This window comes from Streptomyces sp. NPDC039480 (assembly GCF_055597165.1).
The window spans coordinates 226,911-457,596 of sequence record NZ_JBVITX010000001.1 but is presented as its reverse complement, the minus strand read 5'-3'; the positions used below and the strand labels follow the sequence as shown (position 1 = coordinate 457,596).

General features: G+C 71.5%; 150 protein-coding genes, 1 tRNA gene and 3 pseudogenes (2 of these 154 only partly in view). 43 read left to right on the top strand and 111 right to left on the bottom strand.

Annotation, left to right across the window (positions count from 1 at the left end; all coding sequences use genetic code 11):
• Positions 1-101, bottom strand: the beginning of a protein-coding gene (locus ACZ56E_RS01765) for a hypothetical protein (RefSeq protein WP_471209753.1). Its footprint begins 2,047 nt before the window's first position; 101 of the gene's 2,148 nt are visible here — the first part of the coding sequence; the start codon lies at positions 99-101; its stop codon lies beyond the left edge, outside the window.
• 334 nt (positions 102-435) lie between these two features.
• Between ACZ56E_RS01765 and ACZ56E_RS01760 the strand changes: the two genes are divergently transcribed.
• From ACZ56E_RS01760 to ACZ56E_RS01745, 4 genes are all read left to right on the top strand, one after another.
• Positions 436-1,530 (top strand): class I SAM-dependent methyltransferase, encoded by a 1,095-nt coding sequence (locus ACZ56E_RS01760; protein ID WP_471209750.1) that lies wholly within the window; start codon positions 436-438, stop codon positions 1,528-1,530.
• 6 nt (positions 1,531-1,536) lie between these two features.
• Positions 1,537-2,274 (top strand): HAD family hydrolase, encoded by a 738-nt coding sequence (locus ACZ56E_RS01755; RefSeq protein ID WP_471209747.1) that lies wholly within the window; start codon positions 1,537-1,539, stop codon positions 2,272-2,274.
• 8 nt (positions 2,275-2,282) lie between these two features.
• Complete coding sequence (locus tag ACZ56E_RS01750) at positions 2,283-3,374, top strand: hypothetical protein (protein ID WP_471209745.1); 1,092 nt, start codon at positions 2,283-2,285, stop codon at positions 3,372-3,374.
• A 67-nt stretch (positions 3,375-3,441) separates the two neighbouring features.
• The gene (locus tag ACZ56E_RS01745; RefSeq protein ID WP_471209742.1) at positions 3,442-4,383 is read left to right on the top strand and encodes a DMT family transporter; all 942 of its coding nucleotides are present in this window, start codon (positions 3,442-3,444) and stop codon (positions 4,381-4,383) included.
• On the opposite strand, the gene ACZ56E_RS01740 is transcribed toward ACZ56E_RS01745, so the two are convergent.
• From ACZ56E_RS01740 to ACZ56E_RS01710, 7 genes are all read right to left on the bottom strand, one after another.
• Positions 4,367-5,383, bottom strand: coding sequence for a Gfo/Idh/MocA family protein (locus tag ACZ56E_RS01740; protein ID WP_471209739.1), 1,017 nt, complete (start codon positions 5,381-5,383; stop codon positions 4,367-4,369). The two genes, ACZ56E_RS01745 and ACZ56E_RS01740, sit on opposite strands and share 17 nt — an antisense overlap.
• Positions 5,380-6,423 (bottom strand): Gfo/Idh/MocA family protein, encoded by a 1,044-nt coding sequence (locus ACZ56E_RS01735; RefSeq protein WP_471209736.1) that lies wholly within the window; start codon positions 6,421-6,423, stop codon positions 5,380-5,382. The genes ACZ56E_RS01740 and ACZ56E_RS01735 overlap by 4 nt, the downstream gene beginning before the upstream one ends.
• Positions 6,424-6,460: 37 nt before the next feature.
• Positions 6,461-7,297 carry a carbohydrate ABC transporter permease gene (locus ACZ56E_RS01730; RefSeq protein WP_471209733.1) on the bottom strand — a complete coding sequence of 279 codons (837 nt, stop codon included), beginning with the start codon at positions 7,295-7,297 and terminating at the stop codon, positions 6,461-6,463.
• Positions 7,290-8,237: a carbohydrate ABC transporter permease gene (locus ACZ56E_RS01725; RefSeq protein WP_471209731.1), complete on the bottom strand. Its 948-nt coding sequence runs from the start codon at positions 8,235-8,237 to the stop codon at positions 7,290-7,292. The genes ACZ56E_RS01730 and ACZ56E_RS01725 overlap by 8 nt, the downstream gene beginning before the upstream one ends.
• A complete protein-coding gene (locus ACZ56E_RS01720) occupies positions 8,234-9,490 on the bottom strand; it encodes an ABC transporter substrate-binding protein (RefSeq protein ID WP_471209729.1) in 1,257 nt (418 codons plus the stop codon). The genes ACZ56E_RS01725 and ACZ56E_RS01720 overlap by 4 nt, the downstream gene beginning before the upstream one ends.
• Positions 9,491-9,556: 66 nt before the next feature.
• Positions 9,557-10,690, bottom strand: coding sequence for an ROK family protein (locus tag ACZ56E_RS01715; protein ID WP_471209728.1), 1,134 nt, complete (start codon positions 10,688-10,690; stop codon positions 9,557-9,559).
• Positions 10,691-10,842: 152 nt separating this feature from the next.
• A complete protein-coding gene (locus ACZ56E_RS01710; RefSeq protein ID WP_471209726.1) occupies positions 10,843-11,943 on the bottom strand; it encodes an amidinotransferase in 1,101 nt (366 codons plus the stop codon).
• A gap of 318 nt (positions 11,944-12,261) precedes the next feature.
• On the opposite strand from ACZ56E_RS01710, the gene ACZ56E_RS01705 reads away from it, so the two are divergent.
• Positions 12,262-13,353: a mechanosensitive ion channel family protein gene (locus tag ACZ56E_RS01705; RefSeq protein WP_471209724.1), complete on the top strand. Its 1,092-nt coding sequence runs from the start codon at positions 12,262-12,264 to the stop codon at positions 13,351-13,353.
• A 56-nt stretch (positions 13,354-13,409) separates the two neighbouring features.
• Complete coding sequence (locus ACZ56E_RS01700; RefSeq protein WP_471209722.1) at positions 13,410-14,336, top strand: cation diffusion facilitator family transporter; 927 nt, start codon at positions 13,410-13,412, stop codon at positions 14,334-14,336.
• 13 nt (positions 14,337-14,349) lie between these two features.
• On the opposite strand, the gene ACZ56E_RS01695 is transcribed toward ACZ56E_RS01700, so the two are convergent.
• Complete coding sequence (locus tag ACZ56E_RS01695; protein WP_471209720.1) at positions 14,350-14,571, bottom strand: hypothetical protein; 222 nt, start codon at positions 14,569-14,571, stop codon at positions 14,350-14,352.
• A gap of 281 nt (positions 14,572-14,852) precedes the next feature.
• On the opposite strand from ACZ56E_RS01695, the gene ACZ56E_RS01690 reads away from it, so the two are divergent.
• Positions 14,853-15,845: an esterase/lipase family protein gene (locus ACZ56E_RS01690; RefSeq protein WP_471209719.1), complete on the top strand. Its 993-nt coding sequence runs from the start codon at positions 14,853-14,855 to the stop codon at positions 15,843-15,845.
• A 72-nt stretch (positions 15,846-15,917) separates the two neighbouring features.
• Here the strand turns inward: ACZ56E_RS01690 and ACZ56E_RS01685 are convergent, their stop codons facing one another.
• On the bottom strand, positions 15,918-17,306 hold the full coding sequence (locus ACZ56E_RS01685; RefSeq protein ID WP_471209717.1) for a phenylacetate--CoA ligase family protein: 1,389 nt from the start codon (positions 17,304-17,306) through the stop codon (positions 15,918-15,920).
• A gap of 670 nt (positions 17,307-17,976) precedes the next feature.
• On the opposite strand from ACZ56E_RS01685, the gene ACZ56E_RS01680 reads away from it, so the two are divergent.
• Positions 17,977-18,756: a thioesterase II family protein gene (locus ACZ56E_RS01680; RefSeq protein WP_471209715.1), complete on the top strand. Its 780-nt coding sequence runs from the start codon at positions 17,977-17,979 to the stop codon at positions 18,754-18,756.
• 8 nt (positions 18,757-18,764) lie between these two features.
• Positions 18,765-19,556, top strand: a complete 792-nt coding sequence (locus ACZ56E_RS01675) for an AfsR/SARP family transcriptional regulator (protein ID WP_471209713.1) — start codon at positions 18,765-18,767, stop codon at positions 19,554-19,556.
• 119 nt (positions 19,557-19,675) lie between these two features.
• On the opposite strand, the gene ACZ56E_RS01670 is transcribed toward ACZ56E_RS01675, so the two are convergent.
• The gene (locus tag ACZ56E_RS01670; RefSeq protein ID WP_471209711.1) at positions 19,676-20,926 is read right to left on the bottom strand and encodes a cytochrome P450; all 1,251 of its coding nucleotides are present in this window, start codon (positions 20,924-20,926) and stop codon (positions 19,676-19,678) included.
• A gap of 284 nt (positions 20,927-21,210) precedes the next feature.
• On the opposite strand from ACZ56E_RS01670, the gene ACZ56E_RS01665 reads away from it, so the two are divergent.
• From ACZ56E_RS01665 to ACZ56E_RS01645, 5 genes are all read left to right on the top strand, one after another.
• A complete protein-coding gene (locus ACZ56E_RS01665) occupies positions 21,211-26,133 on the top strand; it encodes a type I polyketide synthase (RefSeq protein WP_471209709.1) in 4,923 nt (1,640 codons plus the stop codon).
• Between the two features lie 121 nt (positions 26,134-26,254).
• Complete coding sequence (locus ACZ56E_RS01660; RefSeq protein WP_471209707.1) at positions 26,255-37,387, top strand: type I polyketide synthase; 11,133 nt, start codon at positions 26,255-26,257, stop codon at positions 37,385-37,387.
• On the top strand, positions 37,384-37,818 hold the full coding sequence (locus ACZ56E_RS01655; RefSeq protein ID WP_471209705.1) for a nuclear transport factor 2 family protein: 435 nt from the start codon (positions 37,384-37,386) through the stop codon (positions 37,816-37,818). The genes ACZ56E_RS01660 and ACZ56E_RS01655 overlap by 4 nt, the downstream gene beginning before the upstream one ends.
• Before the next feature lie 66 nt (positions 37,819-37,884).
• Complete coding sequence (locus tag ACZ56E_RS01650) at positions 37,885-38,307, top strand: nuclear transport factor 2 family protein (RefSeq protein WP_471209704.1); 423 nt, start codon at positions 37,885-37,887, stop codon at positions 38,305-38,307.
• The gene (locus ACZ56E_RS01645) at positions 38,304-39,788 is read left to right on the top strand and encodes an NAD(P)/FAD-dependent oxidoreductase (RefSeq protein ID WP_471209702.1); all 1,485 of its coding nucleotides are present in this window, start codon (positions 38,304-38,306) and stop codon (positions 39,786-39,788) included. The genes ACZ56E_RS01650 and ACZ56E_RS01645 overlap by 4 nt, the downstream gene beginning before the upstream one ends.
• 53 nt (positions 39,789-39,841) lie before the next feature.
• Here the strand turns inward: ACZ56E_RS01645 and ACZ56E_RS01640 are convergent, their stop codons facing one another.
• The 7 genes from ACZ56E_RS01640 to ACZ56E_RS01610 all read right to left on the bottom strand — a co-directional run bounded on the left by ACZ56E_RS01640 (position 39,842) and on the right by ACZ56E_RS01610 (position 100,367).
• On the bottom strand, positions 39,842-42,709 hold the full coding sequence (locus ACZ56E_RS01640) for an AAA family ATPase (RefSeq protein ID WP_471209701.1): 2,868 nt from the start codon (positions 42,707-42,709) through the stop codon (positions 39,842-39,844).
• Entirely contained in the window at positions 42,706-47,826 is a 5,121-nt protein-coding gene (locus tag ACZ56E_RS01635; RefSeq protein WP_471209699.1) for a type I polyketide synthase, read from the bottom strand. Before ACZ56E_RS01635 ends, ACZ56E_RS01640 begins: the two co-directional genes overlap by 4 nt.
• A 17-nt stretch (positions 47,827-47,843) precedes the next feature.
• Positions 47,844-59,954: an SDR family NAD(P)-dependent oxidoreductase gene (locus ACZ56E_RS01630; protein WP_471209697.1), complete on the bottom strand. Its 12,111-nt coding sequence runs from the start codon at positions 59,952-59,954 to the stop codon at positions 47,844-47,846.
• Between the two features lie 49 nt (positions 59,955-60,003).
• Entirely contained in the window at positions 60,004-72,087 is a 12,084-nt protein-coding gene (locus tag ACZ56E_RS01625) for an SDR family NAD(P)-dependent oxidoreductase (protein WP_471209694.1), read from the bottom strand.
• A gap of 130 nt (positions 72,088-72,217) precedes the next feature.
• On the bottom strand, positions 72,218-84,574 hold the full coding sequence (locus tag ACZ56E_RS01620; RefSeq protein WP_471209691.1) for an SDR family NAD(P)-dependent oxidoreductase: 12,357 nt from the start codon (positions 84,572-84,574) through the stop codon (positions 72,218-72,220).
• A gap of 52 nt (positions 84,575-84,626) precedes the next feature.
• A complete protein-coding gene (locus tag ACZ56E_RS01615; RefSeq protein ID WP_471209688.1) occupies positions 84,627-91,394 on the bottom strand; it encodes an SDR family NAD(P)-dependent oxidoreductase in 6,768 nt (2,255 codons plus the stop codon).
• A 6-nt stretch (positions 91,395-91,400) separates the two neighbouring features.
• The gene (locus ACZ56E_RS01610) at positions 91,401-100,367 is read right to left on the bottom strand and encodes a type I polyketide synthase (RefSeq protein ID WP_471211475.1); all 8,967 of its coding nucleotides are present in this window, start codon (positions 100,365-100,367) and stop codon (positions 91,401-91,403) included.
• 244 nt (positions 100,368-100,611) lie between these two features.
• On the opposite strand from ACZ56E_RS01610, the gene ACZ56E_RS01605 reads away from it, so the two are divergent.
• Positions 100,612-101,406: a thioesterase II family protein gene (locus tag ACZ56E_RS01605; protein WP_471209686.1), complete on the top strand. Its 795-nt coding sequence runs from the start codon at positions 100,612-100,614 to the stop codon at positions 101,404-101,406.
• Between the two features lie 240 nt (positions 101,407-101,646).
• Here the strand turns inward: ACZ56E_RS01605 and ACZ56E_RS01600 are convergent, their stop codons facing one another.
• Positions 101,647-102,258, bottom strand: coding sequence for a TetR/AcrR family transcriptional regulator (locus tag ACZ56E_RS01600; protein WP_471209683.1), 612 nt, complete (start codon positions 102,256-102,258; stop codon positions 101,647-101,649).
• The gene (locus ACZ56E_RS01595) at positions 102,236-103,771 is read right to left on the bottom strand and encodes a DHA2 family efflux MFS transporter permease subunit (RefSeq protein WP_471209680.1); all 1,536 of its coding nucleotides are present in this window, start codon (positions 103,769-103,771) and stop codon (positions 102,236-102,238) included. The genes ACZ56E_RS01600 and ACZ56E_RS01595 overlap by 23 nt, the downstream gene beginning before the upstream one ends.
• A gap of 193 nt (positions 103,772-103,964) precedes the next feature.
• On the opposite strand from ACZ56E_RS01595, the gene ACZ56E_RS01590 reads away from it, so the two are divergent.
• The 4 genes from ACZ56E_RS01590 (at position 103,965) to ACZ56E_RS01575 (ending at position 108,764) form a co-directional block, all read left to right on the top strand.
• Positions 103,965-104,831, top strand: a complete 867-nt coding sequence (locus tag ACZ56E_RS01590) for an SAM-dependent methyltransferase (protein ID WP_471209677.1) — start codon at positions 103,965-103,967, stop codon at positions 104,829-104,831.
• Positions 104,832-104,884: 53 nt separating this feature from the next.
• A complete protein-coding gene (locus ACZ56E_RS01585; RefSeq protein WP_471209674.1) occupies positions 104,885-105,784 on the top strand; it encodes an alpha/beta fold hydrolase in 900 nt (299 codons plus the stop codon).
• A gap of 111 nt (positions 105,785-105,895) precedes the next feature.
• Positions 105,896-108,412, top strand: coding sequence for a type I polyketide synthase (locus ACZ56E_RS01580; protein WP_471209672.1), 2,517 nt, complete (start codon positions 105,896-105,898; stop codon positions 108,410-108,412).
• Positions 108,413-108,446: 34 nt separating this feature from the next.
• Positions 108,447-108,764 carry an acyl carrier protein gene (locus ACZ56E_RS01575; protein ID WP_468603868.1) on the top strand — a complete coding sequence of 106 codons (318 nt, stop codon included), beginning with the start codon at positions 108,447-108,449 and terminating at the stop codon, positions 108,762-108,764.
• 83 nt (positions 108,765-108,847) lie between these two features.
• On the opposite strand, the gene ACZ56E_RS01570 is transcribed toward ACZ56E_RS01575, so the two are convergent.
• Entirely contained in the window at positions 108,848-109,381 is a 534-nt protein-coding gene (locus ACZ56E_RS01570; protein WP_471209668.1) for a GtrA family protein, read from the bottom strand.
• A 278-nt stretch (positions 109,382-109,659) separates the two neighbouring features.
• Here ACZ56E_RS01570 and ACZ56E_RS01565 point away from each other — a divergent pair, with 278 nt between their 5' ends.
• Positions 109,660-112,626 (top strand): NACHT domain-containing protein, encoded by a 2,967-nt coding sequence (locus ACZ56E_RS01565; protein ID WP_471209666.1) that lies wholly within the window; start codon positions 109,660-109,662, stop codon positions 112,624-112,626.
• A gap of 87 nt (positions 112,627-112,713) precedes the next feature.
• Here ACZ56E_RS01565 and ACZ56E_RS01560 read toward each other — a convergent pair whose 3' ends face one another.
• On the bottom strand, positions 112,714-112,902 hold the full coding sequence (locus ACZ56E_RS01560; protein WP_468603864.1) for an antitoxin: 189 nt from the start codon (positions 112,900-112,902) through the stop codon (positions 112,714-112,716).
• A gap of 232 nt (positions 112,903-113,134) precedes the next feature.
• Between ACZ56E_RS01560 and ACZ56E_RS01555 the strand changes: the two genes are divergently transcribed.
• Entirely contained in the window at positions 113,135-113,800 is a 666-nt protein-coding gene (locus tag ACZ56E_RS01555) for a DUF1345 domain-containing protein (RefSeq protein ID WP_471209663.1), read from the top strand.
• A gap of 3 nt (positions 113,801-113,803) precedes the next feature.
• Here ACZ56E_RS01555 and ACZ56E_RS01550 read toward each other — a convergent pair whose 3' ends face one another.
• Both ACZ56E_RS01550 and ACZ56E_RS01545 read right to left on the bottom strand, forming a co-directional pair.
• Positions 113,804-114,220, bottom strand: a complete 417-nt coding sequence (locus tag ACZ56E_RS01550; RefSeq protein WP_471209660.1) for a DUF6003 family protein — start codon at positions 114,218-114,220, stop codon at positions 113,804-113,806.
• A 110-nt stretch (positions 114,221-114,330) separates the two neighbouring features.
• A complete protein-coding gene (locus tag ACZ56E_RS01545) occupies positions 114,331-115,284 on the bottom strand; it encodes a LysR family transcriptional regulator (RefSeq protein ID WP_468603858.1) in 954 nt (317 codons plus the stop codon).
• Positions 115,285-115,366: 82 nt separating this feature from the next.
• On the opposite strand from ACZ56E_RS01545, the gene ACZ56E_RS01540 reads away from it, so the two are divergent.
• From ACZ56E_RS01540 to ACZ56E_RS01530, 3 genes are all read left to right on the top strand, one after another.
• Positions 115,367-116,311: a dihydrodipicolinate synthase family protein gene (locus tag ACZ56E_RS01540; protein ID WP_471209656.1), complete on the top strand. Its 945-nt coding sequence runs from the start codon at positions 115,367-115,369 to the stop codon at positions 116,309-116,311.
• A gap of 196 nt (positions 116,312-116,507) precedes the next feature.
• A complete protein-coding gene (gene gdhA / locus ACZ56E_RS01535; RefSeq protein ID WP_471209653.1) occupies positions 116,508-117,884 on the top strand; it encodes an NADP-specific glutamate dehydrogenase in 1,377 nt (458 codons plus the stop codon).
• 23 nt (positions 117,885-117,907) lie between these two features.
• Positions 117,908-118,180 carry a DUF3253 domain-containing protein gene (locus ACZ56E_RS01530; RefSeq protein ID WP_471209650.1) on the top strand — a complete coding sequence of 91 codons (273 nt, stop codon included), beginning with the start codon at positions 117,908-117,910 and terminating at the stop codon, positions 118,178-118,180.
• 21 nt (positions 118,181-118,201) lie between these two features.
• Here ACZ56E_RS01530 and ACZ56E_RS01525 read toward each other — a convergent pair whose 3' ends face one another.
• From ACZ56E_RS01525 to ACZ56E_RS01470, 12 genes are all read right to left on the bottom strand, one after another.
• Entirely contained in the window at positions 118,202-119,368 is a 1,167-nt protein-coding gene (locus tag ACZ56E_RS01525; RefSeq protein WP_468603850.1) for an alkaline phosphatase PhoX, read from the bottom strand.
• 160 nt (positions 119,369-119,528) lie between these two features.
• Entirely contained in the window at positions 119,529-119,711 is a 183-nt protein-coding gene (locus tag ACZ56E_RS01520) for a hypothetical protein (RefSeq protein WP_471209648.1), read from the bottom strand.
• Complete coding sequence (locus ACZ56E_RS01515) at positions 119,711-120,802, bottom strand: hypothetical protein (protein ID WP_471209645.1); 1,092 nt, start codon at positions 120,800-120,802, stop codon at positions 119,711-119,713. Before ACZ56E_RS01515 ends, ACZ56E_RS01520 begins: the two co-directional genes overlap by 1 nt.
• Before the next feature lie 5 nt (positions 120,803-120,807).
• A complete protein-coding gene (locus ACZ56E_RS01510) occupies positions 120,808-121,854 on the bottom strand; it encodes a hypothetical protein (protein WP_471209642.1) in 1,047 nt (348 codons plus the stop codon).
• A 37-nt stretch (positions 121,855-121,891) separates the two neighbouring features.
• A complete protein-coding gene (locus tag ACZ56E_RS01505; RefSeq protein ID WP_471209640.1) occupies positions 121,892-122,836 on the bottom strand; it encodes a phage distal tail protein in 945 nt (314 codons plus the stop codon).
• Positions 122,837-122,877: 41 nt separating this feature from the next.
• Positions 122,878-124,044, bottom strand: coding sequence for a hypothetical protein (locus tag ACZ56E_RS01500; RefSeq protein ID WP_471209636.1), 1,167 nt, complete (start codon positions 124,042-124,044; stop codon positions 122,878-122,880).
• 15 nt (positions 124,045-124,059) lie between these two features.
• Positions 124,060-124,686 carry a hypothetical protein gene (locus tag ACZ56E_RS01495; RefSeq protein ID WP_471209634.1) on the bottom strand — a complete coding sequence of 209 codons (627 nt, stop codon included), beginning with the start codon at positions 124,684-124,686 and terminating at the stop codon, positions 124,060-124,062.
• A 28-nt stretch (positions 124,687-124,714) separates the two neighbouring features.
• On the bottom strand, positions 124,715-125,092 hold the full coding sequence (locus tag ACZ56E_RS01490; RefSeq protein WP_471209631.1) for a hypothetical protein: 378 nt from the start codon (positions 125,090-125,092) through the stop codon (positions 124,715-124,717).
• 14 nt (positions 125,093-125,106) lie between these two features.
• Positions 125,107-125,400 (bottom strand): hypothetical protein, encoded by a 294-nt coding sequence (locus ACZ56E_RS01485; protein ID WP_398299139.1) that lies wholly within the window; start codon positions 125,398-125,400, stop codon positions 125,107-125,109.
• A gap of 48 nt (positions 125,401-125,448) precedes the next feature.
• The gene (locus tag ACZ56E_RS01480; RefSeq protein WP_398299141.1) at positions 125,449-126,021 is read right to left on the bottom strand and encodes a phage tail tube protein; all 573 of its coding nucleotides are present in this window, start codon (positions 126,019-126,021) and stop codon (positions 125,449-125,451) included.
• A gap of 54 nt (positions 126,022-126,075) precedes the next feature.
• Positions 126,076-126,483: a hypothetical protein gene (locus ACZ56E_RS01475; protein ID WP_471209628.1), complete on the bottom strand. Its 408-nt coding sequence runs from the start codon at positions 126,481-126,483 to the stop codon at positions 126,076-126,078.
• A gap of 343 nt (positions 126,484-126,826) precedes the next feature.
• On the bottom strand, positions 126,827-126,991 hold the full coding sequence (locus ACZ56E_RS01470; RefSeq protein ID WP_471209626.1) for a hypothetical protein: 165 nt from the start codon (positions 126,989-126,991) through the stop codon (positions 126,827-126,829).
• Positions 126,992-127,254: 263 nt separating this feature from the next.
• Between ACZ56E_RS01470 and ACZ56E_RS01465 the strand changes: the two genes are divergently transcribed.
• Entirely contained in the window at positions 127,255-130,824 is a 3,570-nt protein-coding gene (locus tag ACZ56E_RS01465; protein ID WP_471209624.1) for an NACHT domain-containing protein, read from the top strand.
• 24 nt (positions 130,825-130,848) lie between these two features.
• The gene (locus ACZ56E_RS01460; protein WP_471209622.1) at positions 130,849-131,097 is read left to right on the top strand and encodes a hypothetical protein; all 249 of its coding nucleotides are present in this window, start codon (positions 130,849-130,851) and stop codon (positions 131,095-131,097) included.
• A 473-nt stretch (positions 131,098-131,570) separates the two neighbouring features.
• Here ACZ56E_RS01460 and ACZ56E_RS01455 read toward each other — a convergent pair.
• The 6 genes and pseudogenes from ACZ56E_RS01455 to ACZ56E_RS01430 form a co-directional block, all read right to left on the bottom strand.
• A tRNA-Pro gene (locus tag ACZ56E_RS01455) sits at positions 131,571-131,644 on the bottom strand.
• 157 nt (positions 131,645-131,801) lie between these two features.
• Positions 131,802-132,666 (bottom strand): annotated as a pseudogene (locus ACZ56E_RS01450) (MFS transporter); the annotation flags it as partial.
• Positions 132,667-132,963: 297 nt separating this feature from the next.
• Positions 132,964-133,389: an MmcQ/YjbR family DNA-binding protein gene (locus ACZ56E_RS01445; RefSeq protein ID WP_471209620.1), complete on the bottom strand. Its 426-nt coding sequence runs from the start codon at positions 133,387-133,389 to the stop codon at positions 132,964-132,966.
• Positions 133,390-133,438: 49 nt separating this feature from the next.
• Positions 133,439-134,413: an alpha/beta fold hydrolase gene (locus ACZ56E_RS01440; RefSeq protein ID WP_471209617.1), complete on the bottom strand. Its 975-nt coding sequence runs from the start codon at positions 134,411-134,413 to the stop codon at positions 133,439-133,441.
• 262 nt (positions 134,414-134,675) lie between these two features.
• Positions 134,676-135,263: a GNAT family N-acetyltransferase gene (locus ACZ56E_RS01435; RefSeq protein WP_471209614.1), complete on the bottom strand. Its 588-nt coding sequence runs from the start codon at positions 135,261-135,263 to the stop codon at positions 134,676-134,678.
• Positions 135,260-135,823 (bottom strand): helix-turn-helix domain-containing protein, encoded by a 564-nt coding sequence (locus tag ACZ56E_RS01430; RefSeq protein ID WP_471209611.1) that lies wholly within the window; start codon positions 135,821-135,823, stop codon positions 135,260-135,262. The genes ACZ56E_RS01435 and ACZ56E_RS01430 overlap by 4 nt, the downstream gene beginning before the upstream one ends.
• 205 nt (positions 135,824-136,028) lie before the next feature.
• Here ACZ56E_RS01430 and ACZ56E_RS01425 point away from each other — a divergent pair, with 205 nt between their 5' ends.
• Positions 136,029-136,820 carry an oxidoreductase gene (locus ACZ56E_RS01425; RefSeq protein ID WP_471209608.1) on the top strand — a complete coding sequence of 264 codons (792 nt, stop codon included), beginning with the start codon at positions 136,029-136,031 and terminating at the stop codon, positions 136,818-136,820.
• Positions 136,821-136,870: 50 nt separating this feature from the next.
• Here ACZ56E_RS01425 and ACZ56E_RS01420 read toward each other — a convergent pair whose 3' ends face one another.
• The 4 genes and pseudogenes from ACZ56E_RS01420 to tdh form a co-directional block, all read right to left on the bottom strand.
• Positions 136,871-137,770, bottom strand: a complete 900-nt coding sequence (locus ACZ56E_RS01420) for a LysR family transcriptional regulator (RefSeq protein ID WP_471209605.1) — start codon at positions 137,768-137,770, stop codon at positions 136,871-136,873.
• Between the two features lie 218 nt (positions 137,771-137,988).
• Positions 137,989-138,818: pseudogene (locus tag ACZ56E_RS01415) on the bottom strand (IS5 family transposase).
• Positions 138,819-139,368: 550 nt separating this feature from the next.
• On the bottom strand, positions 139,369-140,568 hold the full coding sequence (locus tag ACZ56E_RS01410; RefSeq protein WP_471209602.1) for a glycine C-acetyltransferase: 1,200 nt from the start codon (positions 140,566-140,568) through the stop codon (positions 139,369-139,371).
• Between the two features lie 86 nt (positions 140,569-140,654).
• A complete protein-coding gene (tdh, locus tag ACZ56E_RS01405; protein WP_471211472.1) occupies positions 140,655-141,683 on the bottom strand; it encodes an L-threonine 3-dehydrogenase in 1,029 nt (342 codons plus the stop codon).
• Between the two features lie 413 nt (positions 141,684-142,096).
• On the opposite strand from tdh, the gene ACZ56E_RS01400 reads away from it, so the two are divergent.
• Positions 142,097-144,583 (top strand): polysaccharide lyase 8 family protein, encoded by a 2,487-nt coding sequence (locus tag ACZ56E_RS01400; protein WP_471209599.1) that lies wholly within the window; start codon positions 142,097-142,099, stop codon positions 144,581-144,583.
• Positions 144,584-144,621: 38 nt separating this feature from the next.
• Here the strand turns inward: ACZ56E_RS01400 and ACZ56E_RS01395 are convergent, their stop codons facing one another.
• The 5 genes from ACZ56E_RS01395 to ACZ56E_RS01375 form a co-directional block, all read right to left on the bottom strand.
• The gene (locus ACZ56E_RS01395) at positions 144,622-145,158 is read right to left on the bottom strand and encodes a GAF domain-containing protein (RefSeq protein WP_468603818.1); all 537 of its coding nucleotides are present in this window, start codon (positions 145,156-145,158) and stop codon (positions 144,622-144,624) included.
• A complete protein-coding gene (locus ACZ56E_RS01390; RefSeq protein ID WP_362998458.1) occupies positions 145,155-145,748 on the bottom strand; it encodes a GTP-binding protein in 594 nt (197 codons plus the stop codon). The genes ACZ56E_RS01395 and ACZ56E_RS01390 overlap by 4 nt, the downstream gene beginning before the upstream one ends.
• Positions 145,726-146,097, bottom strand: coding sequence for a DUF742 domain-containing protein (locus tag ACZ56E_RS01385; RefSeq protein WP_398299176.1), 372 nt, complete (start codon positions 146,095-146,097; stop codon positions 145,726-145,728). The genes ACZ56E_RS01390 and ACZ56E_RS01385 overlap by 23 nt, the downstream gene beginning before the upstream one ends.
• A gap of 2 nt (positions 146,098-146,099) precedes the next feature.
• Entirely contained in the window at positions 146,100-146,534 is a 435-nt protein-coding gene (locus ACZ56E_RS01380) for a roadblock/LC7 domain-containing protein (protein WP_468603815.1), read from the bottom strand.
• An 86-nt stretch (positions 146,535-146,620) separates the two neighbouring features.
• Positions 146,621-148,633: a sensor histidine kinase gene (locus ACZ56E_RS01375; RefSeq protein WP_471209594.1), complete on the bottom strand. Its 2,013-nt coding sequence runs from the start codon at positions 148,631-148,633 to the stop codon at positions 146,621-146,623.
• A 332-nt stretch (positions 148,634-148,965) separates the two neighbouring features.
• Here ACZ56E_RS01375 and ACZ56E_RS01370 point away from each other — a divergent pair, with 332 nt between their 5' ends.
• Positions 148,966-149,484 carry a CGNR zinc finger domain-containing protein gene (locus ACZ56E_RS01370; protein ID WP_471209591.1) on the top strand — a complete coding sequence of 173 codons (519 nt, stop codon included), beginning with the start codon at positions 148,966-148,968 and terminating at the stop codon, positions 149,482-149,484.
• Positions 149,485-149,727: 243 nt separating this feature from the next.
• Here ACZ56E_RS01370 and ACZ56E_RS01365 read toward each other — a convergent pair whose 3' ends face one another.
• Positions 149,728-150,405 (bottom strand): DUF305 domain-containing protein, encoded by a 678-nt coding sequence (locus ACZ56E_RS01365; protein ID WP_471209589.1) that lies wholly within the window; start codon positions 150,403-150,405, stop codon positions 149,728-149,730.
• Positions 150,405-151,100 (bottom strand): DUF3105 domain-containing protein, encoded by a 696-nt coding sequence (locus tag ACZ56E_RS01360; protein ID WP_471209586.1) that lies wholly within the window; start codon positions 151,098-151,100, stop codon positions 150,405-150,407. Before ACZ56E_RS01360 ends, ACZ56E_RS01365 begins: the two co-directional genes overlap by 1 nt.
• Positions 151,101-151,309: 209 nt before the next feature.
• On the opposite strand from ACZ56E_RS01360, the gene ACZ56E_RS01355 reads away from it, so the two are divergent.
• Positions 151,310-152,098, top strand: a complete 789-nt coding sequence (locus ACZ56E_RS01355; RefSeq protein WP_471209583.1) for an AfsR/SARP family transcriptional regulator — start codon at positions 151,310-151,312, stop codon at positions 152,096-152,098.
• Between the two features lie 220 nt (positions 152,099-152,318).
• Here ACZ56E_RS01355 and ACZ56E_RS01350 read toward each other — a convergent pair whose 3' ends face one another.
• The 21 genes from ACZ56E_RS01350 to ACZ56E_RS01250 form a co-directional block, all read right to left on the bottom strand.
• Complete coding sequence (locus ACZ56E_RS01350) at positions 152,319-152,531, bottom strand: hypothetical protein (RefSeq protein WP_471209580.1); 213 nt, start codon at positions 152,529-152,531, stop codon at positions 152,319-152,321.
• Between the two features lie 78 nt (positions 152,532-152,609).
• Entirely contained in the window at positions 152,610-153,776 is a 1,167-nt protein-coding gene (locus ACZ56E_RS01345; protein WP_471209578.1) for an inositol-3-phosphate synthase, read from the bottom strand.
• Positions 153,777-153,787: 11 nt separating this feature from the next.
• Positions 153,788-154,552, bottom strand: coding sequence for a hypothetical protein (locus ACZ56E_RS01340; RefSeq protein WP_471209575.1), 765 nt, complete (start codon positions 154,550-154,552; stop codon positions 153,788-153,790).
• On the bottom strand, positions 154,552-155,331 hold the full coding sequence (locus ACZ56E_RS01335) for a hypothetical protein (RefSeq protein ID WP_471209573.1): 780 nt from the start codon (positions 155,329-155,331) through the stop codon (positions 154,552-154,554). The genes ACZ56E_RS01340 and ACZ56E_RS01335 overlap by 1 nt, the downstream gene beginning before the upstream one ends.
• 89 nt (positions 155,332-155,420) lie before the next feature.
• A complete protein-coding gene (locus ACZ56E_RS01330) occupies positions 155,421-156,602 on the bottom strand; it encodes an FAD-dependent monooxygenase (RefSeq protein ID WP_471209570.1) in 1,182 nt (393 codons plus the stop codon).
• A 33-nt stretch (positions 156,603-156,635) separates the two neighbouring features.
• On the bottom strand, positions 156,636-157,319 hold the full coding sequence (locus ACZ56E_RS01325; RefSeq protein ID WP_381659074.1) for a response regulator: 684 nt from the start codon (positions 157,317-157,319) through the stop codon (positions 156,636-156,638).
• Positions 157,316-158,548 (bottom strand): sensor histidine kinase, encoded by a 1,233-nt coding sequence (locus ACZ56E_RS01320; protein ID WP_471209567.1) that lies wholly within the window; start codon positions 158,546-158,548, stop codon positions 157,316-157,318. Before ACZ56E_RS01320 ends, ACZ56E_RS01325 begins: the two co-directional genes overlap by 4 nt.
• Before the next feature lie 137 nt (positions 158,549-158,685).
• Entirely contained in the window at positions 158,686-159,585 is a 900-nt protein-coding gene (locus ACZ56E_RS01315) for an ABC transporter permease (protein WP_471209564.1), read from the bottom strand.
• Positions 159,586-159,587: 2 nt separating this feature from the next.
• Positions 159,588-160,553, bottom strand: a complete 966-nt coding sequence (locus ACZ56E_RS01310) for an ATP-binding cassette domain-containing protein (protein ID WP_471209561.1) — start codon at positions 160,551-160,553, stop codon at positions 159,588-159,590.
• Positions 160,550-160,981: a lasso peptide biosynthesis B2 protein gene (locus ACZ56E_RS01305; protein ID WP_471209558.1), complete on the bottom strand. Its 432-nt coding sequence runs from the start codon at positions 160,979-160,981 to the stop codon at positions 160,550-160,552. The genes ACZ56E_RS01310 and ACZ56E_RS01305 overlap by 4 nt, the downstream gene beginning before the upstream one ends.
• Positions 160,978-161,238, bottom strand: a complete 261-nt coding sequence (locus ACZ56E_RS01300) for a lasso peptide biosynthesis PqqD family chaperone (protein ID WP_367491848.1) — start codon at positions 161,236-161,238, stop codon at positions 160,978-160,980. Before ACZ56E_RS01300 ends, ACZ56E_RS01305 begins: the two co-directional genes overlap by 4 nt.
• Complete coding sequence (locus ACZ56E_RS01295) at positions 161,235-163,070, bottom strand: asparagine synthase-related protein (RefSeq protein WP_471209556.1); 1,836 nt, start codon at positions 163,068-163,070, stop codon at positions 161,235-161,237. The genes ACZ56E_RS01300 and ACZ56E_RS01295 overlap by 4 nt, the downstream gene beginning before the upstream one ends.
• A 65-nt stretch (positions 163,071-163,135) precedes the next feature.
• Positions 163,136-163,270, bottom strand: coding sequence for a lasso RiPP family leader peptide-containing protein (locus ACZ56E_RS01290; protein WP_471209553.1), 135 nt, complete (start codon positions 163,268-163,270; stop codon positions 163,136-163,138).
• A gap of 107 nt (positions 163,271-163,377) precedes the next feature.
• Positions 163,378-163,503: a lasso RiPP family leader peptide-containing protein gene (locus ACZ56E_RS01285; protein WP_471209550.1), complete on the bottom strand. Its 126-nt coding sequence runs from the start codon at positions 163,501-163,503 to the stop codon at positions 163,378-163,380.
• A gap of 162 nt (positions 163,504-163,665) precedes the next feature.
• Positions 163,666-164,436, bottom strand: coding sequence for an ABC transporter permease (locus ACZ56E_RS01280; protein ID WP_471209547.1), 771 nt, complete (start codon positions 164,434-164,436; stop codon positions 163,666-163,668).
• A gap of 2 nt (positions 164,437-164,438) precedes the next feature.
• Positions 164,439-165,353, bottom strand: coding sequence for an ATP-binding cassette domain-containing protein (locus ACZ56E_RS01275; protein ID WP_471209545.1), 915 nt, complete (start codon positions 165,351-165,353; stop codon positions 164,439-164,441).
• Between the two features lie 167 nt (positions 165,354-165,520).
• Positions 165,521-165,643, bottom strand: a complete 123-nt coding sequence (locus ACZ56E_RS01270; protein ID WP_471209542.1) for a lasso RiPP family leader peptide-containing protein — start codon at positions 165,641-165,643, stop codon at positions 165,521-165,523.
• Between the two features lie 144 nt (positions 165,644-165,787).
• On the bottom strand, positions 165,788-166,450 hold the full coding sequence (locus ACZ56E_RS01265; RefSeq protein ID WP_471209539.1) for a response regulator: 663 nt from the start codon (positions 166,448-166,450) through the stop codon (positions 165,788-165,790).
• The gene (locus ACZ56E_RS01260; RefSeq protein WP_471209536.1) at positions 166,447-167,223 is read right to left on the bottom strand and encodes a sensor histidine kinase; all 777 of its coding nucleotides are present in this window, start codon (positions 167,221-167,223) and stop codon (positions 166,447-166,449) included. The genes ACZ56E_RS01265 and ACZ56E_RS01260 overlap by 4 nt, the downstream gene beginning before the upstream one ends.
• Positions 167,224-169,834: 2,611 nt before the next feature.
• A complete protein-coding gene (locus tag ACZ56E_RS01255; protein ID WP_471209533.1) occupies positions 169,835-171,028 on the bottom strand; it encodes an MBL fold metallo-hydrolase in 1,194 nt (397 codons plus the stop codon).
• A gap of 200 nt (positions 171,029-171,228) precedes the next feature.
• On the bottom strand, positions 171,229-171,948 hold the full coding sequence (locus tag ACZ56E_RS01250; RefSeq protein WP_471209531.1) for a GAF and ANTAR domain-containing protein: 720 nt from the start codon (positions 171,946-171,948) through the stop codon (positions 171,229-171,231).
• A gap of 343 nt (positions 171,949-172,291) precedes the next feature.
• Here ACZ56E_RS01250 and ACZ56E_RS01245 point away from each other — a divergent pair, with 343 nt between their 5' ends.
• Entirely contained in the window at positions 172,292-173,092 is an 801-nt protein-coding gene (locus ACZ56E_RS01245; RefSeq protein WP_471209528.1) for an SDR family oxidoreductase, read from the top strand.
• Between the two features lie 20 nt (positions 173,093-173,112).
• Here the strand turns inward: ACZ56E_RS01245 and ACZ56E_RS01240 are convergent, their stop codons facing one another.
• The 3 genes from ACZ56E_RS01240 to ACZ56E_RS01230 form a co-directional block, all read right to left on the bottom strand.
• Positions 173,113-174,009 (bottom strand): LysR family transcriptional regulator, encoded by an 897-nt coding sequence (locus ACZ56E_RS01240; protein ID WP_471209525.1) that lies wholly within the window; start codon positions 174,007-174,009, stop codon positions 173,113-173,115.
• 82 nt (positions 174,010-174,091) lie between these two features.
• Complete coding sequence (locus ACZ56E_RS01235; protein ID WP_468603801.1) at positions 174,092-174,925, bottom strand: SGNH/GDSL hydrolase family protein; 834 nt, start codon at positions 174,923-174,925, stop codon at positions 174,092-174,094.
• Between the two features lie 173 nt (positions 174,926-175,098).
• The gene (locus ACZ56E_RS01230; RefSeq protein ID WP_471209522.1) at positions 175,099-177,189 is read right to left on the bottom strand and encodes an alpha-galactosidase; all 2,091 of its coding nucleotides are present in this window, start codon (positions 177,187-177,189) and stop codon (positions 175,099-175,101) included.
• Positions 177,190-177,341: 152 nt separating this feature from the next.
• On the opposite strand from ACZ56E_RS01230, the gene ACZ56E_RS01225 reads away from it, so the two are divergent.
• Complete coding sequence (locus tag ACZ56E_RS01225) at positions 177,342-178,148, top strand: ArsR/SmtB family transcription factor (protein WP_471209519.1); 807 nt, start codon at positions 177,342-177,344, stop codon at positions 178,146-178,148.
• An 88-nt stretch (positions 178,149-178,236) separates the two neighbouring features.
• Positions 178,237-179,061 (top strand): tyrosine-protein phosphatase, encoded by an 825-nt coding sequence (locus ACZ56E_RS01220; RefSeq protein ID WP_468603795.1) that lies wholly within the window; start codon positions 178,237-178,239, stop codon positions 179,059-179,061.
• Positions 179,062-179,116: 55 nt separating this feature from the next.
• Here ACZ56E_RS01220 and ACZ56E_RS01215 read toward each other — a convergent pair whose 3' ends face one another.
• The 18 genes from ACZ56E_RS01215 to ACZ56E_RS01130 form a co-directional block, all read right to left on the bottom strand.
• On the bottom strand, positions 179,117-179,233 hold the full coding sequence (locus ACZ56E_RS01215; RefSeq protein ID WP_361169991.1) for a DUF6126 family protein: 117 nt from the start codon (positions 179,231-179,233) through the stop codon (positions 179,117-179,119).
• A gap of 53 nt (positions 179,234-179,286) precedes the next feature.
• Complete coding sequence (locus ACZ56E_RS01210) at positions 179,287-179,922, bottom strand: helix-turn-helix domain-containing protein (RefSeq protein WP_471209515.1); 636 nt, start codon at positions 179,920-179,922, stop codon at positions 179,287-179,289.
• Positions 179,923-180,010: 88 nt separating this feature from the next.
• The gene (locus ACZ56E_RS01205) at positions 180,011-181,396 is read right to left on the bottom strand and encodes an aspartate aminotransferase family protein (RefSeq protein WP_471209512.1); all 1,386 of its coding nucleotides are present in this window, start codon (positions 181,394-181,396) and stop codon (positions 180,011-180,013) included.
• Positions 181,393-183,303, bottom strand: coding sequence for a 1-deoxy-D-xylulose-5-phosphate synthase (dxs, locus tag ACZ56E_RS01200; protein WP_471209510.1), 1,911 nt, complete (start codon positions 183,301-183,303; stop codon positions 181,393-181,395). Before dxs ends, ACZ56E_RS01205 begins: the two co-directional genes overlap by 4 nt.
• Before the next feature lie 83 nt (positions 183,304-183,386).
• Entirely contained in the window at positions 183,387-184,409 is a 1,023-nt protein-coding gene (hpnH, locus tag ACZ56E_RS01195) for an adenosyl-hopene transferase HpnH (protein WP_468603787.1), read from the bottom strand.
• 5 nt (positions 184,410-184,414) lie between these two features.
• Positions 184,415-185,068: a phosphorylase family protein gene (locus tag ACZ56E_RS01190; RefSeq protein WP_471209507.1), complete on the bottom strand. Its 654-nt coding sequence runs from the start codon at positions 185,066-185,068 to the stop codon at positions 184,415-184,417.
• Positions 185,068-187,167: a squalene--hopene cyclase gene (shc, locus tag ACZ56E_RS01185; RefSeq protein ID WP_471209504.1), complete on the bottom strand. Its 2,100-nt coding sequence runs from the start codon at positions 187,165-187,167 to the stop codon at positions 185,068-185,070. The genes ACZ56E_RS01190 and shc overlap by 1 nt, the downstream gene beginning before the upstream one ends.
• A 134-nt stretch (positions 187,168-187,301) precedes the next feature.
• Positions 187,302-188,435, bottom strand: coding sequence for a polyprenyl synthetase family protein (locus ACZ56E_RS01180; RefSeq protein WP_468603781.1), 1,134 nt, complete (start codon positions 188,433-188,435; stop codon positions 187,302-187,304).
• Entirely contained in the window at positions 188,432-189,841 is a 1,410-nt protein-coding gene (gene hpnE, locus ACZ56E_RS01175; protein ID WP_471211470.1) for a hydroxysqualene dehydroxylase HpnE, read from the bottom strand. Before hpnE ends, ACZ56E_RS01180 begins: the two co-directional genes overlap by 4 nt.
• A gap of 124 nt (positions 189,842-189,965) precedes the next feature.
• On the bottom strand, positions 189,966-190,916 hold the full coding sequence (hpnD, locus tag ACZ56E_RS01170) for a presqualene diphosphate synthase HpnD (protein ID WP_471209501.1): 951 nt from the start codon (positions 190,914-190,916) through the stop codon (positions 189,966-189,968).
• Positions 190,913-191,809: a squalene synthase HpnC gene (gene hpnC / locus ACZ56E_RS01165; protein ID WP_471209498.1), complete on the bottom strand. Its 897-nt coding sequence runs from the start codon at positions 191,807-191,809 to the stop codon at positions 190,913-190,915. Before hpnC ends, hpnD begins: the two co-directional genes overlap by 4 nt.
• Before the next feature lie 347 nt (positions 191,810-192,156).
• Positions 192,157-192,951 (bottom strand): ABC transporter ATP-binding protein, encoded by a 795-nt coding sequence (locus tag ACZ56E_RS01160; RefSeq protein WP_468603775.1) that lies wholly within the window; start codon positions 192,949-192,951, stop codon positions 192,157-192,159.
• Positions 192,944-193,882: an ABC transporter permease gene (locus tag ACZ56E_RS01155; protein WP_471209495.1), complete on the bottom strand. Its 939-nt coding sequence runs from the start codon at positions 193,880-193,882 to the stop codon at positions 192,944-192,946. The genes ACZ56E_RS01160 and ACZ56E_RS01155 overlap by 8 nt, the downstream gene beginning before the upstream one ends.
• Positions 193,883-193,977: 95 nt before the next feature.
• Positions 193,978-194,850 carry a glycosyltransferase family 2 protein gene (locus tag ACZ56E_RS01150; protein ID WP_471211468.1) on the bottom strand — a complete coding sequence of 291 codons (873 nt, stop codon included), beginning with the start codon at positions 194,848-194,850 and terminating at the stop codon, positions 193,978-193,980.
• Between the two features lie 26 nt (positions 194,851-194,876).
• A complete protein-coding gene (locus tag ACZ56E_RS01145) occupies positions 194,877-195,656 on the bottom strand; it encodes a CDP-alcohol phosphatidyltransferase family protein (RefSeq protein WP_470582328.1) in 780 nt (259 codons plus the stop codon).
• On the bottom strand, positions 195,634-196,701 hold the full coding sequence (locus ACZ56E_RS01140; protein WP_398299221.1) for an iron-containing alcohol dehydrogenase family protein: 1,068 nt from the start codon (positions 196,699-196,701) through the stop codon (positions 195,634-195,636). The genes ACZ56E_RS01145 and ACZ56E_RS01140 overlap by 23 nt, the downstream gene beginning before the upstream one ends.
• Positions 196,689-197,426, bottom strand: coding sequence for a phosphocholine cytidylyltransferase family protein (locus ACZ56E_RS01135; RefSeq protein ID WP_362995153.1), 738 nt, complete (start codon positions 197,424-197,426; stop codon positions 196,689-196,691). Before ACZ56E_RS01135 ends, ACZ56E_RS01140 begins: the two co-directional genes overlap by 13 nt.
• A complete protein-coding gene (locus ACZ56E_RS01130) occupies positions 197,423-199,228 on the bottom strand; it encodes a DUF5941 domain-containing protein (protein WP_471211465.1) in 1,806 nt (601 codons plus the stop codon). Before ACZ56E_RS01130 ends, ACZ56E_RS01135 begins: the two co-directional genes overlap by 4 nt.
• Positions 199,229-199,549: 321 nt before the next feature.
• Here ACZ56E_RS01130 and galE point away from each other — a divergent pair, with 321 nt between their 5' ends.
• The 4 genes from galE to idi all read left to right on the top strand — a co-directional run bounded on the left by galE (position 199,550) and on the right by idi (position 203,851).
• A complete protein-coding gene (gene galE, locus ACZ56E_RS01125) occupies positions 199,550-200,533 on the top strand; it encodes a UDP-glucose 4-epimerase GalE (RefSeq protein WP_471209492.1) in 984 nt (327 codons plus the stop codon).
• A 177-nt stretch (positions 200,534-200,710) separates the two neighbouring features.
• Positions 200,711-201,649, top strand: coding sequence for a cation diffusion facilitator family transporter (locus ACZ56E_RS01120; protein WP_468603766.1), 939 nt, complete (start codon positions 200,711-200,713; stop codon positions 201,647-201,649).
• A 198-nt stretch (positions 201,650-201,847) separates the two neighbouring features.
• Positions 201,848-203,113, top strand: coding sequence for a bifunctional class I SAM-dependent methyltransferase/N-acetyltransferase (locus ACZ56E_RS01115; protein WP_471209488.1), 1,266 nt, complete (start codon positions 201,848-201,850; stop codon positions 203,111-203,113).
• Between the two features lie 144 nt (positions 203,114-203,257).
• Positions 203,258-203,851: an isopentenyl-diphosphate Delta-isomerase gene (idi, locus tag ACZ56E_RS01110; RefSeq protein WP_471209485.1), complete on the top strand. Its 594-nt coding sequence runs from the start codon at positions 203,258-203,260 to the stop codon at positions 203,849-203,851.
• An 8-nt stretch (positions 203,852-203,859) separates the two neighbouring features.
• On the opposite strand, the gene ACZ56E_RS01105 is transcribed toward idi, so the two are convergent.
• Both ACZ56E_RS01105 and ACZ56E_RS01100 read right to left on the bottom strand, forming a co-directional pair.
• Positions 203,860-204,372 (bottom strand): ATP-binding protein, encoded by a 513-nt coding sequence (locus ACZ56E_RS01105; RefSeq protein WP_471209482.1) that lies wholly within the window; start codon positions 204,370-204,372, stop codon positions 203,860-203,862.
• Between the two features lie 93 nt (positions 204,373-204,465).
• Positions 204,466-205,107, bottom strand: a complete 642-nt coding sequence (locus ACZ56E_RS01100; protein WP_471209480.1) for an HdeD family acid-resistance protein — start codon at positions 205,105-205,107, stop codon at positions 204,466-204,468.
• 68 nt (positions 205,108-205,175) lie between these two features.
• On the opposite strand from ACZ56E_RS01100, the gene ACZ56E_RS01095 reads away from it, so the two are divergent.
• Positions 205,176-205,928 carry an enoyl-CoA hydratase/isomerase family protein gene (locus ACZ56E_RS01095; RefSeq protein WP_471209477.1) on the top strand — a complete coding sequence of 251 codons (753 nt, stop codon included), beginning with the start codon at positions 205,176-205,178 and terminating at the stop codon, positions 205,926-205,928.
• Between the two features lie 36 nt (positions 205,929-205,964).
• On the opposite strand, the gene ACZ56E_RS01090 is transcribed toward ACZ56E_RS01095, so the two are convergent.
• On the bottom strand, positions 205,965-206,597 hold the full coding sequence (locus ACZ56E_RS01090) for a DJ-1/PfpI family protein (RefSeq protein WP_471209474.1): 633 nt from the start codon (positions 206,595-206,597) through the stop codon (positions 205,965-205,967).
• A 7-nt stretch (positions 206,598-206,604) separates the two neighbouring features.
• The gene (locus tag ACZ56E_RS01085; RefSeq protein WP_471209471.1) at positions 206,605-207,594 is read right to left on the bottom strand and encodes a GlxA family transcriptional regulator; all 990 of its coding nucleotides are present in this window, start codon (positions 207,592-207,594) and stop codon (positions 206,605-206,607) included.
• Positions 207,595-207,709: 115 nt separating this feature from the next.
• On the opposite strand from ACZ56E_RS01085, the gene ACZ56E_RS01080 reads away from it, so the two are divergent.
• From ACZ56E_RS01080 to ACZ56E_RS01070, 3 genes and pseudogenes are all read left to right on the top strand, one after another.
• A complete protein-coding gene (locus ACZ56E_RS01080; RefSeq protein WP_471209468.1) occupies positions 207,710-208,600 on the top strand; it encodes an SCO6745 family protein in 891 nt (296 codons plus the stop codon).
• Positions 208,601-208,692: 92 nt separating this feature from the next.
• A pseudogene (locus tag ACZ56E_RS01075) lies at positions 208,693-208,821 on the top strand (LPFR motif small protein); the annotation flags it as partial.
• A 114-nt stretch (positions 208,822-208,935) separates the two neighbouring features.
• Entirely contained in the window at positions 208,936-211,365 is a 2,430-nt protein-coding gene (locus ACZ56E_RS01070) for a Tex family protein (RefSeq protein ID WP_471209466.1), read from the top strand.
• Positions 211,366-211,434: 69 nt separating this feature from the next.
• On the opposite strand, the gene ACZ56E_RS01065 is transcribed toward ACZ56E_RS01070, so the two are convergent.
• The 5 genes from ACZ56E_RS01065 to ACZ56E_RS01045 all read right to left on the bottom strand — a co-directional run bounded on the left by ACZ56E_RS01065 (position 211,435) and on the right by ACZ56E_RS01045 (position 219,723).
• Positions 211,435-213,087, bottom strand: coding sequence for an ABC-F family ATP-binding cassette domain-containing protein (locus tag ACZ56E_RS01065; RefSeq protein ID WP_471209463.1), 1,653 nt, complete (start codon positions 213,085-213,087; stop codon positions 211,435-211,437).
• A gap of 401 nt (positions 213,088-213,488) precedes the next feature.
• Positions 213,489-214,523: an oxidoreductase gene (locus ACZ56E_RS01060; protein ID WP_471209461.1), complete on the bottom strand. Its 1,035-nt coding sequence runs from the start codon at positions 214,521-214,523 to the stop codon at positions 213,489-213,491.
• Positions 214,524-214,655: 132 nt separating this feature from the next.
• Positions 214,656-216,341: a BCCT family transporter gene (locus ACZ56E_RS01055; RefSeq protein WP_471211463.1), complete on the bottom strand. Its 1,686-nt coding sequence runs from the start codon at positions 216,339-216,341 to the stop codon at positions 214,656-214,658.
• 134 nt (positions 216,342-216,475) lie between these two features.
• A complete protein-coding gene (locus ACZ56E_RS01050) occupies positions 216,476-217,756 on the bottom strand; it encodes a M14 family metallopeptidase (protein ID WP_471209458.1) in 1,281 nt (426 codons plus the stop codon).
• The gene (locus tag ACZ56E_RS01045) at positions 217,753-219,723 is read right to left on the bottom strand and encodes a Xaa-Pro dipeptidyl-peptidase (protein ID WP_471209455.1); all 1,971 of its coding nucleotides are present in this window, start codon (positions 219,721-219,723) and stop codon (positions 217,753-217,755) included. The genes ACZ56E_RS01050 and ACZ56E_RS01045 overlap by 4 nt, the downstream gene beginning before the upstream one ends.
• 202 nt (positions 219,724-219,925) lie before the next feature.
• Here ACZ56E_RS01045 and ACZ56E_RS01040 point away from each other — a divergent pair, with 202 nt between their 5' ends.
• A complete protein-coding gene (locus ACZ56E_RS01040) occupies positions 219,926-221,446 on the top strand; it encodes a M1 family metallopeptidase (RefSeq protein WP_471209453.1) in 1,521 nt (506 codons plus the stop codon).
• Between the two features lie 27 nt (positions 221,447-221,473).
• On the opposite strand, the gene ACZ56E_RS01035 is transcribed toward ACZ56E_RS01040, so the two are convergent.
• The 5 genes from ACZ56E_RS01035 to ACZ56E_RS01015 form a co-directional block, all read right to left on the bottom strand.
• Positions 221,474-222,340, bottom strand: coding sequence for an oxygenase MpaB family protein (locus tag ACZ56E_RS01035; protein ID WP_471209450.1), 867 nt, complete (start codon positions 222,338-222,340; stop codon positions 221,474-221,476).
• Positions 222,341-222,407: 67 nt separating this feature from the next.
• The gene (locus ACZ56E_RS01030; RefSeq protein ID WP_471209447.1) at positions 222,408-223,202 is read right to left on the bottom strand and encodes an alpha/beta fold hydrolase; all 795 of its coding nucleotides are present in this window, start codon (positions 223,200-223,202) and stop codon (positions 222,408-222,410) included.
• A gap of 70 nt (positions 223,203-223,272) precedes the next feature.
• Positions 223,273-223,677, bottom strand: coding sequence for a hypothetical protein (locus ACZ56E_RS01025; protein WP_471209444.1), 405 nt, complete (start codon positions 223,675-223,677; stop codon positions 223,273-223,275).
• A 111-nt stretch (positions 223,678-223,788) separates the two neighbouring features.
• Entirely contained in the window at positions 223,789-225,258 is a 1,470-nt protein-coding gene (locus tag ACZ56E_RS01020) for an amino acid permease (RefSeq protein WP_471209441.1), read from the bottom strand.
• A gap of 159 nt (positions 225,259-225,417) precedes the next feature.
• Entirely contained in the window at positions 225,418-227,232 is a 1,815-nt protein-coding gene (locus ACZ56E_RS01015; RefSeq protein WP_471209438.1) for an AMP-dependent synthetase/ligase, read from the bottom strand.
• 132 nt (positions 227,233-227,364) lie between these two features.
• Here ACZ56E_RS01015 and ACZ56E_RS01010 point away from each other — a divergent pair, with 132 nt between their 5' ends.
• The gene (locus ACZ56E_RS01010; protein WP_471209435.1) at positions 227,365-228,114 is read left to right on the top strand and encodes a MerR family transcriptional regulator; all 750 of its coding nucleotides are present in this window, start codon (positions 227,365-227,367) and stop codon (positions 228,112-228,114) included.
• A gap of 34 nt (positions 228,115-228,148) precedes the next feature.
• Here the strand turns inward: ACZ56E_RS01010 and ACZ56E_RS01005 are convergent, their stop codons facing one another.
• Together ACZ56E_RS01005 and ACZ56E_RS01000 are read right to left on the bottom strand one after the other, a co-directional pair.
• The gene (locus tag ACZ56E_RS01005; RefSeq protein WP_471209432.1) at positions 228,149-230,332 is read right to left on the bottom strand and encodes a 3-hydroxyacyl-CoA dehydrogenase NAD-binding domain-containing protein; all 2,184 of its coding nucleotides are present in this window, start codon (positions 230,330-230,332) and stop codon (positions 228,149-228,151) included.
• 352 nt (positions 230,333-230,684) lie between these two features.
• Positions 230,685-230,686 carry a 2-nt sliver of an acetyl-CoA C-acetyltransferase gene (locus ACZ56E_RS01000; RefSeq protein WP_471209429.1) on the bottom strand. It continues 1,213 nt past the right edge of the window, so only 2 of the gene's 1,215 nt are visible here; its start codon lies beyond the right edge, outside the window — the gene reads right to left on this strand; only part of the stop codon is in view: it crosses the right edge, with 2 bases visible at positions 230,685-230,686.

Here is a 230,686-nt window from a genome sequence, read left to right as displayed (position 1 = left end):
CCCGGGGCGCCGTACACGTTCAGTACCTCCACCCGACCCGTCTGGACGACCGTCCCGACCTGCGCCTGCCCGCCCACCCTGTTCCGCGTCCGCTCGTCCACGGCCCCAACCCTAGGAGACGATCGCATTCGGTGAGAGGGGCTCAGGTGTTTCGAGACAGGCGGCCCGAGTTCCGTGACGGGAGAGGGCGTCGGACGTCTCCTGGGGGCCTGCGCACAGGAGTGACACAGGAGGCGACAACCGGGCAGTTTCCCCGGGGAGCGGGAAGTGCTGCCGCAAGCCTGATCGCACTGGTGGTCGGCGTGCGGTGCGCCGCCCTCCGCCGCCGGGGGCGGCATCTGGCATGGCCTGTTCCGGCCCACCGGAAGGTGTAGCGGGCATGTGACTAAATCCCCGGGGAACTGCTCAGGACTCCGGACGGAAGGACATCACCTGATGAGCCATCAGCTGTCGAGCGTCACCACTTCCGCGTACGACGAGGCGGTCGTCCACTACACCTCGCCGAAGCGGCGGGACCCCGTGAAGCGGCTCTGGGAAGAGCCCGTGACCCAAGGACTACTGGCCCAGGCGCTGGGATATCTGGGCCCCCGGGAGAAGACCCGAGTGCTGGATATCGGCTGCGGGGCCGGGGAAGGACTCAATTTTCTTCTCGCCATGGAGGAGACCCAGCCCTGGCAGTTCGCGAAAGGGCGCTACGAATACTGTGGCCTCGACATGGACGAGGCGCTCCTGGAGACGGCCCGCATGCTCCACTGCCGACGCCCGGAAGCCGGGTTCGTACAGGCGGACATGCGCGATCACGTCCCGCAGGATCCGTACGATCTCTACTTCTCCAGCGGGGTGCCGTACTCGCACCTCACTCCCGCGGAACTCACGGACGTCCTGAGCAGGATCTTCGCCGCTGTGCGGCGCAACCACACCCGGTCCGTCGTCGTGGTCGACGTCCTCGGTCGTTTCTCGATCGAGTGGGCCGACATGTGGGCGAACCAGCGCTGGGACTACCGGATGAGCTTCTTCCAGGGTGGCTCGTCCTCGGACGCCGCCCCGGCGCCCTCCGTCCCCATGACGTTCTGGGACTCCTGGGGGCTGCGCAGGGTCATCGACGAGGCATGCGCCCGCGCCGGTCAGCGGTACGAGAAGATCTCGTTCCACGACCGGTCCATCATGGTCGGCCGGCACACGCAGACCCGGGAGTTCAATCCCGACATCCCGCCCTACCGGCTCCTGGTGAACCGGCTGGAACGCGGCGACGAAACAGTCACACCCTCGGACCTCCGCTTCCCGCGCCTGCCGACAGGGACGGCGCCGGACCACGTCCTGAACTTCTTCGACGCCTTCGAGGAACAGTGGCAGGCCCTCCTGCAGACCGACTTCCGCCGGCTCCCCGGCGAGATCGGTGCCCCGATGCTGGCCTGCGGGCTGCGGCGCCTGGAGCACCGGATGGCACCCGGCCTCGGCGTCGGGCACTCCCTGACCGCGCTCGTCCACCTCGATGCCCAGGAACCGGACAACGGCGCGCAGAGGCTCTGAACGGAGATGGCGGTCTCCGCGCTGATCTTCGATCTGGACGGCACACTCATCGACAGCGGCAAGCACTATCTGCACACCGTCCGGACCGTCTTCGCCACCCACGGAACACCCCACGTGGAAACCCACGCCTACGATCGCTGCGCCGGACTCAGCACTCGAGACATGCTGGCGCTGCTGCGCGAGCACTACGGAGTCGGCACCGACGTCGACACCCTCATGCGCGACACCGAACGGGTCTATCTCGAAGGCCTGCCGGACAGCGTCACCGCGATTCCGGGACCGAACAGCCTGCTGCGGTGGGCGCACACCGCCGGTTTCCCCACCGCCGTCGCCTCGGGGTCGCCCGACGCCATCATCACGGCAGCGCTGAAGGCCTGCGGAGCCGACGGGTACATCGACGCACAAGTGGCGGTGGAAAAGGTGCCGCGGGGCAAGCCGGCGCCCGACATCTTCCACTACGCGGCCCGTTTGCTCGGTGCGGCCCCCGAGGAATGTCTGGTCATCGAGGACTCACCGGCCGGTGTGACGGCGGCGGCCCGAGCCGGAATGCGGTGCGTGGCCGTGCCCGCCCCAGGAACGGACCCGTGCTCCCCATCGCTTGCCACGGCTGAACTGGTACTGCCGAGGAACGACCTGTCCCGCGCCCGAAGACTGCTGGAGGACGACATCCCGAGGAACCTGACCCGACCCGCAGCACCCGGACCGGAAACCTCAGACCTGGAACGTCGCACCACCCGGAGGTGACACCCCCCATGGACACCACACAGCAGACCATGACCCACACCCACGAAGCGACCGCTGCCGGCCCGACCGCACAGGCGGAAGCCGGCAAGGTGACGGCCTTCAACGACAGCCTGAGCCGGTTACGCCGCTCGCTGCGCCGTTCCGTGTGGCAGACCGGGCCCCTGGCGCAGAGCCAGGACATGACCTGGACTCCCTCCCTGGTACGCACCGAGCCCGACCCCGCCGTTTCCCGGCTGACCGCCGCCGAGTTCGGCTACGGGGCGGGACCGGACGGATCCGTGCCCCACGGCGGGCCGGAGCCGCAGCAGACGGTGTACTCAGGCCCCCACCGGCTCCTGACCGACGAGGGCGTACGACGATTGCGCCGGGTCTGCGAGAACCTTGCCGACCGGGCACCGGACGACGACTACATCGTCAGCCGCCGCGTGCGGAACGTCTCCGGCGCGTCCCGGTTCGTCCGGGCCATGGTCAGCGACCACACCTTCCTCGGCCGGGTGTCGGCCATCGCCGGACTCCCCCTCGTCCCGCACCCGCTGAGCACCCCCGCGATCTGCGCCAACTACTTCGACACCCACCAGGTGCGCGTGGGTGACCGCACGGAGCCCCAGAAGGCCCGCTGGCACTACGACGGGATGACCTATGTCTTCGTCATGCAACTCGCCGACCTGGAGGAGTTCGGCAACGGCCGCCTCATGATCTATCAGGGCACCCGGGCGGACTTCGAACGGGACAGGGACGCGGTCGCCGAACAGGGCAACACCCACCCGAAGGTCTTCGAACCGCCGCTCCGCAAGGCCGGCGACACCGCCTACACCCTGGGCAGTTCCCTCTGGCACGCGGTGCAGCCGGTGTCGTCCGGCTCCCGGATCAGCGTCATCCTCTCCTTCTTCGCCCCGCTGGAACGGCACGACAGCAACCCCTTCTGGCACCTGGCGGCCGAGGACGGCATCGCCGAGGCACTCGGCGGGTTCGCCAAGCTGCGCCGTGCCCAGCGCGACCCCCTCGCCTACTGCTCACGCAACGGCATCGACCTGGCCCGCGTCGTCGTGGAGGCCGAACGGGCGGCGCCGCTCGTCGCGCCCGCCGCCACCCGACCCTGATCCCGGCCGGCGGCGCGCCACGCGCCGAGCCGGACCGTCCTCTCCCCGACCAAGGAGCCCCCACCGGATGCGTTCCCCCTCCCTGACCAGCGGGCCGCTGCCCGCGGCAGCGCTCGTCGTGATGTGGAGTTCCGGATTCATCGGGGCCCGGCTGGGGACCGACGCCGCCGACACACTCACCGTCCTGATGTGGCGCTTCCTCATCGTGGCCGCCCTGGTGGTGCCGTTGTGGTGGCTCGTCCGCCGGCACCGGCACCACCTGACGCGCCGTGATGTGGCCACCCAGGTCGTGGTGGGGCTGCTCGCGCAGAGCATCTACCTGCTCAGCTCCGTCAAATCCATCGAACTGGGCGTGCCGGCCGGCACGACGTCCCTCATCGAGTCCCTTCAGCCGCTGGTCGCCGGAGCGCTGGTCGGCCCGCTGCTGAAGGAACGCGTGACCGGACGCCAGTGGGTCGGTCTGGTGCTCGGCCTCATCGCGGTCGCCCTGGTGATCGGTGACGGGCTGAGCCTGGCCGGCGACCGGCCGGGCTGGATCTACGCGGTGCCCTTCATCGGCATGGCCACGCTCACGGCGGCCACGCTCCTGCAGCGGGGGCGTGGCACGGCCGTTCCCCTGACCGACTCGCTGGCGATCCAGTGCTGCACCAGCGCCGTACTGTTCACGTGCCTGGGTCTCGTCTCGGGGAACGCCCAGCCGCCCCGTGACGGGGACTTCTGGTGGGCGCTGCTCTGGATGGTCTTCCTGGCCACGTTCGGCGGCTACGGCTTCTACTGGCTCAACCTCAAGCACCACAGCGTCACCAGGGTCAACAGCCTCATCTACCTCTGCCCGCCCACCACCGCGTTCTGGGCGTTCCTGATGTTCGGCGATCCGGTCGGCGCCCTGGCCGTGACCGGCTTCGTCATCAGCCTCGTCGCCGTACTCCTGGTCCACCGTCCCGGCGGGCCCACCGCGGCGCCACCCCACCGGGACGAGAAGACCGGAACGGTCACGGGCCGAGCGTGACCGGCACTCCGCTGCGGGCCGACGCATAGCCCGCCGCGACGATGCGCAGCGTGCGCAGGCCGCCCTCGCCGTCCGCGACGGTCATGCCGCCCTCCCCGGGCCCGTGGAGGAAGGCGCGCAGCATCAGTTCGTCCAGGTCGACGCCGAACGGCACTTCGGTGCCGCGTCCCCGGCGTTCGCTGAAGCCGTGCACCTTCTGGTCGAAGGCGTCCATCTCCAGGGTGGCGCGCTCGCCGACGACGGTGAGTTCCAGGCCGCCCCAGGAGTGGTGGGAGCGGGGGTGGGACCAGCTGCAGTCGATGGTGGCGACGGCGCCGTTGGAGTAGGTGACGCTGACCAGGCCGCTGGTCTCGGCGGCGACCTCGTCGGCGTACAGGAGGTTGTTGGTCTGCGCGTACACCTCGACGGGCCTGGCCTCTCCGAAGAGGTCGTCGAGCAGGTCGGCGATGTGCACGGTGTGGTCCATGAGGGCGCCGCCGCCGGAGAGTTCGGGCTCGGCGAACCAGCGGCGGGCGCGGGTCGGCATGGCGCCGTTGTTCGCGCCGGACACCGCGAGGACCCGGCCGGCGTCGCCCGCGTCGACGGTGGCCTTCACGGCCGCGTACGCCGGACTGAACCGCACGGGGTAGGCGACCGCGAGCCGTACCCCCGCGGCGCGGCAGGCGGCGACCATGGCTTCGCCGTCCTCGACCGTGGCGGCCAGTGGCTTCTCGCAGAGGACGGGCACGCCGTGTGCGGCGGCGCGTTCCACGAGGGGGCGGTGCCGGGCGTTCTCGGAGCAGACGATCACCGCGTCCGGGCGCCGGGCGAAGGCTTCCTCGTACGTGTCGGCGTACGCGACCCCGAGCTCGTCGGCGAGTGCGCGGCCCCGGGTCTCGCCGGGTGCCGCGAGGTCCGTGTCCGGGTCGCTGCCCAGGACCTCGATGCCGGGCATACGGTGCAGGAGCCGCAGGTAGCCCGCCGCGTGGACGTGGGCGAACGACAGGACGGCGACCTTCATCGCGCTGCCTCCTCGGTCGGGTCGGAGTGTGCGGCCGCGGGCAGCTCGACGACCTCGCCGGTGCGACTGGATTCCGCCGCGGCCTCGGCTATCCGTACCGCTTCGACGCCGTCGCGGGTGCTCACCCGTGGTTCGGGCCCGCCGTAGTGCCAGGACGCGGCGAACTCGCGGAGTTCGGTGAGGAAGGGGCTCTCGGTCATGGGGCTGGACGGGATGCCTTCGTTGGCAGCGCGCACTCCTTGTGCGGTGATCCGGAAGCCGGGCACGGCGGTCGAGTCGTGGTGCAGCAGGCCGTCGGCGCCCGCGACCCTGAATGTGGTGCGGAACGGCTGATCGGGCAGGCCCCACAGCCCGCTGATGTGGCTGACGGCGCCCGACGCGTGGGTGAGGACGGCGGTCGCGGTGACGACTTCGGGTGGGGCGCCGGTGGCGTGCTCGACGCCGCGGGTGCGGGCGTGGACGCGGATCACGTCGCCCGCGAGCCAGCGCGCGATGTCGATGTCGTGCACCATCAGGTCCATGATGACGCCGCCGGACTGGGCCGGGTCGCCGAACCACGGCGCCCACTGGGGCCTGGCCCCGCCGCGCGTGAAGCGCAGCACGGCGAGTGCGCCGAGGTCGCCGCGGACGACGGCCCGGCGCAGGGCGGCGTACGCAGGGAAGTAGCGGACCACATGGGCGGGATGCAGCCGTACGCCTGCCGCGGCGGCCGCTGCGGCGAGCTCCTCGGCGTCTCGGGCGGTGAGGGCGAGCGGCTTCTCGCAGACGACGTGCCGCTGCGCGGCGACGGCCGCGAGGACGAGTTCCTTGTGGGTGGGGGTGGGGGTGCAGACGTCGACGGCGTACGCGTCCGCGAGGAGGGTGTCCAGGCTGTCGACCGCCCGGACGTCGTGCCCGCGCTCGGCGTACTCCGACGCGAGTTTCTCCGCAGAGCCGTCGACGGTGTACACGCTCACCCGGGCGCCGAGCGCCAGCCAGCCCGGCAGGTGGGCGCGCGCGATGCCGCCGGCGCCGAGCAGGCCTATGTGAAGCGGTGGCATAGAGAGGGGCTGCCTTTCCGTGGGGGGCGGGGCCCGGTCAGGTCTTGGATCCGGAGAGGGCGACGCTCTGGACGAAGTGCCGCTGAAGGAAGACGTAGACGAGCAGCATGGGCAGGCTCGCGACGAGCGAACCGGCCATCATCACCGGGTAGTTGGTCTCGTACTGGCCCTCCAGGGAGGTGAGTCCGGCGCTGATCGGCATCTGCTCCGGGTCGGTGTTGACGATCAGGGGCCACAGCAGGTCGTTCCAGGACCACATGGCGGTGATGACGGCGAGCGCGGCGAGCGCGGGCCTGATCAGCGGCAGCATGATCGACCAGAAGATGCGGAAGGACCCCGCGCCGTCGATGCGGGCGGCCTCCTCCAGCTCCTTCGGGAGCGTCAGGAAGAACTGGCGGAGCATGAAGGTGCCGAACGCGCTGAACATGCCGGGCAGGAAGAGCGCGGGCGCGGTGTTGAGCAGGCCGAGCGACTGGATGATGTCGTACTGCGGCAGGACGAGCAGGGAGCTCGGGACCATCAGGACGGACAGGAAGAGCGCGAAAAGGGCGTTACGGCCGCGGAATTGCATGCGCGCGAAGGCATAGGCGGCGAGCGAGCAGAACACCAGCTGGCCGAGGGTGCGCCCGACGGTGTTGATCAGGCTGTTGGTGAGCATTTCGCGGAACGGCAGCGCGGTGAAGACCTCTTCGAAACTCGCCCAGTTCCAGTTGTCGGGCAGGAAGGTGGGCGGCACCCGTGAGGTCTCCGCGAGGGTCTTGAGCGCGGTGAGCAGCTGCCACAGGAACGGGAAGACCATGACCAGTGCGCCGATGGAGAGCGCGGCGTGAGTGGCGACGGATCCCGTGTCGATGCGCCTTCGGGGCTCAGGCATAGTGCACCCACCTCTTCTGGATCCGGAACTGGAGATACGTCAGGGCCGCGATGACCAGCATCAGCAGGAAGGCGAGCGCGGCGGCGGCGCCCTGGGCGTTCTCGACGAAGGCCCATTTGTAGAAGAGGCCGACGATCGACTGCGTATCCCCGATCGCGGGATTCGACTCGCCCATCATGATGTAGATCAGGTCGAAGGTCTGCAGTGAATTGATCATGCAGATGACGGAGGCGAAGAAGATGGTCGGGCTGAGCAGCGGGAGCGTGATGGTGAAGAACCGGCGCAGCGCCCCGGCCCCGTCGAGTTCCGCGGCCTCGTAGTAGTCCCGGGGAATTCCCTTGATGCCCGCCATGAAGATGACCAGGTAGTAGCCGGTGGTCGACCAGACGATCACCGTGCCGATCGCGTAGACGGCGGTGGAGGGGTCGGACACCCAGTAGCGGGCGTCGACGCCGACCCAGCTGAGGACTTCGTTGATGAGGCCGAAGTCGCCGTTGTAGAGCCAGTTCCAGACGAGGCCGACGGCGACGGGCAGCGTCACGAACGGTACGAAGTACAGGGCGCGGTAGAGGGCGACGCCGCGCAGCCCGCGCCGGTTCAGGAGGGACGCGACGACGATGGCGACGGGCAGCGCCATCAGTCCGATGACGCTGTAGATCAGGGTGTTGCCGAGGGCCTGCCAGACGGTGACGTCCTTGACGACGCGTACGTAATTGTCGGTGCCGATGAAGGTGTGGCCGCCGAACGCGCCGAATTCGGTGAAGCTGTAGTAGAAGGTCTGCAGGAGCGGCCAGAAGTAGAAGACGGCGAAGCCGAGGCCGAGCGGCGCGATGTACCAGTAGGCGGACCGCTGGTTGCGGGATCCGGGCCGGGCGCCGGACGCGGACGCCCGGTTGCGTCCGGCCGCCTTCGCGGCCGCCGTGGCGGGAAAGACACTCATGAGGCGCGTTCCTCCTTCAGGGCCCGGTCCATCTGTTCACCGAGGGTGCGCGCTGCGCTCTCGATGCCGCCCTTGCCGCTGAATGCGGCGCCGAGCAGCGGGTATTGGAGGTTCTCCCAGACGGCGGTGTTCTCGGAGCTCGGATAGGGCACTCCGTACTTCTGCATCTCGATGAAGTGCTTGAGGTCGAATTCCGGCATCGACTTGAGCCAGGCGTCCTGCGTGCCCTCGTACGAGGAGATGGTGACGCCCGCCTCGGCCTGGATCTCGGCGGCCTCGCGGCCCGCCATGAAGTGCACGAATTTCCAGGCGGCCGCTTTCTTGTCGCTCTTGGCGGAGATGACGTTCGCCAGGCCGTGGATGATGGTGGCCCTGCGGCGTCCCTTGGGCAGGACGGTGATGCCGCCGTGGTCCTTGATCGCGGGTACGGCGTACATCTGCCCGGCCATCGCGGAGAGGTCGTAGTTCATGGCGACCTTCTCCGACCAGTAGCGCACCCGCCCGACGGATTCGGTCATGGCGCTCTGCGGGGGTGACCAGCCCCGGTCGACCATGTCGGTCAGGAAGCGCAGGCCCTCGATGGAGCGGTCGTCGCCGAAGCCGGACCGGCCGTCCCTGAGGATGAAGCCGTCGGCGCCGCAGACGGCCGGGTAGATCTTGATCTGCCGGTGCATCTCGGCGGCGAAGCCGTGCACGCCCTGACTGGGATCGGTGAGTTCGGCCGCCGCGTCACGCACGTCGTCCCAAGTCCACGTCGAGTCGGGGTACTTGATGCCCTTCTTGTCGAACAGCTGCTTGTTGTACCAGAGGCCGATGGTGTCGAAGTCCTTGGGCAGGCCGTACTGCGTGCCCTGGTGGGCGTAGAGCTTCACCAGGGCTTCCGGGTGGCGGTCCACGGGGGTGGCGTCGGCCTTGATGTGCCCGGAGAGCGGTTCGAGGACGCCGTTGGACGCGTACAGCTGGAAGTTGACGGCGTTCATCCAGAAGACGTCGGGGGCCGTGCCGCCGCGCATGGACGTCTTGAGGGTGGTCCAGTAGCTCGCCCAGGGTGTCAGCTGGATCCGCACGGAGATGCGCGGGTTGCGCTTCTCGAACGCGGCGATGATCTTCTCCATGCCCGGCGCCTGCGCCGGATCCCACATCCCGTACGAGAGCGTGGTCCTGCCACCGCTGTCCGTGCCGTCGCTCCCTCCGGAGCAGGCGGCGAGCAAGGGGGCGGCCAACGCCCCGCCGAGCAGAGTCCTTCTGCGCATCTGCGCCTTCGCCTCCCGATGAGTCGTCGGACGCCCCACGGCTCCCCCGCGCGTGGCGGGCCGCCGCTACGGCGCCTTGTCCGCGAGCAGGTCCTCCTCCACCAGGTCGAGCGCCTTGCGTACGGCGCCGATGGCCACGCCCCGCTCGCCGAGCGAGCTCAGCGCGATGCGCGGGACGTGCAGGGTCATGGGGCGCAGCCGCTCCTCGAGCAGCGGCACGAGGTGCCGGCCGACGGGGGTCGCCCCGCCGGTCAGCACGATCAGTTCCGGGTCGACGGCGAGGGCGAGGGCGGCGATGCCGGGGGCGATGCGGTCGGCGAAGTCCGCGACGGCGGCCAGGGCGCGTGGGTCGGCGGCGTCCGCAGCGCGGGCGAGGGCGGCCACTTCGGACTCACCGGCACGCCGCGCGCCCGGCCACTTCAGGGCTTCCTGCGCGGTGCTCATGCCGAGCAGCGGCAGCATGCCCAGTTCACCCGCGCCGCCGCGTCTGCCCCGGTGCAGCCGGCCGCCGATGGTGAGGCTGCACGAGACGCGGTGCCCGGTGAGTACGCAGACGACGTCGGCGGCGAGGGTGGCGGCGCCCTGCCAGCGCTCGGCGAGCACCGCGAGGTTCACGTCGTTCTCGACGAGGGTGTGGCCCGTCCTGCCGTCCTGGAGCAGCCGCCCCATGTCGACGCCGGACCACTCGGGCACCACCACGGAGTTCAGGATGCCGCCCGTGTCCACCACTCCGGGTACGCCCACGCAGCGGGCGAGCACGGCGGCGCGGCGCGGGGCGTGGGCGTCGAGGAAGGCTTCCGTGCCGTGCCGCAGCAGGTCGAGGCGGGCGCCGCCGCCGAGCTCCGGGTCGATGTCGCGGCGGTGGGCGGCCAGCACGGTGCCGCCGAGGTCGGCGAGGAGCAGCACCATTTTGTGCAGCCCTATGTCGGCGCCGAGCACGTGTCCGGCTTCGGTGCGGAAGCGGAAGCGGCGTGCGGGCCGGCCCGGCGTGCGCTCGGCCGACTCCTCGGTGGACTCGCCGACGAGGCCGCGCTCGGACAGTTCCTCGACGGCGGCCTCCACGGTGGGCCGGGAGAGGCCGGTGCTCGCGGCGAGCTCGGCGAGGGTCCGCGGGCTGCGGTGGTGCAGGGCGCGCAGCACGACGGTGGTGTTGAGCCGCCGCAGCGCGATCAGGTCGTGCCCACGAGCCCTGTTCCGCATCAGTGCTTCACCCCGTGTCCGCGCGGCGGCAACCCACTTGACGGGCTGCTATGTCCACCGGTCCCGCGGAATTAGGGAGGAGACTTGCATAACTGTCGCGCTCGGGGAACCCCTCCGGCGACGGTCGCTCGGCCGATCAGTCGGTCACTCGGTCAGTCGAAGTACGTCTCGAGCGTGCCGCGCCGCCGGACGTCGAGCGTCGCGCAGTGGAACGAGCCGCCGAACGGCGCGTAGTGGAGCAGGTCGCACGGGATCGGCTCGAACCCCCACGATTCGAGGGCGCGCAGCATTCCGGTGTGGTGCCGCTCCGCGATGACCCGTTTCTCGTCGAGCATCAGCACGTTCATGCTGAGCCACTTGCCGCACATCGAGGTCATCTTGAGCAGTCGCTGGTCGATGGGGTCGGGCTCCGGGGCGATCAGGACGTCCCACGAGTCCAGCACGTCGGGCAGGCGGTCGACGTCGACGTACTCGGGATTGACGAGCACCTTGCCGGGCGCGAGCAGGACGAACGTGGTGTCGATGTGCATGGGCACGCGGCAGCGGCTCTCGATCTCGTGGACGCGGTACTCCGGCCCGAGGTGGCGGCGCAACCATTCGATGCCCATCAGGTTCGTGACGTTGCTCCGCGTCACGAAGAGGTCGCGGCCCGCCCGCACGAAGTCCGCCGCGTCGAACACCGGCTCGAACTCGGTGAGGATGTAGCGCATCGGTTCGCCCTCCTCGGGAGGGCGGAAGTCCTTCTCGTACAGCGCGTCGGTGAGTTGGGGCCGCGGCGCCGCCGTCCAGCGCGCGCCGCGCCGGAAGTAGTCCTTGAGGAGTTCGCGGTACGAGTGCGTCTCGAAATAGCGGCACGGCCACGCCATCGGCGTCTCGATGATCTCGTCGCCGACGACGAGCATGCTGTCCCGGGGACAGGAGTTGCAGAAGCCGCGCGACTGCCAGTCGGGAGTGCCGAAGCGGTGCTTGTGGTCGACGGCATCCGGCCGCCTCACAGTGACGTCGAGGGATTCCAGCAGAGCGATGAACTGGTCGAGCTCCTGCTGTGCCGGCTCGATCAGCCGCTGCGGGTACTCGAATCCGGCGGCGAGACCCTGCAGCCGTGCCGCCCAGGGCGGGATGTTGCAGGACACGACCGGATGGCTGGAGGGAATGGTCGCGTTCTCCAGCCGCCCGACGATGATCTCCTCCAGCGGATCCCACTCGTTGTGCGAATTGACGGGTGACATTCCGGGTCTGCACATGGGCGCCATGCTCAACCGCCTCCGCTCGCGTGGATCGACCGGCTCGACCGGTCCGCCGAGTGCCGAGTGGCCAAATCGCCTGACTCAATGCTTTACCACGGCCGGCGCGCTCATCGGCGCATGGACAGACGTGGCCGCTCTGTGAAGATCCAGGTGGGGGTATGCACGCCTGCCGTGGACGGATGGGGCAGGATGACGTCCGCGCCGGAACCGAGCCCTCGTCCCGGCGTGACCGCACTCCCCGGAATCGAGCAGGTATCACAAGGTGACGTCACATCACATACGCCCCGCGCAGGCGCACTCCCCCCGTACGACGGGAGCGAACTGATGACCCGTGCCCTCACACTGCACGACTGGATCGCGGCCGGTATCGCGGTCGTCGCCGGCGTCGTCGCCGGGCTGCTGCTCCGCGCGCTGCTGAGGTGGCTCGGCGAACGGGCGAGCAAGACCCGGTGGAGCGGTGACGACGTCATCGTCGACGCCCTGCGCACCCTTGTGCCCTGCGCGGCCATCACCGCCGGGCTCGCCGCCGCGGCGGGCGCGCTGCCGCTCACGCCGCGCACCGGACGCAACGTCACCATGACGCTGACCGCGCTCCTCATCTTCGCCGCCACGCTCACGGCGGCCCGGATCGTCACCGGCCTGGTCAAGGCCGTGGCGCAGTCCCGCTCCGGAGTGGCAGGGTCGGCCACCATCTTCGTGAACATCACGCGCGTGGTGGTGCTCGCGATGGGCTTCCTCATCGTCCTGCAGACCCTCGGCATCTCCATCGCGCCGCTGCTCACCGCGCTCGGCGTGGGAGGTCTCGCGGTCGCCCTCGCGCTGCAGGACACGCTGGCCAACCTCTTCGCGGGCGTGCACATCCTCGCCGCGAAGACCGTGCAGCCCGGCGACTACATCCAGCTCAGCAGCGGGGAGGAGGGGTACGTCGTCGACATCAACTGGCGCAACACCACGGTCCGCCAGCTCTCCAACAACCTTGTCATCATCCCCAACGCGAAGCTCGCCGGCACCAACATGACCAACTACAGCCGCCCCGAGCAGGAGCTGTCGATCATGGTGCAGGTCGGGGTCAGCTACGACAGCGACCTGGAGCAGGTCGAGCAGGTCACGACCGAGGTGGTGGACGAGGTGATGGCCGACATCACCGGCGCGGTCCCCGACCACGAGGCGGCGATCCGCTTCCACACCTTCGGCGACTCGCGGATCAGCTTCACGGTGATCCTCGGCGTCGGCGAGTTCAGCGACCAGTACCGCATCAAGCACGAGTTCATCAAGCGCCTGCACCAGCGGTACCGCGCCGAGGGCATCCGGGTCCCCGCCCCCGTGCGCACGGTCAGGGTGCAGCAGGGCGAGCTGCCGCCGCCGCTCGGCATCCCGCACCAGCGCGACACCTCCACCCCGGCCCGGCTGCACTGAGCCGACCGGCTCTCGCCCGCTGGCGGGTGCCGCGCCGCCGTGGTCCACTCGCGGGCATGGGGCACGACCACGGCCCGTCCGCGGCGACGGCGGGCGGCACGCTCAGCGGGACGTACCGCAACCGGCTGCTGTGGACCATCTGCATCAGCGGCTCGATCACCGTCATCCAGGTGGTCGGCGCGCTCCTGTCCGGCAGCCTCGCGCTGCTCGCCGACGCCGCGCACAGCCTGACCGACGCGGTCGGCGTCTCGCTGGCCCTCGGCGCCATCACCCTCGCCCAGCGGGCGCCGACGCCGCGGCGCACCTTCGGGTTCTACCGCGTGGAGATCTTCTCCGCGGTCCTGAACGCGCTGCTCCTGGTCGCCATCTTCGCCTGGGTCCTGTGGTCGGCGATCGACCGGTTCAGCGAGCCGGTGGAGGTCAAGGGCGGCCTGATGTTCGTGGTCGCGCTGGGCGGGCTCGCCGCCAATCTGGTGGGCCTGTGGCTGCTGCGGGACGCCAAGGAGAAGAGCCTCAATCTGCGGGGCGCGTACCTGGAGGTGCTGGGCGACGCGCTCGGCTCGGTCGCGGTGATCGTGGGCGGCCTGGTCATCCTGCTCACCGGGTGGCAGGCCGCCGACCCCATCGCGTCGATCGTCATCGGGCTGCTGATCGTGCCGCGCGCGTACGGGCTCCTGCGGGACTCCGTGCACGTCCTGCTGGAGGCGACCCCGCAGGACGTCGACCTCGGTGAGGTGCGCCGGCACCTGATGGCGGAGCGGGGCGTGGTCGCCGTGCACGATCTGCACGGCTGGACGGTCACCTCGGGGATGCCGGTGCTCACCGCGCACGTGGTGGTCACGGAGGCGGCCCTCGCGAGCGGGTACGGGGAGCTCCTGGGGCGGCTTCAGCGGTGTGTCGGAGGCCACTTCGACGTGGCCCACTCGACGCTCCAGCTGGAGCCGGAGGGCCATGTGGAGGAGGGCGGGGCGCTGCACACGTAGCGCCGCCCGCGGATCAGGCGCCCTCGGTGCCGAGGGCCCGCCGCACCGCCTGCTGCGCGGCGTAGAAGTCCGCGTCGGAGACTCCCGGGTCGTCCTCGACGCCGTCGAGCCACTCCGCGATCTCGTCGGCCGTCCACAGGTCGAAACCCTTTGGAATGTCCAGTGTCGTGGTCTCCGCGCGGAGCTGCTCGGCGGCAGCCGCTTCCTTCATGCTGCGCGTGCTGACTTCGATCATCGTGATCGTGACGCTCCCTTCGGTTCTTGAGGGGGACGGACGGGCGACCATGCCAGAGGCTCCCCCGGGATGTCCAACCGGGACCGTCCGCCCAGGTCACGGCCCGATCGCGCACGGCGCCGGCCGGCGGGGCCCAAGCGCCTTGCCTGTCGAGCCCGGAAAGTTGTCAACTACTCGGTCTCCTGGGGCAGTTGACGTCCACTGTGGCGCCGCCGCACGATGAACTGCTCCCATCGGAGGGAGTTGCCGCTCACTCGTGAAGGTTTCCTGTGGAGGTCACTGTGCGCTTGTCCTCATGGCTCGGCGGACTCGTGGCGGCCGTGCTGGCAGCCACCGTGCTGCCGGTCTCCGGCGCCTCGGCGGCGGACGGTTCCTCTCCGCCGCTGGAGATACCCGCGGCCGAACTCGCCAAGGCCCTGCACTGCGGGACGGAGCTGGCGGACCTGCGGGCGGCCGGTGACAAGCCGACCGTCCTCTTCGTGCCCGGCACCGGCCTCAAGGGCGAGGAGAACTACGCCTGGAACTACATGGCCGAGCTGAAGAAGAAGGGCTACGAATCCTGTTGGGTGGATTCTCCCGGGCGCGGGCTCCGCGACATGCAGGAGTCCGTCGAGTACGTGGTGTACGCCACCCGCGCGATCCAGGAGGCCACCGGCCGGAAGGTCGATCTCGTCGGGCACAGCCAGGGCGGGCTCCTCACGGCGTGGGCCCTGCGCTTCTGGCCCGACCTGGTGGGGAAGGTCGACGACATGGTGACCTTGGGCTCCCCGTTCCAGGGGACCCGGCTCGCCAGTCCCTGCCGGCCGATCGCCGAGGTCGCGGGCTGCCCGGCCTCGGTCCTGCAGTTCGCCCGCGACTCGAACTGGTCGAAGGCCCTCGGCGCCGACGGCACGCCCATGCCCGCGGGACCGTCGTACACCACGATCTATTCGTACGCCGACGAGTCCGTGGTGGCCGACGGGAAGGCCCCGTCCCTGCCGGGCGCCCACCGCATCGGCGTCCAGGACATCTGCCCCGGGCGGCCGTGGCCCACCCACATCGCCATGGTCGTCGACCAGGTGAGCTACGACCTGGTCGCCGACGCGATCGAGCACCCCGGCCCCGCCGACACGAGCCGCATCGACCGCGCGCACTGCGCGAAGCCGGTCATGCCGCTCAACAGCCAAGAGGCCGTCGACGCTCTGCCCGGCCTGTTGAACTTCCCGATCGAGCTGCTGATCCACAGCCAGCCGTGGGTCGACGAGGAGCCTCCGCTGCGCGCATACGCGCGGTAATCGCGGTCATCACCGTAATCGCGGTAATCACGGTACGAGCGCCTCGGGCGGCGAGCGCTCAGGCGGCGGAGCTCAGGTGGCAGGCGCTGAGGCGGCGAGCGGGATGATCGTCCGGTACTTGCCACCGGACGCCTGCTGCGGCGGCTCCTCGCCCCGTTCGACGGTTACGTTGTCGAGCTTGTTGTCGGCGAGGAGGTGGGTCAGCCCGTCGTGGGCCCGCTGCCACACGTGGTCCGCGTCGGCGCCGGGCGCTCCGACCACGCGGACGCGCAGGGTCGACGGCGCGGTCTGCTCGATCTGGAAGAGCTCAACTCCGGGCATGCGGTCGAACAGGCTGCTGAAGGCGAGCGGGGCGAGGCTGACGTCGTCGCCCCGGCCGGAGGGGAAGGTGAGAATGTCGCCCGACCTGCCCTGGACCCGGATCGCGGGCGACGAGGTGCCGCAGGGGCAGGGGTCGGGGCGGAGCATGACGCTGTCCCCCAGGTCGTAGCGGAGGAACGGCTGGACGCGGTTGGCGAGGTTGCTGATCAGGGTGGTGTGCGAGAACTCGCCCGGCGGGGTGGGCCGATGGTCGGCGTCGACCGGTTCGAGGACGGCCCAGTCGTCGTTGACGTGGTACCAGCCCTCGGCGCAGCCGTGGCTGAGGTAGGTGCACTCGGTCGCGCTGTACATCGTGCGCACCTTGGCGCCGAAGGCCGCCGCGATGCGGTCGGTGTCGCTCTCGGTCATCGTCTCGCCCGCGGGCTCGATCAGCACCGGGTCGATGTGCAGCCGGCCCGCTTCCTGTTCGGCGGTGAGCAGCATGATCGTACTTGCGTAGCCGATGACGAACGCGGGGCGGTAGTCGTTGAGTTCGGCGACCAGGCGTGACATCGGCTCGTGCACGGAGAAGGCGCGGACGAGCTTGCTGCGCGCCCCGCCGTCCTGGCGCAGCCGGGAGTAGCCGGCGAAGCCGACGTAATGCCCGTCGGTGGCGACGAGTTGGGCGAAGCGGCCGCCGTGGACGACGGCCCGGGCGATGCCGAGGGGGCCGAGCCAGGAGGCGAGCACCCGGGAGGACACGGCGGAGGACACGTTCATGTACCGGTCGTCGAGCACGAACAGGCCGCGCCTGCCGCTGGTGCCGGACGTGGTGGCCACCATGTAGCGGCCGAGGAAGCGGCGCCCGATCAGCTCGGGGTCGTCGGTGAACGCGCGGACCTTCTCGAAGGTGATGTCGCGGTCCGTCGGCCAGTCGTCGAAGTGGTCCATCAGCTGCTTCTTGTCCGTGACCGGCAGCAGGGTCGGATCCTCGATCCGCTCGGGCAGGCCGCGGTAGAGGTCCCGGTAGTACGGCGACGCCGAGCGGGCGTGGGCGACCAGGTCCGCCAGTCGGCCTGCCCGGCGCCGCGCGGTCCCGGCAGTGCCCTGCTTGCGGGCCTTGCGGACGTCCCGCGTCAGCCACCCCATGCTCTCGCTCATCGTTCTGTGCTCCTTCCCGCTTCACCCATGGCACGACGATCGCTGATGCGCCATGAGACAGGACACCTTGAACGAGGCACAGTCACCCCAAAAGGTGACAACCCCGTCTCCGGAGCCTGCAGAGCGAGTGGCCAGCCGCCGCCGTTTCACACGCGGCGCCACAAGAAAACAACAAGCCACAATCGGAGTCGAGGCCCGCTGGACCGGCACCCCCGGAAGGGAAAGGGATCTTTTACCGCCCATTACAGAAGGACCAGAAATGGCGCAGGCCAACGGCCGGGGCGGCGAAGAAAACCAATGCAACGTAATAATTCCGCAAAGAACTCCGCGAGAGCGGGCGGTGGCGGCTCTCGACGGCCTCCCGGAGGCCTCGTCAGGCCATCACGGCTGGCAGGGCGGCTGGCCGCCTCCCTGGCGGCATGCCGCACAAGTCGTGCGGCGTTAAGCATTCATATTGAAATTTACCTCATCTCGGCTGCCGGGATTCGATCACGTAGGAATCACGGCATAAAGGATGGGGAATGTCTGATTCCGCCCTGCTCCGCCGTTAGCGACGTTGCCGTTTAAACTTTGAGCTGCGCATGATCAGAACCGGCTATGTGATGTGGCGACACCGTTGTCAGCGTTCCTGGCGAAGGGAAAGATCTTGTCTGCCTTCCCCCCACCCGATATGTCGGACCCTTGGATACGCCGCTTCCGGCCCCGGCCGGAAGCCGCCGTTCGCCTGGTCTGCTTCCCCCACGCGGGCGGCTCGGCCTCCTACTACCACCCACTGGCGCACTCCCCCACGCTCCCGGCCGACACCGAGGTCCTCGCGGTGCAGTACCCCGGGCGCCAGGACCGCCGCAGAGAGCGGCTCCTGGACGACATCCCCGAACTCGCCGACCTCATCACCGATGCGCTCGGCCCGTTCGACGACCGCCCGTTGGCGTTCTTCGGCCACAGCATGGGCGCCATCCTCGCCTTCGAGGTCGCACAGCGGCTCCGTGAGCGCACGGGGAAGCAGCCCTGCCGGCTGTTCGTCTCGGGGCGCCGCGCACCGTCCCGCTTCCGGCGCGGCACCGTACACCTCCTCGACGACACCGAGTTGGCCGCCGAGCTGCGCCGGGCCGGCGGCACGGACCCGCGGTTCCTGAACGACGAGGAACTGCTCGCGGAGATCCTCCCGGTCGTCCGCAACGACTACCGGGCGGCCGAGCTGTACCGGTGGAACCCGTCGCCTCCGCTGTCCTGCCCCGTCACCGCCCTGGTGGGCGACCGGGACCCGCAGGCGCCGCTGGACGACGTCGAAGCCTGGCAGCAGCACACGGAAGGGCCCTTCGACCTCAAGGTGTTCGCCGGGGGCCACTTCTATCTGAACACGCACCAGCAGGGCGTCACGGAAGTCATCTCCAAGGCCCTGGCGGACGGTGCGCAGCAGCGTGCGACAGCAAGGGGGAACGCTCGGTGAGATACGAAATGCTGGGGCCACTCCGCATCAAGGACGGAGACGGCTACGCCACCATCAACGCGCAGAAGGTGGAGATCGTCCTCACCGTGCTCCTCATCCGCGCCGACCGGCTGGTCTCCCTGGAACAGCTGATGCGGGAGATCTGGGGCGAGGACCTGCCGCGGCGTGCCACCGCGGGACTGCACGTGTACATCTCCCAGCTCCGCAAGTTCCTGAAGGTGCCCGGCTCGGCGGGCAACCCCGTCGAGACCCGCGCCCCGGGGTACGTCCTGCACAAGCGGGACGACGACCAGATCGATGCCCAGATCTTCCCCGAACTGGTCGACGTGGGGCGGTCGTTGCTCAGGGAGAACCGCTTCGACGAGGCCGCCTCCTGTTTCGGGCAGGCGCTCGCGCTGTGGCGCGGCCCGATCCTCGGGCAGGGCGGGAACGGGCCTGGCACCAACGGCCCGATCATCGACGGTTTCTCGACCTGGCTGACCGAGATCCGCCTGGAGTGTCAGGAGATGCTCGTCGAGTGCCAGCTCCAGCTGGGCCGGCACCGCGAGGCGGTGGGCATGCTGTACGCCCTCACCGCGGAGAACCCGATGTGCGAGGCGTTCTACCGCCAGCTCATGCTGGCGCTCTACCGCTCCGAGCGGCAGGCGGACGCGCTCAAGGTGTACCAGTCGGTGCGCAAGACGCTCAACGACGAGCTGGGGCTCGAACCCGGGCGCCCGCTCCAGGAGCTGCAGCGGGCCATACTCGCGGGTGACATGCACCTGATGACTCCACCGCCCCTCGCCCTGTCCGGTCGCTGACCGCAGCGTCGTGAGGCGCACGTGCGCAGAGGGAAGCGTATGTGTGCGGGACGAGGAGTCACACGGTCGGACCACACGGTCGTCGGACCACACGGTCGGACAGAGCGAGAAGCGCCTGCTCAGAAGGCGCAGTGCAAGTGCTTGATTCCTTCGATGAAGCTGGAGTCCAGCCTGCGGGGCTGCCCCACGGCATGGATCTGGGGCAGCGCCGCGAGCAGCTCCCGGTACAGGACGGTGATCTCCATACGGGCGAGGTGGGCGCCGAGACAGACGTGCGGGCCCACCGCGCCGAACGTGACGTGCGCGTTGGTCCCGCGCGTGATGTCGAACCGGTACGGGTCCGGGAAGACGGCCTCGTCGCGGTTGCCCGACCAGTAGAACAGGAAGATCCGGTCGCCCCTGCGGAACCGGTGCCCGTTCATGTCGCAGTCTCGGGTGGCGACGCGCCGCATCCAGTTGATGGGCGTGGAGACCCTGAGGATCTCCTCGACCGCGTTCGGCGCGTGCGTCTCGAAGTCCGAGAGCAGCAGCTGCTTCTGCTCGGGATGCTCGGTCAGCAGCACCAGGGCGTGCGAGATGGCGTTGCGGGTGGTCTCCATCCCGGCGATGACGAGCAGGATGAAGAACGAGACGAGTTCCTGGCGCGTCAACTGCTCGCCGTCCGCCTGGACTTGCACCAGTTTGGTGATGAGGTCGTTGCCGGGGGCGGCGAGCCGTTCCGCGCGCAGGCCCGCGATGTAGTCGCCGAGTTCGCGGGACGCCTCGATCACCGCACGTTCGGAGTCCGCCCGGTCGGGCACGTAGTCGGGGTCGAGGGGCCCCACGATCGTGTTGGACCGGTCGAAGAGGAAGTCGTGGTCCTCCGCGGGAATGCCCATCATGTCGCTGAGCACGGCGATGGGCATTTCCGCGGCGACGGGCCTGATGAAGTCACCGGGCCCCCGAGCGACGAGCTCGCCGATGATGCGGCGGGCGGTGCGGGTCGCCACGGCCTCGAACTCGGGGATCATGTTGCGGCCGAAGGAACGCGAGACGATGCGCCGCAGCCGCGAGTGCTCCGGGTTGTCCATGTTGATCATCGAGCCGTAGTACTCGTCAAGCTCGGGCGGCAGACCGATGATCGTGGTCGCGCCGTTCGAGGAGAAGTCCTGCGGCCGGCGGCTCACCTCCACGATGTCCGCGTACTTGACCAGCGCGTGATAGCCGAACGTCCACGGCACGCCGGGCATGTTCTGCCGGATGAACGCCGGCTGCGGCAGCCCGCGCATCTCCTCGAACAGCGCCACGCGTTCCGCGTGCGGCCGCGCCCAGAACGACGGGTCGACCAGGTCGGGGAATGTGGCGGCCGGCTTGCTATCCGTGATGGGCACGATGCCTCGCTTCGCGTTGTCCGGACCCGACGGTCAGACCCCCCGACCGCACGGGCACGGCACGGGCGACGCCGCTGATCAGGGCGTGACGGCCTGACACCGGCACACCCTGGCAGGCACCGCTTAAGCGCCCCTAAGAGAAGCCCCCCGTTCCCTGTGCCCGGGCCCGCGACCAGTGAGGACGCCCATGGCCGCGAGCCGTGCACAGCCGAGTATTAGGAGGGCTTTAGCGCCGTCGACGAGTCTGCGAGCTGTTCTCGCGGAGAGGGGCGGTTGTCACCGGGATGGCGCACACCGAAGAGAAACTTCTTGAGTACCTCAAGCGTGTCACCGCGGACCTGCGTCAGACGGAACGCCGGCTGCAGGACGTCGAGTCGGCGGGCCACGAACCGGTCGCGGTCATCGGCATGGCCTGCCGGCTGCCCGGCGGAGTCCGGTCTCCCGAAGAGTTCTGGGAGCTGATCTCCACCGGCGGCGACGCCGTCGCGCCCCTGCCCGGCAACCGCAACTGGGACCTCGACTCCCTCTACGACCCGGACCCCGAGAGCACCGGCACCAGTTACGTCCGCGAAGGCGGCTTCGTCTACGACGCCGGTGACTTCGACCCCACCTTCTTCGGCATCGGACCCACCGAGGCCGCGGCCATGGCGCCGCAGCAGCGGCTCGCCCTGGAGACGGCGTGGGAGGCGATCGAACGCGCCGGCATCGACCCGCTCAGCCTCCGCTCCAGCGACACCAGCACCTTCATCGGCTGCGACGGACTCGACTACGCCCTCGGCGCTTCCGAGGTCCCCGAGGGCACCGCCGGCTACTTCACCATCGGCAACTCCGGCAGCGTCACCTCCGGCCGCGTCGCCTACACCCTGGGCCTCGAAGGCCCCGCGGTGACGGTCGACACGGCGTGCTCCTCGTCGCTGGTCTCCCTCCACCTCGCCACCCAGGCCCTGCGCACCCAGGAGTGCTCGCTGGCGCTGGCGGGCGGTACGTACGTGATGTCGTCGCCCGCCCCGCTGATCGGCTTCAGCGAACTGCGCGGCCTGGCACCCGACGGACGGTGCAAACCGTTCTCGGCGGGCAGCGACGGCATGGGCATGGCGGAGGGCACGGGGGTGCTGCTCCTGGAGCGTCTCTCCGACGCCCGCAGGAACGGCCACAAGGTCCTCGCGGTGATCCGGGGTTCGGCGATCAACCAGGACGGCGCGAGCAATGGCCTGACCGCCCCCAACGGCCCCGCCCAGGAACGCGTCATCCGCGCCGCCCTCGCCAACGCCCGCCTCACTCCCGAGGACGTCGACGTCGTGGAGGCGCACGGCACCGGCACGACGCTCGGCGACCCCATCGAGGCCGGCGCTCTCATCTCCGCCTACGGCCAGGAACGGCCGGAGGACCGGCCGCTGTGGGTGGGAGCGGTGAAGTCCAACATCGGTCACACGCAGATCGCCGCGGGCGTGGCCGGTGTCATCAAGATGGTCCTGGCCCTGCGGAACTGCCTGCTGCCCGCCATTCTGCACGTCGACGCGCCGTCGCCCCACGTGGAGTGGGACGGCAGCGGGCTGCGCCTGCTCACCGACCCGGTGAAGTGGCCCCGGGGGGAGCGCCCGCGCCGGGCGGGGGTGTCCTCGTTCGGCTTCTCGGGGACGAACGCGCACCTGATTCTGGAGGAGGCCCCGCCGGAGGAGGACGCGCCGGGTGCTGCGGTTGCGGAGTCGGGTGGGGTGGTGCCGTGGGTGGTGTCCGGGCGGACGCCGGATGCGTTGCGTGAACAGGCGCGTCGCTTGGGCGTGTTCGTAGGCGGGGATGCGGATGTGTCGGCGGCTGACGTGGGATGGTCGTTGACCACGACTCGGTCGGTGTTCGAGCACCGGGCTGTGGTCGTGGGGCATGACCGGGATGCGCTGGCGGCGGGTCTGGGAGCGTTGGCTGCGGGTGCAGCTTCGGCGGATGTGGTGGCCGGGGTTGCCGGTGATGTGGGTCCTGGGCCCGTGTTGGTGTTTCCGGGGCAGGGGTCGCAGTGGGTGGGGATGGGGGCCCAACTACTGGATGAGTCCCCGGTGTTCGCGGAGCGGATCGCGGAGTGTGAGCGGGCGCTGTCGGCGTACGTGGACTGGTCACTGAGTGATGTGCTGCGCGGGGACGGGAGTGAACTGTCCCGGGTCGAGGTCGTGCAGCCCGTGCTGTGGGCGGTCATGGTGTCGCTCGCTGCCGTCTGGGCCGACTACGGCATCACCCCGGCTGCTGTGATCGGACACTCCCAGGGTGAGATGGCTGCCGCGTGCGTCGCGGGGGCACTGTCTTTGGAGGATGCGGCGCGGATCGTGGCCGTACGCAGTGACGCGCTTCGTCAGCTGCAAGGGCACGGGGACATGGCGTCTCTGGGGACGAGCTCGGAGCAGGCTGCTGAGCTCATCGGGGATCGGCCCGGCGTGTGCGTGGCGGCCGTCAACGGGCCGTCGTCCACGGTGATTTCGGGCCCGCCGGAGCATGTGGCTGCTGTGGTCGCGGAGGCGGAGGGGCGTGGTTTGCGCGCCCGGGTCATCGATGTCGGGTACGCCTCCCATGGTCCCCAGATCGACCAGCTGCACGATCTGCTCAGCGACCGGTTGGCCGGCATTCGGCCCGTCGCCACCGACGTGGCCTTCTACTCGACCGTCACCGCCGAGCGCCTGACGGACACCACGGCCCTGGACACTGATTACTGGGTCACCAACCTCCGTCAGCCCGTCCGTTTCGCCGACACCATCGAAGCGCTGCTCGCCGACGGCTACCGCCTCTTCATCGAGGCCAGCCCTCACCCCGTCCTCAACCTCGGCCTGGAAGAGACCATCGAGCAGGCGGACATCCCCGCCACCGTCGTCCCCACCCTCCGCCGCGATCACGGCGACACCACCCAGCTCACCCGTGCCGCCGCCCACGCCTTCACCGCCGGCGCCGACATCGACTGGCGCCGCTGGTTCCCGGCCGACCCCGTCGCCCGCACCATCGACCTCCCCACCTACGCCTTCCAGCACCAGCGCTACTGGCTCGACCGTCCCGTATCCGCCCCGGGTGCCGCCGTCAGCGGTGAGCAGAGTGCGGCCGAGACCCAGCTGTGGCACGCCGTCGAAGAGCTCGATCTCGGACTGCTTGCCGAGACGCTCGCGTCGGAGGAGGGCAGCGAGGAGGCGGTCCGGGCGCTGGAGCCCGCGCTGCCGGTGCTCAAGGGGTGGCGGCGTCGGCAGCGGGAGCAGGCGACCATCGACTCCTGGCGGTACCGCGTCACGTGGAAGCAGCGGCCCGACGGGCCTGCGCCGGAACTCGGCGGCGACTGGCTGTTGTTCGTCCCTGCCGACAAGGCGGAGCACCCCGCCGTACGAGCCACCGCCGAGGCGTTGAGCGAGCACGGGGCGGCCGCTGTCCGGCTGCATCCGGTCGAGACCGGCCGGGCGGGACGTGCGGAGCTGGCCGCGGTGGACACGGCCGGTCTTGCCGGAATCGTCAACCTGCTGGCGTTGGACGAGGAGCCGCACCCCGAGCATCCGGCCGTGCCCGCAGGGCTCGCCGCGACGACTGCTCTCGTCCAGGCCCTCGGCGACAACGGCACGACGGCGCCCCTGCACACCGTGACGCAGGGCGCCGTGTCCACGGGTGCCACCGACCCACTCGTCCACCCCCTCCAGTCCCACGTCTGGGGGCTCGGCCGCGTCGCCGCCCTCGAACACCCGCGCCTCTGGGCGGGCCTCGTCGACCTGCCCGCCCGTATCGACCGCCACACCATCCCCCGCCTCGCCGCCGCTCTCCTCCCCCAGGACGAGGACCAGACCGCCATCCGCCCCACCGGAATCCACAACCGGCGCCTCACCCACGCCGTCGGCAGTACGCGAAGTCCTGTGGATGCCGAGGGCACCTGGCGGCCCCGGGGCACCACCCTGATCACCGGCGGGACCGGCGGCATCGGTGCCGTCCTCGCCCGTTGGCTCGCCCGGCAAGGCGCCCCCCACCTTCACCTCACCAGCCGCCGCGGCCCCGACGCGCCCGGCGCCCGGGAACTCGCCGCCGAGCTCGACCGGCTCGGCACCGCCGTCACCATCACCGCCTGCGACGTCAGTGATCCCGGGCAACTGAGCGGCCTCATCGACGACATACCGACCGAGCATCCCCTCACCGCCGTCATTCACGCGGCGGGCATGACCGATCTGACCGCGATCGGTGATCTGACGACCGCGCGCCTCGACGAGGTGCTGGGATCGAAGTCCGACGCGGCCTGGAACCTGCACGAGTCGACACGGGACCTGGACCTCTCGGCGTTCGTGATGTTCTCGTCCGGCGCCGGGGTGTGGGGCAGTGGCCAGCAGGGTGCCTATGGCGCGGCGAACCACTTCCTCGACGCCCTCGCCGAGTACCGCCGCTCCCAGGGCCTGCCCGCCACCTCCATCGCCTGGGGGCCCTGGGCCGAGGCGGGCATGTCCGCCGACCCGGAGTCACTGTCGTACTTCAAGCGCTTCGGTCTGCACCCGATCGCTCCGGAGCTGTGCGTCAAGGCGCTGCACCAGGCGGTCGACGCGGGCGACGCCACGCTGACCGTGGCGAACTTCGACTGGGCGAAGTTCACGCCGACGTTCACCGCGCAGCGGCCCAGTCCGTTCCTCGACGACCTTCCGGAGAACCAGCGGGAGGCGGAGCAGGCGGGGTCCGCCGCCGAGACGAGCGCGTTCCGCGAGGAGCTGGCGAAGACGCCCGCGTCGCAGCGGCTCGGCTTCCTGGTCCAGCAGGTCCGGACGTACGCGGCTGCGACGCTCGGCCGCACGGTGGAGGACATTCCCGCGGCGAAGCCGTTCCAGGAGCTGGGCTTCGACTCGCTCACCGCGGTCCAGTTGCGCAACCAGCTCAACACCACCACCGGGCTGTCGCTCCCCGCCACCGTGATCTTCGACCATCCCACGTCCGAGGCCCTGGCCACTCACTTGCGCGGACAGCTCGGCGACGGCGCCGAGGCCGCCGGTGAGGGCGACGTGCTCGCGGCGCTCGACAAGTGGGACACGGCGTTCGGCGCGGCCGATGTGGACGAGGCGGCCCGGCGCCGCATCGTGGGCCGGCTCCAGGTCCTCGTCTCGAAGTGGAGTCCGGCGCAGGACGGGCCGGAAGGCGCCGAGTCGGCCCATGCCGATCTGGAGGCGGCGAGCGCGGACGACATCTTCGATCTCATCTCCAGCGAGTTCGGGAAATCCTGAGCCGCGATGGGTCCTGAGCAGTGATCAGTCCTGAGCAGCGAGCCCCGGCCGCACCGGCCCCCTTGCCCTCCCCAACCTCATACGTCCCGATCACCACGTAGCGCCAAGGAGCCTGGGTCAGATGTCGAACGAGGAGAAGCTTCTCGATCACCTCAAGTGGGTCACCGCGGAGCTGCGCGAGGCCCGGCAACGGCTCCACGACAAGGAATCGACCGAGCCGGTCGCCATCGTCGGCATGGCTTGCCGCTTTCCGGGCGGCGCCCGGTCGGCGGAGGACCTCTGGGAGCTCGTGCGCGACGGGGGTGACGCGGTCGCGGGGTTCCCCGACGACCGGGGCTGGGACCTGGAGTCGCTGTACCACCCGGATCCGGAGCACCCGGGCACCAGCTATGTGCGGGACGGCGCCTTCCTGTACGACGCCGGGCAGTTCGACGCCGAGTTCTTCGGCATCAGCCCGCGTGAGGCCGTGGCGATGGACCCGCAGCAGCGGCTTCTCCTGGAGACCGCGTGGGAGGCGGTCGAGCACGCGGGCATGAACCCGCAGGCGCTCAAGGGCAGTGACACCGGCGTCTTCACCGGAGTGAGCGCGCACGACTACCTGACGCTGATCAGCCAGACGGCCAGTGACGTCGAGGGATACATCGGCACCGGCAACCTCGGCAGTGTGGTGTCGGGCCGGATCTCATACACGCTGGGGCTCGAGGGCCCCGCCGTCACCGTCGACACGGCGTGCTCGTCGTCCCTGGTGGCGATCCACCTGGCGAGTCAGGCGCTGCGGCAGGGCGAGTGCTCGCTGGCGTTGGCAGGCGGTTCGACGGTGATGGCGACGCCGGGTTCGTTCACCGAGTTCTCCCGGCAGCGGGGGCTCGCGCCCGACGGGCGGTGCAAGCCGTTCGCGGCCGCCGCCGACGGCACCGGCTGGGGCGAGGGCGCCGGAGTGGTGGCGCTGGAGCTGCTCTCCGAAGCGCGCCGCCGCGGCCACAAGGTCCTTGCGGTGATACGGGGTTCGGCCACCAACCAGGACGGTACGAGCAACGGGCTCGCCGCCCCCAACGGCCCCTCCCAGGAACGCGTCATCCGTGCCGCCCTCGCCAACGCCCGCCTCTCCGCCGAGGACATCGACGCCGTGGAGGCGCATGGCACCGGCACCACGCTCGGCGACCCGATCGAGGCGCAGGCCCTGCTCGCCACGTACGGGCAGGGGCGCCCGGAGGACCGCCCGCTCTGGCTCGGCTCGGTGAAGTCGAACATTGGTCACACGCAGGCCGCCGCCGGTGTCGCGGGCGTCATCAAGATGGTCATGGCGATGCGCAACGGTCTGCTCCCCACCTCCCTGCACATCGACGCCCCATCACCGCACGTCCAGTGGGAACAGGGCAGCGTACGGCTGCTCTCCGAGCCCGTGGACTGGCCGGCGGAGCGCACGCGGCGGGCGGGCATCTCGGCGTTCGGGATCTCAGGGACGAATGCGCATCTGATCCTGGAGGAGGCACCGCCGGAGGAGGACGTGCCCGACCCTGTGGTCGCGGGGCCGGGCGGGGTGGTGCCGTGGGTGGTGTCCGGGCGGACGCCTGATGCGTTGCGTGAGCAGGCGCGGCGGCTCGCCGAGTTCGTGGGCGGGAACGCGGAGGTGTCGGCGGCCGAGGTGGGCTGGTCGCTGGCCACGACACGCGCGTTGTTCGGGCAACGTGCCGTGGTCGTGGGGCACGACTTGGCTCAGGCCGGCGCCGGTCTGGAGGCATTGGCCGCGGGTGCGGCTTCTGCGGATGTGGTGGCCGGGGTTGCTGGTGATGTGGGGCCTGGGCCGGTGTTGGTGTTTCCGGGGCAGGGGTCGCAGTGGGTGGGGATGGGCGCCCAACTGCTGGACGAGTCCCCCGTGTTCGCGGAGCGGATCGCGGAATGTGAGCAGGCGCTGTCGGCGCATGTGGACTGGTCGCTGAGTGATGTCCTGCGCGGGGACGGGAGTGAACTGTCCCGGGTCGAGGTCGTGCAGCCCGTGTTGTGGGCGGTGATGGTCTCGCTGGCTGCGGTGTGGGCGGATTACGGGGTCACTCCGGCTGCTGTGATCGGGCACTCGCAAGGTGAGATGGCCGCCGCGTGTGTGGCGGGGGCGCTGTCACTGGAGGATGCGGCGCGGATCGTGGCCGTACGCAGTGACGCACTTCGTCAGCTGCAAGGGCACGGCGACATGGCGTCGCTCAGCGCCGGTGCCGAGCAGGCAGTCGAGCTCATCGGCGGCCGGCCGGGAGTAGTCGTCGCGGCCGTCAACGGGCCTTCTTCCACAGTTATTTCGGGGCCGCCAGAGCATGTCGCGGCGGTCGTCGCCGACGCGGAGGCACAGGGGCTCAGGGCCCGCGTCATCGACGTCGGATACGCCTCCCACGGCCCCCAGATCGACCAACTCCACGACCTCCTCACCGACCGGCTCGCCGACATCCAGCCCGTCGCCACAGACGTGTCGTTCTACTCGACCGTCACCGCCGAGCGCCTGGCCGACACCACGGCCCTGGACACCGACTACTGGGTCACCAACCTCCGCCAGCCCGTCCGCTTCGCCGACACCATCGAAGCGCTGCTCGCCGACGGCTACCGCCTCTTCATCGAAGCCAGCCCCCACCCCGTCCTCAACCTCGGTATCCAGGAAACCATCGAGCAGCAGACCGGGGCCGCGGGAACAGCCGTCACCATTCCCACCCTGCGCCGCGACCACGGCGACACCACTCAGCTCACCCTCGCCGCCGCCCAGGCCTTCACCGCCGGCGCCGACGTCGACTGGCGGCGCTGGTTCCCGGCCGACCCCACCCTCCGTACCGTCGACCTGCCCACCTACGCCTTCCAGCACAAGCACTACTGGGTGGAGCCGCCCGCGGCGGTGGCAGCCGTGGGCGGTGGGCACGATCCGGTCGAGGCCCGGGTGTGGCAGGCCATCGAGGAGCTGGACATCGACGCCCTCGCCGGCAGTCTGGAGATCGAGGGGCAGGCGGAGAGTGTCGGAGCGCTGGAGTCCGCGCTGCCCGTCCTCTCGGCCTGGCGGCGTCGGCACCGCGAGCAGTCCACCGTCGACTCCTGGCGCTACCACGTCACTTGGAAGCACCTGCCCGACGCGTCGGCGCCGGAGCTCAGCGGGGCCTGGCTGCTGCTCGTGCCTGCCGCGCACGCCGACCACCCGGCAGTCCTCGCGACCGCGCAGACGCTGACCGCCCACGGTGGCGAGGTGCGGCGCCACGTGGTCGACGCGCGCGCTGTGGAGCGCACGGAGTTGGCGCAGGAGCTGCGGGCCCTGATGGACGGGGTCGCGTACGCCGGGATCGTCAATCTGCTGGCTCTGGACGAGGAGCCGCATCCCGGGTTCCCGGCCGTGCCCGCCGGGCTCGCCGCGACGACCGCTCTCGTCCAGGCCCTCGGGGACAACGGCGCCGACATCGCCGTACGCACTCTCACGCAGGGGGCTGTCTCCACGAGCGCCACCGACGCCCTCACCCATCCGGTGCAGGCTCAGGTGTGGGGGCTGGGGCGTGTCGCGGCGCTGGAGTATCCGCGGTTGTGGGGCGGGCTCGTCGACCTGCCCGCCCGTATCGACCACCAGACGCTGACCCGGCTGGCCGCCGCGCTGGTTCCGCAGGAAGAGGACCAGATCTCCATCCGGCCGTCCGGCGCCCATGTCCGTCGCCTTGCGCACGCGCCCGCCAATGTGGTCAGTAGTGGCCTGAGTTGGCGGCCCGACGGCACCACTCTCATCACCGGCGGCACCGGTGGCATCGGTGCCGTCCTCGCGCGGTGGCTCGCCCGCGCGGGCGCCCCGCACCTGCTCCTGACCAGCCGCCGCGGCCCCGACGCTCCCGGAGCAACGGAACTCGCAGAGGAGCTAACGGAGTTGGGGGCCGCCGTCACCGTCACCGCCTGCGATGTCGGCGACCGCGAGCAGGTACGACGCCTCATCGACGATGTCCCTGACGCGCACCCGCTGACCGCCGTCATCCACGCGGCAGGCGTGCCGAACTACATCGGTCTCGGCGATGTGTCGGGCGCCGAGCTGGACGAGGTGCTACGCCCAAAGGCGCTCGCCGCCCACCATTTGCACGAACTGACGCGGGAGTTGCCGCTCTCGGCGTTCGTGATGTTCTCGTCGGGTGCCGGTGTGTGGGGCAGCGGCCAGCAGGGTGCCTATGGCGCGGCCAACCACTTCCTCGACGCCCTCGCCGAGCACCGCCGCTCCCAGGGCCTGCCCGCCACCTCCATCGCCTGGGGCCCCTGGGCCGAGGCAGGGATGGCGGCGGACCAGGCCGCGTTGACGTTCTTCAGCCGCTTCGGTCTGCATCCGCTCAGCCCGGAGCTGTGCGTCAAGGCGCTGCAACAGGCCTTGGACGCGGGTGAGACGACGCTGACCGTGGCGAACTTCGACTGGGCGCAGTTCACGTCGACGTTCACCGCCCAGCGGCCCAGCCCGCTCCTCGCCGACCTGCCCGAGAACCGGCGGGCCGGCGCGCCCGCGGCACAGGTGGACGCCACGGAGGTGTCGTCGCTGCAGCAGGAGCTGACGGAGGCGAAACCGGCGCAGCAGCGGCAGTTGCTGCTCCAGCACGTGCGCGCCCAGGCGGCGGCCACACTGGGGCACTCGGACGTCGACGCGGTGCCCGCCACCAAGCCGTTCCAGGAGCTGGGCTTCGACTCGCTGACCGCGGTGGAGCTGCGCAACAGGCTGAACAAGAGCACCGGCCTGACCCTGCCGACCACGGTCGTCTTCGACCACCCCACCCCCGACGCACTCACCGACGTCCTGCGGGCCGAGCTGTCCGGTGACGCGGCGGCCTCCGCCGACCCGGTACGGGCGGCCGGGGCCTCCGGCGGCGCCGTCGACGACGAGCCGATCGCGATCGTCGGCATGGCCTGCCGCTATCCGGGCGACGTCCGCTCCGCCGAGGAGCTGTGGGATCTAGTCGCGGCCGGCAAGGACGCCATGGGGGACTTCCCGGACGACCGGGGCTGGGACCTGGAGACGCTGTACGACCCGGACCCGGAGAGCCGCGGCACCAGCTATGTGCGCGAGGGCGGATTCCTTTACGACGCGGGCGACTTCGACGCGGGCTTCTTCGGCATCAGCCCGCGCGAGGCCATCGCGATGGACCCGCAGCAGCGGCTGCTCCTGGAGACCGCCTGGGAGGCGATCGAACGCGCGGGCCTCGACCGGGAGACCCTCAAGGGCAGCGACGCCGGAGTGTTCACGGGCCTCACCATCTTCGACTACCTCGCGCTCGTCGGTGAACGGCCCACCGAGGTCGAGGGCTACATCGGTACCGGCAACCTCGGCTGTGTCGCCTCCGGCCGGGTGTCGTACATCCTCGGCCTCGAAGGCCCCGCGATGACGATCGACACCGGCTGCTCGTCGTCCCTGGTGGCGATCCACCAGGCGGCGCACGCGCTGCGGCAGGGCGAGTGCTCGCTCGCTCTCGCGGGCGGCGCGACGGTGATGGCCACGCCGGGCTCGTTCGTCGAGTTCTCGCTGCAGCGCGGGCTCGCCAAGGACGGCCGGTGCAAGCCGTTCGCGGCCGCCGCCGACGGCACCGGCTGGGCCGAGGGAGTCGGCCTGGTCGTACTCGAACGGCTCTCGGAGGCCCGGCGCAACGGCCACAAGGTCCTGGCGGTGATCCGGGGCTCCGCCATCAACCAGGACGGCACGAGCAACGGACTCACCGCACCCAACGGGCAGGCGCAGCAGCGGGTGATCCGACAGGCCCTCGCCAACGCGCGGCTCTCCGCCGAGGACGTCGACGCGGTGGAGGCGCACGGCACCGGCACCATGCTGGGCGACCCCATCGAGGCCAGTGCGCTCGTCGCCACGTACGGCAAGGAGCGGCCCGCGGACCGGCCGCTGTGGCTCGGCTCGATCAAGTCGAACATCGGGCACGCGCAGGCGTCGGCCGGTGTCGCCGGTGTGATCAAGATGGTCATGGCGCTGCGCAACGAACAGCTGCCCGCCTCGCTGCACATCGATGCGCCCACGCCGCACGTGGACTGGGACGGCAGTGGCGTCCGCCTGCTGTCCGAACCGGTCGCCTGGCCGCGCGGCGAACGCCCGCGCCGCGCCGGAGTGTCCGCCTTCGGCATCTCCGGCACCAACGCGCACCTCATCCTCGAACAGGCCCCGGACGCGCCGGAGCCCGTGAACGCTCCGGCGGAGGACGCCGCGGCGCCGGCCGGAGTGGTGCCCTGGGTGGTGTCGGCGCGCGGCGAGGAAGCGCTGCGGGCCCAGGCCCGCCTCCTGGCCGACCGCGCCACCGCCGACCCGCGGCTCGCGTCGCCGCTGGACGTGGGCTGGTCCTTGGTCAAGAGCCGGTCGGTGTTCGAGAACCGAGCCGTGGTCGTGGGCCGGGACCGGGACGACCTGATTGCCGGTCTACGGTCCTTGGCGGCGGGCGAGCCGTCCCCCGACGTCGTCGAGGGCGCCGTACAGGGCGCCTCGGGCGCGGGGCCGGTATTGGTGTTCCCGGGGCAGGGGTCGCAGTGGGTGGGGATGGGCGCCCAACTGCTGCATGAGTCGCCGGTGTTCGCGGCGCGGATCGCGGAGTGTGAGCAGGCGCTTTCGGCGTACGTGGACTGGTCACTGAGTGATGTGCTGCGCGGGGACGGGAGTGAGCTGTCCCGGGTCGAGGTCGTGCAGCCCGTGCTGTGGGCGGTCATGGTCTCGCTGGCTGCGGTGTGGGCGGATTACGGCATCATTCCGGCTGCTGTGATCGGGCACTCGCAGGGTGAGATGGCCGCCGCGTGTGTGGCGGGGGCACTGTCACTGGAGGATGCGGCGCGGATCGTGGCCGTACGCAGTGACGCGCTTCGTCAGCTGATGGGGCAGGGCGACATGGCGTCGTTGGGCACCAGCTCGGAGCAGGCTGTGGAGCTCATCGGGGATCGGCCTGGCGTGTGCGTGGCAGCGGTCAACGGGCCGTCATCGACGGTCATTTCGGGGCCGCCGGAACATGTGGCCGCTGTGGTCGCGGAGGTGGAGGGGCAGGGTCTGCGCGCCCGGGTCATCGACGTCGGGTACGCCTCCCACGGCCCCCAGATCGACGAACTCCGTGATCTCCTCACCGACCGGCTCGCCGATATCCAGCCAGTCGCCACAGATATCGCCTTCTACTCGACCGTCACGGCCCAACGCCTCGACGACACCACCACCCTCGACACCGACTACTGGGTCACCAACCTCCGCCAACCCGTCCGCTTCGCCGACACCATCGACGCACTGCTGGCCGACGGCTACCGCCTGTTCATCGAAGCCAGCCCCCACCCCGTACTCAACCTCGGCATGGAAGAGACCATCGAACGGGCCGACATGCCCGCCACCGTCGTCCCCACCCTGCGCCGTGACCACGGCGATGCCGCGCAGCTGACCCGTGCCGCCGCCCAGGCGTTCGGTGCGGGGGCGGATGTCGACTGGACGGGCTGGTTCCCGGCCGTCCCGCTGCCTCGGGTGGTGGATCTGCCGACGTACGCCTTCCAGCGGGAGCGGTTCTGGCTGGAGGGACGCAGGGGGCTCGCCGGGGACCCGGCGGGGCTCGGGCTCGCCTCCGCGGGGCATCCGCTGCTCGGGGCCGCCGTGGAGCTCGCGGACGGCAGTAGTCACCTGCTGACCGGCCGGATCTCTCCGCGGGACCAGGCGTGGCTGGCCGAGCACCGGGTCATGGACACGGTGCTGCTGCCCGGTTCGGCGTTCGTGGAGCTCGCGTTGCAGGCCGGGGTGCGGGCCGACTGCGCGGAGTTGGCGGAGCTGACGCTGCACACTCCGCTCGCCTTCGGGGACGAGGGTGCGGGCGCGGTCGACGTACAGGTGGCGGTCGGTTCCGTGGCCGAGGACGGGCGGCGTCCCGTGACCGTCCATTCGCGGCCCACGGGTGAAGGCGACGAGGCCGTGTGGACACGGCATGCCGCGGGGGTGGTCGCCCCGTCGGGGCCCGACGCCGGGGACACCTCGTTCGGCGGGGCGTGGCCGCCGCCGGGCGCCACACCGGTCGGCGGGCAGGACCCGTACGACGAACTCGCTTCGTACGGCTATGACTTCGGGCCCGGCTCGCAGGGTCTGGTGAGCGCGTGGCGGCTCGGGGACGACCTTTTCGCCGAGGTGGCGCTGCCCGAGGCGGAGAGCGGCAGGGCCGACCGCTACCAGGTGCACCCGGTGCTGCTCGACGCCACGCTGCACGCGCTGATCCTGGACGCGGTCACGTCGTCCGCCGACACCGACCAGGTGCTGCTGCCGTTCTCCTGGAGCGGGTTGCGGGTGCATGCGCCGGGTGCGGAGAAGCTTCGGGTACGTATCGCGCGCACCGCTCCCGACCAGCTGGCCCTCACGGCCGTGGACGGGGACGGAGGCGGGGAGCCGGTTCTGACGCTGGAGTCGCTCACGGTACGGCCGGTGGCCGCCCACCAGATCGCGGGCGCCCGTGCGGCGGACCGTGACGCGCTCTTCCGCCTCGTGTGGACGGAGGTCGCCGGGCCGGCCGAGGAGGCGGGCGGGGGCGTCCCGCGCGTCGCGGTCGTCGGGCCTGTTGGGGATGATCCGCTGAGCGGCGGTACGTCGGACGGTGCGCTGGCCGACGCCGTGTCCGGTGCGCTGTCCGCCGGCCCCGTGTGGGACACGTTCGGTGCGCTGCGGGACGGGGTGGTGGCCGGGGGCGAAGCGCCCGATGTCGTGCTCGCCGTGTGCGCCGCGGATGACGGTGGTAGGGGCGGTGATGCGGCCGGGTGCGCGCGACTGGCCGCTGTGTCCCTTCTGGCGCTGCTCAAGGAGTGGGCGGACGACCCGGCGTTCGCGGCGACCCGTCTCGTCGTCGTCACCCGGGGCGCGGTCGCCGCGCGGCCGGGTGAGATCGCCGACGATCTGGCGGCCGCGTCGCTGTGGGGTCTGGTGCGCAGCGCGCAGGCCGAGAATCCCGGTCGTCTGACGCTGCTCGACGTGGACGGGCTGGAGTCTTCGTCGGCCGCTCTGCGCGGCGTACTGGCCTCCGGTGAAACCGAGTTGGCGGTGCGTGACGGGCGCGCCTTCGTACCGCGGCTCGTGCGCGATGACGCTTCGGTGCGTCTGGTGCCGCCGGTCGGATCGCTCACGTGGCGACTGGAGCGGGCCCAAGGCGCGGGCGAGGGGCAGCAGTTGTCCCTTGTCGACGCTCCCGAGGCCGGGCGGGCGCTGGAGCCGCACGAGGTGCGGGTCGCGGTGCGGGCCGCGGCGCCAGGGTCGCTCACCGGGGATCACGCCGAGGGTGCCGGTGTGGTGACGGAGGTCGGCGGCGAGGTCGGTTCGGTGGCCGTGGGCGACCGGGTGATGGGGTTGTTCGACTCAGTGGGGCCGGTGGCCGTTGCCGATGCCGCGCTGCTCATGAAGGTGCCGATGGGCTGGAGTTGGGCGCAGGCTGCCGGGTCCTTGGGCGCCTATGTGTCCGCGTATCACGTGCTGGCGGATGTCGTGGCGCCGCGTGGTGGCGAGACTCTGCTCGTCGGGGCGGAGACCGGTTCCGTCGGCCGTGCCGTGCTGCGCCTTGCGGGGCGGTGGCGGGTGGAGGCCGTGGACGGTTCTGACGCCGAGCGCGCGGCCGATGTCACCCTCCGCCGCGAGGGCGCGGCCCTGGTGGTCCACCGTGTGGGCGGGCCGGACGAGGGGCAGGCCGTCGTGCCGCCGGAGCCCTGGCGCGTACGGGAAATCCTCGCGGAGCTTGCGAAGCTGACGGAGTCGGCGGGATCCAGGGAAGAGTCCGCGGAGCGAGGCGGCGTCCGTGCTCTGACGCCGCTCGACATCACCGTGTGGGACATCCGGCAAGCGCCCGCCGCGCTCGCGGCACCGCCCACGGCCGGTACGACCGTGTTCTCCCTGCCTCCCGCCTTCGACCCCGAGGGCACCGTGCTGATCACCGGCGGCACCGGAGCACTCGGTGCGCTGACGGCCCGGCACCTCGTGGAGCGGTACGGAGCAAGGCACCTGTTGCTGTCCAGCAGGCGGGGAGCCGACGCGCCGGGCGCCCTCGAACTGGCCGCCGACCTGTCCGCGCTCGGCGCGCGGGTCACCTTCGCCGCCTGCGACCCGGGCGACCGGGACGAAGCCGTCGCCCTCCTGGAGACGGTGTCCGCGGAGCATCCGCTGACCGCCGTCTTCCACTGCGCGGGCACCGTGAACGACGCGGTGGTGCAGAACCTCACGGCCGAGCAGGTCGAGGAGGTGATGCGCGTGAAGGCGGACGCCGCATGGCACCTCCACGAGCTGACGCGGGACGCGGACCTGTCCGCGTTCGTCCTGTACTCCTCGGTCGCCGGGCTGCTCGGCGGCCCCGGCCAGGGCAGCTACACGGCCGCCAACGCCTTCCTCGACGCGCTGGCCCGGCACCGGCACGACGGCGGCGCGGCGGCGACCTCCCTTGCGTGGGGCTACTGGGAGCTGGCGAGCGGCATGTCGGGACGGCTCACCGACGCCGACCGGGCACGCCACGCCCGCGCCGGTGTGGTCGGGCTCGGCGTCGACGAGGGCCTCGCCCTCCTCGACGCGGCATGGGCAGGCGGTCTGCCCCTGTACGCGCCGGTCCGTCTGGACCTCGCCCGGATGCGCCGACAGGCCCAGAGCCACCCCGCCCCGGCACTGCTGAGCGACCTGGTACGCGGTGGTGGGAGCAAGAGCGGCGCCAGTGCCGTGTCGGCGGGGGCGGCCGCGCTGCTCAAGTCGCTCGGCGCGATGTCCGACCCCGAGCGGGAGGAGGCGCTGCTCGACCTGGTGTGCACCCACATCGCGGCCGTCCTCGGCTACGACGCGGCGACGCCCGTCAACGCGACGCAAGGGCTGCGGGAACTCGGCTTCGACTCGCTGACCGCGGTGGAGCTGCGCAACCGGCTCTCGGCGGCGACGGGTCTGAAGCTGCCCGCCACGTTCGTCTTCGACCACCCGAACCCGGCGGAGCTCGCCGCGCAGCTGCGGCAGGAGCTGGCGCCGCGCGCGGCGGATCCCCTCGCTGACGTCCTGGCGGAGTTCGAGCGCATCGAGGACTCGCTCCTCTCGGTCTCCTCGAAGGACGGCTCGGCACGCGCCGAACTCGCGGGGCGGCTGCGCGCCACGCTGGCCAGGCTCGACGCGCCCGACGACACGGCCGGCGAGGTCGCGGTGGCCACCCGTACACGTATCGAGGACGCGTCGACGGACGAGATCTTCGCGTTCATCGACCGGGACCTCGGCAGGGACAGCACGAACGGACAAGGCAACGGACAGGCAGTGGAGGGGCAGCGATGAACGAGTTCGCCCGCAAGAAGCGGGCCCTGGAGCACAGCCGGCGGGTCAACGCCGGGGACCTGGACGCGATCATCGAGCTGTACGCGCCCGACGCGGTCCTCGAGGACCCGGTCGGCCTCCCGCCCGTCATCGGGCACGACGCGCTGCGCGCCCACTACGGACCGCTTCTCGCCGCGCACCTGCGCGAGGAGGCGGCCGAGCCCGTCGCGGGGCAGGACGCCACGCACGCGCTGATCCAGATCGCCTCCGTCATGGACTACCGGCCCGTGGGCCCGCTGTACGCGGAGCGGGGCTGGCTCAAGGCCCCCGAGGACCCGGGGGCGGCCCGCATCGCCCGCACGGCGATGCTCGTGATCCGCATGGACACGTCCGGCCTCATCCGGCATCTGAAGTCGTACTGGGGCACATCCGATCTCACGGTCCTCGGCTGAACCTGCGGCCCGCGATGACATCCCAGATGACATTTCAAAGGTCTGCCCACCCTTCCTGGAGGTGCCATGCCCGACGAGGCCGCGCGCAAGCAGATGGCCGTCGACTACGCCCAGCGCATCAACGCCGGTGACATCGAAGGCGTCCTCGACCTGTTCACGGACGACATCGTCTTCGAGGACCCCGTGGGGCGGCCCCCGATGGTGGGCAAGGACGATCTCCGCCGCCATCTCGAACTGGCCGTCTCCTGCGGTACGCACGAGGTGCCGGACCCGCCGATGACGTCGATGGACGACCGTTTCGTGGTGACGCCGACCACGGTCACCGTGCAGCGGCCGCGGCCGATGACCTTCCGCATCGTCGGCATCGTCGAACTCGACGAGAACGGGCTCGGCCGCCGGGTCCAGGCGTTCTGGGGCGTCACGGACGTGACCATGGACGATCCCGTCGGGCCCGCCGACACCACCCACCCCGAAGGGATTAGCGCGTGACCACCACCCGACCCGCACACGCCGTCGTCCTGGGTGCCAGCATGGCAGGCACCCTGGCGGCCCACGTCCTGGCCCGGCACGTCGACGCCGTCACCGTCGTGGAACGTGACGCGCTGCCCGAGAAGCCCCAGCATCGCAAGGGGGTCCCGCAGGGCCGCCACGCGCACCTCCTGTGGTCCAACGGCGCCCGCCTCATCGAGGAGATGCTGCCCGGCACCACCGACCGCCTCCTCACGGCCGGCGCCCGGCGCCTCGGCTTCCCCGAGGACCTGGTGACCCTGACCGGGCAGGGCTGGCAGCACCGCTTCCCCGCCACTCAGTTCGCGCTGGTCGCCAGCCGCCCGCTGCTGGACTTGACGGTACGTCAACAGGCCCTGGTGGCAGCCAACATAACCGTCCGGCAGCGCACCGAGGCCGTCGAGCTGACCGGCAGCGACGGAGGCGGCGACGGTGGTAGTGGCGGCCGGGTCACCGGTGTCGTCGTCCGCGACCTCGACAGCGGTCGGCAGGAGCAGCTGGACGCCGACCTGGTGATCGACGCCACCGGGCGCGGCTCCCGCCTCAAGCAGTGGCTCGCCGCTCTCGGCGTACCGGCACTGGAGGAAGACGTCGTGGACGCGGGCGTCGCCTACGCCACCCGGCTCTTCAAGGCCCCGCCGGGCGCGACGACGCACTTCCCCGCCGTGAACATCGCCGCCGACGACCGGGTCCGCGAACCCGGCCGCTTCGGTGTGGTCTACCCCATCGAGGGCGGCCGCTGGCTCGCGACGCTCTCCTGCACGCGCGGCGCGCAACTCCCGACGCACGAGGACGAGTTCCTCCCCTTCGCTGAGAACCTGAACCATCCGATCCTCGCCGACCTGCTCCGGGACGCCGAACCCCTCACCCCCGTCTTCGGCTCCCGCTCCGGTGCCAACCGCCGCCTCTATCCGGAGCGGCTCGACCAGTGGCCCGACGGCCTGCTCGTCATCGGTGACTCACTGACCGCGTTCAACCCGATCTACGGCCACGGCATGAGTTCGGCAGCGCGCTGCGCCACCACGATCGACCGCGAGTTCGAGCGGAGCCTGGCGGAGGGGACGGGGTCCGCCCGACCCGGCGCCCGCGTCCTGCAGAAAGCGATCGGCGCGGCCGTGGACGACCCGTGGATCCTCGCCGCGACCAAGGACATCGACTACGTCAACTGCCGCGTGTCGGCAACGGATCCGCGGCTCATCGGTGTGGACACCGAGCAGCGTCTGCGGTTCGCCGAGGCCATCACCGCGGCGTCGATCCGTTCCCCGAAGGCGTCCGAGATCGTCACGGACGTGATGAGCCTCAACGCACCGCAGGCCGAGCTGGGTTCCAACCGTTTCCTGATGGCGATGCGCGCCGACGAACGCCTCCCGGAGCTCACCGCTCCCCCGTTCCTTCCTGAGGAGCGGGCCGTGGTGGGTCTGGACACGGCGACGACCACGCCGAGGGCTGCTGTGCGGTCCTGACCCGGTAAGGTCCTGACCCAACCGAGACTGACCGCGGGGCGCGCGCCCCGCGGTCAGCCGAGGGCCGCTTGCAGGTCAAGGCGTTTGACGTCGAGCTTCCGGTAGATCCGGGTCAGGTGCTGTTCCACGGTGCTGACCGTGACGCACAGCTTCCGGGAGATCTCCCGGTTGGTGAATCCCTCGGCGGCCAGCTCGGCCACCCGCCGCTCCGCGCCGGTCAGTTCGGCGTCCGGGGTGGCCGGGCCGCGCCGCTCGGGTGGCCCGGGGACGGTGGCGGGCGCGGGGGCACTGCCCCAGCGCCGGGCCAGCAGCTCCGCTTTGCGGGCCAGCAGCCGGGCGCGTTCCGCCTCGCCCCCTTCGCGTACGGCCACAGCCTGGTCGGCCACGGCCCGCGCCAGCTCGAAGGCGTCCCCGCTCCCCCGGAGCACCGCCACGGCCTCGTCGAGGAGTTCGGCCCGGGCCGGCGCGGGAGACGTGGCCGCCCGCAGGCGCAGCGTCATGCCCCAGGTGCGGCCGTCGGCGGGCGTGGGCAATGACAGCTGCCCGTCGACGAGTTGGCGCGCCAGGAGCGCTTCACCGAGGGCCAGATACGCTTCGGCGGCGCCGAGGCGCCACGGCTCCAGCGCGGGCAGGTCCAGGCCCCAGCTGCTCATCCGGGTTCCGCAGGCGTAGAAGTCGCACAGGGCCGCGTAGTGGCAGCCGGTGGCGAGGTGGTAGCGGCCTCGGGCCGCCAGGTAGTGCAGTCCGGTGCGGGTCTGGAACACCGCCTGCGGCACCGGCCGTTCCAGGAGCGCCGCCGCCCCGTCGACATCCCCGAGGGCTGCCTTGGCCTGTACGGCGGCTGCCAGCGGGAGGCCGATCGCTGCGCCCCAGCCCTTCGGCCCGAGCAGGGCGAGTGCGGTTTCGGCGCGCTGTTCCGCCGCGGCCGGGTCGCCCTGCCGCAGGTGGATCAGGGCACGCCACGCGGTGAACAGGGCACGCCAGGTGGGGCTGTTGCGCTCGTCGGCCTGGGCGACGAGGCCGTCGCACCAGGCGGCCGCGCGGTGCGGCCGGTCGCGGTAGGTGAGGGCGGCCAGGGCGGCCGTCTGGACCGCGATGGTGCGGGGGCCGAGCCGGTAGCGGTTCAGGGCGCGCTCGGCGGCCTCGGTGGCGTCGCGTTCGCCGCCGTGCAGCAGATCGTTCATCAGCGTGCCCGCGCCCTGCAGCTCCGGCGTGACCGCCGGCGGGGTCGAGCGCTGCGGGGACAGGGCGCCGGAGCCCAGGCGCTCCTTGACGTGCCCGGGGTAGAGATAGGCGCCCCACAGCCATGGGGTGTCCAAGTCCGCGGGGTTCATCGTCGGCGCACCCGCCGGTCTTGACCCCGCCGACCCGGTGAGCATGCTGATGGCGTCCAGTCCTTCCTCGACCCGCCCGTGCCAGAGGAGGTGGGTGGGGAGAGGCGGGGCGGCCGGGGTAAGGGTGGGGTCCGCGTGCGAGGGCACGGCGGCGGGGTCGGGCAGGTGGCGCAGGACCTTTGCCGGGTCGAGCCGCCACTCCGCGTCGGCGAGCGCGCCGACGACCGCGGCGCGCTGCCCTGCGTCCCGGCACCGCCGATGGGCAGCGCGCAGATAGCCGACGCCGGTCTCCACCTCGTCGTCGTCCAGGGCGAGTTGGGCCGCCTCCTGGAAGACGGGTACGGCCCACGGGGCGTCGGAGCGGTCGGCGGCGACGAGGTGGGCGGCCACTTCGGTGGCCGGTGCCCCCTCCTCGTGCAGGAGGTCGGCGACCCGTCCGTGCAGGGCGCGGCGTTCCTCGGGCGGCATGCCGTCCAGGACCGCGGCCGCGAACGCCGGGTGGCACAGGCGGCCCTCGTGGAGCACGTCCGCGACGGTCAGCTGCCGCACGGCCCGCGCGACGGACGCCGCATCGACGTCGAGCAGCCGCCCGACCAGGTCGGGCCCGGTGTGCGCGCCCAACACGGCTATGGCGCGGGCGACTTGCGTGACCGGTGTCTCGTGCCGATACAGAAAGCTGAGAACGGCACGGCCGTACGCCTCCCTTGCGCCGCCCGCCGCACGGTGGTCCTCGGCCAGTGCCCGTACGAGGAGCGGGTGGCCCGCGCTCATGCTGTGGACGACGGGGGTGAGGTCTTGTGCCGTCCGCTCGTCGAGGTGCCGGGCGAGCACGGTCTCCACGCCTCCCTTCGACAGTGGTTCCAGGTGGATCCGCCGCAGGGCGGGCTCGTGCAGGAACTCGCTGCTCAGCAGGGCGTTCGCCGCCTTCTGATGGGCGTACTCGGTGAACAGCACATGGAGCCGTGCCGACCGCAGCCGGCGCACGAGGGAGAGCAGGCACTGCAGCGACGCCGCGTCGGCGTGGTGCGCGTCGTCGACGGCGACCACGAGGGGCCGCTCGGCGAGCAGGTCCCGCAGGACCTCGCAGAGGCCGCGGAGGGCGGAGGCGGCGAGGATGGGCTCGCCGCCTGCGGCGGGCTCTCCTGCGTTCGCCTCTCCCGGGTCCGTCCCGTTCGTGTCGGTGCCGTCGGCGTCGGTCCCGTTCGCGTGCGTCTTTCTGGGAGTGGCCGATGCCTCCTCGTCCCACCACGCCAGCGCACGCTCGGCACTCGCCGGGGGCAGGCCGGGGCTGCGTACCAGCTGTTCCAGGACACCCAGCGGCAGGTCGCGCTCGGCGCGGCATGCGGTGGCTGTCAGGACCAGGGCGTCGGCGTCGGCACCGATGCGGTCGGCCCACGCCCGTAGCAGCGCGGTCTTGCCGGTGCCCACCGCGCCGCTGAGCACCACGAGGCTGCCGCCGGTGCCCGGGGAGCCGGCGAAGGCGTCCCGGAGAGCGGCCAGCACCTCGGCACGCTCGACCAAGCCCGCGAGTCCGTCACCCTGTTTCACCGAGTCCGCCGACCCCGCACCCCGCTCCACCACGCTCACCGCGTGCCCCACTCCCGGTCGATCAGGGCGAACATGTCGTCGGCGCTCGCAGTCGACAGGTCCTCGGGCGCGCCCTGCTCCTCCTCGTCGGCGGGACCGGTCGGCCCCATCGCGTCGGGCTGTTTCCACAGCAGCGTCTGCAGGCGCCGGACCAGGCCCTTGCGGCGGGGGTCGTCGGCCGGCAGGTCGGTGAGGGCCGCCTCCAGGTCGTCCAGGTGGGCGGCCACGGGAAGCTCTGCCGCGCCGCCGTCGGGCAGCACCCTGTCCAGCAGGTGTTCCGCGAGGGCGCGGGGCGTGGGGTAGTCGTAGACCAGGGTGGCGGGCAGCCGGAGCCCGGTGGCGGCGCGCAGCCGGTTGCGCAGCTCCACCACCACGAGGGAGTCGAAGCCCAGGTCCTTGAAGGCCTTCTCCGGCGCCACGTCCCGGCCCGGCTCGTAGCGCAGGACGGCGGCCACCTGTTTGCGGACCAGGTCGAGAAGTGCCCCGGTGCGCTCCCGCACGGGCAGCGCCGTCAGTTCTCGACGGAGTGCCGAGGCGTTCTCCGATGCCTCGGCGCTCTCCGATGAGGCGTCGAGGACCCGCTGGGCGGCGGGGATCCCGTCGAGCAGTCGGGTGGGCCGGGCCAGCGTGAACAGCGGTGCGAACCGTTCCCACTCGATGTCGGCGACCAGCGTGTGCCCCTTGCCGCCGTCGAGCGCCGCGCGCAGGGCCCCGAGGGCCAACTGCGGTTCCAGCGGCGGCAGTCCCTGCCGCCGGGACAGCCCGGCGGCGCCGCGCGCCACATCCCCGTCGTCGGGCAGATCCCAGATGCCCCACCCCACGGAAACCGTGCGGGGGCTCGCGGCATCGGCACTGGCCTGTTGCGCCAGCGCGTCGAGGTAGGCGTTGGCGGCGGCGTAGGCGCCGTGCTCCCTGCTGCCGAGCGAAGCCGCCACGGAGGAGAAGAACAGGACGGTCTCCACCGCCCCGGTGCCGGTGAGCTCGCTCAGCCGCGCGGCGGCGGACACGGCCGCGCCGAGCGCGTCGGGGGTGACCTCGGCCAGCGGCGCGAGCTCGCCGGGCAGCGAGGTGTGGATGACGGTCTGTATGGGCCGTACGGGTACGTCCGTCAGCTCACCCAGTGTGCGCAGGACTGTCAGCCCGGTGCCGTGTTCGGCGGCTTCTGCCGCGAGGTCGTCGTCCCGGTCGGGACTGCGGGTGTCGGTGGGGCCCGTGTCCAGGAGTACGACGTGTTCGGCGCCGGACGCGGCGAGCCACCGTACGACCTGATCGGCCAGGTGACCGACGCCTCCGGTGACGAGGACGGCACCATGCGGCTGCCACGGTCCGGAGGTCGCGTCGGTGGGGGCTGCGGTTCCGGGCACGTCGGGGGTGGCGTCCGGGGGCGCGCCCGGGGACAGGTCCGGGGTCGTGTCGGGCACCAGGCGGCGGCCGAGGACCGCGCCCCGGCGCAGCGCGACCTGATCCTCGCCGCCGCTCTCGCCACCGCCCTCGCCGGCGTCTCCGCTCAGAATCGCGTACAGCGCGCTCGTGTCGAGCGACTCCGGGTCGGCGGGCAGGTCGATCAGGCCGCCCCACAGCTCCGGGTGTTCCAGGGCGGCCACGCGTCCGAGTCCCCAGACCGGGGCCTGTGACGGAGAGACGAGCGGATCGGCGTCGCCGCACGACACGGCGCCGCGCGTGGCACACCAGAGAGGCGCTTCGACGCCCACGTCCCCACCGACGTCCAGCAGGCCGTGCAGCAGCGTCAAGGTGCCGGTGAGTCCGTGGGACGCGAGGAGAACCCCGTCGGGGCCGGTGTCCGGTCCCTCCGCGAGGGCGAGCAGGGAGAGCACTCCCCCGAGTGGGGTCGTGTCGTCCGAGCACCGTGTCCGCCATGCCTGGACCAGGTCCGCCATGTCCGCCCGGTCGGCGTGCGGGCCGACCTCGACGATACGTACGGGTGCACCCGCCTGCTCCAGCGCCCGGGCGCAGACCTGCGGCCAAGTACCAGCGCCGCGCGCGGGAGCCACGATCAGCCAGGCCCCGGGGCCGGCGCCCGAATCCGGTGCCGGCATCGGTGCCGGTGCCGGTGTCGGCAGGTCGATGCGTCGCCAGTCGACCCGGTACCGCCAGGCATCGACGATCGACCGCTCACGCCGTTCGCGCCGCCACGCGGCCAGCGCCGGGAACACCGTCTCCAGAGCCGTCCGGTGCTCGTCGTCCTTGAGGTGCAGGGTGTCGCAGAGCGCCTGGAAGTCCGCGCCTTCGACGGCGGCCCAGAACCCGGCCTCCTCACCGTCCGCCGAGGAGACGGCCTCGGGCGCCACGATGTCCGCCAGCCAGAAGCGCCGCCCCTGGAAGGCGTAGGTGGGCAGGTCGACGGTGCGGGGGGTGGGGTCGGCAGGGTCGGCGAGGAAGTACGCCGACCAGTCCACGCTGATCCCGGCTACGTGTAGGTCGGCCATGGCGTGCGAGAAGGCCACATCGTCCGGCCGGTCGGGGTGGAGGGACGCGGTGACGACCGGCTCGGGGCCTTCCGGCTCGGTGATGTGGTCCAGGGTGTGCTGGGCGGCGGTGGTCAGTACGGGGCTGGGGCCGAGCTCGACGAACACGCCTGCCCTGGTCGCCACTTGGGCGAGAGCGGGCTGGAAGAGAACTGTCTGGCGTACGTGACGTGCCCAGTACTCCGGGGACGTGATCTCCTCTCCGGCCCGTTCCCCGGAGACGTTGCTCATGAGCGGGATCGAAGGCTGCGCGAACTTGACCTCTCGTATCGCTTCGGTGAACTCCGCGAGCATCGGCTCCATCAACGCCGAATGGAAGGCATGACTCACGCTCAGGGCCTTCGTCTTACGACCCCGCTCCCGCCACAGTCCCGCGATCCGGTCCACCTCATCCGACGGACCCGAAATGACAGTGGAGTCGGGTGTGTTGGCCGCCGCCACGCTCACGGCCGAACCATCCACATCGGCGGCCAGCTCGGCGGGTGTGGCCTGCACGGCACACATCGCCCCGCCCTCAGGCAGTCCACCCATCAAACGGGCCCGCGCACCCACCACCCGGCACGCATCCGCCAGGTCAAAGACCCCCGCCACATGGGCTGCCGCGATCTCACCGATCGAATGCCCGAGCACCACATCCGGCCGCACCCCGACCGACGCCCACAACCGGGCCAACCCCACCTGCAACGCAAACAACCCCGCCTGCGCCCACATCGTGTGATCCAACCGCTCCCGCGGACCACGGAACACCACCTCCCGCAGCCCACCCGAGCCAACCCCCAGCTCGCCTTCCAGCAGGCCGCACACCTCATCAAACGCAGCCGCGAACACCGGGAACCGCTCATACAAACCAGCACCCATACCCACGAGCTGGCTGCCTTGCCCGCTGAACAGCCACACCACGTCATCGCCACCCGCCCGACCCTGTGAGCAGGACGGACCGATCAGTGCCGCATGTGGCTCACCCTCCGCCAGAGCCTCCAGACCGGCGATCAACTCGGCCCGCTCCACGCCCACCACAACGGCACGGTGCTCATGCAGCGCACGCGTCTTCAGCAGCGACCAGCCCACCTCGGTGAGCGGCGCGCGGGACACATCACCGGCGAAGTCACGCAGACGCAACGCCTGATCACGCAAAGCCTGCGGGCTACGGGCCGACACCACCCACGGCACCACAAGGCCGTCGGAGGATGCGGCGCCCGTGTCGGGCGGGGCAGGGGCCTGTTCCACGATCAGGTGGGCGTTGGTGCCGCTGATGCCGAAGGAGGAGACTCCCGCGCGGCGGGGGCGTTCGGTCCGTGGCCACGGCACGGGGTCGGTGAGCAGTCGTACTCCCCCGCCCTCCCAGTCCACGTGGGGTGTGGGCCGGTCGATGTGCAGGGAGGCGGGCAGCTCGCCGTGGCGCATCGCCATCACCATCTTGATGACGCCCGCGACACCTGCGGCGGCCTGCGTGTGACCGATGTTCGACTTCACCGAGCCGAGCCACAGCGGCCGGTCGGCGGGGCGGTCCTTCCCGTAGGTCGCGAGGAGGGCGTTGCCCTCGATCGGGTCGCCGAGCGTGGTGCCGGTCCCGTGTGCCTCCACGGCGTCGACGGCGTCCGGGGTGACGCGGGCGTTGGTCAGGGCCTGGCGGATCACGCGTTCCTGGGCGACGTCGTTCGGGGCGGTCAGGCCGTTGCTCGCGCCGTCCTGGTTGACGGCCGATCCGCGGACGACACCGAGGACTTGATGTCCGTCGCGGCGGGCGTCGGAGAGGCGTTCCAGGAGAATCAGGCCGACGCCCTCGGAGAATCCGGTGCCGTCGGCGGCCTCGGCGAACGGCTTGCAGCGGCCGTCCGGTGCGAGTCCGCGCTGGCGTGAGAACTCCACGAACGCCGTCGGCGTGGACAGTACGGTCACGCCTCCCGCCACCGCCAGGCCGCAGTCGCCCTGGCGCAGCGCCTGGCAGGCGAGGTGGATCGCGACCAGCGATGCCGAGCACGCCGTGTCCAGCGTCACCGCCGGGCCCTCCAGGCCGAAGGTGTAGGCGATGCGGCCGGAGATGACGCTGGAGAGGGTTCCCGTGGTGGCGTATCCCTCGACCTCCGGTGGCACCCGGCTCCCGGACATGTGGTCCTGGCTCGACACACCCGCGTACACGCCGGTGAGGGTGTCCTTGAGCGTGGCGGGGTCGATGCCCGCCCGTTCGAACAGTTCCCACGACACTTCGAGGAGCACCCGCTGCTGCGGGTCGGCGGCGAGTGCCTCGCGCGGGTTGATGCCGAAGAAGTCGGCGTCGAAACGGGCGGCGTCCCGCAGGAACCCGGCTTCGCGCACGTAGGTCGTGCCGGGGTGGTCCGGGTCGGGGTGGTAGAGGCCGGCCACGTCCCAGCCGCGGTCGGTGGGGAACTCCTCGATGGCGTCGCCGCGCGAGGCGACCAGGTCCCACAGCTGCTCGGGCGAGGCGACCCCGCCCGGGTACCGGCAGGCCATCGCGACGATGGCGATCGGTTCCCGCTGCCTCTCCTCCATGTCGCGCAGGCGCTGACGGATCTGCCCGAGATCCGCGGTCACTCGCTTCAGGTAGTGGCGGAGCTTGTCCTCGGTACCCGGCGTGTCGTTCGTAGCCGGCATGTCGTTCGTACCCGGCATGTCTTCTCCACTCCTGATCAAGAAGGCAGTTCGCGGTCGATCAGCTCGAAGAGCTCGTCGTCCGACGCGGATTCGAGGTCTCGGTTCTCGGCGGCGTCACCGTCGGCGTCACTGTCGCCGGCCGCGTGGTCCGAGCGGGCCGACGTGTCGTCCAGGCGCCACAGCAGGTTCTGCAGGCGTGCCGCGAGGCGGGTCCGGGTGCTCTCGTCGTGTGCGTGCCCCGCGATCACCGTCTCGAGCTTGTCCAATTCACCGAAGAGCGGCGCGGCCGGGTCGGCTCCCGCGGGGGCCAGCTGTGCGCGCAGTTCCTCGGCGATGGCCGACGGGGTGGGGTGCCGGAAGATGAACGTGGCGGGCAGGCGCAGACCGGTGGAGGCCGAGAGGCGGTTGCGCAGTTCGACCGCGGTGAGGGAGTCGAAGCCGAGATCCTGGAAGGGGGCGTCGGCGCGTACGGCGTCCGTACCCGCGTGCCCGAGGACGGCGGCCGCGTGGGTCCGTACCAGGTCGAGGAGGGTGCGGTGCTGTTCGTCGGCGGTCAGCGCGGACAGCTTCGCGGTCCAGTCGACGTTCTGCCGGGCGGTGGCGGCTGTCGGTCGTGCCCGGCCGCCGGCCTGACCGCCGCCCCGGCCGGCTCCTTGACCTTCGGCGAAGGCGCGCAGGAGGGAGGGAAGGGCCGGGGCGGGTTTGTGTGCCAGGACGCGGGTGTCCAGGTCGACGGCGACGAGGTGGGGGCGGCCGTGGCGGTGCGCGGCGTCGAACAGGGCAAGGCCGTGTGTGTTGCTCATCGCCTTGACGCCGATGCGTGCCATACGGGCCACGTCGGTGTCGCTGAGTCCGCCGGTCATGCCCTGGGGAGCCTCGTCGGCGGCGGTGCCCGTCTGGGTGTCCGGGGTCTCCCAGAGGCCCCAGCCGACGGACAGGCCGGCCTGGCCCCGGGTCCGGCGGTGCTGCATCAGCGCGTCGCAATAGGCGTTTGCTGCGGCGTAGTTGGCCTGGCCCGGGCTGCCGAGCGTGGCGGCAGCGGAGGAGAACACCACGAACAGGCCTAGGCGCATCTCCCGGGTCGCCTCATGGAGATTCGCGGCCGCAGCGGCCTTGGCCGCCCACACCCGCGCCAACCCCTCAGGTGTTTGCGCGGTCACGACCCCGTCCTCCAACACGCCTGCCGCATGCACGACACCCGTCAACGGATGCGAGGGATCCGTCTTACCGACCAGCTCCACCACCGAGGCCGGATCGCTGACGTCGGACGCGACAATGGCGACCTCGGCGCCCAACTCCTTGAGCTTGTCGGTCAGTTCCTCGCTGCCCGGGGCTTCCGGCCCGCTGCGGCTGGCCAGCAGCAAGTGTCGTACGCCCCACTCCCGCACCAGATGCTCGGCCACGACCTGACCCAGCGCCCCCGTGCCCCCGGTGATCAAAACGGTGCCGTCGGGGTCGAGCGGCGCGGGTACGTCGAGTACGAGTTTGCCGGTGTGCTTGGCCTGACTCATGAACCGGAACGCCTCACGTGCCCTGTCCAGCGGCCAGGAACGCACCGGCAGCGGGTCAAGGGCACCGGAAGCGAACCTCTCTCCCAGCTCACCCATCATGACCGCGATGCGATCCGGTCCCGCGTCGGTGACCAGGTCGTACACGGTGTAGCTGACACCCGGGTACTCCGCGCCCACCTCCTCCGATGCGCGCACATCGGTCTTGCCCATTTCGAGGAACCGGCCGCCGCCGTCGCCGAGCAACCGCAGGGAGGCGTCGATGAACTCGCCGGTCAGGCTGTTGAGTACGACGTCCATGCCACGCCCGCCGGTGGCCTGGCGGAACGTGTCCTCGAAGGCGAGGTCCCGGGAGGAGGCGCGGTGCGCCGCGTCGATGCCCATCTCCGCCAGTACGGCGTGCTTGCCCGGACTCGCGGTGGCGAAGACCTCGGCACCCAGGTGACGGGCGATCTGTACCGCCGCCATCCCCACACCACCCGTGGCAGCGTGGATCAGCACACGCTCGCCCGCCTTCAGGTCTGCCAGCTCCACCAACCCGTACCAAGCTGTCAGATACGCGACGGGCATCGCGGCCGCCTGCCGCATGTCCCAACCCTGCGGGACCGGCGCGACCATGCGGGTGTCCGCCACGGCCGTCGGGCCGAAGGAGCCATGGAGGACGCCCATCACGCGGTCGCCGACCGACAGGTGCGTGACGCCGGGACCTGTCTCCGTCACGACACCGGCGCCTTCACCGCCCAGACCGACCTGACCGGGCACCATGCCGAGGCTGACCAGGACGTCGCGGAAGTTGATGCCCGCCGCGTGGATGCCGAGGCGAACCTGGCCGGGGCCAAGGGGCTCCATCACTTCGGGGTACGCGACCGGCGCCACGCCCTCCAGCGTCTCGGTGCTCCCCTTGTCCAGGCGCCAGGCACGGTCGGTGGGCGCGGCGACGAGCCCACCACCGGGGGCGCGGACCAGGCGCGGGACGTAGAGCTGCCCGTCGCGCAGGGCGAGTTGGGGTTCGTCGAGTTCTTCGGCGGCGTGGCGCAGGGTGGGGTGCGGTAGTCCCCTGCCATCCGGGTGCAGGTCGTCGCCCACGTCGAGCAGGATGAAGCGGCCCGGGTTCTCGGACTGAGCGCTGCGGATCAGGCCCCATACCGCTGCGGCGGACGCGTCCACATCGCCGTCGCCATCGATGCCGGTGGTCACCGCACCACGAGTGACTACGAGGAGCCGAGACTCGGACAACTCCGACGTGGCCAGGAACTCCTGCACGAGCGACAACACCCGCTCCACGACCAGCCGACCGTCAAGAACCTCACGGCCGGCGCCAGAAGATGGATCGACGGGAACGACCACGGCCCATGGAGCTTCACCACCCGCCGTCGGCACTACATCTGCCAGGCGGCTGACACCCTCCGAGAGCACAACCCAGTCGGCATCCGCGCTTTCATCTGTCCGCGCCAGCGGAAGCGGTGTCCAGTCCACCGAGAACAGACCGTCGTTGCGATCCGGTACCGACTGCAGCTGCCGGATGTCGGCGGGCCGCAACGTCACCGACCCCACGCTCAGGACGTCGGTCCCGGCGGCGTCGGCGATCAGTACCCGCACTTCCCGTTCAGCCTCGTCGTGCTCGCCAGGCGAGAGACGTACGCGTACGGTGGCGGCTCCCGCAGCCCGCAGGGAAACCTGGTTCCAGGTGAACGGCAGCCAGACCTTCCCGTCGTCGTCCTGCGCCTCCCCGGGCCAGTCGAGGAGCAGGGCCGGGTGGAGGGTGGCGTCGAGGAGAGCGGGGTGGATGCCGTAGCCGTCATGGGCGCCGGCGGCTTCGGGCAGGACGACCTCGGCCAACAGATCCTGGCCGTGCCGCCACACCGCACGCAGGCCCTGGAACCCGGGACCGTACGCATAGCCCGCGTCCGCCACACGCTCGTAGAAGCCCGCCAGGTCCACCGGCACGGCGCCCGCTGCGGGCCACGCCCCGGCCAGTCCGCTGTCCGGAGTGTCAGTGGGCTGGGGAGTGAGGATGCCGGTCGCGTGGCAGATCCACGAGTCATCGCCGCCCACGGCGTCCGCCGCGTCAGGCCGACTGTAGATCTGGACGCCGCGTCGCCCGTCCTGATCCGCCTCGTCCACCACAACCTGCACCCGCAACCCCGACGCCTCAGGCACCACCAAAGGCGCCTGCAACATCAACTCCTCCACCGCCCCACAACCGACCTCATCACCGGCCCGCAACGCCCACTCCACCAACGCCGCACCCGGCACCAACACCGCCCCAGCCACCACATGATCAGCAAGCCAAGACACACCAGAACGCGACAGCCGCCCAGTCAGCAGACACCCACCCCGGTCCGCGAACTCCACCGCCGCACCCAACAACGGATGCCCCGCCGCCACCAACCCCAAAGTCGCCGCATCCCCACCCCCAGAACGGCCGCTCAACCAGAACCGCTCCCGCTGGAACGCATACGTCGGCAAATCCACCACCCCAGGCACCGGATCAGCCGGGAACAACACCGACCAATCCACACCGACACCAGCGGTATGCAGACGAGCCATCGCCTCCACAAACGCCGACTCCTCAGGACGCTCACCGGCGAGAGACGCGACCAGCACCGAATCCTGACTGTCCGACTCGTCCAGGGTGTGCTGGGCGGCAGTGGTGAGTACGGGGCCTGGGCCGAGCTCTACGAAAACGCCGGCCTTGGACGCCACTTGAGCGACGGCGGGCTGGAAGAGCACTGTCTGGCGCACGTGGCGCGCCCAGTACTCCGGGGACGCGATCTCCTCACCGGCCTCCAGACCTGAGACGTTGCTGATGAGCGGAACCCTCGGTCGCGCGAACTGGACCTCTCGTATCGCTTCGGTGAACTCCGCGAGCATCGGCTCCATCAACGCCGAATGGAAGGCATGACTCACGCTCAGGGCCTTCGTCTTACGCCCACGCTCCCGCCACAGTCCCGCGATCCGGTCCACTTCATCCGACGGCCCCGAAATGACAGTGGAGTCGGGTGTGTTGACCGCCGCCACGCTCACGGCCGAACCATCCACGTCGGCGGCCAGCTCGGCGGGTGTGGCCTGCACCGCGCACATCGCTCCGCCCTCAGGCAGCCCACCCATCAAACGAGCCCGCGCACCCACCACCCGGCACGCGTCCGCCAGATCGAAAACCCCTGCCACATGGGCTGCCGCTATCTCGCCGATCGAATGCCCGAGCACGACATCCGGCCGCACACCGACCGACTCCCACAAGCGGGCCAACCCCACCTGAAGCGCAAACAAGCCCGCCTGCGCCCACATCGTGTGATCCAACCGCTCCCGCGGACCACGGAGAACCACCTCCCGCAACCCACCGGCCCCGACCCCCAGCTCGCCCTCCAGCAGGCCGCACACCTCATCAAACGCAGCCGCGAACACCGGGAACCGCTCATACAAACCAGCACCCATACCGACCAACTGGCTGCCCTGCCCACTGAACAGCCACACCACATCACCGCTCGTCGCAGCGACCACATCATCACGCGACCGCGTCACAGCAGGGTGCTCCTCACCGGCGGCCAACGCAGCAAGCCCCGCCAGCAGCTCAGGCCTCTCCCGTCCCACCACCACCGCCCGCTGATCGAACAGCGCACGCGAGCGCAGCAAGGACCAGCCCACATCCCGCACCGACACCGCCACGTCGGCCGCCACGGCATCATGCAGACGCAATGCCTGTTCGCGCAGGGCCTGCGGGCTACGGGCCGACACCACCCACGGCACCAACCCAGCCGCATCCTCGACCCCGGGAGTCTCGCCGCTGACCGGCCTCGACTCCTCCCCCAGCCCAGCGGGAGCAGCCTCCACGATCACATGCGCGTTCGTCCCCGAAGCACCGAACGACGACACACCCGCCCGCCTCGGACGACCCTCCACCTCCGGCCACGGCACCGACTCCACCGCCAACCGAACCGCACCCGAATCCCACTCCACATGCGGCGACGGCACATCCACATGCAAACTCGCCGGCACCACACCACGCCGCATCGCCATCACCATCTTGATGACACCCGCAACACCCGCAGCCGCCTGCGTATGACCAATATTCGACTTCACCGAACCCAGCCACAACGGCCGACCCTCGAACCGACCCTGCCCATACGTCGCCAGCAACGCCTGCGCCTCGATCGGATCACCCAACGTCGTCCCCGTACCGTGCCCCTCCACCACATCAACATCCACCGACGACAAACCACCACTGGCCAACGCCTGACGAATCACCCGCTCCTGCGAAGGACCATTCGGCGCCGTCAAACCGTTACTCGCACCGTCCTGATTCACCGCCGAACCCCGCACCACACCCAACACCCTGCGACCATGACGCCGCGCATCCGACAACCGCTCAAGCAGCAGCACACCCACGCCCTCGCCCCAGCCAGTCCCGTCCGCAGCGGCGGCGAAGGGCTTGCAGCGGCCGTCGGGGGCCAGGCCTCGCTGGCGCGAGAAGCCGGTGAACACCTCGGGCGTGGCCATGACGGTGACGCCGCCCGCGAGAGCGAGCGTGCACTCTCCCTGTCGCAGTGCTTGCGCCGCCAGGTGGATGGAGACCAGGGATGAGGAGCACGCGGTGTCGACCGTCACCGCCGGGCCCTCCAGACCCAGGGTGTAGGCGACACGGCCGGACACGACGCTGCCGGAGCCGGCGAGCATGGAGTAGCCCTCTAGTTGGGCGTCCTGGGCCAGGCCCGCCGCGTAATCGTGGTACATCACGCCGACATACGTGCCGACCGGGCTGCCCTTCAGCGTCGTCGGGTCGATACCCGCACGCTCGAACACCTCCCACGACGCCTCCAGCAACAACCGCTGCTGCGGATCCATCGCCAACGCCTCACGCGGATTGATCCCGAAGAACGCCGCATCGAAATCACCCGCGTCAGGAAGGAATGCTCCTTCGTCGGCGTAGCTGGTGCCGGGGTGGTCCGGGTCCGGGTGGAAGAGGTGTTCCAGGTCCCAGCCTCGGCCCGTCGGGAAGGCGCCGACCGTGTCCACGCCCGCCTCGACCAGGTCCCAGAGTCCTTCCGGTGAAGTCGCTCCGCCCGGGTACTTGCAGGCCATCGCGACAATCGCCACCGGGTCGTCCGTCGCGGGCACAGAAAGCGCCACGGGCGCGGCGGGGGTGGCCGGTGTCGCGGTCCGGCCGCCCAGGCGCGTGCCGAGGTACGCCGCCAGCGCCTGCGGGGTGGGGTGGTCGAAGGCCAGTGTGGCGGGCAGGCGGAGGCCGCTCACCGCCGAGAGGCGGTTGCGCAGTTGCACCGCCGTGAGCGAGTCGAAGCCGAGGTCCTTGAAGTTGGCCTCGGTGCGTACGTCGGCCGCCGACCGGTGGCCGAGCACGGCCGCCACGCACTCGCGTACGACGTCGGTGACGACAGCCCGGCGCTCGGCCTCGTCCAGGCCGGCGAGGCGTCGCTCCAACGCGGCCTGGTCGACGGCGGAGTCGGCCGCCGCCCTGCGGCGGGTCCTGCCCGCCAGGTCGCGGAGGATCGCGGGGACGTCGTCCCTGTTCAGACCGCGTACGTCGATACCGGCCGCGACCACCGGCGAGGTGTGCGCGGCGGCGGCGCACGCCGCGTCGAGGAGAGCGAGGCCCTGCTCGTCCAGCAGCGGCTTCACCCCGCCGGCGCGCAGCCGCGCGAGGTCGGCGTCGTCCAGATGCCGGGTCATGGCGCTGCCGCGCGCCCACAGACCCCAGGCGATCGACAGGCCCGGCAGGCCGGACCGGCCGGGCAGACCAGGCAGGCCGGTGGCGCGGCGGCGGCTTACCAGGGCGTCGACGAAGGCGTTGGCGGCCGCGTAGCCGGCCTGGCCCGCGTTTCCGAGGACACCGGCGGCAGAAGAGAACATCACGAACAGGCCGAGCGGCAGCTCCGACGTCGCCGCGTCCAGGTTGGCGGCGACGGACGCCTTGGCCGCCCACACCCTGGCCAGCTGGTCGGAGGTCTGCGCGGTGACCACCGCGTCGTCCAGGACGCCGGCCGCGTGGATCACACCGGTGAGCGGGTGCGCCGGGACGACCGACGCGACGAGGTCAGCGGTGGCCCGCCCGTCCGTCAGGTCGGCCGCGACGATCCGCACCGTCGCTCCCAGGCCGGTCAGTCGGTCGGCGAGCTCGCGGGCGTCCGGCGCGTCGGGGCCTTGTCGGCTGACGAGCAGCAGGTGCCGCACCGACCAGGCGCGGACCAGGTGTTCGGCGACGAGACCGCCCATCATGCCGGTGCCGCCCGCGATGAGGACGGTGCCGTCGGGGTCCAGCGTTCCGTCGGGCCCGGCCCCGGGCCCCGTACCGGTGTCGGACTGTGTCTCGCGTGTGGGGGTGACGCCTCGGGCGAGGCGGGGAACCAGCAGTTCTCCCGCGCGCACGGCCAGCTGTGGCTCCCCGGAGGCGAGGGCCCTCGCGATGACGGTGCCGGTTTCGGTGTTGGTGTTGGTGCCGAGGTTCGTGTCGGTGTCCAACAGGACGAAGCGGTCCGGGTGTTCGGTCTGTGCGCTGCGTATCAGTCCCCACAGGGCGGCGGCCGGGACGTCGACGGGCACGGGGGTCGCGTCGTCGCCGTCGGCTGGGGTCGGCGTCACCGCGTGTTGGGTGAGGAGGACGAGCCGGGTCTCGGCGAGGCGTGGTTCGGCGAGCCAGTCCCGCAGCAGGCGCAGGGTGCGCTCGGCGAGGGCCAGGCCGGACGCGTCGAGCGTCGCGTCCGCTGTGGCGCCTTCTGTCGCAGTAGACGTGGCGGTGGTCTTTACGAAGACGGTCGCGGGGGCCTGCGTTCCCTCGTCCAGCGCGGCCGACAGGGATGCCATGTCGGGATGCCGGGGGATGTCCGTTCCGGCCCAGTCCGGTACGTCCTGACCGAGCACCGCCCAGCCGTCGTCTGCGGCGTGGTCCACCACGGCCGACGGCGGCAGAGCGGTCCACTGCACCGTGAACAAGCCGTTGGTGCCGCCGCCTGCCTGACCGGCCGTGCGCAGCAGTTCGGGGTCGGCGGGCCGCAGAGCCAGGGAGTCCACGCTCAGCACGGGCGCTCCGGTGGCGTCGGCGACCGTCACGCGCAGTCCGGCGCCGTCGTCCGTCTCCGCTCCGCCGTGCGGGGTCAGCCGCACCCGCACGGTTGCGGCGCCGGTGGCCCACAGGGAGACACCGTTCCACGCGAACGGCAGGCGGAGGGACTGCCCTTGCTCCTCGCCGGGCGCGTTCTGGTCGAGCAGCAGCGCCGGGTGCAGTGCGGCGTCCAGCAGTACGGGGTGAATGCCGAAGTCGTCGTACGCACCCGCCTGTTCGGGCAGCTCCACCTCTGCCAGCAGGTCCTGCCCGTGCCGCCACACGGAGCGCAGGCCCCGGAACGACGGCCCGTACTCGTATCCCGCCGATGCCGCCTGCTCGTACAGGTCACTGATCTCCAGCGGCTCGGCCCCCGTCGGCGGCCACTGTCCGCTCAGCCCGTCCGGTACCGCACCGGGTTCGGGGCTCACCACACCGGTCGCGTGACACGACCATCCTTCATCCTGCCCCGCTGCCTCGTCGTCCGCGTCGACGCGCGAGAAGACGCGCACCTCACGCCGGCCGCCCTGCCCGTCGCCCGCACCCACGACCACCTGGACCTGGAGGCCCCCGGAGCCGGGCAGCACCAGGGGCGCCTGGAGTGTCAGCTCCTCAAGGGTGGGGCAGCCCGCCTCGTCGGCGGCCCGCAGCGCCCACTCGACCAGCGCGGCACCGGGGACGAGCGTCGTACCCGCCACCGCATGGTCGGCGAGCCACCCGCCACCACCACCGGTCGCCGCGAGCCGCCCGGTCAATACGAGCGCACCATCGGCGAGGCCGAGCGCCGCAGGCAGCAGCGAGTGTTCCAACCGCCGCAGCCCGGCCGACCGCACATCTCCGACACCGTCCACCGGCAACCAGTAGCTGCGACGCTGGAAGGCGTAGGTGGGCAGGTCAACGGTACGCGGGGCGGGGTCGGCCGGGAACCAACGTCGCCAGTCGACGTCCGCACCGGCGGCGAAGGCATGCGCGGCGGCACGGGTGAGCTGCGCCGCGTCACCGTGATCGCGGCGCAGGGTCGGCACGACGGTGGCGGAGACGTCCGCCCGCTCGATGGTCTCCTCCATGCCCAGACCCAGCACCGGGTGAGCGCTGGCTTCGATGAAGAGGCGATAACCGTCGGCCAGCAGCGCTTCGATGGTGTCGGCGAAACGGACGGGTTGGCGGAGGTTGGTGACCCAGTAGTCGGTGTCGAGGGCCGTGGTGTCCGTCAGGCGCTCGGCGGTGACCGTGGAATAGAACGCCACGTCCGTGGTCGTCGGCTGGATATCGGCGAGCCGGTCGGTAAGGAGATCACGGAGTTCGTCGATCTGGGGGCCGTGGGAGGCGTACCCGACATCGATGACACGGGCCCTGAGCCCCTGCGCCTCCGCGTCGGCGACAACCGCTGCCACATGCTCAGGCGGTCCCGAAATGACCGTCGAAGAAGGCCCGTTGACCGCTGCCACGCACACGCCAGGCCGATCCCCGATGAGCTCAACAGCGCGCTCCGAGCTGGTCCCCAGAGAAGCCATGTCCCCGTGCCCTTGCAACTGACGAAGCGCGTCACTACGTACCGCAACAATCCGCGCCGCATCCTCCAAAGACAGCGCCCCCGCCACACACGCGGCAGCCATCTCACCCTGCGAATGCCCGATCACAGCAGCCGGAGTGATGCCGTAATCCGCCCACACCGCAGCCAGCGAGACCATCACCGCCCAAAGCACCGGCTGCACGACCTCGACCCGGGACAGCTCACTCCCGTCCCCGCGCAACACCTCCCTCAGCGACCAGTCCACGTACGCCGAAAGCGCCCGCTCACACTCCGCGATCCGCGCCGCGAAGACCGGCGACTCATCCAGCAGCTGAGCACCCATCCCCACCCACTGCGACCCCTGCCCCGGAAACACCAACACCGGCCCAGGCCCCACATCACCAGCAACCCCGGCCACCACATCAGCCGAAGCCTCACCGCCTGCCAACGCCCCCAGACCCGCCGTCAGCGCATCCCGGTCACGCCCCACGACCACAGCCCGGTGTTCAAGAAGCGCCCTGCTCGTGGCGAGTGACCACCCGACGTCAGTGGTCGACGGGTTCGTGTCGGTCACGAACTCGCCCAGCCACCGGGCCTGTTCGCTCAGCGCTTCCTCGGTCCGCGCGGAGACCACCCACGGCACCACCCCGCCCGGCTCCGCCACCACGGGTTCGGGCTGGTCGTCCTCCGGCGGGGCCTCTTCCAGGACCACATGGGCGTTCGTGCCCGAGATGCCGAAGGAAGATATTCCGGCGCGGCGCGGGCGTTCGCCGCGCGCCCACGGGACCGGTTCGGTCAGGAGGCGTACGCCGCCGCCGTCCCACTGGACGTGCGGGGTCGGCTCGTCGACGTTCAGGGTGGCGGGGAGCAGTTCGCGCTGGAGCGCCATCACCATTTTGATGACACCGGCGACGCCCGCCGCGGCCTGCGTGTGGCCGATGTTGGACTTGACCGAGCCGAGCCACAGGGGGCGGTCGTCCTCGCGCTCCTTGCCGTAGGTGGCGATCAGCGCCTCGGCCTCGATGGGGTCGCCGAGCCTGGTGCCGGTGCCGTGGGCCTCGACGACGTCGATCTCCGACGTGGAGAGGTGGGCGCTGGAGAGTGCCTGGCGGATGACGCGGCGCTGCGAGGGGCCGTTGGGCGCGGTGAAGCCGTTGCTCGCGCCGTCCTGGTTGATCGCCGAACCCCGGATCACCGCGAGGACCTTGTGGCCCTTTCTACGGGCGTCGGAGAGGCGCTCCAGCACGATCAGGCCCGCGCCCTCGCCCCAGCCCGTGCCGTCGGCCGCGGCGGCGAACGGCTTGCAGCGGCCGTCGGGGGCCAGACCCCGTTGACGCGAGAACCCCGTGAACACCTCGGGGGTGGACATGACGGTGACGCCGCCCGCGAGAGCGAGGTCGCACTCGCCCTGGCGCAGGGCGTTGGCCGCCAGGTGCATCGCCACCAGCGAGGAGGAGCACGCGGTCTCGACGGTCACCGCCGGGCCCTCCAGGCCGAGCGTGAAGGAGAGGCGGCCCGAGAGGACGCTGGGCGCGGTGCCCGCGTACCCCTCGGTCGCCTTGCCGCCGGGGTCGCCCTGGGTCTGGTTGCCGGTGGTCGCGGCGCCGACGTAGACGCCGGTGGGGCTGCCCTTGAGCGAGGCGGGGTTGATGCCCGCCCGTTCGAGGGCCTCCCAGGAGGTCTCCAGGAGCAGTCGCAGTTGCGGGCTGCTGGCCAGGGCCTCGCGCGGGCTGAAGCCGAAGAAGTCGGAGTCGAAGCGGTCGGGGGCGGCGAGGAACCCGCCCTCCCGGACGTAGCAGGTCCCCGGGTGGTCGGGGTCGGGATGGTAGATGCCTTCCAGGTCCCAGCCACGGTCGGTGGGGAAGGGCTCGATGGCGTCGTCGCCGGCGGCGACCAGCTCCCACAGTCCCTCGGGTGTCTCGATGCCGCCGGGGAAACGGCAGGCCATGCCGACGACTGCCACCGGCTCCTGCCGCCGGTCCTCCACCTCGCGCAGGCGCTGCCGGGTGTCGTGCAGTTCGGCGGCGACCCGCTTGAGGTAGTCGACCAGTTCCTCTTCACTCGCCATGAGAGTTCACCCAGCCTTCAGCGTGGTTGTCGCGCCGTGCACGGTCGTTTCACACACCCAGTTCTTTGTCGATGAAGTCGAGGACCTGGTCGGTCGTGGCAACCTGCAGCTGCTCCTTCGTGCTGCCCGAGCCGGGCGTCCCGCTCGCCGCCTTCCAGTTCGACAGGAGTGATTCCAGTCGGGCCGTGACCGCGTCGGCGTCGAGGTGTTCGACGAGGGTGGAGGAGAGGGCGTTCTCGAGTTTCGCCAGGTCGCGGAGGACCGGGTCGGTGGCTTCCGCCCCGGCGGGCGTGTCGCCGTCGGGGGCGAGTTGCGCGCCGAGGTGTGCGGCCAGGATGTCGGCGTCCGGGTGGTCGAAGACCAGGCCGGCGGGGAGCCGCAGGCCGGTGGCGGCGGACAGCCTGTTGCGCAGTTCGACCGCGGTCAGGGAGTCGAATCCGAGTTCCTTGAAGGTGCTGCCCGTGGTGAGACTGTCCGGGTGGTGCCCGAGCACGGTGGCAGCCTGTTCCCTGATGAGCCGCACCAGTGTGTGGTGCCGGTCGGACGGCGACAGCGCGGCCAGCCGGCCCGCCAGATCGGCGGGCTGTCCGCCCGCCGTCGCGGTCGGCCTGCTCGCCCCACCGGCGGCGGGAGCGGCGAGGCCGCGGAGAAGGGCGGGCCGGGTGTGCACGGGGTGCGTGGCCAGGGTGCGCAGGTCGAGGTTGAATCCCACGAGGTGGGGGCGGCCGTGGCGGTGCGCGGCGTCGAGTAGGGCGAGACCGTGTGCGTTGCTCATGCCCTTGACGCCGATGCGTGCCATGCGGGCCACGTCGGTGTCGCTGAGTCCGCCGGTCATGCCCTGGGGAGCCCCGCTGGCGGCAGCGGCGCCCGTCTTGGCGTCCGGTGCCTCCCAGAGGCCCCAGCCGACGGACAAGCCTGCCTGGCCCCGGGTCCGGCGGTGCTGCATCAGCGCGTCGCAATAGGCATTGGCGGCCGCGTAGTTGGCCTGGCCCGGGCTGCCGAGCGTGGCGGCAGCGGAGGAGAACACCACGAACAGGCCGAGGCGCATCTCCCGGGTCGCCTCATGGAGATTCGCGGCCGCAGCGGCCTTGGCCGCCCACACCCGCGCCAACGCCTCAGGTGTTTGCGCGGTCACTACCCCGTCCTCCAAGACGCCCGCCGCATGCACGACACCCGTCAACGGATGCGAGGGATCCGTCTTACCGACCAGCTCCACCACCGAGGCCGGATCGCTGACATCGGCCGCCGCGACGGTCACCTCGGCACCCAATTCGGCCAGCCTGTCGATGAGTTCACCGCTGCCCGGGGCTTCCGGCCCACGGCGGCTGGCCAGCAGCAGGTGACGTACGCCCCACTCCCGCACCAGATGCTCGGCCACGACCTGACCCAGCGCGCCGGTGCCCCCGGTGACCAGAACCGTACCCTCGGGGTCGAGGGCAGGCGGGATCTCAAGCACCAGCTTGCCGGTGTGCTTCGCCTGACTCATGAACCGGAACGCCTCCTGCGCCTTGTCCAGCGGCCAGGAACGTACCGGCAACGGCTTAAGCCGTTCTGAGGCGAACAATTCGACGAGCCGGTCCAGCATGCTGCTGATGCGGTCGGGTCCGGCATCACCGACGAGGTCGTACGCCGTGTACGAGACGTCCGAGTACTCGGCGGCCACCTCTTCGGGGGCCCTCACATCGGTCTTGCCCATCTCCAGGAACCGCCCGCCGCCGTCGCCGAGCAATCGCAGGGAGGCGTCGATGAACTCGCCGGCAAGGCTGTTCAGTACGACATCCATGCCGCGCCCGCGGGTGGCCTGGCGGAAAGCGTCCTCGAAGGCGAGGTCCCGGGAGGAGGCGCGGTGGGCGGCGTCGATGCCCATCTCCGCCAGCACGGCATGCTTGGCGGGGCTCGCGGTGGCGAACACCTCGGCGCCCAGGTGACGGGCGATCTGCACCGCCGCCATCCCCACACCACCCGTAGCGGCATGGATCAACACACGCTCGCCCGCCTTAAGGTCTGCCAGCTCCACCAGCCCGTACCAAGCCGTGAGGAACGCCGCCGGGATACCGGCCGCCTCCCGCATGTCCCAGCCCTGCGGGACCCGCGTGACCATCCGCGCCTCGGCGATCACGACAGGGCCGAACGCGCCCTCGAACACGCCCATCACGCGGTCGCCCACCGAGACATGGGTGACCTCGGGACCGACCTCCGTGACGACACCGGCACCCTCGCCGCCCATGGCTCCGTACGCGGGGACCATGCCCAATGCGACGAGTACGTCGCGGAAGTTGATGCCCGCGGCGTGTACGGCGATACGAACCTGGCCCGGCGCCAAGGGCTCCAGGGCCTCCGGGCAGGCCACAGCGGCCAGGTCGTCCAGTGAGCCGTCGCGCACCATTCGCAGTCGCCATGCCGGTTCGCCGGGCGGTGCGGCGAGTTCGGTGGAGTGGCGCGCCTGGGTCAGCCGTGGAACGTAGAGCTGCCCGTCGCGCAGGGCGAGTTGGGGCTCGTCGAGTTCTTCGGCGGCGTGGCGCAGGGCGGCGTGCGGCAGTCCCCTGCCGTCGCCCGGGTGCGGGTGGCCGCCGGCCACGTCCAGCAGGATGAAGCGGCCCGGGTTCTCGGACTGGGCACTGCGGACCAGGCCCCATACGGCGGCGACGTCCGCGTTCACGTCACCGTCACCGTCGACGCCGGTGGACACCGCACCACGCGTGACCACGAGGAGGCGGGACTCGGACAGCTCCGGCGTAGCCAGGAACTCCTGTACGAGCGACAGCACCCGCTCCGCGACCAGCCGCCCGTCCTGGCCGCCAGCACCATCGCCTGCGGACGCTGCGACGGGAGCGACCACGGCCCACGGCACTTCACTACCCGCCGCCGACACCACATCAGCCAGGCGGCGGCCGACACCCTCCGAGAGCACAACCCAGTCCGCACCCTCACCGGTATCCGTCCGCGACAGCGGAAGCGGCGTCCACTCCACAGTGAACAGGCCCCGTACGTCACGCTGTTGGGCGGAAGCCAATTGGCCCGGCTTCACAGGGCGTGTCTGGAGGGAGTCGACGCTCAGAACGGGACCGCCGGTCGCATCGGTGACCGTCACGCTCAGCCCTTGGTCGAGGCTCTCCCCGACCGGACGGAGGCGAACGCGCACAGTCGTGGCTCCGACCGCCCGCAGAGACACCCCGGTCCACCCGAACGGTACGTGGAGCTGATCGTCCTCGGAACCGTCCATGAAGCGGGCGGCGAGGAACGGATGGAGGGTGGCGTCGAGGAGGGCGGGGTGGATGCCGTAACCGTCGTGGGCACCGGCGGCTTCGGGCAGGACGGCCTCGGCCAGCAGGTCCTGGCCGTGCCGCCACACCGCACGCAGGCCCTGGAACGCCGGACCGTATCCGTACCCGGCCTCGTCGGCCTGCGCGTAGAAGTCCGCGACATCCACCGGCTCGGCACCGGCCGGCGGCCAGACACCGCCCAACTCAGCAGCCGCACCGGCGCTTTCGGGAGACAGTACGCCGGCCGCGTGGCAGATCCACGAGTCATCGCCGCCCACGGTGTCCGCCGCGTCAGGCCGACTGTAGATCTGGATGCCGCGCCGCCCGTCCTGATCCGCCTCGTCCACCACAACCTGCACCCGCAGCCCCGACGCCTCAGGCACCACCAAAGGCGCCTGCAACATCAACTCCTCAACCGCTCCACAACCGACCTCATCACCGGCCCGCAACGCCCACTCCACCAACGCCGCACCCGGAACCAGCACCGCCCCAGCCACCACATGATCAGCAAGCCAAGACACTCCAGAACGCGACAGCCGCCCAGTCAGCAGACACCCACCCCGGTCCGCAACCTCCACCGCCGCACCCAACAACGGATGCCCCGCCGCCACCAACCCCAAAGTCGCCGCATCCCCGCCCCCGGAACGGCCGCTCAACCAGAACCGCTCCCGCTGGAACGCATACGTCGGCAAATCCACCACCCCAGGCACCGGATCAGCCGGGAACAACACCGACCAATCCACACCGACACCAGCGGTGTGCAGACGAGCCATCGCCTCCACAAACGCCGACTCCTCAGGGCGCTCACCGGCGAGAGACGCGACCAGCACCGAATCCTGACTGTCCGACTCGTCCAGGGTGTGCTGGGCGGCAGTGGTCAGTACGGGCGCAGGGCCGAGCTCGACGAACACGCCTGCCGACTCCGCCACTTGGGCAATGGCGGGCTGGAACAGCACGGTCTGGCGCACATGCCTCGCCCAGTACTCCGGAGACGCGATCTCCTCACCGGCGCGTTCTCCGGAGACGTTGCTCATGAGCGGGATCGAAGGCTGCGCGAACTTGACCTCTCGTATCGCTTCGGTGAACTCCGCGAGCATCGGCTCCATCAAGACCGAATGGAAAGCATGACTCACGCTCAGGGCCTTCGTCTTACGACCCCGCTCCCGCCACAACCCCGCAACCCGATCCACCTCACCCGACGGCCCCGAAATGACAGTGGAATCAGGCGTGTTGACCGCCGCCACACTCACATCCGTGCCATCCACATCGGCGGCCAGCTCGGCGGGCGTGGCCTGCACCGCACACATCGCCCCACCCTCAGGCAGCCCACCCATCAAACGGGCCCGCGCACCCACCACCCGGCACGCACCCGCCAGGTCAAAGACTCCCGCCACATGAGCGGCCGCGATCTCGCCAATCGAATGCCCGAGCACGACATCCGGCCGCACACCTACCGACGCCCACAACCGGGCCAACCCCACCTGCAACGCAAACAACCCCGCCTGCGCCCACATCGTGTGATCCAACCGCTCCCGCGGACCACGGAAAACCACCTCCCGCAGCCCACCGGCCCCGATCCCCAGCTCGCCTTCCAGCAGGCCGCACACCTCGTCAAACGCAGCCGCGAACACCGGGAACCGCTCATACAAACCCGCACCCATACCGACCAACTGGCTGCCCTGCCCGCTGAACAGCCACACCATGTCATCGCCGCTCGCCCGACCCTGCGAGCAGGATGGACCGATCAGTGCCGCATGTGGCTCGCCCGCCGCCAGCGCCTCCAGACCGGCGATCAGCTCGGCCCGCTCCGCGCCCACCACAACGGCGCGGTGCTCATGCAGCGCACGCGTCTTCAGCAACGACCAGCCCACCTCGGTGAGCGGCGCACGGGACGCGTCACCGGCGAAGTCACGTAGACGCAGTGCCTGTTCGCGCAGGGCCTGCGGGCTACGGGCCGACACCACCCACGGCACCAACCCAGCTCCAGCCTCAGTCTCAGTCTCAGTCTCGGGAGCCTCGCCGCTGACCGGAGCCGGAGCAGCCTCCACAATCACATGCGCGTTCGTCCCCGAAGCACCGAACGACGACACACCCGCCCGCCTCGGACGACCCTCCACCTCCGGCCACGGCACCGACTCCACCGCCAACCGAACCGCACCCGCATCCCACTCCACATGCGGCGACGGCACATCCACATGCAAACTCGCCGGCACCACACCACGCCGCATCGCCATCACCATCTTGATGACACCCGCAACACCCGCAGCCGCCTGCGTATGACCAATATTCGACTTCACTGAGCCGAGCCAGAGCGGGCGATCCTCCGGGCGCCCCTGTCCATACGTGGCGAGCAACGCCTGCGCCTCGATCGGATCACCCAGCGTCGTCCCCGTACCGTGCCCCTCCACCACATCGACATCCACCGACGACAGACCACCACTGGCCAACGCCTGACGAATCACCCGCTCCTGCGAAGGACCATTCGGCGCCGTCAAACCATTACTCGCACCGTCCTGATTCACCGCCGAACCCCGCACCACACCCAACACCCGGCGACCGTTACGCCGGGCATCCGACAACCGCTCAAGCAGCAACACACCTACGCCCTCGGAGAATCCGACTCCGTCGGCCCCGGCCGCGTAGGGCTTGCAGCGGCCCTCAGGTGACAGGCCGCGCTGGCGCGAGAAGCCCGCGAACATGTCCGGGTCGGCCATGACGGTCACGCCGCCTGCCAGGGCGAGGTCGCACTCGCCGTGCCGGAGTGCCTGTGTCGCCAGGTGGATGGAGACCAGGGACGACGAGCACGCGGTGTCGACCGTCACCGCCGGGCCCTCCAGGCCGAGGGTGTAGGCGACGCGGCCGGAGACCATGCTGCCGGTGCTCGCCAGGTAGGAGTAGCCCTCCAACTGGGCGTCGGCCGTGGGGAAGGACTTGGCGTAGTCGTGGTACATCAGGCCCACGTATGTGCCGGTCGGGCTGCCCTTGAGCGTCGTCGGGTCGATACCTGCACGCTCGAACACCTCCCACGACGCCTCCAGCAACAACCGCTGCTGCGGATCCATCGCCAACGCCTCACGCGGATTGATCCCGAAGAACGCCGCATCGAAATCACCCGCATCGGGAAGGAATCCGCCCTGGTCGGTGTAGCTGGTGCCGGGGTGGTCCGGGTCGGGGTGGAAGAGGCGTTCCAGGTCCCAGCCGCGGTCGGTGGGGAAGGCGCCCATCGCGTCCTTGCGCGCGTCGAGCAGGTCCCACAGGTCGTCGGGGGACGCGACGCCGCCCGGGAAGCGGCACGTCATGGCGACGATGGCGATCGGGTCGTCGGTGTCGGGGGCGGTGTCGGCCTTCGCCTGGGCCTGGGCGGCCGCCGGGGCCGTCGTGGTCGCCGAGGTGCCCGCCAAGCGGTCCACCAGGTGGGTGGCGAGAGCCTGCGGGGTGGGGTGGTCGAAGATCAGTGTGGCGGGCAGCCGTATGTCGCAGGCGGCCGACAGCCGGTTGCGCAGCTCCACCGCTGTCAGCGAGTCGAAGCCCAGGTCCTTGAAGGCGATGTCGACGCTCACCCGGGCGGCGGAACCGTGGCCGAGTACGGCCGCGACGTACTCGCGTACGACATCGGTGAGGAGCCGCAGACGGCCGTCCGCGTCGAGGCCGGCCAGGCGGGTCGCGAGCGCTCCGTCCGCGAGGCCTTCGGAGGCCACGCGCCGCCGCGTGGTGGGCGCCGTCAGGGCGCGCAGGAGCGGGGACAGGCCGTCGGTCACGGCGCGCGGGTCGAGGTCGGCCGCGACCACGTAGGCCCGGTCGTGGGCGCGGGCGGCGTCGAGCAGGGCCAGGCCGCCCTCGTCGGTCAGCGCGGCGAACCCGGTGCGCTTCATGCGTGCCAGGTCGGTGTCGCTCAACTGCCCGGTCATGCCGCTGGTCGCCTGCCACAGGCCCCAGGCGATCGACAGGCCCGCGAGGCCTTGCGCACGACGGTGCTGGACGAGGGCGTCGCAATAGGCGTTGGCCGCCGCATAGTTGGCCTGGCCTGGGCTGCCGAGCGAGGCGGCCGCCGAGGAGAACACCACGAAGAAGTCGAGGGGTGTCTCCCGTGTCGCCTCGTGCAGGTGGCGTGCCGCCGTCGCCTTTGTCGCCCACACCCGTGCGAGGCTTTCGGGGGTCTGCGCGGTGATCACGGCGTCGTCCAGGATCCCGGCCGCGTGGATCACGCCGGTGAGCGGGTGCGCCGGGTCGACCGACGCGATCAGCTCGGCGACCGCTTCCGCGTCGCCGACGTCGGCCGAGGCGATCTCGGCGGTGGCGCCCAATTCGCTGAGATGGGCTCGGAGTTCGGTGGCGCCCGGTGCCTGGTCGCCGCGTCGGCTCGCGAGCAGCAGGTGTCGTACGCCCCACTCCGTGACCAGGTGTTCGGCCACGAGTCGGCCGAGTACGCCGGTGCCGCCGGTGATGAGAACCGTACCGTTCCGGTGGAGCCCTTCGGACGGGCCCGCCGTCCGGTCGACCGGCGGCGTCCCGCTCGATGCAGTCGGGGCGGTCGTGGCGCGGACCAGCCGCGGCACTCGTATCTCGCCGCCGTGCAGCGCCAGTTGAGGCTCGTCCAGGTGCGCCGCCTCCATGGCTGCGGCGAGCGTGTCGTCGGGGCCGAGGTCGATCAGTGTGAAGCGGCCGGGGTGCTCCGACTGGGCGCTGCGGACCAGACCCCAAACGGCCGCGGCAGCCACATCCACGTCCACGGACACGTCCACATCCACATCCGTCACTGCCCCTCGCGTCACGAGGACCAGGCGGGAGTCGTGCAAGGGCGAGGCGAGCCAGGTCTGTACGAGGTCGAGGACGTGGGTGGTGAGTGCCAGGCCGTCGTCGGTCCGGTCGGGTTCGACGAGGGCGGCCACCAGCCGTGGCGCCGGAGCGCCTGCCTCGACGGACGCAAGCAGGTCCGCGAGGCTCGCGGCATCCTCGCCGAGTGTCACCCACTCTTCGGACGCATCCCGGGCCGGTCCCACCCCGTTCTCCGGGGTGATCCACTCCAGGTCGAACAGTCCGTGCCGGTCACGGGACGCGGCCGCGGCGAGGCGGCCGGTGTCGGTCGGGCGCGAGCGCAGGTCGCGGACGGTGAGCACGGGCGCGCCCACGGCGTCGGCCACGGTGATGCGCAGCCCTTGGTCGATCCGCTCGCCGAGCGGGGTGAGGCGCACCCGCACCGTGGTGGCGCGTACGGCGTGCAGCGCCACGTCGTTCCAGGCGAACGGCAGCCAGACCTGTTCGGCGTCGGTGGGCGGCAGCAGCAGTGCGGCGGGTTGCAGGACGGCGTCGAGGAGGGCCGGGTGGATGCCGAAGCCGTCCGGGTCACCGGCCTCCTTGGGCAGCGTCACCTCGGCCAGGACGTCCTTGCCGTGGCGCCACAGGGCCCGTACGCCCCGGAAGGCGGGGCCGTATCCGTAGCCGGTGCGGTCGGCCTGCGCGTAGAGGCCCTCGGCGGGCACCGGTTCGGCGCCGGGCGGGGGCCATGCGCCGTCCAGGGTATCGGCGGTGGCGTACCGCGTTTCGGCGGTGGTGTCCGGCGGGCCGCCAGGACTGCCGTCCGTCGGTGCGGAGGCCGGGGCGGGGGCGAGCACGCCGGTGGCATGGCAGGTCCAGGGGTGCGTCGACGCGAAGGCATCGTCGTCATCGGGGCGGGAGAACAGCCGGACGTCGCGCCGGCCGTGTGCGTCGGCCGCTTCCACGACGACCTGGATCCGCAGGCCGCCGGTGTCGGGCAGCACGAGCGGGGTTTGCAGCGTCAGTTCCTCCAGGGCCGAGCAGCCCGCGTCGTCGGCGGCCCGCAGCACCCACTCCACCTGTGCCGCGCCGGGCACCAGGGCCTGGCCCGCCACGACGTGGTCGTCCAGCCAGGCGGCGGACTGCCGGGACACCCGCCCGCTCAGCAGGTGTACGTCCCCGCTCGCGAGGCCGACGGAGGCTCCGAGGAGCGGGTGTCCCGAGGCGGCGAGGCCCAGCCCTGCGGGGTCGCCGGACCGCCCGCCCGTGGGGGCCGGCCAGTAGTCCTGGCGCTGGAAGGCGTAGGTGGGCAGGTCGACGGTACGGGGGGCGGGGTCGGCCGGGAACCAGCACCGCCAGTCGACGTCCGCACCGGCGGCGAAGGCCTGGGCGGCGGCACGGGTGAGCTGCGCCCCGTCACCGTGGTCGCGGCGCAGGGTCGGTACGACCGTGGCGGGCACGGCCGCCCGTTCGATGAGGCCTTCCAGCGCGAGGTTGAGGACGGGGTGCGGGCTCACCTCGATGAACAGGCGGTACCCGTCCGCGAGCAGCGCGTCGATCGTGTCGGCGAAACGCACCGTCCGACGCACGTTCCGCACCCAGTACGCGGTGTCGAGCTCGGTGGTGTCGGTGAGGTGCCCGGCGGTGACGGTGGAGTAGAACGCGACGTCGGTGGCGGCGGGCCGGATGCCGGCCAGGCCCTCGGTGAGCTGGTCGAGGATCGCGTCGAGCTGCGGCCCGTGGCCCGCGACGTCGGAGGCGACGGCCCTGGCGCGCAGGCCGCGCTCCTGGGCGTCGGCGACGACGGCGGCGATGCCCTCGGGCGGGCCCGAGATGACGGTGGACGACGGCCCGTTGACGGCCGCGACGACCACGCCCGGGTGTCCGTCGATCAGTTCGGCGGCCTGCTCCTGGCCCATCCCCAGGGACGCCATGCCGCCGCGTCCGGACAGCTGCCGCAGCAGCACACTGCGTACGGCGACTATGCGTGCCGCCTCGTCCAGGGAGATGGCGCCCACGACGCACGCCGCGGCGATCTCGCCCTGCGAGTGGCCGACGACGGCGGCGGGTTCGATGCCCTGGTCCGCCCAGACGGCGGCGAGCGCGACCATGACGGCCCACAGCACGGGCTGGACGACGTCGATCCGGGCCAGCTCCGCCCCGTCCCCGCGCAGCACGTCGGTCAGGGACCAGTCCACGTACGCCGACAGGGCCTGCTCGCACTCGGCGATCCGGGCCGCGAAGACCGGGGACTCGTCGAGGAGCCGGGCCCCCATGCCCACCCACTGGCCGCCCTGGCCGGGGAACACCATGACCGGTCCGGGACCCTTAGGGCCGACCGCACCGGCCACCACGTCCGGCGACGCCTCCCCTGCCGCCAGCGACCGGATTCCGTCGAGGAGCGCGTCGTGGTCGTCCCCGACGACGACGGCCCGGTTCTCGAACACCGACCGCGTCGTGGCCAGCGACCACCCCACCTCCAGGGGTGACGCCGGCCGCTGGTCGTCGCCGCTCACGTGCTCGGCGAGCTGTGCGGCCTGGGCGCGCAGCGCCTCCTCGCCCCGGGCGGAGACGACCCACGGGATGACTGTGCGTGTGGTCGGTTCCGGCCTCACGGATGCCGGCTCGGGGGCCTCGGCGGCGGGCGTCTCCTCGGTGGGCACCCCTTCTGCCGGTGCCTCCGCAGCCGGATGCGTCTCCGCGGGCGGCGCCTCCTCCAGGATCACGTGGGCGTTCGTCCCGGACATGCCGAAGGCGGACACGCCCGCGCGGCGCGGGCGCTCGCCGCGGGTCCACGGGACCGGTTCGGTGAGGAGCCTGACGGTGCCCGAGGACCAGTCGACGTGCGGGGTGGGCTCGTCGACGTACAGGGTGGCGGGCAGCAGTTCGCGTTGCAGCGCCATCACCATCTTGATGACGCCCGCGACGCCCGCGGCGCCCTGCGGATGCCCGATGTTCGACTTGACGGAGCCCAACCACAGCGGCCGGTCCTCGTCCCTGTCGCGGCCGTAGGTGGCGAGCAGCGCACCTGCCTCGATGGGGTCGCCGAGCCGCGTGCCCGTGCCGTGCGCCTCGACCGCGTCGACCTCGGCGGCGCCCAGGCCCGCGTTGGCGAGGGCGGCGCGGATGACGCGTTCCTGGGAAGGGCCGTTGGGGGCGGTGAGACCGTTGCTCGCGCCGTCCTGGTTGACGGCGGAGCCGCGGATCACCGCGAGCACCTTGTGACCGTTGCGGCGCGCGTCGGAGAGACGCTCCAGGAGGAGCAGTCCCGCGCCCTCGGAGAAGCCGGTGCCGTCGGCCGATGCCGCGAACGCCTTGGAGCGGCCGTCGGGGGACAGCGCGCCCTGGCGGGAGAACTCGGTGAACGCGCCGGGCGTCGACATCACGGTGACACCACCGGCCAGCGCGAGATCGCACTCCCCCTGCCGCAGCGCCTGGGCCGCCAGGTGCATGGAGACCAGTGAGGAGGAGCACGCCGTGTCGACGCTGACCGACGGGCCCTCGAGACCGAGCGTGAAGGAGATACGGCCGGACAGGACGCTCAGCGCGCTGCCGGTCAGGAGATGGCCCTCCACCGTCTTGTCGGGCTGCGCGCCGCCGAACCCGAGCACGCCCGCGCCGATGTAGACGCCGGTGGCGCTCAGCTTCAGCGACGCCGGGTCGATGCCGGCCCGCTCCAGGAGCTGCCAGGCCGTCTCCATGAGCACCCGCTGCTGCGGGTCCATGGCCAGGGCCTCGCGCGGACTGATCCCGAAGAACGACGCGTCGAACGCGGGGGCGTCGTACAGGAACCCGCCGCGTCGCACGTAGCTGGTGCCGGGGTGGTCGGGGTCCGGGTGGTAGAGGCTCTCCAGGTCCCAACCGCGGTTGGTGGGGAAGTCGTCGATGGCGTCGCCGCCCTCGGCGACCAGGTCCCACAACGCCTCGGGCGTGCGGGTGTCGCCGGGGAAGCGGCACGCCATGGAGACGATGGCGATCGGCTCCTGGGCCCGCTCCTCCACCTCGCGCAGCCGCCGGCGGGCCTGGCCGAGGTCCACCGTGACCCGCTTCAGATACTGACGAAGCTTGGCTTCGGTACTCGACGCGCCCGCAGCGGACTCTCCCGTACCGGACACACCCGAAGCGGACACATCAGTACTCGACTCTTCAGCACTCGACATCGAACGTCACTTCTCCATCAGCGAAGGGCACGGGGCGGGACGAGGGGGGCGAGGAAGGGGGACGGGACGGGGCGGGCAGGGGGGGTCACAGCTCTCGGTCGATGAACTCGAACATCTCGTCGTCGGACACGTCGTCCAGCGCGTCCAACGCGTCGAGCGCGCCCGGGTCCGCGCCATCCGCCGCGCCCGCCCGGGAGCCGGCGGCGGCCCCGTTCAGCTTCGACAGCAGGGTGTTGAGGCGCCTGGTGACCCGGCCGCGCGCGTCGTCGTCGAGGGCGAGAGCGTCCAGGGAGGACTCGATCCTGCCGAGGTCGTTGAGGACGGGGTCCGCGGCGTCCTTGAGGGGCGGCGGCGCGCCGTCGGGCGACAGGCGCTCCAGGAGGTGGTCGACGAGGGTGGCCGACTCGGGGTAGTCGAAGACGAGCGCGGCGGGCAGCTTCAGGCCGGTGGCGGCGGCCAGCCGGTTGCGCAGTTCCACGGCGGTGAGGGAGTCGAAGCCGAGCTCCTTGAACGACGTGTCCGGGCGGACGGCGTCGTGGTCGCTGTGTCCGAGGACGCCGGCGACGTTGCCACGTACGAGGTCGAGCAGCAGCCTGCGCCGTTCGGGATGCGGCAGGCCGGCGAGCCGGTCGGCGAGACCGTCCGCCGGGGCGGCGGAGCCGGCGGCCGCGGTGCGCCGGGTGGTGCGAGCGCCCGGGGTCGTGCCCGCGGCCAGGGCGCGCAGGAGCGCGGGCCGGGACGGGGCGGGCTGCGCGGCGACGGCGCGCGCGTCGAGGTCCACGGCGACCAGGTGCGGGCGGCCGTGGGCGCGGGCGGCGTCGAGGAGGGCCAGGCCGCCTTCGGTGGTCAGCGGGGTGAACCCCGTGCGCTTCATGCGTGCCAGGTCCGTCTCGCCGAGGTGTCCGGTCATGCCGCTCGCCGTCTGCCACAGCCCCCAGCCGATCGCGAGACCGGCCAGACCCTCGGCACGCCGTTGCCGGACGAGGGCATCGCAATAGGCGTTGGCTGACGCGTAGTTGGCCTGGCCGGGGCTGCCGAGTGTCGCCGCCGCCGAGGAGAACACCACGAAGAGACCGAGGCGCGTCTCCAGGGTCGCCTCGTGCAGAAGGCGTGCGGCCGTGGCCTTCGCCGCCCACACCCGCGCGAGACTCTCCGGGGTCTGCGCGGTGACCACGGCGTCGTCCAGCACACCGGCCGCGTGGATGACACCGGTCAGCGGGTGCGCCGGATCGGTCTTGCCGACGAGCTCCGCCACGGCGTCCGCATCACTGACATCGGCCGCGGCGAAGGTCACTTCGGCCCCCAACCCGCTCAGCTTCTCGGCGAGTTCGGCGCTCCCGGGCGCCTCGGCACCGCGCCTTCCAGCCAGCAGCAGGTGTCGTACTCCCCACTCCCTCACCAGATGCTCGGCCACCGCGGCGGCGAGGACGCCGGTACCGCCGGTGATGAGCACCGTGCCGTCCGGATCGAGGGCGGGCGGGATCTCCAGCACCAGCTTGCCGGTGTGCTTCGCCTGGCTCATGAACCGGAACGCCTCACGTGCCCGCCCCAGCGGCCAGGTCTTGACGGGCAGCGGCGCCAGGACACCGGAGGCGAACAACTCGCCCAGCTCCGCGAGCATTTCCCCGATCCGGTCGGGTCCCGCGTGCGGCACGAGGTCGAAGGCGCGGTACCACGCGCCGGCGTGGTCGGCCGCGACCTGGTCGGGGTCGCGCTTGTCGGTCTTGCCCATGTCCACCATGCGCCCGCCCTCGGCGAGCAGGCGCAGCGAGGCGTCGGTGAACTCCCCCGCCAGGCTGTTGAGCACGACGTCCATGCCGCGCCCGCCCGTCGCCTCCCGCAGGGTTGCCTCGAAGTCGAGGTCGCGGGAGGAGGCGCGGTGGGCCGCGTCGATGCCCATGCCGTCGAGCACGCCGTGCTTGGCGGGGCTCGCGGTGGCGAACACCTCGGCGCCCAGGTGGCGGGCGATCTGGGTGGCGGCCATGCCCACCCCGCCGGTGCCCGCGTGAATGAGCAGTGATTCGCCCGCCCGGAGGCGCCCGAGGTCCACGAGGCCGTACCAGGCCGTCAGGAACACCACGGGCACCGCCGCGGCCTCCTGGAAGGTCCAGCCCTCCGGCACCGGGACGACCATCCGGGCATCCGCGACCGCCAGCGGCGCGAACGCGCCCTCGAACAGGCCCATCACCCGGTCACCGACCGACAGATGAGTGACGCCGGGACCCACCTCCGTCACATGTCCGGCGCCCTCGCTCCCCGCGAACGTGCCCTTGTCGGGGTACATGCCCAACGCGATCAGCACGTCACGGAAGTTCATGCCCGCCGCCCGCACGGAGATCCGCACCTGCCCGGGCTCCAGCGGCGCGAACGCCTCGGGGGCGTCGATCACCGACAGGTTCTCCAGGGTGGCCGTACCGGAGGTGCCGAGACGCCAGCCGGACGTGCCGACCGGCGGGACGAGCTCCTCGGGGACGGGGGCGGGCGTCATGCGCGGTACGAGGAATTCGTGTCCCCGGAGGGCGAGTTGAGACTCATCGAGATCATCGATGGCGTGGCGCAGGGCAGCGTACGGGAGCTCCATGCCCTCGCCGTCCGGGCGAAGGTGACCCTCCTCGATGTCGAGGAGGGCGAAGCGACCCGGATTCTCCGACTGGGCACTGCGGACGAGGCCCCAGACCGCGGCCTCGGATGCCATGACGTCACCGGCGTCGGCGTCGGTGGCCACAGCGCCGCGCGTCACGATGACGAGACGGGACTCGGTCAGCTCAGGGGCGGCCAGGAACTCCTGTACGAGTGAGAGGGCCCGCCGCACCACCGGCAGGCCGTGGTCGGCAGAGCCGCCGCCGACAGGAGCGAGCACCGCCCAGGGTGCTCCGCCGCCTGCTGCGGTCGCGGACGACACGGCATCAGCCAGATTGGTGGGGGTGGAGCTGTCCGAGAGCGTGACCCAGCCGGCGCTGTCCCCGACATCCGTCTGCGGCGGCAACGGCAACGGAGTCCAGTCGACGGTGTAGAGGCCGTCGACACCGCCACGGGCCGCCGCACTCAGTTGGGCGGGATCGGCCGCACGCAGGGTCAGGGCGTCGACCGTCAGGACGGGCGCGCCGGTCCCGTCGGCGATAACGACCCGCAGGTCGCGCTCGGCCTCCTCTCCCTGCGGGGAGAGCCGGACACGGACGTGGGTCGCACCGTCCGCGTACAGCGACACCCCGCTCCACGCGAACGGCAGCCACATCTGCCCGTCCGCGGGCCGGTCGAGAAGCATCAGCGGATGCAGGGCGGCATCCAGCAGCGCCGGATGGATGCCGAAACCGTCGTGGGCCCCCGCCTGCTCGGGCAACACGACCTCGGCGAACAGCTCCGTCCCGTGCCGCCACAGCGCCCGCAACCCTTGGAACGCCGGGCCGTACGCGTATCCGGCCTCTGTAGCCCGCGCGTAAAAGCCCTCGACGTCGACGGCCTCGGCGCCGACAGGAGGCCACTGTTCGCTCAACTCGACATCGGACGGCAGGCTTTCAGGGCTTACCGCACCGACGGCATGACACACCCACACCGCCGAGGCATCCTGCTCAGACCGCGAATACACATGTACGTCGCGACGCCCACTCCGCTCCTCGGCCGCACCCACGACCACCTGAACCTGCAACCCACCCGACTCAGGCAGCACCAAAGGCGCCTGGAGCGTCAACTCCTCAAGCGTGGGACAACCCGCCTCATCACCGGCCCGCAGCACCCACTCGACCAACGCCGCACCCGGCACCAACACCGCACCCGCCACCACGTGTTCGGCCAGCCAGGAGGGAGCCTTGCGCGAGAGCCGCCCGGTGAACAGGTACGAATCGCTCTCCGCGAGTTCCACGCAGGCACCGAGCAACGGATGCCCGGCGGCCACCATGCCTAGGTCGGAGGCGTCGCCGGTGAGACCGCTTGGCTCCTCCAGCCAGTAGTGCTGGTGCTGGAAGGCGTAGGTGGGGAGGTCGATGGTGCGGGGGCTGGGGTCGGCGGGGAACCAGCGCCGCCAGTCGATGTCCGCGCCGGCGGCGAAGGCGTGGGCGGCGGCACGGGTGAGCTGCTCTACATCGCCGTGATCGCGGCGCAGGGTGGGGACGACGGTGGCGGAGACGTCCGCCTGCTCGATGGTCTCCTCCATGCCGAGGTTCAGGACGGGGTGGGGGCTGGCCTCGATGAAGAGGCGGTAGCCGTCGGACAGGAGGGTTTCGATGGTGTCGGCGAAACGGACCGGCTGCCGGAGGTTGGTGACCCAGTAGTCGGTGTCGAGGGCGGTGGTGTCCGTCAGGCGCTCGGCGGTGACCGTGGAGTAGAAGGCCACGTCCGTGTTCGTCGGCTGGATGTCGGCGAGCCGGTCGGTGAGGAGGTCGTGGAGTTGGTCGATCTGGGGGCCGTGGGACGCGTACCCGACGTCGATCACGCGGGCGCGCAGACCAAGTGCTTCCGCGTCGGAGACGACCGCCGCGACATGCTCGGGCGGGCCCGAAATAACCGTAGACGAAGGCCCGTTGACGGCCGCGACGACTACTCCGGGCCGGTCGCCGATGAGCTCGACTGCCTGCTCGGCACCGACGCTGAGCGACGCCATGTCGCCGTGCCCTTGCAGCTGACGAAGCGCGTCACTACGTACGGCCACGATCCGCGCCGCATCCTCCAGCAACAGCGCCCCCGCCACACACGCGGCAGCCATCTCACCTTGCGAGTGCCCGATCACAGCAGCCGGAGTGATGCCATAGTCGGCCCAGACGGCAGCGAGCGACACCATCACCGCCCACAGCACGGGCTGCACGACCTCGACCCGGGACAGCTCACTCCCGTCCCCGCGCAACACCTCACTCAGCGACCAGTCCACATGTTCCGAAAGCGCCCGCTCACATTCCGCGATCCGCTCCGCGAACACCGCAGACTCATCCAGCAGCCGGGCCCCCATCCCCACCCACTGCGACCCCTGCCCCGGAAACACCAACACCGGCCCCGCTCCGGAGGAAGCCGCCGCACCGGACACGACGTCCGAGGGCGTCTCCCCCGTGGCCAGCGCCTGCACCCCGGCGACCAGGTCGTCGCGGTCCCGGCCCACCACCACGGCCCGGTGTTCGAACACCGCCCGCGTCGTGGCCAGCGACCAGCCCACCTCGGCCACCTCGGCCGCCGACACCTCCGCGTCCCCGCCCACGAACTCGGCAAGCCGCCGGGCCTGTTCGCGCAACACGTCCGGCGTCCGCCCGGAGACCACCCACGGCACCACCGCACCCGGCTCCGCAACCACGGGGTCGGGGGGCAGGTCGTCCTCCGGCGGTGCCTCCTCCAGGATCAGATGCGCGTTCGTCCCCGAGATCCCGAAGGACGAGACTCCGGCGCGCCGGGTGCGCTCGCCGCGGGACCACGGGACCGGTTCGGTGAGGAGGCGTACGCCGCCGCTGTCCCACTCCACGTGGGGGGTCGGCTCGTCGGCGTGCAGGGTCGTGGGCAGTTGCTCGTGGTGCAGTGCCATGACCATCTTGATGACGCCCGCGACACCGGCGGCGGCCTGCGTGTGGCCGATGTTCGACTTCACCGAGCCGAGCCAGAGCGGGCGGTCCTCGGACCGTCCTTGGCCGTACGTGGCGAGCAGGGCCTGCGCCTCGATCGGGTCGCCGAGCGTGGTGCCGGTGCCGTGCGCCTCCACCACGTCGATGTCATCGGGGCCGCGGCCCGCGCCGGCCAGGGCGGCGCGGATGACCCGTTCCTGTGAGGGGCCGTTCGGGGCGGTCATGCCGTTGCTCGCGCCGTCCTGGTTCACGGCCGAGCCGCGCAGCAGGGCGAGGACGCGGTGTCCCTTGCAGCGCGCGTCGGAGAGGCGTTCCAGGACGACGAGTCCGGCGCCCTCGCCCCAGCCTGTGCCGTCCGCCGTGGCGGCGAAAGGCTTGCAGCGGCCGTCGGGGGCCAGGCCGCGCTGGCGGGAGAACTCCACGAAGGTGTTCGGGGTGGCCATCACGGTCACGCCCCCGGCCAGGGCCAGCTCGCACTCGCCCTGCCGCAGCGCCTGGGACGCCAGGTGCATCGCGACCAGCGAGGAGGAGCACGCGGTGTCCACCGTGATGGCGGGGCCTTCCAGGCCGAAGGTGTACGCGACCCGGCCGGAGGCCACGCTCGGCGTGCTGCCGGTCATGATGCGGCCCTCGAAGCCGTCCGGTTTGCGCGCGAGGAAGCGGGAGCCGTAGTCGTCGTACATGATTCCGGTGATGACGCCGCACGGGGTGCCGCGCAGGGTGGCGGGGTCGATGCCGGCGTGCTCGAAAGCCTGCCAGGCGGTTTCCAGGAGCAGGCGCTGCTGCGGGTCGGTGGCGGCGGCCTCGCGGGGGCTGATGCCGAAGAAGCCCGCGTCGAAGTGGGCGGCGTCGTAGAGGAAGCCGCCTTCGCGGGTGTAGCTGTGGCCGACCTGGTCGGGGTCGGGGTCGAACAGTCCGGCCGTGTCCCAGCCGCGGTCCTCGGGGAACGGGCCGATGGCGTCGGTGCCGGTGGCCACGAGCTGCCACAGTTGTTCGGGCGAGGTCACGCCGCCCGGGTAGCGGCACGCCATGCCGACGATGGCGATCGGGTCGTCGTCGAGGCCGGTGGCCGTGGCGGTGGTGCGGTCCGCCGGGGTGCGCGAAGTGTGCTGCGTCTCGTCGGGGAGGTGGCTGTGGAGATGCCGTACGAGGGCGGTGGGGCTCGGGTGGTCGAAGACGAGGGTGGCGGGCAGCCGGATGCCGGTGGCCGTGGACAGGCGGTTGCGGAGCTCCAGGGCGGTGAGCGAGTCGAAGCCCAACTCCTGGAAGGCGCGGCCCAGTTCGATGGTGTCGGGTGAGGGGTGCGCCAGGACGGTCGCGATCTGCTCGCGGATGAGTTCGTTCAGGGCACGGTCGCGGTCGGCGGCGGACAGCCGGGCGAGCCGGGCGGCCCACGAGGAGGGCGCGGTCTCGTCCGTGGCGGACCGGGCGGATGCGCTGGACCCGACGGCCCCGGCGGACGCGGTGGGTCGCGGAGTGCGTACCAGTCCGCGCAGGGCGGGCTGCAGGGTGCGGGCGGCGGCCTGGCCGCGCAGCACGGCGCGGTCGAAGCGGGTGGCGAGCACCGTGGGGTGCGGCGTGGTGAGGGCCGCGTCGAAGAGGGACAGGGCCTGCTCGTCGGTCAGGCCCGTCACTCCGGTGCGGTGGATGCGGGCGCGGTCGGTGTCGCCGAGCCGGGCGGCCATGCCGCCGGACGCGGACTCCCACAGGCCCCAGGCCACGGAGGTCGCGGCGAGGCCGACCGCGCGGCGGTGTTCGGCGAGGGTGTTGAGGAAGGTGTTGGCGGCCGCGTAGTTGGACTGGCCGCCGTTGCCGAGGACGGAGGCGCCCGAGGAGAAGAGGACGAAGGCCGACAGGTTCTTGTCGCGGGTGAGTTCGTGCAGGTGCCAGGCCGCGTCGACCTTGGGTGCGAGGACCGCGTTCAGCCGCTCGGGGGTCATCCCCGTGATGAGGCTGTCGTCGATGACGCCCGCGGTGTGCACGACCGCGGTGAGCGGATGCGCGGCGGGGATGTCCGCCAGGAGCCCGGCCAGCGCCTCGGGGTCGGTGATGTCGCAGGCGGCGACGCGTACGTCGACGCCGTCGCCCGCGAGGTCGGCGCGCAACTCGGCGACGCCCTCGGCTGCCTCGCCCCGGCGGCTGGCGAGGAGCAGGTGGCGGGCGCCGTGCGCGGCGGCGAGGTGACGGGCGACGGCCTGCCCGAGGCCGCCGGTTCCGCCGGTGATCAGGACGGTGCCGCCGGTTTCCGCAGCATCTGCGATGTCCGTGGTGTCTTCTACGGCGGTGAGGTGGAGCGCGGGGGCGTCGGTTCGGGGCGGGACGACGGCGAGGCGCGGCACGAGCGCGGTGCCCGCGCGCAGGGCGAGCTCTGTCTCGGCGTGGGCGGCCGCCGCGGCCAAGGCGGCGGGCAGAGCGTGGCGTGATGCGGCGCTCTCGTCGGTGCCTTGGTCGGCGTCCCCGCTGTCGATGTGCTGGTCGGTGTCCACCAGGAGGATACGGTCGGGCTGTTCGGCCTGGGCGGCGCGGACCAGGCCCCGGACGGGCGCGGTGGCCAGGTCGGCGGGTCCGTCGCCCGGGCGGGCGGTGACCGCGCCGGTGGTGAGGACGACGAGGCGGGCGGCGGCGAGGGCGTCCGTGGTGAGCCAGTCGCGCAGCAGCTCCAGGGCGTGCTGGGCGTGGGCTCGTACCTGCGCGGGGAGGTCGGTCTCCGCCCCCTGCGCGGGGAACGGCGCGAAGACGATGTCCGGCACGGGTTCGCCGGCCTCGACGGCGGCTTTCAGGGCGGCCAGGTCGGGGTGGTGCGCGGCGGGGCCGAGGCCCGCGTCGTGCGCTCCGAGCACGGCCCAGGAGTGGGCGGCCGGGTCCGTCGCGGCCGTATCGGGCAACGGCAGCTCGTGCCAGTCCAGGTGGTACAGGGGAGCGGCGGTGGCGGGGCGGGTCGCGCGCCACCGGTCCGCGGGGATCAGCCGTAGTTGGAGGGCGTCGACCGTCGCGACCTGCCCACCCTCGCTGTCCGTCATGGACAACCGCAGCCGGTCGTCGCCCTGCGGGCTGAGGCGGACCCGAAGTCGTGTAGCCCCGGCCGCGTGGTGGCGTATGTCGCTGAAGGAGAAGGGCAGCCGTACTGGGGCATCTGCCTCACCGCGACCCGGCCCCTGCTCCCGTCCCTCGCCACCCCGGTACAGCTCGTCGACGGCGTGCAGGGCGGCGTCGAGCAGAGCCGGGTGGAGTGCGAACGCGTCGGCTTCAGCGCACTGTTCGTCGGCGAGGCGGACATCTGCGTACAGGTCGTCGCCGTGTCGCCAGGCGGCGTGGACGGCCCGGAAGGCGGGCCCGTAGCTGTAGCCCTGCGTGTCGAGTCGGGCGTACAACGCGTCGACGTCGAGGGCGGTGGCGTCGACGGGCGGCCAGGGAGCGACGTCGGGGGCGGCCGGTTCGGCGGCCGGGCCCGCGCTGAGGACGCCGGTGGCATGCCGGCGCCAGCCCCGGGAGCCCTCGTCGTCGCCCAAAACACCCAGGTCACCCGGGTCTCCCGGGTCTCCCGGGTCTCCCGCCGCATCCGCGTCACCATTCTCAGCCGCCTCATCGGCAGGGCGGGAGTGGACGGTGAGAGTACGGCGGCCGGAGCTGTCGGGAGCCCCGAGGGCGAGCTGTACTTCGATGGCATCGACGCCCGCACCCGCCGCGGAACCGCTACCCGTACCGGCGTCGATATCGGTGTCATCAAGCAGCAGTGGCGTCTCCAGCGTCAGGTCGTCGATCGTGTCGCAGTCGGCGTGCCGCCCGGCGAGGAGCGCGAGTTCGACGAAGGCGGTGGCGGGCAGCGGGACGCCGCCCGCGATGGTGTGGTCGGCGAGCCACGGATGCGTACGCAGGGACAGGCGCCCCGCGAGCAGGATGCCGCCGTCGGCCTGCCGGATGACGGCGGGCAGCAGCGGGTGGCCGGTCTCCTGGAGGCCGGCGGCGCGGGCCGGTGCGGCGGCGTCGGGCGTGACGCGCCAGTACCGTCGACGTTGGAACCGGTAGGTGGGGAGCGGCACTTGCTCGGCGTCTGCGGGGACGAAGCCGGTGAAGTCGGCAGGCTGCCCGTCGGTGTGGAGGGCGGCGACGGCGCCCAGCAGGGTGCGTCCCTCGTCGTGCCCGGAGCGCAGCGCCGCGGCGACGACCGGCTCGGCCTCCTCCCCCTCCGCCGGGGCCGGGAGGCCGTCCTGGACCATCGTGGCGAGGACCGGGTCGGGCCCCAACTCCAAGTAGCGCACCACTCCTTGCTCACCGAGCGTGCGCAGCCCGTCGTAAAACCGCACCGGCCGGCGCACGTGCCGCACCCAGTACTCGGCGTCGGCCATCTGCTCCGCGTCGGCGAGGCGGCCGGTGAGGTTGGAGATGACGGGCAGCGTCGGCGCGTGGAAGGTCAGCCCTCGGGCCACTTCCCGGAAGTCGTCGAGCATGGGCTCGATGAGCGGTGAGTGGAAGGCGTGGCTGACGTTGAGCCGCTTGGTCTTCAGGCCGCGCCCGCGCAGGGCCTTCTCCACGTCCCCGACGGCGGCGGCCTCGCCGGACACGACGACGGCGGTGGGGCCGTTGACGGCGGCGAGGGAGAGACGTTCCTCCTGTCCGGCGAGCAGCGGCAGCACGTCGTCCTCGGCCGCCTGGACGGCGAGCATGGCGCCACCCGCGGGCAGGGCCTGCATGAGGCGGCCCCGGGCCGCTACCAGCGTGCAGGCGTCCGCCAGGGAGAACACCCCGGCGACATGCGCGGCGACGATCTCTCCGACGGAATGCCCGGTCAAGTGGCTGGGGGTGATACCGAAGGAGGTGACCTGGCGGTACAGGGCGACTTCGAGGGCGAAGAGTGCGGCCTGCGTCATACCGGTGCCGTGCAGCGCGGCGGCCTGCGCGGTGTCGGCGGGGGCGAACAGGACGGGCTTCAGCGGCTGTTCGAGCAGCGGGTCGAGCAGCGCGCAGGCCTCGTCAAGCGACTCGGCGAAGACATCGAAGGCACCGGAAGCGTCGTACAACTGCCGCCCCATGCCCGGGCGTTGGCTTCCCTGGCCGGTGAACAGGAAGGCGGTGCCGCCATTCCGTGCCGGTCCCGCGGCCCGGGTCAGCGCGGGGTGTGCGCGTCCCGCCGCGAGGGCCGCAAGCGCCGCGACACGCTCGTCACGGTCGGAGCCGAACACGACCGCCCGGTGCTCGAACAGGGTGCGGCGCAGCAGCGTGCCACCGATGTCGGCGATGTCGGCGATGTCGGCGATGTCGGCGACGGAGTAGTCCGCGTGGGCAACATGGTCCGCCAGCGCGCCGGCCTGAGCGCGGAGCGCGGCAGGGCTACGGCCGGACAGCAGCCACGGAAGGTGCGGCGGCGACACCGACGACCGCAGCTCTTGGCCCTGCTCTTCCCGCAAGTGGCTCTGCTCTTCCCGCGAGTGGCCCTGCTCTTCGCGGGAGCCAACGGCCCCGACCCTCACCACCGGCCGCGGCTCTCCCCCGTCGCCGACCGCTCCTTCAACCTCGGCCGGGGGCGCCTCCTCGAGGATGAGGTGGGCGTTCGTGCCGGAGATGCCGAAGGAGGAGATGCCCACCCTGCGGGTGCGCTCCCCGTGTTCACCGCGCGGCCAGGCGACCGGCGCGCTGAGCAGGCGCACCGCGCCCGACTCCCAGTCGGCGTGCGGGGTGGGCTCGTCGGCGTACAACGTGGCGGGCAGCGTCTCGTGCCGCAGTGCCTGGACCATTTTGATGAGGCCCGCGGCACCGGCCGCGCCCTGCGTGTGGCCGATGTTGGACTTCACCGAGCCGAGCCACAGCGGCCGGCCCCCGTGGCGTTCCTGACCGTAGGTGGCGAGGAGCGCGTCGGCCTCGATGGGGTCGCCGAGCCGGGTGCCGGTGCCGTGCGCCTCGACCGCGTCCACCTCCGCGGGCGAGAGCCGCGCCCCGGCGAGTGCGGCGCGGATCACGCGCTGCTGGGCGGGGCCGTTGGGGGCGGTGAGGCCGTTGCTCGCGCCGTCCTGGTTGACGGCCGAGCCGCGGATGACGGCGAGCACCCGGTGGCCGGCCCGGCGGGCGTCGGAGAGGCGTTCCAGTACGAGGAGTCCGGCACCCTCGGAGAAGGCCGTGCCGTCCGCGGCGGCCGCGAAGGGCTTGCACCGGCCGTCGGCGGCCAGGCCGCGCTGGCGCGAGAACTCGGTGAACACGTACGGGGTCGTCATGACCGTGACACCGCCCGCGAGCGCCAGATCGCACTCGCGCTGCCGCAGCGCGTGGGCCGCCAGGTGCACGGCGACGAGCGACGACGAGCAGGCGGTGTCGATCGTCACCGCGGGCCCTTCGAGGCCGAAGGTGTAGGCGAGCCGGCCCGAGAGGACGCTCGGGGCGCTGCCGGTGACCAGGTGGCCCTCGGCGGCCGGGTCGATGTGCGGGGTGCCGAAGCCGGGCAGGGCCGCACCCGCGTACACGCCGGTACGGCTGCCCTGCAGGGACCGCGGGTCGATGCCCGCGCGCTCCAGTGCCTCCCAGGCGCACTCCAGGAGCAGCCGCTGCTGCGGGTCGAGGACGGCGGCCTCGCGGGGGCTGATGCCGAAGAACTCCGGGTCGAACAGGTCGGCGTCGTGGAGGAACCCGCCCTCGCGGGCGTAGGTCGTCCCCGGGTGGTCGGGGTCGGGGTGGAAGAGGCGTCGCAGGTCCCAGCCGCGGTTGTCGGGGAAGACGCCCAGGGCGTTGCCGCCCGTGGAGACCAGGTCCCACAGGTCTTCGGGGGTGCGGATGCCGCCGGGGTAGCGGCAGGCGGCCTCCACCACGGCCACGGGTTCCTGGCCGCGCTCCTCCGCCTCGCGCAGCCGCTGCCGGGTGGCGTGCAGGTCCGCGGAGACACGCTTGAGGTAGTCGACCAGCTTCTCTTCGCTCACCATGTGCGCTGCAGCTCCCCGCCCGTGATCGCCTGGTGTGCGGCCGGCACGCGGCTCACACCCCGAGTTCGTTGTCGATGAAGTCCAGTACTTGCTCGGCGGTGGCCGTCTCCAGCTGGTCCACGGCACCGTCGCTGTCGCCGTCACCCTCCGCCGCGGCTCCTGCGGCCCCCGGGGTCGCCGTGCAGCGGGCGAGCAGCGCCTCCAGGCGGGCCGCGACGGCCGCGCGGTCCAGGCCGTGCGGGACGGCGGCGGACAGGGTGTGCTCGACGCGGGCCACCTCCAGCAGAACCTGGGCAGTCACGTCACCGCCCGGACCGCCCGGGCCTCCCGCCCCATACGTGTCGCTCACGCCATCCGCACCGCTCACACCGTTCGCGGCCCGCGCGCCCTCCGGGACGAGCCGTTCGGCCAGGTGGGCGGCGAGAACGCGAGCCTGCGGGTAGTCGAAGACGAGGGCGGCGGGCAGCTTCAGACCGGTCGCGGCGGCGATCCGGTTGCGCAGTTCGACGGCGGTCAGCGAGTCGAAGCCGAGCTCCTTGAACGGCGCGTCCACCTGGACCGCGCCCGCGTCGGCGTGCCCGAGCACCCCCGCCGCGTGGGTGCACACCAACTCGGTCAGGAGCTCGAGTCGCGCGTCCTCGGTGAGGCCGGCGAGCCTGCCGGGCCAGTCCGTGGCCTCGCCGGCCGCCGCCGCGGTGGGGCGGGAGGTGGCGGGCGCTCCCGCGGCCGCCAGAGTGCGCAGCACGGCGGGGACCGGGGCGTCGGACGCGGCGGGCACGCGGGCGTCCAGGTCGAGGGCGAGCAGGTCGGGGCGTCCATGGGCGCGTGCCGCTGTCAGCAGGGCGCAGCCGCGTGCCGCACTGGTCGGCCTGATGCCGTACCGGTCGATGCGGGCCCGGTCGGCCGCCGACAACGTCCCGGTCAGGCCGCTGGTGGCCTCCCACAGCCCCCACGCCACGGACAGCCCGGCGAGCCCCCGCGCACGTCGGAGTGCGGCCAGTGCGTCGCAATAGGCGTTGGCGGCAGCGTAGTTGGCCTGCCCGGGGGTGCCCATGGTGGAGGCGAAGGAGGAGAACATCACGAACAGTCCCAGCCTCGACTCCCTTGTGGCCTCGTGCAGTTGCTGCGCGGCGGCGGCCTTCGCCGCCCAGACGCGGGCGAGGCTTTCGGAGGTCTGGGAGCCGATCAGGGCGTTGTCGAGCACTCCGGCGGCGTGCACCACACCGGTCAGCGGATGCGCGGGGTCGATCCCTTCGATCAGCGCCGCGACCGCGCCCGGCTCGCTCACATCGGCGGCCACGAAGGTGGCTTCGGCGCCGAACTCAGCGATACGGGAGGCGAGTTCATCGGCACCTTCGGCGTCGGGCCCGCTGCGGCTGACGATGAGCAGGTGCTTGCTCTCCCCGGTACGCGCCAGGTGTTCGGCCACGGCGGCGCCGATGGTGCCGGTGCCCCCGGTGACGAGGACGGTGCCGTCGGGGTCGAGCGGCGCGGGCACGTCGAGCACCAGCTTGCCGGTGTGCCTCGCCTGACTCATGTGGCGGAACGCCTCTCGCGCCCGCCCCAGCGGCCACGCGGTGACCGGCAGCGGTACCAGCGATCCGGCGGCGAAGAGCTCGCCGAGCCCGTCGAGCAGCCGGCCGAGCCGTTCGGGCCCGGCGTCGGCGACGAGGTCGAAGGCCTCGTACGACACGCCGGGGTGCTCCAGCGCGACCAGCTCGGGGTCACGCAGGTCGCTCTTGCCCATCTCCACCAAGCGCCCGCCACCGCCACCGTCACTGCCATCGCCCAGCAACCGCAGGGAAGCGTCGAGGAGTTCACCGGTCAGGCTGTTGAGTACGACGTCCATGCCGCGCCCGCCGGTGGCCTGCCGGAAGGCGTCCTCGAAGGCGAGATCGCGCGACGAGGCACGGTGGGCGGCATCGATGCCCATCTCTTCCAGCACGGCGTGCTTGCCCGGACTCGCGGTGGCGAACACCTCGGCACCCAGGTGCCGGGCAATCTGCACCGCCGCCATCCCCACACCACCCGTAGCGGCATGGATCAGGACCCGCTCGCCCGCCTGCAGGCCGGCCAGCTCCACCAGCCCATACCAAGCGGTCAGGAACGCGGCGGGGGCGGCGGCCGCCTGCCGAGTGTCCCAGCCGGCCGGTACCGAGGACAGCATGCGCGCGTCGGCGACGGCCCACGGGCCGAAGGCGCCGTCCAGCATGCCCATCACGCGGTCGCCCACCGACAGGCGGGTGACGCCCGGGCCGACCTCCGTCACCACACCGGCCGCCTCGGTGCCGGGCAGCGCGCCCGCGTCCGGGTACATGCCCAGCGCGATCAGGACGTCACGGAAGTTGACCCCGGCCGCGTGGACGGCGATGCGGACCTGGCCCGGCGCCAACGGGCCCAGGACGCTGTCGTCGCAGGCTTCCGCCCCGACGGCCTCCAGCGTCCCGGACGCTCCGCCCACGACCCGCCATGCCCGCGCTCCGGCCGGCCCGGTCAGCTCGCCGGGCTCACCGGCCCGCGCCCACCGGGGGACGAGCAGCCGCCCGCCGTGCAGGGCGACTTGGGGCTCGTCCGCCTCTACGGCAGACCGCACCGCGTCCAGGAGGGGCGCAACGGACCCTTCGTCGAGGGGCGCGTCGGTGTCCAGCAGTACGAAACGGCCGGGGTTCTCCGACTGGGCGCTGCGCACCAGCGCCCATACGGCGGCGAGTGCCGGGTCGACGGTCTCTGCCGGGGCAACCGAGCCGGCCGTCGAGCTCGTGCTCTTGCTGCCGGTGTCCGCCGCGCCTCGGGTCACGAAAGCGAGGTGTGTCTGTTCCAGACTCGGCGCGGCCAGGAAGTCCTGGATGACGCGCAACACCCGTTCCGTCAGGGCGAGTCCGTCACCGCCCGTGATGTCGCTGTGCACGGGGGCGAGGATCACGGAGGGCGGGGAGGCGGTGTCGGCGAGCGCGGCGACGCCCGGGTGGCACGGGTAGCCCTCCAGGTCGATGCCCGGACCCGGTGCCGCGACCAGTTCGCCGAGCACGGCGCATCCGGACAGGTCGGCGGCCGCACCGCGACCGTTCACGGGGGACGGTACGGAAAGCGGTTCGGGCAGGAGCCCGGGCAGGGGCTCGGGCAGCGGTGTCCACCGCAGCTCATAGAGCCCGTCCGTACCGGTGCCTACCGCGCCCCGCACCTGCTGGGCGCTCGTCGACCGCAACCGCAGCTCTGCCACGTCCACCACGGGGCCACCGGCGGGGTCGGTGACCGTCAGGGACACGGTCTCGTCGTCGCCCCCGCGCAGCCCGGCGAGCCGCACCCGCACGGTGGTGGCCTCACCGGCCCACAGGGAAACACCGCTCCAGGTGAAAGGCAGCAGCACCTGTCCGCCGTGGACCTCCGCCCCGGTGCCGGACCCGGCACCGTCCCCGCTCCGCTGCGCGAGCAGCGGATGCAGGGCGGCATCCAGCAGCGCCGGGTGGATGCCGAAACCGGCCGGCGAACCGGCCTCCTCCGGCAGCTCGACCTCCGCCAGGAGGTCCTGGCCGTGCCGCCACATCGCGCGCAGCCCGCGGAACGCCGGACCGTACGCGTACCCGGCGGCCGCGACGCCCTCGTAGAAGCCGCCCACCTCCACCGGCTCGGCCCCCGCCGGAGGCCACTGCCCGGTCTGCCGCACCGGGCGCGCCACCGACTCGCGCCCGAGCTCACCGACGGCACGGCACACCCACACCGCCGAGGAATCCTGCTCAGACCGCGAATACACCTGTACGTCGCGACGCCCACTCCGCTCATCGGCCGCACCCACGACCACCTGGACCTGCACCCCACCCGACTCGGGCAACACCAAAGGTGCCTGAAGCGTCAGTTCCTCAAGCGTGGAGCAACCCGCCTCATCGCCGGCCCGCAACACCCACTCGACCAACGCCGCACCCGGCACCAACAGCGTCCCCGCCACCACATGCCCACCCAGCCAGCCACCACGCTCGGCGGACACCCGGCCGTTGAGCACCACTCCCCCGTCGGCGAGGGCGACCGCGGTCGGCAACTGCGCATGCCCCGACCCGGCCAGGTCCCAGCCGCTGTCCCGCTTCACGGTGTCGGCCAGCCAGTAGCGGCGGCGCTGGAAGGCGTAGGTGGGGAGGTCGATGGTGCGGGGGACGGGATCGGCCGGGAACCAGCGCCGCCAGTCGATGTCCGCGCCGGCGGTGAAGGCGTGGGCGGCGGCACGGGTGAGCTGCGTTACATCGCCGTGATCGCGGCGGAGGGTGGGGACGATGGTGGCGGAGATGTCCGCCTGCTCGATGGTCTCCTCCATGCCCAGGCCCAGTACGGGGTGAGCGCTGGCTTCGATGAAGAGGCGGTAGCCGTCGGCGAGCAGCGCTTCGATGGTGTCGGCGAAGCGGACGGGCTGGCGGAGGTTGGTGACCCAGTAGTCGGTGTCGAGGGCTGTGGTGTCGGCAAGGCGCTCGGCGGTGACGGTCGAGTAGAACGACACGTCGGTGGTGACGGGCTGGATGTCAGCCAACCGGTCGGTCAGGAGGTCGTGGAGTTGGTCGATCTGGGGGCCGTGGGAGGCGTAACCGACGTCGATGACGCGGGCGCGCAGACCACGTGCCTCCGCATCTGCGACTACGGCAGCCACATGCTCAGGCGGGCCCGAAATGACCGTGGACGAGGGGCCGTTGACGGCGGCGACGACTACTCCCGGCCGGTCACCGATGAGCTCGACCGCCTGCTCGGCACCGGCGCTGAGCGACGCCATGTCGCCGTGCCCTTGCAACTGACGAAGCGCGTCACTGCGTACGGCCACGATCCGCGCCGCATCCTCCAAAGACAGCGCCCCCGCGACGCACGCAGCCGCCATCTCACCCTGGGAGTGTCCGATCACAGCAGCCGGGGTGATGCCGTAGTCGGCCCAGACGGCAGCGAGCGACACCATGACCGCCCACAGCACGGGCTGCACGACCTCGACCCGGGACAGTTCACTCCCGTCCCCGCGCAGGACATCCCTCAGCGACCAGTCCACATGTTCCGACAGCGCCCGCTCACACTCCGCGATCCGCTCCGCGAACAACGGCGACTCATCCAGCAGTTGGGCACCCATCCCCACCCACTGCGACCCTTGCCCCGGAAACACCAACACCGGCCCAGGACCCACATCACCAGCAACCCCGGCCACCACACCCGCCGAAGCCTCACCCCCAGCCAACGCCCCCAGACCCGCCGTCAACGCATCCCGGTCACGCCCCACGACCACAGCCCGGTGCTCGAACACCGACCGGGTCGTGGCCAGCGACCAGCCGACCTCGTTCGGTAGTGCCTCGGTGTCGCCCGCCACGAACTCGCCCAGCCGACGCGCCTGTTCACGCAAGGCCTCCGGTGTCCGCCCGGACACCACCCACGGCACCACCCCACCCGACTCCGCAACCAAAGCACCCGGCGCGTCCTCCTCCGGCGGCGCCTCCTCCACGATCAGATGCGCGTTCGTGCCCGAGATGCCGAACGCGGAGACGCCCGCTCGCCGCGGGTGGCCGGTCTCGGGCCACGGGGTGGGCTCGGTGACGACCTCGACCGCGCCCGTGTCCCAGTCGACGTGCGGGCTCAGTTCCTCGACGTGGAGGGTGGCGGGGACCAGGCCGTTGCGGATCGCCATGACGGTCTTGATGACGCCGGCGACGCCCGCGGTGGCGTGGGTGTGTCCGATGTTGGACTTGAGGGAGCCGAGGAGGAGCGGACGGGCGCGGTGTTGCCCGTAGGTGGCGAGCAGGGCTCCGGCCTCGATGGGGTCGCCCAGTTTGGTGCCCGTCCCGTGCGCCTCGACGGCGTCCACCTCGGCGGGGGTGAGGCGGGCGTTGTCGAGGGCGGCGCGGATGACCTGTTCCTGCGCGGCGTCGTTGGGGGCGGTCAGGCCGTTGCTCGCGCCGTCCTGGTTGACGGCTGACCCGCGGATCACCGCGAGCACCTTGTGACCGTTGCGGCGCGCGTCGGACAGGCGCTCCAGGAGGAGCAGGCCGATGCCCTCCGAGAATCCGGTGCCGTCCGCCGCGGCGGCGAACGGCTTGCAACGGCCGTCGGGGGCCAGGCCCCGCTGGCGGCAGAACTCGGTGAACATCAGCGGGCTGGACAGTACGAGCACACCGCCCGCCAGCGCGAGGTCGCACTCGCGCTGCCGCAGCGCCTGGCTCGCCAGGTGGATCGCGACGAGAGAGGCGGAACAGGCCGTGTCGACGGTGACGGCCGGGCCTTCCAGACCGTAGTTGTACGCGACCCGGCCCGAGATGACACTGGTGAGGCTGCCGGTGGTGGCGTGCCCCTCGAACCCCTCGGGGATGCGGGGGAGTTGGGACATGTAATCCTCGCTGGACACCCCGGCGTACACGCCGGTACGGCTGCCCTTGAGGGAGACGGGGTCGATGCCGGCGCGCTCGAACAGCTCCCAGGACGTCTCCAGCATCAGCCGCTGCTGCGGATCCATCGCCAGGGCTTCGCGCGGGCTGATGCCGAAGAAGTCGGCGTCGAAGGAGCCCGCGTCGTCCACGAACCCGCCGTGGCGGACATAGCTGGTGCCGTAGGCGGCCGGGTCCGGGTCGTAGAGCGCCTCCAGGTCCCAGCCCCGGTCGGTGGGGAAGTCCTCGATGGCGTCCTTGCCGGCGGCGACCAGGTCCCAGAGGTCCTCCGGAGAGGCCACACCGCCCGGGAAGCGGCAGGCCATGCCGACCAGGGCCACCGGTTCCTGCCTGCGGTCCTCCTCCTGCACCAGGCGCCGACGCGTGTCATGGAGCTCGGTGGTCACCCTGCGCAGATATTCGACCAGTTGCTCTTCACTCGCCATGTGCGGTCACCCGGCCTTCGGAGTGGGGGTCACGCGCGAGGTGCCGTGCCCGACACCAAGCTCGTTGTCGATGAAGTCGAAGATCTGGTCGGCGGACGCGGCCTTGAGCCGGTCGGCGGCGTCGCCATCGCCGTCGTTGCCGTTACCGTTGCCGCCGTCGTTCGCCGTGGTGTTCGTGGTCTTCCAGCGCGTGAGGAGCGCTTCGAGCCGGGTGGTGATCGCGCCCGTCTCTCCGTGCGGCAGCTGAGCGGCGAGCACGGAGAGGTTGTTCTCCATGCGGGTGAGGTCGCTCAGCACAGTGTCTGCGGCGGGCGGTCCCGCGGGGGCGAGCGCGGACGGCACCTGCCCCGCCGCAGGCGACTGTCCCACGGGCCTCTGGCTCCCCGCCGTCTCGCTCGGGCCGGTCAGCCGCTCGCGCAGGTGTGCGGCGATCGCCGAGGGCGTCGGGTAGCGGAAGACGAGGGCGGTGGGCAGGCGCAGGCCGGTGTCCTCCACGAGCCGGTTGCGCAGCTCAACGGCGGTCAGCGAGTCCAGGCCCAGCTGCTTGAAGGTGGCGTCCCCGCGCAGCGCTTCCGGGTCGGTGCGGCCGAGGACGGCGGCAGCGTGGGTGCGTACGGCGTCGATGAGCAGGCGGAGTTGCTCGGGGGCGGACAGGGCGGCCAGCCGGGCCGACCAGTCCGTGGGGGGCTTGCGGTCGGCGGCGGTGCGGCGGCGGGCCGGTGCCCCTGCTGCAACTGCGGCTGCGGCCAGCGCGCGCAGTGGCGCGGGCACGCCGGCGCCCTCAGCGGCCAGCGTACGCGCGGCCAGGCGGGCCCCGAGCAGGGGCGAGCCACCCCCGTGTGCGCGCGCGGCGTCGAGCAGCGCGGGGATCCGGCCGGGCGCCGTCTCCTTGACGCCGGGCCTCGGCGCGGTGGGCGGCCCGTACGTGAGGGCCACGCCCGTCGTCCGCGACGACGTGGTGGTCGCGGTGGTCGCGGTGGTTGTGCGCGACGGGACTGTCGTGTCCGTCGTGACGGTGGTGTGCCGGCGCAGGGCGAGTGCCGCGCTGAAGGCGTCGGCCCCCGCGACGGCCGCCGACCGCGCGATGCCCAGCTCCGCGCCCGCCGGGGACAGGACGGCGAACAGGTCCAGGGGAAGGTGGGCGGTCGCGGCGTGCAGGGCGGCAGTGACACCTGCACTCGACGACCATGCCTCGGCGAACGAGTCGCTCGTCGAGTAGCTGGAGGAGCGGCTCGTCGTGTGGCTCGTCGAGTCGCCGGGATCGTACGCGTCTACGCCTCCGGTGGCGTGGATGACCCCCGTAAGGGGATGGCCCCCGTCGACGGCGGCGACCACTTCGGCAAGGGCGGCCGGGTCCGCCGGGTCGAGGGTCCTCAGGTCCACGGTGGCGCCGAGCCCCCGCAACTCCTCCGCGCATTCCGCCAGTTCACCGTCTCCGGGCAGGAGCAGCAGACGCCTGGACTGCCCGGTGCGTACGAGGTGTTCGGCGAGGTCGGCCACCGGGGCGCCGGACGGCCCCGTGATGAGTATGGTGCCGTCCGGGTCGAGCGGTCGCGCCTCGTCGGTGGGGGGCGCGTCCCGGAGCGTGGTGAGGCGGGGGGCCAGGACGCGGCCCGCGCGCAGGGCGAGTTGCGGTTCGTCAGCGCCGAGAGCAGTGGCCACGGCCTGCGCCAGGAGCGCGTCATCGACCCCGACCCCGGCCTCACCCCTGGCCCCGCCCCCACCCCCGGCTTCCGTGTCGACGAGGAGGATGCGGCCGGGGTGCCTGACCTGCGCCTCCTGGACCAGTCCTCGTACCGCCGCGGCGGCCGGGTCGGGAAGAGAGCCGTCACCCGTGGCGACCGCGCCGGACGTGATCACCACCAGACGGGCGTCGGCGAGCCGCGTGTCGGCGAACCACCGTTCGAGGAGCGCGCCGGCCCGCCGCACCGCGCCCAGCGCGTCGGCGGCACCGTCGCCCGCTCCGGTAGGGGCGGCAGCCGCGGTGGCGAGAACGACGGACGGCACCGAAGCCCCACCCTCGACGGCCGCACCCAGAGCATCCAGATCCCCGTACGAGCGCTCCACACGCTCCCCGCACTCCCCCAGACCGACCCATCCCGAGGAGTCGACACCCTCAGCAGCCGACCCCGACACCGGCACCCACTCCAGCGCATACAGATCGGACACCCGCTCCCCCGCGGTCCGCAGCTCGCGGCGTCCCGCCGCCACCACGACCAGGGCCTCGCAGGTCAGCACCTCCGCGCCGGTCGGGTCGCTCACGCCGACCCGCCACGCCCGCCCGTCCGCCGACGCGTCGGGGTCGTCGTCCAGCGGGGTGAGACGGATGCGTACAGCCGTGGCACCGGTGGCCCACAGGGTCACTCCGGTCAGCGTGAACGGCAGCCACACCTTGTCCTCCTCGGCCGGCCGCTCGCCGAGAAGTGCGGGGTGCAGTGCGGCGTCGAGGAGCGCCGGGTGAATGCCGAACCCGGCGGCCTCCGGGGCTTCTTGCGGCAGCACCGCCTCGGCGAACAGCTCGCCGTCCTCCCGCCGCCACAGGGCGCGCAGCCCCGTGAAGACCGGTCCGTAGCCGACGCCGGTCGCGGCGGCCCGTTCGTAGAAGTCGCCCAGGTCGACGGGTTCGGCGCCGGGCGGCGGCCATGCCGTGTCCGGGGCGTCCTCCGCGGCCGTACCGGTGGGCTCGGCGACCAGGTGACCGTCGGCATGGCAGGTCCAGGGCGCGTCGGCGCCGTGGGGGGCACCCTCGGCGGTGTCATCACCGTCGAAGGTGTCGCCGCCCTCGGGGCGGGCGTACACGTGGAAGTCGCGGTGCCCGTCCCGTGCGTCGGCCGGTCCGACCACGATCTGCACCTGTACACCCGCGGTCTCGGGCAGCACGAGCGGGGTGCGCAGCGTGAGGTCGTCGACACGCGGGCAGCCGACCTCGTCGGCGGCGCGCAGCGCCCATTCCGCGAGGACGGAGGCGGGCACGACCGCGGCGCCGAAGAGGGTGTGCTGAGCGAGCCAGGGGTGGCTGTGCCTGCTGATACGGCCGGTGAGCAGGCGGATGTCGCCGTCCGCGATCTCGGTGGCCGCCCCGAGCAGCGGATGCCCCGCCGCGGCGAGGCCCAGCCCTGCCGCGTCCTGGGTGCCGGTGGGAGCCTCCAGCCAGTACCGGCGACGCTGGAAGGCGTACGTGGGCAGCTCCACGGTCGACGTACCGGTGGCCGGGAACCAGTTCTCCCACCTGACCGCGCACCCGGCGCCGAAGGCCTGGGCCAGCGAGCGGGCCAGACGTGCCCGGCCGCCGTCCTCGCGCCGCAGCGTGGGCACGGTGACGGCGTCGGCCCCGGCCTCCTCGAAGGTCTCCTGGAGGCCGAGGGTGAGGACGGGGTGGCTGCTGGCCTCGATGAAGACCCGGTGGCCGTCCGCGAGGAGCGCGGTGACGGCGTCGGCGAACCGGACCGGGCGGCGCAGGTTGGTGACCCAGTAGTCGGTGTCGAGGCCCGCCGTGTCGATGCGGGTGCCGGTCACGGCCGAGTAGAACGCCACCGGGGCCGTGGTGGGGCGTACGCCGGCCAGGGTGTGGGTCAGTTCGTCGGTGATGGCGTCGACCTGGGGGCTGTGCGAGGCGTAGTCCACGTCGATGACGCGGCCGCGCAGCTCGCGCGCCTCGGCGTCGGCGACGACGGCGGCGACCTGCTCGGGCGGCCCCGAAATGACGGTCGAGGACGGCCCGTTGACGGCGGCAATGCCCACTCCGGGGTGACCTTCGACGAGTTCGGCGGCCTGCTCCTGGCCCACCCCGAGGGAAGCCATGGCACCCCCGCCCGAAAGCCGGCGCAACGCCCGGCTGCGCAGGGCCACGATCTTGGCGCCGTCCTCCAGGGTGAGCGCGCCGGCGACGACCGCCGCGGCGATCTCCCCCTGGGAGTGCCCGACGACGGCGGCCGGGGTCACGCCGTGGTCCGCCCAGACGGCGGCGAGCGAGACCATCACCGCCCACAGGACGGGCTGGACGACATCGACCCGCGACAGTTCGCGCCCGTCCCCGCGCAGGACCTCTGTCAGTGACCAGTCGGCGTACGGGGACAGCGCCTGCTCGCACGCCTCGATCCGAGCCGCGAACACCGTTGATTCGGCCAGGAGTTGGGCTCCCATGCCCACCCACTGCGAGCCCTGCCCGGGAAACACCAGCACCGGGCCGGGACCGACATCACCCGCGACCCCGCACACGACGTCCGGCGACGCCTCACCCGCGGCAAGGGCCTCAAGGCCGCCGATCAGCGCATCCCGGTCACGGCCCACGACCACGGCCCGATGCTCGAACACCGCCCGCGTGGTGACCAGCGACCGACCCACCCCGGACAGAGAGACAGCGGCCCCCGAGGCTCCAGCCACCAAGTCCCCCAAGCGACGGGCCTGTTCGCGCAGCGCCGCTCCGGTCCGTCCGGAGACCACCCACGGCAGCACCGCGCCGTCCACCGACCCGTCGTCGGCGGCTCCGGCAACGCACTCGCCCGGCCCTGCCTCTTCGAGGACCAGGTGCGCGTTCGTGCCGGAGATGCCGAAGGACGACACCGCGGCGCGGCGCGGGCGGTCGCCGCGTGGCCAGGCGACCGGCTCGGTGAGCAGCTGTACCGCGCCGGTGGACCAATCCACGTGGCCGCTCGGCTCGTCGACGTGGAGGGTGGCGGGAAGCAGGTCGTGACGCATCGCCATCACCATCTTGATGACGCCCGCGACACCGGCGGCGGCCTGCGTGTGACCGATGTTCGACTTCACCGAACCGAGCCACAACGGCCGCTCCGCCGCACGCCCTTGGCCGTACGTGGCGAGCAGGGCCTGCGCCTCGATCGGGTCGCCGAGCGTGGTGCCGGTGCCGTGCGCCTCCACGGCGTCGACGTCCTCGCCGGAGAGGCGGGCGTCGGCGAGCGCGGCACGGATGACGCGTTGCTGCGAGGGGCCGTTGGGCGCGGTCAGGCCATTGCTGGCGCCGTCCTGATTGATCGCCGAACCCCGGATCACCGCGAGGACGTCGTGGCCCTTGCGCCGCGCCTCGGAGAGCCGTTCAAGGAGGACCAGGCCCACGCCCTCGGCCCAGCCCGTGCCGTCGGCGCCCGCCGCGAACGGCTTGCAGCGGCCGTCGGGGGCCAGGCCCCGCTGCCGTGAGAACTCGGTGAACATGCCCGGCGTGGCCAGGACGGTGGCGCCTCCTGCTAGGGCCAGGTCGCACTCGCCGCGCCGCAGCGCCTGCGCCGCGAGGTGGAGCGTGACCAGCGACGACGAGCAGGCCGTGTCCACCGTCAGGGCGGGACCCTCCAGGCCGAAGCTGAACGACAGGCGGCCCGAGGCCACGCTCGGCGTGCTGCCGGTCAGCAGATAGCCGTCGGTCGCCTGGGACGGCTCGTGCAGGCGGGGGCCGTAGTCCTGCCCCGTCATGCCGACGAACACGCCGGTGGGGCTGCCCTTGAGCGCCCGCGGGTCCAGGCCCGCCCGTTCGAAGGTCTCCCAGGCGCATTCGAGGAGTAGCCGTTGCTGCGGGTCGACGGCCAGGGCCTCGCGCGGGCTGATGTCGAAGAACTCGGCGTCGAAGTCGGCGGCGTCGTACAGGAACCCGCCCTGCCGTGTGCAGCTGGTGCCCGACCGGTCGGCGTCGGGGTGGAACAGCCGCGTCAGGTCCCAGCCGCGGTCGGTGGGGAAGTCGCCGATCGCGTCGGCGCCGTCCGCGACCAGCCGCCACAGGTCCTCCGGCGAGCCCGCGCCGCCCGGGTAGCGGCAGCTCATGGCCACGATGGCGATCGGGTCCTCGTCCGTGCCGAGGTCACCCGTGGCGGGCGCGGAGCCGGCCGCGCCGGCCGTGCCGGTGAGCTCCGCGCGCAGGTGGGCGGCGACGGCCAGGGGGGTCGGGTGGTCGAAGGTGAGAGTGGCGGGCAACGGCAGGCCCGTCTCCGTACCGAGCCGTTCGCTCAGCTCGGCGGCGGCCATCGAGTCGAAACCCAACTGCTTGAAGGTGCGGGCCGCTTGGACCGAGCCCGAGGCATCCCCGAGCACGACGGCCACGTGCTTGGCGACCAGCCCGAGGAGAACCCGCTCCTGGTCGTTCACGGAAAGCCCGGCAAGCCGCCCCTCAGGCCCGCCCCACTCGCCCGCCTCCTCCGCCCGCTCCTGCCCTGCCTGCTCCGGGGGCTCCAGGGGTACCGGGAGCTCCCGGATTTCCGGCTGCTGCTCCGCCCCGGTGGCGGCAGGCCAGTGGCGTTCGCGTTGGAAGGGGTACGTGGGGAGAGGCAGGCGGCGCGTGGCGGCCGGGGCACCATAGGCCGGGGTGAAGTCGATGTCGGCCCCGCGGACGTACGCCTGGGCCAGTGACGTCAGGAACGTGGCCACCTCGTCGCGGCCGCGTCGGCATGTGGCGATGGCGGCGGGGCGCGGGCGGCTCCGGTCCGCGGAAGCGGGGAAGCACTCGCGGGCCATCGCGGACAGCGGTGCGTCCGGGCCGAGTTCGACGAAGGTAGTAACTCCGAGCTCGCACAGCTCCCGTACGCCCGACAGGAACCGCACGGGCTCGCGCGCGTGCCGCGCCCAGTACTCGGGATCGGCCTGCCCGGCGCCGCTCCCGCTCCCGGTCGCGGTCGCTGTCACGAGTTCGCCGGTGACGTTGGAGACGACGGGGATGACCGGCTCGTGGAAGGTCAGGCCGGCGGCGACCGCGCGCAGCTCGTCGAGGATGGCGTCCATGTGCGGCGAGTGGAAGGCGTGGCTGACCTTCAGGTGGTGGGCCTTGCGGCCGCGTCCCCGCCAGGCGGCGGTCAGTTCCTCGACGGTGGCACGGTCGCCGGAGACGACCACGGAGTCGGGTCCGTTGACTGCGGCGATCGTCACCTGCCGCTCGTGCTCGGCGAGCAGTTCGGCCGCCTCGTCCGCCGTGGCCTGCCACGCGGCCATCGCGCCGGGCGCCCGGACCGCCTGCATGAGGCGTCCCCGCGCGGCCACCAGAGCGCTCGCGTCCGGCAGCGAGAGGACGCCGGCGACGTGTGCGGCGGTGATCTCGCCGACCGAGTGGCCGAGGACGTAGTCCGGCTTCAGACCGAAGGAGGCCGCCAGCCGGTACAGGCTCGTCTCGATCGCGAAGAGCGCGGGCTGGGTGTACGCGGTCTGATCGAGGAGCCCCTGATGTTCGGCGCCCTCGCCCTCGACGGCCCCACCCGGGACGGCCCCACCCAGGACGATCTCGCGCAGCGGGCGGTCCAGATGCACGTCCAGGGCGGCGAACGCCTCGTCGAGCGCGTCGGCGAAGACGGGAAACGCGGCGTACAACTCCCTTCCCATGCCGAGGCGTTGCGCACCCTGACCGCTGAAGAGGAAGGCCGTCCTGCCCTCGGTGTACGCCTCGCCGCGCACCACGGACGCGGTCTCCGCACCCTCGGCCAGCGCGTCCAGGGAGCCCAGAAGGTCGGCGGTGTCGGCGCCGAGCAGGACCGCGCGGTGGGCGAGAGGCGCACGGGTGGTGGCCAGGGCGTGGCCGACCCGCGCGACGTCGGGGACGGGGCGGCGCCCGGCGAGGTGCGCCCGCAGGCGACCGGCTTGTGCGCGCAGCGCGGCAGCGCTGTGCGCACTGACCGGCCACGGCGTAAGCGCCACCACCGGCTCAGGCACCGAAACCGCATCCGGCGCCGCCACCGAATTCGGCGCCGCCGCCACAACAAGATGGCTGTTCGTGCCCCCCATACCGAAGGACGACACCCCAGCGATCAGCGGCTGTTCGGGGCACGGCCAGTCGGCCAGACCCTCCTGGACGGTCAGGCCGAGTTCGGCGAGTGGGATCGCCGGGTTGGGGGTGGTGAAGTTCAGACTCGGTGCCAGCCGCCGATGGTGGATGCTCAGCGCGGTCTTGAGCAGCCCGACGATCCCGGCGGCGGCTTCGAGGTGGCCGACGTTCGTCTTGGCGGAGCCGACGGCCAGCGGCACGGTGCGCGCGCCGTCCTGCCCGAGTGCGGCGCCCAGTGCGGCGGCCTCGATCGGGTCCCCGACGGGCGTACCGGTGCCGTGCAGTTCGACGTACTGCACCTGGTCCGGCGTGACCCGGGCCCGCCGGCAGGCGAGGCGCACCACGTCCTGCTGCGCCTGCCCGCTGGGCAGGGTGATTCCGTCGGTCGTACCGTCGCTGTTGACGGCGCTCCCCCGGATCACGCAGTACACGGTGTCGCCGTCGCGCCGTGCCGTCGCGAGGGGCTTGAGCACCACGAGGCCGCCGCCCTCGCCGCGTACGAAACCGTCGGCGCGGGCGTCGAAAGTGTGGCAGCGGCCTGCGGCGGAGAGACCGCCGAAGCGGGCCTCGGCCAGCGCGGTGGAGCGCGGCGAGCAGATGAGGTTGACCCCGCCCGCGAAGGCGATGTCGGAGTCGCCGCTCCGGATGCTCTCGCAGGCCAGGTGGACGGCGACGAGCGAGGAGGACTGCGCGGTGTCGACGGTGAGACTCGGGCCCGCCAGGTGGTACGCGTACGAGATGCGGTTGGCCAGGATGCTGCGGTGCACGCCGGTCATGGTGTGCCGGGTGACGGCGCCCGGGCCCGGCGCCCGCAGGTTCAGGACGTCGGTGTAGTCGTCCCAGAACGCGCCGACGAACACGCCGGTGCGGCTGCGCGCCAGGGTGGGCGGCCGGATGCCCGCGTCCTCCAGCGCCTCCCAGCTCAGTTCGAGGAGCAGCCGCTGCTGGGGGTCCATCGCCACGGCCTCGCGCGGGCTGATGTGGAAGAAGTCCGCGTCGAAGCCGTCGATCCGGTCCAGGTAGCCGCCCGGCCCGTGGAGGCCGGAATCGGCTCGGCGCCGCTCGGGCGGCGCGGTGCTCACCGCGCTGCGCCCCTCGCTCAGCAGCCGCCAGAACGCGGCGGGGTCAGCGGCTCCGGGCAGGCGGCAGGCCATCCCGACGACGGCGATCGGGTCGGGGCCTGCGCTCGGTCCCGAGGGGGACGCGGACGCGGACGCGGCCATCACGTCAGCTGCGGTCGGGCGCTGAACAACTGGCTGCCACAAAACATCAACGGCGCTCCCGGTCCGAAATCGGAGATCGCTTTCGAGTACCGGGCTCATCGTGGGCGGGCTGTCTAAAGGCGAACCAAACCCCGGCTAGCCGCCTGCGGCTTTAGCCGGGCGCTATGGGCCGCGGCCAGCATCTGGGCTGTCGGGGCGGCGGGCACGACAGCCTCCGCGGAGCGACGCGAGGAGAGGGAGAGCGATGGACAGGGGCACGGCGGCGCGGGCACCGCGGTTCGGTGACGCCACCGGAAACGGAGTGTGGTTGCGGCGGTACCACGATGCCGCCGAGGCGCCGGTGCGGCTGGTCTGCTTTCCGTTCGCGGGTGGTTCGGCGAGTTACTACTTCGGGCTCTCCGGTCTGCTCGCGCCCGGCGTCGAGGTGCTCGCCGTGCAGTATCCGGGGCGGCAGGACCGTCATGCGGAGCCGTGCCTGGCGTCGGTGGCCGAGCTCGCCGACGGTGTCGTACCCCACCTGCCGTGCGACGGGAAGCCGTTCGCGCTGTTCGGGCACAGTCTGGGTGCCATCGTGGCGTTCGAGGTGGCGCGGCGGCTGCGGGGACCGGCCGGCCCCGGCCTGCCCGTACACCTGTTCGCCTCCGGGGGGCTGGCGCGGCCCTACCGTCCCGCGGGGCGTGCGGGTGCGTTCGGGGACGCGGACATCCTGGCCCATCTGCGGGCGATGGGCGGCACAGACGAGCGGTTCTTCCGCAGTCCCGAGCTGCAGGACCTCATCCTGCCCGCGCTGCGGGCCGACTACCGGGCCGTGGCCTCCTACGAGGCGCCGGGCCCCAGCCGTCTGGACTGTCCGATCACGGCGCTGATCGGGGACGCCGACGAGCGGACGTCGCCGGAGCAGGCCGCGACGTGGCGGGAGCGGACCGGCGCGGCGTTCGATCTGCGGGTGCTGCCCGGCGGGCACTTCTACATCGACGACTGTCAGGAGCGGGTGGCGGCCGTCGTGACCGAGGCGCTCACGGCAAGGCCGGGCGTCTGACGGGAGCCACCCAGAGGCGGCGGACAGACCCCTGGCGTGCTCCGTCGAGGGAAGCCGGAGCACGCCAGGTTGGACCGGACGCGGCAGCCGGGGGAACAGTGGCCGCGTGCGGTCGTCTCTTTTTCCGTTGACCCCGCGCCCCGCGGGGGAATCCGGGGCGCGGGGGTCGTACGCGACAGCCGATGGCGCCGCGTACGACGTCTGGCCGGGGCGGGCTCTGTGGTGCGCCCGCCCCTTCGGTCAGGGCCGCAGGTTTTCCAGGCAGTGGAGCGCCTCGTCCAGCGTGGTGGCGAAGTCCATGTCCGGATCGTTCGCCCAGTCCATCGAGACCTGGAGCATCACTCCGAACACGGCCCCGGTGTAGGCGCGGACCGCGGGGTCCCGCGGGTCGCGCCCGGCCCGTTTGGCCACCTGCTCGCTCATGATCTGCATGGTCTGGCCGATGTTGCCGAGGCTGGCGCCCCAGAGCTCCGGCTCGGAGAGAATGAGTACGAACCGTTCGCGCTGCAGGGCCAGTTCCTGCTCGCTGATGTCCTTCAGCATCGAGCGGATGGCCTGCCGCTCGGCCTGGATCGGCGTCAGGTCGGGCGACTGGGCCTGGACCATCATCGCGAAGGGCAGATCGTAGTCGTGCGAGAAGACCAGGTCCTGCTTGGTCGCGAAGTAGCGGAAGACGGTGCTGGGAGCGACCTCGGCGGCTTCGGCGATCTGCTCGATGGTCGTGGCGGTGTAGCCCTGTTCCCTGAACAAGCGCACCGCCTCCCGCTGAATCGCGGCCTTCGTGCGGGCCTTCTTGCGTTCTCTCAGACCAGGCACTGTTTTGCCCTGGTCAGACTGCGTCTGCGGCTTCATGCTCAGATTCTGCTGTCTTGGCGGTGCTCTGACCAACATGGCGGGGCAGCCACACCACCGCCAGCACCACACCGAGCAGCCCCAGGCCACCGGAGACCACGAGCACCACGTCCAGGGCGTGGACGTACGCGGAACGCACCGAGTCGGCCAGTCCGTTGGACTTGATCGCCCGAGCCACCGCGAGGCCGCCGAACACGGAGTCCTTGACCGCACCCTGCGCCTGCTCGGGCACGCCGTCGAGTTCGAGCTTGCCGCGGTAGCCGGAGTTGAGGACGGAGCCGAGGATGGCCGCGCCGAAGCTGCCGCCGAGGGTACGGATGGACTGGTTGACGCCCGATCCGACGCCGGCGGAGTCCTCGGAGAGCGCGCCGAGGGCGGCGTCCATGGCGGTGGGCAGGGCGATGCCGAGGCCCAGTCCGTAGGCCGCGGTCCAGGCGGCCGCAAGGCCGGTGCCGCTGCTGACGTCCGTGGTGGCGCCGTAGAACAGGGCGGCGGCGAGGAGTGCGAAGCCGATGCCGACCGCGGTCTTCGGGCCGAGGGCCTTGGCGACCTTGTTGGCGACCGTCACACCCACGAGCAGACCGCCGACCATGGGGAGCAGCCGGAAGCCGCTGCCCATCGCGTCGGTGCCGAGGACCGCCTGGTAGTACTGCGGCATCGTGAAGAGCACGCCGAACATCGTGAAGTTGATGACGGTGCCGAGCATGGTGCCCGAGGTGAAGCGGGCCGAGCGGAACAGCGAGAGGTCGACCAGCGGGTCCTTCACCCGCTTCTCCCACATCACGAACAGCACGAGGGCGAGCAGACCGCCGATGCACGGCACCAGCGTGGTGACGTCCGTCCAGCCCTTCTCGCCGCCCTGGATCACGCCGTAGGTGAGCGCGGCGAGGCCGACGCTGGAGAACACCAGGCCGCCGATGTCGAACGGCTTGGCCTCCTTGGCCTTGGACTCGGGCAGCCAGGCGGAGACCGCGAGGAAGGCGAGGATCACCACCGGCACGTTGATCAGGAAGACGGAGCCCCACCAGAAGTGGTTGAGCAGGTAGCCGCCGAGGATCGGGCCGAGCGGATAGGCGAGCATCGCCGCGCCGGCCACCGCTCCGATGGCCTTCGGCCGCTCCTCGTCGGAGAACATGACCGGCAGCAGCGACAGCGTCGTCGGCATGATCAGCGCGGCGCCCAGGCCGAGCACCGCACGCGCGCCGATGAAGGCTTCGGAGGACGTCGCGTAGGCACAGGCCAGCGAGGCGATGCCGAAGATCACCAGGGCGCCGAGCAGGACCTTCTTGCGTCCGAACCGGTCACCGAGCATGCCGGCCGGGATCATGCCGGCCGCGAAGACCAGCGTGTACGACGTCACGAACCACTGCAGCTCGACGTTGTTCGCGCCGAGGTCGTCGGCCATGGCCGGCAGGGCCAGGCTCAGGATCGTCACATCGAAGCCCACGACCATCGAGGCGAGTACGAGAGCACCGACGGCCCACCACCGCCGCGCACCCAGATCAGCAGACATGGGAGTCGACCTCCTAAAGAGAGCTCAATATCTAGTCGGAGCGTACTCTCATTTTTTTCGCAGGGGTACCACCCGTTCCGTATGGAACGCGTCAAGAGAGCTCTCCTAGGGGCAGGCCGGGTGCGCCCTTAGGGGCTTTTGAGGGGCGGGGGTGGGGTTGTGACGCCCGTCGCCGCGCGGCGACGCTGATGCCGTGACGAAGAACGCGACGACCAAGAAGCCCCCGACGGTGAACAAGACCGTCGCCCCCGAGCCCAGCGACATCGGCCACTACTACGACCACAAGGTCTTCGACCTGATGACTCAGCTCGGAGACGGCAATCTGCACTACGGCTACTGGTTCGACGGCGGCGAGCAGCAGGCCACGTTCGACGAGGCCATGGTCCAGATGACCGACGAGATGATCCGCCGCCTCGACCCGGCCCCCGGTGACCGCGTCCTCGACATCGGCTGCGGCAACGGCACCCCGGCCATGCAGCTGGCCCGCGCCCGTGACGTCGAGGTGGTCGGCATCTCCGTCAGCGCCCGCCAGGTCGAGCGCGGCAACCGCCGGGCGCGCGAGGCCGGCCTCGCCGACCGGGTCCGCTTCGAGCAGGTGGACGCCATGAACCTGCCGTTCGACGACGGCTCCTTCGACCACTGCTGGGCCCTGGAGTCCATGCTCCACATGCCGGACAAGCAGCAGGTCCTCACCGAGGCCCTGCGCGTCGTGAAGCCCGGCGCGCGGATGCCGATCGCCGACATGGTCTACCTCAACCCCGACCCCAGCCGGCCCCGTACCGCCACCGTCAGCGACACCACGATCTACGCCGCGCTCACCGACATCGGGGACTACCCCGACATCTTCCGCGCCGCCGGCTGGACCGTCCTCGAACTGACCGACATCACCCGTGAGACCGCCAAGACCTACGACGGCTACGTCGAGTGGATCCGCGCCCACCGGGACGAGTACGTCGACATCATCGGCGTAGAGGGATACGAGCTGTTCCTGCACAACCAGGCGGCCCTCGGCAAGATGCCCGAGCTCGGATACATCTTCGCGACCGCCCAGCGCCCCTGAGCGTGCCGCCCCCGCCGTCCTCCCCCAGCACAAGGGATCACAAGGGCCCGCCTGTGAAGAACCTCCGCATCCCCGTCTCGCCGACCGTCTCCCTCAATGTCAGGCACCGGCCCGCGGACGGACCGGGAGCCACGGGCCGTCCGTTCCTGCTGCTGCACGGCATGCTCTCGAACGCCCGGATGTGGGACGAGGTCGCCGCCCGGCTCGCCGCCGCAGGACACCCGGCCTACGCCGTCGACCACCGTGGCCACGGCGAGTCGGACGCCCCGCCCGACGGGTACGACAACGCGACGGTCGTCACGGACCTGGTGGCGGCCGTCACCGCCCTCGACCTGTCCGGCGCACTGGTGGCCGGGCACTCCTGGGGCGCGCACCTCGCGCTGCGCCTGGCGGCCGAACACCCGGACCTGGTGGCCGGTCTCGCCCTGATCGACGGCGGCTGGTACGAGTTCGACGGACCGGTGATGCGCGCCTTCTGGGAGCGCACCGCCGACGTGGTCCTGCGCGCCCAGGAAGGCACCACCAGCGCCGCCGACATGCGCGCCTATCTGCGGGCCACGCACCCCGACTGGTCGCCCACCTCCATCGAGGCACGCCTGGCGGACTACCGCGTCGGACCGGACGGCCTGCTCATCCCCCGGCTGACCTCGACGCAAGTCATGTCGATCGTCGCCGGCCTGCAGCGGGAGGCGCCCGCCGACTGGTACCCCAAGATCACCGTGCCGGTGCGGCTACTGCCCCTCATCCCCGCCATCCCCCAACTGTCCGACCAGGTACGGGCCTGGGTGGCCGCCGCCGAGGCGGCCCTGGAACAGGTGAGCGTGCGCTGGTACCCGGGCTCCGACCACGATCTGCACGCCGGCGCACCCGACGAGATCGCCGCCGACCTCTTGTTGCTGGCCGGTTCGTGCAAGGCGCGGCCCGGCGGCAAGGCGGGAGTTAGACCCGCTTAAGCAGCCGCGGCGACCCTGGCACCCACAGCGTGCGGCTCCTGCCTGCCCACCTTGCCCGACCTCGTCCCACCTGAGGCTTCACGCGCGAGAACAGGAAGGCTGACCATTCCCGTGGCGAACGAAGAGAAGCTCGTCGAATACCTCAAGTGGACGACCGCCGAGCTCCACCAGGCCCAGCAGCAGCTGCGCGAACTGAAGGCCGCACAGCACGAGCCGATCGCCGTCGTCTCCATGGCCTGCCGGCTGCCCGGCAAGACCCGCACCCCGGACGACCTGTGGGATCTGGTGTCCGAGGGCCGCGACGCCGTCACCGGTTTCCCCGACGACCGCGCCTGGGAGCTCCCCGAGGAACGCCCGTACGCGGAGCTCGGCGGGTTCCTGGACGACGCGGCCGGCTTCGACGCGGGCTTCTTCGACATCAGCGACACCGAGGCCGTGGCCACCGAACCCCTCCAGCGCCTCATGCTGCACCTCGCGTGGGAGACCGTCGAACGCGGCCACATCGCCCCGCACACCCTGCGCTCCACACTCACCGGCGTGTACGTCGGCGCCACCGGGCACGACTACGCGACACGTCTGGAGACCGCGCCCGACGAGCTGCTGCCCTATCTGGGCGGCGGCACATCAGGCAGCCTCGTCTCCGGCCGCATCGCCTACGCCCTCGGCCTCGAAGGCCCCGCCATCAGCGTGGACACGGCCTGCTCGTCCTCCCTGGTCGCCCTCCACCTGGCCTGCCAGGCGCTGCGCCGCGGCGAGTGCCGGCTCGCCCTCGCGGGCGGCGGCACCGTCATGTCGACGCCGCACACCTTCCACGCCTTCGCCCACCAGAAGTCGCTCGCGCAGGACGGCCGTTGCAAACCGTTCGCCGCCGCGGCCGACGGCATGGGCCTCGGCGAAGGCGTCGGCCTCGTCCTCCTTGAGCGGCTCGGCGACGCCAGGAAGAACGGTCATCCGGTACTCGCCGTCATTCGCGGCTCCGCGGTCAACCAGGACGGCGCCGGCTACGGCCTCGCCGCCCCCAACGGCCCCTCCCAGCAGCATGTGATCCGCGCCGCGCTCGCCGACGCCCGGCTCGCCCCGGACCAGATCGACGCCGTCGAGGCACATGGGACGGGCACCCCCATCGGCGACGCCATCGAGGTCCAGGCCCTCCTAGCCACCTACGGCGCGGACCGCTCCCCCGACCGGCCCCTGTGGCTCGGCTCCGTCAAGTCCAACACGGGGCACACGCAGGGGGCCGCGGGGGCGGCCGCGTTGATCAAGATGGTCCAGGCGTTCCGGCACGACACCCTGCCGCCGACCCTCCACGTCGACCGGCCGACGCCCCTCGCCGCCTGGAAGAAGGGCGCGGTGCGACTCCTCACCGAGGCGGTCGACTGGCCCCGCCGCGAGGAGCCCCGCCGGGTCGGCATCTCCGCCTTCGCCACGTCCGGCACGAACGCGCACCTCATCCTGGAAGAGCCTCCGATGGAAGAGCCTCCGGTGGAAGAGGCTGCGGTGGAAGAGCCTCCGGTGCCGGATGCCGCCCACGACCAGACGTCGACCGTTACCCCGGAACTCCCGGTGGCCTGGGTCCTGTCGGCCCGTACGCCCGAGGCCCTGCGGGCGCAGGCGAAGGCCCTCGTCGCCCACCTGGCGGCCGCCGACCCCGTGCCCTCCCCCGCCGACGTCGCCTACTCGCTCGCCGCCACCCGCAGCCCCCTGGAACATCGCGCCGTCCTCACCGGCGCCGACCACGCCGAACTGCTCTCCGCCGCCCGCGCCCTGGCCGCCGGAGAGGACCACCCCGACCTGGTCCGGAGCACGCCCGGGGCCGGCCCGAAGAAGATCGCCTGGCACTTCGACGGCGGCTCGGCGGACGGGGTTACGACGGGGACGGCGCCCGGAGCCACACCTGACGTGGCATTCGACGCGGTATTCGGCGCGGCATTCGGAGGTGCCGAGCTCCACTCGGCATTCCCGCTCTTCGCGTCCGCCTTGGACGAAGCGCGCGAACTCCTCGACACCCACCTGCCGACCCCCCTCCCCACTCCCCACGCCGAACTCGCGCGCTTCGCGGTCCACACCGCGCTCGCGCGCCTGCTCCTCGAAACCGGGGTACGCCCCCACACCCTCACCGGCGACGGGGTCAGCCACATCGCCGCCGCGTACGCCGCGGGAATCCTCACCCTCGACGACGCGTGCCGCCTGGCCGCCGCCCACGCCACGGCCGCCCATGCCGCCGACGGTGCGCAACCGGCCCCGCCCGACGCCTATGAGCCCGTGCTGAAGCAGCTGACGTTCCAACGCCCCACGCTCACGCTCATCAGCACCGCCCCGGCCGACACCCCCCTCACCTCCGCCGGCTACTGGCACCACCACCTCACCGCGCCGCCCCCCACCGCACCGCCCACCCCCGATACCCACACACTTCTCGACCTGGGCGCGCTCGATCCGGAAAACCCGCAAACCCCCTCCGTACGCGCCCTGTTGACCGCTCTCGCGCGGCTGCACACCACGGGCGGCACCGTCGACTGGACCCCTCTCGTCCAGCGCACGCCCCACCCCCGGACCATCGACCTCCCGACGTACTCCTTCCAGGCCACGCGTTACTGGCTGCACGACCACACCGCGCACGCCGCGGTGTGACCCCCGCCACCACCTCACTCACACAGGAGCAGTCATGACCAGCACCGACAACACCTCCGGCCAGGACGCCACCGAGCTGGAGAAGCAGCTCGCCGCGGCCACCCCCGAGGAGCGCGAGAAGCTCCTCACCGACACCATCCGCACCCAGGCCGGCACCCTCCTGAACACCACCCTCAGCGACGACAGCAACTTCCTCGAGAACGGCCTCAACTCCCTTACCGCCCTTGAGCTCACCAAGACGCTGATGACGCTGACCGGCATGGAGATCGCGATGGTCGCCATCGTCGAGAACCCCACCCCCGCACAGCTCGCCCACCACCTCGGCCAGGAACTGGCACACACCACCGCGTAACCCCTGGACCACCACCCGGGCATGACGCCCACCCCGCCCCCGGACGCACGGAGCCCCGGGGGCACAAACATGCGGGCACGGAGTCAGGCGGCGGGGCAGAGCGCCGCGGGATCGGCCGGCTTCGAGGCGGCGCGGCCCACGATCGCGGGTACGGGACGCGCGGTGCGCACGGCGCACGCGGCGGAGTGCGAACGGCTCCGGGCGAAGACGACGAGGCGCAGCACCACGAACCGCGCGACACCGGCGAGTGCGGACGCCGACAGATACACGACCTGTTCAAGCAGCACGCCGGGCGCCGCCACCAGCTGCTGCAGGACGACCATCGCCACGCAGGTCACCGCGTACGCGGCCGCCGCCGAACCGGCCGACTGCGCGTGCTGCCGCCAGGTCGCGCGCCCGCCCGCACCGAAGGTGAAGCGGGCGTGGAGCTCGGTGGCGACGAGGGTGGAGACCACGGTGACCAGGGCGTTGGCCAGCGCCCAGGGAATCCAGGAGGCGAGAGCGACCACGGCGAAGCTGGAGACGAGACCCACGCCACCACCACAGAGCACGAACCGCAAGAAGGCGGCGCAGGCACCGGGCCCTGCGGCCTGCTCCTGACTCTGTGCTGTCCCCATGATGCAACCCCTCTGGCAGCGCCCACTAAGACGATGACGCCATCATGGCACACATATGGTGCCACGTGGTGCCATTTTCGCGCCAGGGTGGAGCCACGGCTTTTTGAGGGTGAGGGCAAGCCCCCCGAGTCAAAGGCCCCGCCCGGAGCGCGCACGGCATACACGCCACCCGGTTCACCTCTGAGCGCCCCCATACAGAAGTGCGCTGACTCGCCGCCCGGTGCTTCTTCCTTGACACGCTCGGTTCCACACGAGGCGCGGGGTGCGGAGGGGGCGGCATGCGTGGGCGGGAGGTCTGGACACGACGCAGACTGTGGGCCGGCGTCGGTTGTGCGGCGCTGGTCGTGCTGGTCGTCACGCTCCGCCAGGTCGGAGCGGGGCACGGCGAGCAAGTGCAGTACGACGGCCCCGCGTTCGTCGTCTCCGTGCTCGGCGTCATGGTGTCCGTCGTGGCACTGCTCGTGGATATCCTGCGCCCCACGGACACCCCGCCGGAACCCGGCGCGGTGCTGCGGCAGACCGCTGATGCGCTCGCCGATGCGGTACGGGTCCAGTGGGCCCAGGAGGCGCGACTGCGGCGACTGCAGGACCCGAAGCCGCTGAACGTCCGCTGTCGGTCGGCCGACCGACTGCTCGCGGACGACACACGGAACATCCGGCGTGGCCGCCCGGTGCCGGAGCCCAGGACCGGCGACAACTGTCTGGCGTCGGTCGCCACGGCCTTCGAGGAGGTGCCGTCCAGGCGCGTGGTCGTACTCGGAAGCCCTGGTTCTGGCAAGAGTGTGCTCGCCGTGTGCTGCACGCTCGATCTTCTGAGGAAGCGCACGCCCGGCACGGCGGTGCCCGTGATCTTCCCCCTGGCGGCCTGGGACCCGGGCACCACCCCGCTGCGCACCTGGCTCCTGGAGCGGCTCGTGGCGGAGTACCGGCCTCTGGCGGCCACCACCGACGGCATCTCATTGGGCGGGGCGCTGCTCGACGCCGGGCTGATCGCGCCTGTCCTCGACGGCTTCGACGAGCTGCCCCCGGCGTTGTACGGGACCGCGATGCGCAGGCTCAACGCGGAGTTGGACGACGGCATGCCGGTGCTCGTCACCTCGCGGACCACGGCCTGGCGCTCCACGGTCGCGTGCAGCGATGTGCTCACCGGCGCGGAGGTCCTTGAGCTGCTGCCGCTGGAGTTCGCCGAGGCGAAGTCCTATCTAGAGCGCACCGCGCGTCCGTTGGGCGGTCCGCGCGGTCGCCGTACGACGGTGTGGACCCCGGTGCTTGACTCCCTGCGGGAGGACTCGCGCACTCCGGCAGCCGGTGCACTCCTGCAGATCCTGACCAACCCGCTCATGGTGGCCCTGGCCCGCACGGTGTACGGCGACACGTCCCGCGATCCCCGAGAGCTCCTCGACGACCCTCGTCTCGCGACGACGGCCGGGATCGAGAAACACCTCCTCGACGCGTTCGTACCGGCTGCGTTCGGCGACGACGGTGTCGACTCACGCTGGCGTGCCGCGGACGCCAGGCGCTGGCTCGCGTATCTGGCCCGCGAGTTGGAGCGGCGGCAGTCCAAGCGGCTCGCCTGGTGGGAGCTTTATCTCTGCGTGCCGCGGATGCTGCGGCTGGCGGCGCCCGCCCTGCTCGCGCAGGCGCTCACGTTCGTCCTGGCCGTCCCCATCCTGTTCTCCAGCGTCGGAGGCGACGTCTTCGTCTTCGATGACAAGCCGTCGCTGGCAGCCAACCTGGTCGGTAACCTGGTCGGCTTCGCCGGAGGGCTTGCCCTGCTGCTACCCGTGTCGGTGGCGCGGCGCGAAGGGCGCACGGCCCTGACTCGACAGCGCACGGCCCTGACCCGGCAGCTCACGGTCTGCATGGCGACGGCCGCAGCGGCCACCCTCGGGTACGGTCTCAGCGGAGGCTCCGTGCAGTTCGGACTGCAGTTCGGCACGGTCACGGACGGCTGGGTGGCCGAGCTGTTCGGGGGCGCGGTCTTCGGCGTGCTGATCGCCTTGTACTTCGGGGTTGCGGGGCTGGCCCGCCATGCGGTGCCGCTCGGGCTGCCTTGGGCGGGCAGCCCTTCCGGTCGGCTCGCGGCACGGGCCGGGAGCGGCTTTCTCGCCCTGACGGGGCTCGTCATGGTCGAGCCATGGCTGCTCGGGCGCGGCCTCGGCACGTGGCCGGCCGTGGCGGGCAACCTGTGCTTCGCCGCGGCCCTGTGTCTGTGGGCGGCAGCCGGGCGACAGGGAGTGCGGACAGGTGTGTCCCCTGGCGGTGAGGCCCGCATCGCCCGGCGTTTCGTGACCGGGCTGCTGCACGGCTGGGCCGTGTGCCTGCTCGTGGGAGTGGCGGCAGGCGGGACGGTCGGCGCTGTCGCCTGCGCGTTCTCCGCGGTGGAGACCTCCAGGGCGGCCGACCTGGACGGCAGGCGGCTCGGGAAGTGGTCGCACCGGGAAACACCCGACGGCGTCCGCACTGTCGAGTCCTCGACGGAGATCGCCGTCATCCTGGTGTACCCGCACGCGGGCGCCCGTCCCGCGGCATATCCGCACGGCAGCCGTCCGCCGAGCTGTGGCCGGCGGTGCCAGTCGTCCGACACACCGGTGACCTTCCGTGTCGCCGACGGCGATCTGCGCGTACTCGTCGACGGCGACACCGCGGCCGACGCGGTGAACATGCTGCCGGAGCTGCCCGAGCAGTCCCGGACCTGGCTCGCTCAGAGCGCCGCCCGGCACCCGCTCGACCGGTTCCTGATCCCCGGCGCCATGGGCGGAGTCCTGATCGCGCTGATCGGCGGCCCCGCTTCGGGTCTCTATCGCGCGCTCAGCACTCCCTCCGATCTCATCCGGGCCGCCAATCCGCAGGTCACCCTGCGCACGGACCGCATGGCCTCGCTGTCCCGGTCCGGAGTCGTGGCGGTCATGACGGGCGGCGTGTGTGTCGTCCTGGCCTGGGCGTTCGCGTCGCGGGGCGGGCTCGACCACGTCGCGGCGCAGATGTGGGTGCCGATGGGCACCGCCGCACTCGCGCTCACCGCCTGGGGGCAACTGGCGGTCGCCCGCGTCTGGCTGGCGCTGACAGGGCGGCTGCCGTGGCGGATCATGACGTTCCTCGACGAGGCGCACCGCAGAGGAGTGCTGCGGCAGTCCGGCGCGCACTACGAGTTCCGTCATCTGCGCATGCAGCAGCGGCTCGCCTCGGGCGCCGAGCCGTCACAGGAGGATCCCCGGGCTGCCGTGCCCACGGCAACGGCATGACGACGCGGGCGTCGGGCCCGCACACCCTCCGCGTCATACGGAGGAGTGCGGGGCCCGACGCCCGCTTCCGCCCTGACCCCGCTCCGCCTACCTCTGCGGAGGCTCCTGCTGGTCCGAGCCGAATTGGTCGCGGAGCTTGTCCTGGGCCGTGTCGACCTGACCGCTGTACTTGCCCTGCGTCTTGTCGTCGACGAAGTCGCCCGCCTTGTCGATTCCCTGGCCGGCCTTGTCCTCGTGCCCCTTGAGCATCTGCTTGAGCTTGTCCATGACCGTCATGGGCGTACCTGCCTCTCTGCGTTCCTCCCCCCATCCAGGGTCAGGGCACAGCGCACGATCCGCATCCGCAGCCACTGCCGCCGCCGTCGGCATCGGCATCGGCATCGGCAGGGAGGCTTTCCGGCGCAAGCGTTTCGCTCGTTCGAGGGCAGGCAATCGCGCCGCGCTTTCGGCGGGCGCGGAGCCGGTCACGATCACGAAAGGCCCGACGCCCGACCAGGGAGGCTCGTCCGTGCATCGCTGGCTTTCCGAACGGCGCAGGTCGGCGGTGAGCCTGGCCGTCGCGGCGTGCGCGGCACTGGTCCTTCCCCTCGACGCCGTGGCGCGGATTTCGGCAGCGGATGTCGGCGTCCTCGTCTTCTTCGCCTACCTGGTGCCCTACCTCGCGATCACCTTGACCGTCTTCGTGAGCGTCGTCCCGGAGCAGGTCCGCTCCTGGGCGCGTCGCGAAGCTCGCGGTACGTTCCTGCAGCGTTACGTCCTCGGTACCGCACCCGGCCCCGGCGGGTCGCTGTTCATCGCGGCTGCCGCGCTGGTGGTGGCGGTGCTGTGGCTTCCCGGCCACCTCAGCACCACGTTCTCCGCGCTCCCCCGCACCCTGCTGGCTCTCGCCCTGGTCGTCGTCTCCTGGATCTGCGTGGTCGTGACTTTTGCCGTCACGTTCCAGGCCGACAACCTCGTGGAGAACGAGCGGGCACTGGAGTTCCCCGGAGAACGGACTCCGGTCTGGGCCGACTACGTCTATTTCGCCCTGTCCGCGATGACGACGTTCGGCACCACGGATGTCGACGTGACGTCACGAGCCATGCGCCGGACCGTGGCGGCGAACACGGTCGTCGCCTTCGTCTTCAACACGGTCACGGTCGCGTTCCTGGTATCCGCGCTGGGCGGCCGCTAGCGCCTACAGGCGGCCGATCTCCTCCGGGTCGAGTCCGGTCAGCCGGGCGATGCGCTGCGCGGGAATCCCCGCGGTCAGGGCCCGGTGCACGAGGGCCTGCCAGTCCTGGGTCGTCTCCCGGAATTCGAGCAGTTCGCTCTCCATGTCCGTGACGGCCTGGGGCGCGCACTCCTGCTGGACCTTGAGCGCCTCCTCCTCGCCCAACGGCACCGGCAGCCGCTCGGCGTCCTTCGGAATGAGCGTCTCGGCCTCGGCAGGCAGGATCCTGACCTGTTCCGAGGACGCGGAGACCTCGTGGGCCTGCAACCAGGCGTGCACCGCAGGGGTTTCCGTGCATTCCAAGGCACCGACGGCAGCGAGGGCCGCTCCCAGTCTGGGGTGCCGGTCAGGGAGGAGGAACAGGTACGCGTCATCGGCCATCGCGGAAAATCGCCTTCTCGTTCGAACATCAGGACGTCAGGACGTCGCCAGGAGGTCAGTGGGCCACGGCAGGTGCGGCCCAGGCACACACATTCCCACGGTCGGCAGGTTCACTCAGAGCCGCCGACCGGGCCTCGTGAACCCGCCATACGTTCGACCGCCGTCGTCGCCGCGGCCACGAAAGCGGCGATCGCCGGATGGGCGCCACCGCCCGCGCGGAACGCCACCTTCGAGCGACGGAACAGCGGCAGCTTCGTGAGCACCACGCCCGCGGGGCTCGGCACCGCGGCCATCTGCGGCACGAACCCGGCCCCTTGCCCCGCGGCGACCAGCGCCAGCACCGTGCGGAAGTCGTTGACCTGGTGGCGGATCCTGGGCTGGAACCCCGCGGCCTGGCAGGCGCGTACGGCCATCGCGTGACCGGTCGTGCCGTCCCGTGCGGTGATCCACGGAACCTCGGCACAGGGCCCCAGCAGCGCCGCCAGCGTGCTCCCGGGCCCGGAGTCCGCGGCAGCGGCCGCAGCAGCGTCCGCGGCATGGGTGACGAGGTACATCGGCTCTTCGAGCAGAGGCACCTCGTCCACGGTCGTGTCCGGGGTCGCGGGTACGAAGTCGTAGTCATGGACCAGGGCCACGTCCAGCTCACCGGCCCGCAGGCCGTCGGAGACGCGCGCGGAGTCGATCTCCCGCACCATCGGCTCCAACGCGGGGTGTCGGCACGCCAGTTCGGCCAGCGCGCCGGGCACGATCGTGTGGCCGCCGGAGGGGAACGTACCGATGCGCAGCGGCCCGCCGATGCCGTCCCGTGCGCCCGCCAGCTCGGCGACCGCCTGTTCGAGACGGTTCAGCACCGCGTCGGCGTGTGCGACGAGGGAACGACCGGCGGGCGTGAGGACCACCCGTCTGCCGCTGCGTTCCAGCAGGGGCACACCCGCCTCCCTTTCCAGCACGCCGAGCTGCTGGGAGACGGCGGACGCGGTGAAGGTCAGCGCTTCGGCCACGGCGGCGATGGTGCCCCGCCGGTCGAGTTCGCGGAGCAGATGGAGGCGTCGGACGTCGAGCATAAGTTCAGCTTAGGTGTGACGGCAGGAATCTGAAATGGATCTACCGAGTGGGGTGAGCCAGGGTAAGAGCATGAGCCCCGCAATGAACTCCGCAGTGGACCTCGCATCGAGCCCCGCGTCCAGCCCCGCATCGAATTCCGTACCGCTCTTCAACGGCCTGTACGTCCCCCTGGTGACACCGTTCACCGACGATCTGCGCCTGGCCCCCGACGCCCTGGCCCGCCTCGCCGACGAGGCGCTGTCGGCCGGCGCCTCCGGGATCGTCGCCCTCGGTACGACCGCCGAAGCCGCCACCCTGACCGCCGAGGAGAGAGAGACGGTGGTCCGCGTCTGCGCGGCCGCCTGCCGGGCACACGGGGCACAGCTCGTGGTGGGGGTGGGCACCAACGACACCGCCGCCGCCATCACGGCCCTGCGAGAGCTGGCGGCCAGGGGCGACGTCGCCGCCGCGCTCGTTCCCGCGCCGCCCTACATCCGCCCGGGGGAAGCGGCAACCCTGGCGCACTTCGCCGCGCTGTCCGAGCACGGCGGCCTCCCTCTGATCGTGTACGACATCCCCTACCGCACCGGGCAGACGCTCAGTGCCGGCACGATCACCGCGCTCGGCCGCCTGCCGCAGGTCGTCGGCATCAAGCACGCGACCGGCGCGATCGACGCGACCACCATCGAGCTGCTCGCCTCGCCCCTGCCCGGGTTCGCCGTGCTCGGCGGTGACGACATCGTCCTCTCGCCGCTCGTCGCGGCGGGCGCCCACGGCGGGATCGTCGCGTCGGCCAATCTGCGTACCGCCGACTACGCCGAGATGATCGCCCTGTGGCGACGCGGCTCCGCCGCACCCGCCCGCCGTCTCGGAGCCGATCTCGCCCGGCTGTCCGCCGCCCTCTTCACCGAACCGAACCCGACGGTGATCAAGGGAGTGCTGCACGCCCAGAACCGCATCCCCAGCCCGGCCGTGCGCATGCCGTTGCTGGCCGCCTCCGCCGATTCGGTCCGCCGGGCGGCTCCCCTGGCCGCGAGCCGGAAGTGAGGCGGAGCCCGCAGGTCGGACCGGCGGCGCACCGACGGACCGGTCTCGCATGGTGGGCACTCCCTGGACCGGGGGGCTGGTCGCTGTGTTTACATGCGCGTCATACTTGCGGCTCGAGCGTCCCCCTGCGCACGGCAACGGCTGCGCACGGCAACGGCGCCGAGCGCTTACGCCGGCCGTGCCAGAAAGGGCTCCCTTGACCACGCGACCCGACACGAAGTCAGCGCTCTCGCAGAAGACAGAGCTCGCGCAGCTGCTCACCGAGATAGAACACCGCAACCCGGCCCAGCCGGAGTTCCACCAGGCCGCCCGCGAGGTCCTCGAGACCCTGGCGCCGGTCATCGCGGCTCGCCCCGAGTACGCCGAAGCCGGCCTGATCGAGCGACTGTGCGAACCGGAGCGGCAGATCGTCTTCCGCGTGCCGTGGCAGGACGACCACGGCCGCGTGCGCGTCAACCGCGGCTTCCGGGTGGAGTTCAACAGCGCCCTCGGCCCGTACAAGGGCGGCCTGCGCTTCCACCCCTCGGTGAACCTCGGCGTCATCAAGTTCCTCGGCTTCGAGCAGATCTTCAAGAACGCGCTGACGGGCCTCGGCATCGGCGGCGGCAAGGGCGGCAGCGACTTCGACCCGCGCGGCCGCAGCGACGCGGAAGTCATGCGTTTCTGCCAGTCGTTCATGACGGAGCTGTACCGGCACATCGGCGAGCACACGGACGTACCCGCGGGCGACATCGGCGTCGGCGGCCGGGAGATCGGCTATCTGTTCGGCCAGTACCGGCGCATCACCAACCGCTGGGAAGCGGGCGTCCTCACCGGCAAGGGCCGCACCTGGGGCGGCTCCCTGATCCGTCCGGAGGCGACCGGCTACGGCAACGTCCTCTTCACGGCGGCGATGCTGCGTGAGCGCGGCGAGACCCTCGAAGGCCGGACGGCGGTCGTGTCCGGCTCCGGGAACGTCGCCATCTACACCATCCAGAAGCTGGCCGCCCTGGGCGCCAACGCCGTGACGTGTTCCGACTCCTCGGGCTATGTGGTCGACGAGAAGGGCATCGACCTGGACCTCCTCAAGCAGGTCAAGGAGGTCGAACGCGCCCGCGTGGACACCTACGCCCAGCGCCGCGGCGCCTCGGCCCGTTTCGTGCCGGGCCGCCGGGTCTGGGAGGTGCCCGCCGACATCGCGCTGCCGTCCGCCACGCAGAACGAACTGGACGCCGACGACGCCGCCGCTCTGATCCGGGGCGGTGTGAAGGCGGTCTCGGAGGGCGCCAACATGCCGACGACCCCCGAGGCCGTACGCCTTTTCCAGCAGGCGGGCGTCTCCTTCGGGCCCGGCAAGGCGGCCAACGCGGGCGGCGTCGCGGTCAGCGCGCTGGAGATGGCTCAGAACCACGCCCGTACGTCGTGGCCGGCGGAGCGCGTCGAGGAGGAGCTGACGCGCATCATGAACGACATCCACCGCACGTGCCACGAGACCGCCGAGCGCTATGGCGTCCCCGGGGACTACGTGGCGGGCGCGAACATCGCCGGCTTCGAGCGGGTGGCGGACGCGATGTCCGCCCAGGGCGTCATCTGACCCGCGGTGCGACACTGGCGGATGTGACGGACGACGAACGGCGGACGGACCGGCGCCTGGAACAGGCCATCCTGGAACTCCTCGAGCGCCGCAGTCCGTCCGCCACGATCTGCCCCTCCGACGCCGCGCGTGCGGTGTACGGAGGGGACGACGACGGCTGGCGCGCCCTGATGGAGCCGGCGCGCCGAGCCGCCCGCCGACTGGTCGCGGCCGGCGAGGTGGAGATCACCCAGAAGGGCCGTCCAGCGGATCCGGCGGACGCGCGCGGCCCGATCCGGATCCGCCGCGTCCGCTGACACGAGTCCGCCTTGGCGCGCTCAGACGGTGGTGCGGAAGGGCCCGGAGACCTCGTAGGTGATGCCGCCGGACGAGCTGCCGGACGTACCGCGCTGGCTGGAGAAGTACAGCCGCTTGCCGTCGGGCGAGAAGGCCGGGCCGGTGATCTCGGAGCCGGACTGGCCGTTGATGCGCAGGAAGGGCGCCACGGTTTCGGCGGGGGTGATGACGCAGATCTCCATGTTGCCGCCGTCCTCGGCGACGAACAGGTCTCCGGAGGAGCTGCCGGTGACGTTGTCGACACCGGTCAGGGGCGGGGTGCCGTTGGTGACGAGGCTGTCGTCGTAGGCGAGTTCGTAGGTGCTGTCGCGCAGGTTGAGCCGCCAGAGGCGGTTGTCGCCCTTGGTGGTGAACCAGACGGTGTCGGAGGCGTAGTGGCAGCCCTCGCCGCCGTTGAAGATCTTGGCGCCGGAGACCTGGTCGCGGGTGTAGGTGGGCGAGCCGTCCGGGTCAGGCACGTTCGTCCAGGTGAAGGAGCCGGAGGCGCCGGTCCCCGCGACCAGTACCTGGAGGGTCCCGGCGGAGAGGTCACCCCAGGTGGTGGGGATGAACCGGTAGAAGCAGCCGTCCGACTCGTCCTCGGTCATGTAGATCACCTTGCGCACCGGGTCGGCGGCGGCGGCCTCGTGCTTGAACTGGCCCATCGCGCCCCGGCGGACGGCGGCCTTCGTGCCCCACGGGTCGGTCTCGTAGACGTAGCCGCGGCTGACTTCCTCGCACGACAGCCAGGTGTTCCACGGGGTGGCCCCGCCGGCGCAGTTGTTACGGGTGTTGGAGAGGACCCGGTAGGCGCCCGTGACGGAACCGGAGGAGTTGAACTTGACGGCGCTCGCCCCGCCCCCGGTGGAGAGCTCGGAGTTGGAGACGTATATCCAGCCCGTGCCGTCGGCGAAACAGGCGCCGCCGTCGGGGGCGCCGTGCCAGGTGTACGAGGTGCCGGAGACCGTGCGGCCCGAGCGGGCTATGACGCGGCTGGTGAAGCCGGCCGGCAGCATGATGCCGTTGGCGTCGGCGGCCAGCAGACCACCGTACGGGCTGGGGCCGTTCTGGGCCGGGGCCGCGTAGGCGGCGCCGTGCATGAGGGTGCCGCCGAAGACGGCGGCAGAGGTGCCGAACACCGCACCACGCAGGAAATTGCGACGGTCCATGGATACTCCTACCCGAGAAGCGAACGATGAGTTGGCGCACGTCGCCGACTGGTCACAGGGGACCGTAGAGGCCCTGGACGGGCAGGGTCAGGGACGAGTCGGCCAACTCCTCGGGAACCTTTGTGACCATGGTGAAGAGCGGTGTTCACGGGTCGAGCCGCTACCGCTCCCCACCGGCGCCCCCGCCCCCGCCTTCGCCTTCCCCCACACCGTCGTCGTCGGTTTCCTCCGCCGACCTCGCGGGAGCCGCAGCCGCACGCGTGTTGACGTACGTGGTCAGCTGCCGCACCTGCCGTTCCAGGTTCTTGATGCGGTCCAGGATGTCCTCGGGGAGATTCGGCATCACAGGCCCTCCATGCCTTCGAGGTAGAGTTCCGCCGTTTCGGCGCGGCCCCGCTCGGGGGCGGTGACCTTGACCCCGATGACGCGGTACGTCGCGTCGAGGCCCTCGCTGAACCACACGTCGTGGATGCGCAGCCGCACGGTCGTCCCGAGGAGCGAGGGCGTGGTCTCCGCGTCGAGGCGGATACGGACGGCGGGGATCACCACCGGCCCGCGGAGCGCCGCGAGTTCGGTGCGGGCCAGGGCGTCGAGTGTGGCCTTGGCGGTGACGTTGCTGTGGTCGGACGTGGTGTCCAGGCGCGGGAAGCCGGCGCCGATCAGCGCGTGCGCCACCTGTTCGTCCGAGACTACGGGGCGGTCCGCGCCTTCGGGGGTGCCCCCGCGGGCGCGCGCGGTGGTGCCGCCGCGGGTGGCGTCGCGGGGGAAGGAGTACGTGAGGATGTCGCCCGGCAGGTCGAGGACCGTGGTGCCCTCACCCACGTGGATGCGCGGGACGCCGAAGAGCAGCCGCTTGGCGCGCTCACCGGTCGCCGGGTCGCGGTACACGCTCACCAGGTACTCGAACCCCGGTTCCATCGTGGCCAGTTGTGAGATGGCCTCCTCCACCGGCGTCTCGTCGCCGTCGAGGTACGTCACCGTGCGCGGTGTGCCCGGTGGCGCGGGCGCGAAGCCGACGCCGATGTCGCCGCCGGGCATCTTCTGGATGTGCTCCCACAAGCCGCGCACGATGGCGAGGTCGTCGGTGTTGGTATACGTGAGGTTCTGCCGGATGCGGCGGTGGGCCGCGTACGAGTCGAAGGTGGCGGCCTGGAGCGCGACGGTGACCATGCCCTGCTCGTCCATGGCCGGGGTGAGCGTCCAGACGATGCCGCCCCAGCACACCTGGTCGCCGCGTTCGAGGTAGACGGCGGTCCGGCCCTCCAGGAGCTCCCTGACCCGCCGCGCCATCCGCCGGTTGGGCACCGGCAGGGTGGCGCTGAGCGATCCCGGTTTGCCGATGTAGTCGTCGAACTCCAGGCCCTGGAGGGGGAGGGTGTCGATGGGGGTGCCCGTGCGCAGGTCGGCGAAGTAGGCGAGGTAGGGGCTGTCCATCAGGTTCATACCACCGGGTCGACGCGGACGAAGAGGTTGTCGAAGGCGGCCTCGTTGCCTGCGGTGCCCGACCTGAAGGCGGCGATGGCGGTGTACGAGCTGCCCGGGGTGAGCTGGCCGAGCGGGAAGTTGCTGTACGTGGAAGCCGAGCCGGCCCCGTTGTGGGAGGCCGCCCGGTCGTCGCTGGCGCCGAGCAGCGGGGTGCCGCCCGCCGCGGGACGCACATTCACCGACATGAACGCCTCTTTCCCGCCCGCGCCCCACATGTGGGCGCCGATGGCGATGTGCACCCAGCCCGACGCCGGTGCGACAAAAGTGAGGCCGAAGGGGTTGGAGACGACGTCGACGAGGGTCTCGGTGTAGGTCGCGGAGGTGGTGAATCCACGGTCGGGGGTGTGCTTGAGCATGGCGTTCGGTGTGTACAGCAGCCACCGGCCGCCGTCCCAGCGCTCGAGGCGTCCGTTGACGTCCCGGTACTCGCCGACGTAACTGCCGCGCGCGGCATGGCCGCCCCCGGCGGGCAGGATGCCGCCGAGCGCCGCGGTGTAGCGGCGCCGGTCGGCGACCGCCGTCGCCCAGGTGATGCCCCGCGTCGCCGAGGCGCCCGCGCCGACCGACACCTCGTACAGCAGCTCGGCGGTCTTCGGCAGCGCGGGCGGCACCGGCGCGCTCGCGGGGGTGCCCTGGACGATCTCCAGCACGGCCTCGTAGCGCCCCGAGGCGTCGTAGTCCGCGTCGTACACCCGCACCACGAGCGCGTCGATGCGCGGCAGGGTGGCGTGGCCGTCGGCGAAGGTGAGCTGTGTGTCGGCGTCCACGGTGACCGGGTAGCCGCCCTGGGCGGCCGCGGAGCCGCCGGGCACCCAGAGCCGGCCCGGGGAGAGCCGGGCCTGCATGCTGCTTGCCGCACTGCCGGTCAGCTGGAGCCCGCCCACGGCACAGCCGCCGCGGGCGGTCAGCGGGCCGGAGGACGCCATCCCGAGGCTCACGGCGAGCCGGGTGTCCTCCCGGGTCTGTCCGGTGGGCAGATGCCATGCGGAACGTATCGTCATGGAACTCTCCAAAGTCGCCGGTCGATGGGTCGGTCGCTCACCACTCGGCCGACCGCCAGGCAACGGTGGCCGACGCCGCCTCCGCGTCGCCGGACTCGGCCCGGAAGGACAGCCGGGACGCGCCGGGGGCCAGGGTGAACAGCTCCTCGGGCACACTGCCGACGGCCGCGGTGTGGCGGCGTGACGCCGTCCCGTTGAACAGCACGGAGCCTTCGGCGGTGTCGACCTCCAGCACGTCGCCGAGCAACAGGGGCAGGTCGTACTCCAGCCAGGTGCCGCTGTCGTGGTTGGCCAGGCGCGGGGCGACACAGGGCCCGGTGAAGGTGATGAGCGGGTGGGCGGGGGCACTGCCCGTGTTCTCCACCGTCGCCTCGCCGACCGACCCCGGCGTTCCCCAGTTCAAGGGCCATGTCAACGGCCAGGTCAGGCCCGGCTCCCGGCGCGGCAGACCGATCTCGACCCGGCGCGCGACGCTGTCGTACCGCCGTGGGTCCATGGCCTTCCACTGGAGCGTCACCTTGGCCAGCCGGCCGGCGAGGAACTGCCGGTCCGTGGGCACGACACGCTGGGTGACGCGCGCCTTCGCGGCCAGCGTCTCGCCGTACAGGCGCACCGCGAGCCACTCCTCCTCGTCCCGTATCCCGGTGGCGGAACGCAGCCCACGCAGGACCTCCAGGGCCGCTTCGGGGCCGCCGTCCGGGTCCGGGGCGAGCCACAGCTGGGCGGTGATGGTGCGGGGCTGGGCCCACTGGGTGCCGGGCCAGCCGCCGTGCCCGGCAGGACGGTTCGCGTCGGACGACTCAAGACCCGGCAGCTCCTCCCAGCCGGTGAGACCCTCGGCGGCCACCCAGTAAGGGGTGCCGGGCCCGATCAGGAGATCGCCCCATTGCACCTGCCCGTCACGGTCGATCAACGCTCCGGGCACGCCGGATCCGTTCCGCGTCCCCCCTGCCCCTCCTGTCCCCACTGTCCTCGCGTTCATATGCTCACCACCACACGCCCCCCCCGGTGCTCATCAGGGCCTCAGCCCCTGGCCTTCATCAGGAACATCAGGTCCTCGGCGGTCTGCCTGGCGCTGCCGCCGCGCGCCTCGTAGTAGTTCTCGATCACCACACCGCCGCGCTGCTGCGGCCCCAGCGCACGGACCGGCCCCGCACCCGGCCGCGGGCCCCGCGCGAGCAGCGACTCCAGCCTGTTCAGCGGCAGCACGGCCTCGGCCTGCCCCGCCTCGCCGAGCAGGGCGAGCGTGCCCCCGGCGCGGGGCAGCACGATGCCGCCCTGGGCGAGCGTCGGGATCGTCGGAAGACTGACGCCGAACGTCTTGCCACCGACGCCCGGCACCCAGCTCGGGATGGACACCTTGACCTGGTTGAGCGCCCGGATGGCCGAGTTGACCAGGCCGATCACCGCGTTGATGGGCCCCTTCACGGCACCGAGGACACTGTTGAAGACGCCTTTGGTGAAGTTCGCCAGGCCGTTCCACGCTCGGTGCAGGCCGTCGCGTACGGCTCGGAACGCGGCCGGGACGCGTTCGCGGAGGAAGTTCAGCGCCGGTCTGATCACCGCGAGGACCGCGCGGATCACGGTCGTGATGATGGTCTTGTAGATCGTGAAGTACGTCTTCACGACGGTCCAGATCACCCTCAGGACGACCTGGAAGGCGACCTTGATGGCGTTCCAGGTGGCCTGCACGACCCGCTGTGCCGCCCGCATCGTCGTGCCGATCACCTGCCCGATGACCCGGAACGCCGTCCGTACGATGCGCTGCACGGTCTTGGACTGCATCGCCATGTCGACGAGCTTGGTGATCAGCGGGAGCAGCAGCGCCATGATCGCGCCGAAGATGTTCGCCTTCATGGCGGTGTTCAGGCCGCGCTGCGCGGTGGTGACGCCCTGGAGGCCCGCCTTCATCCGCCCCATGAGCCCGCCGCCGCGCGTGGCGGACTTCCCGGCGCCGTCCATGGCCCGGTCGGCCTGCCGGACGCTGCGGGCGGTGGCGTCCGCCTGTGTCTTGACCCCGCGGAGGGAACTCGCCGTGCGGTCGAGCCCGCCCTTGATCCGGCTGACGACCCGGTCCGCCTGCTGCACGGCTCCCCGCAGCCTGCCGACCCCGGCCTCGGCCTGCCCCGTGCTCGTACGCAGACCACGGAATCCGGAGGCGGAGCGGTTGAGGGCTTGTACGAGTGACATGGGGTGCCTTCCTGGCTACAGGGCTCGTACGAGCTGGTCGACCTGTCCTTCGAGGCGTCTGATCGCGTCCGCCGCCGCACGTATGTTGTTGATGTCGACCTGCTGTTGCTGTGCTCCGCGGCCGGGGAGTCGCGCGGCGGTGGCGGCGGCACGCTGGCGGTTGAGTGCCGTGCGGGCCATGGCGTGGGCGCGCAGGGCGATGTCGCGCGCCTTGACGACGTCCGTCCCCGCTTGTCGGGCAGCCGTGGACGCTTGGCCGACACGCTTGGAGAGGCGGTCGACACTCTTGATGTTGCGCCCGACCGTGGCCCGGGTCCTGTCGAGCGTCTTCTGCAACGCCTGGATGGAGAGCTGCAGTTGATCAGGCATCTGGCCTTTGCTGCGAAGCCGGGCCTCCTCGGCCATCTTCGTCAGGTCGATGAGCGTCTTCTCGGCGCCGACCACTTTGACACCCGCTGCGACGCCGACTCCCTCCACCTTGACCCCGGTGGTCTCACCTTTGGCGCCCGACGGCTGGAGCAGACCCTTCACGATGTCGGTGACCAGACGCGTGGCCTGCTTGTCCACCCACGCGGAGACGGCGCGCTGAGCCTCGGCGTACTCCCTGCCGAGCGGCCCCACCGGGCCGGGTGTTACGGACATGGGCCCTCCTTCGACAGCGTCCGCGAGCTCAACTGAAGAAACGGGCCAGTTCGGCGGGCCCGGGAGCGTCGGACGCGGGCGTCCCGTCGAGCGTGGCGTCGTCCACGCCCGGCCGGGGCACCGGCTCCGGCGCCTCCGGTGCCGGCTCGTCCTCGTCCCGGTTGACCGAGGCGAACATCCAGTTGGCGATGGCCAGATGGTCGACCACGGCGGCGAGCAGATGATCGGTCAACGACCACTGCGCCACCTCACCCTCGTGCGCGAGCCGGAACGCGCTGTCCTGCGGCAGGTGCCGGACAAGCACGGCAAGCCGCCGCGACGACAGCTCGCCGCGGTACCAGCCGAGCAGGTCGACGCCGTAGTGGCGCAGCAGATCCGCCTCCAGCGCCTCGGCGTGCTCCTCCACGAGCGCGCCGAGGCTCAGCCTTCCCCCACGCTCAGCCCTGTCGCCTCGCCGTAGGCGTTCAGGACGGCGGCCACGTCCTGCACACTGACGTCGTGCTCGGCGAACCGCTTGTACTGCTCGTCGCCGAGCAGCAGCGCGAGCAGCCCGTCCAGGTCGTTGTCCTCCAGGGAGGAGAGAGTCTGGGCGGAGCGGCGCGGTATCTCGGTGGGCAGCGAGAACGTCTCGCCGTCCACCTCGAACTCCCAGCTCAGGCCCAGCGATTCGAGCCGCTGGGCGCGGGCGGCGTTGACATTGAAAGGCGCGGACATGGGACTCCCGGGTCGATGAGTGATGGGCCAGCCAGGTGACCGCCGCCGCTACTTCGCGAACGCGGGGTCGTTCATCAGCCAGGTCGCGAGCGGCGTGGTGTTGTCCACCGCGAGCGCGGTGAAGGTGATGCCGAGCTTGACCGACGCGGTACGGGTGAGCTGGAGCTCTTCGGTCTCGGTCACCTGGCCGCGCGCGATGGTGAAGCGATACTTGATGACATCGCCGTCCGCGAACTCCACGCCGAGCATCCGCTCGTCCTTCTTCGGCTCGGACGCCACCTGGTACGAGTAGAGCTTCGAACCCTCCGCGGTCTCCTTGACCACATCACCCCCGAAGAAGAACGGCAGGGTGTCCTCGTTGAGCTGGAGGAGGGCGAACTTCACGGTCAGATCCCGGTCCGAGTAGACGAAACGGGCCGGGCTGACCGACTGCCAGGTGTCCACCGCGTCGATCTTGTCCTTCTTGTTGAAGCGGATCCCGTCGGTGCTGGTGTAGCCCAGGTCGCGCCAGGCCGCGGCCCAGTTCCCGGTCACATCGGCGGGTACCGGCGTACCGAGCGGGGCGGTGAGGATGCGCCCCGTGCCGGCGACGCGGATCTCGTTCGGGTTCATTCCGGGCATGCGGACTCCTTCGAACTGTCAGGGCGCGCCGGCCTCGCACACGGCTTAACTCCGTCAGGCCGGTCGAATCGAGAGCCGGGTGGTGGACAGATAACGACTGGCCGCCTGCCGGTTGTAGTCGGGCAGCCAGCGCGGCCCGTCCGCCTCGACGACATCGGTGACATACGCACCGCCGTACGTGGTACTGCGCACAGTCAGCAGTGCCGTACGGGCCGCGGTGGCCACCGTGTGCGCGGTCGGCTTGTCGGGACCGTAGACCTCCAGGTCGATCAGGGGCTGGTCGAGACGCTGGTCATCGACCCACGCCCCACCCGCCCGGGACACCAGGATGACCTTCTGCGTACCGTCGAACCCCGGCGGCGTCCGGTTGTCGATCACGACTCCGGCCAGCTCGGGCCGGCTCTTGAGATGTTCGACGACGAGGCGTTCCACATCAGGGAACACGATGGGCGGATCACTCACGCGCAACTCCTAGCGTGGTCCGACCTTCAGTGTGACCCGGGGGCGGGGTGGGTGCAATGCGCCTGCGAGACAATGCGGGGACTGTGTAGGTGAATGTGATACTCCGTCAATTAGGGCGTTATAAGCGGTAGTTGAGGAGCTACCAACTCCGCATGCGTGAGCCAACCCCGCGCGCGACGGCCGCGCGGACACCGCCTGACCGCCCGGGCCACCTGGGCCGCCTAGACTGCAGGCCACCCGAGAGACCTCTTTCCCAGGACGAGTTGTCGCTCATGCGGGTTGAGTTCATGCGCGCCCTCGCGTTCTTCCATCTAAGGCTTGCCAACGTCGAAAGCCCGTCACGTCAACGGCGTCGCCGCACCGTCATTAGGATCTGTCGCAGCACGGCCGCCGCAGCACGGCGGCGAGCCGGGCGCGAGGACCATACGGCCGGAAGAACCACGCCGGTGAACAGCGCCATGAACATCAGGGCAAGCAGCACGATCGCGTGTGAGGTCAGCCAGCGCACGGAAATTCCTTCCTTTCGGACGGCCGCCTAGTGCGGCCGGGGTCCGAGTCTGCGACCACCGCGCTCCAGTGGGACTGATCGCTGAAGAAGGCCGAAGACGGTGGCATCGACGCAGGTCACGTCATACGCTGGCGACAGTTTTCCCAAAGGCAGCGGAAACGGGGTGCCGTGTGGGGGATGCAACGGGCGCCGTGGCGGACTTCTGCGCCACGCTCCGCCGCACTGTGCGCGGCTGCGGGGTTTCACAGACGGAGCTCGCGCGGGTGCTGAACCGGAGCGACTCAGCCGTCTCCATGCTCCTGAACGGCCAGCGCGCGAGGGCACCCCAACTGGACGAGATCCTGCCTATCGTGAACCACTGCCGCAACCGGGTCGGCGCCCACTCCCCGCCCGGCCTCGTCCTGGATCCGGCGTGGTGGCGCGCACGCCTCGCCGAACTGGAGGAAACGGCGGAATGCCAACGACGCCGACGGCCTAGGCATGCCCAGGAGCGGTTACCCATCGAGCTGCCGGAGAGCGTCCCATTCGACTTCGAATCCGCCGTCAAGGTCTTGGTGGGCCGTCGGGACGGTTTCAAGGGCATGGACGCTGAGATCCTGGAACCGCTCAGGCTGGTCGACGCAGGGCCCAGCGAGCTACCCAGACTCTTCAAGGGCTTCGGCGCCCGGGTCCGTGCTTGCAGTGGCACCGCGAGGACAGCACTACTGTGTGCGGCGGATATGGTCCTTCTCGTAGGCGCCTTCTGCGACGCGGTCGGGCGACTCGGTGCCGTACGCGAGGCTGAGGCGACGGTGCAGGTAGACCTCCAGGCCCAGGTGCTCGAAGAACTCGGCCGCGTGGCGCTCGGATCCGCCCGCGTCCGATCCCCCTCCGAGCTCCGTGCCGAGATCGCCACCGCCTACGCGGCATCCGCCGACCTCATGGCATTCGGCGGCTTCAGCGGATCGACGTCTGACGAACTCGCACGCCTGTCCCTGCGCCGTTACGAGGCCCTGCACGCCGCGGTCACCTGGGACTCCCCTGAGTTGCGCCTCACCTCCGAGACGTATGACCCTGACGAAGAGGCGGAGAGGCAGCAGGCGACCGCGGACCGGGTCGGCCTCATCGGACTGGGCGTCCTCCTCAAGGAGTTCGCGCACGCCGACCCGGCCACCACGCGGCAACGGGAACTGCTTCGGGCGCCGATCGCCGCTGCCGACGGGGCGGGGCCGGTTATTCCCTCTCTGGCAGCCGGCTACGTAAATCCGGCCTTCCGCGTGGCTGGACTCCCGGCCGACTGGCAGATGGCCTCCGACACCTGGTGGGATGGCCGACCTCTCAGAGAGGACATCGCGGGATTCCTTGCCGCACACCTCCTCAGTCACCAGGCCACCCAGGCGCCCCTCCTGGTTCTCGGCCACCCGGGCTCGGGAAAGTCACTGCTTATGAAGCTCATAGCGGCCCGATTACCCCAATCGGAGTTCTCGTGCCTGCACATCGAGCTCCGGCACGTTCCTGCCGAACTCGACGTCCAAGGACAACTCGAGTGGGCCCTGTTCAGGTCGACCGGGCATCAGGCGGCTTGGCCGGACGCGCTGCCCTCCGGTGAAGCCGTCCGAGTCGTCCTGCTCGACGGGCTGGACGAACTACTACAGGCAGGCGCGGGCCGGCTCGACATGAGCAGGCAGTGGCGGTACCTGAGGACTATCGAGCAACTCCAGCAGCGCGAATACGAGCTGGGCCGGCCGGTCATCTTCATCGTGACGAGCCGAACCGTGGTCGCCGACCAGGTGCTGACCCCCACAGCCTCTGCGGTCCTCCGTCTCGAGCCCTTCGACGACGCCCGCATCGTCTGCTGGCTGGAGGTGTGGCAGGCAACAAACCGGCGTTACTTCGCCGCGCACCACGTCGAACCGCTCTCGTGGGAGGTGGTGCGCCCATACCGGGATCTGGCGTGCCATTCGCTGCTCCTACTCATGCTCGCTCTGTACGACGCGACCGGGAATCCGCTTCGCCGCCTCGGCGGCCGGGACATTCGCCGCGTCGATCTGTACGAACGGCTCCTGGTGGAGTTCGTCCGACGCCAGATCGTCAAACACGACGACCCGATGCCACCTTCCGCAGAAGCTGAAGCGGTCGAGAAGGAGCTCAAGCGACTGGGCGCGATCGCCATCGGAATGTTCAACCGCCGCAGTCAAAGCCTCACGGCGGGCGAAGCGGATCGCGATCTCGGCAGTCTGCTGGGCGAAGCCGGCTCCGCTCTGCTCTTCGGCCGGTTCTTTTTCGTACACGAGGCGCAGGCGGTAGTCGCGGAGGAACGCCTGCGCTCGTATGAGTTCCTGCACGCGACGTTCGGGGAATACCTGGTCGCCCGGCTGGTTTGCGACGAGCTGGAACGGATGCGCGCCCGAGCTGAGCGGGCCGGGGCGGCGGGGTGCGACGACGCGGTGCTCCGAGCCCTGCTGTCGTTCGTCCCGCTCAGCGACCGCACGCACGTCCTCGAAACGCTCCGGGAACTGGCCGGACCGGAGGGGCCACGCTGGCACCGCGGCCTGCCGGGACTCCTGCGGACCCTGTTCCATACGGACGAGCGCACCAGTGACGGGTCGTCCGACGTCACGTACCTTCCAGCCGCTCGGAGGCGCACCGAACGGGACGCGGTCTACGAGGCGAACCTTCTCCTGCTCGCCCTCGTCGTCGAAGACGGCGTCCGGGCCTCGGATTTCCTGGCGGTTGCGGATCCCGGCGATCGTTGGTGGCGATGCGCACAGTTCTGGCGTTCCCAGTTCGGTGAGGCGTCTTGGGAGTCCTTCGCCCGTTCCGTGTCTGTGGAGAGAGCCACCACCGGCGCCCTCACGGGCGACCTACAGATCTCCCTGCAGGGGACCACCGAACTTGTGGGCGACGTGTCCTGGACCCTGCGCCGCAGCGTGCTGGGGCCGGCCGCTTTCCACGACGCACGAGGGGTGGACGCCGCCGATCTGACCAGGCGGCTGTCCCTCCTGTGCGACACGGACGTGCAGCACGTGCTCCACGCTCTGGCACCTCTGTTGCGGAGCTTGCCAAACACCCTGCGCACGTACCGCGTCGACCAGGAGCAGCGGGCTGTGTCCGGGGCGCACGCCCTCGTGGGCTTGCTGTGCCGGGACACACGTCAGCCTCTCGCCAGGCACTATGCCGATGTCCTGGATGTGCTGCGACACCTGCCCGAGCCTGAGCGCCCGCCCGTCACGGACTTCCTCATACGCCACCTCGTCCATGACGCCTCCTGGCTGCCGGAGGAGATCGTCCAGTCCCTCCTCGTTGAGGTGATCCGGTCAGCTACCGCAGGCGACGGGGCGCTATGGGGTGCGCTGTGGCCCGTGCTCGAGGAGTACGTGATCCGAGGGTTGGCACGGGTGGATCCGGAGCAGGAGGCGTCGGAGTTCAGGACCCTGGTCGGCCACCTCCGCCGGTACGCGGCACTGTTCCGCGGACCGCGGGAACGCCTGCAGCAGATGCTGAGGGAGGCGGGGAGCACCCAGATCTGGGCGGAGGGGGGATGGAGCCCGGGGAGCGCGGCACTGGAGCGGGGGCGCAGCCTCCTCGAGGGGCTGCCCGCGGACAAGCGGGACCCGGGACTGGTCATCGGACTTCTGCGGCTGGCTCATGAACTGGGGCAGCGGGAGTGGCTTGGCGAGAATGCCGAGCCACTTCTGCTGACTCTGCGACCAGCGGACGTGCTCCGGATGCGCGCGAGCGACGCCGACGTCCTGCGGCCCGTGGTCCGGGACGCCGGGCTGCTGGACTCGCTCGAGACGATCCAGGAAATTTGGCGTGGTCCCGTCCGGGGCGGCGGGAAGGGGCCAGGCTAGGGAGACCATGCCGAGGCACCAACCGTGCTCACCGCCGACGAGCCCCTGCAGATAGCGGGTTTCATGACCGGCTTCTATGGCAGCTTCGCCCAGATCTCCGAGAGCAAGCTCGGCCTAAAAGCGAGATTCCGCGAGTTCCTCCACCACCTGCTCCCACCGACACGGGCCAGCGTCCGCAGCGCTGTACTCCGTGAGCTGGAGCAGGTCGAACGGAGTTCTCGTAACGAGCTGCTTGAACGGCTGGCTCCGCTGGCCGTGAACAGCATCGTCTGACCGCCCCGAGGCCGCGCCCGCCCCTGTGGACCTGTCCCGTTCCACTGCGCGGGCGGCAACGAGCCTTCCTCCGCACTACGCGGAGACGGGGCTCTGTCGCTCCAAGAGCATATGAACGACACAGCCCTGCCCAACTCCCGGCGGGCGGGCGGCACCCAGGTCTACACCACAAGATCACACCTTGGGACGGGGCCGACAGACCGGAGGGAAGCTTGCCAGCAGGCCATCCACGTGACGCCGACAGCGAATGCCGCAGGCGCCACTCCACAGAATTCAACAGTGGAGTCAGCCGGGCGACCTGGAGTCGGACGCGTTCGGGAGTCCGTCCGAAGTTGTCGCGCACGATCACACCGGTGTCAATCAGCTACGTCGCCGACACCGAGAGGGGCTAGTCCCCCCAACCGGTTCCCTAAAACGATCGTGAGGCTGTATCGAATACTTTCGATACAGCCTCTGACCTGCATAAATGCAAGTCGGGACGACAGGATTTGAACCTGCGACCCCTTGACCCCCAGTCAAGTGCGCTACCAAGCTGCGCCACGTCCCGTTGCCCGCGTGACCTGGGGTTTCCCCTGGCCGAACGCGCACCGAAACAATACCGCACTCCGACCGGTGATCGCTCACCCCTTTCCTGGGTGCGGACCGCCCCGCACGGCGAGTGACGCTCGAAGCCGCTGCTGGAGTACGGGGGAGCGTGACCCGGATCACACTCCCCGGTGCTCCCGGCGCTCCGAGGGCTCGGCAGAGGCCGCGGGCTTTCGTTCGCTGGTTCGGTCAGGCGGGCGCGGTCTCATCAGTGCGGGACCGTCGGCGCGTACCAAGCTGCGGATCGCCGGAACGGACATCAGGGCGGCGCCCACCACCGTCGTCACCCCACTAGTGATCAGGACCGTCTCCACGCCGAAGGCGGACGCCCCCGGGCCCGCGAGGTCCTGGCGGCGACCGGCAGCATGGCGAGAGAGCCCATTACGTCGTAGGTGTGGATGCGCTTGAGGACGTCCGGCGGAACCTGGGTCTGGACGCTCGTCGCCCACATCACACCCCAGAAGGAGAGGCCGGCGCCCGCGACGGCCGCACCCGCCGCCATCAGGGGAACGCCCAGTTGGGCGTTCCCCGTGCTCCTGGACGACAAGCGTGGCCACCAGCGGCACGGTCGGACCCGTGGTCGTGATCATCAGCAAGCTGAAGACGGCTATGACGCCCCACAGCCAGGTACCGGCCCTGAATTCGCGCCAGCCCTGGACCAGGGCGCGGAAGCCCTTGCTGGCGGCTGCGATCCGGGGCGCGCGGGCGGCAGGCGGAGCAGGAGGAGGCACCGGGTGCTCAGTCCGTTCGTTTCCATGTGCGCGGCGAAGATCGCTCTGGGGACGCGAAGCCGACCAGGAACACCGGCGGCGCCGTTGACCAGGCCGATCGCGGATCTGCCAGAGGACGACGTGTCCCGTGAGGAAAAGGGGTGCCGGGCCGGGCGAGGTCGGCGGCGGTCATCAGCAGGCAGGGGCTGAATCGGTCGGCGAAGACCCCGCCGAAGATCACCAGAGCCGCAAACCAGACGGCCGTCGCGGCCATGAGCGACCGGCGTCATGGTGGCGCCGAGCTTGGCCACGGCAGGCACGGGCCGGCCGCGAAGACTGCCCGTAGTCCTGCGACCAGATTTCCCGGTCGACCCCGGTCTGGGTGTCCTGACCTCGACCTGCCGTGCGCCAGCCTGTGGGCTGCCAGCCGGCCGGCCCTCGACTGTCGCGACTCCGGCTGTCCTGACCCGGCCCGCCGTGAGTCCGGGCGTCCGGGCCTAGACCACCGTGCCCCCCCCCCGCAGGCGACGGGAGACCCTGCCACGGCACGCAGGCAGCGCTCCCGACGTACTCACCCCGCAAACGCCACCCCCAACTCCGGGTGTTCCTCGAGGAGTCTGGGTGGGGCGGCCTGGCGCCAGGAGTCGGCCAGGATGTCTTTGAGCTCGTCGGCGTCCAGGGCCGCGAGGCGCACTCGGACCCAGGCCGAGCCTGCCTCGTGGGCGGCTACCCAGAACTTGTCCGGCTCGGCGAGGACCAATTCGTCGCGCTCGACCTTCGGGCAGCGCACAGCGAAGGACGTCTCGTCGTCGGGGACCGTCACGAACATCTTTCCCGCCACGCGGAACGTGGGCATGCTCCATGCCACCTTCTCCACCGTCTCCGGCAGGGCGAGGGCGATGCGGCGCACGTCCTCGGAGGTGACGCGGGCACGGGATCCGGACTTCGACGGCTTCAGCGACTTCACTGGCTGCTGCGACTTCGACGGCTTTGACATGCGAAAACCGTAGCCAACACCACTGACAGTCACCCCTCGGCCGTCACCTTCAGAGGACCCGCTTGTCCAGCCACGCCGTCAGGTCCTCCTGGACTTCGTCGCGGTTGGTCTCGTTGAGCATCTCGTGGCGTGCGTCGGGGTAGCCCTTCCACGTCAGGTCCTCGATGCCCGCGTACCGGTAGTCCTCCAGGAGTTCGTGGACCAGCGTCATCCTCTGGTTGCAGGGGTCCTGCTCGCCGACCGCGATGTGGATCGGCAAATCGGTGGGCACGCGCGCGATGTTGCGCGGGTCGTTGATCTTCCGTACGGCGCGTACCCAGTCCAGTGAGAGCCCCGCCGAGAAGGCGAAACCGCAGCGCTCGTCGGCCACGTAGGCGTCGACCTCCGCCTCGTCCCGCGAGAGCCACTCGAAGCCGGTGCGGTGGGTGTACGGGTCGTTGAACGAGGCGAAGAGGTCGGAGACGTACGACGAGAGGGCCGCGCGGCCGCGTTCGGCGATCTCTCGTTCCAGGCGGGCGATCGAGCCCTCGATCTCGGCGCCGGGCAGCGAGCGGAACGTACCCGAGAGGATCACTCCGGCGAGCCCGTCGGCGTACTCCTGCGCGTAGTCCCGCGCGAGGAGCGAGCCGAGGCTGTGCCCCAGGAGGAAGAACGGGGTGCCGGGGTGCAGCGTGCGCACCTGGTCGCCGATGGCCTTGAGGTCGTCGACGATCGCGCGCCAGCTGTCGGCGCCCTCCGGGCCCGCGCCGGAGGTCACTCCGTAGCCGCCCGTGGCCTGCGCGGTGGCGCCGTGACCCCGGTGGTCGGAGGCGACCACGCCGTAGCCGTGCGCGGTCAGATGGCGGGCGAAGCGGTCGTAGCGCAGGGCGTGTTCGGCGGCGCCGTGCGCGATCTGCACGTACGCGCGTGGCCTGCCGTCGGCGGGCAGCCAGGTGTACGTGGCGACGGGGACGCCGTCCGCCGCGTTCAGCAAACCCGCGGTGTATGCGGCGGGGGCGGTGGATTCTTCGGCTCGGTCGGGCATCGCGGCGGGCTCCCTGGGGGTGCGGCTGATTCTCTTCGCTGGTTCTCTTCGGAGCAGCCTCCCCCGCGCGCAGGACGTCATGCGGACCGATGTTGCTCCATGCCCCGTACCGAGTCGCAGCACCGCCGACGCGTACTCGTGCGTACGGTGTGCTTCCCGCCCGGCGGCAGCGGCGTGCGGCTGTACACGATGTCGAGCGCGACTCTCCCGTCGGCCCGTTCACCACCGTGCGGACCAGTTACGCGTATCTGGCGGCGCTGCGCTACTGACGCGCGACGCGGTCGGTGCCGAGCCGCTTGTAGAAGAGGGTCGTCGCGTGGAGGGCTCCGGACGGGTCCGCCGCGTAGTCGGGGATGGTCCCTGCCGCCGTCCAGCCGACCTTCCTGTAGACGGTCTCGGCGGGGCTGCCGGTCTCGGTGTCCAGGACGAGAAGCGTCACGCCCGCGTCCGCCGCCGCCCTCTCGGCGGCGTCCAGGAGGGCGCGGGCGATGCCCTGGCCGCGCGCGGAGGGGTGCACCATCAGTTTGGTGATCTCGGCGCGGTGGCGGCCGTTGGGCTTGTCGGTGAAGGCGACGCCGACCGTGCCCGCGATGCGCCGGGCGCCGTGACTCTCGGCGTGGGCCACCCAGACTACGAGGGTGCCGTCCGCGACCGACGGGGCGAGGCCGCGCCACCAGGTGGTGGCGGTGGCCCGGTCCAGGTCCGCGAGGAAACCGAGCGAGGAACCGCCCCGTACCGTCTCGAACAGCAGCTCCGCCAGGCCGTCGGAGGCGTCGAGGAGGGCGGGGGCGTCGAGGCGTACGAGGTGCGTTTGGGACGCGGCGGTCGTCACCGGGCGGGTCGCGGTCATGGCCTCACCACCACGAGTGCGTACCGCACGGCCTCCTCGCCCCGGCAGCGGAACCGCGACGCGCCCCACAGCCGGAAGCGCAGACAGTCGCCTGTGCGCAGGGTGTGCACCTCGCCTTGCAAGGTCACTTCCAGGGAGCCTTCGAGCACCCAGATGTGCTGCTCCAGGCCGGGCACCGGCGGCCGGTCGTAGGCGATGTCGGCGCCCGGCTGCAGTCGGCCCTCGACCAGTTCTGCGCGCATTCCTGTGCTGGGGGGCGAGACGGACCAGCGCATGAAGCCCGCCTCGTCGTCCGCCCAGACCGCTTGGTCGACGGCCCGGACCAGCTGGGCGGGCTCTGCCTCTACCTCGCTGAGGAGCTGCGACATGGTCCGTTCGTAGACGGCACACAGGCGGTTGAGAAGGGCCGCCGTGGGGCTGATCTCCGCGCGCTCGGCACGGGACAGGGTGGAGCGGCTGATTCCGCTCAGCTCCGCCAACTCGCCCAGGGACCAGCCGCGTTCGGCACGCAGCTCGGCCAGTCGGGCGGCGAGGCGCGCGTCGACTCCGTCGTGTTCCATATCTGGCACGCTATCCCGCATATGGGATGGTGCCAATTGTGGTCCATACCCCGGACACACGTCTCACGCGCGGCACGCCCCCATGCCCCGTCATGCGGATCAGTTCGTGGGCATCGTCGGCACGCGCGCGCCCACTCAGTGGGGAGCTTGCGCGTCTCCGCCTGGAGAAGGATGTTGCGCTCACGGAACGGATGGCAGGGAACTCATGGATCTGCGACTGAATGGCAAGTCCGCGCTCGTGACGGGGGCGAGCCGTGGGATCGGGCTGGCCACGGTGGCCGCGCTGCTCGACGAGGGCATGCGGGTCGTGGCGGCGGCCCGCACGCTCACTCCGGAGCTCAAGGCCACCGGCGCGGTCGGCGTCGCCGTGGACCTGTCCACAGGTGACGGGCCCGCCCACCTCGTGGCCCGTGCCGAGGCCGAACTCGGCGGGCTCGACCTCCTCGTCAACAACGTCGGCGGCGGTGACGCGGACGCGGGCTGGACGGGTGGGTTCCTCGCCTGCACCGAGCAGCAGTGGCGCGACATGTTCGACCTGAACTTCTTCGCCTCTGTACGCACCACGCGGGCCGCGCTGCCCCACCTCACCGCCGACGGCGGCGGTGCCATCGTCAACGTCTCCTCCACCAGCGCCCGGACACCGCACGCCGGCCCCATCGCGTACAGCACCGCCAAGGCGGCGCTCACCGCGTTCGGCAAGGCGCTGGCCGAGGAGTTCGGGCCGCGAGGCGTACGGGTCAACACTGTGTCGCCCGGCCCTGTGCGCACGGACATGTGGGAGAGCTCCGACGGGTACGGTGCACAGCTCGCCGCAGCCATGGGCGTGCCCCACGAGCAGTTGCTCGACGGCCTCCCGGACATCGCGGGGATGGTCACCGGCAGACTCGCGGAGGCGGCCGAAGTCGCCGCGCTCGTCGCGTACTTGGGGTCGCCGGTCGCCGCCGGTGTCACCGGGGCGGATTATGTGATCGACGGGAACTCGGTCAAGACGGTGTGACGTCGAGGCGGTGTGACGTCGTGACGGTGTGTCGTGCCCCGTGGGGGCGCTCAGGCCGCCGCGTCGCCCAAGGCGTCAAGGACCGGGCGGATCAGCGGGTGGTCCTCCGCGCCGCACCGGACCGCCGCGAAGACGCGGCGTGTGGGGGCCGCGCCCTCCACCGGGCGCACCACCGCCCCCGACACGTCCATGCCGCGCAGGGCCGAGCGGGGTACGAGGGCGACTCCCGCGCCGGCCGACGCGAGGGCCACCACCGCCCGGAAGTCGTCCGACCAGTGCTCCAGTAGGGGCTGGAAGCCGGCCTGTTCGCAGGCCAGGACGACCACGTCGTGGCAGGGGTTGCCTGCGAAGGGGCCGATCCACGCGTCCTTCGCGAGCTCGGCCAGGGCCACCCGTTCCGCGTCCGCGAGGCGGTGGCCGAGGGGGAGCACCGCGTCGAAGGGTTCGGCGTAGAGCGGGACGCGGGTGAGCCGCGGGTCGTCCGCGCCCGGCGCGCCCCGGTACTCGACTGCTACGGCGACGTCCACCTGCCGGTCGAGGACCATCGGCAGGCTCGCGTCGCCCTCCGCGTCCTGGACGCGGACCCGGATACCGGGCGCGGAGTCGGCGAGGCGGGCCAGGGCGGGGGCGACGACCAGGCCGATGCCGGTGGCGAAGGCCGCGACGGTGACGGTGCCTGCCTCGCCGGAGCTGTACGCGGCGAGCTCCGCCTCGGCGCGCTCCAGCTGGGCCAGGACCGCGTTGGTGTGCGTGAGCAGGATCTCGCCCGCCGCCGTCAGCCGTACGCCGCGCGCGGAACGCTCGACCAGGCGGTGGCCCGTCTCCTGCTCCAGGGCGGTGAGCTGCTGGGAGACGGCGGAGGGGGTGAGGTAGAGCGCGGCGGCGGCGGCTGTGACCGTGCGGTGGTCGGCCACGGCACGGAGGATGTGCAGGCGCCGGGCTTCGATCATGCACCGATTCTCCCCTACGGGGGGGCTCATCCGTTCTTGGGGGGGGCGCCCCTCGCCGGTCGGGGGTGCGGGGTGTTCCCCTCGGTGTGAGGGGGCTGCCACCGGCCGGTGGGGGCTTGGCGCGCGTTCCCCGCCCGCCTAGCGGAGGCGTCGTCCGTCGCCCCGGTGGGGTGTTCCCCTCGCCGCTGGGGCGCAGGCCTAGGTTCTGTCGTCAAATGTCACGCCCACATCAGGAGCGATGCCAAGGTGACGGCTGCTTCGTAGGACCGGGCGGTCTTGTCGTAGCGGGTGGCGATACCGCGCCGCTGCTTGAGGCGGTTGAAGCACCGTTCCACGACGTTGCGGTGCTTGTAGACCTCACGGTCGAAGCCCGGCGGGCGGCCTCCACGGCTGCCTCGCCGGGCCCGGTTGCCGACCTGGTCGGCCCGCTCGGGAATCGTGTGCGGTATGCCCTTGCGGCGGAGCCAGGTGCGGATCACCTTCGAGCTGTAGCCCTTGTCGCCCAGGACGTGATCGGGCCGGGTGCGGGGCCGCCCCGGTCCGATCCGGGGCACCCGGACCGCTTCCATCACGGCGGTGAACCGGGTGCAGTCGTTGATGTTGCCACCGGTGACGACGAAGCCGAGCGGACGGCCCCTGCCGTCACAGGCCAGGTGAATCTTGCTGGTCAGCCCGCCTCGGGAACGGCCAAGGGCCGGGTCGCAGAGCCCCCTTTTCGAGCTCCGGCCGCATGCTGGTGGGCCCGGACGACCGTGGAATCGACCGACACCAGCCACTCGATGTCTCCCGCCGCGTCCGCCTTCGCCTGCGCAGCCCGCAGCATCCGGTCGAACGTCCCGTCCGCCGCCCACCTGCGAAAACGCGTATGCAGCGTGGCCCACGGCCCGTAACGCTCGGGCACGTCCCGCCAGGCCGTCCCGGTCCGGAACTTCCACACGATCCCGTTCAGGACCCTGCGGTCATCCAGCCGCTTACGCCCCCGCAACGACTCGGGCAGCAGCGGCCGGACGAACTCCCACTCAGCATCGGACAGTTCATGACGACGTATCACAACACCATGATCCGCCAGCGGTGATCATTTGAAGACACTGCCTAGGGGTGTCCACCGGCCGGTGGAGGCTGAGCGCGCCGTTCCCCGCGCCCCTCAGCGGGGCTTCGCCCCCGCCGGGAATCCCCCACCCGTCGGCCGGTGGGGTGGTCCCCCCGCCGCTGGGGCGCAGGCCTAGGGGTGTCTGCCGGCCGGTGGGGGCTGAGCGCGCCGTTCCCCGCGCCCCTGAACGGGGCTTCGCCCCGGCCGGGAATCCCACCCGCCGCCCGGTGGGATGGTCCCCCCGCCACTGGGGCACAGGCCTAAGGGTGTCCACCGGCCGGTGGGGGCTGAGCGCGCCGTTCCCCGCGCCCCTCAGCGGGGCTTCGCCCCAGCTGGGAGGCGCATTCGCCGGGCGGGGCGGAGCCCGCGCCCTGGGGGCGCGGGGAACTGCGCGCTCAGCCCTCCACCGGCCGGTAGAGGGTCCTGGACCTGCGCCCCCGCGGCGGGGGGGAACACCCCGGGTCCTCCGAGCCCCCGAAGGGAGGGGCACCCTAGAGGCTCGGGGTCCCTACCCCTTCAGTTCAGCTCGCGCAGCGACGAACGCGGCTACCGCACGGTCGACATCCTCCGTGGAGTGCGCAGCGGAGAGCTGGACGCGGATTCGGGCCTTGTTCTGGGGGACCACCGGGTAGGAGAAGCCGATTACGTAAACGCCTCGGTCCAGGAGGAGTTCGGCCATGCGGGCCGCCACGGCCGCGTCGCCGATCATGACCGGCGCGATCGCGTGGTCGCCGGGCAGGACGTCGAAGCCCTCCTCCGTCATGCGGGAGCGAAAGAGCGCCGTGTTCACGGCGAGGCGTTCACGCAGGTCGTCCGCCGATTCCAGGAGGTCGAGGACCTTCAGGGAAGCCGCGGCGATGACCGGGGCGAGGGTGTTCGAGAAGAGGTACGGGCGCGAGCGCTGGCGCAGCAGGGCGACGATCTCGGCACGGGCCGCGACGTAGCCGCCGGAAGCGCCGCCGAGCGCCTTGCCCAACGTACCCGTGATGATGTCGACGCGGTCCATGACGCCGTGCAGCTCGGGAGTGCCGCGGCCGCCGGGGCCCACGAAGCCGACGGCGTGCGAGTCGTCGACCATGACCATGGCGTCGTACCGGTCGGCCAGGTCGCAGATCTCCCCGAGCGGGGCCACGTAGCCGTCCATGGAGAAGACGCCGTCGGTGACGATCAGCTTCCGGCGCGCACCGCCCTCGGACGCCTCTTTCAGCTGCTGCTCCAGGTCCGCCATGTCGCGGTTGGCGTAGCGGAATCGGCGGGCCTTGGAGAGGCGGATGCCGTCGATGATCGACGCGTGGTTGAGCGCGTCGGAGATGACCGCGTCCTCCGCGCCGAGCAGCGTCTCGAAGACGCCTCCGTTCGCGTCGAAGCAGGAGGAGTAGAGGATCGTGTCCTCCTGGCCGAGGAAGGCGGAGAGGCGCGCTTCCAGCTCCTTGTGGACCTCCTGCGTACCGCAGATGAAGCGGACGGAGGCCATGCCGTAGCCCCAGCGGTCGAGCGCCTCGTGGGCGGCGGCGACGACCTCGGGGTGGTCGGCGAGGCCGAGGTAGTTGTTCGCGCAGAAGTTGAGGACCTCGCCGGGGCGGCCCCCCGCGGTGACCGCGACCGTCGCGGACTGCGGGGTGCCGATGACGCGCTCGGGCTTGTGCAGCCCCGCGGCGACGATCTCGTCGAGGGTGGACTGGAGGTCTTCGCGTACGGAGTCGAACATGCGGATTCCTTAGGAGAGTTCAGGGGCGGAGGCCGGTGCGAAGGGCGGTGCGACGGGCGGTGCGAAGGGCGGGCGGCACGTGAGGGTCAGGTGGTCCAGTCGAGGATGACCTTGCCGCCGCGGCCGCTCGCCGCGTCGTCGAACGCGGCCTCGAAGTCGCGGTGGCCGTACCGGCCGGTGATGACGGGGGCCAGGTCGAGGCCACCTTCGAGCAGCACCGACATCGCGTACCAGGTCTCGAACATCTCGCGGCCGTAGATGCCCTTGATGGTGATCATCGAGGTGACGATCCGCGACCAGTCGACGGCGAACTCCTCGGCGGGCAGGCCGAGCATGGCGATCTTGCCGCCGTGGGTCATGTTGGCGACCATGTCGCGCATCGCGCGCGGGTTGCCGGACATCTCCAGGCCGACGTCGAAGCCCTCGCGGAGGCCGAGCTCGCGCTGGCCGTCGGCGATCGTCGACTCCGCCACGTTCAGCGCGAGGCTCGCGCCGATCTTGCGGGCCAGCTGCAGGCGCTCCTCGCTGACGTCGGTGATCACGACGTTGCGGGCGCCCGCGTGGCGTGCGACGGCGGCGGCCATCAGGCCGATCGGGCCGGCCCCGGTGATCAGTACGTCCTCGCCGACCAGTGGGAACGACAGGGCCGTGTGCACGGCGTTGCCGAACGGGTCGAATATCGCGGCCACGTCCAGGTCGACGGGGACGCGGTGCACCCACACGTTCGACGCGGGCAGCGCGACGTACTCCGCGAAGGCACCGTCCCGCCCGACTCCGAGGCCGACCGTGGCGCGGCACAGGTGGCGCCGCCCGGCCAGGCAGTTGCGGCACTTGCCGCACACCAGGTGGCCCTCGCCGCTGACCAGGTCGCCGGCCTTGATGTCGGCGACATCGCGGCCGGTCTCCACGACCTCGCCGACGAACTCGTGCCCGACCACCAGCGGCGCGGTGATCGTCTGCTGCGCCCAGCCGTCCCAGGACCGGATGTGCAGGTCGGTGCCGCAGATCCCGGTGCGGAGCACCTTGATGAGGACGTCGCCGTGGCCGATGACCGGCTCCGGCACGTCCTTGAGGCTGAGACCCGGCTCTGCCTTCTCCTTGACCAGCGCCTTCACGGCCACGGCTCCCGTCGTACGTCGCTTCTTCCCCCGACGACACAGGAATCTTCCCTACGGCGGCGCCCCGGTCCATCGAGGATTTCTTAAGCGCCGCCGCAGCTTTCCTTCAGACCTGTGGGTCAGCGGGTCCGGCCGCGCTCGAAGTAGCCGATCAGCTCCGGGGCGGGATCCGATCGAGGTCTTCCGGGTCTTCGACGACCTTGCGGTGGGTCGCCGGGTAGTAATCGGTTACTCCTCGCGTCAAGGCAATGGAGCCTCGTCCTCTTGGGCTTTCGCCCCCTCCCCTAGGGACACCGGGAAGAAAGGCCATAGAAAACGCTCCCAGCCCCTTGCGCCTCATAGCAACCGCTTACATGCTGTCGCGGAATCGGCTCGCCCGGAACGCCCCGACGACACCTCTGGGAGTTCGCATGCCCACGCCCGACTCCTGCTCCTCCTCCACACCCCGCCGTCGCGCCCTCCTGATCGCGGGCGCCGCCTCCGCCCTCGTACCGCCGGTCGCGGGCGGCACGGCATGGGCCGCACCGGCCTCCGAGAACGCACCCGAAGCCGAAGCCGAAGCCGTCGACGCGGACGCGGAGGAAGAGGCGTACGACACCCTGCTCGCCCGCGCCGCCGCGCAGCTCACCGGCGGTGACTTCGACGCCTCGGACCCGGACTTCGCCGCGGCCCTGAAAACCCTGGACACCCAGGCGTCCGGCTGGTGGCGGCAGTTGGACCGGTCGGCGGGCCGGGCCGCGCTGTGGTCCGACCTCTCCCCCGCCTCGGAGCCCGGCAACTTCGGCCAGAGCTACACCCGTCTGCGTACCATCGCGACGGCCTGGGCCACCCCCGGCACCTCCCTCAGCGGCAGCGCGGAGACCGTCGACACCCTCCTCGACGCGCTGCGCTTCCTGCGCTCCACCGGCTACCGGCCCGACCGCCCGGAGTCCGGCAACTGGTGGTTCTGGGAGATCGGCGCGCCCCGCGCGCTCATGGACACGTGCGTGCTGCTGCGGGCCGGCATGCCCGCCGCCGACCTGGCCGCGTACACGGCGACGGTCGCGAAGTTCTGCCCGGACCCGGACCGCCGCACCCACTCCCCGACGCTCGCCGAGACCGGCGCCAACCGCGCCGACAAGGCCGTCATCGTGGCCCTGCGCGGCCTGCTCACCCGGGACACCGCCACGGTGGCGCTGGCCCGCGACGGCCTCTCCGACCGCCGGGACAACGGCAGGAACAGCCTTTTCCAGTACGTCACTTCGGGGGACGGCTTCTACGAGGACGGGTCGTTCGTGCAGCACGGCTCCGTCGCGTACACGGGAACGTACGGCAGTGTGCTGCTCGGCGCCACGGGCCAGTTGATCGCGCTCCTCGCGGGCTCCCCGTGGGCGGTCACCGACCCGAAGACGTCCGTGCTGTACGAGGCGGTGGACCGGACGTTCGCGCCGGTGGTCTTCGACGGGCTGATGATGGACGCGGTACGCGGCCGGGCGATATCCAGGGAGAAGGCGCGGGACCACAACGACGGGGCGGCGGCGCTCTCGCACATCCTGCAGCTGGCCACGGGCGCGCCGACCGCGTACGCACGGCGCTGGCGGGCCCTCGCCAAGGGCTGGATCCACCGCAACAGAACCACTCCGTACCTGGGTCTCGTGGGCATTCCCGCTCTGGCCCGCGCCAGGGCCGTCCTCGACGACGGGTCGGTCCCGGCCGCGGACCGGCTCACCGGGCACTTCGTCTTCGCCGGCATGGACCGGGCGGTGCACCGGCGGCCCGGCTGGGCGCTCACCCTGTCGCTCTCCTCGCAGCGCGTCGCCGCGTACGAGGCGGGCAACGGCGAGAACCTGCACGGCTGGTACACCGGCGACGGCATGACCTATCTGTACGACGGCGCCGACCTCGGGCAGTTCGGCGACGCGTTCTGGGCGACCGTCGATCCGTACCGCCTGCCGGGCACGACCGTGGACACGCGGGCCCGCGCCGACATCGGCTCGGGCGGCGGCACGAGCACGTACCGCCCGAAGAACGCCGTGGCGGGCGGCGCGGCCCTGGGCTCCCGGCACGGCGCCGCCGCCATGGAACTGATCGCCGACGGCAGCACCATGCGGGCCCGCAAGGCGTGGTTCTTCCTCGACAACGCATGCGTCGCGCTCGGCGCGGGCATCGGCGCGAGCGACGGGCGCACGATCGAGACGGTCGTCGAGAACCGCAATCTGCACGCCGACGGGCCCGTGCGGCGGCTGACCGTCGACGGCCGCCGGCAGCCGGAGCACGACGGCTGGTCCGCCCGGCTCGGCGCTGCCCGGTGGGCGCACCTGGACGGCACCGGCGGCTACGTCTTCCCCGACTTCCCCGGCCGCGCCGCCGACCCGGGCCTGCGCGCGCTGCGCGAGGAGCGCGTCGGCGCGTGGCGGGACATCAACACCGGCGCCGACACGGGAGGCAGCGCCTCTCCGGTGCGGCGCCGCTATCTGACTCTCTGGCTCGACCACGGTGTGTCCCCCTCCTCCGCCGCGTACGCCTACGTCCTGCTGCCCGGCGCGAGTGCGGCCGCGACGGCCGCCTGGGCGCAGGGGCCGCCCGTGCGGGTCGTGGCCAACAACGCGACCGTGCAGGCCGTCGAGGCCCGCCGGGACGGGCTGCTCGCGGCACACTTCTGGGGTCCCGGCCGGGCCGGCGGCCTCACTTCGTCCGGGCCCTGCACGGTCCTCGTGCGACGCGGGCGCGAAGGCGTGTCCGTGGCCGTCGCCGATCCCGGCCGCACGGGGGCGACGGTGAGCGTCGAACTCCCCTTCGGGGTGCGGGAGGTGGTCCGTGCCGATGACACGGTGACGGTCGTGCCGGGGGCTCGGCCCGTGGTCACCGTGCGGGTGAGCGGCTCTCGGGGCCGTACACATACGGCGGAGCTCGTCTGACCTCCGGACGCTCCTCTGGTCCCGGGACCGGCCGCGGTTCAGATCCCGCCCTCCTCCCGGCGGTGGATCTGCTCGACCAGCTCCGCGGCCATGCGTTTGATCGTGTCGAGCCCCGCTCTGCCCCACGGCCGCGGCTCGACGTCCACGACGCAGACCGTGCCGAGCGCCATCCCCGTACGGTCGATCAGAGGCGCGCCCAGATAGGAGCGGATCCCTATCTCCTCCACCACGGGGTTGCCCGCGAACCTCGGGTAGTCGCGGACGTCCTCCAGGACGAGGGCCTTGCGGCGCACCACGACGTGCGGGCAGTACCCGTGATCGCGGGCCATGTAGCGGCCGGTGGCGCCGGCCGGGCGCTCCGGAGTGTGCAGTCCCGCGAAGAACTGTTCGTTCTCGTCGATGAAGTTGACCATCGAGTAGGGCGCTCCGGTCAGCTCGGCGAGCCGGTCCGCGAAGACGTCGAAGGCCGGTTCGGGGCACTGCCCGATGCCGAGCCCGCGCAGCCGCCGCACCCGCGCCGGAGCCTCCGTGTCGACCGGGGTGAGCAGCAGCCGCCCTGTCGGGTCGTGTGTCACGTGTGTGCTCCGTGGCTGGCCGCCGGGGCGTGGTTGAGGAGGTGTTTGACGAGGATGAGGAGGGTCTGGATGCCGGAGCTGGAGATGCGGGCGTCGCAGCGCACGACCGGCACTTGGGGGTCGAGGTCGATCGCGGACCGCACTTCCTCGGGTTCGTAGCGGTGGGCGCCGTCGAACTCGTTGATCGCCACGATGAACCCCATGCCGCGCTGCTCGAAGAAGTCGACGGCGGCGAAGCAGTCCTCCAGGCGCCGGGTGTCGGCGAGGACCACCGCGCCGAGGGCCCCTTCGGAGAGTTCGTCCCACATGAACCAGAACCGCTCCTGTCCGGGTGTGCCGAAGAGGTACAGCACGTGCTGCGGATCGAGGGTGATCCGTCCGAAGTCCATGGCGACGGTCGTCGTGGTCTTGTTCTCCACGCCGGACAGGTCGTCGGTGGCCTCGCTGACCGTGGTGAGCAGCTCCTCGGTGCTCAGCGGCGCGATCTCGCTGACCGCACCCACGAAGGTCGTCTTGCCGACCCCGAAACCACCCGCGACCAGGATTTTCAGTGCGGTGGGGAAGGGGTCAGAGCTGTCGTCGTAATCCATCGAGCACTGCCTCCAACAGGGACCGGTCAGTCGGGTTGTGGTACAAGTCCGGGGCCTTCTGGGTGAGGGCCCCGCAGTCGAGGAGATCCGAGAGGATCACTTTGGCCACGACCGCGGGCAGCCTCAGCTGCGCCGCGATCTCGGCGACGGAGGTGGGCGCGTCGCACAGGCCGAGGGCCGTGGCGTGCTCGGGCCCGAGGTAGCCGAGCGGTAGGGCGCCGGTCGCCATCACCAGGGAGAGCAGGTCGAGTTGGCTGGTCGGTCTGGTCCGTCCGTTGCTGACGGTGTAGGGACGGACGAGCCGTCCCGCGGCGTCGTCGAGCCAGGGCCCGTCGTGCGGGGCCGCCATCCTCAATGCCTCATCGGCGCGGGTTCGCCGGCCGGCTGCCGGGGAGCGGTGATCAGATACGGCCGTACGCTCTTGACCAGCATCGCCATCTCGTAGCCGAGGACGGCCGCGTCGGCGTCACGGCCGGCGAGCACGGCCAGACAGGTGCCCGAGCCCGCGGTGGAGACGAACAGGAGCGTGGAGTCCAGTTCCACGACGACCTGGCGGACGTCACCGCTGTCGCCGAAGCGGATGCCCGCGCTGCGCCCGAGGGAGTAGAGCCCCGAGGCGAGAGCCGCCATGTGGTCGGCGCTGTCCGGGTCGAGGCCGTGCACCGACTTCACGAGTCCGTCGGAGGAGAGCAGGACAGCGCTGTGGGTGTGCGGCACGCGCTGCACGAGGCCGCTCATCAGCCAGTCGAGATCGGATACATGGCCGGTCGGCGCGTCGCTCGCCATGGTGGATCGACTCCTTGAGGTACGGACGTACGTGGGTCTGCGGGGAGGGGCAGGGGCGGTGGGACGGGGCCGGCCCGGGGTGCTGGTCAGGCGCCGGGTCCCGGCCCGTCGTGCGGGGCGTCGGCCGGGCGCTCCCGCGAGGTGGGATCACGCGCGTCCTGCGCCTGGGCGAGACCGATGCCCCGCTGGAACGCGGCCATCAGGCCCGGGTCGTGGCCGACGACCTGGTCGGGGTCGGGCCGCGGCGCCGGTGAGTCCCGCAGCTGGGGTGCGATGTGTTCCTGGGCGCGCCGTTTGGGGAGCCTGGGCCGTTCGACGCGGCCGCGCACGGCGCCGTTGCGCGGCGTCGGCGGTGCCGCCGCGTGCTCGGCGGCGGCCTGCCGGTCCTCGGGCCGGATGCCGGGCGTGGCATCGGCGGGCGTCGGCCGGTCCTCACGTGCGCCGCGCACGGGGAGGGGGGCGGGCCGGGCGCCGTTCGCGGCGCGGGGGCGGGGCGGGACGGGGGCGGGCGCGGGGCGGGGCGGGGTTCGGGGCGCGGGGCGCGGCTCGGTGCGGGGCTCGGTTCGGGACGCGGGGCGATGCTCGGTTCGGGAATCGGGGCGATGCTCGGTTCGGGAATCGGTGTCGAGCTCGGTCCGGGGCGCGGGGCGAGGCTCGGTTCCGGACGCGGTGTGGAGCTCAGTTCCGGACTCGGTGTGGAGCTCGGTTCGGGACGCGGGGCGATGCTCGGTTCGGGGCGCGTTTCGAGGCGCGGGCGTCGCACCCGGCGCTTCGCCCGGTGCGACGCCGTCATGTACGACTTCTCGTACGTTCCCGGCGGCGCCCAGCGACGCCGCCTCGGCGGCCGGTCGGCGCCGGGTGACCTCCACCGCCTGCTGATCGGCGCCCAACAGCTCCTGCGGCAGGATCAGTACGGCCTGGACACCGCCGTAGATGTTGGTCTGGAGCCGCACCGCGACCCCGTGCCTGCGGGCGAGCGCGGAGACCACGTAGAGCCCGATGCGGCCGTCCTGCAGCAGGCTCGCGACGTTGACCTGGTCGGGGTCGGTGAGCAGCCGGTTCATCTTGGTCTGCTCGGCGAGGGGCATGCCGAGGCCCCGGTCCTCGACCTCCACGGCGAGCCCGGCGGTCACGAGGTTGGCGCGGAGCAGGACCTGGGTGTGCGGCGCGGAGAAGAGCGTGGCGTTCTCGACAAGTTCGGCGAGCAGGTGGATGACGTCGGCGACGGCGTGGCCACGCAGGGTGCCGTCGATCGGCGGCACCAGTTTGACGCGCGAGTACTGCTCGACCTCCGCGATGGCCGAGCGCATCACCTCGGTCATGGAGACCGGGTTGCTCCACTGGCGGCGCGACACGGCGCCGCCGAGCACGGCGAGGTTCTCGGCGTGACGGCGGATGCGGGTCGCGAGGTGATCGACGTGGAAGAGGCCCTTGAGCAGCTCGGGGTCCTCCACCTCGTTCTCCAGCTCGTCGAGCAGTGAGATCTCACGGTGTACGAGGGACTGCAGGCGCCGGGCGAGGTTGACGAAGACCTCGACCTTCTGTTCGCTGCCCGCGTGGCTGGAGAGCTGGGCGGCCTGCACGACGGCGCCGACGGCCACCTCGTGGGCGCGGTTCAGCTCGTCGGCGAGCAGGTCGAACTCGTCGCCGGCGGGCCGCGCCCGGCCCGGTGTGCGGGGCGCCGGCGTGCCGGGGGTCGGCGGCTGGTCGCCGCGGCGCAGCTGTTCGACGACGCCGCGCAGCTCGGTCTGGCTGCGCGCGGTGGCGCGGCGCAGCACGCCGACGCGGTCGTGCACGGTCCTGGCGACGCGCTCCGCGGCGACGGCCGCGAGTGCGATGCCCACGAGGCCGACCAGCGCGGCGGCGGTGAGGACGGCGAGCAGGGCGGGACTCGGCCGGGAGCCGGTCGAGCGGAGGGTGAACAGCACGGCCGCGCAGGCGCCCAGGCCCACGGCGACGGCCGGCAGCACGGCGATCCGCAGGAGCTGCGGGCGTATGTGCGTCTCGGGCAGTGCGGCGGCGGTCCGGCTGCCGGGTCTGCCGTGCCGGCCGCCCTCACGGCGGTCTGCGCGGGCGGCCGGTGCGCGTAGGTGAGACATCTGCGTCCTCGGTACGTTGCGACGAGGGTCCGGGGGTCGGCCCGACTCCTCTTTGCGGCGTGGTTGCGGCATCGCCGTGCCGGTCGGCAGGTCGCGACGTCAGCACTGTGTCGTCATCCCTGCGTCGCCCGACGGCCACTCACGGTAGTCGGCAACGCATCACGTGCGGTGGGCAGTTGACAAAGTCAGCGGTGCAGCGTCCCGCTCTGGTATGACGCCTCGCACGGGGGTCCGATTACCGTCGAACACGGGGCCGATGTACGGATCCCCCTGCTGCGATGCGCGGATCCCCCCTGCTGCAATGTGCGGATCACCCTTGCTGTAGTTGCCGAATGCACCTCAACCCTTACGGCGCGGACGCCGTGATCCTGGCCGCCGACCTCGCCAACTCCCGTCCGGCCAGCGCGGAGGAGCTCGCGGACCGTTGCCGCGCCGCCGGTCTCACACTCGAACGCCCGGCCGACGCGGACGACTTGGCACGCACCCAGCACACCCTGGACGCCTGGGAGAAGGTCGTCGACGCCACCACCGAGGGCGAACGCGCCGAGCTGGTCAACGCCATGCTGGCGGCGGCCGCCGGCCACCCGCGGCTGACCGACCACGCGGGCAGCGGCTGGCACCTGCACTACCGGGAGGACCGGCAGCCGCTCGGCGCCCTGCTGTCCTCGCTGATCTCCGTCGGCACCGCGCTGCATCTGGCGGGGCGGGGCATGCACCGGCTGCGGCGGTGCGCCGTGGCCGAGTGCACCACGATCTTCGCCGACACCTCACGCACCGGGCGGCAGCGCTACTGCTCCCAGCGGTGCGCCAACCGCGACGCGGTCCGCAGGCACCGCGCACGGGCGGCGTGAGCCGACTATCCGACGGGCGTGGTCTCGTCGGGCCGAGCTGTCGACACCTACAAGGAGATCAGCCAACGTTCCCGGCAAGCAGCTTCAGGCGGCCGCTCACCGAGGTCGGCACTGCCATCCATCCCGCGGGCGCCCAGCTCCGCAGGCCAGTCGATGTGCGGCAGCGCAACGCCGACGGCTCCCGGGCGCCGGGGACCGTGTCGGCGGCCCGAGCCAACCGCATGCAGGTACGTTCGTCGTCCTTCAGCTTCCACGGTGCGCGGTCGCGTCTTCGGCGTCACCGAGCCCCTTCGCCAGGGACTTCATCAGATCGATCTCCGTCTGCTGGCTCCGCACCATCTCCCGCGCCATCCGGTGCACGACCCGGGGGCTACCGTCCGCGACGACCGCCTCGGCCATGTGCACTCCACCCCGGTGGTGCGCGATCATCAGGCGCAGGTAGAGGGCATCCGCCCGATGTCCGCGCGCCGCGGCCAGCGCGGCCATGTCGGCACGGCTCGCCATGCCGGGCATCAGCACCCCTCGGCGGCGGTCCTCGGCGCTCGTCGGCGGCATGTCCATCCAGCGCATGGGCGGTCCGCTCGTGGTAGCGGTACGGCCCCACAGCTGAAGCCAGCCGAGCATCATGCCTCGCTGGGCGGCCTGAGTGTTGGCGATGTCGTACGCCAGCGTGCGCACCTCGGCAGACGTCCCGTTGCGGAGCACGGACAAGGACATTTCGACCGCCTGTTGATGGTGGACGGCCATGTCACGGCTGAAGCCGACCGCGACCGAATCCTCGGCCGTTGCCTCGGCTTCGGCGGGGGCCGTGCCGGACAGGCCGGTCAGCAGCAGCGCCCCCGCCAGCAATGCGATCGCGGTGGCCGCCACCAGCAGACCGCTGAACGGACGGCCGACGCGGCGCGCGAGTGGTCGGCGCATCACGGGGCCGCCTTGCCCCCGGTGACCGGGGCGCCCTGCTCCGGTGCCTGCGGTCCCTGGACGTAGGCGTCGAAGAAGGCGTCCACACGCGCGTCGGCGGCGGAGTCCACGGACAGCTGATGCCCCCAGGCGGTGAGCCGTACGGGGCTCTTCTGGTCCGGCAGCGGACTCATCATCCGGTACGGGAGGCCCGCCACCTTGGCGCGCAGTTTCTCCACCTCGGACCGGGGCAGAGCCGGGGAGTACGTCACCCACACGGCGCCGTGCTCCAGAGCGTGCACGGCATTTTCCTCGCGCAACGGCCGTGTGTACACGTCGCCGTTGGCGTTCTGCCACTCCGGGTCGTGCCGACCGCCTACAGGCGGCTGCACGTCGTTGGGGTAGTCGACGTCCCCCTTGACGTGGCCGCGTTCGAGTTCCTTGTGCACCTTCTCGCCACGGACGTTGACCCGGTCGGGGTCAATTCCGGACGCACCGGCCGGGTCCGAGGCGGGCCGGCCGTGCAGGCCGCCGACCACGCCGAGGACGACGGCCACCGCCGCCAGGACGCCCCCGACCGTTGCACCGGTGCGCAGCCGCTTGGCGCGGCGGACCCGCCTCGCGTCCTCGCGACGCAGCTCCTGGAGCCGGGCCAGCCGGGCATCGTCGTCGCGACCGGCCGATCCGGGCGTGTGCTGGCGCTGGTCCTGAGACATGGGCGGCCTCTCACTGCGCGGGATCGTCGGGCCCAGAGTAGGGACCGTCCCGTCCCGGAGTCCCGGGGCCACCGTCCCGACCCGCGCCCAGGACGGTCTCGGGTCGGCTGTCCCGGGTTCTCGGGACACAGGGCGGCCTACGCTGAGCGATTGCCAATGCACGGCCGCCGACCGCGGCACCGGCCTGCGTGACCAATGGGGGAGAAAGAGTGGAATTCGGCATCCTCGGACCGCTGCGCGTGCGTACCGACGGTCGGGAGGTCCCGATCCCGGGGCGCAAGCAGCGGACCCTGCTCGCCGCGCTGCTGCTGGCCCGGGGAGACGTCCTGGCCGACGAACGCCTCACCACGCTCTTGTGGGGGCAGAGGCCTCCCGCCACGGTGAGCGCCCAGCTCTACACGTACGTCTCGCGGCTGCGGCAGCGGCTCGGCCCGGCCGTCGAGCTCGTCCGCGAGCCGGCCGGTTACCGTCTCGGCACCGGGGACGCCGTGTTCGACGCGGCCGAGTTCCACCGGCTGTCCCGCTCAGGCCACACGGCCCTGCGCGAGGGCTGTCCCGACCGGGCGGCGCAACTGCTCCGCGCGGCTCTGGGCCTCTGGCGCGGGCCGTCGCTCGGCGGGGTCACCGACCAGCTGCGGGACGCCGAGACCCCCCAGCTGGACGAGGCCAGGATGGCCGCACTGGAAAGCCGGCTCGAGGCCGAGCTCGCCCTCGGCGAGCACCTCCAGCTCGTCGCCGAACTCACCGGTCTGGTCGCGCGGTACCCGCTGCGCGAACGGCTGCGTGCCCAGTGGATGACCGCGCTCTACCGGTGCGAGCGACAGGCGGAGGCCCTGGCCGTGTACCACGAGGGCCGGCAGTTGCTCGCCGATGAACTCGGCGTCGATCCCGGTGCCACGCTGACCGCCACACACCGCGCCGTGCTCAACGGGGGGCTGCGGCTGGACGAACTGTGGAGTCGTCCGGCAGCCCTGCCAGACGCAACAGGAGCTCCTTGACCTCGGTCGCGGCGATCCGCGGGCGAATACCGTCCGTGGTCCGGGAGGTCATGTGGATGTGGGAATCGAAAATGCGCACGGCGGCGCTCCCTCCCTGGGCTGCCCGGTGTCATGGTTGGCGAGGAGGTCCTCGACGTCGGGGGCACCTCGCGGTCGACGGTGCGGCGTTCGTCCGCGTACGTCCGCAGCAGTCCCGCGTCGGCGCGGTCGGCCATCCCGGTCACCCGGTCCAGGGGGATACCGGTGCGCCGAGCCGACCGGACCGGTCGAGGACAGGCAGTGCCCGCAGCACGCCCCGCCGCTCGGCCGCGTCGCCGTGCAGGTACAACTCGGCCAGGCGGGCAGGTCCCTCGGGGGTACGCAGAGCCGGTGCCTCGAGCAGCGGGGTGCGTACGGCGTCGTCGAGGGTCCACTCGTACGGTCCCCCGCGCACTGCCCGGCAGGGCGGCTGCCGGGCTGATCTCCTCGACGCAGGCGTTGAGGGCCAAGGCACCGGGACGGTCACGCAGGCTCACCGGCCCGCTCCGCTCGGGTTCCGCGCCCAGGTGACGAGAGCGTCGAACTGCCGGTCCAGGGCGTGCTCGTCCGAGGCCACGGGGTCCTTGAAGAAGAAGCCCAGCTCGGGCACGGGTCCGCTGACGCCGGCCCGGTGGGCGAGCGCCATGAACCGCGCGAGGTCCAGGACGAGCGGCGCGGCAAGGGCGGAATCGCAGCCCTCCCAGACGAACTGCAGGGTCATGCGGGCGCCGAGGAAGCCCTCGAAGGCGATGTGGTCCCAAGCCGTCTTCCACTCCCCCAGGTCGGCCACCTCGTGAATGTGCACGCCGCCCTGCACGGGCCCTCCCAGCTGCTCCCGGAGCAGCCGGTCCTTCGACCGGATCTTGGCGGCGGCCCGCCGGGGCTCGGCGAGGGCGGCGCCGTCACCGCCCCCCAGCAGATTGGTGCCCGACCAGCTGCGCACGTTCAGCGCGCGCCGCGCGAACATCGGGGCGAGGACGGACTTCACCAGAGTCTCGCCGGTCTTGCCGTCGCTGCCCGCGTACGGCAGGCCTCGCAGGCGGGCGAGTTCGTCGAGCGCGGGAAGGCGGGCGCCCGTCGAGGGGGTGAAGTCCACGAACGGGCAGTCGGCGCGCAGGGCGGCACAGGCGTACAGCGAACCGACCGGCAGGACTCCGAAGCCGTCGGGGCGGTGCAGGGCGGCGGCCAGCAGTTCCCAGGAGGCGTGTGCCGGATGCGGCCGCGCGGGAGGCTCGGTGGAGGCGACGTTGACCACGACCACGCTGTCCGCGCCCGTCCGGCGGCGGAAGTCCGTCATGTCGGCAGCGAGGGCGTCGACCGCGGCGTCCGCCGTCCCCGCCGGTCGGCCGGTGTCGGTCAGGCCGGGTCTGATCTCGGCGTCGGCGGCCTCCAGGTCCGCGCGGACCAGCGCGGGCAGATCGTGCGGGAGGACCCCTTCCGCGGCGAGGCGTTCGACGCGCTTGACGAGTCCTACGGTCGCAGGGTCGTGCCCGCCGAAGAAGAGGTCGTCGAGTGCGGGCAGGGGCACGTCCCGGAAGGCGGCGAGCTCACTGACGACGCCCGTCGGGGCGACGACTCCGGCGCGGATGCCCGCCGCGCCGGCCACGGTGCTCGCCGCGACCGAACCACGACCGCCCACCAGCCAGATACCCGTGCGCATGGAACCTTCCTTCACGGCTGCTGCGGATAGGGAAAGGACTGGAAGTCGACGTCCAGCCGCCGGACACCGCGGTGCAGCCAGTGGGCCGCGAGCCGCCGCACCGTCTTCTCGGGCAACGGCGGGTTGACGTGCTCCAGATCGGGGTCGGCCTCCAACTGCACGGCGCAACCGAAGGCGTTGAGGTTGGCCATGTGGGCCCAGCGGCCGCGGTCGATGTCGAGGAACATCATGGCGCGCAGGACGACGTGCCAGACGGCATAGCCGCCCGGGGGCCGACCGGTCATGATGTGCAGGGCGCCGGTCCGCGGGTCGTACAGCATGCCCTGCCCGAACTCGGCGAAGGCGCGTACCAGTCGCGGGTCGCGGGGGCGGTAGACGGCGTCGAACACCTCCAGCTGGACCCGTGACATCACCTCCAGCGCGCTCCGTGCGGGGGCGACGTAGTCGGTGAAGTCGGCCGGGTACTCGGAGCCGGTCACCATCCGGCGCCAAGTGTTGAGCACGGTGTTGTCCCAACCGCCGCCGTACAGCTCGACGAGGGCGTAGTACGCGTCCGCGAACTCCTTCGAGGGCTGGTAGAGCGTCGCCTGGTCCAGCAGGTACCACACCTCGTTGGCACGGCGGTCGCCCAGCATGCCCGGGATCTCCGGCAGACCGGGGTCGGCGGGTGCCGCGGTGGCGGTCGGCACGGCACCGCCCACCACCGGCAGGGCGGCCCCGGCGGCCAGTGCGGCCGACACGCGCAGGATGTCACGGCGTACGGGGCGGGCCGCCATCAGCTCGTCCCCTCGGGGTACGGGAAGGAGCGGAAGTCCTGGTCGAGCTGGTCGATCCGCTTGACCAGCCAGGTTGCGGCGAGCCGACGTACGGTGGCGGCCGGCAGCGGTGGGTTGATCTTGTCCTGCGCGGGCTTGGCAACGGTCTGCACCGACCAGGCGAAGGCCAGGGCGGGGGCGATTCGCTGCCAGCGCCGACGGTCGATGTCCAGCAGCATCATGCCGCGCATGTAGGCGTACCAGGTGTGGTAGCCGGGCGGCGGTATGTCCGGGGTGCTGTTCATCGTGTGCACGAAGAACGGCGCCTGCACACGCGGGTCGTACAGCACGCCCTCGCCGAACCAGCCGAACGCCTGGACGAGGTGGTGGTGGCGCCGACCGTAGTAACGGTCGATCAGACCGAGCTGCGTGCGCGAGAGTACTTCGAGCGGCTGCTTCACGGGAGCGAGGAACTCCGCGTATTTGTTCGGGTAGCCGGGTTGCGCAACCATCTCCAACCACTTTTCACGCATTCCGCGTTCGATGTTGCCGACATGCGCTCCGATGGCCGCGTACGCGTCCTTCACCTCCCGGCTGGAGTTGAACAGCGTGGCGTCGTCGAGCCGGTACCAGAACTCATTGGCGCGGCGGTCTCCGCTCATGCCGGGGACCTCGGGGAAGTCGTTGCCGGGGCCGGTGGCCGCGGCCGGGGGCGCGACCGCCACCGCACCGACGGCCGCGGCGGTCGCCGCTCCCAGCGAGACCCTCAGGACCTGTCGTCGGTCGACGTGATGCGACACGTGGGGTTCCTCCTCCTGGCTACGACTGCGATGCCAGGAGGCTAGGAGCGCCGGCTATACGGCCACCTGTCGTTGTTCTGTGCCTCCGTCTATACGTCCGCCGCTTCGGACGTCCGTGCAGGACACCCCCGCTGTGCGCCGGCGGCCGACTCCACGAGGGCCGCCTCGACGTCGTAGTGATGGACCCAGGACAGGCCGTCCACCACCTGCTGCAGGCCGCCTCCGGCGCCGCCCCGTGAACCGAGCTGGACCCGGGTGGTGTGCGGCCGCCGGAACTCCTCGTAGCGGCGCAGTCCGTCGGGCGTGCCGTCGAGGAAGTGTGCGAGGGCCACGGCGTCCTCCAGGGCCTGCCCGGCGCCCTGGCCGTGGTGCGGCAGCATGGGGTGCGCGGCGTCGCCGAGGAGCGTGGTGCGGCCGCGGCCCCAGTGCAGCAGCGGCTCCCGGTCGTACAGCGCCCACCGGCCCGGTGTCCCGGCGGCCCGTACCAGGGACGACACGTCGTCGTGCCAGCCGTCGAACGCCGCGGCGAGCGCCGCCGCGTCACCGGTGGCGCTCCACGACTCCTCGACGGGACCGGTCTCCGGCAGGACCGCCACGTAGGTCAGTCGGCGTCCCGCGTCGACCGGTGCGACCAGCAGCCGTGCCTCCGGTCCGACCCACATGTACATGGTGTCGGGGGCGAGTCCGGGGACGTCGGCGGCGGGGACCACCCCGCGCAGCGCGCTCGACCCGGAGAACACCGGACGCTCCTCACCCGCCACGGCGCGACGCACCACCGAGTGCACCCCGTCGGCGCCGACGACCAGGCCGGCGGAGGTCTGACGCCCGTCGGCGAACCGCAGCCGCACCCCGTCGCCGTCCTCGGCGACGGACTTCAGGTGTGCGCCCAGACGGATGCGCCCGGACGGCACCCGGTCGGCGAGCAGTGCGTGCAGGTCGCTGCGGAGCACGGTGAGGTGAGGGGCGCCGTACTCCTTCTCCCAGGTGTCGCCCATGGGACGGCGGGCGAGGAGCCGGCCGTCCGGGGCGCGCACCTCCAGCGCCTCGGGGCGGACGGCGACCGCGCGCAGCGCTTCCTCCAGCCCCCAACGGAACAGGAGACGGGAACCGTTGGATCCCAGGTGCATCCCGACGCCCGCTTCACGCAGTACGGGCGCCTGTTCATAGAGGTCGACGGTGGCACCGGAGCGCAGCAGAACGCCGGCCGCGGCGAGACCGCCCAGGCCGGCTCCGACTACGGCGACGTGCGGTACGGGCAAGGTGTTGGGCACGGTTTCCCCCTCGAATGCGGTTACGGGTGGGATTCACCGCGAACCGGCCGACACCAGTCCCGTCTCGTAGGCGACGATGACCAGTTGGGCCCGGTCGCGGCTGTCGAGTTTGGTCAGCAGGTGGCTGACGTGGGTCTTGACGGTGGGCACGCTCAGCCGGAGGCGGTCGGCGATCTCCGAGTTGGTCAGCCCCCGGGCGACCAGGGTGAGCACTTCCCGCTCGCGGTCGGTGACCCCGGCCCGCTCCAGTGCGCGGGCCCGCGGGCGAGGCTCGCGCTCGGGGTCGTTGGCGAACTCCTCGATGAGACGCCGTGTCACGGACGGCGCCAGCAGGCCCTCGCCGGAGGCGACCACTCGCACCCCGGCGAGCAGGTCGCCGGGCGGAGCGTCCTTGAGCAGGAACCCACTCGCACCGGCGCGCAACGCAGCGTATACATAGGCGTCCAGGTCGAACATGGTCAGAATCAGGACACGGGTGCCGGATGTGGCCGCCGAGCCCCGGATCCGACGGGTGGCCTCGATGCCGTCCATCTCAGGCATCCGTACGTCCATCAGGACGACGTCCGGGTGTTCCGCCGCGGCCAGCTCGACGGCCTCGCGCCCGTTGGCGGCCTCGCCGACCACGGTCAGGCCCGGCTCGTTGTCGACGAGTACCCGGAAGCTGCCCCGCAGCAGGGCCTGGTCGTCGGCGACGAGCACGCGCACGTCCTCGCTCATCGGACCGCTCCCCGGGAGGAGCCGACCGGACCGAGCGGCAGCCGGGCGAAGACGGCGAAGCCACCGCCGGGACGCCGACCGGCCGAGAACTCCCCGTCGTACACGGCGACCCGCTCACGCATGCCGATGAGGCCGTGCCCGCCGTCGGGGGCGGGCCCCGTCGGCGTGTCCCGGCCCGGGCCGCCGTCACGGCCGGGTCCGCCGTCGTCGGTCACTTCGATCGTCACGTGTCTTTCGTCTCGGGTGATCACGACACGGCAGTCTGCCGGAGCAGCGTGCTTGACGGCGTTGGTCAGGGATTCCTGGACGATGCGAAAGACGGTCAGGCCCAGCGCCTCGGGCAGGTCGTCCAGGTGTGGCGCGTCGAGCCGGGCGCGGAGCCCGGCCTCGGTGGCGTGGCGGACCAGCCCGGTGAGGCCGGCAGTGCCCGGTACCGGGCTGAGGTCGGCGTCCGTGAGGGCACCGGTGTGCTCGGAGCGCAGGACGCCGAGCAGGTGGCGCATCTCCCGCAAGGCGTCGCGGCTGGTGGCTTCGATGACGCGCAGCGCGTCGCCGGCTTCCTCGGGCCGGGTGGTGACGACGTGGTTCGCCACAGCCGCCTTGACGGCGATGACGCCGATGCTGTGGGCGACGACGTCGTGCAGTTCCCTGGCGATCCGCATCCGTTCCTCGGCGACGGCCCGTTCGGCGAGTTCCTGGGCGGCCTGCGCCGCGTAAGCCCGTCGCTCCCGTGCGGCCGTGCCGAGTGCCCAGGAACCCGCGATCAGCGCCCAACCGAGGACGATGAGGCCTGGACCCTCCAACCACCAGTAGGTGTAAGGGCTCCGGGGCTCGGTGGCGACCATGCCGCCGAGACCGATGAGTCCGGCCGTGGCCACGGGCAGCAGGCGGTGCGCCGCCCCGGACAGCGCCACGGGGTAGAGCGCGAACGCCACCGCGAGGAACGGGTCCGTGACGACACCGAGGGCCACCGACGCCAGCGACGTGGCCAGAGCGACGGCGAGCACCGGCAGCGGCCACAGCCGGCGGACCGCCACGGGCAGCCCCGTCGCGGTCACCAGGACGTCGGCGGCCCAGCCAGGCAGGTCGGCAGGTTCGGATACCGCACGGGTGTGCCGCAGGACCAGCAGGAGCGCCACGTAGCCCACCGCAACCAGGCAGTCGAGGAGGATGAGCTGGAGCGGGGTGAGCCGCCGTCCGAACAGCGGCCGGGATTCGGGATGATCCATCGCCCGACCCTAGCCGCGGGCCTGTGCCCGACGCTTCGTGCTCCGGGATGACAGCCCCCGGTAGGAGCCGGGCCGGTGGTGGACCCACGGGCCCGTTCCACATGGGCCGGTTGCGCGGGGGCTCAGCCCTCAGATGTTCATTCCACACGGGAGAACCTGCGGGTCGCGACGGCCAGGGCAAGCACGGCGAGGGTCGCCACCAATCCGGCCTCCACCAGTACGGGCGGTGTCCAGCCCCACCACTCGGGGCTCACCGACCCGTCGCCCATGGCCACCGCGGCGTCGCCGGGCATGCTGCGGCGCAGTGCGTCCACGGCGTAGGTCAGCGGGTTCAGCCGGACCAGCGTGCCGAGCCAGCCGGGCAGTCCGTCGACGGGGAACATGGCCCCGGAGAGGAAGAAGAGCGGCAGCATGCACATGCTGACCGCCACCTGGAAGGTCTCGGGACGCCGGATGCAGACGGCCGCCGCGACCCCGAGCGCGGTGAAGGCGAAGGAGACCAGGACCACCTGGAGCAGCACCACGAGCAGCATCGGGTGGTACGGCACGTCGGCGACGGGCCCCAGGAGCAGCACCAGCACGCCGTAGGCCGCGCCGGAGGTGGCGCCGCCGAGGCAGGTACCGACCAGGATGGCGCTGCGGCGGACCGGTGCCACCAGCATCTGCCGCAGAAAGCCGGACCGCCGGTCCCACACGATGGACGCGCCCACGGCGATGGCCGGCGCCTGGACCGACATCAGGACGACGCCCGGGAAGAGGAAGGCCCGGAAGTTGCGCAGGCTCTCCTCGGACATGGTGGAGTTCAGACCGGTACCGAGCACCAGCAGGAACATCAACGGCGTGACCATGCCCATGGCGATGCGCAGCCTGTTGCGGCTGAAGCGGATGGTCTCCCGGTGCCACAGCACCTTCATGGTGCGCAGGTCCTGGGCCAGGCGACTGCCGTCGCCGATGCCCGGCAGCACGGGTGCGCCGTGGTCCGCGTCGGGCGAGTCGATGTGTTCCGCCCGCGGGTCGTGCACCTCGGTCTGTGCCATGGTTACCTCCTCGGCCCGAAGTGGGGCGGTTGGGGACCGTCGGCCTCCCGGATGGTGCGGCCGGTGTAGTGCAGGAAGACGTCGTCGAGGGTGGGCGGGGTGACGGTCACCGCGTGCACGGGGACGGCGAGCTCGGCACAGAGCCGGGGCACGAATCCGGCGCCGTCGTGGGTGCGCAGACGCACGCCGTCGGATCCGGTTTCGGCCTCCAGTCCGAAGCCGTCGCGCACGGCCCGGGCCGCCCGCTCGTCGTCGTCGGTCCGCAGCACGACCAGGTCCGCGCCGACGACCGTCTTCAGCTCGGCGGGCGTGCCCTCCACCACGAGCTGCCCCTGGTCCATGATCGCCATCCGGTCGCAGTGTTCGGCCTCCTCCAGGTGGTGCGTGGTGAGGAAGATGGTGATGTCCTGCTCGGCGCGCAGCCGGTGCAGGTGCTCCCAGATGGCGACCCTGGTCTGCGGGTCGAGGCCGGTGGTCGGCTCGTCCAGGAAGAGCACGCGGGGCGTGTGCAGCAGTCCGCGGGCGATCTCCAGCCGGCGCCGCATGCCGCCCGAGAACGTACGTACGGGCGTGTCCTTGCGCTGGGTCAGCTCCACGAGGTCGAGCAACTCGGCGATGGCACGGCGGGCCCGGGCGCGGGGCAGTCCGAACAGGTCCGCCTGGAAGCGGAGGTTCTCCTCGGCGGTCAGCTCCCCGTCGAGGGTGGACTCCTGGAAGACCAGGCCGATGCCGCGCCGGACTGCGTCGGGTTCACGGGTGATGTCGTGCCCGGCCACCTCGGCCCGCCCGGCCGAGGGGCGCAGCAGGGTGCACAGCATGCCGATGGTGGTGCTCTTGCCCGCGCCGTTGGGGCCGAGGAAGCCGTAGGTCTCGCCGCGGGTGACGGTGAGGTCCAGGTCGACGACCGCCTCATGGGTGCCGTAGGTCTTGCGCAGCCCCTCCACGAGCACCGCGTGCCGGGCGCTCACCGGGGCTTCTCCGCGGCCGCGTGGCGGACGCTCATCATGGCTCGGAACAGTCCGGTGTCGTCGGGTTCCCCGACCGGCCCGCCCTCCGCCTCGACCCAGGCGTGGGCGCGGAACGGCTGGGTGCGCACGCCGGTGCACCAGTCGGGCCAGGCGCCGTGCAGCCGGCACAGCAGAACGGTGGCTATCGACCGCTCCAGGCAGCCCTGTCCAGCGCACCACGCGCTGACGGACACCACGGAGCTACGGGCGTCGAGGGTCTGGGCGGCGGTGGCGGGCCGGGAGCCGCGCGAGACGGCGCGCAGGACGCGGCGCAGCCGGCGCGGCGGCACCTTGGCGAGGAGGTGCGCGGCACCCACCGCGCAGCGGGCGGTGATGTGCCGGTGCCAGCGGATCCTGACGGACTGCTCGGAGACGACGGGCATGCTCATGAGCCCACCACCAGCCGGGCCTTGACCAGGGAGGCCAGCAGGGCACGGACGTCGGTGCGAGCCCGTTCCGCGGCCTCCGGACGGTTCCGGGTGAGCTCCCGGGCGGCCTCCTCGGCCGAGTTGCCGTCCAGCAGCAGCCTCAGGGTGGCCGCGCCGGAGCGATTGAGCTGCCAGTAACGGCCGGTGCGTTGGTCGAGGAGGACGACACCGTCCTCGACGTCGGTGGCGATCACGTCGGGCTCCAGGATGTACGTCATCGGGGTCCTCCCGTGGGGGACGCGGCATGCGGAGCGACGGCACTCGGTGACCGCAGCCATGTCTCACAGGCCAGCGTGTTCTCGAAGGGACTGAGCGAGCGGGTGTCGGGCGTGGGCCGGTACAGCGCGGCGCGCAGGGCACCGGCATCGACCAGTCCGTAGTCGGCGAGGCGCAGGTCGTCGCAGAGTCCGGCGAGCCGCTCGCGGTTGCGGTAGAGCCCCTCGTAGGCCTCCTGTCCGAAGGCACCCTTGTCGCGTCGGTCGAGCACGGCGTCGGGCACGGCGCCGCGCAGGGCGGTGGTGAGCACCGGTTTGTAGCGGCCGGGCACCACCCGGTCGGCGACGCGGACCGAAAGGGCCGCCTCGATCACCCGGTCGTCCAGGAAGGGCGTCTCGAAGGTGACGCCGAGGGGACGCAGGGAGCGGTTGAGCTGGCGGGCGGCGTGCCCGCTGAGCACCGTGACCTCCAGCGTCTGGTGCTGGAGCCGGTCGGGGTGCAGCGGCCGGGGCCGCCGCGCGGCGGTGTCGGTCAGCAGACGGCGGACGGTCGCGACGGCGTCGGGAGTGGCCCACTCGGGCATCCGCAGGTCGCCGCGGCCCCAGCCGAGCGGCGGTGTGAAACGGGGGGACGGCGGGGCGTTGAGCTGCAGGGCGGCTCGGGCCAGCATGTCGGAGAAGGACGACCGGTCGGCCAGCGAGCGCAGGGTCGCTCCGAGCGGCCAGCGGTTGACGGAGCGGAAGCGGCGCATGGTCCGTATGCCCCGAAGCGGGTCGCTGCGGATCAGTGACCAGCCGAACTGGGGGGATATGCCGAACAGTTCGTCGCCGCCGACGCCGATGAGGTGGCGTGCGGCTCCTTCGGTCCGGACGGTGCGGGCCAAGGTCTCGGTGTGGGCGCGGTTGCGGGTCCACACGAGGGGGCCTTCGACGTCGTCGCTCGCACCGTCCCGGTCGGGCGCGGCCTCGTACCAGAGCGGGCCCTCGGCCGGGTCCACGAAGCGGTGCCGGGCGGACGGCATGAGCGCGGCCGCCCTCCTCGCCCAGAGCGTGTCCGCGTTGGCGCGGTCCATCGGCTCCCAGTGGTGGGTGACCAGGTGGGCGTCCGTCGCATCGGCGAGGAAGCACAGGCTGGTGGAGTCGAGGCCGCCGGACAAGTCGGCGCTGATGACGTCCTGGTGGGCGGCGCGTGCGGCCACGGAGTCGGCCAGCGCTCCGCGGATCGTGTCCGCCGCCCGGGAGATGGGAAGGTCGGGCTCGGGCGGCGTCCACCAGGAGACCGTGCGGGCCTCGCCGTCCGGGCGTATGTCCAGCCAGGCGCCGGAGCCGACGGAGTCGACCCCGGTCCAGAGCGGGCGCCCGCTGAGCGGCCACGGCACGGGAAGCAGGAGCTGGAGGGCGAGGACGTCCTCGTCCAGCCCGGTCTGCATGAGGGCCGTCAGGCCGCTCGGGCTGTCCGCGGCCACGGTGACGCCGTCGATCCGCGCGTGGAAAACGTGACGCGCGGTGGACAGCGATCCCTGGGTGCGGGTGCGGCCGTCGAACGAGGCGGCGAGGTGGAAGCTGCCGGGGAGCGACCGGACGAGGGGGTCGAGGTCGTGCGGTGAACCGAGGTTCGCGAGGCGCCGCGCGAGCAGGGAGGCGTCGGCGCGCGTGGGGCCGAGGAGTACGAGTCGGTTCCGGCCGCCGTCGACGACGACGCATTCGTCGTCGTTCCAGCGGCCCACCAGCCAGGGCCGGCCCGAGGCGTGCATGACGGTCCGGGCGCCGGGTGCTGCCGCAGCATGGGCGACCGGTTCAGCCTTGTGGCAGTCGGGAAGGATCAGAAACTCCATGTCCCCTTCTTCGGTTGGCGCAGGCATGCCGAAGCGCGGCGGCCCTCAGGCGCCGCGCCGGGGCGTCAGCAGGTCCTGACGCCTGCGCCGCCGAACCATTCCGGGCACTCGTTCCCGAAGCCGCCCAGCGTCAGGCGGGAGAAATCACCGACTTCGAGAAGTACGGGCGTTTCGTGTCCGTCGGCGCGCAACGTGGTCACGGCGGAGCTCCTTGGTCTGCGGTCGTCAGGGGGTGGCGGCGGAGCGGCTTCGACAGCAGCCGTTCCGCCGCCGACGTGCGGCGGCGGTCACCGCCGCACGCAGCTGCTCAGCAGAACCAGGCGTCGCCGCCGTACCAGTCGACGCAGTCCTCCGGACCAGCGCCGAGCGTCAGCTCCGCGAAACCGCCGACCTCGACGAGCGCAGGCGCCTCGTACTCCTCGTGCGTGGCCATGTTCACCCTCCTTCTGTTCGGACGGTGGGGTGCGGCTGCGGCCTGCACGAGCTCGTCGGCCGCAGCCGTACCCCGGGTCACGCACAACGTAGGCGGCCTGCGGTCCCGGGCTCTTGGGCGCACCGTCCCGTCCCCGTCCCGCGTCCGCACGGCCCCGGAGGTTCAGGCGTCGCGCCGCCGCAGAGCCAGATAGCCGCCGAGGAGTGCGACGACCACCCAGGCCGCGAGGACTGCCATGCCGCTCCACGCGGTGAGGATCATGTGTTCCTGGGGCTCTTGGCGCATGATGATCCCGCCGGCCGCGTCGGGCAGGAACTGAGCCGCCTTCTGCACCCCGGGCAGGTTGTTGAGGATCTCCGACACCATGAAGAAAAGCGGCACGAGGATGCCGAGGGTGAGCGCGGGGCTGCGCAGCACGGTCGCCAGTCCCATGGAGAAGGCGCAGATCATGGTCATGTAGAGGATCGACCCGACAACCGCACGGAGCGCCCCGTCGTCGGTGATGGAGGCGTTGTGTGCCTCACCGATAGCCGTCTGGGCGGTGAAGAAGGTGACGAGCACGACCACGACGGAGGCGGCCAGGGCTACCGCGGTGCCTGTGAGCACCTTGGCCGCGTAGAAGACACCACGCCGCGGGACGGCCGCCAGCGAGCCGCGGATGGTGCCGGAGGAGTACTCACTGGTCACCGTGAGCACACCGAAGACGACCAGGGAGATCATGCCGAGCCGCAGTCCGTTGAAGCCCGAGCCGACCGGGTCGAAGTCCGCCTTGCTCTCCGCGCTCATGTCGTCGTAGGCACCGCGCAGCACCCACCCGAAGAGCAGGGCGATCAGGACGCTGACGAGGAAGCACAGGACCAGGCTCCACAGGCTGGAGCGCATGGTTCGGATCTTGGTCCATTCGAACGCGATGGCTGCGCGGGGGTCCCCCATGGTCACCGCACCCCCTTGTCGGCACGGTGGTCGGCTGCGTCGGCCGTGAGCTGCATGAACGCCTCTTCCAGAGAGGCCGTACGGGGACTGATCTCATAGACGGTGACCCCGTGGCGGCCGGCGAGTTCTCCCACCTTCTCCGAAGAGGTACCGACCGCTTCCAGTGTGCCGTCGGGACCCTGGTCGGTGTGGATGCCCGCGTCGGCGAGGACACCGCGCATCCGTTCGGGCTCGGGGGTGCGGACCAGGATGTAAGCCCGGGAGTTGCAGGCGATGAACTGCTCCACCGAAACGTCGGCGAGCAGCCTGCCCCGGCCGATCACGATGAGGTGCTCGGCGGTGAGCGCCATCTCACTCATCAGGTGGCTGGAGACGAAGACGGTGCGCCCCTCCGCCGCGAGCCGCCGCATCAAGCCGCGGATCCACAGGATGCCCTCGGGGTCGAGGCCGTTGACCGGCTCGTCGAGGAGCAGGACGGGCGGATCACCGAGCAACACGGAGGCGACGCCCAGCCGCTGGGCCATGCCCAGGGAGAAGCCCTCGGTTCGCCGGTCCGCCACGCTGGTGAGACCGACGGTGTCCAGGACCTCGTCCACCCGCTGCTTCGGGATGCGGTTGCTGCGGGCGAGGCCCAGCAGATGGGCGTGTGCGGTGCGACCGCCGTGCAGTGCCTTGGCCTCGAGCAGCGCGCCGACCTCGCGCAGCGGGTACCGCAGTTCCGAGTAGGCCCGGCCGTCGATGAGGACCCGGCCGGACGTCGGACGGTCGAGTCCGATCATGGCCCGCATGGTGGTCGACTTGCCCGCTCCGTTGGGCCCCAGGAAGCCGGTCACCCGGCCGGGTTCCACCGTGAACGACAGTCCGTCGACGGCCAGGGTGCTCCCGTACCGTTTGGTGAGTTGCTGAACCTCAATCATGGTCCGCCACTCTGGCCCGCCGTACCGCCTGGCACATCGGGCCGGAGGATGTCATCCCCTGGACCGAATCCCGCCGGGAACGCGCCGGCGGCGGTGGAGGGGATCCCCTCCACCGCCGCCGGGTGGGACGGGCCGTCAACGGCCCGCGTGCTACGGGTGGGGCCGGGTCAGCAGACCCAGGCACCGCCGCCGTACCAGTCTGTGCACTGGTTGTCCCAGCCGAGGGTCAGCTCGGCGAACTCGCCGACATCGACCAGCTCGGGCGTCTCGTACTCGTCGTACATGGCCATGGGGTCACCGTCCTTCGTTTCCGATTGGGCCGGGGCGGACCGCCGGGTGTTTCCGCCGGCCGCCCCGGTGTTGCGCCGCCAACGTAAGACTCCCGTCGTCCCGGGCTCTTGGGGCTCCGGGCCCGACCGGGTCCCGCCCTGTCATCAGGCACCCAGTCCGGCGTCCCGGGCCCGCACCACGGCAGCCGCCCGGTCGCTCACCTGGAGTTTCGCGAAGACGTGCGAGACGTGGTTGCGCACGGTCTTCTCGGCCAGCACCAGTTCGCGGGCGATCCGCCGGTTCGTGTAGCCACGGGCGACCAGATCGAGGATCTGGCGCTCGCGTTCCGTGAGCTGTGGGAAGGCGGCACGGCTGGGCATCTCGTGGACGGCGGAGAAGTAGCCGCTCAGTCGCGCGGCGACGGTCGGGCTGAACACCGCGCCCTTCAGGGCGACGGTGCGCACCGCCCTGATGAGTTCGGCCCGAGGCGCGCCCTTGAGGAGGTAGCCGTGCGCGCCCGCCCTGAGCGCCGCGACGACCATGTCGTCGTCGTCCGTCACGGACATCATCAGGACACGCGGGGCGTCGGCGCCGGGTTGGTGGGCGGCCGCGATGTCCGCCATCGCCGCGACACCGGACAGACCAGGCATCTGAACGTCCATCAGGATCACGTCGGCACCGATCTTTTCGTGCACGAGAGCCTGCACGGCCTCCTCGCCGCTATTCGCCTCGCCGACCACGTCCATGTCTTCGACGTCCTCCATCGCGAGCCGTACGCCCGCGCGGAACAACGGATGGTCGTCCACCAGGAAAACTCGTATGGTCATGCCTCACTCCGGGGCAGCCCCGCGCGGACGAGGGTGCCGGGTCTGCCGTCGGGCCGCGGCAGCACCTCGCAGCGCCCGCCCACGTCCTGCGCCCGGTGTGCCATGGACGCGAGACCGACGCCGCGCCGGCAGGCGCCCGCGCCCGGTGGCCCGCTCCCGTCGTCGGTCACCTCCAGCGTCACCCAGCCGTCCTGATCGGTCAGTCGCACGGTGACGGTCCGCGCCCCCGCGTGGCGCAGGACGTTCGTCAGCGACTCGGAGGCGATGCGGTAGGCGGCGAGTTCGGTTGCGAAGGACAGCCTCCGCGCCGGTTCGGGCCCCCGCAGTTCGACGCGTACGTCGAGCTTCCCGTCGACGCTCGCGCGGTGCGCCAGACGGCGCAGGGCTCCGTGGATTCCGCCGCCGTCCAGGTCCGGAGGGCGCAGGTCGTCGATGATGCGCCGGATGTCGTCCACGGTGCGGGCGGTCTCAGCTGCGGCGTCCAGGATGAGCTGACGGGTGCCCGGCTGGGCGACCCGTTCGGCCGCGACGTCGAGGCGCAGTCTGATGCCCGCGAGCGCCGGACCGAGGCTGTCGTGGAGGTCGGTCCGGAGCCGACTGCGCTCGTCCTCCCGGGCAGCGACCAACTGCTCTCCTACTCCGTCGGCGGCCGCCACCCCCTGGTGTGCCAGGCGCCACTGTGGCAGCCTGCCCCAGGTATGCCCCATGATGCCCAGGAAGCACAGGGCGACGGAGACCCCGACGGCCGGGTCGAGGCCCGAGGGCCTGGGCATGACCCCGAGCAGACCGAAGGCAACGAGACAGACCACGAGGACCAGGCCCGTTGCCACCCACGCCCGTAACACGGAGGACGATAACCCCTCCCCCCGAACGCCGCTGTGTTCAGAGCTCCCCTTCTGAATCCTTCTCCCCCGAAGCATTCTCATGCCACCCAAGTTAACTCTTCTTTGGTCGACGAGGGAGACAGGATCCGGCCTTGCCGGGAAGACGCGCTTCCCATCCTGAGCACCGTGCCTTTTCCCGTTGACAGACGGGGCGTCGGGGTGCAAGCCCAGCATCACCGGGTTCAGTGCGAAGTCGACGAGGGCAACCATCTCGGTACCCGCACTCTGGCGCCATATGCCTTCGATGGAGTGCTCCATTGGTTGACCCAGTCCAACTCGCCGTACTTCGGGTTTCCTTGGGCGTGCTGGGGGTAACGCGCGAAGGAGAAAAGGGGAGTTAACAGCTCCGGTTCTCGTGGAGCGCTCCACATCCTGCCGAGTCAGGTGGGAGATTGTGTACGCGGCCAGTTGATCCCTCGTTCGCCGCAGCAGGCAGAGGGATGCCGACGGTAGACGTGGCATGGACGGTCACCGGTTCACACCGTTCGAGCCGTACGCACCCTGGTCGTCGTCTTCCGGTCGGGGAAGCGCCTCTTCCACGGGTCCTCGATCACGCGCTCGCTCGATCAAGACTTGCAAGGCGTCGTACGGGATAGGGCGAGGGAGCACTTTCCGGCAAGGTGCTGATCCGCCTCTATTTCCCGTGCCGGCGCCTTCAAGTTCACGGCTCGCCCCGGTATTCAAAGATCGGCATGGTGGGAGACCACATTCGGCCTCCGGTTCCCGGATCGGGACTCGGCCACCACCGTCGTCGCTGAAGGTCGCGGCTCCCCTTGGCACGTTGCAGGGGTACGCCCAGCCTGCCCCGTCCTGCGAGCTCAGCGCTCCCCACAGCGTGTGCGGACTACAACCCGAGACGAACCCGCAACTGCAGAACTTCTTGTCGGCGTGTCACGACACCTGAGCGACACCTGAGCATCGGCCTTGAACTCGACCACGAGGGCGGTATCAAGGTGGTGTCCGAGAAAATCCCGCCTTCGACGATCTCTACCAATGTGCCGACAGCATTCTCAGTAACGTCACACCTGAACCGCTTGAAATGATGGCTCTCACGATTCTCAGCATGACCACCATCATGCCGATCACCATCTCGACGGCAAGGTAGGAGTGTGCGGCACTCGGACCCGAAGAACTCGCGGCCCGGGTGCTCTTCAATCCCAAGGAGGAGGTGACTGCGACGGCTGGGATACCGAGGACGAGATCCGGTGTGGAGAACGGAAGCGGGTGGACCATGCCGTCTCCCAAGGACTTCTGCTGCGATCTGTCGTCACCATGTTCGGATGCCAGGAGCGAGCATTCCTCTTCGGGCGATCGCTCGACGGTTCGCCAGTAATCAACTCTTCGTACCAACAGCATTCCTGCGAAGGCTGTTACGAAATGGCGAGGCAGGAGAAGCATCCAACATCGGCACCGACTACTCCATGCTCGAAACTGCAGGAAACGTCTGCGTTGAGCCGGCATGCAGGTTCAAGAAGTACGTGTCCTCCGGCAGGCAGACGCCACCGAGGAAGCAGCCCTCAGCACCAGCGCTTCGCAAGATATTCTCGCCGAACTGCGACAGGAAATCGGGAGGCGACGCTATGACCAGTGGGGCTGGAAAGGAAAAGGGCGCGGTTGCGGGGGTGCAGGCCCTCGTCGGTGCGGACCACTCGGCGCTCGTTCGCCAAACCGTCACTGAGGCCGGCCGCGGGGTTGGCCGGTCACGTTCTCCAAGCGCTGGTATCCCGCTGGTATCCGCAGCTCTCCGCATCGGCGGTCGGACCGACACCATGGGCTCCGAGCTAAGGGCCCTGATGCCCGGAAGTTCCCTCTGGCCGTTGCCACATGGGCACAGTGCCTCGGTGACAGGTGGGAACCCGAATCGTCGCCCGGTAGAACATCCCATACGCGGTCTCCGAGTGCAGCGCGCCTCAGCAGACCTGAGCGCCGCCTGGCGAGGGGACCGGAAACAGACCAACAGCGTGCGGTGCGGGAGCACTTGGAACTACTGGAATCGGCGGGCCCCTGAGGCCGGGTGAAGCACCGTGACCATGACGTGACACTGTACGCACGCCTGATCGAGGCGCTGCCGGTGGCGAACGCTCTTCCCCTCCCCCCCCGGTACCATCGCTGATCGGCGATGGGGCTAGACGTTAACGCCCGGCGTGCGGCGAACGGCGCTGAAGAGTTCATCGCGGACGGAAGGCGACGCCGAAGTGCCGGGCGCGGGCCGGAGAGTACGGAGAGGGCGCCTGCGGCCCCGCTGTGGTTGGCGCATAGGCCCTTAGGACGCCCGTCGCGTGGCCAGCGAGGTCCTCGCCCGTGTGCAGCCCGCACATCGAACGCGCCTACCGCGAACGAGGCCCGATCCGCTCCGTCCACCAGCGCCCGGCACATCGCGTACGTCGGATCGGTCCGCCAATCTCTCACACCAAACTGCAGCTCAGCGATCGACGATGCGCGTTCGGACCACAACTCGCGACGGATCCTCCCCATTCGGCAAGGACGTGCCCGATCGAAGTCACCGCTCGCCCGCGAGATCGAGATCGTCGCTGCGCGGCTCGGCAACGATCTCGGCATGCCGGGGGCGACGCCACGGCTGAGCGATCGAATGCGACACAGCCCGCCACCACAGCGTGCCGGGCAGCGCCCCCGCCCCCGGCTCGAAGGGCTCGCCGGGGCAGGGCAGCGCGATGGGGGCGTCCGCCAGGCGCGCCGCCGCGACCGTGCCCTCCCCCGGCTCCGACCAGGCGTGCGGGGCGAGGTTGAACGTCCCCCAGTGAATCGGCAGGAGCACCCCGCGCGGCTCACCGCCCTGGAGGTCCAGGTGCGCCCGCACGCCTTCCTCGGGCGTCATGTGGATGTCCGGCCAGAATTCGCTGTAGGCACCGATCTGGATCATCGTGACGTCGAACGGGCCGTGCGCGGCGCCGATGTCCTGGAAGCCCTGGAAGTAGCCGGTGTCCCCGCTGTGGAAGACGCGGTGCTCCGACCCCGCCACCACCCAGGACGCCCACAGCGTGTGCTGCTGGTTGCGCAGGCCCCGGCCGCAGAAGTGGCGTGCGGGGGTGGCGGTGAGGGTCAGCCCTGCCACCTTCGCCGTCTCGTGCCAGTCCAGCTCGCGGAGCCGGTCCGCGGGCACGCCCCACCGCTCCAGGTGGGCGCCGACGCCGAGCGGCACCGCGAACACCGTGTCCGTAGCGGCCAGCGCCTTGATCGTGGGCATGTCCAGGTGGTCGTAGTGGTCGTGGGAGATCACGACGACGTCGACCGGGCCGAGCGTCTCCAGCGGCACCGGGACCGGGTGCAGCCGCTTGGGCCCGGCGAAGGAGAACGGCGAACACCGCCGGCCCCACACCGGGTCGAAGAGCACCCGCCGCCCATCGATCTCGACCAGGACGCTGGAGTGGCCCATCCAGGTGACCCGCAGACCGCTGACCGGCGGCTTGGCTAGGTCGGCGAGAGTGGTGGCGTGCACCGGAACCGTGCCCGCCGGCCCGCGGCGTACGCGCTCTTCCTTCCGGAAGTAGACCTTGGCGAACTCCAGGGTCGAGCCGGTCGGCCGCGTCCGTGCCCCCACGGGGTTCTGGAAGGACCCCTCGGCCACGGAGAAGTTCGGCGATCTGCGGATCCGGGCCAGCCGGGCACCCGCGGGGTCCGCTCCGAAGGCAGCGGACCGCAGCGAGCGCAGCCCGGGGATCAGGGACCGGGACACGGGACCTCCTGAGGGGGGTGGATAGGCCTCCCCATTATGTCCACCGGCACCGGGAGAGTGCCGGGCGGGCAGGCGGAGGGGTCCAGCGGGGACGACTCGCGGTCGCCCCCGCACCGGCGCGCCCACGGCGACCCGCAACCTCTCCCGCTCGTTCACCTCACCGGCCCAGTACTGGCCACTCAGGATCGAAGTACTGGCCGTCAGGGCCGGGGCCGCAGCCGACCCTCCTCGGGCGGGCGGCCGCCGATGCCCGTGATGAGTTCGCGGCACAGCTCGCGCAGCTTGATGTTGCGATTCTGCGAGGCACTGCGCAGGATGCCGAACGCCTTTTCGGCGTCACATCGCTGCTGGCCCATGATGACGCCGATGGCCTGGTCGATGACGCTGCGCGAGCGCATCGCCGTCTCCAGCTCGCTCGCGAACTTCTGGGCGTCGGCAATGCGCTGCGCCAGCGCAATCGCCCCGGTCGCCTGCGCGGCCACCACCCGCAACCCGGCGAGGTCCTCCTCGGTGAAGCCGTCCGGTTTGGGAGCGTAGAGGTTGAGGGCTCCGGTGGTGTGCGTGTGGGCGGCGATGGGCAGCGAGAGGGAGGAACGCGTGCCGCACGCCACGGCGTGGGCCGGATAGGCGCCCCACCGCGGCTCGCCCAGCATGTCCGCCACGACGACCTCGTCACCGCTGCGCAGCGCCTGCAGGCAGGGCCCGTCGTCCAGGCCGTACTGCTTCTCGTCCAGCTCATTGGCCGCACGGCCCACGCCGGCCACCGTCAGGTGCCGGCCCGCACGGCTGATGGTGATGCCGCAGCTGTCCGCCGCGACCGTGAGACTCAGCGCGTAGTTGGCCAGCGTCTCCAGGAACTCTTCCAGGGAAGCCGTCTCCAGCAGGAGATCGGTCACGAGCAGGTCGTCGTCGTACATCATCGGGGAGCCCCCTCGGGCAGGCGCCGAGCCTGCGTCGGCGATCGTCTCGGCTCTCCACCGAGCCGACGGAACGGCTGCGTCCTCACCATCGCACGCAGACGCACGGCAGCAGGCCCCTTTGCCGACCCCGGTTCTCCCGCCGAGCTGGGGGCGGAGACCGGGCAGGGGCTATAGGGATCTCCTATGGCCTCCGCTGACATTTGGTCTTTGTCGCCGGTTCTTTCGCGGCCGTACGGTGAAACAGCTCGACCAGGCGCCACCGCGATTTTCCCGAACTCGCTTACCGTGCACGCCTTTTCATATTCCGTCGGGCGGAACATCACATGCCGAGAGGACCGGTGGAATGACCACGATCGAGAACGTGACGGAAACGCGCGAATTCGCGGGAAAGCAGGCTCTGGTCACAGGCGGCTCTCGCGGGATCGGAGCGGCCGTCGTACGCCACCTCCTGGACGCGGGCGCCCAAGTGCTCACGACCGCCAGGTCGGCGACGAGCACGGTGCCGGAGGGCGCCGCCTTCGTGGCGGCCGACGTGCGGACCCGGGCCGGAGCTGAGGCGATCGCCGCGTCCGTGGAGAAGGAGCTCGGTGGAGTGGACATCCTGGTCCACAACGCGGGCGGAGGGCAGCCGTACGAAAGTACCTCCGCCATTCCCGACGAAGAGTGGCAGGACGCGCTGGAGTTGAACTACCTGGCGTCGGTGCGGCTGGACTCGCTGCTGGTACCGGGGATGCGGGACCGGCGTTCGGGGGTGATCGTGCACGTCTCCTCGGCCGCGGTCCCCGCCACACCGCCACCGTTCCTGCCCTACACGGCGGCGAAGGCGGCGCTGGAGAACTACAGCCGGGGCCTGGCCATGGAGCTCGCCCCGTTCGGGATCCGGGTCAACACGCTGCGGCCCGGCAGGGTCGCCACCCCGGGCGGCGAAGCGACGCGGGAGCAGTGGGCACGCCTCGACCCGTCGCAGGGGCAGGGGCAGCAGGAGGAACTGGGACAGGGACAGGGCGCCAGTACCGTGCCGCTGGGGCGCGACGGTCAGCCCGCCGACATCGCCGACGCCGTGCTGTTCCTCATGTCCGAGCGGGCGAGCTGGCTCACCGGAAGCAATCTGGTCGTGGACGGAGGTGAATTCCCCAGAGGGTGACGCCGGGGTGATTCCGGCCGTCAGGGCGCCGGTGAAAAGGCAGCGGAATTCGACCAGGTTTCCTGGCCGAGGAGTTCGAGCAAGGCCTTTTCCGCCGGGCCCGCGCCCTGCCGGACCACGGCGATGACGGGCTGGGAGACGACCGGCGACACCGGGCGGACATAGGGCTCGTGCCCCTGGGGCACCGCGGAGGCCGGCACGAGCGTGACGCCAAGACCGTGGGCGGCCCAGCGCACGGCCGTCGCCGTCTGGGACACGCGGGCGGCCGTGGTCGGGGTCACGTCGTTGTCCCGCAGCACGCTCAGCAGCACGCCGTCGAGCGCGCTGTCGCGGTCGAACCTCACCCACGGCTCGCCGTCCAGCTCGCGCAGCTCGACCCGGTCCGCGGCGAGTTGGCGGTGCCCGTCGGCGAGGACCACGACGAACTCCTCGTCGCCGAGGTGGTGGGCGTCGGCGGGGCTTCGCTCGCACGCCGCCATCAGGGCGAGGTCCACCACGCCCCGGCGGCACAGCCGTTCCAGCTCGGCGGAGCTCGGCTCCTCGAAGACGGTGACCTCCAGCCGGGGGAAGCGGCGGCGCAGCGCGCCCAACGCGCCCGGCAACTGCCGCGTGCCGAAGCCCATCTGCACCGCGACCACCAGCTCGCCCACCAGCTCGTCGGCACCGGCCCGCGCCGTCGCCCGCGCCCGCCGGGACGCGCTCACCGCGACCTCCGCCTCCCGCAGGAAGGCGCGGCCGACCACGGTGGGCACCAGCCCGGTCGGCGTGCGGGCGAAGAGCTGCACGCCGAGTTCGCGCTCCAGGCCGCGGATCTGCTGAGAGACCGACGGCTGTGCGACGCGCAGCAGCTCCGCCGCCGCCGTCACCGATCCCTGCTCGGCGACGGCCAGGGCGTACTCGTACTGACGAAGGCTCACCGGCCGCTGTCCCCCCTCCCTACGACGGACCGCGACCGCAGTCCGTCCCGTTGTCATCCCCCAGTCGTACGGACCCGCCCGCTCAGGAAGCGGTCCCGATCTGCAGCTTGAGGGTGTCGAGGTTGCGGAAGCCCTTCGCCTCCACATGGTCGCCGGAGCTCTCGCCCCGCAGGCGCCGCCCGATCCACGGCACCAGGTACTCGCGCGCCCAGTGGATGTCGTCGCGCCGCACCTCCAGCGTGCCGCGCGGCGGCATCGGGGGCCACGCCTGGTCGGGGTCCGCGGGCACGTCGAGGCCCAGGACCTGGCCGGCGCGCAGCGCCACGCGCGTGTGCCCCTCGGCGGAGAGGTGCAGCCGGTCGCCGTCCCAGGCCCGGCGGTCCTGCACGGTCTTGAGGGACCACAGGTCGAGCACGGGGCAGCCGTACCGGTCGGCGATGGCACGGACGTGCATGTTGTACGTGGCGATCTTGCCGCGCAGATGCTTGAGCACCGCGACGCCACGGGTGTCGAAGCCGGTGGTCACCATGACCGTGCCGACCGCCGACGAGAGGTCGGCCACGGCCCGCTCGAACCGCTCGGCGACCTCGTCGGGATCGGTGCCCGGCCGGATGATGTCGTTGCCCCCGGCGCAGAACGTCACCAGGTCGGGGGCGAGCTCCTTGGCCCGCGGCAGCTGGTCCTCGACGATCTGGTCGAGGAGCTTGCCGCGGACGGCGAGGTTGGCATACCGGAAGGTGTGCTCGGGTACCCGGTCGGCCAGCAGGACCGCGAGGCGGTCGGCCCAGCCGACGAAGGTGCCGTCGGGGCCCGGGTCGCCCACGCCTTCGGTGAAGCTGTCGCCGAGCGCTGCGTAGGAGTTGAATACGCGGTTGTTGTCGGGGCGGTGGATGAAGGTTGTCGACTCTGCGCTCACGACGTCACATCCTTCACCTCCCTAAGTGTCCTACGCCACCGTAGGGAGGGGTTGACGGTGGGTGAGATAAGCCACCGGTCAAGATTCACCCAACTCGGAATAAGTGCACGATCCACCTTTTGCCGCACGTCACGCCCGTTTTCGCAGCACGTCCCGCCCGTTTTCGCAGTACGTCACGCCCGTCGCAGCCGGAACACCGCCGCGTCCAGGTCCCCCTTGAGGCCGGTCCGCAGGCCGCGGTGGAGCAGCACCGCGCCCCGGTAGGTCTCCCCCGTGTCCGGGCAGAAATAGGCGGCCCCCGGGTCGAGCCCGCGCAGCCGCACCGGCGCCGGCTCCTCCCCGTACTCCTGCGCCCGCAGCCAGGCCAGGACGACGGACTCGTCACCGCACACGTACTGCACGGCGCTCAGGCCGTCCCCCGGCGGACGCAGCCGGTAGAGGTCGCCGAGCTGCACCACGGGCCTGATCTCCTTGTAGAGATCCACCCAGTCGCGCGCCTCGGCGAGCTCGCCCTCGGTCCACCGCGTGAGGTCGCCGCCGATGCCGAGCACCCCCGCCATGGCGCTCACGAAGCGGAAGCACAGCGAGCTGGCCCGGCCGTTCAGCTGTGTGTTGGGGCTGTCGGTGACCCAGGCGGCCATCACGCGCGCGGGGTGCAGCTGGCTGAAGCCGTGCTGGATGGCCAGCCGGTCCAGCGGGTCGGTGTTGTCGGAGGTCCACACCTGGTCGGTGCGGGAGAGGATGCCGAGGTCGATCCGTCCGCCGCCGCCCGAGCAGGACTCGAAGGCCACGGCGGGATGCGCCGCGCGGAGCCGGTCGAGCAGGTCGTACAGGGCGTGCGTATGACCCGACCACAGGTGTTGCGGGTAGGGCGCGCCGGGCCGGCCGACGTCGGTGAAGGAGCGGTTGAAGTCCCACTTCACATAGTCGATGGGTGCGCTGGAGAGGAGTTCGTCGAGCCGCCGCCACAGGTGCGCGCACACGTCCTCCCGCGTGAGGTCGAGGACGAGCTGGTTGCGGTACTCGGTGCGCGTACGGCCGGGTTGGTGCTGCACCCAGTCGGGGTGCGCGCGGTAGAGGTCGCTGTCGGGGTTGACCATCTCCGGTTCCACCCAGACGCCGAACCGCATCCCGAGCTCGTGCACCTCGTCGGCGAGCGGCCCGAGGCCGCCGGGAAAGCGGTCCGGGTTGGGGAACCAGTCGCCGAGGCCCGCCCGGTCGCTGACCCGCTCGCCGAACCACGCGTCGTCGACGACGAAGAGTTCCACGCCGAGCGCCGCGGCCCGTCGGGCGAGCCTGCGCTGCTGCCCCTCGGAGATGTCGAAGCCGGTGGCTTCCCAGGAGTTGTAGAGGACGGGGCGGGGCGTGTCGGCGTCCGGGATCACGTGCGCGCGCTGGTAGGCGTGCCAGGCACGGCTGGCGCCGCCGAAGCCGCGGTCGGTCCACAGGCCCGCGAAGACGGGGGTGACGACGGCCGTGCCCGGCGCGAGGAGCTGCTGTCCGGAGTCGTCGTGCCCGCTGCCGCCGGTGATCTGCACGGCGCCGTCCGGCAGTTGGTGCACGGAGATGCGCCACGAGCCGGACCAGGCGAGCGCGCAGCTGTAGACCTCGCCGCTCTCCTCGGTGGCGTCGCCCTCGTCGAGCGCGACCCAGGGCAGGTGGTGGTGGCCGGTGTGGCCGCGCCGGCTGCCGATGACCTTTTCGCCGTACGTGAGGTCGGCGCGCGTCAGCCGTGACTCGGCGGCCCAGCGGCCGTGCAGCTGCGAGAGGCGCCAGCGGTCCCGCCGGGGCAGGGTCCACGTCGCCGGGTCCTGGCGCAGCAGTTCGAGGTCCGGCGTGCCGAACCGGCCCTGGTGCGTGAGGACGACCTGTCGCTCGACGACGTCCCCGCGCAGCCGGTACATGAGCGTGATGGCCAGTTGGTGCACCGAGTCGAAGAAGTGGAGCTGGAGCTCGTCCTCGTCGGCCGCCGAGTTCTCGTACCGCCACTCGGTGCCGCGCACTCCGCCGCCGCGCACCGAGAGGGCCGGCGGCACGAAGCGCGGGCCGCCCTCCACCGGATACTCCTCGCGCCCGTCGAGCCGTGACTCGAAGGGCCGCTCGGGCGGCAGCGACTCGGCGGCCAGCGCCTCCGCGTCGGCGAGGGCGATCCGCGGCCCCCAGTGGAGGTGCAGGAGTTCGTCGCGTTCCGTCAGCCGCAGGGCGTAGCTGCTCCTGGGTCCGGAGAGCAACCACGTACGGCCATCGGCACCGGTCTCGATCATCAGGCCCCCGCCCGATCCATGGATTCCCACTGGGCACGTGCTCGTAGGCACATCCTGCCACCCCGCTCGCGCCTCTCCGGTTGACATGCAGCCAATGGGCTGCCCATCATTGATACGCAGCCGTTCGGCTGCATGATTGGGGGTGACGGCGGGTGGACACGGCGTTCAGGGCGCTGGCCGACCCGGTGCGGCGGCAGCTGCTCGACCGGCTGCGGGACCGCAACGGCCAGACCTTGCGCGAGCTGTGCGCGGGCCTGGACATGGCCCGCCAGTCGGTCAGCAAGCATCTGGGCGTGCTGGAGGACGCCCAGCTGGTGACCACGGTGCGGCAGGGGCGGGAGAAGCTGCACTACCTCAACGCCGCACCGATCAACGCCATCGCCGAGCGATGGATCAGCCAGTTCGACCGCGGCCGGGTCAACGCCCTCGCGGACCTGAAGAGAGCATTGGAGCAGCCCCCCATGGACAGCACAGCCAACACAGCCAGCACGGACAGCAAGACATTTGTGTACACGACGTACATCCGCACCACCCCGGAACAGCTCTGGCAGGCGCTCACCGACCCGGCCTTCACGCACCGTTACTGGGGCGTCAGCTTCGGCACCGACTGGGCGCAGGGCTCCCCGATGACCTGGACCGAGACGGGAGCCACGACCGAGGACCCTGAGCAGATCGTCCTGGTCCACGAACCGCACCGCCGGCTCGCGTACACCTGGCACACCTTCAGCCCGCAGTGGGCCGAGGCGAACGGCGTCGACGAGGAGCTGCGGGCGCGGCTCGCGAGCGAGCGCCGCTCGCGGGTCGCCTTCGACCTGGAGCCCCACGGCGACCAGGTCAAGCTCACCGTCACGCACGAGTTCGACGCCGCCGGCACCCTGCACTCCATGTGCAGCCAGGGCTGGCCGCCGATCCTCTCCAGCCTCAAGTCCCTCCTGGAGACCGGCGAACCCCTCGCGTGAAGGGTTGATTGCCCCAGGAACGCATGTCGTATCGTCAAAGGCGCACCCACCGGCGAGCCGCGCCGGCCGAAGAGCCTGAGGAGAGCCCGTGACGCAGCAGGTCCCGCCGACAGATCTGTCAGAGGTGTCAGCGCTGTCAGAGCCCGAGCTCACCGGAGTGCGCAACTTCCGTGACGTGGGCGGGCTCCCGACGGTGGACGGTCGCCGCGTCCGCCAGGGCCGCCTGTTCCGCAGCGGTCACCTCGCGCACGCCACGGCGGCCGACACCGCGTACCTCTCCTCGCTGGGCCTGCACACGATCTTCGACTTCCGCAACGCCGCAGACCAGCGCCTCGAAGGCCCGGACGTCGCGCTGCCGGGCGTGCGGAACGTGAACCTGCCGCTGACCGACCCGGCCGACGGCGCCGAGTTCTGGAAGATGGTGCGCGACGGCGACCTCGACCAGCTCCGCTCGATCCTCTCGGACGGCCGGGGCGCGGACCGGATGGAGGCGGCGTACCGCACGATCATCAAGGAGCGCACCGCCGAGCACAGCAAGGTGCTGCACGCGCTCGCCGAGGACAGCGTTCCGGCGCTGATGCACTGCGCGGCGGGCAAGGACCGCGCGGGCCTGTCCATAGCCGTCACGCTGCTCGCCGTCGGCGTGGAGCGCGACGCGATCGAGGCGGACTACCTCGAGTCGAGCGTGAAGCACCGCCGCTACAAGGTGCACCGCTCGGACAGCTCCGCGAACGCGATGTCGCCCGAGGTCATGGAGCTCCTCGACCCGCTCTTCGACGCACGCGCCGAGTACCTTGCGGCGGCCTACGACACGATCGAGCAGACCTGGGGCGACGTCGACACCTATCTCTCGGAGGGCCTCAAGGTGAGCGCCGAGACCCGCGAGCGGCTCCGCGAGCGCCTGCTCGACTGAGCGGACGCCCGCTGCCGGCCCACTCCGGCCCTTACTGGTTCTTCTACCGGTTCTTCTACTGGTTCTTCGCGCCCAGCTCGAAGAGCAGGTAGATGAAGGCGGCGAAGATGTGGCCCACCGCCACGTAGATGATCAGGCGGACCCAGAGCGCCCGGGGGAACTTCTCCTCCATGGTGCTGGGCGAGGGCCGTTTCGGCTGGGCCGGTCCCTGCTGTTCCGGTTCCGTCATGTCGGGTCTCCCTGAGTGGGGCCACCGAGGCACAGCGCGGTGGCGGGGCTCTGCAGCAGTGTGTGGACGAAGAGGAGATCGACGCCGCCCCGGTCGGCGGCGGCGATCCGGTGCGGGGTCAGCGAGTCGAAGTGCGCGCTGTCCCCCGGCGCGAGGGTGTGCGCGGCGTCGCCGAGACGCAGCCGCAGCCGTCCCTTGAGGACGTACAGCCACTCCTCGCCGGGGTGCACGCGCACGATGTCGCCCTGCGCGCCGTGCGGCACGTGTACGCGCAGTGCCTGCATGCCCCGGCCCGAAGCGCCCGCCTGCCAGTAGGTCCAGCCGCCGGCGACAGTCGGTTCCATGTCCGCCGCGCGGACGACCGCGTCCCGGTCGGCGACCGTCTCGCCGAGCAGCTCGGAGACCGTCGTACCGTAGACACGGGCGAGCGTGAGCAGCATCGGCAGCGACGGCTGGCGCTGCCCGGTCTCCAGGCGGGACAGATGGGCGGGCGAGAGCCCGGCGGTGCGGGCGGCGGCCTCCAGGGTGAGGGACGCGCGGCGGCGCAGTTCGCGCAGCTGGGGCGCGACGGCGGGCAGCGATTCGGCCGTCTCGGGCGGATCCGCCGCCCCGGCGGGCTCGGCAGGGCTCATGCCTTGATTGAGCCAGAGCCTTGCCTCTCGGGCAACTTTCTTGCCCGAGAGGCAAAATAGCTCCTACTACGGCTGCCCTGCCGGCCCCTCAGCGGTTCGCGACCGCCTGCTTCACCAGTGTCCTGCCGAAGTCCCACATCAGCCCGCCACCACTGTGCGCCTCGTCCATCACGGCGGTGAAGGCCGTCACGAACCGGTCCACCTCCCGCTCCCCCACGATCAGCGGCGGAATCAGCTTGATGACCTCCAGGTGGTCCCCGGACACCTGGGTGAGGATGCGGTGCTTCTGCAGCAGCGGTACGACGACCATCTGTGCGAAGAGTCCCTTGCGGGCGGCCTGCAGCATCGTCCAACGCCCGCGCAGCTTCAGCGACTTGGGCCGCCCGAACTCGATGCCGATCATCAGTCCGCGCCCGCGCACCTCGCTCAGGAGCTCATAACGGTCGACGAGGGCGGCGAGCCGGGACCTGAGCAGTTCCCCCGTGACCCGGGCGTTCTCGACGACCTTCTCGTCCTCCATCACCGCCAGGACGGCGAGACCCGCCGCCATGGCCTGCGCGTTCGAGCCGAAGCTCGCCGAGTGCACGAGCACCCGGTCCATCGACGAGTAGACCTTCTTGAAGATCCAGTCCTTGCCGAGCGTCGCGCCGACCGGCACATAGCCGCCCGACAGCGCCTTGGCCACGCAGACCAGGTCGGGCTCGACACCCTCCTCGTGCTGGTACGCGTAGAACTCACCGGTCCTGCCGAGGCCCGTCTGCACCTCGTCTGCGATCAGCAGCGCCTTGTGGCGGTGGAGCAGCTCCTGGGCGGCGCGCAGATATCCGGGCGGGCTCTCGTGCACACCCTTGCCCTGGATGGGCTCGACGATCAGCCCGGCGACGTCGCCCTTCTCCAACTCCCGGCGCAGCGCGCCCAGATCGCCGAGCGGGACCGCGGTGTCCGGCAGCAGCGGCGCGAAGCCGTCCCGGAACCCGTCCTCGCCGTTGACGGAGAGGGAACCGGTGGTCAGCCCGTGGAAGGCGTGCGTGCAGTAGAGCACCCGCGGTTTGCCGGTGGCGTAGCGGGCGAACTTCAGCGCCGTCTCGACGGCCTCCGTGCCGCTGTTGCCGAAGAAGACCCGGTCCAGGTGCGGGCTGTGCGTGAGCAGCCGCTCGGCGAGCAGGCCGGGCAGCGGCTGGCAGTCGAACCGGGTGAGGTCGGCGAGGGAGGCGTCGAGGACGTCGTGCAGCGCCTTGCGTACGACGGGGTGGTGCCGGCCGAGGCCCATCACGCCGAAGCCCGCGAGCATGTCGAGGTAGTCGTTGCCCTCCGCGTCCCAGAAGTACGGGCCCTCGGCCCGCTCGTAGACCTTGTCGAAGCCGATGGTGTGCAGCATGCGCGGCAGTTGGTGGTTCAGGTGCCGGGCGTGCAGTTCGTACCGCTCGGCACCCCGCTCCGCGAGGAGCCTGCCGAGGTCGAACTCCTTGGTCATACGCTGTGCTCCTTGCCGGAACCGGACGTGTGCGCGCCCTCCTTGGCCGCCAGCGTGGCGCTGATCCGGCCCGCGATCTCGACCGGGGTGAGGCCGAGGTCGGCGAGGACCTCGCCCCGCTTGGCGTGCGCGAGGAACTGCTCGGGAATGCCGAACCGCCTGACGGGGACGTCCACTTCGGCGTCGCCGAGCGCCAGCGCGACCGCCGCGCCGACCCCGGCGGCACGGCTGTTGTCCTCCACGACGGCGACGACGCGGTGCCCTGCCGCGAGCCCGGGCAGCTCGGGGTCGACCGGCTTGACCCAGCGCGGGTCGACGACGGTGCAGCGCAGCCCGCGCCCCCTGAGCAGTTCGGCGGCCTGCAGACAGACCGGCGCCATCACCCCGACCGCGACGAGCAGCACGTCCGGGTCCGGCTCCCGGGACAGCACGTCCATGCCGCCGACGCGGTCCACGGCGGGGATCTCGGGCCCCACCGACTCCTTGGGGAACCGGACGAGGGTCGGCGCGTCGTCCACGGCGACCGCTTCCCGCAGCTGCGCCCGCAGTTGCTCGGCGTCGCGCGGCGCCGCGATCCGCAGCCCCGGCACGACCTGGAGGACCGACATGTCCCACATGCCGTTGTGGGAGGCGCCGTCGACGCCGGTGACGCCCGCGCGGTCGAGCACGAAGGTGACGCCGCACCGGTGCAGCGCCACGTCCATGAGGAGTTGGTCGAAGGCTCGGTTGAGGAAGGTGGCGTACACCGCGACGACCGGATGCAGGCCGCCCGTGGCGAGCCCCGCGGCCGACACCGCGGCGTGCTGCTCGGCGATGCCGACGTCCCACACCCGGTCGGGGTAGGCCGCCGCGAACTTCGTCAGGCCGACCGGGCCGAGCATCGCCGCGGTGATGGCGACGACGTCGTCGCGCTCGGCACCGATGCGGACGATCTCGTCCCCGAACACGGAGGTCCAGGAAGGGCCGTTGGAGGGTGAGAGCGGCTCGCAGGTGAGCGGGTCCATGACGCCCACGGTGTGGAAGCGGTCCGCCTCGTCGGCGAGCGCGGGCTCGAAACCGCGGCCCTTCTCGGTCAGACAGTGGATGAGCACCGGGCCATGGAAGCGCTTGGCGCGGCGCAGCGCCGACTCGACGGCACCGATGTCGTGCCCGTCGATCGGCCCGACGTACTTGAGCCCCAGGTCCTCGAACATCCCCTGCGGCGCGAAGGCGTCCTTGAAGCCCTTCTTGGCGCCGTGCAGCGACTCGTACAGCGGCCGGCCGACGACGGGCGTTCGCTGGAGTATGTCCTTCCCCCAGGCGAGAACCCGTTCGTAGCCGTCCGTCGTGCGGAGGGTGGCGAGGTGGTCGGCGAGGCCGCCGATGGTCGGGGCGTATGAGCGTTCGTTGTCGTTGACGACGATGATCAGCGGGCGGTCCTTCGCGGCGGCGATGTTGTTCAGCGCCTCCCAGGCCATGCCCCCGGTGAGCGCCCCGTCCCCGATGACGGCGACGACGTGGCCGCGCTCGCCGAGGACCTGGCGCGCCTTGGCGAGGCCGTCGGCCCAGCCGAGCGCGGTCGACGCGTGGCTGTTCTCGACGATGTCGTGCTCGGACTCCTCCCGCGAGGGATAGCCGGAGAGGCCGCCCTTGCCGCGCAGCTTGGAGAAGTCCTGCCGACCGGTGAGCAGCTTGTGCACATAGCTCTGGTGGCCGGTGTCCCACACGAGCCGGTCGACCGGCGAATCGAAGACCCGGTGGAGGGCGATGGAGAGCTCCACCACCCCGAGGTTGGGCCCGAGATGGCCCCCTGTCCTGGCGACCGCGTGCACCAGGAACTCCCTGATCTCCCCCGCCAGTTCGTCGAGCTCTGCCCCGGAGAGCCTCTTCAGGTCCCGTGGCCCCCGAATGGTGTCGAGAATGGTCATGCTCGAGCCCCCTCTCTGCTCGTTCTCAGCTCACGGTGACAGGGGCCCCCTGGCGGAGAGCCCCTGTCGGCCCGTTCATGACGTCACCCGCGGTTCCCCGAGACCGTCTCGCGGGCGGCACGGATGGATTCCTTGAGGGAGCCCATGGTGGCGAGGACGGCGGTCGGTTCGTAGCCGCAGTGCGCCATGCAGTTGGCGCAGCGCGGGTCCTTGCCGCGGCCGTACTTGTCCCAGTCGGTCTCCTCGATGAGCTGCCGGTACGTGGGGACGTAACCGTCGCTCATCAGGTAGCAGGGGCGCTGCCAGCCGAAGAGCGAGTAGTTCGGGATCGCCCACGCGGTGCACGGGAAGTCCGCCTTGCCCTCCAGGAAGTCCAGGAAGAGCGGCGAGTGGTTCAGGCGCCAGCGCAGCCGGTTGCCGCCCGCGAAGGCCTTCTTGAAGAGCTCGCGGGTCTGCTCGACACCGAGGAAGTGCTCCTGGTCGGGCGCCTTCTCGTAGGCGTAGGCGGGCGACAGCATCATCTCGTCGACCTTCAGGTCGTCGTTGAGGAAGTTCAGGACCTCGATGATGGTCTGCGGGGTGTCCGTGTTGAAGAAGGTGGAATTGGTGGTGACGCGGAAACCGCGCTTCTTGGCTTCCTTGATGGCCGCCACCGCCTCGTCGAACACGCCCTCCTTCGCGACGGACTCGTCGTGCCGCTCCCGCATGCCGTCGATGTGCACGGCGAACGCGAAGTACGGCGACGGGGTGAACTTCTCGATCTTCTTGCGCAACAGCATGGCGTTGGTGCAGAGGAAGACGTACTTCTTCTTCGCCACCAACTGCCGGACAATCTCGTCGATCTGAGGGTGCATCAAGGGCTCGCCGCCGGCGATGGATACCATCGGCGCACCCGACTCAAGAACGGCGCCCACGGCCTGGGCCACCGGCATGCGCTGCTTCAGGACCCCGGCCGGGTGCTGGATCTTCCCGCAACCCTCACACTTCAGGTTGCAGGCGAAGAGCGGTTCCAATTCGACGATCAGCGGAAACTTGTCGCGCTTGCGCAGCTTCTGTTCAAAGAGATACGTAGCTACCTTGATGGACTGACGAAGCGGCATGGCCATCTGGCTCACCTCCGGGGGAGCAGCGAAGAACGGTGCCATTCAAAGAATGCGGGGAGCACGGCACGAAGAACGCGGAAAGCTGATATTCCACCGCGCACCGTGCCGATGCGGACGAGTTCGTACTGTGGGGCATCCACGACCACCCGGACGGCGGCAACGGGCCGCCGTCCCGCGCGTACGGCGCTGTGCAGCGTGGCGGCGGACTCCATGTCCACGGCGATCGCGCCGGTGGCCAGGAGGGCGCCGCGCTCGGGCCCGCGCACGACGTGGTCGGAACCGGTGAGCGGTCCGGTGTGCACGGCGCGGCCGGGCATGGCCCGCACCAGCTCCTCGACCAGCAGACCGGTTCCCGTACAAGGGGTGCTGCCGCGCGCGTCCCTGGTCTCCGCGGCGACGACGAGGTCGCCGGGGTGCATGCCGGGGGCGAGTCCGGCACAGAAGCCGGTGGCCAGTACGGCCGCGTCGCGCAGGGTTTTCTCGCCGAGCGCACCGCTGACGGCGCGCTCGGCGTTCTTGGGGCCCATGCCGGTGCGCAGCACGGTCATGGTTTCCGGCGCACCGCTGCGGTCGCCGGTGCGCAGGGCGAGGCGTTCGATGCCGAGCGCGCAGGCGATCAGCAGCGGCGCGGGTCCCGGCCGCGGAGCCGGGGTCCCGTCCATCAGCTGCCCTTGCCGGAGTGGGCGCCGGAGCCGCCGGCGAAGGGCTCTCCGTGGACGTACCTGCCGAGGGCGGTGAGCGGGAACACCTGCCGGTACAGGTGGTAGTTGATGGAGAAGTCCCAGGGGAAGCCGGTGCCGGTGAAGTACGGCTCGTCCCAGGAGCCGTCCTCGCGCTGCGTCGCGGCGAGCCAGGCGACGCCCCGCTCCACGGACGCGGCCTCGCGCTCCCCTGCCGAGAGCAGCGCCAGCAGCGCCCAGGCGGTCTGCGACGGGGTCGACGTGCCGCGCCCGACCCAGCCGCGGTCGCGGTAGGAGCGCAGGTCCTCGCCCCAGCCGCCGTCGTCGTTCTGCACCGACTCCACCCACCGCACGGCCCGGCGGATCGCGGGATGCGAGGCGGGCAGGCCCGCCGTGATCAGCGCGGGCACCACCGACCCGGTGCCGTAGAGGTAGTTGACGCCCCAGCGGCCGAACCAGCCGCCGTCGGGCTCCTGTTCGGCAAGCAGCCACTCGATGCCGCGCCGGGTGCGCGGGTCGTGCGTCCGGCCCTCGACGGCGAGCATCTCCACGACGTGCCCGGTGACGTCGGCGGACGGCGGGTCGATGACCTCGCCGAAGTCGCAGAACGGCAGACGGTTGGGGAAGGGGCTGGTGTTGTCGACGTCGAAGGCGCCCCAGGCACCGTTCTTCGACTGCATGCCGAGGTTCCAGCGCACTCCGCGCTCGATGGCGTTCTCCACGCGCGCCCGGTCCGGGTGCGCGACCCGGCGCAGCGCGAGGGCGACCTCGGCGGTGTCGTCGATGTCGGGGTAGTTGTCGTTGTGGAACTCGAACGCCCAGCCGCCCGGGGCCAGTTCGGGCCGGCGCACCGACCAGTCCCCCGGCCGTACGATCTGCTCGCTGAGCATCCAGTCGGCGGCCTTGACCAACTGCGGGTGATCGGCGGGCAGTCCGGCGTCCGCGAGCGCGATGGTCGCCAGGCAGGTGTCCCACACGGGCGACTGGCAGGCCTCGATCATCCGTGCGCCGTCCTCGCGCCACACGGCGAACCGGTCGAGCGAGGCGAGCCCGGCCTTCAGGACGGGGTGCTCCAGGTCGTAGCCGAGCAGGTGCAGCGCGATGACGGAGTAGACGGCGGGCGGCTGGATCCCGCCCCAGCAGCCGTCGTTCTCCTGGCGTTCGATGATCCAGCGGGCGGCGCTGTTCATCGCGGCCTTGCGCAGCCGGCGCGGCGCGACCTTGTGGTAGACGTGCAGCGCCTTGTCGAGCCGCTGGAAGACGCCGTCCCAACTCGCCACAGGGGCGAGGGGTTGGGCGGGGTTCGGGTCGCGCGCGTCGGTGTGCAGCTCGTCGAGGGCGAAGGGCGCGGGCCGCACGGGCCGCTTGGCGGACACGATGGTGAGCGGCACTATGGTCTGTCGCGCCCAGCAGCCGAAGTCGTAGATGTTGAGCGGGACCCACTTGGGGAAGTAGATGAGCTCCGGTGGGAGTTCGGGCAGGTCGTCCCACTTCCACCAGCCGAACAGGGCGAGCCAGATCCGGGTGAAGACCCGGGCCCGGGCGATGCCGCCCTGCTCGCGGATCCACGCGGCGGCCTTCGCCATGTGCGGCTCGTCGGGCCGGTCGCCGGCCAGGCGCAGCGCGACGTACGCCTCGATGGTGGTGGAGAGTTCGCCGGGCCCGCCGAAGAAGGTGGCCCAGGTGCCGTCGTCGCGCTGCTCGCCGCGGATGAAGAGCGCGGCGGCGTGCGTGGTGTGCTCGTCGCGGATGCCCAGGAACTGCCGTAGGAGGAGGTCCTCGGCGTCCATGGTCACATTGGTCTCGAGGTCGCCCTTCCACCAGCCCTCGGCGTCCTGGCGGGAGAGCAGGAAGTCCGTGGAGCGCCGCACGGCGCGCTCGGCGGCCTCGCGGGTGCCTGCCGGCGCGGCGACCGTGTCGACGGGGGCGACCCGGTCGACCTGTTTGTCGATCTGCTCGATCTGCTCGATGTGTTCGAGCTGATCGACCTGGGTGGGCTGGTTGACGGGATGGGCGGGCTGGCTGGCCGAGGCTGCGCGGGGCGTGGCCGCTCCGGTGCTTCCGTCGGTCGTCGCTGTCATGGCTTCCCCTTCGTGCAGTGCGGTGGCTACGTCTGCTGTGGGTCCGCCGTCGGCCGGCGCGGGGCGCCGGCCGGCGACTGCCTGGGAGCCCGGGGGTCACCCTCCGGGCAACTCGGATATCCGCGCGATAGTGATCACTTCTCTCGTACGACGACGAAGTCGGCGAGCGCGACGAGCTGCGCCCGCACCCGGTCCGGCATCCGGACGTGATCCAGCGCCTCGATGGCGATGGCGTGCTGGCGCCGGGCCTCCTTGGCGGTCCACTCGCGGCCGCCCGCCTCCTCGATCAGGGCGGCGCGCGCGGCGAACTCGTCCTCGGAGAAGTTCTCGAAGTCGCTGCTCTTGGAGTCGGCGGTGAGCAGCTCGCCGAGCCGCTCGGAGGCCGGGCCGCCCGCGGCGAGCGCGGCGACCACGGGCAGCGACTTCTTGCGCTGCCGCAGATCACTCCACGTCTGCTTTCCGGTGGCCTCCGGGTCGCCCCAGATGCCGAGCAGGTCGTCCACGGCCTGGAAGGCGAGGCCGAGGTGGTAGCCGTACTTCTCCAGCGTGTCGGCGGTGTGGTCGTCCGCGCCGCCGAGGACGGCACCGATGGAGACCGCGCAGGCGAGCAGGGCGCCGGTCTTCTTGCCCTCCATCTCCAGGCACTCCTCGACGGTGACCCGGTCGCGGTGCTCGTAGCTGATGTCCTGTGCCTGGCCGTCGATCAGCGCGCGCGTCGCGGTGATGAGGCGGCGAGTGGCGCGGCCCGCCTCGACGGTGCCGAGCTCCAGGAGGATCTCGTTGCCGAGCGCGAAGAGGGCGTCGCCGACGAGGATGGCCTGCGCGGGGCCGTGCACCTTCCACACCGTGTCGCGGTGCCTGCGCTGCTCGTCGCCGTCCATCAGGTCGTCGTGCAGCAGCGAGAAGTTGTGCACGAGCTCGACGGCGACCGCGCCGGGGACGCCGATCTCGGGGGCGGCACCCGCCGCCTCGGCGGAGAGCAGGGCGAGCGCGGGACGCACGGCCTTGCCGCCGTCACCGTCGGACGGGTTGCCCTCGGCGTCGATCCAGCCGAAGTGGTAGGCGGCGACGGTGTCCATGGGCGGCGCGAGGCGGTCCACCGCGGCCCGCAGCACCGGGGTGGCCAGCGTCCTTCCTTGTTCGAGCAGTGAGGTCACGTCCACCGTGTCGGCAGCCGTTTTCTCGGCCGAGGGCACAGTCGGCACAGTTTCTCCTCTTGTTCCGGTGCTGTTTCTCTGGGGACCTGACCCCAGCAGGTCGAGCTTCACGCCACCGCCTCCTCGAACGCGAAGAGGTGATCTCGGGGGCGGTCGAAGGTGGAGAGGGCCGCTTCGGCCGCGCTGATGCCGCTGCGGACGGCGCCCTCCATGGTCGCGGGCCAGCCGGTCGCGGTCCACGCGCCCGCGAGGTACAGGCCGCGGGCCTTGGTGCGGGCACCGGGGCGGAGCCTGCCGACGCCGGGGGTGGGGGCGAACGTCGCCGTCCGCTCGCGGGTGACGAAGAAGTCCCGCACCTCGGCGCCGTGTGCCGCGGGCAGCAGCCGCTCCAGCTCGGGGAGATAGCGCTCCCGCAGTGCGGCGACGGGCGCGTCGATCTCGTCCTGGGCGGCCGACTGGGAGACCGCCAGGTACTGCCCCTCGGTGAGCCCGGAGGCCTCGGTCCGGTCGAAGACCCACTGGACGGGCGAGCCGATGGCGGCGAAGAACGGCCGCTTCAGCACCTTCCGGTCGTAGACGACGTGGAGGTTGAGGATCGGCGCGGTGTCGATGTCGAGCAGCCGGTCGGGCTGGTCGAGCGCGCCGTCCGGGAGGAGGTCGTGCGTCTCGTGCTGCGGCACGGCGAGGACGACGGAGTCGGCCTCCAGGGTCTCGCCGGGCACCTCCACGCGCCAACCGCCGTCCTCCGTACGGGAGATGGAGGTGACGCGTGCCTTCAGTTCCGTGCGGACGCCCGCGGCGTCGAGGGCCTTGCGGGCCAGTGTGTCGTGCAGGTCGCCGAGGGGGGCCCGGGCCCAGCCGATGTCGGCGGCGCCCGGCTCGGAGAGCAGCCCGGTCTTGAAGACCATCGCGGCGAGCCCGAGGGAGGCGTCGCCCGCGACGGCGTTGAGCGTCGCGACGCCCACCAGGTCCCAGAGCGCCTCGACGGCGCGCGGCGACTGGCCGTGCCTGGCCAGCCAGCTGCCGAAGTCCTGGCCGTCGAGCGCGGGGTCGGTCGGGTCGAGCCCCTTGAGCGCGAGCGCCGCGCGCCCCACCTTGGCGCGCTCGGCGACCGACAGATGGGGATACGTGGCGAGGCTCGCCGCCAGGTGCAGGGGCACGGGCAGCGCGGTGCGCCGCAGCCGGCCGAGCCGGTTGCGGTCGGCGTCGAGGACGGGCACGTCGAGACGTTCCTGCAGGGGCGCGAGGTGCGCGCCGTCGACGCGGTCGAGGAACCATCGGTAGGCGGTGCAGCAGCGCAGATAGACGTGCTGGCCGTTGTCGACGGTCAGCGCGCCGCGCCGGAAGGAGAACGCGAGCCCGCCGAGGCGCGGCCGCCCTTCGAGCAGCGTCACGCGCAGTCCCGCGTCGGCGAGCGCCAGCGCGGCGGTGATGCCGGCGAGGCCGCCGCCGACCACCACTGCGGCCGCCCCTGCGGGACGGCCTCCGGCGTTCTCGGTCAGCCCCTCGGGCTGCATGTCTTCCCTCTTCATGCGCCCACCCCTTCGGCCGTTGCAGTCTGGGACGCGACCATGGAGCGGAGGGTTGCCCGCCGCTTTGCGAACGTTGTCCCAGCTGTCCCACGATCACTCCGGACGCTCATCACACACGCCTCCGGACGGTCTGCCGTGACACGTTCCGCGCGTCGAGGCCGGACAGGCCGCGCACGGCGACGTACGCCTTCTCGCGGCCCGGCAGCGAGACGCGGCCGCGCAGGACCGCTTCGGGCTCCCGCTCTATGCGGTCGAGGAGCCTGCGGTAGATGCCGGCCATCGCCGCCACACAGGCACCGCTGCGCCGGTCCAGCATCGGCAGCAGGCGGTAGCCCTCGGCGAACAGGGCACGCGCGCGGCGCACCTCGAAGTGGACGAGGCCCGCGAAGTCGGATCCCGCGGGCGGCTCGGCGCCCGAGAACCCGGCGGAACAGCCGAACTTGGCGAGGTCGTCGGCGGGCAGGTACGTCCGGCCGTCCTGCGCGTCCTCGCGAACGTCGCGGAGAATGTTGGTCAGTTGGAGCGCGAGACCGAGCGTGTCGGCATACTCCGGCGCGCGCTCGGCATGGAGCGCCCCCCGCTCCGTGCCGAACACGCCGAGCGAGAGCCGCCCGATCGCCCCGGCCACACAGCGGCAGTAGACCTTCAGGTCCTCCCACGTCTCGTACGTCGCGCCGCGCACGTCCATGAGGACGCCGTCGATCAGCTCGTCGAGGCCGTCCATCGGGATGGGGAAGTGCTCGGCGGCGTGTGCGAGGGCGACCGCGACCGGGTCGGTGTCGTCCTCGTGCACCCGTCCCGCGCGGATCCGGGCGACCAGCGCCCTGGTGTCCTCGAGACGCTCCGCCTTGACGTCCGGGGCGAGCGCGCCGTCCCCGATGTCGTCGACCCGCCGCGAGAGCGCGTACAGCGCCGACATGGCCCGGCGCTTGGGCGCCGGCAGCAGCCGGATGCCGTACGCGAAGTTGCGCGCCTGCTGACCGGTGACCGTCTCGCAGTAGCTGTACGCGGCGAGCACCGGCGCGGACACGCGCGGCTCCGACTCCACGGCCCGGCTCACCCCTCTCCTCGCAGCACGGCGCCCGCCTCGCGGAACATGCGGGGCTTGGTGGGTCTGGGCGGCCCTGGAAGGACGTCGTACCCGGCGTCCACGATCGCCCGGACCGCCGCCCTGCCCCCTCCCACGAATCCGGCCAGCAGCAGCTTCAGCCTGCCGTGGACGCTACCCACCAGGGGGGTGCCTTCATTCAGCAGGCCGCGGGCGCGTTCCGCTTCGAACGCGACCAGCGCGCGCACTGACGCGCCCGCTGTCGGCCGGGCCAGGTCTGACTCGCTCACGTGGAACCGCTTCATGTCCTCGACGGGCAGGTAGATGCGGCCGCGCCGCAGGTCTTCGGCGACGTCCTGGATGTGCTCGACGATCTGCAGCCCGGTGCAGACGGCGTCCGAGTGCCGGATTCGCTCGGGGGTCTCCGTGCCGGTGATGGCAAGGACGAGTCGGCCGATCGGGTTCGCGGAGAGCGCGCAGTACGCCACGAGGTCGTCGTAGGTCTCGTAGCGCGTGACGGACTGGTCCTGGCGGTTGGCCTCGATCAGGGCGAGAAAGGGGGTGGCCGTCAGGGTGCCGCGCTCGGCGGCCGGGCGCAGCGCGCGCACCAGCGGGTGGCCGGGCTCACCGCCGTCGAAGACCCTGTCGAGGTCCGCCGCAACGGCGTCCAGGAGCCGCGCCGGGTCGTCGGCGTCGCCGTCGAGGCCCAGGTGGCGGGCGTGCGCGGCCTCGGGGGCCAGGTCTCCGTCACCGATGTCGTCGATGAGGCGCACGACGCCGTAGACGGCCATGAGGTCGTCGCGCCAGGCCCGGGGCAGGAAGAACGGCGCCACCGGGAAGTTCTCGTCCGCGGCCTTGTCGAGGACGGCGGATGCATCGCGGAGCCGGAGATCATCCGTAGCCATTGCCGTCACATCTCCCGTTCTACACTGCCGACCCAATACATCCTATTTCGGACACGCCGCCCGGCACTCTCCGAGGTGGGCCGTGCTCCGAGCCGGGACGCCGCGCGATATCGCCCCACTTGCCGCGAATCAGCACCGGTACAGCTTACGTTGTACAACCCCTCACGCATCGTCGGGGTGTTCGGCGCATCACAACACCACACCGATTGACAGCAAACCGCTTTTGCCACCGGTGAGTTGAGGGGCGCGAGGGGCCCCGGGGACACCATGTCACGACAGTGCCCCGCCGGATTCCTCCCGGCGGGGCACTGCTGCCGAACGGGTGCACGCCCGATGGCTCGATCGGGCTACTTGCCCGTGAACTTCTCGTACTCCTTGATGACCTCGTCGGTCGGCCCGTCCATGCGCAGCTCGCCGCGCTCCAGCCACAGCACGCGGTCGCAGGTGTCACGGATCGACTTGTTGTTGTGACTGACCAGGAAGACCGTGCCGGCCTCCTTGCGCAGCTCGCGGATGCGGGCCTCGGAGCGCTTCTGGAACTTGCGGTCGCCGGTGGCGAGCGCCTCGTCGATCATGAGGACGTCGTGGTCCTTGGCGGCCGCGATGGAGAACCGCAGGCGGGCCGCCATGCCCGAGGAGTAGGTGCGCATCGGCAGGGTGATGAAGTCACCCTTCTCGTTGATCCCGGAGAAGTCGACGATCTCCTGGTAGCGCTCCCTGATCTGCTCGCGGGACATGCCCATCGCGAGACCGCCGAGGATGACGTTGCGCTCACCGGTCAGATCGTTCATCAGGGCCGCGTTGACGCCGAGCAGCGAGGGCTGGCCGTCGGTGTAGACCTTGCCCTGCTCGGCGGGGAGCAGCCCCGCGATGGCGCGGAGCAGGGTGGACTTGCCGGAGCCGTTCGAGCCGATCAGGCCGATGGCCTCGCCGCGGTAGGCGGTGAAGCTCACGCCGCGGACGGCGTGCACCTTGCGCACCCCGCGCTCCTCGCCGCGCCGGAGGATGCGGCTCAGTGCGGAGGTGGCGCTGCCCTTGCCGGTCTTCGCGCCGTTGACGCGGTAGACGATGTGCAGCTCGTCGGCGATGACGGTGGGGATGTGCCCCTTGTCCGTACTGTCTGCGTGCTTGTCATCAGCCACGGCCGTACCGCTCCTCAGCCTTCCAGAAGTACACGAAGCCGCCTGCGGCGACCAGCACGGCCCAGCCCGCCGCGACCGCCCAGACGTGCGGCGGCAGGTTCTCGGAGCCGTAGCCGTCGATCAGCGCGAAGCGCATCAGGTCCATATAGATGGCGGCCGGGTTCCACTGGAGGACGTCCGCGATCCAGGCGGGCTTGTCCTTCAGCATCACCGGGATGGAGAACATCACGCCGGACGCGTACATCCACGTACGCATCACGAACGGCATCAGCTGCGCCAGGTCGGGGGTCTTGCTGCCCAGCCTCGCCATGACCATCGCGAGGCCCGTGTTGAAGAGGAACTGCAGGACGAGGACCGGGAAGATCAGCAGCCACGACAGCTTGGGGTAGCTGCCGAAGCCGATCATGATGATGAACAGCACGATCATCGAGAACAGCAGCTGCTGGAGCTGCTGCAGCGAGAACGACACCGGCAGCGAGGCGCGCGGGAAGTGCAGCGCGCGCACCAGACCGAGGTTGCCCGCGATCGCTCTGACGCCCGCCATCACCGAGCTCTGCGTGAAGGTGAAGACGAAGACGCCGGTGACCAGGAACGGGACGTAGACCTCGCGGGGCATGCCCCGGTCGGCCCCCAGGATCAGACCGAAGATCAGGAAGTAGACGAGCGCGTTCAGGAGCGGCGTCGCCACCTGCCACAGCTGGCCGAGCTTGGCCTGGCTGTACTGGGCGGTGAGCTTCGCCTGGGAGAAGGCGAGGATGAAGTGGCGCCGTCCCCAGAGCTGGCGGACGTACTCGAAAAGTCCGGGCCGGGCGCCGCTGACGGTCAGACCGTACTTGGCGGCGAGTTCGGCGCGGGAGAGCCCGTCATCGGGCGGCGGTGTCGACGGGGATGCTGTCACCGCGACTCCGCCGTCATGCGTTGTCTCACTCACGAGTGGAAACTTTCGTCTTCAGATGCGCAGCCGGTCGGGCATAGGCGTGGGCCAGGGACCGGGGTATGGCCCGAATGCTCTCAGACCCGAGCTTGTCAGATGACAGGAGGTCGGCCCAGTCGCGTCAGCCGCCATACCGTACGCCACTTCATCGGCCTGCGCGGTCCGCAGGGCGTCGTCCAGCCCTCCTTGAACCCGCCGAACCAGGCCTTCAGGGCGGGGCCCGAGGGGCGCCGGGCGAGGGTGAGGAGCATCCAGACGCCGAGGTAGACCGGGACCAGGAGCGCGGGGAGGTTGCGCCGGGCCAGCCAGACGCGGTTGCGGGCCACCATCCGGTGGTAGACCGCGTGCCGGGAGGGGGCCGTCGTCGGGTGGAAGAGGACCATGTCGGAGCGGTAGTCGATCATCCAGCCCGCGTTCAGCGCGCGCCAGGCGAGGTCGGTCTCCTCGTGTGCGTAGAAGAACTCGCCGGGCAGACCGCCGACCTCGGCGATGACCTTCGTACGGACGGCGTTGGCGCCGCCGAGGAAGGTCGTCACGCGCGAGGAGCGCATCGGGTCGGCGGCGCGCAGCCGCGGCACGTGGCGGCGCTGGGTCTCGCCCGTGTCCGGGTCCGCGATGCGGAAGCTGATGATGCCGAGCTCCGGATCGGCGGCGAAGGCCTGGCGGCACAGCTGCGCCGTGTCCATGTTGGCGAGGAGGCCGTCGTCGTCCAGGAAGAGCAGGATGTCGACGTCGGTGCCGCCGGGCCCGAAGGCCTCGATGCCGACGTTGCGGCCGCCGGGGATGCCGAGGTTCTCGGGCAGTTCCACGGTGCGCACGCCGTCGGGGACGTCCGGCACCGGGGCGCCGTTGCCGACCACGACCACCTCGACCGGGTCGCCGTCCTGCTTGGCGACCGAGTCGAGGAGGGCGCGCAGCTCCTGCGGCCGGTTGCCCATCGTGATGATGACGGCGCCGACCTTCAGCTTCTCTGCCGGAGTGCTCGGGGTGTTCACTTCAACCTGCTCGATACGAGGATGGACACGAGGTGGAGCAGGGTCTGGAGCATCGCGATGCCCGCGAGGACCGCGACGCCGACGCGCGAGAAGAAGAGGTCGCCCCGGGCCTGGTCCACGATCGCGAGGACCAGGATCAGCAGGGACGCCTCGACGCCGAGGATCAGCCGGTGGAACTTCAGCGCGGCGGCGGCCCTGCGGGCCAGCGCCATGCCGGAGGAGCGCGGCTCGGACGCCGACTCCTTGACCGGCTCCTTGCCCGTCTGGTGCCGGGCGACACCGACGAGGTCGGTCTCGGCCTTGATCAGGATCGCGCCGAGGGCGGCCAGGGTGCCGAGGAAGGCCCACAGCCAGTCGATGCGCCCGGAGCCCCACAGGTCGGCGGCGCGCAGGCCGAAGCCGACCAGGACCGCGGCGTCGCACAGATAGGCGGCGACCCGGTCCAGGTAGACGCCGGCCATCGAGTACTGCTTCTTCCAGCGGGCGATCTCGCCGTCGACGCAGTCGAGCAGCAGATACAGCTGGACCGCGAGCACGCCGAGCACGGCGCCCGTGATCCCCGGCACCAGCAGGGCCGGGGCGGCGAGGGCGCCGGCGACGGTCATCACGTAGGTCAGCTGGTTGGGCGTGACCCGCGTGTTCACCAGGTGCCGGTCGATGCGGAGGGAGACCTCGCGCATGTAGAGCCGGCCGGCCCAGTGTTCGCCGCTGCGCCGGTCCTTCACCCCCGGGGGGTGAACAACCGGGCGGAGCTCAGCTACCGATGGCTTTTGCATAGTCGGCGTATGCGTCCCTGATCTGGTCGGTGGACAGGTCGAGGTGTTCCAGGATCGTGTAGCGGCCCGGCCTGGTCTGCGGAGCGAACTCCACGACCCGCACGAACTCGTCCACGGTGAACCCGATCTCCTCCGGCAGCACGGGCAGGCCGTGGCGGCGCAGCACCTGGGCCATGTACGCGGACTCCTCGCGGGCACCGCGCAGGTGCATCGCGAAGGCCGCGCCGAGGCCGCACTGTTCGCCGTGGCTGGCGGCGCGCTTGGGGAAGAGGAGGTCGAAGGCGTGGTTGATCTCGTGGCAGGCGCCCGACGCGGGGCGGGAGTCGCCCGAGATGGACATCGCGATGCCGGTGAGCACCAGGCCCTCGGCGAGCACCTGGAGGAAACCGTCGTCGCCGACGCCGCCGGGGTGGCGCAGGACCGCCTCGCCGGCCTGCCGGGCCATCGCGGCCGCGAGGCCGTCGATGTCCTCGCCGCGCTCACGGGCGGCGAGCTCCCAGTCGCGGATCGCGGAGATGTTGGACAGCGCGTCGCCGATGCCGGAGCGGACGAAGCGGACCGGGGCCTCGCGGATGATGTCGAGGTCGATGACGACCGCGATGGGGTTCGGCACGCCGTACGAGCCGCGGCCCGCGTCGTTGTCGAGGGTCGCGACCGGCGAGCAGAGGCCGTCGTGCGACAGGTTCGTCGCGACGGCGACCAGCGGCAGGCCGACGCGCGCCGCGGCGTACTTGGCGCAGTCGATGATCTTTCCGCCGCCGAGGCCGACGATCGCGTCGTAGCGGCCGGACTTCTTGATGGCGTCGGCGAGCTTGATGGCGTCGTCGAGCGTGCCGCCACCGACCTCGAACCACTCCGCGCCGCTCAGCGAGGGCATCAGCCGCTCGCGGAGCACCGCGCCCGAGCCACCGCTGATGGCGATGGCGAGTTTGCCGGTCGACGAGCAGATCCGCTGGTCGGCGAGGACACCGGCCAGGTCGTCGATCGCCCCCGGCCGGATGTCGACGACGACCGGCGAGGGGATGAGCCTCGTCAGTACTGGCACGCGATCTCCCGGCCCTTGGCGAGGTCGTCGTGGTTGTCGATCTCGACCCACTTGACGTCGCCGATCGGGGCCACGTCGACCTTGAAGCCGCGGTTGACGAGCTCCTGGTAGCCGTCCTCGTAGTAGAGGTCGGGGTCGCGCTCGAAGGTGGTCTTCAGCGCGTCGGCGAGCTCCTCGGCGGCGGAGCCCTCGATGAGGGTGACGCCGATGTACTCGCCGGTGGCCTCGGAGGGGTCCATCAGCTTGGTGATGCGCTGCACGCCCTTGGCGTCGTCGACGATGACCTTCATCTCCTCGTCGGCGAGCTGCTTCACCGTGTCGAGGGCGAGGATGATCTTCTGGCCGTTGCCGCGGGCGGCGAGCAGCGTCTTCTCGACGGAGACCGGGTGCACGGTGTCGCCGTTGGCGAGGATCACGTCGTGCTTGATGGCGTCACGCCCGCACCACAGGGAGTAGGCGTTGTTCCACTCCTCGGCCTTGTCGTTGTCGATCAGGGTCAGCTTGAGGCCGTACTTCGCCTCCAGGGCCGCCTTGCGCTCGTAGACGGCCTCCTTCTTGTAGCCGACGATGATCGCGACCTCGGTCAGACCGATCTCGGCGAAGTTGCCGAGCGTCAGGTCGAGGATGGTGGTCTCACCGTCGACGGGCACCAGAGCCTTGGGCAGGGTGTCCGTGTAGGGGCGAAGACGCCGTCCGGCGCCGGCCGCCAGCACGAGGCCGATCATGCGGGTTCTCCTTCATCGTGTACGGCGGGTGCGCCCTTTTTCTCGGCGGCGACCCAGAAGCGGATGCTCTCGACGAGCACCACGAGTGCCACGGCCACGGCGAGTGCCGTGAGCGCGACGGGAAAATCTGTGGTGGGCAGCAGGGCTGCGGCCAGCGCGACCACGAGGATCCGGCCTTCCTGGCCGCCGATCGCCCGCACCAGCCAGCGCGGAGGCGCGCCGGCGCCGCCCTTGATGCGGTACACCGTGTCGTAGTGATGGTAGGCGACCGCGGCCACCAGCCCGAAAGCCGCGGGAAGCGCCCCGTTCACATCCGCTTTGGCCGCCAGTACCAGGACCGTGCCGTACTCGGCAGCGCGGAAGAACGGCGGGACGAGCCAGTCCAGGGGGGCCTTGAGCGGCATGATCAGGGCGAGGCCCGACAGGGCGATGTACAGCGCGGCGGCGGCCACGACCACGGGGCTGCCGTAGGGGTTGGCCAGCGCCGTGCCGACGAGCCCGGCACCGCCGACGAAGGCGAGCACCGGGGCGGGACGCAGCCAGGTCACCCGTGGCCGGAGAGCGGAGAAGGCCGAGGCGAGGGGGCCGTTGTCGGCGAGGTCGGCGAGGGCTTCGGCGGCGCGGTCGGTGCGGGTGGCCTTGCGGGTCAGCGACCGCAGGACGCGTCCCGCGGTGGTGTAGCAGGCGGCGAGGGCGCAGCCGATCAGCAGGACGACGAGGGTGATGCGCGGCGTGGTGAGCGCGGTGAGGACCGCGATCATCGCCCAGCGTTCGCCGATGGGCAGGACTATCATCCGGCGCACCCAGACCGTCCAGCCGACGCTGTCGAGCTTGTCCGAAAGGGCCGCGGTGGGGCTGGTGTTGGCGGTCGCGTCGTGGTTCGCCTCGTTGAAGGAGAAGTCGACGACGTGCCGGCAGGTCTGCAGGACCATCGCGCCGAGGGCCAGCGCCCATACGTCGTCGCCGCCGCGTGCGGCGCCGAGCGCGAGGCCCGCGTAGTAGGCGTACTCCTTGGCGCGGTCGAACGTCGCGTCCAGCCAGGCGCCGAGCGTCGAGTACTGCAGGGAGTAGCGGGCGAGCTGCCCGTCGGTGCAGTCCAGGACGAAGGAGAAGAGCAGCAGCAGGCCGGCCGCGACGAAGCCGCCGCGCGTCCCGGTCGCCGCGCAGCCCGCCGCTATCAGGGCGGTGAGCAGCGAGGCGGTGGTGACCTGGTTCGGGGTGAGGCCGCGGCGGGCGCACCAGCGGGCGATGTAGCGCGAGTACGGGGAGATGCAGTACGTCGTGAAGAAGCCGTCCCGCGACTTGACCGCGGTGCGCAGGCGTACCGCCTCGTCGTCCACGGCCGCCACGGCCTGGCGCGCTTCGTTCCGCGTCTGGGGGTCGTCGGGCACGGTGGCGACGAGGGTGCCGAGCTCGGGGCGGTGGACGTCGGTGGCGCCGGACTCCATGGCCGCGGCGACGGAGTCCGGGAGCGCGTCGAGCGTCGCGACGCCGTTCGCGGTGCCGACGGCCGCCCGCAGGGCGCGCGTCAGTGCGGCGCGGGCCGCCGGCTTGGCCGTGACGGCGCCGGGCAGCGCGGCGGCGGCGAAGCGGGGGTCGGTGAGGGCGAGGCGCAGCGCGTGGACGTGTCCGACGAAACGCGCGTCGACGACGGCGACCCGCTGGCCGGCGGGGACGGCGGCGAGCAGCGCCTCGGCGTCAGCCGCGTCGGAGGCGACCCGCACGTCGAAGCCGAGGGACCGCAGATCGCCTTCGAGCGGCGACCCGGGGACCGGCTGACCGGTGAGGATGGCGGTCGACAGACGAACTCACTCCTTGAGTACCGGCGCGGCTCGCGCCGGGCACATGCGTAAGGGGAGCGCCCCTGGCCACAGCGGCCGGGCGGCACGTCGGCAGAGGCTATCGGATGATGGGAAGCGGGCGTTCATCACCCGTTCACGCCCTGATAGAGCCTGTGTCAGGCGCCAGGGGCGGCCTGCGAGGGCCTCGGCCTTCACGATCATCATGGTGGATGGGGGGCCGCGCCCACAAACCGCGCCCGTTCCGTGCCCGGCTTGCCCGGGATAGTGGCCACATGCCCGCCGCCCGTGTCCGCACAGGGCGTTCGCTTAGGGTGGGCGCCCATGACATGGCTGATCACAGGCGGGGCTGGATACATCGGGGCACATGTGGCGCGGGTCATGGCCGGTGCCGGGGAGGGCGTCGTCGTGCTCGACGACATCTCGTCGGGGGTGCCGCAGCGGCTCCCCGCGGACATGCCCCTCGTCAAGGGCTCCTCGCTGGACGGGGAGCTGCTGCGCCGGGTCTTCGCCGAGCACGGCGTCACCGGTGTGGTGCATCTCGCGGCCCGCAAGCAGGTCGGCGAGTCGGTGGAGCAGCCGTTGCGCTACTACCGGGAGAACGTGGGCGGCCTGACGACGCTGCTCGAAGCGGTCGCCGATGCGGGCATCAAGCGGTTCGTGTTCTCCTCGTCGGCCGCGGTGTACGGCAATCCGCCGGATGTCGAGCTGATCCGGGAGGACGCGCCCTGCGCGCCGGTCAGCCCTTACGGCGAGACCAAGCTCGCCGGTGAGTGGCTGGTGCGGGCGGCCGGGCGGGCGCACGGCATCGCGACCGTCTGCCTGCGCTACTTCAACGTGGCGGGCGCCGCGGCGCCCGAGCTTGCGGACACCGGCGTCTACAACGTGATCCCGATGGTCTTCGACCGGCTGCGGCGCGACGAGGCGCCGCGGATCTTCGGCGACACGCACCCGACGCCGGACGGCACCTGCGTGCGTGACTATGTGCACGTCTCGGATCTCGCCGAGGCCCACCTCGCGGCGGCCCGCAGGCTGACGGGAGGCGCCGAAGGTGATCTGACCGTGAACATCGGCCGAGGTCGCGGTGTTTCCGTACGCGAACTGGTCACGCTGATCGGCGAGGTGAGCGGCGACACCCGGTCCGCGCTCGTCGAGCCGGCCCGGGCCGGTGACTCGCCGCGCGCCGTGGCCGACGCGAGCCTGGCGGCGGAGGAGCTCGGCTGGACGGCCCGGCGCGGGGTGCGCGAGATGGTCGAGTCGGCCTGGGCGGGATGGTGTCTGCACCACCCCGATGCGCGCCGCGACTGATCGTCGCGAGCCCCTGACCTGCACCCCTCGGCTTGACGGCAATCGTTGCCATTTTCGCAGGTCAGTGGAGTGATAACGGTGTTCAGTGCCGCGTTGCCAGATACCCCCCACCCGTAGTTCACTGTGGCTCGCGACCAGCGAACAGCTGACCGATGACCGACGCGGGAGGGCCGCTCCATGGGGGCTGGGCACGATCACGGACACACGCACGGGGCGCCCACCACGGGCACCGCGGCCAACGCCTACAAGGGGCGGCTCCGGACAGCGCTCTGCATCACGATCACCGTGATGCTGGCCCAGATCGTGGGCGGCATCGTCGCCGACTCGCTCGCGCTCGTCGCGGACGCGACGCACATGGCCACGGACGCCGTCGGCCTCGGCATGGCCCTGCTCGCGATCCACTTCGCGAACAGACCGCCCACCGAGAACCGCACCTTCGGCTACGCCCGCGCCGAGATACTCGCCGCGCTCGCCAACTGTCTGCTGCTGCTCGGCGTGGGCGGCTACGTGCTCTTCGAGGCGGTCGAGCGGTTCATCACGCCCGCGGAGACCGAGGGCGGCCTCGCGCTCTACTTCGGTGTGTTCGGTCTCGTCGCGAACGTGATCTCGCTCTCGCTGCTCATGCGCGGCCAGAAGGACAGCCTCAATGTGCGGGGCGCCTTCCTGGAGGTCGTCGCGGACACCCTCGGCTCGGTCACGGTCATCGTCGCGTCGGTCGTGATCATGCTCACCGGCTGGCAGGCCGCCGACCCGATCGCCTCGCTCGTCATCGGCTTCATGATCGTCCCGCGGACGGTGAAGCTCCTCAAGGAGACCCTGAACGTGCTCCTGGAGTCGGCACCCAAGGACGTCGACATGGCGGAGGTGCGGGCCCACCTGCTCGACCTGCCGGGCGTCGAGGAGGTTCACGACCTGCACGCCTGGACGATCACCTCGGGCATGCCCGTGCTCTCCGCCCACATAGTGGTGAGCTCCGACACCCTCGACTCGATCGGGCACGAGAAGATGCTGCACGAGCTCCAGGGCTGCCTGGGGGACCACTTCGACGTCGAGCACTGCACCTTCCAGCTGGAGCCGAGCGGGCACGCGGAGCACGAGGCGAAGCTCTGCCACTGACGGCTCCCGCCCCGGCACCGTGCCGGTGCTAGAGTCGGTGGAGTTCTTGAGTTCCCGGAGGTGGGTCGATGACTGTCACGGCTGACGCCGCTCTGTGCGGCGACACGTGCATCCCCACTTCCCGGGCGCGCGTCTGACTTCACGTACACCACCGTTCGTACGTCGGGTCCGCGGGTCCTTCACTCAAGGATTTCCACGTTGACTGACAACGCTTCCTTCAGCCATGCCTTCTTCGCCCTGCACCACGGTCTGCCGCGGCAGGGTCCCGGCTCCGACGCCACCACCCGGCGGCTGCTCTCCCTCGCGGGGGCGCTGCCCGAGCGGCCGCGCGTGCTCGACCTGGGCTGCGGGCCCGGCCGGGCCGCGCTCCTGCTCGCCGCCGAGGCCGGCGCCGAGGTGACCGCCGTCGATCTCCACGAGCCGTTCCTCGACGAGCTCCACGCGGCCGCCGAGGCGCGCGGGCTCAGCGGATCGATCACCACCGTCAAGGCCGACATGGCCGAACTCCCCTATCCCGACGGGTCGTTCGACCTCGTCTGGGCCGAGAGCTCGGTCTACGGCATCGGCTTCGACACCGCGCTGCGCGCCTGGCGGCGGCTGCTCGCACCCGGCGGGGCGCTCGTCCTCACCGAGTGCGAGTGGACGGCCGCCGAGCCGTCCGCGGCGGCCCGCGCCTTCTGGGAGCGGCACTACGCGCTCCGCACGGGCGAGGCGAACCTCCGGGCCGCGACCGGCGCCGGGTACTCCGTGCTCGGCGTGCACCCGCAGCCGGAGTCCGACTGGGACGAGTACTACCGCCCGCTCGGCGCGCGGGCGGACGCGGTGGCCGCCGAGAAAGCAACCGCTCCCGGCATGGCCGAGGCGCTCGCCGCCACCCGCGAGGAAATCGCGATGCGGCGCGAACACGGGAGCGAGTACGGCTACACGGGCTACGTCCTGCGGCCCGCGGACTCCTGGCCGACCCGCCCGGAGACCGCGGCGGACGTCGCCGCCGTGCACGCCGTGAACGCCGCCGCCTTCGAGACCGAGGCGGAGTCCGACCTGGTCGACGCCCTGCGCGCGGACCCCGAGGCGTGGCTTCCCGGTCTGTCGTACGTCGCGGAGGCGCCCGACGGTTCGGTGGCCGCGTACGCGCTGCTCACCCGCTGCCGGGTGGACGGCGCGCCCGCGCTGGCGCTCGCGCCCGTCGCCACGCTGCCCGAGTACCAGCGGACGGGTGCCGGTTCGGCGGTCGTGCGGGCCGTGCTCGACGCGGCACGCGCGCGTGGGGAGCGGCTCGTCCTCGTGCTCGGGCATCCCTCGTACTATCCGCGGTTCGGTTTCAGGCCCGCTTCGGGGTACGGGATCCGGCCAGGTTTCGAGGTGCCCGACGAGGCGATGATGGCGCTCGTCCTGGACGGGGCCGACGATTTCGCGCGGCTGCCGCGGGGCACGATCCAGTACCCGGCCGCTTTCGGGGTCTGACGCTCCGGCGGGCGCCGGTGTGACGGCGCCCGGCGTGTGTCCCGCCGTGCTTCGGCTCGGCGGGACATGCGGGTCCCAGGAGTGCCCGAGGCGTCCGGAACGTACGGCAGACTTGGGACTCGAAGACCGAAGCGAAGGATGCGTATGCCGATCACACCTGCCACCGCGGCGAACACCTCGTCGAGCGGCACCGGAGAAGCCATCTTGCTCGAACTCGTCGACGAGGACGGCAGGACCATCGGCACAGCGGAGAAACTCTCCGCGCATCAGGCGCCCGGGCAGCTGCACCGGGCGTTCTCCGTCTTCCTCTTCGACGAGCAGGGGCGCCTGCTGCTCCAGCAGCGCGCCCTCGGCAAGTACCACTCCCCCGGCGTCTGGTCGAACACCTGCTGCGGCCACCCCTACCCGGGCGAGGCGCCGTTCGCCGCGGCGGCCCGGCGTACGTACGAGGAGCTGGGCGTCTCGCCGTCGCTGCTCGCCGAGGCGGGCACGGTGCGCTACAACCACCCGGACCCGGACTCGGGGCTCGTGGAGCAGGAGTTCAACCATCTCTTCGTGGGCATGGTGCAGTCGCCGCTGCGGCCCGACCCCGCCGAGATCGGCGGGACCGCGTTCGTGACGGCCGCGGAGCTGGCCGAGCGGCACGAGCGGGAGCCGTTCTCCGCGTGGTTCATGACCGTGCTCGACGCGGCACGGCCCGCGATCAAGGAGCTGACCGGCCCCGCCGCGGGCTGGTAGCCGGTCCGTCAGCCGAAGCGGGGCTCGAGGGGCAGGGCGGCCCAGATGACCTTGCCCCCGCTCGCGGTGTGCTCGACGTCGCAGGCGCCGCCCGCCTCCGCCGTGATCTCCCGGACGAGGAGCAGCCCCCGCCCGCCCGTCTGCCCGTGGTCCGCCACGAGGGCCGTCGGGCGGTAGGGGTGGTTGTCCTCGACGGATACCCGCACCCACTCGGCGCCGACCGCGACCTCCACCGCGAGCATCGGCGAGAGCAGCGCCGCGTGGCGCACCGCGTTGGTCACCAGCTCGGAGACGATGAGCAGCAGGCCCTGCAGCAGGTCGTCCGGGGCCGGTACGCCCTGCCGGGCCAGCAGATCGCGCACCGCGTGCCGCGCCTGGGGGACGGAGGCGTCGACGGCGGGGGCGGTGAAGCGCCACACGCCCTCGTACGCCTCCGGCCCGCCGCGTCTGGGGAGTGGGTCCGGCCCGCTCCCGTCGCCCTGCATCGTCCGGTCGCCGTCCTCGCGCTCGATTGTCGCCACACATCGAGTGTTGGGAACGGCCTGGTCCGGACCGCGCCACTGACCAGAAGTCAGCGACTATCGACGGATTTTGACCGAGGGCGCATGACACCGTCAGCTGTGCGACTGGTCCTGCTCGCCCTGCCGGCTCTGCCGTGAATGGTTCGCCTTCATGTGGTCATCAGGTTGTACGAGGCTGACGATGCGGCGTCCGCCGATGCCCGTGGCGAGCAGCCCGAGACCGTCGAAGAGCAGCGTCAGGGAGAAGAAGCACCCGATGACGTACTGGCTGCTGCTGGGCCACTCGGCGAGCACCAGGATTCCGATGAGCAGGCCGAAGGCGCCCTGCAGGAGCGTCAGGGCGAACTGCGGGCCGCGCACCACCAGGCTGCCGACCAGCCGGAACACCCCGCCCGTGAGGAAGAGCAGGGCCGCGAACATGGTCAGCGCCTCCGCCGCCACATCGGGTCTGCGGATGATCACGACGCCCGCCGCGAGGTTCAGCGCGGCGACCACGACGCCCAGCCAGAAGAAGCTGCTGCCCCGCGACTGGACGGCGTGCAGCAGGCCGACGACGCCGCCGACGAGCAGGAGCCAGCCGAACAGGAGCATCGAGGTCAGCGTGGCGAATCCGGTGTAGACGAGGCCGACGACGCCGGCCACCGCGAGGATCACACCGAGCAGGGCGAGCCAGCCGAAGCTGCGGCTGACCGTCCTGGCCTCCGGGGTGGCCCTGTCGTCCCTGGGTCCGGCCATCGGCGTCTCCCTCTCGCTCGGCCCCCTTCTTGATCGTACGTTCGAGGGGTGCGGATAGCATCCGGCGCATGGAGCCGCAGCTGAGGCAGACCGTCACGGACGGCGTCGCCACCGTCCTCATCGACCATCCGGCCAAGCGCAACGCCATGACCGCGGAGATGTGGCGCCAGGTGCCGCCGCTCTGCGCGGCGCTCGCCGCCGACCCGGCCGTGCGCGCCGTCGTGCTCACCGGCGCGGGCGACACCTTCTGCGCGGGCGCGGACATCTCCACGCTGCGCGAGTCCCCGGGCACCGCGCAGGAGCTCGCGGTGCGGGCCGAGGAGGCCCTGGCGGCCTTCCCGAAGCCGACGCTCGCGGCGGTGCGGGGCTACTGCGTGGGCGGGGGCGCCCAGCTGGCGGGGGCGTGCGACCTGAGGTTCGCGGACGAGGGCGCCTCGTTCGGCGTCACACCCGCCAAGCTGGGCATCGTCTATCCGGCGTCGTCCACCCGGCGCCTGGTGTCCCTGGTGGGGCCCGCGACCGCCAAGTACCTGCTCTTCTCCGGGGAGTTGATCGACGCGGAGCGGGCGCTGCGGACCGGTCTGGTGGACGAGGTCCTGCCGTCCGGCGAACTGGCCAAGCGGGTCGCGGAGTTCACCCGTGTCCTCGCGTCGCGCTCGCAGCTGACGCAGGCGGCGGCGAAGGAGTTCGCGGCGGGGCGCACGGACCGGGACGGGTACTGGACGGAGCAGGCACGCGGCAGCGGCGACACCGCCGAGGGTGTCGCCGCGTTCCTGGAGCGGAGAAAGCCGCACTTCACCTGGGCCGCGCGGGGCGAGTGAGCCAGGCGGGGCCGGGCGCCCGGTGGGGCCGGGCGCCTACCCGAGGAAGGGGCTTCCCTCGCGGAACTGCGCGACGAGGTGCGCGGGCGCCTTCTCCGGGGACCCCGCGTCGTAGGGCGGCTGCGGGTCGTACTCGGTCAGCAGCTGTACGGTCTGCGCGTGTTCGTCGCCCGCGATCCGGCCGGCCAGGGTGAGGCCCATGTCGATGCCCGCGGAGACGCCGGCCCCCGTGACGTATTTGCCGTCGAAGACCACCCGCTCCCCCGTCGACTCGACGCCGAGCCGGTCCAGTTCGGCCAGGGCGAGCCAGTGGGACGTGGCACGGCGGCCCTTGAGGAGGCCCGCGGCGGCCAGGGCGAGGGAGCCCGTGCACACCGAGGTCGTCCAGGTGGTCGTGGCGTCGACGGCGCGAAGCCAGTCGAGGAGCGGCTCGTTCTCCAGCTGGTCGCTCCGCCCCGGGCCGCCGGGGACGACGACGATGTCGGGGCGCCGCACCTCGGCGAAGGACTTGTCGGCGACGAGCGCGAGGCTGCCGGTGTCGTCGCGCACCGGTCCCGCCTGCTCGGCCACGAAGACGGTCTCGGCGCCGGGGAGGCTGCTCAGCGTCTGGTAAGGGCCGATGGCGTCCAGGACGGTGAAGCGCTCGTACAGGGCGATGGCTATCTGCATGGCATCCCTATCGGTGTGGAGTGGTGGAAGGAACGGTCGTTACGGGGCGGAAGCGGCGGCGGTACTCGGCGGGCGCGGCGCCGAGGATCCTGACGAAGGCGCGGCGCATGGCTTCCGGGGTGCCGTAGCCGCAGGCCCGTGAGATCTCCTCGATCCCGTCGGAGGTGTCCTCCAGGAGCCGGCGGGCGTGTTCGACGCGGACCCGCTCGACGTACTTGCCCGGCGTCAGCCCGGTGTCCGCCTGGAAGGCGCGGGCGAAGTGGCGGGGCGAGAGCCGGGCGCGCGCGGCGAGCGCGTCGACCGAGAGGTCGTCGGCCGGGTGCTCGGTGATCCACTGCTGGACCTCGCGCAGCGGTTCACGCCGTGCGGTCTGCGCGGCGAGCTGCGCGCTGAACTGCGCCTGGTTTCCCGGGCGCCGCAGGAAGACCACGAGATGGCGGGCGACCGTGAGCGCCACCTCGCGGCCCAGATCCTCCTCGACGAGTGCCAGGGCGAGATCGATGCCGGCGGTGACCCCGGCGGACGTCGCGACATGACCGTCGCGTACGTAGATGGGGTCCGGGTCGACCTCGACGCCCGGGTGCCGCTCGGCGAGGCGGTCGCAGTACGCCCAGTGCGTCGTCGCCCTGCGCCCCTCCAGCAGGCCGGCCTCGGCGAGCCGCATCGCTCCGGTGCAGACCGACACCAGGCGCTCCGCGCGCGGGCCGTTCTCGCGCAGCCAGCCGGTCAGCCCCGGGTCCGCCGAGCACGTGCCGAGACCGCCCGGGACCAGCAGGGTGTGCGGCGCGGGGGCGTCCGCCAGCGCGGAGTCAGGGGTCAGGGTGAGACCGCTGGACGTGCGGACGGGGCCGCCGTCGAGGGAAGCGGTGCGGATGAGATAGCCGCCCTTGGGGTCGGCGAGACAGAGGTCCGCGCCCGCGAAGACCTCCACGGGCCCGGTGACATCGAGGCTCTGGACGCCGTCGAAGAGGACGACCAGAACGGTTCGCTGGGCCATGCCCCTGAGTCTCGACCCGCCGACCGATGTCCGCAATGACGAAAAGCCCACCTTTCCTGCCATACCGTAGGGCCGGTCCAGGGACGCCATACCAACCAGTAGGTATCGTGCGGGCATGACCTCTTCGACGACCTCCTCCGCGCCCGCCGCCCTGGATCCGCGCGCCGGCCGCCGCTGCCACAGCGTGGTCAACGCGCTGCACTCGACGCACTACTTCTCCCCCGACGTCGGGCGGGAGCTGGGCGGCCTCGGGATAACCCACCGGCACGCCGTCAACTTCGCCGTGCGCGCGGCGGCCCTGGGCGCCGTCGGCCCCGGGATCGTGGCCGCCACCTTCTACAACTACAAGTACGAGCTCGTCGCCGCGCACGTCCCCCAGATCTGGCGGACGGCCTCACCCGAAGACGTCCTCGCGGCGCGGCTGCGGGCCGTCGACACGACGCTGCGGCGTCTCCTCGGCGACGAGCTCGTCGCCTCGCCGGAGATGGCGGAGGCCGCGGGCCTCGCCCTGCGCGCCACCGAGGCCTGCACCCGCGGCGCCCGCCCGCTGTACGCCGCCCACGCCGACCTGCCCGTCCCCGAAGAGCCGCACCTCGCCTACTGGCACGCGGCGACGCTGCTGCGCGAGCACCGCGGCGACGGGCACCTGACCGTGCTGCTCGACTCCGGACTCGACGGTCTCGAGGCCCTGGTGAGCCACACCGCGACCGGCAAGGGCACCCGCCCGAAGTGGGTCTTCTCCACCCGCGGCTGGAACCAGGAGGAGTGGGACGCCGCCACCGAGCGGCTGCGGGTGCGCGGAGTACTCGACGGCGAGGGCGAGTTGACGGAGGACGGCGTGGCGCTGCGCCGTGACATCGAGGCGCGGACGGACCACCTGGACCGGGCCCCGTACGAGCACCTGGGCGCGGCGGGCGTCGAGCGTCTCACCGAACTCGGCACCCTGTTCACCGGCACGGCGCTGCAGGCCGGCGCGTTCCCGGCGGATCTGCTCGGCAAGCGCTGAGCACCGGTCAGGCATGGCTCGGCCGAGCCGAGGTACCCGGTCGTCTCCTGGCCGCCATCCCGGCCGTGCCGGGAGACGAGAGGGGAAACCTCATGTTCCGTGCCATAGCGGATGTACTGCGTCAGATAGCGGGCGCCATCGCCACCGTCGTCACCCTGCCGTTCCGGGCCCTGGCCCGGCTGTTCGGCGGAGCTTCCAGCACCGCGAGTCGGGGCGGGCGCGGCGGCGGCCGCCGATCCGGGCGCATGGGCCGGGCCCGCCGGGTCTGATCCGTCTCTGTCGGCGCCACCTGCCACAATTGCCCGGCAACCTGAGCGAGAAGGCGGTACCGGAACGTGGCAGCTTTGAAGACGTCCACCCCAGCGTCCATCGAGAGCAGGATCGCCGAGGAGCTCGGCGTACGGGAGCGGCAGGTGAAGGCCGCCGTCGACCTGCTCGACGGCGGCTCCACGGTGCCCTTCATCGCGCGCTACCGCAAGGAAGCGACCGAGATGCTCGACGACGCGCAGCTGCGCACGCTCGAGGAGCGGCTGCGCTACCTGCGCGAACTGGAGGACCGGCGCGCCGCCATCCTCGAATCCGTCCGCGAGCAGGGCAAGCTCACGGACGAGCTCGAGGCGCGGATCCGCGAGGCGGACACCAAGGCGCGGCTCGAGGACATCTACCTGCCCTTCAAGCCGAAGCGGCGCACGAAGGCGCAGATCGCCCGCGAGGCGGGGCTCGAGCCGCTGGCCGACGGGCTGCTCGCCGACCCGACGGTGGAACCGCACGCCGCCGCGGCCGCGTTCGTCGCCGCCGACAAGGGCGTCGCGGACTCGCAGGCCGCGCTGGACGGGGCCCGGGCGATCCTCGCCGAGCGGTTCTCGGAGGACGCCGACCTGATCGGTGAGCTGCGCGAGCGCATGTGGGTGCGCGGCCGCCTCGTGGCGAAGGTCCGGGACGGCAAGGAGGAGGCGGGCGCCAAGTTCGCCGACTACTTCGACTTCGCCGAGCCCTTCACCGAGCTGCCCTCGCACCGCATCCTCGCCATGCTGCGCGGCGAGAAGGAGGACGTCCTCGACCTCGTCCTGGAGCCGGAGGAGGCCGACGCCACGCCGGGCACCCCTTCTTCGTACGAGGGGATCGTCGCCCACCGCTTCGGCGTCGCCGACCGGGGGCGCCCGGCCGACAAGTGGCTCCAGGACACCGTGCGCTGGTCCTGGCGGACCCGCATTCTCGTGCACCTCGGCATCGACCTGCGGCTGCGCCTGCGGACGGCCGCCGAGGACGAGGCGGTGCGGGTCTTCGCGTCGAACCTGCGCGACCTGCTGCTCGCGGCGCCCGCGGGCACGCGCGCGACGCTGGGCCTCGACCCCGGTTTCCGTACGGGTGTGAAGGTGGCCGTCGTCGACGCCACCGGCAAGGTCGTCGCGACCGACACGATCCACCCGCACGTCCCGGCGAACAAGTGGGACCAGTCCCTGGCGACGCTCGCGCGGCTCGCGAAGGAGCACGACGTCGACCTGATCGCCATCGGGAACGGCACGGCGTCCCGCGAGACCGACAAGCTCGCCGGTGAACTCATCACCAAGCACCCGGAGTTGAACCTGACGAAGGTGATGGTCTCCGAGGCGGGCGCCTCCGTGTACTCCGCTTCGGCCTTCGCCTCGCAGGAGCTCCCGGACCTCGACGTCTCGATCCGCGGCGCGGTCTCCATCGCGCGGCGCCTCCAGGACCCGCTCGCCGAGCTCGTGAAGATCGACCCCAAGTCGATCGGCGTCGGGCAGTACCAGCACGACCTGTCGGAAGTGAAGCTCTCCCGCTCGCTGGACGCGGTCGTCGAGGACTGTGTGAACGGCGTCGGCGTGGACGTGAACACCGCGTCCGCCCCGCTCCTCGCGCGTGTCTCGGGCATCGGCTCGGGCCTCGCGGAGAACATCGTGGCGCACCGCGACGCGAACGGCCCGTTCAAGAGCCGCAAGAGCCTCAAGGACGTGCCCAGGCTCGGCCCGAAGGCGTACGAGCAGTGCGCGGGCTTCCTCCGCATCCGCGGCGGCGACGACCCGCTGGACGCCTCCAGCGTGCACCCCGAGGCATACCCCGTGGTGCGCAAGATGGTGAAGTCGGCGGGCGGTGAGGTCGCTTCGCTCATCGGCAACACGAGTGCGCTGCGCTCGCTGCGGCCGGAGCAGTTCGTGGACGAGGTCTTCGGTCTGCCCACGGTCACCGACATCCTGAAGGAGCTGGAGAAGCCCGGGCGCGACCCGCGGCCCGCCTTCAAGACGGCGACCTTCAAGGACGGCGTGGAGAAGATCTCCGACCTGGCCGCCGGGATGATCCTCGAGGGCGTCGTCACGAACGTGGCCGCGTTCGGGGCGTTCGTGGACGTGGGCGTGCATCAGGACGGCCTGGTGCACGTCTCCGCCATGTCGAAGACGTTCGTCAAGGACCCGCGGGACGTCGTGAAGCCCGGCGACATCGTCAAGGTGAAGGTCATGGACGTCGACGTCGCTCGTAAGCGGGTCTCGCTGACGTTGCGTCTCGACGACGAGGCGGCCGCTTCCGATGCCTCCGGGGAGACGCAGCCCAAGCGGGGCGGGCGGCCGCCCAGGCAGCGGCAGCAGCAGGGCGGTCAGGGGCAGCGTTCCGGTCAGGGACAGCGTTCGGGTCAAGGGCAGCGCGGGCAGGGCCAGCGCGGGCAGCAGCGGCAGGGGCCGCCGCCCGCCAACGACGCGATGGCCGAGGCGCTGCGGCGGGCCGGGCTCGTGGACCCCAAGCGGGGCTGACGTGCGACAGCGGGGCTGACGTGCGGTAGCGGGGCTGACGTGCGGCGCCGGGTGTGAGGGGCGCGGAGGTCAGAGTGGCAGTTCCGTCACTTTGCCCTCCGCCACCTCCAGGCGGCGCGTCACCCGGACCGCGTCCAGCATCCTGCGGTCGTGCGTGACCAGGAGCAGCGTGCCCTCGTACGCCTCCAGGGCCGACTCCAGCTGTTCGATCGCCGGCAGGTCCAGGTGGTTCGTCGGCTCGTCCAGGACGAGGAGGTTGACGCCCCTGCCCTGGAGCAGGGCCAGGGCCGCGCGGGTCCGCTCGCCGGGAGAGAGCGTGGCCGCCGAGCGCAGCACGTGGTCCGCCTTCAGGCCGAACTTGGCGAGCAGCGTGCGCACCTCGGCCGGCTCGGTGTCCGGGACGGCCGCGCAGAACGCGTCCAGCAGGGACTCCTCGCCGTGGAACAGCGCACGTGCCTGGTCGACCTCGCCGACGAGGACGCCGGAGCCGAGGGCCGCGTGGCCCGCGTCCAGCGGGACGCGCCCCAGGAGGGCGGCGAGCAGCGTCGACTTGCCCGAGCCGTTCGCACCGGTGATGGCCACGCGGTCCGCCCAGTCGATCTGCAGCGTGACCGGGCCGAGCGTGAACGCGCCCCGGTGCACCTCCGCGTCGCGCACGCTCGCGACGACCGCGCCGGAGCGGGGGGCCGCCGCGATCTCCATCTGGAGCTCCCACTCCTTGCGGGGCTCCTCGACGACGTCGAGGCGCTCGATCATCCGCTGCGTCTGGCGGGCCTTCGCCGCCTGCTTCTCGCTGGTGTCGCTGCGGAAGTTCCGGCCGATCTTGTCGTTGTCGCCGCCCTTGGCCGCCTTGCGGCGGGCGTTCTTGACGCCCTTGTCGGCCCAGGAGCGCTGCATCTGGGCGCGACTCTGGAGCGCCGCCTTCTTGTCGGCGTACTCCTCGTAGTCGCCGCGGGCGTGCCGGCGGGCCGTCTCCCGCTCCTCCAGATACGCGTCGTAGCCGCCGCCGTAGAGGTTGATCTGCTGCTGGGCCAGGTCGAGTTCGAGGACCTTGGTGACGGTGCGGGTGAGGAACTCGCGGTCGTGCGAGACCACGACGGTGCCGGCGCGGAGCCCCCTCACGAAGCTCTCCAGGCGTTCCAGGCCCGCCAGGTCGAGGTCGTTGGTCGGCTCGTCCAGGAGGAACACGTCGTAGCGGGACAGGAGGAGGGAGGCGAGGCCCGCGCGGGCCGCCTGGCCTCCCGAGAGCGACGTCATCGGCTGGTCAAGGCCCACGGTGAGGCCGAGCGAGGCGGCGACTTCCTCGGCGCGGTCGTCGAGGTCCGCGCCGCCGAGCGCGAGCCAGCGCTCCAGGCTGGTGGCGTACGCGTCGTCCGCGCCGGGGGCGCCGTCGACGAGGGCCTGGGTGGCGTCGTCCATGACGCGCTGGGCCTCCGCCACGCCGGTGCGGCGGGCCAGGAAGGCGCGGATGCTCTCGCCGGGGCGGCGGTCGGGCTCCTGGGGGAGGTGGCCTACGGCGGCGGTGGGCGGCGAAAGCCTCAGCTCACCCCCTTCGGGGGCATCAACCCCCGCGAGCAGCCGCAGCAGGGTGGACTTCCCCGCTCCGTTGGCTCCGACAAGACCGATGACGTCGCCCGGGGCGACGACGAGATCCAGTCCGGAGAACAGGGTGCGGTCGCCGTGGCCGGCGGCGAGATCTTTGGCGACGAGGGTTGCGGTCATCAGGGGGTGATTGTAGGTGAGGGGTGGGTGGGGGGTCTCGGGAGCGGGTTCGCCTTGCGGGGGGGCGGGTTCGCCTTGCGTCCGTCTGTGGGGCGGGGCCGCGGGGGTATGTGCGTACTCGCCATCCCTGCGCCACGCTGCCCGAACAAAGACGCCATGGTGTGCTCGGTGCTCCGTTCGCACATACCCCCACGTCCCCTCAGGAGCGCGAGCGGCTGCGGCCCGGTGGGGGTTCGCCCCTGCCCCTGCGGGCCGTCGTGGGGCACCCACCCGCCCCCACTCCCGCAGGACGACCGCGAGGCACCCCCACCCACCCGCCCCTACCCCCGCGCGACGTCGCGGGGCAAACGGGTGGGTGGGTGGGGAACATCCGCCGCGAAGCGGCGGGCTTGAAGGGCCTGCTATGAAGGGGAGGCTGGGGTTACCAGGACGCTGGTGGAGGTTCGGGCTACTACGTAGGCGTTGCCCTTTGTGGACTTGGGGGCGAGGGGGACCCTGTGGTGGCCCGGTTCCAGGACCTCGTCGAAGACCTCGTAGACGTGGGTGCGGGACAGACGGTCCACGCGGTACGTCGTCAGTTGGACTCGGCACGTGGAGGTGACGTCCAGCTGCGCCGAGGTCGGGTCCGCCGCCAGACCGGTGAGGCGGCGCTGTTCCCGTGGGCTGTTGTCCAGCGCGTACTCGATCTGCGCGACGAGGAGCGGGATGATGGGCGCGAGCCCGTCGACATAGGCGACGTCGACGCCGGCCGCGTCGAAGGCCGACCGTACGGACCGGCGCGTGGCGTCGGGGATCGTGGGGCCGAAGGCGACCGCCCCGTACGTACGGAGTTCGTCCCCTGGGACGCCCTCCGCGTCGCCCGCGATCTCCGCCCCGATCCCGATCGTGCGGAGCGCCGCCGCCAGCTTGGCGAGCACCGCCACGCGGGCGCCGATCAGCAGGACCCGGCGGCGGGTCTGCCGCTCGCTCTCGGAGAGCAACTGGCCGAGCGCGGCGCGGTATTCGGCGCCGCGGAAGCGGAAGGGCCCTATGCCGTGGTAGCCGTTGAGCACCAGGTCGGCGGGTTCGGCCGTCTGCCAGGCGAAGTCGCGCCAGACGAAGTCGTCACTGCCGTCGTCGCTCCGCTCGATCACCGCCGTGACGGCGCCGCACTCGAGACCCTCGCACTCGGGGCAGCCGTAGATGACGTACCGCCCGTCGCCCAGCGGCGCCTGCGCCTCCAGGAGGAGCCTGCGGACGTGCGCGGTGAAGATCGCCGGGGGGATGTCGGCGGCCAGCGGCGACACCGCGTCGAGGTCGGAGAGCTGGAAGAGGAGGGGGCGCCCGTTCACGATGAAGTCGACGAAGTCGCGGTGCACTTGGTAGTCACCGTTGGCGAGAACTCCACCGGCGCGCATGGCCGGTGCCAGACCGAAGGTCGCGTACTCGGCAGACATGCTGTGAGTATCCCCACCTGACGTGCGATGTGAGCACGGCATCACGGATTCCGCTGCGGGGCGTGCCCCGACGGAGCGACGAGTGGGCCCAGGAGGCGGCGCGGCTGGGGCACCGCCTCCTGGGGCGGCCGGTCAGCGGGGGTCGGCCGGGTCGTTGTCCTGTTCCGGTCCTTCGCTGTCGCCCGTGTCGTCGCGGGCGGGACCGATCCGGAGCTCGAAGTCACCGTCGTGGTGCTCGTGGCCTGCGATGACGGCCTTTTCGAGGACCTCGGTGCCGTGCTCGCCGCGGACGATCAGCGGGTCGTGGCGCAGGTCCCGCATGAGGGACACGCACATGCCGATCATGACGAGGGTGAACGGCGCGGCGACCAGGATCGTGAGGTTCCGCAGGCCCGTGAGCGCGTCGTCCGAGCCGTCGCCGATCAGCAGCATGATCGCCGCGACGGCGCCGGTCACGAGGCCCCAGAAGACCACGACGAACCGGCCGGGTTCGAGGGCGCCCTTCTGGGAGAGCGTGCCCATCACGATGGACGCGGCGTCGGCACCGGAGACGAAGAAGATGCCGACGAGGATCATCACGAGGAGGCTGGTCACGGTGGCGATCGGGTACTCGTGGAGGAGGCCGAAGAGCTGGGCCTCCTGGGACATGTCGCCCTTCAGCCCGCCGCGGTCGGAGACGGTCATGGCGCTGCCGCCGAACACGGCGAACCAGATGAGGCTGACGCTGCTGGGCACCAGGATGACGCCGCCGACGAACTGACGGACCGTACGGCCGCGGCTGATGCGGGCGATGAACATGCCGACGAAGGGCGTCCAGGAGATCCACCAGGCCCAGTAGAAGACCGTCCAGCTGCTCAGCCAGTCCGCGACGCCCTTGCCGCTCGACGCCTCGGTGCGGCCGATCAGCTGCGGCAGGTCGTTCAGGTAGGCACCGATCGACGTGGGCACCATGTCGAGGATGATGACCGTCGGGCCCGCGATGAAGACGAAGAGGACGAGCAGCCCGGCGAGCACCATGTTGATGTTGGAGAGCCACTGCACGCCCTTCTCCACACCGGAGACGGCGGACGCCACGAACGCCACGGACAGCACGGCGATGATCACGACGAGCAGGCCGGTGCCCGCGGTCTTCATCCAGTCGAGCTCCTCGATGCCGCTGCCGATCTGCAGGGCGCCGAGGCCCAGCGAGGCGGCCGAGCCGAAGAGCGTGGCGAAGATGGCGAGGATGTCGATGACCCGTCCCCAGGCGCCGCGTGCGTGCTTCTTGCCGATGAGCGGCTCGAAGACGGCGCTGATGGTCTGCCGACGGTTGCGGCGGAAGGTGCTGTACGCGATGGCGAGGCCCACGACCGCGTAGATCGCCCACGGATGGAGCGTCCAGTGGAAGAGGGTGGTGGCCATCGCGGTCTCCATGGCCGCGGGCGCGTCCGCCGGGTCGGTGCCCGGCGGTGGCGTGGTGAAGTGGGCCAGGGGTTCGCTCACCCCGTAGAACATCAGGCCGATGCCCATACCGGCACTGAACATCATGGCGACCCAGGAGACGGTGCGGAACTCGGGGTCCTCGCCCTCCCGGCCGAGCGTGATCTTCCCGTACCGGCTGACCGCCAGCCAGAGCGCGAAGACGACGAATCCGGTGGCGGTCAGCATGAAGAACCAACCGCCGTTGTGCATCAGACCGTTGAGCATGTCCGTGGAGACATTCTCGAGCGAGTCCGTCGACACCGCGCCCCAGATCACGAACGCGAGGGTGAGCACGGCGGTCACGCCGAAGACCACCCGGTCCGTCTGCGGGGACCGACCGCCGGGGGCGGGCGCCATGATGTCCGGCGCCCCTCCCCCGTCGTCCGCTTTATGTTGATCCTGCGTCACAAGTGACACCTTTCAAGGGGTCGATTGGGTCGAGACTTTGTTCTCCGCTACCCCCTACCACATGTGACGCACCTCTCACCTGCTCAACAGACCATGTCGGGCCGACCTGTGACCATGTGATACGGCGCACGCTCGTCGAGCAGCAGCGGCACGAGAGCCCGCGCCGACTGCCGCAGCGGGACGTACGCGCCGGACTTGAGGCGCTTCACGGTGACGCCGTGCAGGGCCAGTTCGTCCTTGATGTCGCCGTACTGGGCGGCGGTCAGGCGGTAGCCGCAGGGCGGGTTCTGGATGGTCTCCGACGGCTCGGCGGGGTCGTTGTCGGCGCCGCCGACGTAGACGGGGCCGCGGTCGCGGTAGCCCTCGGCGCGGGCCGCGCCGGTGGCCGCCTCCAGCTGCCGGCGGCGTTCGTCCGTGTAGTCGAACAGCCCGCCGAGCGCCGACAGCTGGGACGTCACGCGGCGCCGGTTGTTCAGCGCCTCGTCCTTCCTCTCGGCCTCTGTCAGGGGGTCGACACGGCTCTCGATCAGCAGGCCCGCGGCGTGCTTGATGCCGGACATGTTGCGCAGGATGCGCTCCTGGCCGTCGCCCGCGACCTGCTTGATCGGCTCGCCGGTGACGGGGTCGGTCCAGATTCCGTACGTGCCGGTGGTGTAGCCGTCGTGCTCGGCGGCCGGTCGCACGTACGCCTTGGACAGGGTCTGCGCCTCGCCGTGCACGGCCTCGTCGGTGTTGAGGTTGCGTGGCCAGAGGTCGAACAGGTCCTTGTCGTAGAACTTGGGGGTGGCCCCGTACTCGTGCAGGTCGTAGATGACGTCCGGCTTGCGGTCGCGGATCACGGCGGCCAGGGCGCGGGCCTCCGCGGTCTGCAGGGAGAGGTGGTCGCGGTTGATGTCGACGCCGTCGGAGTTGCCGCGGGTGTCGGCGGCGCGGCCGTCCGGGTTGGCGGTGGGCACGACGAGGAGCGTGGTGCGGGAGAGGAAGCGCTCGGTCTTCTTGTCCTTCGCGTAGGCGAGGTCGCGGATCGTGGACAGGCACGCCTCGCGGCCCGAGGGCTCGTCGCCGTGCTGGCTGCAGATCAGCAACACGGTGTTCTTCGTCGGGCGTTCGCCGATGCGGACGAGCTGGACGGGGCGGGCCTGTTTGGTGGTGCCTATTCGGGCGACCGAGACTCTCTTCGCGGCCTTGTCCACGGTGGCGAGGAGGTCCTGTTCCTCGGGCTGACTGGTCCAGCGCGCGCCGTTCGTCTCCTCGAATCCGGTACGGGGCGGGGTCGGCGTCGCCTGCGCGGGCGCCGTCAGGAGCGGTGCGGCGAGCGCGGCGGCGGCGCAGGCGAGCGCCAGGGTGCGGATGCGCGGTGTCATGAAGTGGTGCCTCCGGGGATGGGGTTGAGCGGTCGCGGCGGGGCCACGCCGTCGAGGCGGGACTCGCGGGGGGTGACGGTCTCGGTGGTGGTGAACGCCTTCGCGCCGCCGATCAGCGGCACCTTCGCGTAGGTGCGGGCCAGGTCGAGGGCGAGCGTCGGCGTGTCCGCGGGCGGCTCGATCAGGTTCCTGTCGGTGCCCGCGACGATCAGTGCGAGCCGGTGGCCCTTCGGTACGACGTGGTCGGTCGCTGCGAGGTCGAGGGTGATGGTGTGCGGCCTGCCCGGGGTGAGCGGGCGGCCGTGCCGGGCGTCGGCCCAGTTGCCGAGGTCGGCCCAGCCGCGGCTGAAGATGGTGTAGTCGACGGCGGCGGTCTTCGCGCGCGTCTCCTTGAAGCAGGAGCTGTCACCCGTGGTGCTCGCGCCCCAGCAGGTGCGTTCGGGAAGGGTGGTGATGCCCTCGCCCGCGGCGGCGTAGTCGCGGATGATGTCGGGCCCGAGGTCGACGAGGACCGCGGAGAGGTGGGCGGTGCGGGTCGTCGGGGTCGCGGTGACGGTCACCTTCGACGAGCCGGACAGGCGCAGGTCGCGTGCGAGGGGCTTGCTGACGAAGCCCGCCTTGTCCGGAGTCGACGTGTCGATGCGCTCGGCCCAGTCGGTCTCGCTGAGCCGCGGGTCGTCGGTGAAGGTCTCGGCGCCCTTGCCCAGGCGGATGCCGAGGGTGCCCACGCCGGGTGCGGCGCCCTTGGCGGGGCGGAGCTTCACGGCGTGCGTGCCGCGCGGGGGCCAGACGCGGTCGGTGCTCCAGCGGTCCGGGGCGCGCTCGATGTCGGCCATCGGTTCGCGGTCGATGCCGTTGTCGTATCCGAGGAGTTCGTGGTCGAACCAGCGGTGCAGCGTGCGCACCCAGTCGGCGCGGCGGAAGTCGAAGGGGTCGACGTGGCCGGCCTGGCTGAGCCAGATCTTGCGGTCGACGCCGTTCTCGGCGAGCGCGTCCCACCACTGGCCGAAGTGCTTGGTGCGGACGTTGAGGTCCTGCATGCCGTGGACGACGAAGACGCTGGCGCGCACCTTGTCGGCGTCCGGTACGTGGTTGCGCTCGCTCCACAGGCGGGTCCAGTCGCCGGTGCGGGGCGCCCCGTCGATCAGCCGCTGCTGCACGGCGCCGCAGCGGGCGCGTGCCTCGGGGCTCTCCACGTAGTCCGACAGCCACTCGGGGCCGCCGTCGTAGAGGGGGGCGCCCTTGGCGAAGTAGTAGTCGTACCAGGAGGAGATGGCGCCGATGGGCACGATGGTCCTGAGCCCCGGCACTCCGGTGGCGGCGACGCCCTGCGCGACGGTTCCGTCGTAGCTCTTGCCGATCATTCCGGTGGCGCCGTTGGTCCACGACGCCTGCGTACGTTCGCTGCCGGTGCGGCTGGTGTAGCCGCGGGCGCGGCCGTTCAGCCAGTCGACGACGGCCTTGGCGGACTGGACGTCCGAGCGTCCGCCGACGTCGACGCAGCCGTCGGAGCGGCTCGTGCCCGCGAGGTCCACGGCGACGTAGCCGTAGCCGCGCGGCACGAAGTAGTTGTCGTAGTAGAGCGGGAAGCGGACCGGGTTCCCGTTCTCGTCGTACGTCTTCTTCTGGCTCTCGTTGCCGCGTCCGCAGCAGGCGTAGTACGGGCTCGCGTCCATGATCACGGGTATTCGGCGGCCCGTGCGGTCGAGTTCGCGGGGCCTGACGATGTCGACGGCGACGCGGTCGGTCCTGCCGTCCGCGTCGCCGTCGATCCTGGTGTCGACCCATACGGATTCGCGTATCGCGTCCTCGTACGAGTACACGGGTCTGCTCTCGCCCGGCTTGCGCGGGGCCGGGCCGGCCCCCTGCGCCGCGCCCGGGGACACGAGGGTGGCCATCAGGGCGGCCAGGGCCGCCGTAAGCAGCGTTCTCCACAGGAGTCGGGTGCGTCGCGCACGTATCGGCATGGCGCGGAAGGTACACCGGTGAACCTCCGTGCGACAGAGGGCCGCACCCTGCCGCGACAGGTGCATGGGACAACCAGGCACATGTCGGCCGAATGGCGATCGTGTGACGTCCGAGGCCATGGACATGACGCATACGGGCGGGGCTGAATAGGCTCCAGGACCAAGACGAACAGATGTTGTGCCCCTACGACTTGGAGCTCTTGTGCACCGCAGACTCATCGCCCCGGGCGCGCTCGCGGCCTCTCTCCTGCTGGCGATCCCGGCATCGGCAGCGGACTTCTCCCCCGGGGCGCCGGGCATCGGCGACCCCTATTACCCGGCGAGCGGCAACGGCGGATACGACGTCTCGCACTACGACCTGCGGCTGAAGTACCAGCCCAGGACGGACCTTCTCGAAGGCACGGCGACGCTCAACGCCCGCACCACGCAGGACCTCTCGCGCTTCAACCTCGACTTCGGGCTCAAGGTCTCCGAGGTGCGGGTCAACGGCAAGAAGGCGAAGTTCAAGAAGACCGGCGAGCAGGAGCTGGAGATCACCCTGCAGGCCGGGCTGCCGAAGGACACGGCCATCACGGTCGTCGTGCGGTACGCGGGCAAGCCGTCCGAGCTGAAGGTCAACGGTTACACGGCCTGGCACCGGACGCCGGACGGCGGCGTCGCGGCGCAGGAGCCGGAGGCCGCCGTGTGGTGGTTCCCCTCCAACGACCACCCGCTGGACAAGGCCACGTACGACGTGTCCGTCTCCGTGCCCGACGGTACGCAGGCGATTTCCAACGGCGTGCTGCAGGCGCAGAGTTCCCGCCTCGGCTGGACGCGCTACAGCTGGCGGTCGAACAAGCCGCAGGCCAGTTACCTCGCGACGCTCGCGGTCGGCAAGTTCGACATCACGACCGACAAGACGGAGAGCGGCCTGCCCGTCCTGAACGCGTACAGCAAGGATCTGGGCGACAACGCCGGTGCGGCGCGGGCCAGCATCGAGCGGACCACCGAGATCACCGAGTGGCTGGAGACGGTCTTCGGGAAGTACCCCTTCAACGCGCTCGGCGGCTATGTGCCGAACGTGAAGAGCAGTTACGCCCTGGAGACCCAGACCAGGCCCTTCTACAGCCCCGCCGCGTTCGCGAACGGCTCCAACGCGTCGATCGTCGTCCACGAGATCGCCCACCAGTGGTACGGCGACAGCGTCTCCGTGCACCACTGGAAGGACATCTGGGTCAACGAGGGCTTCGCCCGCTACAGCCAGTGGCTGTGGTCGGAGAAGGAGGGCGAGGGCACGGCGCAGGAGCTGGCGGACTACGTGTACTCCCTGCGCCCCGCGGACGACCCGTTCTGGAAGGTCAAGCCGGGTGACCCTGGCCCCGACAACCAGTTCCACGGCGCGGTCTACGACCGGGGCGCGCTCGCGCTGCAGGCGCTGCGCAACGAGATCGGCGACACCGCGTTCTTCAAGATCCTGAAGGGGTGGCCGAAGAAGCACGCGTACGGCAACGCCAAGGTCGGCGACTTCGTGAAGTACGCCGAGAAGATCTCGGGCAAGCCGCTCGCGGAGCTGTTCGACACGTGGCTCTACCAGCCGTCGCGCCCGGCCGCTCCCGCCGCGCGGGACGCCGGGATCGCCCGCTCGTCGACCACCCCGGCGAAGCCGAAGTCGTGGAAGCAGATCGCCGCGACGAACGGGGTGCACGACCACGGGCACACCGACAAGCACGAGCACGGTCACTGACGACCGGGTGCGCCGCGCCGTCCGGGTCTAGCGCCCGGCGGCGCGGTGTCGGGCCCGTGCCCGCCGGGCCATGGGCAGGTAGCGCAGCCGCTCCGGCAGGAGGGGCACCACGGTGCGGACCACCCGGCCGAAGCGGCGCAGTCTGCGCTCCTGCGCGGCGGTCCACGGCAGGCCTATCGCCTCGCGGGCGTCCGGCGGCATGAGGCCGATCGTGACGAAGCGGCGGAAGCGGGCCAGCGGGGGCAGCAGTACGGGCCACAGGGCGCGCAGCAGCAGGCGTACGGGGAGCGGGCCGCGGTCCGGTGGCGGGACGGTCTTGTCGGTGGCGGTCAGTTCGGCGGCCACCCGCGTGAGTTCGAGCTCGTCGGCGAGGACCTTGCGGTAGTACGGCCAGAACTCCTCCAGCGTCTGCGGCATGTCCCGGTCGTGGAGGCCGAGGACGCGCCCGACCCGCAGCCACTCCGCGTACAGCTGCCGTTCCTGTGCCTCGGTGAAGGGGCGGCCCAGGTACTTCTGCGCGTGCTGGTAGACGGGGAAGCCGGTGGCGTGGACCCATGCGTAGTTCGCGGAGGTCAGCGCGTGGTAGCGGCGGCCACGCGTGTCCGTGCCCTGGATGGTGCGGTGCAGCGCGCGCAGCCTGCGGCCCTCCGCGGCGGCCTCGTCCCCGCCGTACACCCACAGCAGGACCGAGCGCACCGAGCGCTCGCCCCTCCCCCACGGGTCGGTCCTGAACACCGAGTGCTCGTCGACGCCCGCGCCGACCGCCGGGTGCGCCACCTGCATGGTGAGCGCGGGCGGCAGCATCAGGAACATGCGGATGTCGCCCGCGATGCTCCAGAGGATGCCGCCGGGCGGGGGCGGTGCCGGGTCGCGGCCGTCGGCGTGGTGGTTCATGTGACGTGCTCCTCGGCCGTGCCCGGTGCGTGCGTGTTCCAGTATGCGACCGCGGGCTCGGGGGCCGTCAGCGTGCCAGGGCGTACGCGTCCAGGATGACGTCGAGGACCGCGTCGGGTTCGCGGACCGTCGGGAAGTGGTCGCTGTGTTCGAGGCGGACCAGGCGGCAGCCGGGGATGCGCTGCGCCATCGTCTCGTTCACGCGGCGCACCTCGGGCTGGTCGTGCTCGGCCAGGGCGAGGACACACGGCACGTCGAGCTCGCCGAGCCGGTCGTAGACGGGCGGGTCGGGCACGTGGTGCGGGTGCACGGCGAACCACGCCGGGATCACCGCCTTGAGGTGCGCGGTGACCTCGGGGTCGTCCCCGGTCCCCTGAGTGGCGGAGACGCCCCGCATCATGGTCACGATGCCGTCCACGTCGCCCGCCCGGGCGCGCCGGCCGATCTCCGCCATGAACTCCGGCGGAAGAGGATCCTCGGCGCCGGTGACGCTCGGGACCACCAGGGCGAGGCTCGCCACCCGCGCGGGATCGCGGACCGCGAGGCTGAGGGCCGTCGCGCCGCCCATGCTGGAGGCGGCCAGGACCGCGCGGGCCACGCCGTAGTGGTCGAGGACGGCGATCAGGTCCTCGACAAGGGAGTACGAGGAGGTCGGGGCCGGCGACCTGCCGTATCCCCGCGCGTCGTAACGGATCACCCGGTGCCGCTCCGTGAGGCTCGGCAGGATGCCGTCCCAGACCCGGGAGTCGCCGACTCCGGGATGCAGCAGGACGAGGGGGAGGCTTCCGCCGCCCGTGCCGCTCGGTTCACCCGAGTCGTGCGACCACAGTTCGCCGTCCTTGACCGAGACCATGACGTCCATGTCCCGAGTCTCCGGCTGCGGGCTCCCGGCCACCAGTGGTGGCGGCGGACGAGGGCGTGAATGCGTACGCCTAGCGACCGGAACCCGTCGGATCGGGCCCCGGCTCGGGCCAGGCGTCGGCATGCGGGGCAGGGTGCGGGGCGGTGCGCGGGGCTTCCGCGATGCGGCCGGCCACCTCGGACGCCCACTCGGAGATCTGGCGGCGCAGCTCCGCCTCCGCCTCGGCGCGCTCCGCCTCCTCGCGGGCCTGGCCGGTGGCGAGGGGCCCGGCGTCCTCCCAGGGGCCGTCCGCGCACGCCTCGGAGAGCAGCATTCCGCGCATCTCCCGCCTGCTGCTGTCGTCCACCGGCGCCGCTGCGGGCACGGGGACCCGGCCGACGCGGGGCAGGAGGCGTACGGCGAGGAGGCAGAGAGCGCAGAGCAGGGCGCCGAGGCCAAGCTGCGCGGGGACGAGCTGCGCGGGGATGAGCTGCATGCCGGGGCTCTACCCGCTCATCCGTGCGCAACAACGCACACTTGCGGGCCAGTTGCCCGGTGCGACCGGGGTCGCACCGGGCCGAGCCGTCCTCCGCGCAGTGGCGCGCTGCTACTTGCCCTTCGGGACCGTGAGGCCCTGCGCCTCGCGCTCCACCCGGCGCCGAACGCCGAACCAGCCGACGACCAGGGCCGCGCCCACGACCGGGATGAGGAACAGCGTCTTGCGGCCGACCTCGGCGTCCTTCCACATCAGGCAGAGGACGGCGAGCAGGAACGCGATCGTCACGTACTCCGTGATGCCGCTGAAGGGGAGCTGGAACTTCGGCCGGGTGATCTCGCCGCGCTTCGCGCTCCGCACGAAGGCGAGGTGGCAGACCATGATCGTGATCCAGGTGCCGATGATGCCGAGCGAGGCCACGTTCAGGACGATCTCGAAGGCCTTGCCCGGAACCACCTTGTTGAGGCCGACGCCGACGACACCGAGGGAGGCGGTGAGCAGGATGCCGCCGTAGGGGACCTGGTTCCGGTTCATCTTGGCGGTGAACCTCGGGGCGGAGCCCGCCATCGCCATCGAGCGCAGGATGCGGCCCGTGGAGTAGAGGCCGGAGTTCAGCGAGGACATGGCGGCGGTGAGGACGACGAAGTTCATCACGTCGCCGGCGGCCGGTACGCCGATCTTGGAGAGGACCGTCACGAACGGGCTCTGGTCGGCCGAGTACACCGTGCCCGGCAGGAGCAGCGCGAGCAGGACGACGGAACCGACGTAGAAGAGGCCGACGCGCCACATGATCGAGTTCACCGCGCGCGGGACGATCTTCTGCGGCTCGGCGGTCTCGCCCGCCGCGACGCCGACCAGCTCCAGCGAGGCGTACGCGAAGACGACGCCCTGCATCACGATCACGACCGGCATCAGACCGTTCGGCATGAGGCCGCCGTGGTCGGTGATCATGTTGAGGCCGGGCGTCTCGCCGCCCACCTTGTGCTGGCTGGCCAGCAGGAAGATACCGATGATCATGAAGGCGCTCAGTGCGGCCACCTTGATGATCGAGAACCAGAACTCCATCTCGCCGAAGTACTTCACCGAGACGAGGTTCACCGACAGCACGACCGCGAGGGCGATCAGCGCGAGCACCCACTGGGGTATGTCGGTGAAGAAGCTCCAGTAGTGCGTGTACAGCGCGATCGCCGTGATGTCGGCGATGCAGGTGGTCGACCAGTTGAGGAAGTACATCCAACCGGCGAAGAACGCGCCCTTCTCGCCCAGGAACTCACGCGCGTACGAGACGAACGAACCGGACGAGGGCCGGTACAGGACCATCTCGCCGAGCGCCCTGACGACGAAGAACGCGAAAACGCCGCACACGAGGTACGCGAGGGCGAGCGCGGGGCCCGCCGAGTGGAGGCGGCCGCCCGCCCCCAGGAAGAGGCCGGTGCCGATCGCGCCACCGATCGCGATCATGTTGACGTGACGGGCCTTGAGGTCCTTGCTGTAACCGGCGTCGCCCGCGTCCGCGGGGGCCTGGGGCGCATCGGTGCGGGATGCGTCCAGGACGGCCGAATCTACGGCTTCCTTGCTCACGTGGGGGATCTACTCTCTGGTGCCCGGAAGAGCTCCGGGGTCCGGATGTGCTCCGGCCCGCGACACCCCTGACGCGCGCGGACCGACGGGACACCTTCCCCCACAGATCGCCCCGCACGCGGTGGCGCACGTCACATAGCGGGACTTCTCACATGCTGGTCAGGGGGTGTACAGGGCGTCGATGACCTGCATGTACTTGTCACGGATCACCCGGCGGCGCAGCTTCAGGGACGGTGTCAGCTCGCCGGTCTCCGGGCCCCACTCCTCGGCGAGCAGCCGGTAGCGCTTGATCTGCTCGGTGCGGTTCAGGCGTGCGTTGACGGCCGCCACGGCGCGGGCCACCTCCGCGAGCACGGCCTCGTGGGTGACCAGGGTGGCCAGCTCCCCCTCGATGCCGCGCGCGGCGGCCCAGGCGGGCGCCATCTCCGGGTCGAGGACGAGCAGCGCCACCAGATACGAGCGGCCGTCCCCGTGGACGAGGGCCTGCCCGATCAGCGGGTGCTCCTTGAGCGCGCTCTCGACGAGGGCGGGCGCGACGTTCTTGCCCGTCGAGGTCACGATCATTTCCTTCTTGCGGTCGGTGAGCCAGAGGTAGCCGTCCGCGTCGAGCCGCCCGATGTCCCCGGTGGCGAACCAGCCGTCCGCGTCCCGCGCGTCGTCGACGCCGCCGTCCGGCCGCAGATATCCGTCGAAGACCGTTGCGCCGCGCACCAGGATCTCGCCGTCGTCGGCGACGCGTACCTCGAGGCCTTCGAGGGGGCGGCCCACCGAGCCGATCCTGAACCCGTCGGGCCCGTTCGTCGTCACGACGCCGGAGGTCTCCGTGAGCCCCCACGCGTCCATGATCACGAGGCCGAAGCCGGCCCAGAACCTGGCCACGTCCACCGGCATCGGCGCCGACGCGCTCGCGGTCCACACGAGGCGGTCGAAGCCGGCCAGCGCGAGCAGCGGGTCGAGCACCTTCTCCTTGGCCTCCGCATACGCCGCCGCCAGCTCGGCCGACGGCTCCTCCCCGCGCTCCCGGCAGGCCACGTGCGCGCGTGCCGTGTCGTTCGCCGCCTCGATGGCGCGGCGCCGCTCCTCCGGCAGCCCGGCGAGCGCGGCCCGCACGGACGCGGCGAGCTTCTCCCACACGCGCGGGACCCCGAAGAACTGGAAGGGCCGCAGCTCGCGCGCGGTGGCGGCCACGTGCGCGGGTTCGGCGCACAGATAGACGTGCGCGGCGCGGAGCACCGGCAGGTAGATGCCGAGCAGGCGCTCCGCGATGTGCGCGAAGGGCAGGTAGCAGATGTGCCCGACGTGTTCGGGGAACTCGACGACGCTGTCCAGGGCGATGCCGTTGAGGATCACGTTGCGGTGGGTGAGGCGGACGCCCTTGGGGTCGCCGGTGGTGCCCGAGGTGTAGACGACGGTGAGCGGGTCGGCCGGGCGGTTCTCGCGCCATGCCTTCTCGAAGGCGTCGGGGTTGAAGAGGCGGCTTCCGGTGGCGTGCAGGGAGCCGTACGTACGGTGTTCGCCCGCCTCGGCCGCCTCCACGACGACGAGGCGCTCCAGCGGGGCCGTGTCGTCCGACAGGAGGGGCTCCCAGCGGGGCAGTTCGCGGGCGCCCTCGACGATCGCGAAGCGGGCCCTGCTGTGCCGGACGATGTGCGCGATCTGCTCGGGGGCCGAGGTGCCGTACACGGTGACGGGGACGGCACCGAGGTGCACCAGGGCTAGGTCGCTCAGCCAGTGCTCGGGGCGGTTGCCCATCATCATCAGGACGTGCTCGCCGCGCCCGACGCCGAGCGCGGCGTAACCGGCGGCGAGCACGGCCACCTTGCGCCGCGCCTCGCGCCAGGTGAGCGTCGACCACTCCTCCCCCACGCGCCACGAGAGCGCGGGCAGGTCGCCGTGGTCCTCGGCGTTGCGGAGCAGCAGGGCGGGGAGCGTGATGTCGGCAGGGTCTCCGGGGAGTCGCAGGATCGTGGTCATGACCGCCTCCTGGTGCCATCGATTGGGCCGGAGGGTTTCACAACACTGGTGTGCCAGCAATACTGTTGCACCGGATTGACGCACGAAGCGGGGAGACGTCCCCCGAGCCGACCGGGGAGGGATGGCGCCGCCATGACGACCGACACCGAGGGCGTCGCGACCGGGTCCGGGGAGCCGACGCTCACGGTCGACGAACTCGCCGCGCGCGCGGGCGTCACGGTCCGCACGATCCGCTTCTACAGCACCAAGGGGCTGCTCCCGCCGCCGGTGATCGGCCCGCGCCGCGTCGGCCACTACGGCCAGGAGCACCTGTCCCGGCTCGCGCTCATCGAGGAGTTGCAGCACCAGGGCATGACGCTCGCCGCGATCGAGCGGTATCTGGAGCAGCTGCCCGCGGACCTGAGCGCGCACGACCTGGCCATCCACCGTGCCGTGGTGGCCTCGTGGGCGCCCGACTCGGCGGAGGACACCCCGCACGCCGAGCTGGAGCGCAGGGCGGGCCGCGCGCTCGACGACGAGGACCTGGACCGGCTCGCGGCGATGGGGGTGATCGCCCGCACCCCGGTCCCGGACACGTACCGCGTGGATCTGGGCCTGCTGCGCCTCGGGGTGCAGCTCCTGGACGTGCCCATCGCGCACGAGACGATCCTGGCGGCGCGCACGGTCCTGATGGAGCACACCCGCGGGGCCGCGCACGAGCTGTCCCGGCTCTTCCGTGACGAGGTCTGGGGGCCCTACCGCGAGCGCGAGTCGGACCCCGAGCACGTGGCGGCGATGCGGTCGCTCTCGGCCCATATGCAGCCGATGGTGGTGCAGGCGCTGGTGACCGCGTTCCAGCGGTCGCTCAAGGAGGAGCTGCGGGAGTGGCTCAAGGAGAGCTGAGCCACCCCCGCACGGAACCCTCTGTGGAGCGGTGTCAGTCGTCGCTGAACGTCTCGCCGTTCTCCGCCTTCTCGATGAGCAGAGCGGGCGGCGTGAACCGCTCTCCGTAGCGCTCGGTGAGCTCACGCGCGCGTGCCACGAATCCGGGCAGGCCGCCTTCGTAGCCGTTGATGTACTGCAGGACGCCGCCCGTCCAGCCCGGGAAGCCGATGCCGAGGATGGAGCCGATGTTGGCGTCGGCGACCGACGTCAGGACGCCCTCCTCCAGGAGGCGTACGGTGTCGAGCGCTTCGGAGAAGAGCATGCGTTCCTGCATGTCCTCGAACGGGATCTCGTGCCCGGGCTTGGTGAAGTGCTCGCGAAGGCCCGGCCAGAGCTTGGCGCGCTTGCCGTCCACGTAGTCGTAGAAGCCCGCTCCCCCGCTCCTGCCGGGGCGCTCGAACTCGTCGACCATACGGTCGATCACGGTGTCCGAGGGGTGCCCGGCCCAGGTGCCGCCCGCCTCCTCGACGGCCTTCTTCGTCTCGTTGCGGATCTTGCGGGGCAGGGTGAGGGTCAGCTCGTCCATGAGGGACAGGACCTTCGCCGGGTAGCCCGCCTGGGCCGCCGCCTGCTCGACGGAGGCGGGCTCGATGCCCTCGCCGACCATCGCGACGCCTTCGTTGATGAAGTGCCCGATGACGCGCGAGGTGAAGAAGCCGCGCGAGTCGTTGACGACGATCGGCGTCTTGTTGATCTGGCGCACCAGGTCGAAGGCGCGGGCCAGTGCCTCGTCGCCGGTCCGCTCGCCCTTGATGATCTCGACGAGCGGCATCTTGTCGACCGGCGAGAAGAAGTGCAGCCCGATGAAGTCGACCGGGCGGTCGACTCCCTCCGCGAGCCCGGTGATCGGCAGGGTGGAGGTGTTGGAGCAGAGCAGCGCGTCCGGCTCGACGATGTCCTGGATCTCCTGGAACACCTTGTGCTTGAGCGAGGTGTCCTCGAAGACCGCCTCGATCACGGCGTCACAGCCCGCGAGGACCTGCGGGTCCGCGGTCGGTGTGATGCGGGCGAGCAGCGCGTCCGCCTTCTCCTGGGTCGTACGGCCCCGCTGGACGGCCTTGGCGCAGAGCTTCTCGGAGTACGCCTTGCCCTTGGCGGCGGCCTCGGCGGAGACGTCCTTGAGGACGACCTCGATGCCCGCGCGGGCGCACGAGTACGCGATGCCCGCGCCCATCATGCCCGCGCCGAGCACGGCGACCTTGCGGACCTGGCGCGGCTCGATGTCCTTGGGCCGGTTGGCGCCGGAGTTGACGGCCTGGAGGTCGAAGAAGAACGCCTGGATCATGTTCTTCGCGACCTGGCCCGTGACCAGCTCGGTGAAGTACCGGGCCTCGATGGTCAGCGCGGTCTCGAAGTCGACCTGGGAGCCCTCGACGGCCGCCGCGAGGATGTTCCGCGGGGCCGGGTAATTGGCGCCCGCGGTCTGCTTCTTGAGGTTGGCGGGGAAGGCGGGGAGGTTCGCCGCGAACTTGGGGTGCGCCGGGGTGCCGCCCGGGATGCGGTAGCCGGGCTTGTCCCAGGGCTGCTGCGACTCGGGGTTGGCGTCGATGAAGGCGCGGGCCTTCTCGATCATCTCCTCCGGAGTGGCGGCCAGTTCGTGGACGAGACCGTTCTCCAGGGCGCGCTTCGGGTTGTACTGGGTGCCCTGGAGGAGCACCTTGAGGAGGGCGTCCGTGATGCCCATGAGGCGCACGGTGCGGGTGACACCGCCGCCGGCGGGGAGCAGGCCGAGGGTGACCTCGGGCAGGCCGATCTTGGAGCCGGGGGCGTCGAGGGCGACACGGTGGTGGGAGGCGAGGGCGATCTCGTAGCCACCGCCGAGGGCGGCGCCGTTGATGGCGGCGACGACGGGCTTGCCCAGGGTCTCGATGCGGCGCAGGGAGTTCTTGATGGCGTTGCCCGTGTCGAACGCCTGCTGGGCGTTCTCCGGGCCGACCTTGATCATGTCCTTGAGGTCGCCGCCCGCGAAGAAGGTCTTCTTCGCGGAGGTGTAGATGAACCCGCGGATGGCGTCCTTGTCTGCCGCGACGGCGGCCTCCGCGCGGTCGGCGATCGCCGCGATGGAGTCCTTGAACGCCTGGTTCATGGTGTTCGCGGACTGGTTGGGGTCATCGAGCACGAGGGTGACGACACCGGTGTCGTCCTGTTCCCAGCGGATCGTTGTGCTTTCGGTCATGTCTGTCTCTCCGTGAAGTCTGTGTCGGGCGGGAGGCGGAGTCTGGGGAGGGCGGCTGGGGTTCGTGGCCGGCTGACCGCCGGTGGGGGCGGGCCGCGCCCGCGCGGCGCAGCCGCATGTGTCACGGCCTCGCGCCCCTGAGGCATGCGGCTGCGCCGCGCCTCATGAGGGCGCACGGGGTTGGGCCTTGCGGGGCGCGTCCGGGGAAGGCGCGGCGAAGCGCAGGCCTTCAGGGGCGCGTCCGGGGAAGACTGCGGCGAAGCCGCATGTCTTCAGGGGCGCGGGGAACTGCGCGAGCAACCACGACGCACCCGCGGCAGGCGACGCACCCCAACCCCTACGGCGCGATCCCTT

Excerpts from the sequence above, each read along its gene's own strand:
- ACZ56E_RS01695 (WP_471209720.1), bottom strand. The coding sequence starts at position 14,571 with ATGATCGAAGTCAGCACGCGCAGCATGAAGGAAGCGGCTGCCGCCGAG.
- ACZ56E_RS01495 (WP_471209634.1), bottom strand. The coding sequence starts at position 124,686 with ATGTCCGTAACACCCGGCCCGGTGGGGCCGCTCGGCAGGGAGTACGCC.
- ACZ56E_RS01005 (WP_471209432.1), bottom strand. The coding sequence starts at position 230,332 with ATGACCGAAAGCACAACGATCCGCTGGGAACAGGACGACACCGGTGTC.
- ACZ56E_RS01295 (WP_471209556.1), bottom strand. The coding sequence starts at position 163,070 with ATGGAGTTTCTGATCCTTCCCGACTGCCACAAGGCTGAACCGGTCGCC.
- ACZ56E_RS01280 (WP_471209547.1), bottom strand. The coding sequence starts at position 164,436 with ATGGGGGACCCCCGCGCAGCCATCGCGTTCGAATGGACCAAGATCCGA.
- ACZ56E_RS01215 (WP_361169991.1), bottom strand. The coding sequence starts at position 179,233 with ATGGAGGAGAAGTTCCCCCGGGCGCTCTGGGTCCGCCTGATCATCTAC.
- ACZ56E_RS01270 (WP_471209542.1), bottom strand. The coding sequence starts at position 165,643 with ATGGCCATGTACGACGAGTACGAGACGCCCGAGCTGGTCGATGTCGGC.
- ACZ56E_RS01030 (WP_471209447.1), bottom strand. The coding sequence starts at position 223,202 with ATGGACGTCATGGTCTCGGTCAAGGACGGCGAACTGTGGTCGCACGAC.
- ACZ56E_RS01300 (WP_367491848.1), bottom strand. The coding sequence starts at position 161,238 with ATGACGTACATCCTGGAGCCCGACGTGATCGCCACCGACGTCGAGGAC.
- ACZ56E_RS01425 (WP_471209608.1), top strand. The coding sequence starts at position 136,029 with ATGGATCTGCGACTGAATGGCAAGTCCGCGCTCGTGACGGGGGCGAGC.
- ACZ56E_RS01145 (WP_470582328.1), bottom strand. The coding sequence starts at position 195,656 with ATGCAAAAGCCATCGGTAGCTGAGCTCCGCCCGGTTGTTCACCCCCCG.
- ACZ56E_RS01650 (WP_471209704.1), top strand. The coding sequence starts at position 37,885 with ATGCCCGACGAGGCCGCGCGCAAGCAGATGGCCGTCGACTACGCCCAG.
- ACZ56E_RS01205 (WP_471209512.1), bottom strand. The coding sequence starts at position 181,396 with ATGACCAAGGAGTTCGACCTCGGCAGGCTCCTCGCGGAGCGGGGTGCC.
- ACZ56E_RS01305 (WP_471209558.1), bottom strand. The coding sequence starts at position 160,981 with ATGAGCATGCCCGTCGTCTCCGAGCAGTCCGTCAGGATCCGCTGGCAC.
- ACZ56E_RS01190 (WP_471209507.1), bottom strand. The coding sequence starts at position 185,068 with ATGGACGGGACCCCGGCTCCGCGGCCGGGACCCGCGCCGCTGCTGATC.
- ACZ56E_RS01575 (WP_468603868.1), top strand. The coding sequence starts at position 108,447 with ATGACCAGCACCGACAACACCTCCGGCCAGGACGCCACCGAGCTGGAG.
- ACZ56E_RS01485 (WP_398299139.1), bottom strand. The coding sequence starts at position 125,400 with ATGTCCGCGCCTTTCAATGTCAACGCCGCCCGCGCCCAGCGGCTCGAA.
- ACZ56E_RS01380 (WP_468603815.1), bottom strand. The coding sequence starts at position 146,534 with ATGGCGAGCGACGCGCCGACCGGCCATGTATCCGATCTCGACTGGCTG.
- ACZ56E_RS01665 (WP_471209709.1), top strand. The coding sequence starts at position 21,211 with ATGGCGCACACCGAAGAGAAACTTCTTGAGTACCTCAAGCGTGTCACC.
- ACZ56E_RS01230 (WP_471209522.1), bottom strand. The coding sequence starts at position 177,189 with ATGATCGAGACCGGTGCCGATGGCCGTACGTGGTTGCTCTCCGGACCC.
- ACZ56E_RS01250 (WP_471209531.1), bottom strand. The coding sequence starts at position 171,948 with ATGATGTACGACGACGACCTGCTCGTGACCGATCTCCTGCTGGAGACG.
- ACZ56E_RS01245 (WP_471209528.1), top strand. The coding sequence starts at position 172,292 with ATGACCACGATCGAGAACGTGACGGAAACGCGCGAATTCGCGGGAAAG.
- ACZ56E_RS01540 (WP_471209656.1), top strand. The coding sequence starts at position 115,367 with ATGAACTCCGCAGTGGACCTCGCATCGAGCCCCGCGTCCAGCCCCGCA.
- ACZ56E_RS01320 (WP_471209567.1), bottom strand. The coding sequence starts at position 158,548 with ATGGATCATCCCGAATCCCGGCCGCTGTTCGGACGGCGGCTCACCCCG.
- ACZ56E_RS01755 (WP_471209747.1), top strand. The coding sequence starts at position 1,537 with ATGGCGGTCTCCGCGCTGATCTTCGATCTGGACGGCACACTCATCGAC.
- ACZ56E_RS01620 (WP_471209691.1), bottom strand. The coding sequence starts at position 84,574 with ATGGTGAGCGAAGAGAAGCTGGTCGACTACCTCAAGCGTGTCTCCGCG.
- ACZ56E_RS01680 (WP_471209715.1), top strand. The coding sequence starts at position 17,977 with ATGTCGGACCCTTGGATACGCCGCTTCCGGCCCCGGCCGGAAGCCGCC.
- shc (WP_471209504.1), bottom strand. The coding sequence starts at position 187,167 with ATGACAGCGACGACCGACGGAAGCACCGGAGCGGCCACGCCCCGCGCA.
- ACZ56E_RS01065 (WP_471209463.1), bottom strand. The coding sequence starts at position 213,087 with ATGACCGCAACCCTCGTCGCCAAAGATCTCGCCGCCGGCCACGGCGAC.
- ACZ56E_RS01375 (WP_471209594.1), bottom strand. The coding sequence starts at position 148,633 with ATGTCTCACCTACGCGCACCGGCCGCCCGCGCAGACCGCCGTGAGGGC.
- ACZ56E_RS01675 (WP_471209713.1), top strand. The coding sequence starts at position 18,765 with ATGCTGGGGCCACTCCGCATCAAGGACGGAGACGGCTACGCCACCATC.
- ACZ56E_RS01685 (WP_471209717.1), bottom strand. The coding sequence starts at position 17,306 with ATGAGCGAGAGCATGGGGTGGCTGACGCGGGACGTCCGCAAGGCCCGC.
- ACZ56E_RS01700 (WP_471209722.1), top strand. The coding sequence starts at position 13,410 with ATGGGGCACGACCACGGCCCGTCCGCGGCGACGGCGGGCGGCACGCTC.
- ACZ56E_RS01705 (WP_471209724.1), top strand. The coding sequence starts at position 12,262 with ATGACCCGTGCCCTCACACTGCACGACTGGATCGCGGCCGGTATCGCG.
- ACZ56E_RS01520 (WP_471209648.1), bottom strand. The coding sequence starts at position 119,711 with ATGCCGAATCTCCCCGAGGACATCCTGGACCGCATCAAGAACCTGGAA.
- ACZ56E_RS01390 (WP_362998458.1), bottom strand. The coding sequence starts at position 145,748 with ATGGATTACGACGACAGCTCTGACCCCTTCCCCACCGCACTGAAAATC.
- ACZ56E_RS01480 (WP_398299141.1), bottom strand. The coding sequence starts at position 126,021 with ATGCCCGGAATGAACCCGAACGAGATCCGCGTCGCCGGCACGGGGCGC.
- ACZ56E_RS01385 (WP_398299176.1), bottom strand. The coding sequence starts at position 146,097 with ATGGCGGCCCCGCACGACGGGCCCTGGCTCGACGACGCCGCGGGACGG.
- ACZ56E_RS01545 (WP_468603858.1), bottom strand. The coding sequence starts at position 115,284 with ATGCTCGACGTCCGACGCCTCCATCTGCTCCGCGAACTCGACCGGCGG.
- ACZ56E_RS01365 (WP_471209589.1), bottom strand. The coding sequence starts at position 150,405 with ATGCGCCGACCACTCGCGCGCCGCGTCGGCCGTCCGTTCAGCGGTCTG.
- ACZ56E_RS01090 (WP_471209474.1), bottom strand. The coding sequence starts at position 206,597 with ATGCAGATAGCCATCGCCCTGTACGAGCGCTTCACCGTCCTGGACGCC.
- hpnH (WP_468603787.1), bottom strand. The coding sequence starts at position 184,409 with ATGGCCATGCCGCTTCGTCAGTCCATCAAGGTAGCTACGTATCTCTTT.
- galE (WP_471209492.1), top strand. The coding sequence starts at position 199,550 with ATGACATGGCTGATCACAGGCGGGGCTGGATACATCGGGGCACATGTG.
- ACZ56E_RS01750 (WP_471209745.1), top strand. The coding sequence starts at position 2,283 with ATGGACACCACACAGCAGACCATGACCCACACCCACGAAGCGACCGCT.
- ACZ56E_RS01085 (WP_471209471.1), bottom strand. The coding sequence starts at position 207,594 with ATGGCCCAGCGAACCGTTCTGGTCGTCCTCTTCGACGGCGTCCAGAGC.
- ACZ56E_RS01615 (WP_471209688.1), bottom strand. The coding sequence starts at position 91,394 with ATGGCGAGTGAAGAGCAACTGGTCGAATATCTGCGCAGGGTGACCACC.
- ACZ56E_RS01730 (WP_471209733.1), bottom strand. The coding sequence starts at position 7,297 with ATGCCTGAGCCCCGAAGGCGCATCGACACGGGATCCGTCGCCACTCAC.
- dxs (WP_471209510.1), bottom strand. The coding sequence starts at position 183,303 with ATGACCATTCTCGACACCATTCGGGGGCCACGGGACCTGAAGAGGCTC.
- ACZ56E_RS01100 (WP_471209480.1), bottom strand. The coding sequence starts at position 205,107 with ATGGCCGGACCCAGGGACGACAGGGCCACCCCGGAGGCCAGGACGGTC.
- ACZ56E_RS01605 (WP_471209686.1), top strand. The coding sequence starts at position 100,612 with ATGGACAGGGGCACGGCGGCGCGGGCACCGCGGTTCGGTGACGCCACC.
- ACZ56E_RS01595 (WP_471209680.1), bottom strand. The coding sequence starts at position 103,771 with ATGTCTGCTGATCTGGGTGCGCGGCGGTGGTGGGCCGTCGGTGCTCTC.
- ACZ56E_RS01025 (WP_471209444.1), bottom strand. The coding sequence starts at position 223,677 with ATGCAGCTCATCCCCGCGCAGCTCGTCCCCGCGCAGCTTGGCCTCGGC.
- ACZ56E_RS01010 (WP_471209435.1), top strand. The coding sequence starts at position 227,365 with ATGACGACCGACACCGAGGGCGTCGCGACCGGGTCCGGGGAGCCGACG.
- hpnC (WP_471209498.1), bottom strand. The coding sequence starts at position 191,809 with ATGGCTACGGATGATCTCCGGCTCCGCGATGCATCCGCCGTCCTCGAC.
- ACZ56E_RS01510 (WP_471209642.1), bottom strand. The coding sequence starts at position 121,854 with ATGACGATACGTTCCGCATGGCATCTGCCCACCGGACAGACCCGGGAG.
- ACZ56E_RS01045 (WP_471209455.1), bottom strand. The coding sequence starts at position 219,723 with ATGCCGATACGTGCGCGACGCACCCGACTCCTGTGGAGAACGCTGCTT.
- ACZ56E_RS01440 (WP_471209617.1), bottom strand. The coding sequence starts at position 134,413 with ATGCCCGACCGAGCCGAAGAATCCACCGCCCCCGCCGCATACACCGCG.
- ACZ56E_RS01740 (WP_471209739.1), bottom strand. The coding sequence starts at position 5,383 with ATGAAGGTCGCCGTCCTGTCGTTCGCCCACGTCCACGCGGCGGGCTAC.
- idi (WP_471209485.1), top strand. The coding sequence starts at position 203,258 with ATGCCGATCACACCTGCCACCGCGGCGAACACCTCGTCGAGCGGCACC.
- ACZ56E_RS01655 (WP_471209705.1), top strand. The coding sequence starts at position 37,384 with ATGAACGAGTTCGCCCGCAAGAAGCGGGCCCTGGAGCACAGCCGGCGG.
- ACZ56E_RS01635 (WP_471209699.1), bottom strand. The coding sequence starts at position 47,826 with ATGCCGGGTACGAACGACATGCCGGCTACGAACGACACGCCGGGTACC.
- ACZ56E_RS01120 (WP_468603766.1), top strand. The coding sequence starts at position 200,711 with ATGGGGGCTGGGCACGATCACGGACACACGCACGGGGCGCCCACCACG.
- ACZ56E_RS01315 (WP_471209564.1), bottom strand. The coding sequence starts at position 159,585 with ATGGCACAGACCGAGGTGCACGACCCGCGGGCGGAACACATCGACTCG.
- ACZ56E_RS01265 (WP_471209539.1), bottom strand. The coding sequence starts at position 166,450 with ATGACCATACGAGTTTTCCTGGTGGACGACCATCCGTTGTTCCGCGCG.
- ACZ56E_RS01565 (WP_471209666.1), top strand. The coding sequence starts at position 109,660 with ATGCGTGGGCGGGAGGTCTGGACACGACGCAGACTGTGGGCCGGCGTC.
- ACZ56E_RS01050 (WP_471209458.1), bottom strand. The coding sequence starts at position 217,756 with ATGACACCGCGCATCCGCACCCTGGCGCTCGCCTGCGCCGCCGCCGCG.
- ACZ56E_RS01325 (WP_381659074.1), bottom strand. The coding sequence starts at position 157,319 with ATGAGCGAGGACGTGCGCGTGCTCGTCGCCGACGACCAGGCCCTGCTG.
- ACZ56E_RS01345 (WP_471209578.1), bottom strand. The coding sequence starts at position 153,776 with ATGCGCACGGGTATCTGGCTGGTGGGCGGTCGTGGTTCGGTCGCGGCG.
- ACZ56E_RS01610 (WP_471211475.1), bottom strand. The coding sequence starts at position 100,367 with ATGGCCGCGTCCGCGTCCGCGTCCCCCTCGGGACCGAGCGCAGGCCCC.
- ACZ56E_RS01710 (WP_471209726.1), bottom strand. The coding sequence starts at position 11,943 with ATGGCGCCCATGTGCAGACCCGGAATGTCACCCGTCAATTCGCACAAC.
- ACZ56E_RS01435 (WP_471209614.1), bottom strand. The coding sequence starts at position 135,263 with ATGACCGCGACCCGCCCGGTGACGACCGCCGCGTCCCAAACGCACCTC.
- ACZ56E_RS01430 (WP_471209611.1), bottom strand. The coding sequence starts at position 135,823 with ATGGAACACGACGGAGTCGACGCGCGCCTCGCCGCCCGACTGGCCGAG.
- ACZ56E_RS01060 (WP_471209461.1), bottom strand. The coding sequence starts at position 214,523 with ATGTCTGCCGAGTACGCGACCTTCGGTCTGGCACCGGCCATGCGCGCC.
- ACZ56E_RS01095 (WP_471209477.1), top strand. The coding sequence starts at position 205,176 with ATGGAGCCGCAGCTGAGGCAGACCGTCACGGACGGCGTCGCCACCGTC.
- ACZ56E_RS01660 (WP_471209707.1), top strand. The coding sequence starts at position 26,255 with ATGTCGAACGAGGAGAAGCTTCTCGATCACCTCAAGTGGGTCACCGCG.
- ACZ56E_RS01285 (WP_471209550.1), bottom strand. The coding sequence starts at position 163,503 with ATGGCCACGCACGAGGAGTACGAGGCGCCTGCGCTCGTCGAGGTCGGC.
- ACZ56E_RS01550 (WP_471209660.1), bottom strand. The coding sequence starts at position 114,220 with ATGGCCGATGACGCGTACCTGTTCCTCCTCCCTGACCGGCACCCCAGA.
- ACZ56E_RS01445 (WP_471209620.1), bottom strand. The coding sequence starts at position 133,389 with ATGTCAAAGCCGTCGAAGTCGCAGCAGCCAGTGAAGTCGCTGAAGCCG.
- ACZ56E_RS01035 (WP_471209450.1), bottom strand. The coding sequence starts at position 222,340 with ATGAACCACCACGCCGACGGCCGCGACCCGGCACCGCCCCCGCCCGGC.
- ACZ56E_RS01340 (WP_471209575.1), bottom strand. The coding sequence starts at position 154,552 with ATGGCGGCCCGCCCCGTACGCCGTGACATCCTGCGCGTGTCGGCCGCA.
- ACZ56E_RS01015 (WP_471209438.1), bottom strand. The coding sequence starts at position 227,232 with ATGACCACGATCCTGCGACTCCCCGGAGACCCTGCCGACATCACGCTC.
- ACZ56E_RS01410 (WP_471209602.1), bottom strand. The coding sequence starts at position 140,568 with ATGTTCGACTCCGTACGCGAAGACCTCCAGTCCACCCTCGACGAGATC.
- hpnE (WP_471211470.1), bottom strand. The coding sequence starts at position 189,841 with ATGCAGCCCGAGGGGCTGACCGAGAACGCCGGAGGCCGTCCCGCAGGG.
- ACZ56E_RS01275 (WP_471209545.1), bottom strand. The coding sequence starts at position 165,353 with ATGATTGAGGTTCAGCAACTCACCAAACGGTACGGGAGCACCCTGGCC.
- ACZ56E_RS01500 (WP_471209636.1), bottom strand. The coding sequence starts at position 124,044 with ATGTCACTCGTACAAGCCCTCAACCGCTCCGCCTCCGGATTCCGTGGT.
- ACZ56E_RS01420 (WP_471209605.1), bottom strand. The coding sequence starts at position 137,770 with ATGATCGAAGCCCGGCGCCTGCACATCCTCCGTGCCGTGGCCGACCAC.
- ACZ56E_RS01735 (WP_471209736.1), bottom strand. The coding sequence starts at position 6,423 with ATGCCACCGCTTCACATAGGCCTGCTCGGCGCCGGCGGCATCGCGCGC.
- ACZ56E_RS01570 (WP_471209668.1), bottom strand. The coding sequence starts at position 109,381 with ATGGGGACAGCACAGAGTCAGGAGCAGGCCGCAGGGCCCGGTGCCTGC.
- ACZ56E_RS01505 (WP_471209640.1), bottom strand. The coding sequence starts at position 122,836 with ATGAACGCGAGGACAGTGGGGACAGGAGGGGCAGGGGGGACGCGGAAC.
- ACZ56E_RS01260 (WP_471209536.1), bottom strand. The coding sequence starts at position 167,223 with ATGCCCAGGCCCTCGGGCCTCGACCCGGCCGTCGGGGTCTCCGTCGCC.
- ACZ56E_RS01630 (WP_471209697.1), bottom strand. The coding sequence starts at position 59,954 with ATGGCGAGTGAAGAGGAACTGGTCGACTACCTCAAGCGGGTCGCCGCC.
- ACZ56E_RS01080 (WP_471209468.1), top strand. The coding sequence starts at position 207,710 with ATGACCTCTTCGACGACCTCCTCCGCGCCCGCCGCCCTGGATCCGCGC.
- ACZ56E_RS01515 (WP_471209645.1), bottom strand. The coding sequence starts at position 120,802 with ATGGACAGCCCCTACCTCGCCTACTTCGCCGACCTGCGCACGGGCACC.
- ACZ56E_RS01370 (WP_471209591.1), top strand. The coding sequence starts at position 148,966 with ATGCACCTCAACCCTTACGGCGCGGACGCCGTGATCCTGGCCGCCGAC.
- ACZ56E_RS01055 (WP_471211463.1), bottom strand. The coding sequence starts at position 216,341 with ATGGCGCCCGCCCCCGGCGGTCGGTCCCCGCAGACGGACCGGGTGGTC.
- ACZ56E_RS01600 (WP_471209683.1), bottom strand. The coding sequence starts at position 102,258 with ATGAAGCCGCAGACGCAGTCTGACCAGGGCAAAACAGTGCCTGGTCTG.
- ACZ56E_RS01715 (WP_471209728.1), bottom strand. The coding sequence starts at position 10,690 with ATGCGGAACAGGGCTCGTGGGCACGACCTGATCGCGCTGCGGCGGCTC.
- ACZ56E_RS01525 (WP_468603850.1), bottom strand. The coding sequence starts at position 119,368 with ATGGACCGTCGCAATTTCCTGCGTGGTGCGGTGTTCGGCACCTCTGCC.
- ACZ56E_RS01560 (WP_468603864.1), bottom strand. The coding sequence starts at position 112,902 with ATGACGGTCATGGACAAGCTCAAGCAGATGCTCAAGGGGCACGAGGAC.
- ACZ56E_RS01135 (WP_362995153.1), bottom strand. The coding sequence starts at position 197,426 with ATGATCGGCCTCGTGCTGGCGGCCGGCGCCGGACGGCGTCTTCGCCCC.
- ACZ56E_RS01400 (WP_471209599.1), top strand. The coding sequence starts at position 142,097 with ATGCCCACGCCCGACTCCTGCTCCTCCTCCACACCCCGCCGTCGCGCC.
- ACZ56E_RS01760 (WP_471209750.1), top strand. The coding sequence starts at position 436 with ATGAGCCATCAGCTGTCGAGCGTCACCACTTCCGCGTACGACGAGGCG.
- ACZ56E_RS01745 (WP_471209742.1), top strand. The coding sequence starts at position 3,442 with ATGCGTTCCCCCTCCCTGACCAGCGGGCCGCTGCCCGCGGCAGCGCTC.
- ACZ56E_RS01360 (WP_471209586.1), bottom strand. The coding sequence starts at position 151,100 with ATGTCTCAGGACCAGCGCCAGCACACGCCCGGATCGGCCGGTCGCGAC.
- ACZ56E_RS01720 (WP_471209729.1), bottom strand. The coding sequence starts at position 9,490 with ATGCGCAGAAGGACTCTGCTCGGCGGGGCGTTGGCCGCCCCCTTGCTC.
- ACZ56E_RS01210 (WP_471209515.1), bottom strand. The coding sequence starts at position 179,922 with ATGAGCCCTGCCGAGCCCGCCGGGGCGGCGGATCCGCCCGAGACGGCC.
- ACZ56E_RS01725 (WP_471209731.1), bottom strand. The coding sequence starts at position 8,237 with ATGAGTGTCTTTCCCGCCACGGCGGCCGCGAAGGCGGCCGGACGCAAC.